General features: G+C 59.4%; 200 protein-coding genes and 9 pseudogenes (2 of these 209 only partly in view). 93 read left to right on the forward strand and 116 right to left on the reverse strand.

Annotation, left to right across the window (positions count from 1 at the left end; all coding sequences use genetic code 11):
* Positions 1–91, forward strand: the end of a protein-coding gene (locus FHT28_RS20225) for a questin oxidase family protein (RefSeq protein WP_168597166.1). The gene continues 995 nt to the left of window position 1, outside the view; only the last 91 of its 1086 coding nucleotides appear in the window; the start codon falls outside the window, past its left edge; its stop codon occupies positions 89–91.
* Positions 92–108: 17 nt separating this feature from the next.
* Here FHT28_RS20225 and FHT28_RS20230 read toward each other — a convergent pair whose 3' ends face one another.
* Positions 109–1623 (reverse strand): NAD(P)/FAD-dependent oxidoreductase, encoded by a 1515-nt coding sequence (locus FHT28_RS20230; RefSeq protein ID WP_246704904.1) that lies wholly within the window; start codon positions 1621–1623, stop codon positions 109–111.
* Between the two features lie 410 nt (positions 1624–2033).
* On the opposite strand from FHT28_RS20230, the gene FHT28_RS20235 reads away from it, so the two are divergent.
* The 9 genes from FHT28_RS20235 (at position 2034) to FHT28_RS20275 (ending at position 11977) form a co-directional block, all read left to right on the forward strand.
* Entirely contained in the window at positions 2034–3329 is a 1296-nt protein-coding gene (locus FHT28_RS20235) for a sugar ABC transporter substrate-binding protein (protein WP_168597167.1), read from the forward strand.
* 162 nt (positions 3330–3491) lie between these two features.
* Entirely contained in the window at positions 3492–4406 is a 915-nt protein-coding gene (locus FHT28_RS20240) for a sugar ABC transporter permease (protein ID WP_210255818.1), read from the forward strand.
* Between the two features lie 5 nt (positions 4407–4411).
* Positions 4412–5233 carry a carbohydrate ABC transporter permease gene (locus FHT28_RS20245; RefSeq protein WP_168597168.1) on the forward strand — a complete coding sequence of 274 codons (822 nt, stop codon included), beginning with the start codon at positions 4412–4414 and terminating at the stop codon, positions 5231–5233.
* Positions 5234–5243: 10 nt separating this feature from the next.
* Positions 5244–6389 (forward strand): sn-glycerol-3-phosphate ABC transporter ATP-binding protein UgpC, encoded by a 1146-nt coding sequence (ugpC, locus tag FHT28_RS20250; RefSeq protein ID WP_168597169.1) that lies wholly within the window; start codon positions 5244–5246, stop codon positions 6387–6389.
* Positions 6386–7072: an isochorismatase family cysteine hydrolase gene (locus tag FHT28_RS20255; protein ID WP_168597170.1), complete on the forward strand. Its 687-nt coding sequence runs from the start codon at positions 6386–6388 to the stop codon at positions 7070–7072. The genes ugpC and FHT28_RS20255 overlap by 4 nt, the downstream gene beginning before the upstream one ends.
* Positions 7065–7700, forward strand: coding sequence for a cysteine hydrolase (locus tag FHT28_RS20260; protein WP_168597171.1), 636 nt, complete (start codon positions 7065–7067; stop codon positions 7698–7700). The genes FHT28_RS20255 and FHT28_RS20260 overlap by 8 nt, the downstream gene beginning before the upstream one ends.
* Before the next feature lie 10 nt (positions 7701–7710).
* On the forward strand, positions 7711–9543 hold the full coding sequence (gene atzF / locus FHT28_RS20265) for an allophanate hydrolase (protein WP_168597172.1): 1833 nt from the start codon (positions 7711–7713) through the stop codon (positions 9541–9543).
* 118 nt (positions 9544–9661) lie between these two features.
* A complete protein-coding gene (locus FHT28_RS20270) occupies positions 9662–10462 on the forward strand; it encodes a BtpA/SgcQ family protein (protein ID WP_037200917.1) in 801 nt (266 codons plus the stop codon).
* A 15-nt stretch (positions 10463–10477) separates the two neighbouring features.
* Positions 10478–11977, forward strand: coding sequence for an FGGY-family carbohydrate kinase (locus FHT28_RS20275; protein WP_168597173.1), 1500 nt, complete (start codon positions 10478–10480; stop codon positions 11975–11977).
* 216 nt (positions 11978–12193) lie between these two features.
* Here the strand turns inward: FHT28_RS20275 and FHT28_RS20280 are convergent, their stop codons facing one another.
* Entirely contained in the window at positions 12194–25330 is a 13137-nt protein-coding gene (locus FHT28_RS20280; protein WP_168597174.1) for a VCBS domain-containing protein, read from the reverse strand.
* 362 nt (positions 25331–25692) lie between these two features.
* Here FHT28_RS20280 and FHT28_RS20285 point away from each other — a divergent pair, with 362 nt between their 5' ends.
* Entirely contained in the window at positions 25693–26778 is a 1086-nt protein-coding gene (locus tag FHT28_RS20285; protein WP_210255810.1) for a hypothetical protein, read from the forward strand.
* Positions 26779–27036: 258 nt separating this feature from the next.
* Positions 27037–27987: a transglutaminase-like cysteine peptidase gene (locus tag FHT28_RS20290; protein ID WP_168597176.1), complete on the forward strand. Its 951-nt coding sequence runs from the start codon at positions 27037–27039 to the stop codon at positions 27985–27987.
* Positions 27988–28046: 59 nt separating this feature from the next.
* Here FHT28_RS20290 and FHT28_RS20295 read toward each other — a convergent pair whose 3' ends face one another.
* The 4 genes from FHT28_RS20295 to FHT28_RS20310 are packed head-to-tail and all read right to left on the reverse strand — an operon-like array spanning position 28047 to position 33608.
* Positions 28047–28667, reverse strand: a complete 621-nt coding sequence (locus FHT28_RS20295) for a ribbon-helix-helix domain-containing protein (RefSeq protein WP_234903929.1) — start codon at positions 28665–28667, stop codon at positions 28047–28049.
* A gap of 41 nt (positions 28668–28708) precedes the next feature.
* Positions 28709–30013: an HlyD family type I secretion periplasmic adaptor subunit gene (locus tag FHT28_RS20300; protein WP_092574555.1), complete on the reverse strand. Its 1305-nt coding sequence runs from the start codon at positions 30011–30013 to the stop codon at positions 28709–28711.
* Positions 30010–32163 carry a type I secretion system permease/ATPase gene (locus tag FHT28_RS20305; RefSeq protein WP_168597177.1) on the reverse strand — a complete coding sequence of 718 codons (2154 nt, stop codon included), beginning with the start codon at positions 32161–32163 and terminating at the stop codon, positions 30010–30012. Before FHT28_RS20305 ends, FHT28_RS20300 begins: the two co-directional genes overlap by 4 nt.
* Positions 32164–32192: 29 nt before the next feature.
* A complete protein-coding gene (locus FHT28_RS20310; protein WP_092574556.1) occupies positions 32193–33608 on the reverse strand; it encodes a TolC family outer membrane protein in 1416 nt (471 codons plus the stop codon).
* A gap of 963 nt (positions 33609–34571) precedes the next feature.
* Here FHT28_RS20310 and FHT28_RS20315 point away from each other — a divergent pair.
* From FHT28_RS20315 to FHT28_RS36865, 5 genes are all read left to right on the forward strand, one after another.
* A complete protein-coding gene (locus FHT28_RS20315) occupies positions 34572–35207 on the forward strand; it encodes a DUF1684 domain-containing protein (RefSeq protein ID WP_168597178.1) in 636 nt (211 codons plus the stop codon).
* A 70-nt stretch (positions 35208–35277) separates the two neighbouring features.
* Positions 35278–35598 (forward strand): hypothetical protein, encoded by a 321-nt coding sequence (locus tag FHT28_RS20320; RefSeq protein WP_168597179.1) that lies wholly within the window; start codon positions 35278–35280, stop codon positions 35596–35598.
* A 444-nt stretch (positions 35599–36042) separates the two neighbouring features.
* Positions 36043–36273: a DUF4167 domain-containing protein gene (locus tag FHT28_RS36280; protein WP_234903931.1), complete on the forward strand. Its 231-nt coding sequence runs from the start codon at positions 36043–36045 to the stop codon at positions 36271–36273.
* Entirely contained in the window at positions 36273–37310 is a 1038-nt protein-coding gene (locus tag FHT28_RS20330) for a fatty acid desaturase (protein WP_168597180.1), read from the forward strand. The genes FHT28_RS36280 and FHT28_RS20330 overlap by 1 nt, the downstream gene beginning before the upstream one ends.
* 926 nt (positions 37311–38236) lie before the next feature.
* Positions 38237–39199, forward strand: a complete 963-nt coding sequence (locus FHT28_RS36865; protein ID WP_168597181.1) for a PAS domain S-box protein — start codon at positions 38237–38239, stop codon at positions 39197–39199.
* A gap of 204 nt (positions 39200–39403) precedes the next feature.
* On the opposite strand, the gene FHT28_RS20345 is transcribed toward FHT28_RS36865, so the two are convergent.
* The 3 genes from FHT28_RS20345 to FHT28_RS20355 all read right to left on the reverse strand — a co-directional run bounded on the left by FHT28_RS20345 (position 39404) and on the right by FHT28_RS20355 (position 42159).
* On the reverse strand, positions 39404–40474 hold the full coding sequence (locus tag FHT28_RS20345; protein WP_246704907.1) for a lysylphosphatidylglycerol synthase transmembrane domain-containing protein: 1071 nt from the start codon (positions 40472–40474) through the stop codon (positions 39404–39406).
* Positions 40475–40661: 187 nt separating this feature from the next.
* Positions 40662–41546: an SDR family oxidoreductase gene (locus FHT28_RS20350; protein WP_168597182.1), complete on the reverse strand. Its 885-nt coding sequence runs from the start codon at positions 41544–41546 to the stop codon at positions 40662–40664.
* A 61-nt stretch (positions 41547–41607) separates the two neighbouring features.
* Positions 41608–42159 (reverse strand): nitroreductase family protein, encoded by a 552-nt coding sequence (locus tag FHT28_RS20355; protein WP_168597183.1) that lies wholly within the window; start codon positions 42157–42159, stop codon positions 41608–41610.
* Between the two features lie 398 nt (positions 42160–42557).
* Here FHT28_RS20355 and FHT28_RS20360 point away from each other — a divergent pair, with 398 nt between their 5' ends.
* Both FHT28_RS20360 and FHT28_RS20365 read left to right on the forward strand, forming a co-directional pair.
* Positions 42558–43901: a PLP-dependent aminotransferase family protein gene (locus FHT28_RS20360; RefSeq protein WP_210255811.1), complete on the forward strand. Its 1344-nt coding sequence runs from the start codon at positions 42558–42560 to the stop codon at positions 43899–43901.
* A 174-nt stretch (positions 43902–44075) separates the two neighbouring features.
* A complete protein-coding gene (locus FHT28_RS20365) occupies positions 44076–44312 on the forward strand; it encodes a hypothetical protein (protein WP_037198109.1) in 237 nt (78 codons plus the stop codon).
* Positions 44313–44877: 565 nt separating this feature from the next.
* Here the strand turns inward: FHT28_RS20365 and FHT28_RS20370 are convergent.
* The 9 genes from FHT28_RS20370 to FHT28_RS20410 all read right to left on the reverse strand — a co-directional run bounded on the left by FHT28_RS20370 (position 44878) and on the right by FHT28_RS20410 (position 50799).
* On the reverse strand, positions 44878–45375 hold the full coding sequence (locus FHT28_RS20370; RefSeq protein WP_037198106.1) for a GNAT family N-acetyltransferase: 498 nt from the start codon (positions 45373–45375) through the stop codon (positions 44878–44880).
* Positions 45372–45641, reverse strand: a complete 270-nt coding sequence (locus FHT28_RS20375; protein ID WP_348645002.1) for a DUF1778 domain-containing protein — start codon at positions 45639–45641, stop codon at positions 45372–45374. Before FHT28_RS20375 ends, FHT28_RS20370 begins: the two co-directional genes overlap by 4 nt.
* A 334-nt stretch (positions 45642–45975) precedes the next feature.
* Positions 45976–46194 carry a DUF6500 family protein gene (locus tag FHT28_RS20380; protein WP_037198180.1) on the reverse strand — a complete coding sequence of 73 codons (219 nt, stop codon included), beginning with the start codon at positions 46192–46194 and terminating at the stop codon, positions 45976–45978.
* Between the two features lie 261 nt (positions 46195–46455).
* A complete protein-coding gene (locus FHT28_RS20385; protein ID WP_245297505.1) occupies positions 46456–47001 on the reverse strand; it encodes a TetR/AcrR family transcriptional regulator in 546 nt (181 codons plus the stop codon).
* Between the two features lie 44 nt (positions 47002–47045).
* Complete coding sequence (locus FHT28_RS20390) at positions 47046–47582, reverse strand: dihydrofolate reductase family protein (protein ID WP_037198100.1); 537 nt, start codon at positions 47580–47582, stop codon at positions 47046–47048.
* A gap of 214 nt (positions 47583–47796) precedes the next feature.
* A complete protein-coding gene (locus tag FHT28_RS20395; RefSeq protein ID WP_037198098.1) occupies positions 47797–48510 on the reverse strand; it encodes an SDR family oxidoreductase in 714 nt (237 codons plus the stop codon).
* A gap of 55 nt (positions 48511–48565) precedes the next feature.
* Complete coding sequence (locus FHT28_RS20400) at positions 48566–49243, reverse strand: peroxiredoxin-like family protein (protein WP_168597185.1); 678 nt, start codon at positions 49241–49243, stop codon at positions 48566–48568.
* Between the two features lie 83 nt (positions 49244–49326).
* Positions 49327–50097 (reverse strand): enoyl-CoA hydratase/isomerase family protein, encoded by a 771-nt coding sequence (locus FHT28_RS20405; protein ID WP_168597186.1) that lies wholly within the window; start codon positions 50095–50097, stop codon positions 49327–49329.
* Between the two features lie 69 nt (positions 50098–50166).
* Positions 50167–50799 carry a glutathione S-transferase family protein gene (locus FHT28_RS20410; protein WP_168597187.1) on the reverse strand — a complete coding sequence of 211 codons (633 nt, stop codon included), beginning with the start codon at positions 50797–50799 and terminating at the stop codon, positions 50167–50169.
* Between the two features lie 106 nt (positions 50800–50905).
* Between FHT28_RS20410 and FHT28_RS20415 the strand changes: the two genes are divergently transcribed.
* Positions 50906–51781, forward strand: a complete 876-nt coding sequence (locus FHT28_RS20415; protein ID WP_037198089.1) for a LysR family transcriptional regulator — start codon at positions 50906–50908, stop codon at positions 51779–51781.
* A gap of 70 nt (positions 51782–51851) precedes the next feature.
* Positions 51852–52336, forward strand: a pseudogene (locus FHT28_RS20420) (DDE-type integrase/transposase/recombinase); the annotation flags it as partial.
* Positions 52337–52433: 97 nt separating this feature from the next.
* On the opposite strand, the gene FHT28_RS20425 reads toward FHT28_RS20420, so the two are convergent.
* The 10 genes and pseudogenes from FHT28_RS20425 to FHT28_RS20465 all read right to left on the reverse strand — a co-directional run bounded on the left by FHT28_RS20425 (position 52434) and on the right by FHT28_RS20465 (position 72386).
* Positions 52434–52919: an Imm26 family immunity protein gene (locus tag FHT28_RS20425; protein ID WP_052212772.1), complete on the reverse strand. Its 486-nt coding sequence runs from the start codon at positions 52917–52919 to the stop codon at positions 52434–52436.
* A gap of 758 nt (positions 52920–53677) precedes the next feature.
* A pseudogene (locus tag FHT28_RS20430) lies at positions 53678–61072 on the reverse strand (hemagglutinin repeat-containing protein); the annotation flags it as partial.
* Positions 61073–65407: 4335 nt separating this feature from the next.
* Positions 65408–66325: pseudogene (locus FHT28_RS36870) on the reverse strand (filamentous hemagglutinin N-terminal domain-containing protein); the annotation flags it as partial.
* 67 nt (positions 66326–66392) lie between these two features.
* Positions 66393–67010, reverse strand: a complete 618-nt coding sequence (locus FHT28_RS20440) for a hypothetical protein (RefSeq protein WP_348645003.1) — start codon at positions 67008–67010, stop codon at positions 66393–66395.
* Entirely contained in the window at positions 67004–68782 is a 1779-nt protein-coding gene (locus FHT28_RS20445) for a ShlB/FhaC/HecB family hemolysin secretion/activation protein (RefSeq protein WP_168597188.1), read from the reverse strand. Before FHT28_RS20445 ends, FHT28_RS20440 begins: the two co-directional genes overlap by 7 nt.
* 20 nt (positions 68783–68802) lie before the next feature.
* Positions 68803–69480: an invasion associated locus B family protein gene (locus tag FHT28_RS20450; RefSeq protein WP_047641311.1), complete on the reverse strand. Its 678-nt coding sequence runs from the start codon at positions 69478–69480 to the stop codon at positions 68803–68805.
* Between the two features lie 250 nt (positions 69481–69730).
* Positions 69731–69883 (reverse strand): annotated as a pseudogene (locus FHT28_RS36290) (GNAT family N-acetyltransferase); the annotation flags it as partial.
* 14 nt (positions 69884–69897) lie between these two features.
* A pseudogene (locus FHT28_RS20455) lies at positions 69898–70077 on the reverse strand (DUF1778 domain-containing protein); the annotation flags it as partial.
* A gap of 52 nt (positions 70078–70129) precedes the next feature.
* A complete protein-coding gene (locus FHT28_RS20460; RefSeq protein ID WP_047563200.1) occupies positions 70130–71338 on the reverse strand; it encodes an MFS transporter in 1209 nt (402 codons plus the stop codon).
* Positions 71339–71396: 58 nt separating this feature from the next.
* Positions 71397–72386, reverse strand: coding sequence for an AraC family transcriptional regulator (locus FHT28_RS20465; RefSeq protein ID WP_047563198.1), 990 nt, complete (start codon positions 72384–72386; stop codon positions 71397–71399).
* 576 nt (positions 72387–72962) lie between these two features.
* Between FHT28_RS20465 and FHT28_RS20470 the strand changes: the two genes are divergently transcribed.
* From FHT28_RS20470 to FHT28_RS20565, 20 genes and pseudogenes are all read left to right on the forward strand, one after another.
* Positions 72963–74288 (forward strand): ABC transporter substrate-binding protein, encoded by a 1326-nt coding sequence (locus FHT28_RS20470; protein ID WP_168597189.1) that lies wholly within the window; start codon positions 72963–72965, stop codon positions 74286–74288.
* Between the two features lie 101 nt (positions 74289–74389).
* Complete coding sequence (locus FHT28_RS20475) at positions 74390–75358, forward strand: sugar ABC transporter permease (protein WP_037198175.1); 969 nt, start codon at positions 74390–74392, stop codon at positions 75356–75358.
* Entirely contained in the window at positions 75355–76308 is a 954-nt protein-coding gene (locus FHT28_RS20480) for a carbohydrate ABC transporter permease (RefSeq protein WP_168597190.1), read from the forward strand. Before FHT28_RS20475 ends, FHT28_RS20480 begins: the two co-directional genes overlap by 4 nt.
* Positions 76305–76517: a hypothetical protein gene (locus tag FHT28_RS20485; protein ID WP_168597191.1), complete on the forward strand. Its 213-nt coding sequence runs from the start codon at positions 76305–76307 to the stop codon at positions 76515–76517. The genes FHT28_RS20480 and FHT28_RS20485 overlap by 4 nt, the downstream gene beginning before the upstream one ends.
* A 3-nt stretch (positions 76518–76520) precedes the next feature.
* On the forward strand, positions 76521–77609 hold the full coding sequence (locus FHT28_RS20490; RefSeq protein ID WP_037198065.1) for an ABC transporter ATP-binding protein: 1089 nt from the start codon (positions 76521–76523) through the stop codon (positions 77607–77609).
* A gap of 1 nt (position 77610) precedes the next feature.
* The gene (locus FHT28_RS20495; RefSeq protein ID WP_037198063.1) at positions 77611–78618 is read left to right on the forward strand and encodes an ABC transporter ATP-binding protein; all 1008 of its coding nucleotides are present in this window, start codon (positions 77611–77613) and stop codon (positions 78616–78618) included.
* Between the two features lie 48 nt (positions 78619–78666).
* On the forward strand, positions 78667–80304 hold the full coding sequence (locus FHT28_RS20500; protein ID WP_168597192.1) for a dihydroxyacetone kinase subunit DhaK: 1638 nt from the start codon (positions 78667–78669) through the stop codon (positions 80302–80304).
* Positions 80305–80331: 27 nt separating this feature from the next.
* Entirely contained in the window at positions 80332–80946 is a 615-nt protein-coding gene (gene dhaL, locus FHT28_RS20505; RefSeq protein WP_037198059.1) for a dihydroxyacetone kinase subunit DhaL, read from the forward strand.
* Entirely contained in the window at positions 80943–81341 is a 399-nt protein-coding gene (gene dhaM, locus FHT28_RS20510; protein ID WP_168597193.1) for a dihydroxyacetone kinase phosphoryl donor subunit DhaM, read from the forward strand. The genes dhaL and dhaM overlap by 4 nt, the downstream gene beginning before the upstream one ends.
* A 41-nt stretch (positions 81342–81382) precedes the next feature.
* Positions 81383–81685, forward strand: a complete 303-nt coding sequence (locus FHT28_RS20515; RefSeq protein ID WP_037198056.1) for an HPr family phosphocarrier protein — start codon at positions 81383–81385, stop codon at positions 81683–81685.
* Entirely contained in the window at positions 81669–83249 is a 1581-nt protein-coding gene (locus FHT28_RS20520; RefSeq protein WP_168597194.1) for a putative PEP-binding protein, read from the forward strand. Before FHT28_RS20515 ends, FHT28_RS20520 begins: the two co-directional genes overlap by 17 nt.
* Before the next feature lies 1 nt (position 83250).
* The gene (locus FHT28_RS20525; protein ID WP_037198054.1) at positions 83251–83661 is read left to right on the forward strand and encodes a hypothetical protein; all 411 of its coding nucleotides are present in this window, start codon (positions 83251–83253) and stop codon (positions 83659–83661) included.
* Positions 83662–83719: 58 nt separating this feature from the next.
* Positions 83720–84712, forward strand: coding sequence for a dihydroxyacetone kinase subunit DhaK (locus FHT28_RS20530; RefSeq protein WP_168597195.1), 993 nt, complete (start codon positions 83720–83722; stop codon positions 84710–84712).
* Positions 84713–84924: 212 nt separating this feature from the next.
* A pseudogene (locus FHT28_RS20535) lies at positions 84925–85339 on the forward strand (IS6 family transposase); the annotation flags it as partial.
* 566 nt (positions 85340–85905) lie between these two features.
* Positions 85906–86136, forward strand: a complete 231-nt coding sequence (locus FHT28_RS20540; RefSeq protein WP_037198049.1) for a helix-turn-helix domain-containing protein — start codon at positions 85906–85908, stop codon at positions 86134–86136.
* Between the two features lie 85 nt (positions 86137–86221).
* Entirely contained in the window at positions 86222–87157 is a 936-nt protein-coding gene (locus FHT28_RS20545) for a LysR family transcriptional regulator (protein ID WP_168597196.1), read from the forward strand.
* A 159-nt stretch (positions 87158–87316) separates the two neighbouring features.
* Complete coding sequence (locus FHT28_RS20550) at positions 87317–88642, forward strand: aspartate aminotransferase family protein (protein WP_037198047.1); 1326 nt, start codon at positions 87317–87319, stop codon at positions 88640–88642.
* 164 nt (positions 88643–88806) lie between these two features.
* Entirely contained in the window at positions 88807–89604 is a 798-nt protein-coding gene (locus tag FHT28_RS20555; protein WP_047641462.1) for an ABC transporter substrate-binding protein, read from the forward strand.
* A gap of 94 nt (positions 89605–89698) precedes the next feature.
* Entirely contained in the window at positions 89699–90373 is a 675-nt protein-coding gene (locus FHT28_RS20560) for an amino acid ABC transporter permease (protein ID WP_168597197.1), read from the forward strand.
* A gap of 195 nt (positions 90374–90568) precedes the next feature.
* Complete coding sequence (locus FHT28_RS20565; RefSeq protein WP_168597198.1) at positions 90569–91129, forward strand: FAD-dependent oxidoreductase; 561 nt, start codon at positions 90569–90571, stop codon at positions 91127–91129.
* On the opposite strand, the gene FHT28_RS20570 is transcribed toward FHT28_RS20565, so the two are convergent.
* The 6 genes from FHT28_RS20570 to FHT28_RS20595 form a co-directional block, all read right to left on the reverse strand.
* Complete coding sequence (locus FHT28_RS20570; protein WP_168597199.1) at positions 91113–92825, reverse strand: thiamine pyrophosphate-requiring protein; 1713 nt, start codon at positions 92823–92825, stop codon at positions 91113–91115. The genes FHT28_RS20565 and FHT28_RS20570 overlap by 17 nt on opposite strands.
* A 24-nt stretch (positions 92826–92849) precedes the next feature.
* Positions 92850–94148, reverse strand: coding sequence for a TRAP transporter permease (locus FHT28_RS20575; protein WP_047563164.1), 1299 nt, complete (start codon positions 94146–94148; stop codon positions 92850–92852).
* A 4-nt stretch (positions 94149–94152) separates the two neighbouring features.
* Positions 94153–94707, reverse strand: a complete 555-nt coding sequence (locus tag FHT28_RS20580) for a TRAP transporter small permease (RefSeq protein ID WP_173412219.1) — start codon at positions 94705–94707, stop codon at positions 94153–94155.
* Positions 94708–94769: 62 nt separating this feature from the next.
* Positions 94770–95813: a TRAP transporter substrate-binding protein gene (locus FHT28_RS20585; RefSeq protein ID WP_246704908.1), complete on the reverse strand. Its 1044-nt coding sequence runs from the start codon at positions 95811–95813 to the stop codon at positions 94770–94772.
* Positions 95814–95964: 151 nt separating this feature from the next.
* Entirely contained in the window at positions 95965–96315 is a 351-nt protein-coding gene (locus tag FHT28_RS20590) for a MarR family transcriptional regulator (protein WP_131512329.1), read from the reverse strand.
* Positions 96316–96473: 158 nt separating this feature from the next.
* Positions 96474–97922, reverse strand: a complete 1449-nt coding sequence (locus FHT28_RS20595; RefSeq protein ID WP_168597200.1) for an aldehyde dehydrogenase — start codon at positions 97920–97922, stop codon at positions 96474–96476.
* 245 nt (positions 97923–98167) lie between these two features.
* Here FHT28_RS20595 and FHT28_RS20600 point away from each other — a divergent pair, with 245 nt between their 5' ends.
* Complete coding sequence (locus FHT28_RS20600; protein ID WP_168597201.1) at positions 98168–99091, forward strand: ketopantoate reductase family protein; 924 nt, start codon at positions 98168–98170, stop codon at positions 99089–99091.
* A 206-nt stretch (positions 99092–99297) separates the two neighbouring features.
* Here the strand turns inward: FHT28_RS20600 and FHT28_RS20605 are convergent, their stop codons facing one another.
* The 11 genes from FHT28_RS20605 to iaaH all read right to left on the reverse strand — a co-directional run bounded on the left by FHT28_RS20605 (position 99298) and on the right by iaaH (position 108615).
* The gene (locus FHT28_RS20605) at positions 99298–100281 is read right to left on the reverse strand and encodes a branched-chain amino acid ABC transporter permease (RefSeq protein ID WP_168597202.1); all 984 of its coding nucleotides are present in this window, start codon (positions 100279–100281) and stop codon (positions 99298–99300) included.
* On the reverse strand, positions 100278–101138 hold the full coding sequence (locus tag FHT28_RS20610) for a branched-chain amino acid ABC transporter permease (protein WP_168597203.1): 861 nt from the start codon (positions 101136–101138) through the stop codon (positions 100278–100280). Before FHT28_RS20610 ends, FHT28_RS20605 begins: the two co-directional genes overlap by 4 nt.
* Position 101139: 1 nt before the next feature.
* Positions 101140–101835 (reverse strand): ABC transporter ATP-binding protein, encoded by a 696-nt coding sequence (locus FHT28_RS20615; protein ID WP_047563156.1) that lies wholly within the window; start codon positions 101833–101835, stop codon positions 101140–101142.
* Positions 101819–102580 (reverse strand): ABC transporter ATP-binding protein, encoded by a 762-nt coding sequence (locus FHT28_RS20620; RefSeq protein WP_234903935.1) that lies wholly within the window; start codon positions 102578–102580, stop codon positions 101819–101821. The genes FHT28_RS20615 and FHT28_RS20620 overlap by 17 nt, the downstream gene beginning before the upstream one ends.
* The gene (locus FHT28_RS20625) at positions 102577–103884 is read right to left on the reverse strand and encodes an ABC transporter substrate-binding protein (protein WP_113134083.1); all 1308 of its coding nucleotides are present in this window, start codon (positions 103882–103884) and stop codon (positions 102577–102579) included. Before FHT28_RS20625 ends, FHT28_RS20620 begins: the two co-directional genes overlap by 4 nt.
* A gap of 258 nt (positions 103885–104142) precedes the next feature.
* A complete protein-coding gene (locus FHT28_RS20630) occupies positions 104143–104643 on the reverse strand; it encodes a nitrile hydratase accessory protein (protein WP_168597204.1) in 501 nt (166 codons plus the stop codon).
* Positions 104643–104996, reverse strand: a complete 354-nt coding sequence (locus tag FHT28_RS36700; RefSeq protein WP_168597205.1) for an SH3-like domain-containing protein — start codon at positions 104994–104996, stop codon at positions 104643–104645. The genes FHT28_RS20630 and FHT28_RS36700 overlap by 1 nt, the downstream gene beginning before the upstream one ends.
* A complete protein-coding gene (locus tag FHT28_RS36705; RefSeq protein ID WP_081999707.1) occupies positions 104986–105309 on the reverse strand; it encodes an SH3-like domain-containing protein in 324 nt (107 codons plus the stop codon). Before FHT28_RS36705 ends, FHT28_RS36700 begins: the two co-directional genes overlap by 11 nt.
* A 13-nt stretch (positions 105310–105322) precedes the next feature.
* Positions 105323–105931, reverse strand: a complete 609-nt coding sequence (gene nthA, locus FHT28_RS20645; protein ID WP_047641343.1) for a nitrile hydratase subunit alpha — start codon at positions 105929–105931, stop codon at positions 105323–105325.
* A gap of 64 nt (positions 105932–105995) precedes the next feature.
* Positions 105996–107144 (reverse strand): alpha-hydroxy-acid oxidizing protein, encoded by a 1149-nt coding sequence (locus tag FHT28_RS20650; RefSeq protein WP_168597206.1) that lies wholly within the window; start codon positions 107142–107144, stop codon positions 105996–105998.
* A gap of 58 nt (positions 107145–107202) precedes the next feature.
* Positions 107203–108615, reverse strand: a complete 1413-nt coding sequence (iaaH, locus tag FHT28_RS20655) for an indoleacetamide hydrolase (RefSeq protein ID WP_210255813.1) — start codon at positions 108613–108615, stop codon at positions 107203–107205.
* A 243-nt stretch (positions 108616–108858) separates the two neighbouring features.
* Here iaaH and FHT28_RS20660 point away from each other — a divergent pair, with 243 nt between their 5' ends.
* The 5 genes from FHT28_RS20660 (at position 108859) to FHT28_RS20680 (ending at position 113323) form a co-directional block, all read left to right on the forward strand.
* On the forward strand, positions 108859–109584 hold the full coding sequence (locus FHT28_RS20660) for a LuxR C-terminal-related transcriptional regulator (protein WP_047563144.1): 726 nt from the start codon (positions 108859–108861) through the stop codon (positions 109582–109584).
* Between the two features lie 25 nt (positions 109585–109609).
* Entirely contained in the window at positions 109610–109891 is a 282-nt protein-coding gene (locus FHT28_RS20665) for a hypothetical protein (RefSeq protein ID WP_047563142.1), read from the forward strand.
* Between the two features lie 161 nt (positions 109892–110052).
* The gene (locus FHT28_RS20670; RefSeq protein ID WP_168597279.1) at positions 110053–111624 is read left to right on the forward strand and encodes a Re/Si-specific NAD(P)(+) transhydrogenase subunit alpha; all 1572 of its coding nucleotides are present in this window, start codon (positions 110053–110055) and stop codon (positions 111622–111624) included.
* A gap of 19 nt (positions 111625–111643) precedes the next feature.
* Positions 111644–113077, forward strand: coding sequence for an NAD(P)(+) transhydrogenase (Re/Si-specific) subunit beta (locus tag FHT28_RS20675; RefSeq protein WP_047563138.1), 1434 nt, complete (start codon positions 111644–111646; stop codon positions 113075–113077).
* An 84-nt stretch (positions 113078–113161) separates the two neighbouring features.
* Positions 113162–113323, forward strand: a complete 162-nt coding sequence (locus tag FHT28_RS20680) for a hypothetical protein (RefSeq protein WP_168597208.1) — start codon at positions 113162–113164, stop codon at positions 113321–113323.
* A 219-nt stretch (positions 113324–113542) separates the two neighbouring features.
* On the opposite strand, the gene FHT28_RS20685 is transcribed toward FHT28_RS20680, so the two are convergent.
* The 29 genes from FHT28_RS20685 to FHT28_RS20825 all read right to left on the reverse strand — a co-directional run bounded on the left by FHT28_RS20685 (position 113543) and on the right by FHT28_RS20825 (position 145316).
* A complete protein-coding gene (locus FHT28_RS20685; protein ID WP_037198037.1) occupies positions 113543–114328 on the reverse strand; it encodes an SDR family oxidoreductase in 786 nt (261 codons plus the stop codon).
* Positions 114329–114382: 54 nt separating this feature from the next.
* A complete protein-coding gene (locus FHT28_RS20690; protein WP_047563134.1) occupies positions 114383–115156 on the reverse strand; it encodes a glucose 1-dehydrogenase in 774 nt (257 codons plus the stop codon).
* 9 nt (positions 115157–115165) lie between these two features.
* Complete coding sequence (locus tag FHT28_RS20695; RefSeq protein WP_168597209.1) at positions 115166–116500, reverse strand: dihydroorotase family protein; 1335 nt, start codon at positions 116498–116500, stop codon at positions 115166–115168.
* Positions 116501–116520: 20 nt separating this feature from the next.
* Complete coding sequence (locus FHT28_RS20700) at positions 116521–118164, reverse strand: thiamine pyrophosphate-requiring protein (protein ID WP_052212833.1); 1644 nt, start codon at positions 118162–118164, stop codon at positions 116521–116523.
* Positions 118165–118216: 52 nt separating this feature from the next.
* Positions 118217–119158: an allantoinase PuuE gene (locus FHT28_RS20705; RefSeq protein WP_047563132.1), complete on the reverse strand. Its 942-nt coding sequence runs from the start codon at positions 119156–119158 to the stop codon at positions 118217–118219.
* Positions 119158–120198 carry an NAD(P)-dependent oxidoreductase gene (locus FHT28_RS20710; RefSeq protein WP_113102779.1) on the reverse strand — a complete coding sequence of 347 codons (1041 nt, stop codon included), beginning with the start codon at positions 120196–120198 and terminating at the stop codon, positions 119158–119160. Before FHT28_RS20710 ends, FHT28_RS20705 begins: the two co-directional genes overlap by 1 nt.
* A gap of 35 nt (positions 120199–120233) precedes the next feature.
* Positions 120234–121007 carry an SDR family oxidoreductase gene (locus FHT28_RS20715; protein ID WP_168597210.1) on the reverse strand — a complete coding sequence of 258 codons (774 nt, stop codon included), beginning with the start codon at positions 121005–121007 and terminating at the stop codon, positions 120234–120236.
* A complete protein-coding gene (gene hydA, locus FHT28_RS20720) occupies positions 121004–122437 on the reverse strand; it encodes a dihydropyrimidinase (RefSeq protein ID WP_168597211.1) in 1434 nt (477 codons plus the stop codon). Before hydA ends, FHT28_RS20715 begins: the two co-directional genes overlap by 4 nt.
* Complete coding sequence (locus FHT28_RS20725; RefSeq protein WP_168597212.1) at positions 122434–123705, reverse strand: MFS transporter; 1272 nt, start codon at positions 123703–123705, stop codon at positions 122434–122436. Before FHT28_RS20725 ends, hydA begins: the two co-directional genes overlap by 4 nt.
* Positions 123702–125762, reverse strand: coding sequence for an ABC transporter ATP-binding protein (locus FHT28_RS20730; RefSeq protein WP_348645005.1), 2061 nt, complete (start codon positions 125760–125762; stop codon positions 123702–123704). The genes FHT28_RS20725 and FHT28_RS20730 overlap by 4 nt, the downstream gene beginning before the upstream one ends.
* Positions 125763–125794: 32 nt before the next feature.
* A complete protein-coding gene (locus FHT28_RS20735; protein ID WP_037198026.1) occupies positions 125795–126670 on the reverse strand; it encodes an ABC transporter permease in 876 nt (291 codons plus the stop codon).
* A 3-nt stretch (positions 126671–126673) separates the two neighbouring features.
* Positions 126674–127687: an ABC transporter permease gene (locus tag FHT28_RS20740; RefSeq protein ID WP_037198025.1), complete on the reverse strand. Its 1014-nt coding sequence runs from the start codon at positions 127685–127687 to the stop codon at positions 126674–126676.
* A 78-nt stretch (positions 127688–127765) separates the two neighbouring features.
* A complete protein-coding gene (locus tag FHT28_RS20745) occupies positions 127766–129439 on the reverse strand; it encodes an ABC transporter substrate-binding protein (protein ID WP_037198024.1) in 1674 nt (557 codons plus the stop codon).
* Positions 129440–129689: 250 nt separating this feature from the next.
* A complete protein-coding gene (locus FHT28_RS20750) occupies positions 129690–130673 on the reverse strand; it encodes a GlxA family transcriptional regulator (RefSeq protein WP_113102782.1) in 984 nt (327 codons plus the stop codon).
* A 351-nt stretch (positions 130674–131024) separates the two neighbouring features.
* A complete protein-coding gene (locus FHT28_RS20755; RefSeq protein WP_051963744.1) occupies positions 131025–131561 on the reverse strand; it encodes a VOC family protein in 537 nt (178 codons plus the stop codon).
* Between the two features lie 68 nt (positions 131562–131629).
* Positions 131630–134134 (reverse strand): ATP-binding cassette domain-containing protein, encoded by a 2505-nt coding sequence (locus FHT28_RS20760; protein ID WP_168597214.1) that lies wholly within the window; start codon positions 134132–134134, stop codon positions 131630–131632.
* Between the two features lie 71 nt (positions 134135–134205).
* Positions 134206–135273: a substrate-binding domain-containing protein gene (locus FHT28_RS20765; protein ID WP_037198022.1), complete on the reverse strand. Its 1068-nt coding sequence runs from the start codon at positions 135271–135273 to the stop codon at positions 134206–134208.
* Entirely contained in the window at positions 135270–136295 is a 1026-nt protein-coding gene (locus tag FHT28_RS20770) for an ABC transporter permease (RefSeq protein ID WP_080760703.1), read from the reverse strand. Before FHT28_RS20770 ends, FHT28_RS20765 begins: the two co-directional genes overlap by 4 nt.
* Before the next feature lie 365 nt (positions 136296–136660).
* Positions 136661–136945: a YciI family protein gene (locus tag FHT28_RS20775; protein ID WP_047563120.1), complete on the reverse strand. Its 285-nt coding sequence runs from the start codon at positions 136943–136945 to the stop codon at positions 136661–136663.
* 198 nt (positions 136946–137143) lie between these two features.
* The gene (locus FHT28_RS20780; RefSeq protein WP_246704909.1) at positions 137144–138208 is read right to left on the reverse strand and encodes a maleylacetate reductase; all 1065 of its coding nucleotides are present in this window, start codon (positions 138206–138208) and stop codon (positions 137144–137146) included.
* A gap of 10 nt (positions 138209–138218) precedes the next feature.
* Complete coding sequence (locus tag FHT28_RS20785) at positions 138219–139100, reverse strand: intradiol ring-cleavage dioxygenase (RefSeq protein ID WP_168597216.1); 882 nt, start codon at positions 139098–139100, stop codon at positions 138219–138221.
* Positions 139101–139119: 19 nt separating this feature from the next.
* Positions 139120–140178 carry an SDR family oxidoreductase gene (locus FHT28_RS20790; RefSeq protein WP_168597217.1) on the reverse strand — a complete coding sequence of 353 codons (1059 nt, stop codon included), beginning with the start codon at positions 140176–140178 and terminating at the stop codon, positions 139120–139122.
* 3 nt (positions 140179–140181) lie between these two features.
* Positions 140182–141165 (reverse strand): zinc-binding dehydrogenase, encoded by a 984-nt coding sequence (locus FHT28_RS20795; protein ID WP_047641365.1) that lies wholly within the window; start codon positions 141163–141165, stop codon positions 140182–140184.
* A gap of 10 nt (positions 141166–141175) precedes the next feature.
* On the reverse strand, positions 141176–142189 hold the full coding sequence (locus FHT28_RS20800; RefSeq protein WP_168597218.1) for a Gfo/Idh/MocA family oxidoreductase: 1014 nt from the start codon (positions 142187–142189) through the stop codon (positions 141176–141178).
* Complete coding sequence (locus tag FHT28_RS20805; RefSeq protein WP_037198012.1) at positions 142186–142470, reverse strand: YciI family protein; 285 nt, start codon at positions 142468–142470, stop codon at positions 142186–142188. Before FHT28_RS20805 ends, FHT28_RS20800 begins: the two co-directional genes overlap by 4 nt.
* An 18-nt stretch (positions 142471–142488) precedes the next feature.
* Positions 142489–143256, reverse strand: coding sequence for an SDR family NAD(P)-dependent oxidoreductase (locus FHT28_RS20810; RefSeq protein WP_092574582.1), 768 nt, complete (start codon positions 143254–143256; stop codon positions 142489–142491).
* A gap of 2 nt (positions 143257–143258) precedes the next feature.
* Positions 143259–144332: a zinc-binding dehydrogenase gene (locus FHT28_RS20815; RefSeq protein ID WP_092574584.1), complete on the reverse strand. Its 1074-nt coding sequence runs from the start codon at positions 144330–144332 to the stop codon at positions 143259–143261.
* Positions 144333–144349: 17 nt separating this feature from the next.
* The gene (locus FHT28_RS20820; protein WP_156143652.1) at positions 144350–144517 is read right to left on the reverse strand and encodes a hypothetical protein; all 168 of its coding nucleotides are present in this window, start codon (positions 144515–144517) and stop codon (positions 144350–144352) included.
* A gap of 10 nt (positions 144518–144527) precedes the next feature.
* Positions 144528–145316, reverse strand: coding sequence for a glucose 1-dehydrogenase (locus FHT28_RS20825; protein ID WP_047563110.1), 789 nt, complete (start codon positions 145314–145316; stop codon positions 144528–144530).
* Positions 145317–145896: 580 nt separating this feature from the next.
* Between FHT28_RS20825 and FHT28_RS20830 the strand changes: the two genes are divergently transcribed.
* A complete protein-coding gene (locus FHT28_RS20830; protein WP_168597219.1) occupies positions 145897–146823 on the forward strand; it encodes an NAD(P)-dependent oxidoreductase in 927 nt (308 codons plus the stop codon).
* A gap of 68 nt (positions 146824–146891) precedes the next feature.
* Entirely contained in the window at positions 146892–148613 is a 1722-nt protein-coding gene (locus FHT28_RS36300) for an extracellular solute-binding protein (protein ID WP_168597220.1), read from the forward strand.
* Between the two features lie 140 nt (positions 148614–148753).
* On the opposite strand, the gene FHT28_RS20840 is transcribed toward FHT28_RS36300, so the two are convergent.
* The 6 genes from FHT28_RS20840 to FHT28_RS20865 form a co-directional block, all read right to left on the reverse strand.
* Positions 148754–149734 carry an ABC transporter permease gene (locus FHT28_RS20840; RefSeq protein ID WP_168597221.1) on the reverse strand — a complete coding sequence of 327 codons (981 nt, stop codon included), beginning with the start codon at positions 149732–149734 and terminating at the stop codon, positions 148754–148756.
* A gap of 56 nt (positions 149735–149790) precedes the next feature.
* Entirely contained in the window at positions 149791–151308 is a 1518-nt protein-coding gene (locus tag FHT28_RS20845; RefSeq protein WP_168597222.1) for a sugar ABC transporter ATP-binding protein, read from the reverse strand.
* Positions 151305–152330, reverse strand: a complete 1026-nt coding sequence (locus FHT28_RS20850) for an ABC transporter permease (protein ID WP_051963718.1) — start codon at positions 152328–152330, stop codon at positions 151305–151307. Before FHT28_RS20850 ends, FHT28_RS20845 begins: the two co-directional genes overlap by 4 nt.
* 16 nt (positions 152331–152346) lie before the next feature.
* Entirely contained in the window at positions 152347–153453 is a 1107-nt protein-coding gene (locus FHT28_RS20855) for a sugar ABC transporter substrate-binding protein (protein WP_051963715.1), read from the reverse strand.
* Between the two features lie 58 nt (positions 153454–153511).
* Positions 153512–154573: a ketopantoate reductase family protein gene (locus FHT28_RS20860; protein ID WP_168597223.1), complete on the reverse strand. Its 1062-nt coding sequence runs from the start codon at positions 154571–154573 to the stop codon at positions 153512–153514.
* Positions 154574–154674: 101 nt separating this feature from the next.
* A complete protein-coding gene (locus FHT28_RS20865; protein WP_168597224.1) occupies positions 154675–155709 on the reverse strand; it encodes a 2-dehydropantoate 2-reductase N-terminal domain-containing protein in 1035 nt (344 codons plus the stop codon).
* Between the two features lie 471 nt (positions 155710–156180).
* On the opposite strand from FHT28_RS20865, the gene FHT28_RS20870 reads away from it, so the two are divergent.
* Positions 156181–157290 carry a LacI family DNA-binding transcriptional regulator gene (locus FHT28_RS20870; protein WP_168597225.1) on the forward strand — a complete coding sequence of 370 codons (1110 nt, stop codon included), beginning with the start codon at positions 156181–156183 and terminating at the stop codon, positions 157288–157290.
* Positions 157291–157298: 8 nt separating this feature from the next.
* Here the strand turns inward: FHT28_RS20870 and FHT28_RS20875 are convergent, their stop codons facing one another.
* From FHT28_RS20875 to FHT28_RS20900, 6 genes are all read right to left on the reverse strand, one after another.
* A complete protein-coding gene (locus tag FHT28_RS20875) occupies positions 157299–157601 on the reverse strand; it encodes a putative quinol monooxygenase (RefSeq protein ID WP_168597226.1) in 303 nt (100 codons plus the stop codon).
* Between the two features lie 48 nt (positions 157602–157649).
* Complete coding sequence (locus FHT28_RS20880) at positions 157650–158423, reverse strand: SDR family oxidoreductase (RefSeq protein WP_047563096.1); 774 nt, start codon at positions 158421–158423, stop codon at positions 157650–157652.
* 212 nt (positions 158424–158635) lie between these two features.
* Positions 158636–159412, reverse strand: a complete 777-nt coding sequence (locus tag FHT28_RS20885) for an ABC transporter permease (RefSeq protein WP_012650046.1) — start codon at positions 159410–159412, stop codon at positions 158636–158638.
* Positions 159399–160220 (reverse strand): ABC transporter ATP-binding protein, encoded by an 822-nt coding sequence (locus tag FHT28_RS20890; RefSeq protein ID WP_113084888.1) that lies wholly within the window; start codon positions 160218–160220, stop codon positions 159399–159401. The genes FHT28_RS20885 and FHT28_RS20890 overlap by 14 nt, the downstream gene beginning before the upstream one ends.
* Before the next feature lie 10 nt (positions 160221–160230).
* Positions 160231–161232 (reverse strand): ABC transporter substrate-binding protein, encoded by a 1002-nt coding sequence (locus tag FHT28_RS20895; protein ID WP_047563094.1) that lies wholly within the window; start codon positions 161230–161232, stop codon positions 160231–160233.
* A gap of 52 nt (positions 161233–161284) precedes the next feature.
* Complete coding sequence (locus FHT28_RS20900; protein ID WP_037197990.1) at positions 161285–162367, reverse strand: 4-oxalomesaconate tautomerase; 1083 nt, start codon at positions 162365–162367, stop codon at positions 161285–161287.
* A 106-nt stretch (positions 162368–162473) separates the two neighbouring features.
* On the opposite strand from FHT28_RS20900, the gene FHT28_RS20905 reads away from it, so the two are divergent.
* Positions 162474–163394, forward strand: coding sequence for a LysR family transcriptional regulator (locus FHT28_RS20905; protein WP_037197987.1), 921 nt, complete (start codon positions 162474–162476; stop codon positions 163392–163394).
* Between the two features lie 616 nt (positions 163395–164010).
* On the opposite strand, the gene FHT28_RS20910 is transcribed toward FHT28_RS20905, so the two are convergent.
* A complete protein-coding gene (locus FHT28_RS20910) occupies positions 164011–164820 on the reverse strand; it encodes an SDR family oxidoreductase (RefSeq protein WP_168597227.1) in 810 nt (269 codons plus the stop codon).
* 47 nt (positions 164821–164867) lie between these two features.
* Here FHT28_RS20910 and FHT28_RS20915 point away from each other — a divergent pair, with 47 nt between their 5' ends.
* Positions 164868–165251 (forward strand): helix-turn-helix domain-containing protein, encoded by a 384-nt coding sequence (locus FHT28_RS20915; protein WP_047563089.1) that lies wholly within the window; start codon positions 164868–164870, stop codon positions 165249–165251.
* A 197-nt stretch (positions 165252–165448) separates the two neighbouring features.
* Here FHT28_RS20915 and FHT28_RS20920 read toward each other — a convergent pair whose 3' ends face one another.
* Positions 165449–166429: an AraC family transcriptional regulator gene (locus tag FHT28_RS20920; RefSeq protein ID WP_210255814.1), complete on the reverse strand. Its 981-nt coding sequence runs from the start codon at positions 166427–166429 to the stop codon at positions 165449–165451.
* A gap of 99 nt (positions 166430–166528) precedes the next feature.
* On the opposite strand from FHT28_RS20920, the gene FHT28_RS20925 reads away from it, so the two are divergent.
* Positions 166529–167368 (forward strand): NAD(P)H-binding protein, encoded by an 840-nt coding sequence (locus tag FHT28_RS20925; RefSeq protein WP_168597228.1) that lies wholly within the window; start codon positions 166529–166531, stop codon positions 167366–167368.
* 100 nt (positions 167369–167468) lie between these two features.
* Positions 167469–167900 (forward strand): nuclear transport factor 2 family protein, encoded by a 432-nt coding sequence (locus tag FHT28_RS20930; protein WP_168597229.1) that lies wholly within the window; start codon positions 167469–167471, stop codon positions 167898–167900.
* Positions 167901–167960: 60 nt separating this feature from the next.
* On the opposite strand, the pseudogene FHT28_RS20935 reads toward FHT28_RS20930, so the two are convergent.
* Both FHT28_RS20935 and FHT28_RS20940 read right to left on the reverse strand, forming a co-directional pair.
* Positions 167961–168284, reverse strand: a pseudogene (locus FHT28_RS20935) (dioxygenase); the annotation flags it as partial.
* A gap of 55 nt (positions 168285–168339) precedes the next feature.
* Positions 168340–169263 carry an AraC family transcriptional regulator gene (locus FHT28_RS20940; RefSeq protein WP_168597230.1) on the reverse strand — a complete coding sequence of 308 codons (924 nt, stop codon included), beginning with the start codon at positions 169261–169263 and terminating at the stop codon, positions 168340–168342.
* 252 nt (positions 169264–169515) lie between these two features.
* Between FHT28_RS20940 and FHT28_RS20945 the strand changes: the two genes are divergently transcribed.
* The 5 genes from FHT28_RS20945 (at position 169516) to FHT28_RS20970 (ending at position 174228) form a co-directional block, all read left to right on the forward strand.
* The gene (locus FHT28_RS20945; RefSeq protein ID WP_246704910.1) at positions 169516–170739 is read left to right on the forward strand and encodes an MFS transporter; all 1224 of its coding nucleotides are present in this window, start codon (positions 169516–169518) and stop codon (positions 170737–170739) included.
* A gap of 54 nt (positions 170740–170793) precedes the next feature.
* Positions 170794–171645, forward strand: a complete 852-nt coding sequence (locus FHT28_RS20950; protein WP_113134293.1) for an SDR family oxidoreductase — start codon at positions 170794–170796, stop codon at positions 171643–171645.
* Positions 171646–171967: 322 nt separating this feature from the next.
* Positions 171968–172951 (forward strand): oxidoreductase, encoded by a 984-nt coding sequence (locus FHT28_RS20960; RefSeq protein WP_168597281.1) that lies wholly within the window; start codon positions 171968–171970, stop codon positions 172949–172951.
* 3 nt (positions 172952–172954) lie between these two features.
* Entirely contained in the window at positions 172955–173593 is a 639-nt protein-coding gene (locus FHT28_RS20965; RefSeq protein WP_168597232.1) for a VTT domain-containing protein, read from the forward strand.
* Complete coding sequence (locus FHT28_RS20970; RefSeq protein ID WP_052212743.1) at positions 173590–174228, forward strand: rRNA adenine N-6-methyltransferase family protein; 639 nt, start codon at positions 173590–173592, stop codon at positions 174226–174228. The genes FHT28_RS20965 and FHT28_RS20970 overlap by 4 nt, the downstream gene beginning before the upstream one ends.
* A gap of 234 nt (positions 174229–174462) precedes the next feature.
* Here FHT28_RS20970 and FHT28_RS20975 read toward each other — a convergent pair whose 3' ends face one another.
* Positions 174463–174861, reverse strand: coding sequence for a DUF1330 domain-containing protein (locus FHT28_RS20975; protein WP_168597233.1), 399 nt, complete (start codon positions 174859–174861; stop codon positions 174463–174465).
* Positions 174862–174975: 114 nt separating this feature from the next.
* Here FHT28_RS20975 and FHT28_RS20980 point away from each other — a divergent pair, with 114 nt between their 5' ends.
* Positions 174976–175914 (forward strand): AraC family transcriptional regulator, encoded by a 939-nt coding sequence (locus FHT28_RS20980; RefSeq protein WP_168597234.1) that lies wholly within the window; start codon positions 174976–174978, stop codon positions 175912–175914.
* A 48-nt stretch (positions 175915–175962) separates the two neighbouring features.
* Here FHT28_RS20980 and FHT28_RS20985 read toward each other — a convergent pair whose 3' ends face one another.
* Positions 175963–176643, reverse strand: a complete 681-nt coding sequence (locus FHT28_RS20985; RefSeq protein WP_246704912.1) for a TetR/AcrR family transcriptional regulator — start codon at positions 176641–176643, stop codon at positions 175963–175965.
* Positions 176644–176722: 79 nt separating this feature from the next.
* On the opposite strand from FHT28_RS20985, the gene FHT28_RS20990 reads away from it, so the two are divergent.
* Entirely contained in the window at positions 176723–177463 is a 741-nt protein-coding gene (locus FHT28_RS20990) for an SDR family oxidoreductase (RefSeq protein WP_168597236.1), read from the forward strand.
* A 191-nt stretch (positions 177464–177654) separates the two neighbouring features.
* Here the strand turns inward: FHT28_RS20990 and FHT28_RS20995 are convergent, their stop codons facing one another.
* Genes FHT28_RS20995 through FHT28_RS21005 form a run of 3 tightly spaced genes read right to left on the reverse strand, consistent with a single transcriptional unit; the run spans position 177655 to position 180386 of the window.
* Positions 177655–178239 (reverse strand): intradiol ring-cleavage dioxygenase, encoded by a 585-nt coding sequence (locus tag FHT28_RS20995; RefSeq protein WP_113134314.1) that lies wholly within the window; start codon positions 178237–178239, stop codon positions 177655–177657.
* 49 nt (positions 178240–178288) lie between these two features.
* On the reverse strand, positions 178289–179371 hold the full coding sequence (locus FHT28_RS21000; RefSeq protein WP_168597237.1) for an aldo/keto reductase: 1083 nt from the start codon (positions 179369–179371) through the stop codon (positions 178289–178291).
* Positions 179372–179393: 22 nt separating this feature from the next.
* Positions 179394–180386, reverse strand: a complete 993-nt coding sequence (locus FHT28_RS21005) for an MBL fold metallo-hydrolase (protein ID WP_168597238.1) — start codon at positions 180384–180386, stop codon at positions 179394–179396.
* A 166-nt stretch (positions 180387–180552) separates the two neighbouring features.
* Here FHT28_RS21005 and FHT28_RS21010 point away from each other — a divergent pair, with 166 nt between their 5' ends.
* Entirely contained in the window at positions 180553–181458 is a 906-nt protein-coding gene (locus tag FHT28_RS21010; RefSeq protein ID WP_168597239.1) for a LysR family transcriptional regulator, read from the forward strand.
* A gap of 18 nt (positions 181459–181476) precedes the next feature.
* Here FHT28_RS21010 and FHT28_RS21015 read toward each other — a convergent pair whose 3' ends face one another.
* The 3 genes from FHT28_RS21015 to FHT28_RS21025 form a co-directional block, all read right to left on the reverse strand.
* The gene (locus FHT28_RS21015; RefSeq protein ID WP_168597240.1) at positions 181477–182454 is read right to left on the reverse strand and encodes an MBL fold metallo-hydrolase; all 978 of its coding nucleotides are present in this window, start codon (positions 182452–182454) and stop codon (positions 181477–181479) included.
* Between the two features lie 99 nt (positions 182455–182553).
* Positions 182554–183048 (reverse strand): lipocalin-like domain-containing protein, encoded by a 495-nt coding sequence (locus FHT28_RS21020; RefSeq protein ID WP_113134285.1) that lies wholly within the window; start codon positions 183046–183048, stop codon positions 182554–182556.
* Between the two features lie 49 nt (positions 183049–183097).
* On the reverse strand, positions 183098–183931 hold the full coding sequence (locus tag FHT28_RS21025) for an SDR family oxidoreductase (RefSeq protein WP_168597241.1): 834 nt from the start codon (positions 183929–183931) through the stop codon (positions 183098–183100).
* Between the two features lie 93 nt (positions 183932–184024).
* Here FHT28_RS21025 and FHT28_RS21030 point away from each other — a divergent pair, with 93 nt between their 5' ends.
* Positions 184025–184924 carry a LysR family transcriptional regulator gene (locus FHT28_RS21030; protein WP_168597242.1) on the forward strand — a complete coding sequence of 300 codons (900 nt, stop codon included), beginning with the start codon at positions 184025–184027 and terminating at the stop codon, positions 184922–184924.
* 105 nt (positions 184925–185029) lie between these two features.
* On the opposite strand, the gene FHT28_RS21035 is transcribed toward FHT28_RS21030, so the two are convergent.
* From FHT28_RS21035 to FHT28_RS21045, 3 genes are all read right to left on the reverse strand, one after another.
* A complete protein-coding gene (locus tag FHT28_RS21035; protein WP_168597243.1) occupies positions 185030–185356 on the reverse strand; it encodes an Atu4866 domain-containing protein in 327 nt (108 codons plus the stop codon).
* Positions 185357–185464: 108 nt separating this feature from the next.
* Positions 185465–186019 carry a nuclear transport factor 2 family protein gene (locus FHT28_RS21040; protein WP_168597244.1) on the reverse strand — a complete coding sequence of 185 codons (555 nt, stop codon included), beginning with the start codon at positions 186017–186019 and terminating at the stop codon, positions 185465–185467.
* A gap of 97 nt (positions 186020–186116) precedes the next feature.
* The gene (locus tag FHT28_RS21045; RefSeq protein ID WP_168597245.1) at positions 186117–187175 is read right to left on the reverse strand and encodes an aldo/keto reductase; all 1059 of its coding nucleotides are present in this window, start codon (positions 187173–187175) and stop codon (positions 186117–186119) included.
* A gap of 96 nt (positions 187176–187271) precedes the next feature.
* Here FHT28_RS21045 and FHT28_RS21050 point away from each other — a divergent pair, with 96 nt between their 5' ends.
* Entirely contained in the window at positions 187272–188162 is an 891-nt protein-coding gene (locus FHT28_RS21050; RefSeq protein WP_037200099.1) for a LysR family transcriptional regulator, read from the forward strand.
* 2 nt (positions 188163–188164) lie between these two features.
* Here FHT28_RS21050 and FHT28_RS21055 read toward each other — a convergent pair whose 3' ends face one another.
* Positions 188165–188398 carry an HWE histidine kinase domain-containing protein gene (locus FHT28_RS21055; protein WP_168597246.1) on the reverse strand — a complete coding sequence of 78 codons (234 nt, stop codon included), beginning with the start codon at positions 188396–188398 and terminating at the stop codon, positions 188165–188167.
* A gap of 56 nt (positions 188399–188454) precedes the next feature.
* Here FHT28_RS21055 and FHT28_RS21060 point away from each other — a divergent pair, with 56 nt between their 5' ends.
* The 11 genes from FHT28_RS21060 to FHT28_RS21110 all read left to right on the forward strand — a co-directional run bounded on the left by FHT28_RS21060 (position 188455) and on the right by FHT28_RS21110 (position 200807).
* Positions 188455–189582 carry a LysR family transcriptional regulator gene (locus FHT28_RS21060; protein ID WP_234903939.1) on the forward strand — a complete coding sequence of 376 codons (1128 nt, stop codon included), beginning with the start codon at positions 188455–188457 and terminating at the stop codon, positions 189580–189582.
* A 142-nt stretch (positions 189583–189724) separates the two neighbouring features.
* Positions 189725–190807 carry an extracellular solute-binding protein gene (locus FHT28_RS21065; protein WP_246704913.1) on the forward strand — a complete coding sequence of 361 codons (1083 nt, stop codon included), beginning with the start codon at positions 189725–189727 and terminating at the stop codon, positions 190805–190807.
* Positions 190807–191895 carry an ABC transporter ATP-binding protein gene (locus FHT28_RS21070; RefSeq protein WP_168597247.1) on the forward strand — a complete coding sequence of 363 codons (1089 nt, stop codon included), beginning with the start codon at positions 190807–190809 and terminating at the stop codon, positions 191893–191895. The genes FHT28_RS21065 and FHT28_RS21070 overlap by 1 nt, the downstream gene beginning before the upstream one ends.
* On the forward strand, positions 191895–192773 hold the full coding sequence (locus FHT28_RS21075; RefSeq protein WP_168597248.1) for an ABC transporter permease: 879 nt from the start codon (positions 191895–191897) through the stop codon (positions 192771–192773). Before FHT28_RS21070 ends, FHT28_RS21075 begins: the two co-directional genes overlap by 1 nt.
* Entirely contained in the window at positions 192770–193567 is a 798-nt protein-coding gene (locus tag FHT28_RS21080) for an ABC transporter permease (protein ID WP_168597249.1), read from the forward strand. The genes FHT28_RS21075 and FHT28_RS21080 overlap by 4 nt, the downstream gene beginning before the upstream one ends.
* Positions 193564–195078, forward strand: a complete 1515-nt coding sequence (locus tag FHT28_RS21085) for an NAD(P)/FAD-dependent oxidoreductase (RefSeq protein WP_168597250.1) — start codon at positions 193564–193566, stop codon at positions 195076–195078. Before FHT28_RS21080 ends, FHT28_RS21085 begins: the two co-directional genes overlap by 4 nt.
* The gene (locus tag FHT28_RS21090) at positions 195075–195893 is read left to right on the forward strand and encodes a creatininase family protein (protein WP_037200106.1); all 819 of its coding nucleotides are present in this window, start codon (positions 195075–195077) and stop codon (positions 195891–195893) included. Before FHT28_RS21085 ends, FHT28_RS21090 begins: the two co-directional genes overlap by 4 nt.
* A 2-nt stretch (positions 195894–195895) precedes the next feature.
* Complete coding sequence (locus FHT28_RS21095; protein WP_168597251.1) at positions 195896–197584, forward strand: CocE/NonD family hydrolase; 1689 nt, start codon at positions 195896–195898, stop codon at positions 197582–197584.
* Entirely contained in the window at positions 197574–198056 is a 483-nt protein-coding gene (locus FHT28_RS21100; protein WP_037200108.1) for a nucleoside deaminase, read from the forward strand. Before FHT28_RS21095 ends, FHT28_RS21100 begins: the two co-directional genes overlap by 11 nt.
* Before the next feature lie 70 nt (positions 198057–198126).
* Positions 198127–199176 (forward strand): questin oxidase family protein, encoded by a 1050-nt coding sequence (locus tag FHT28_RS21105; protein WP_037200109.1) that lies wholly within the window; start codon positions 198127–198129, stop codon positions 199174–199176.
* Positions 199173–200807 carry an amidohydrolase family protein gene (locus tag FHT28_RS21110; RefSeq protein WP_234903941.1) on the forward strand — a complete coding sequence of 545 codons (1635 nt, stop codon included), beginning with the start codon at positions 199173–199175 and terminating at the stop codon, positions 200805–200807. The genes FHT28_RS21105 and FHT28_RS21110 overlap by 4 nt, the downstream gene beginning before the upstream one ends.
* Positions 200808–201933: 1126 nt before the next feature.
* On the opposite strand, the gene FHT28_RS21115 is transcribed toward FHT28_RS21110, so the two are convergent.
* The 6 genes from FHT28_RS21115 to FHT28_RS21140 all read right to left on the reverse strand — a co-directional run bounded on the left by FHT28_RS21115 (position 201934) and on the right by FHT28_RS21140 (position 207187).
* Complete coding sequence (locus tag FHT28_RS21115; protein ID WP_037200114.1) at positions 201934–202731, reverse strand: aspartate/glutamate racemase family protein; 798 nt, start codon at positions 202729–202731, stop codon at positions 201934–201936.
* Positions 202732–202762: 31 nt separating this feature from the next.
* Positions 202763–203482: an ABC transporter ATP-binding protein gene (locus FHT28_RS21120; protein WP_037200115.1), complete on the reverse strand. Its 720-nt coding sequence runs from the start codon at positions 203480–203482 to the stop codon at positions 202763–202765.
* Entirely contained in the window at positions 203479–204237 is a 759-nt protein-coding gene (locus tag FHT28_RS21125; protein WP_168597252.1) for an ABC transporter ATP-binding protein, read from the reverse strand. The genes FHT28_RS21120 and FHT28_RS21125 overlap by 4 nt, the downstream gene beginning before the upstream one ends.
* Positions 204230–205123 (reverse strand): branched-chain amino acid ABC transporter permease, encoded by an 894-nt coding sequence (locus FHT28_RS21130; protein ID WP_168597253.1) that lies wholly within the window; start codon positions 205121–205123, stop codon positions 204230–204232. The genes FHT28_RS21125 and FHT28_RS21130 overlap by 8 nt, the downstream gene beginning before the upstream one ends.
* Positions 205116–206009 (reverse strand): branched-chain amino acid ABC transporter permease, encoded by an 894-nt coding sequence (locus tag FHT28_RS21135; protein WP_168597254.1) that lies wholly within the window; start codon positions 206007–206009, stop codon positions 205116–205118. Before FHT28_RS21135 ends, FHT28_RS21130 begins: the two co-directional genes overlap by 8 nt.
* An 83-nt stretch (positions 206010–206092) precedes the next feature.
* The gene (locus FHT28_RS21140) at positions 206093–207187 is read right to left on the reverse strand and encodes an ABC transporter substrate-binding protein (RefSeq protein ID WP_168597255.1); all 1095 of its coding nucleotides are present in this window, start codon (positions 207185–207187) and stop codon (positions 206093–206095) included.
* Positions 207188–207401: 214 nt separating this feature from the next.
* Between FHT28_RS21140 and FHT28_RS21145 the strand changes: the two genes are divergently transcribed.
* From FHT28_RS21145 to FHT28_RS21160, 4 genes are all read left to right on the forward strand, one after another.
* Complete coding sequence (locus FHT28_RS21145) at positions 207402–208649, forward strand: D-amino acid dehydrogenase (RefSeq protein ID WP_168597256.1); 1248 nt, start codon at positions 207402–207404, stop codon at positions 208647–208649.
* Positions 208650–208687: 38 nt separating this feature from the next.
* Entirely contained in the window at positions 208688–209041 is a 354-nt protein-coding gene (locus tag FHT28_RS21150) for a RidA family protein (RefSeq protein WP_037200124.1), read from the forward strand.
* Between the two features lie 113 nt (positions 209042–209154).
* On the forward strand, positions 209155–209835 hold the full coding sequence (locus tag FHT28_RS21155) for a GntR family transcriptional regulator (RefSeq protein ID WP_047563503.1): 681 nt from the start codon (positions 209155–209157) through the stop codon (positions 209833–209835).
* 3 nt (positions 209836–209838) lie between these two features.
* On the forward strand, positions 209839–210783 hold the full coding sequence (locus FHT28_RS21160; RefSeq protein WP_168597257.1) for an EamA family transporter: 945 nt from the start codon (positions 209839–209841) through the stop codon (positions 210781–210783).
* A 168-nt stretch (positions 210784–210951) separates the two neighbouring features.
* Here the strand turns inward: FHT28_RS21160 and FHT28_RS21165 are convergent, their stop codons facing one another.
* The 3 genes from FHT28_RS21165 to FHT28_RS21175 form a co-directional block, all read right to left on the reverse strand.
* A complete protein-coding gene (locus FHT28_RS21165; RefSeq protein ID WP_047563033.1) occupies positions 210952–211326 on the reverse strand; it encodes a DUF4260 domain-containing protein in 375 nt (124 codons plus the stop codon).
* Between the two features lie 258 nt (positions 211327–211584).
* Entirely contained in the window at positions 211585–212376 is a 792-nt protein-coding gene (locus FHT28_RS21170) for an aldolase (protein WP_037200126.1), read from the reverse strand.
* A gap of 21 nt (positions 212377–212397) precedes the next feature.
* Positions 212398–213099, reverse strand: a complete 702-nt coding sequence (locus FHT28_RS21175; RefSeq protein ID WP_113102797.1) for a haloacid dehalogenase type II — start codon at positions 213097–213099, stop codon at positions 212398–212400.
* 87 nt (positions 213100–213186) lie between these two features.
* Here FHT28_RS21175 and FHT28_RS21180 point away from each other — a divergent pair, with 87 nt between their 5' ends.
* From FHT28_RS21180 to FHT28_RS21190, 3 genes are all read left to right on the forward strand, one after another.
* A complete protein-coding gene (locus tag FHT28_RS21180) occupies positions 213187–214038 on the forward strand; it encodes a LysR substrate-binding domain-containing protein (protein WP_168597258.1) in 852 nt (283 codons plus the stop codon).
* Positions 214039–214398: 360 nt separating this feature from the next.
* On the forward strand, positions 214399–214599 hold the full coding sequence (locus tag FHT28_RS21185) for a type II toxin-antitoxin system VapB family antitoxin (RefSeq protein WP_037200130.1): 201 nt from the start codon (positions 214399–214401) through the stop codon (positions 214597–214599).
* Positions 214596–214979 carry a type II toxin-antitoxin system VapC family toxin gene (locus FHT28_RS21190; RefSeq protein ID WP_081938848.1) on the forward strand — a complete coding sequence of 128 codons (384 nt, stop codon included), beginning with the start codon at positions 214596–214598 and terminating at the stop codon, positions 214977–214979. The genes FHT28_RS21185 and FHT28_RS21190 overlap by 4 nt, the downstream gene beginning before the upstream one ends.
* A gap of 326 nt (positions 214980–215305) precedes the next feature.
* On the opposite strand, the pseudogene FHT28_RS21195 reads toward FHT28_RS21190, so the two are convergent.
* The 3 genes and pseudogenes from FHT28_RS21195 to FHT28_RS21205 all read right to left on the reverse strand — a co-directional run bounded on the left by FHT28_RS21195 (position 215306) and on the right by FHT28_RS21205 (position 218197).
* Positions 215306–215970, reverse strand: a pseudogene (locus tag FHT28_RS21195) (IS6 family transposase).
* A gap of 56 nt (positions 215971–216026) precedes the next feature.
* The gene (locus FHT28_RS21200; RefSeq protein WP_052224476.1) at positions 216027–216806 is read right to left on the reverse strand and encodes a substrate-binding domain-containing protein; all 780 of its coding nucleotides are present in this window, start codon (positions 216804–216806) and stop codon (positions 216027–216029) included.
* Positions 216807–216898: 92 nt separating this feature from the next.
* Positions 216899–218197, reverse strand: a complete 1299-nt coding sequence (locus FHT28_RS21205) for an MFS transporter (RefSeq protein ID WP_047563027.1) — start codon at positions 218195–218197, stop codon at positions 216899–216901.
* A 266-nt stretch (positions 218198–218463) separates the two neighbouring features.
* On the opposite strand from FHT28_RS21205, the gene FHT28_RS21210 reads away from it, so the two are divergent.
* The 11 genes and pseudogenes from FHT28_RS21210 (at position 218464) to FHT28_RS21255 (ending at position 228030) form a co-directional block, all read left to right on the forward strand.
* Positions 218464–219129 (forward strand): response regulator, encoded by a 666-nt coding sequence (locus FHT28_RS21210; RefSeq protein ID WP_168597259.1) that lies wholly within the window; start codon positions 218464–218466, stop codon positions 219127–219129.
* Between the two features lies 1 nt (position 219130).
* Positions 219131–220549, forward strand: a complete 1419-nt coding sequence (locus tag FHT28_RS21215; RefSeq protein WP_168597260.1) for an ATP-binding protein — start codon at positions 219131–219133, stop codon at positions 220547–220549.
* An 87-nt stretch (positions 220550–220636) separates the two neighbouring features.
* Positions 220637–220858, forward strand: a complete 222-nt coding sequence (locus FHT28_RS21220; protein WP_168600991.1) for a winged helix-turn-helix transcriptional regulator — start codon at positions 220637–220639, stop codon at positions 220856–220858.
* Between the two features lie 215 nt (positions 220859–221073).
* Positions 221074–222015, forward strand: coding sequence for a LysR family transcriptional regulator (locus tag FHT28_RS21225; protein WP_047641416.1), 942 nt, complete (start codon positions 221074–221076; stop codon positions 222013–222015).
* A gap of 167 nt (positions 222016–222182) precedes the next feature.
* Positions 222183–222938, forward strand: a complete 756-nt coding sequence (locus FHT28_RS21230; RefSeq protein ID WP_047641417.1) for an SDR family oxidoreductase — start codon at positions 222183–222185, stop codon at positions 222936–222938.
* Between the two features lie 59 nt (positions 222939–222997).
* The gene (locus FHT28_RS21235; RefSeq protein WP_168597261.1) at positions 222998–223999 is read left to right on the forward strand and encodes a zinc-binding dehydrogenase; all 1002 of its coding nucleotides are present in this window, start codon (positions 222998–223000) and stop codon (positions 223997–223999) included.
* Between the two features lie 189 nt (positions 224000–224188).
* The gene (locus FHT28_RS21240; protein WP_051964149.1) at positions 224189–224500 is read left to right on the forward strand and encodes an alpha/beta hydrolase; all 312 of its coding nucleotides are present in this window, start codon (positions 224189–224191) and stop codon (positions 224498–224500) included.
* 19 nt (positions 224501–224519) lie between these two features.
* On the forward strand, positions 224520–225482 hold the full coding sequence (locus FHT28_RS21245) for an epoxide hydrolase family protein (protein ID WP_234903943.1): 963 nt from the start codon (positions 224520–224522) through the stop codon (positions 225480–225482).
* 213 nt (positions 225483–225695) lie between these two features.
* Positions 225696–226086: pseudogene (locus tag FHT28_RS36305) on the forward strand (tyrosine-type recombinase/integrase); the annotation flags it as partial.
* A 123-nt stretch (positions 226087–226209) separates the two neighbouring features.
* Positions 226210–227328, forward strand: coding sequence for a serine hydrolase domain-containing protein (locus FHT28_RS21250; RefSeq protein ID WP_168597262.1), 1119 nt, complete (start codon positions 226210–226212; stop codon positions 227326–227328).
* 207 nt (positions 227329–227535) lie between these two features.
* Positions 227536–228030 (forward strand): GNAT family N-acetyltransferase, encoded by a 495-nt coding sequence (locus FHT28_RS21255; protein WP_113102803.1) that lies wholly within the window; start codon positions 227536–227538, stop codon positions 228028–228030.
* A gap of 546 nt (positions 228031–228576) precedes the next feature.
* Here the strand turns inward: FHT28_RS21255 and FHT28_RS21260 are convergent.
* Positions 228577–229053 carry a chemotaxis protein CheW gene (locus FHT28_RS21260; RefSeq protein ID WP_168597263.1) on the reverse strand — a complete coding sequence of 159 codons (477 nt, stop codon included), beginning with the start codon at positions 229051–229053 and terminating at the stop codon, positions 228577–228579.
* Positions 229053–230686: the 3' portion of a methyl-accepting chemotaxis protein gene (locus FHT28_RS21265; protein WP_168597264.1), read on the reverse strand. It continues 298 nt past the right edge of the window; the window shows 1634 of its 1932 coding nt (coding positions 299–1932); the start codon falls outside the window, past its right edge; the stop codon is at positions 229053–229055. Before FHT28_RS21265 ends, FHT28_RS21260 begins: the two co-directional genes overlap by 1 nt.

Genomic DNA, 230686 nt, shown 5'->3' on the forward strand with positions numbered 1-230686 from the left:
CCTCGTCTTTTCCGCGCTCGAGGAATATCGCCACACCGGCGACCCGCTCTATCGCGTCGTCGCCGCACGCAGGGTCGGGCTTATCGACTGATACTGCCGGCGTTGGAGCTATGGCCTGGGGTCAAAGCCCGGCACCATCTGCGGCTCGAAATGTACTTTGTCGTAAGCGTCCAGCGTTTGGTAAAACAGATCTGCATCCTGCAGGAACAGTCCACGGCAGATACCGGCCACGAGCCTGGGTACGCCGGATTTAAGCCCGGTAATGCCGTTGCACACCGGCCCGAGGCTCGGGACGGCAGCGCTGTTGAAGATATGGATGTCCCGCAGCAACGGCGACTGACCGGGTTCCTTCTCCAGAAATTCGAAGGCGGGGCCGAGATAGGGGTAGGCGAGGAGACTGTCATCGGCTTCGCCGGCTGGCGGGGTGAAACGGTCGCCCCACGTGGCCACTGCGTCGATGATGCCACAAAGTTCCGGCCGGCGCCGGAGATCGACGGTATAGCCTGTTCCGAGCAAAAGGTGGTCGAAGACGAAATCGCCGGCGGCGGTTGACACGGCAATATCTCCATCCTGCATCCGCAACGTTTCGAGCCGAGCATCCATCACAAGCTCGCATTCAGGAAAGCGCATGGCTCGCTCGAACATTTCCGTAGTCGGCGGGGTTTTAAAGGCGAACATTCGGCGCGCGAACCGGTAGCGACTGATGTCGTCGAGGTCGGCGTAATGATTGAGGAAACCGGAAAAATTCGACCAGTCGAGAACTTCTGTGCGAGGCAGGCCCCGCGATCGCGCCAGAATGGTCACGGATTTGGCACCTGCCTCAAGCGCTGCGACCGCCCAGTCGAAACTGGATGCCGCCGCGCCGATCACGCCGACCGTCCTGCCCGACAGAAAGCCCATATCGATGGTCTCGCCGCTATGCGTCCAGCGGTCGCGCGGCAGAGCATCGGAGATCGTAGCCGGTACATGGTGCCCGCCTGCGCCTTCCATGCCGGTCGCTAACACGATCTTGCGGCAGGTCATCATGCGCTCGATGCCGTCCTTTTCCACTCGCGCGGCCAGATGACCATTGCGGATCTCGATGCCGAGAAGGTTTGTCTCGTTTTCAACATCCATGCCAACGGCACCGCGAAACCAGACGAGATAGGCCATCCAGTCGCCCCGTTCGATCTTGTCGAGTTTTTCCCAGCTTTGCGGGCCGTAGGCCGTTTCGTGCCATGCGCGATAGGTCAGCGAGGGGACGCCGAGGTCGGGGCCCGTCAGCGTCTTGGGGGACCGCAGCGTGCGCATGCGCGCCGTATTGAGCCATGGACCCTCTCGACCTGCAGGCGCGGTGTCGATAACCTTTACGCGCGTAAGACCTTGTCGCATCAGACCGAATGCCAGCGACAGTCCCGACAGGCCGGCGCCTACGATCACCACGTCATCCATCACCCGGCTGTTTTCGTCCCGACGCTCGGGAACCCATTCCCGCAAGGGCGCTTCGATGGCCGCCAGTTCCCGGTGGGCACGTTGTTCAAGCCGCAGGAGCGCATCGTCCCGTGCAACTTGTGGCGTCACGCCGTCCGTCGCGCTCTGCACATTGGCCGGCGACGCCGCCGGAGTGCTCGTTGCCGTCCACATGTCCCTGATCTCCCTCGAGCCTGCGTCGAGAATAGATGGTGCAGGAAAGTTGTAAAGTGTGTGATTATGTTATTTTCTTTCTCCCTGCTCGTATTCTTGTCTTCAATTCACGCAGGAAATGATCTGCGCGCGCTTCATTGGGAGATCAATCTTCTCCGATCGATAAGGGAGATCAATTCTTAGGCATCGATTTTATCCCCTGGTTTTGCGGAGGATTTTCATTCGCATTCAGAAAATGCCGCAGGAGAAAGCAGAGAGTGATGATTTTTTCATCACTGCGCGGAACTAATAATCACCGATGTTCAATTTAGTTATATTTTCACATTTAATGTGAAATTTTGTTTGACAGCGGCTGAAGCTCAGATAGCGTCGCGGCAGATCTTCAATCTCCAAGGAAGGGCTGGACGCATATGACCATGATCTCCGCATTCCCGATGCCCAAGGCGACCCGCCTGTTGAGCATCGGATTGGTGACGCTGATGACATCGGCGGCTTTTGCATACGCCAAACCGCTGGATGGGGTGACCCTTACCCTTGCGTCCCAGAACGATCCGTTCGGTGCCGTACTGACCAAGCTCGCCGCCGAATTCAAGCAAGACACCGGCGCCGACCTCAAGGTCGAAGTCATGGACTATGGGACTTTGCTCACCAAGACGACCGCCGATTTCGTCGGCAATACCAAGGGTTACGATCTTGTCACCATGGACATCGTATGGGCCGGCGCCTATCAGGAAAACGGCTATTCCGTCGATCTGACCGACTGGGTCAAGCGTGATGCCGCGGAATTGGACCTGGACGATATCTACCCGGTCATTCTTCAATCGCTGGGTCAGTACAAGGGCCACTATGTGGCCTTCCCCTTCGCGGCCTACGCCAATGTGCTTGCCTATCGCAAGGATCTGTTCCAGGCAGCCGGTCTCTCAGTGCCAACGACAGTCGACGAATTGGTGTCCGACGCCAAGAAGCTCACCGACCCTTCCAAGAAGCAATACGGCTTCGTGGCCAACGGCCAGAAAGGCCCTGCCGTCGCACAGGACTGGATGCAGTATAACAACCAGATGGGCGGTTCCATCCTCGACAAGGACGGCAAGCCGGCGCTCAACTCTCCCGAGAACGTCAAGAGTCTGACCGTCTACAAAAAGCTGTTCGTCGAGACCGCACCTCCCGGTGCCATCGAATATGATTGGGGCGGTCGCGAGGAAAGCTTCCGTCAGGGCACTGCGGCCATGATGCAGACTTGGTCTGTCGGTGCGCCGGGCTATTCGGACCCTGCCTCGTCGAACGTCGTCGGCAAGGTCGGCATTACCATCGCACCGGTCGGCAAAGGCGTTTCGCCCCAATATGGCGTCGGCGGCTGGGGCATGGCGATCAATGCCGATATCGATCCAAAACAGAAGGAAGCCGCCTGGACCTTCATCAAATGGCTCGTCAGCAAGAAGATTCACAAGGAGTTCAACATGGACGGCGCCGGCTCCTTCATGCGCAAAAGCGAGATGACCGATCCGGACCTGACGGCCAAGTTCGACTTCCTGCCTGTCGTTGCCAAGACCTATGAAAACGGCAATGGCGACTACCGCCCGCGTATCCCGGAATACCCGGAAATCCAGGACATCCTCGGTGCCGCCGTGAACTCCGTTCTGGCGGGCGCTGCTGAACCGCAGGCAGCCCTTGATGAGGCCCAAGTGGAAGCCAAGAAACTGTTCTAGGTTTCACGTGCCCGTTCAGCGATATTAGGGCTCCCCGCCGCCGGCAGGCGGGGAGAGGGCATTCAAACGTGCATTGCGTTGAAAAAACACAGGATTGAAATCGAAATGAACCAGCCATTCCTCGCCACCGGCGAAGACGCCCGCCGACCGCGGCAAGCCGGCATGGGTCTCTTCACGATCGGCCGCAGTTTTTCAGATCGTCGCCGTTTCTTCCTCTTCTTCATGGCCGCTCCGGCCGTGCTCTATGTCCTGGCCATTGGTGTCTGGCCTTTGGCGCAGGGCGTCTGGTACAGTTTCTTCAGCTACAATCTGCTGCGTCCGGCCCGCACCAAATTCATCGGCCTTGGAAACTACATCGAAATATTCTCGGACCGTTCCGCGCTGCAGGCGATCGTCAATACGTTCGAGTTCACGATCGCCAGCGTGAGCCTCCAACTGATCTTGGGATTTGGCCTCGCACTGCTCTTGTGGCGCGACAGCCGCTTCAACCGTGTGGCGCTGGCTTTCCTACTCGTTCCCGCCACCATCACGCCGCTGGTCGTCGGCCTCATTTTCAAGGCGCTTTTGGGGGCTGACTACGGCCTTGTCGGCTATTTTCTCGCAGAGGCCGGTATCGGCCCGCGAACCGGATTTCTCACCGATGCGGGGACCGCACTGTGGGTGCTGATCCTCATCGATTGCTGGGAATGGACACCGTTGATGGCGCTGATCCTGCTTGCAGGACTTAAATCCTTGCCCAACGATGTTCTGGAGGCAGGCCGCACCGACGGCGCCACAGCCTTGCAGCGATTCACCCTTCTCATCCTGCCGCTGATGCTTCCTTCCATCTTCCTCGCGCTCATGCTGCGGATGATGGACGCGTTCCGGGTATTCGATTCCGTGTTCGTTACGACTGGCGGCGGGCCGAATGACGCGACCAACACGCTGATGGTGCTGGCAGTCAAGGAGGGCCTGCAGTTCTTCAACGTCGGTTACGCCTCGGCGATCGGCAATATTACCCTGCTGTTCATCGCCATCATGGCCGCCGTGCTTCTGCTCATCGTGCGCCGTGCCGATGTCCGGATCAATGGGAAGTGACGCCGATGTCCAACGCTTCGACCCGACAGATCCTGTTCGAGCGGACTGCCGTTCTGATCATCACGATGCTGTTTCTATTGCCGGTGCTCTGGCTGATCACCACGGCCTACAAGCCGTCCAACCAGATTTTCTCGATTCCACCAAAGCTCGGCTTCCAACCGACGCTAGACCAGTTTAGAAAAGTATTGACCTATTTCGATGTCGTCTCGCTGCTGCGATCCTCCATCGTGATCAGCCTTGGTACCACCGTTCTTTCGCTTCTCCTTGGGGTGCCTGCTGGTTACGCGCTGGCACGGTCGCGTTCCCGTTACGCCAGTTTCTTTGCCTATTTCTTCCTCGCCATCCGCATGGTTCCAGCCATTGCGGCCCTCATCCCCTTCTATCTCATGATGCGCGATATGGGGCTGCTTGGAAGCTGGTGGGCGGTGATCATCATCAATACCATGCTCAACTGCGCTTTCGTCACCTGGATGATGTTTTCTTATTTCCGCGCCCTTCCGCGAGATATGGAAGAAGCTGCAATGACGGACGGCTGCACGCAGATCGGCGCATTTTTGAAGGTCGCGGTCCCCGCTGTTCGCTCCGGCATCATCGCCTGCATCCTCTTCTGCGTGATGTTTTCGTGGAACGACTTCCTCTACCCGATGTTTCTGACGACGCTCGATTCCAAGCCGATCTCGGTGGCCCTCCTGACCGCCTACGGCACCAAGGATGTGACCTGGGGGTCGCTTGGTGCGCTGGCGCATTTTTCCACCATTCCGATTGTCCTGATGGCGCTTTTCCTGAACCGCTATTTCGTTCAGGGCGCGACCAACGGCGTACAATAGGAGCCGATCGATGGCCCAGATTTCCTTCGAGAATGTCTCCAAGACCTATGAGGGCGGCCATTCCGCGCTGCATGGGCTGAATCTCGACATCATCGATGGCGAATTCATGGTTCTTGTGGGACCGTCCGGCTGCGGCAAGTCCACGGCGCTGCGGATGATCGCAGGCCTTGAAGACATCACCGGCGGCACCCTCAGGATCAATGGTCAGGTGGCAAACGATCTCGCGCCGCGCGACCGCGATATCGCCATGGTGTTCCAGTCTTATGCGCTCTATCCACATCTGACAGTTGCCGACAACATCGCCTTCGGCCTCAAGGTCCGTAACATCAGGCGCGAGATCATCGAGAAGAAGGTGCGTGAGACAGCGGCGCTGCTCGAACTCACCGAGTATCTGGATCGCAAGCCTGCCCGGCTGTCCGGTGGCCAAAGGCAGCGCGTCGCCATGGGTCGCGCGCTGGTGCGCTCCCCCCATGCCTTTCTCATGGATGAGCCACTCTCTAATCTGGACGCCCGCCTTCGCGGCCAGATGCGCGCGGAAATCGCCAAGTTGCAGCGCATGAGCGCGGTCACGACGGTCTATGTGACGCACGATCAGGTCGAGGCGATGACCATGGGGCATCGGGTCGCGGTGATGAACAAGGGCACCCTTCAGCAGCTCGACACCCCCCGTCGTCTCTATGACAAGCCCGTCAATCTGTTTGTTGCCAGCTTCATCGGCTCGCCGCCGATCAATTTCATGGAAGGCACCATCGCGGCGCAAGGCGGAAGGCCGGTGGTTCAAGCCGGAGCCTTCGCCCTGCCGCTCGGCGCAACCGGCGAGCGTTGCGAGATCAGGTCAGGCCGCAAGGTGATCGTCGGCATCCGGCCCGAGGCCCTCAAGCTCACAAGCGATACCGGCGCGGCGGGCACGATTTCGGCGCGCGTCGCCTTTGTCGAGGATCTGGGGGCAACGCTTCTGGTTCATCTCGATGTTCAGGATGCCACCATGATCCATTCCACCGTGATCGAAGAGGAAAAGGATCTCCTGTCGGTCCGTCCGCGTCTGAGATCGATGATCGACAGTGGCCGTTCGGTCACGGCGGGCGAGATGCTGACCTTCTCGGTCGATCCGTCGGCCATCCACATCTTCGACGCTGAAATGGGCATGGCACTATGAACGAACGCCCCGTATCAGGCTTCTGGCCACTTGGCGGCACGTCAGTCAAAAGCGCGATGGCGATTATTCTCATCGACATGCAGATCGATTTCTGCGCGTCCGGCGGCTGGATCGATCAGCTCGGCGAAGACGTTTCCAACACTCGCGCCGTCATTCCGCCCATTAGCCAGGCACTTGCCGCCGCAAGAAGCGCCAGCATCGCCGTTATCCACACGCGCGAGGGGCATTTGCCTGATCTGTCCGATCTCCACGCCAACAAACAATGGCGCACCCGCGTTCATGGGCTGGGGATCGGCGATATGGGCGCCATTGGGCGGATTCTTGTCCGTGGCGAGCCTGGATGGCAGATCATCCCGGAACTCGCACCACAGGCCGACGAATTGGTGATCGACAAGTCCGGAAAGTCGGCGTTCCATCAGACCGATCTGGAGGTGGAACTGCACAAGCGTGGCGTCTCCCGTCTGGTGATCACCGGCGTCACTTCAGACTGCTGCGTGCAGTCGACCATGCGGGATGGTTTCGAGCGTGGCTTCGAATGCGTCTTGCTCGAGGACTGCACGGCGGCGGTCGAGACACCGAACCATCTGGCGACGCTTGAGATTCTCAAAGCTTACGGCGGTCGTTGGGGTGGGGTCTCTTCCCTTGCCGCCTTCCAAACCATGCTGGAGCGCGCCGATGTCTGATCTCGGAGTCAGACCCTTCGGCCAGATTGAAGCCTTGCCATATCACTGGCCTTTCGACGGATATTGGTCACCGGCCGATAGCGCCCTGTTGCTGCTCGGCTTTCAGCGAGGCACGATTTCGGCACTCTCCGCCGCGCCGGCTTTTACGGTGGCGCTGCGCCTGTTGGCGGCCGCCCGAGACCGCGGCCTGTTCGTTGCGGCATCGCGCCGTGTCGCCTTGCCCGATGGTGACATGGTCGCCCGCCGCCGTCATACCATGGGCGATGTCGTCCCGGCCGAAGGCTCCGACGATTGGGCTTTTCCGCCACAACTCGTTCTGCCGCACACCGCTTTGGTGATCGATCATCCCGGTGATAACGCCTTCTACAAGACAACCCTCGAAAAGGCGTTGAAGGCCCGTGGCGTTCGCAATCTTCTGATCGCCGGATTGCCGACGGAAGGCCTGGTGCACGCCACCCAGCGCACCGCCAACGATATGGGTTTCGAGTGCCTTGCCGTTTCAGATGCTTGCCAGGGCACGAGCGAGCCGCGCCACACCGCGCAATTGCGCATCACCACATTCGGCAATGGCCTCTTCGGCACCGTTGCCACCGCCGCCGCTGTCCATGCGGCACTGACAAAAGCTTGAGGAGCGTTCCATGTCCAAGCCAGACTGGTCTGCCGCAACCGGCAGTCTCGATCTCGACACATTAACCGAGGCCTACGCTGCCGGCACACTGACGCCAACTATTGTCATCTCCGCCATCTATAACCGTATCGCCTCGCGTGGTGACGATCACGTCTGGATTCATCTGATATCGCGAGAAGACGCATTGAAGGCCGCGGCAGCTCTTGAAGCTGAGGGTTATGATGGGCGGCCCCTTTGGGGCATCCCGTTCTCGGTCAAGGATTGCAACGACGTTATCGGCTTGCCCACCACAAACGCGCTGAAAGAAAGCGTATACATTGCCACGTCCAGTGGGCAAGCGATCACCCGGCTGTTCGATGCTGGCGCCATCCTGATCGGCAAGACCAACATGGACCAGTTCGGCATCGGTCTCGTCGGCATGCGCACACCCTATGGCGCCTGTTCATCGGTCTTCGACGAGCGCTACATTTCCGGCGGCTCAAGCTCTGGCTCTGCCGTCTCGGTCGCTGCCGGCCTTTCAAGCTTCTCGATCGCCAATGACGCCGCCGGGTCCGGCAGGGTGCCTGCCGGCTTCAATAATATCGTCGGCATCAAGCCGACGCCGGGCCTCGTCAGCAATGCCTGCGTCTCCGGCGGCGGCTGCGTCAAGACCATCGAGACGGTTGCGGTTTTCGCACTCACCGTCGATGACGGCATGAAGGTGACGGAGCTCATCGCCGGCTATGACCCTACCTATCCGTTTTCCAAGCCTGAAGCGGACGCCGTCAAACTGACGCCCGCTGCGCCGCCGCCACGATTCCGCTTCGGCATTCCGAAGGGGGCTGCCCTTCGCTTCTTCGGCGACACCGAGGCCGAGCGCCTGTTTCGCGAAGCCGTTGCTCGAATGCAGGCCCTAGGCGGAGAGGTGGTAGAGGTCGATTTCACCCCCTTTGAGGAAACGCAGCGTATTCTCTACGAAGGCCCCTGGATTTGCGAGCGCGCCCTCAGTCTCGATGCCGTGCTGGAAAAACACCGCGATGCCATTCACCCCGTGACACGGCAGATCCTCTCCAATTCAGGCAAGTTCACGGCCCTCGATACTTTTGCAGCCATCCACCGCATTGCCGAACTCAAGCGCGACACGCGGCCCATCTGGGAGGATATTGCCGTCCTGATGGTGCCGACGACACCAACCATCTACACGAAGGATGAGATCGCTGCCGACCCGATCGCGTTGAACGCCAGGCTCGGCATCTACACGAACTTCGTCAACCTGATGGGGCTTTGCGGCATCGCCGTCCCCAACGGTTTCCGTGAAGACGGATTGCCGTTGGGCGTGACGTTTCTCGCGCCGGGGTTCGAGGAGGCCAAAGCGGCGGGGATCGCCGCAGCTTTCCACCGCGCGACCGGGCTTCCGCTCGCCATGTTCGACAATCCCTACCCCAACGCTGCAGCCCGGCCGCTCGATGAAGATTATCGCGAGATTGCCGTAGTCGGTGCCCATCTCTCCGGTATGCCGCTCAACCACGAACTGACGACACGCGGCGGCGTCTTCCGGCGAACGGCAAGGACAAGCAATACCTACCGGCTCTATGCCTTGAATGGGACTGTGCCACCCAAACCGGGCCTCATCCGCGCGAGGGAGGGCGGCGGCCCCATCACGGTCGAAATCTGGGCTTTGCCAGCTGCCGGCTTTGGCGATTTCATCGCCCGTATTCCGGCTCCCCTTGGCGTCGGAAAGCTCTCGCTTGAGGATGGCACTGAAGTCACCGGCTTTTTGTGTGAAAGCACGGCCATCGCCGGTCAGCCCGACATCACCGCTCATGGTGGCTGGCGTGCCTACCGCCAGAGCGTTGCGGCTTAGGAATGAGGGGCGGACTCCACAGACTACCCGATAAACTCGAACTCTGGAAACACGCATATGCCTGACGCCGGCTTATCTCGATCCGGATATCGGCATTCCTGCAAGGAAGGAAAAAACAATGGTCTTTGATTGCTTTGGCGACCGCAAGAAGGTCGTGATCTCCATGGCGCATATTGGTGCGCTTCCCGGCTCGCCGCTCTATAATGCGGACGGCGGCGTTCAGAAGCTGATCGACGACGTCATGACGGATGTCGAGAAACTGCAGGACGGCGGAGTCGATGCCATCATGTTCGGCAACGAAAACGATCGACCCTATGTTTTCAAGGCTTCCCCCGAAAGCATCGCCGCGATGACTGCCATCGTTCAGGCGATCAAACCCGCCATCAAGGTTCCCTTTGGCGTAAACTATCTTTGGGATCCGTCGGCAAGCGTCGCCATCGGTGCGGTGACCGGGGCGAGTTTCGTGCGGGAAATCTTCACCGGCCTGTTTGCCTCTGACATGGGGTTATGGCAGCCGGACTGCGCGAGCGCATCGCGACTTCGCAGTTCGCTTCGTCGCGACGACATGAAACTGCTTTTCAACATCAATGCCGAATTTGCCTATTCGCTCGATCAACGACCCATCGCACTGCGGGCCAGAAGCGCGGTATTCTCATCGCTCGCTGACGCGATCCTGGTGTCCGGTCCGATTACCGGTCAGCCCGCCGAACAGTCCGACTTGCGCTCGGTCTGCGAGGCCGTGACGGACGTGCCGGTCTTCGCAAACACCGGCGTCAATCTCGACAATGTCCGCGATGTCCTATCCATCGCGCAAGGCGTGGTGATCGGCACGCATTTCAAGATCGACGGCAATACGTGGAACGCCGTTGACGGCAGTCGCGTCAAGCGGTTCATGGATTTGGTCGAAACGCTGCGCTAGATTGGAGATTGGCTAATGACCATGGTTCTTGGCCTCGATATCGGAACGACCTCGACCATCGGCATTCTGCTGCGACTGCCCGACAAGATCCTTGCCACCGCGTCCCGTCCCGTTTCCCTGCGATCACCGCAGATCGGCTGGGCGGAGGAGGATCCCGCTGAGTGGTGGGAAAACGTTCGCTCGATCGTTCCGGAGCTTCTGGAAAAGAGCGGGGTGCAGGCAAGCGACATCATGGCAATCGGCACGACAGGCATGCTTCCGGCCGTGGTGCTGCTCGATTCTGCCGGGACGGTAATCCGGCCCAGCATCCAGCAGAGCGACGGACGTTGTGGTCTTGAGGTCGGCGAACTGAAGGTCGAATGCGATGAAGAGGCATTCCTGGCAAAAGCGGGAAACGGCATCAACCAGCAGCTCGTCACGGCCAAGTTGCGATGGATCGAACGCCATGAACCAGAGAATTTCAAGCGCATTTCGACGGTTCTCGGCTCTTACGACTATATCAACTACCGGCTAACTGGCGCGCTTGCCGTGGAGCAGAACTGGGCACTCGAAGCGGGATTCGTCGATATCACGCGGCACGAGATCGACGACACCCTCGTCGATCTCGCGCATATACCGCGCTCGGCCATCCCGCCGAAGCGAGCGTCGCACGCGATCACGGGTCATATCGATGAAAGAGGCGCTCGCGAGACCGGCCTTGCGATCGGAACTCCGGTCGTTGCCGGAGCGGCCGACATGATCGCTTCGGCGCTTGGCGCTGGCGTCGTCGACGCGGGCGATGTGCTTCTCAAATTCGGCGGCGCCGTCGATATTTTGACGGCGACAGATGTCGTGCGCCCAGACACGCGCCTTTTCCTCGACTACCACCTGGTGCCGGGACTTTTCATGCCAAATGGATGCATGTCGACCGGCGGCTCGGCGCTGAACTGGTTCATCGAAACCTTTGCTGGTGGGGAAAAAGAAGCCGCGAACGCCGCCGGGCTGACGATCCACCAGCACCTTGACAGGATGGCGGATAAAAAAAATGCCGGCGCCGATGGGCTGACGATCTTGCCCTATCTGCTCGGCGAGAAAACGCCCATCCACGATCCCGCCGCACGCGGCGTGGTCGAGGGCCTGACCTTGTCGCATGATCTCGGCCATATCTGGCGGGCTCTGCTCGAATCCTATGCCTATGCCATCCGGCACCATATCGAGGTCCTCATCGACATGGGCCACAAGCCGGTCCGCTTTTTCGTCTCGGACGGCGGCGCGCAAAGCAAGATCTGGATGCAGATCGTTGCCGATGTCCTGGAAGTTCCTGTCCAACGCCTATCCGGCCATCCGGGCTCCTGTCTCGGCGCGGCCTGGACGGCCGCCATCGGTGCAGGACTGACGGACGACTGGGGCGGCATCACCGGTTTGGTCACCTTCGCCGAACAGTTGCGGCCTAATGCGGAAAATCGGCCCAATTACAGAAAGGCGTATCGTCGCTATCGCGACGTCTACGAGAAGCTTTGTCCTCTTTGGCAGTGACAAGGCCGCCCTGATTGCCCGAAAGGCTCGCCGCGATGGGCGGTGCAGCGCTGGCTTCTCCTGCAAGATCGGCCCGCAAATAGGTCGACGGATCGCCGCTGAGGCAACTTCGTTGCGGCGATTGTCTAAAGATAGTTAGTCGCGGCGGCATCGACTTCAAAAAAAGCGGCGCCTTCAAGAAGCGCCGCTTCGAGATATGGATCCGACAAAAAGGCGTCAGGCGCCAGCGGTCTGCGCATGGGTGGCAAGTTGCTCGTCGTGGTTATTGAACAGCACATGCACGGCGTCGTGCCCCGCTGGCGTGTAGTTCTGCAGCGTGGCCACCACATGGGTCTCCGAACCGGTGTTGACGCTGATCTTCGTTGAATTGGATGCTGTGTCGACCGCCGCCGTCATCGACGCGACTGCACTCGCCTCGGTCATGCCCGGATGATCGCCGACCAGCGCGTTCAAAAGGTTAGAGACATCCAACTTGTCGCCCTCTCCCTTCGGACTGAAGTCGGTAATGACATCGGCCATGTTCAGGTTGTGCAGGGCTTTGGCATCGAGCACGAAGGTATCCGCGCCAGCGCCGCCGGTCATCGTGTAGCCGCCGCCGCTCGTCAACGTGTCGTTGCCGTCGGTGCCGTAGAGTTGGCCGACACCTCTGAAATCGATCTCGGCATAGGCGCCGTCGTGGCTGAGTAAGAAGTCGTTGGCCGAGTAGTCGCCAGTTAGGCCGACGGTGGCAATATGGGCGCCGTCGGTGACGATCAGCACGCCGCCGGTTTTTGCCGCGTTCTCGGTATAGGAGAAGCTTGCCGTTGCAGCGGAGATGTCGCCGAACCGCAAGGCATCGTTGCCATCGAGACCTGCGATCGTGCCGGTAAAAGCAACAGCGTGATCGATGGTGATGGTGGCCTGGGCGTCCGTGCTGAGGCTGATCGCCTGGCTGAACGAGCCGCCGATTTCGAGGCTGGCGTGACCCGACAGCAACACCGTGCCGCGGCCGCTGACATTGCCTTCGAGATCAATGTTCCCGCCATCCGCCCACAGTACGCCCTCATTGATGACGCTGCTGTGTATGTCGAGGCCACCAGCCCCGGTCGCCTCAAGCATGCCGGTGTTGTTCACCGCGTTCACGCCAGTGTCGATAACAAGTGCGTGGCTGCCGTCAGCAATGATCGTGCCCTCGTTGACCAGGCTCAGGTGAGCATCGCCGAGCCGACCGGCACCCGAGATAATGTTGTCAACATTGGTGAGCGTGACACTGTCACCGCTGCCGAAGATGACGTTGTGCGCATCGTCGGACAAGATCACCGTGCCGCCGCCGGTCAGCGTGAGGCCGTGCTGGACAATTTCGAAGGCCGTCTCGCTTCCGGTCGAAGAGAGATGGATGCTGCCGGTGTTGTCGAGCGTGCCACTGAACGGCATCAGCGCTCCGTTGGCGACCACCATGTCCCCGGCATTGTGTGTTATGACCTCTTCGTTGAAGAGGAAGTCATCCGCCGTAAGAGCCGCGGCGCTGACACCTGCCAAGGTGATGGTCTCACCATTGCCTAGCGTGATGACGGCACTTCCGGATGCATCGCTCGACAGATGGGCCAGAACGTCCGCGAAGCTGTCGAAGCCCGCAAAGCCGATTAGGTCGATCTTGTCATGCGCCACATCGAAGTTGTGCACGACGTCCTCGCCGATAGTATTTGCAAAGACCAGCGTGTCGTTGCCGCTCGATGCGGTGAGCGTGTCGTCGCCCGACCAGGCGAAGATCGGCGAACCCTTGGCATAGGCTTCGACATTGTCCGCCACTGTGGCCATACCGGTTGTGCCGTCCGCATTGATCCAGGTCTCTGTGATCTGGAGGACCACCGCGCCGGTTACACCATCGGGCGAGGTCACCGTCAGCGACGACGGATTATTCGTCACGACGGACCAGGTACCATCGGCATTGTGCGTGCCCTCGCTCAGCGTCCAGCCTGCCGGTACTCCGGCAATGCTCATCGTCACCGCACCGACGTGGTTAGACGGATCGCCAAGAGCGAGATTGATCGCCTGGCCGGACATACCGGCAGGCTTGAAATTCACCACATTGCTGTCTGTGCCGGCGTTGCCGGCAAGATCGGCATAGCTGTCTCCCGAAACTGAGGCAGACTTCCAGCCGTTGTTCCAGTTCCAAATACTCGCTGTATAGATGTCCTGACCGGAGGCATTCACGCCGACATGATTGAAGTCGTATAGTGAGTAATTATTATTTTGAGTGACATCATTGATATTGAACCCAGACACCGCCTCACTGAAGGTGAAAGTCATGACGCCGCTATTCTGCGTGATGACAAGTGTCGGGTGAGTCGTGTCGATCTTGATATCATAGACGTCGCTCGGCGAGAGCGCGGTTGGTACGCCGGCATCCGTGATCGAGGCCCGGAAGTTGTAAGTCGATCCATTCTTCAGCGTCGGTGTGGCAATATCGACGTACCCACTGCTGATATTCGCCGATGTCAAGATGACTGCCGTGCCAAGCACAGTCGTATTGTTATAGAGCTGCACCGTATCCCCAGCGACGGCACCGGTTCCGCTCAGGCTCACCCGGATACCAAGGGTGGTATCGTCGGTGATCGCACCATTCGCAAGGTTGCCTTGGATCGGGCCGTAGTTGTCGGTAACGCCGATGATGTTTGGCGCCGACACAGGTTGCTTTGCGCCGTGGACGGACACAACAATATCCTGTGAAGCCGTTCCGTCCACGGAGGCAACTGTCAATTTGTCCGTAACAGTCTGGCCTGCGTTCAATGCCTGCACATTTGCCGCGGAATTGTTGAGCGCGTAGCCCCAAACCCCGGTCGTGGCATTAAATGTGAACGTACCATAGGTCCCATTCAGCGACGATGGTGTTTGGAAATGGTTCTCGCCATAGTCCACATCGGCAACGTTCAACACACCGGTGGCCGTCAACTGGCCATTTTCGGTGACCGAGCCGCTTGCCGTGCCGGAGATCGACGCTGCATCGTTCGTACCATTGACCGTCACCACGACCGTCTGCGTCGTGATACCACCCTGGCCATCGCTCAGCTGAACTGTGAAGTTCTCCTGCGGATGGCTCGAAGCCGTAAGCGGATTGGCCTTCGACTGATCCAGGTGATAGGTCCAGTTGCCGTTCTGATCGACGCTCAGCGTGCCGTAAGCACCGGTCACGGAGCCGTCGATATTGCCGGTCTGGCCATTGCCGGCGACCAGCGACCACTTAATCGACGGGCCATCCACATCAGCGCCGGTCACATGGCCAGTCGCCGTATTGTGAGCGGTGTCGTCGGCCACACCAATACCAGCCTCGGTCACGCTGCCGGCGGCGCTATCGTTACCGACAAGCGCAATGGTCGGAGCATCGTTCGTACCGTTGACCGTCACCACGACCGTCTGCGTCGTGATACCACCCTGACCATCGCTCAGCTGAACCGTAAAGCTTTCCTGTGGATGGCTCGAAGCCGTAAGCGGATCGGCCTTCGACTGATCCAGGTGATAGGTCCAGTTGCCGTTCTGATCGACGCTCAGCGTGCCGTAAGCACCGGTCACGGAGCCGTCGATATTGCCGGTCTGGCCATTGCCGGCGACCAGCGACCACTTAATCGACGGGCTGTCGACATCAGCGCCGGTCACATGGCCGGTCGCCGTGTTGTGAGCGGTGTCGTCGGCCACACCAATACCAGTCTCAGTCACACTGCCAATGGCGCTGTCGTTACCGATAAGCTTAATCGTCGGTGCATCGTTCGTGCCGTTGATGGTGATATCGATCTGCTGGGACGTGCCATCCGCCGTCGTCACCGTGACGATGTCGTGCAGCTTCGTGTTGCTGCCGGTGCTGTTCAGCGCCTGGACGGCACTGTTACTGTTATCCAGCAGGTAGCTCCAGTGACCGTCAGCGCCGATCGTGAAATGACCGTAGCTCGTCGCCACGTTATTTTGCGCCGTAAACGAAGGATTGCTGTCGACGTCCGTCGCCGAAAGCACCCCGCTCGCCGCGGGCACCCCGACCGTCCCATTATCGACGCCACCGGCCTCCGTCACGCTGCCAGACACGTCACCCATGATCACCGCAGCATCGTTCGTGCCGTTGATCTTGATGCTGAACGTACCGCTGCTTTTGCTGCCGTCACCATCGGTCAAGGTATATCCGATCGACAGGATCGATGTGTGACCAACTGACAGGGCATCGAATGCAGTTCCGGGTGTGATAGTCACATGGCCTGCGTCGATCGAGATCATCGACGGGCTCAACGTCAAGCCGGCAAGATCACCCGTGGCCTTGACGCTATCGACATGGATCGCACCGCTCGCAGCCGCCCCATCGGCACCGAAAGCGATGGTGCCCGCAGCAAGAGTAAAGGTTGGGTTGTCGTTCTCAAGCATAGACCCAAGCGAAACGGTGCTTGCGATCGGCTTGTCGTCGCTGATGTTGAAGGTCAGTGTCGCGGTATGGCTTTCTCCGTCAATCGGCGCGTCGCTGATTTTAACCGCGAAGTCGTCATGATTGCTCGCGCCGTTAGTTGCCGCGGTCAGCGTATAGACGTAATTGATGGCCGTTGCGGTGACGCTGACGATATGTAGCGTTCCATAAGAGCCCTGAATGTTGGCATTGGCATCACCATGAGCGATGACTGCGCCAACATTGAATGTATGGCCGCCGATCGTCACCGTCGAAGGTGCATCGCCCGCGGTGATCGCAATACTACCCGAATGGACGTTGGCGACGCCGGCCGTCCCCGTTCCACCCTGTAAGCCGCTTTCGCTGACGCTTGACACCAGGCTAGCCGAAGAGATCGTCGGAAGGCTGTCCGTCGCCGACTGAACGACGATGGTTGCGGAACCGCTGCCTAAGGCGACGGAATCGCCGTCGAAATCCGTCGCCGTCAGATATTTCGAGAAGTCGAGCGGCAGCGTCTTGCCGCCGTCGATCGGATGGTACAGGTCGAACGTGGCATGACCACTGGTAGGATCGACAGTCAACGTAAAGACCGTGACGCCTCCGGCCGAGCCGGTGATCGTGTGCCCATCGGCGCTGGCAAGCGTGATGGCTGTGCCGTTGTAGGTCAATCCGGTTCCACCGGTCAGGTTGCCGGAAGAGGTTCCGGCGGTGATCGCGTTCACCGACCAGGCCATCGGGCCGTCGGCGCTGGCATGCACCAGTGAGGTCAGATCCAGAGTCGTCTCGGCGGGGGCATTGGTGGGTGTCGTCGTGGTGTCTGTGACATGGATATTGTCGAGCGTGATCGCCCGGGCGGCGTCATGCGGAGAAACTGTAATTGACGTCAGCTGTACGTTGTAAAGAGGGGACCCCGCGGTAACCGAAAAAGTCGTATTGCCGTTAGTTGGCGTGAACGTCGTGGTATAAGTTTTGCCATCCGCCCCGATGCCGATGATAGTGACTGGCTGGGTTGGGGAATGACCCGGCGTGGACTCAGTTATGTCCATCTGGGTGACGACGAACGTCGTCCCCGCGTTGGATGCGAGCACGATATCGCCGTTGTTAGACGACTGACCAGCGTGGCCGTGACCAACGCTGCCTTCAGTAATCGTCAGGCCCGCAGCAGCTGGGGTGACCGTGCTGAAATCGATTATGTATGATCCCGTCGTCACTATCGGCGCATTGATCGCCGTTTCCGAAACACTTGCGGAAACGGAGGAATGATCAACCAGAGTAGGCACATCATCGATCACATCGATCGTAAATCTCTGTGTGCCGTTCGTCGTGTCGCCGTCGCCGTCATGGCCAGCAACCTGGAAGGTTAGCTTGATATCCGCGAGGTTGACCTGACCGTTGACGTCGTCGAGCCCCTTATAGAGCGTGAAGTTGTAGGCACCGCTGGCGTGACTACCGTCTTGAGACAGAGCAACCTTGAAGACCCAGCTCGACTGGTCGGCGGCATCGCTGCCGGTATAGGCGATCAGCGTCATGCCGTCACCGCTGAGCGAGTAGGACAGCGCGTGGCCGCCAGAGCTTAGCTTTGTCGCATCCAGCGTCTGATTGTTGCCGTAGCTCGCGGTGAAATAGCTGCCGTTCGATTGCGCTACGAAGGTAGCAGCATGGGCGGCCGGGCCGTCAGCGCCGAAGGCGAGATTGAGCGCAACATCGCCGGTGCTGATGCCCGAAGGCGACAGCGAACCCGAATTGGTCAAAAGATCGTGCTCGACAAGCGTCTTTGCCGAAATGCCACCATCGATCGAAGGGCCGGCATCGTCGAAATGAATGCTGCTGCCGATAGAAACAGACCTGGCGACGGTGTCGCCGTCGCTATCGGTTGCACTGAGAACCGCCGAGAGCTTACCGGTGAGATCAACCGTGTCGCCATCCGACTTTGACGTGTTCGGGTTAGCAAGCGCCATGTACTGGGCGATGCTGACCTTGCCGCTGTTGTCGATGCGGATCGCAAAGGCGATTTCGCCATCGGCGATCTTGCCGACAACCGTGCCATCGGCAAGCTGCGAAAGCGTGATCGCCTGACCTGCCGTCGTCGTCAAGCCGGAGTCGGCATTGTCGATATGAAGCCTCAGGCTGCTCGTCGCGCCCGACGCATCGTCGGCACCCATCGAAACCGACGGAGAGACGACGTTATGCTGTGCGTAGACTGTCGACATGTGTGGATCGCTGCCGCCGGCGATGCCGGCAAACAGGCTTTTAACTGCATAGGTGGCGCTTACGTCGTTGTCGCCGCTGCCGCTCTCGTCGATGGTGATCGAGCCAGTCAGGGCCAGATCGACCTTCGGCATGTCGTCGACGATCGTGACTTTCAAAGCGCCGGTCAGCGTCACACTGTCACCGTCGCCGTCAGTTGCCTGGATGACGGAACCGAAGTCGATGGCCGAGATCGAGCTATTGCCGGAGCGCAGATCGTTGCCGGGACCCGCGACATTGTCGAGCTGATCGTATTGCTGGAAAGTGAAGCTGCCATCGCCGGACAGCGTCAATGACAGGACCGGGCGGTCGAGAAACGGATTGTAGCCGCTGTGGTGATCGTTATCGACATAGCCGATGATCACATTGTTGACGACGGCATAGGAGAGCGCGCCGCCACCCGAAGTCAGATGCAGGGCGGCAAGTGTCGATGCCGCATTGGCAGTGAAGCTGAAGCCGCCGCCGGGTGCTGCGCCATCGGCACCGAAGGAGACGGTGGACGCAACGGAGCCGGATACCGTGGCCGCAAAACCGAGACCGAACAGTGCCGGCTGCGAGGACGATCCGCCATGTGTGCCGTCGAGCGCGCTGTTGCCATGCGACAGGAGATTGTAAATGTCGCCTTCGTCGGCCCTGGCCGCGACGGTTGCGCCGGAGGCAACGGGAACGTCGTCGGTGATGGCGATCGCCAGCGAGCCCTTTGCCGTATCGCCATCGCCATCCGTAACCGTGAAGCCGAAATTCAGCGTCAGGCTATCTTCGGTCGTCGACGACGCCGAATGAACAAGCGGCGCATCAGCGGTGAAGCTATAGGAACCGTCCGAATTGATCGTCAGAACCGCAACGGTGGCATGGCTGGAGGCGCCGGTTGCCGTCCAGGTCGTCACACCGTTCGTCGCAGACGAGGTCCAGCTTACGTTTTCCTGATGGCCGATGCCATGGCTGTCGAGATAGATCGCCTTCAGCGTCGGCAGATTGTCCATCGATACGCTCATGACGCCATCGGCACCGGCAGAGAACAGAGCCCCGGCATCACCGTTGATCGTCTTCGCGTCGGCGGCGCCATCCAGGTTGCCATGCGCCTGCGCATCGTCGTTGAGCGGCGTTGATGCGGTATCGACCTTAAAGGCGATCGGCGCGTCGTCCTTGACGGTGACCGTCAGCGAACCGCTGGCTGTATCGCTGTCGCCATCGGTGACCGTGAAGTTGAAGGACAGATCCTGTGTATTTTCCGCAGTCTGGCTTGCCTGATGAGCGACCGGCGCGCTGAGCGTGAAGCTGTAGGAACCATCCGTGCCGATCGTCAGCGTCGCGACCGTCTGGCCGCTATCCTTGCCAGTCGCGATCCAGATCGTCTCACCGCCTGCCGCAGTCGTCGGGCTGCCCCAAACAACCGACTCGACATGCGCAAATCCGTCCTTGCCGGTATAGATGGCGCCGAAATCGGTCGTCGCTCCGAGCGTGACCTGATGAACGCCATCCGCGCCACCAGTAAAGAGCGTGCCGCTCGTGCCGCTGACCGTATCGGTGTCCGTTACGCCAACTGTGTCGGGATTTCCGCCCTTTAGGGCATCGTCGTTCAGCGTCACCCCGGTCACACTGACGGTGTGTGCCAGCGGCACGTCATCCGTGACATGCAAGGTCAGCGAGCCGGTGGATGTATCATTGTCGCCATCGGTCACCGTGAAGGTGAAGGTCAGCGGCAAGCCTTCTTCCGTCGTGCCGGAGGTTGGGTGGACGAGCGGCGCGCCTGTGCTGAATGTGTAGGAACCGTCAGCATTGATGGTCAGCGTGGCGACGGTCTCGTGATTTGCGCTGGAAGCAATCCAGGTTGTCGCGCCGCCGGAAATCGTCGGCTTGCCCCAGGTAACGTCTTCCTGCTGTGCGAACCCGTTGGCATCGACGTAGATCGCCTTCAAAGCCGGCAGGCTGGACTGATCGATTGAGACGCTTGCAAAACCGTCAGCACCAGCGCTGAACAACGCACCGGCAGCGCCCGAGACGCTATGCACGTTGGCGTCGTTGGCGTCCAGATTTCCACCGATCTGGGCGTCGTCGTTGAGCGGCGAGGCAGTGCTGTCGACCGTATGGGCGATCGGCACATCGTCCTTGACACCAACCGTCAGCGAACCCGTAGCCTTGTCGCCATCACCATCGGTGACCGTGAAGTTGAATGTCAGGGACAGGGTCTCTTCGTCGACTTGCGCGGTCGGATGCGCGAGCGGCGCACCAGTCGAAAACGTGTAGGAGCCGTCGGCATTGATGGTCAGCGTGGCAACGGTCTCATGATGCGCGCTGCTGGCCACCCAGGTCGTGCTGCCGTCAGCGACCGGCGCTTTGCTCCAGATCACGGCTTCCTGATGCGCGACGCCATCCGCATCGGTATAGATCGTGGTCAGCTGCGGCAGATCCGAATGAGCAATCGTGACCCGCTTGAACCCATCTGCGCCCATGTTGAACAGGCTGCCCGATGCGCCGCTGACGCTGTTGTATTCGTCGGCCTGGTCGGAATTGCCCCCGGGGAGCATATCCTCGTTAACGAGGCGATCAGCCGTAGCATTATTGGCGACCGGGAGGCTGTCGGCGACGTTGAGCGTCAGCGAGCCCGTTGCCTTGTCGCCGTCACCATCGGTGACTTCAAAGCCGATCTTGAAATTCTCGTTGTCGGAGCCCTTGTCGTCAGCAAAGGCGCCGGACTGGACATAGGTGTAGCTGCCGTTGGGATGGACGGTTAGCGTGAAGATGACGTGGCCGGAATCCCTGCCGGTCGCCGTGTAGATCGTGTTGCCGGAATCGTCCCTCGAGGTGCTGTAATGCAGTCCTTCCGTGTGCGCGACGCCGTTTTCACCAATATTGATGGCCTTGAGCCCGGTCGGATTGCTGAAAGTCAGCCGCGCGAAGCCATCGGCCCCGGTCGTGAACAGGCTACCCGATGCGCCACTCACGCCGTCGGCATTGCTCTTGGTGCCATCCGTTGGCGTCGCGCCCTCGCTTGGCTGCTCGAGAAGCAACTTGACGGAAGGTGCATTCGTCCCCGAGGAGGCCGACGCGGTATCGTGGAGGACGCCCGAGTCTGCTGTCACATTATTGGCGACCGGAAGGCTGTCAGCGACGTTGAGCATCAGCGAGCCGATTGCCTTGTCACCATCACCATCGGTGACTTCGAAGGAGATCTTGAAATTCTCGTTGTCGGAGCCCTTGGCATCCGCAAAAGCGCCGGACTGGACATAGGTGTAGCTGCCATCAGCACCGACGGTCAGTGTGAATAGGACATGGCCCGATTCCTTGCCGGTTGCGGTGTAGATCGTGTTGCCCAGATTGTCGGTCGTGGTGTTATAGGACAGACCTTCTTTGTGAGCGACGCCATTGACATCGATGTAGATGCCCTTGAGGCCGGTCGGATCCGTGAAGGTAACCTGCTGGAAGCCGTCAGCGCCGGCGGTAAACAGGCTTCCCGATCCGCCACTGACGGTGTCGGTGGCGCCCTCCGACGGTGTCGGCTCTTCGCTGAGCTCGACGATTGGGCGGAGCGACATCTGCTCAGCCGCCGTGTCGTAAAGGCTGCCTGTGCCGACGGTGACATCGCTGGCGACAGGCTTGTCGTCGGCGACAGTGACGGTGAAGGTGTTCGTGGCGCTATCGCCGTCAGAATCGGTTGCTGTGTAACCGAAAGTCAGCTTGATGGCGTCCGAGCCCTTGGCGTCGTCGAGCGACTGCACGAGGGTGAAGTTGTAGTGGCCGTTGTCGGTGTCCGACACCGTCGCGTAGAAGACGATGTTCGAGCCGACCACACCCTTGGCATCTGCAACCGTCGTCGGAGCGGCCTCGCCGGTATAGCCAACCAGAGTGCCGTCGGCCAGCAGCGCCGTATGGACGGCAATACCATGCGAGCTCAGCGCTTCACCATCCTGGCCTTGTGCCGCGACCGTTGCACTGGTGAAGGCAACCGAACGATCGCCGGCGCCCGACTGGTCGGTGTTGGCATTGTCGGCACCCCAGGAGATGTTGAGCGAGCCGGTGGCGACGGCGTCGGTCCCGACATGCGGGTTCTCGTTGCCGCTTGCCAACGCGCCTTCCGTGACCGAGCCTGCATCGCCGGTTGCGGCGACAGGCTTGTCGTCGGCGACAGTGACGATGAAGGTGTTCGTGGCGCTATCGCCGTCAGAATCCGTTGCTGTGTAACCGAAAGTCAGCTTGATGGCGTCTGAGCCCTTGGCGTCATCGAGCGACTGCACGAGGGTAAAGTTGTAGTGGCCGTTGTCGGTGTCCGACACCGTCGCGTAGAAGACGACGTTGGATGCGGAGATCGCCGTCGGAGCGGCCTCACCGGTGTAACCAACCAGAGTGCCGTCGGCCAACAGCGCCGTATGGACGGCAATACCATGCGAGCTCAGCGCTTCACCATCCTGGCCTTGTGCCGCGACCGTTGCACTGGTGAAGGCAACCGAACGATCGCCGGCGCCCGACTGGTCGGTGTTGGCATTGTCGGCACCCCAGGAGATGTTGAGCGAGCCGGTGGTGACGGCGTCGGTCCCGACATGCGGGTTCTCGTTGCCGCTTGCCAACGCGCCTTCCGTGACCGAGCCTGCATCGCCGGTTGCGGCGACAGGCTTGTCGTCGGCGACAGTGACGGTGAAGGTGTTCGTGGCGCTATCGCCGTCAGAATCGGTTGCTGTGTAACCGAAAGTCAGCTTGATGGCGTCCGAGCCCTTGGCGTCATCGAGCGACTGCACGAGGGTGAAGTTGTAGTGGCCGTTGTCGGTGTCCGACACCGTCGCGTAGAAGATGATGTTCGAGCCGACCACACCCTTGGCATCTGCAACCGTCGTCGGAGCGGTCTCACCGGTGTAACCAACCAGAGTGCCGTCGGCCAGCAGCACCGTATGGACGGCAAGACCATGCGAGCTCAGCGCTTCACCATCCTGGCCCTGCGCCGCGACCGTTGCACTGGTGAAGGCAACCGAACGATCGCCGGCGCCCGACTGGTCGGTGTTGGCATTGTCGGCACCCCAGGAGATGTTGAGCGAGCCGGTGGTGACGGCGTCGGTCCCGACATGCGGGTTCTCGTTGCCGCTTGCCAACGCGCCTTCCGTGACCGAGCCTGCATCGCCGGTGGCCGCGACAGGCTTGTCGTCGGCGACAGTGACGGTGAAGGTGTTCGTGGCGCTATCGCCGTCAGAATCGGTTGCTGTGTAACCGAAAGTCAGCTTGATGGCGTCCGAGCCCTTGGCGTCATCGAGCGACTGCACGAGGGTGAAGTTGTAGTGGCCATTGTCGGTGTCCGACACCGTCGCGTAGAAGACGATGTTGGATGCGGAGGTCGCCGTCGGAGCGGCCTCGCCGGTGTAACCAACCAGAGTGCCGTCGGCCAGCAGCGCCGTATGGACGGCAAGACCATGCGAACTCAGCGCTTCACCATCCCGGCCCTGCGCCGCGACCGTTGCACTGGTGAAGGCAACCGAGCGATCGCCGAGGCCTGCCTGGTTGCTATTTGAGCTGTCTGCGCCCCAGGAAATGTTAAGCGAGCCGGTGGCCGCCGCTGCGCCCGTGTCATGGCTTAGGGCTGCGTTGCCAGAAGCCAGGGCCGCCTCGGTGACCGAACCCGCAGTCCCTGCGGCCGCAACCGGCACGCTGTCTGTAATGTCGACACTCGCGACTGACGCAACGATATGGCCGCTCGTGTCGGAGACCGTGTACCGGAATTGAAGCTGAAGCACATCGCTCGACGCATTGGCACCCCGAGGATGGTCCAGGGCAGCGAGCTGGGTAAAAGTATAGTCGCCGGTCGAAGCGTTGAAGACCAGCGTGAAGACGGTGAGGCCATTGGCGACGCCGGTGACGGTCTGTCCGCTCTGGGTGACGACAACGGGAATGCCGCCGGAGGTCAGACCCGACAGCTGCTGCGTGCCGCTGCCGGTGATTTCTGCCTCTCCGACCAGCGTGACGGTCGTGATCGCGGCATTATTGCCGCCGAAGCCGAAGCGGCCGGTGCTGCTGGTCGTAAGGAAGGCGCCAGTGCTGCTGCCGCTTTCGATCAGCGAAGCCGTTTCGGTCGCCTGCTGATCGATGAACGGAACACGAGTCTGGGTGCCGGACAGATTGGCGCCGTTACCGCCGCCGATTATGTCGCCGGGACCGAGAAGGCCAATCAGGTTAAGCGGCGTACGGGCATTCCCAGCCTGGCTGTCCGTGAACTGGTGGCCGGAATCCGTGCTATTGCCGGCGTGAACCGAACCGTCGGGACCTTCAGCAACGTTGATACCCTGCTGCTGCAGTGCGGCGACGACGGCCTGCTGCGGCAGTGTGACTTCACCGATCAGGAAGGTTGGAACGTGCAGCGCTCCATTGATAATGATAATGCGCGTACCGTCAGCCTGGACGAGAACAAGATTACGTCCCTCGACATGAATGTCGTCGATGGAGGTATTCGGCGGCAGATGGACCACATTGCCATTGTCGGGCACGATCTGGACCGGCTGACGAGCGACGGCGTTTTGTGGGTCGTTGGCGCTCAGGCGCCCCGTCTTGCCATTCGCCTGCTGCTCCTCGGTTTGTGCCACCTCGAACGCAGCGACATCAGCATTCTGCGACAACGGCAGCAAATGATCGGAGCTGATATCGGCTGCAATGCTCGCATCCCGGCCACCTGATGCGAAATCATGCGAAGCAGCTTCGTGGTCTACGGTCGAAATGCGCAAGTCGTCCATGGATCTGGTTCCCGGTGTTTCGTAATGTGCCGCAATCAATTACGGGAACCGGTTGATTGCAATACTTCGTTAACCTCGCTGATATAGCCGGTTATGCACCGTCGCAGAATTATTTTACCAATGGTTAACTCACCTAAAGAACACCTTGTTAAGTGTACTGCTTGACTTTACGTCAGCCGCGGTGTGCTAATGCGACGTTATAGGCTGTTGCAGTCTGACGTTGAGAATCGGGGGGAGTAGTTGTGCCGTTTGCGATCAGCCTTTCGTTAAGTTTTTTGTCCGAGTGGCTGCAGCGAAGACCGCATGGGCGACCAGCACGCAGTGCAACCTTCATCCTCTGTGCCGGCCTCGCCGGCTGTCAGATGGACGGCGTCGGATTGGAGAACAACGGCAAGAAGGACGAGATAAAAATGCCGTCCACTGCCATTGAAGAGACCTATGGCGGCGACAGCGGCACGGAAATCACGCTATTGCTGCGCAAGGGTGCCGCCGGTCTCTATGAAGGTCCGGCCCGCGATGTTCGCGACGGGGCAGTGCTTGGCGTCGGTGAACTCGGCAACAATCAAGTTCGGCTGCGCGTTAAGAATGTCGGCCCGGGACTTGCCGGCGTTGTCGCACAGGTCACGGCGGCCAAGGGTCGGAATGCCGCCCTGATCGTCAGTTATCTGCCGCCGGCCGAGACGGCTTCCATCGCTGCCATTCCACCCGCCCAGCGTCCCCCATTGCTTAACCTTGCGAGTGCAGCAACCGGCGGAGACCTCTTCAATCTGGCCTCGGATGAAATCGACAGCGCGACGGAGGGCGTGAAGGCGGCAGCACCTGCGGGCCACAAAAAGGTTTCGGCGCTGGTGCCTGCTGATTTTTCCCAATCCGACGCTACGAGATTAGGCAACGCCCTCTGGAACAGTGGCAACACCTTCATGGGCCTTGGCCGTTACGGCGCGAGTGATCAGTCCGCCGATATCTTCACCAAGAACCGACCGCTCATTCAGTCGGCCGAAATCGTGGTCATTCTCGGCAACACCCCGGAAATCGGCGCGGTGGCAAGCGCCGCGCGCAGCGCAGCCATTCCCGGCCAGGCGCTGGTCGGCACCAACAACTGGCCGCAATCGGTCTATGCGACGCCGGCTGTGACCGGCGCTTTTATCGCGACGGACGACACGCAAAGCAGCGGGCTCATCGCCGAGCGCTACCAGCGCCATTTCAATCGCCCGCTGACGACCTACGGCTCCTATGGTTACGACGCCATGGCGATCGCCTCGGGCCTCATCCGTTCCCAGGGGCCGCAAGCCATCACTGCAAGCAATTTGAGGAACAAGGTCGGCTTCCGTGGCACGACCGGGCTCTTCCGCTTCAATGCCACCGGTCAGGTGGAGCGCAGAATGGTGATCAATACGATCAACGATGGCAAGCTGAAGGTTTCCACACAACCCTCACAGTCGTTCTGAAGCAGACGGGCTTCATTGAGCATAATAGACACTGAGACCCGCTGCCACCATGACGGCAGAGCTGCGTTATCCACTCCTACGTCAGGGTGGATCACTTCGTTACCCCTGTCGAGATCATGCTTAATGACTTTCCATTGCATTCCGTACAATTTTATACTTATTTGATCCCTTAATTTATACTTAATTTATCCATGTATTCGAACGCCGTATTCAGGAATATCGCGCAATATTCTCTCAATCAGGGAGAGTTGAGCGCTAATGGCACACAAGAACAGGAAAAATATACTTTCAGCACTTACCGCAGCTTCCTTTGCCTTCGGTCTTTCGTCACCGACCATTAGCATGGCGGCGACCGACGATACCGTCAGCCCCGTTGTCAAGCTTTTCCAGGACCCACTGGTCGATAGTGCCATCGATCTCTTCGCGCCAACCTTCAGAAACGCGGCAAAGGCCATCAGCGGCATCGACGCCGCGGCATTGAACAAGAGCCTCGCGGTTGCGCCGGGCGGCCTTCCGCACAATGACCGGACTGCATCTGAGCCGGTACCTCCCACAAAGCCGAGCAACGCTCCTTTGGGCAACTCAGTGTTCGGCACCGTCGCCATTCCGTTCAAACATCTTGCCGCGCTTGACAATTTCGCCGGCCCGCTCGCCGAAATCCGGTCCGGCAAGTCGCTCGATTGCGCTGCGGGTGGATGCAATGCAGCCGAAAGCGCCATCGCCGAGGCTGAAACAAGGATTGCCGGCGCGTCGATCCGCGACAAGATTAATACCGTCAATTACACGGTTAACCATGCCATCCGCTACGCCAGCGACATGGACACCTATCATGTGGCAGATTACTGGGCGAAACCAAGTGAAGCACTGTCGCATCAGCAGGGCGACTGCGAGGACTACGCTATCTTGAAGATGGCCGCACTCTATGAGGCTGGCGTCGATCTCGACCAAATGACACTGGTCGTCCTATTCGACCAGCAGCGGCATTTCTACCACGCCGTCCTGTCGGTCTCCGTCAGCGGTAATAATCTTATCCTCGACAACATGCGCGACGAGGTCTTGTCCGACAAACGGATTGCAGGATATCTGCCTCTCTATTCGATCGTTACCGGTCGCGGCTATCTGCACGGCTCGCGCGATCCTCGTGCACAAGGGGTTGTCGCCGCAGTGCCGCTCACGAAGGTGGTCCCCGGCGAAGGCGAGGTTCACTAGCCGAACACGCTTCCAGGCCTTCCGAAGCAAGCTTCGCGCATAACAAAGCGATGGCATTCTCAGTAGACGGAAAGATAGCCGATCAGCATCAACGCCTCGTGCGTCGGCGCCAACGCCAGACTGATCTGGCCCTTCAGCGATTGCGAACCGAAGCCGATCTTGAAGCCGGTGTTCACTGTCTTGCCACGATTGACCGATAGGATGGAAAGGACCTCTTGGATCTGGGTGTCAATCGACAGGCGTAGCGTGCGCGCCGTCTGCTGAACATCATCGATCAGCGGCAGGCGATGACGCAGCATCTTCAAGAAGGCATCATTGAAGAGCTTGATCCCTCGCTCTTGCGTCAGTACCACTGCGGGTGTCGGCGACGCCTGAAGGACGGCGTTGAGATTGGTTAGCGATGCGATATCTTCGACGGCATTGAGGCGACTTAACGCCCATTTAAAGCTCAGCACCCGCAGTAAGGACGTGAGATTGCCAGTCTCTGGCATTTCTGCCGCCGTGTTGGAAACCAGGTCACCGATGCTGATGCCGCCGGCCTCCGACATTCGTCCGAGGCCATCCCAATAAATTCCCTCCAGTCGAATGCCACGACGCTCGCCGCCACCGGTTATGGCGCGGAAGCGTGGCTCCAGTTCATCACCGTCGACCGATGGAAGGGCTTCCTCCCGGACTATCATAGCAGCGTCTTCCTTCCCGCCTCCTTTGCGCATGACTGTCCTCACCGTTCCGTCAGCGCTTCGGACCGCGCCTTGTTAATCGGCTTCATCAGATAGGCCAGGATCGTTTTGCGGCCGGTCATGATCTCGGCCGAAGCCACCATGCCTGGGATAATCGGATAGTGCTTGCCGTCGCGTTCCAGCGCCGATTTGTCGGTCTTGATGCGCACGAGGTAATAGGTTTCGTTCTTGTCCTTTTCGACAAGGCTGTCGGCGGAGATGTTGACGACCTTACCGTCCAGAGCGCCGAAGATCGAGAAATCATAGGCCGAGATCTTGATGACCGCCGGCTGGCCGATGCGCACGAAAGCAACGTCGCGTGGCGAAATCTTCGCCTCGATCAACAGAATGTCCGCTGTCGGGACGACGCCGGCGATGACCTTGCCGGCGTCGACATATGCGCCGATCGTGTTGACCTCCAACGTATTGACGATGCCGTCGACCGGAGAACGAATATCCGTATGCTTGACCCGATCGGACGCCCCGCGGATTGTCTCGTCGACGACGGAAAGTTCCGACAGTGCTTGTCCCTTGTCGGTAAGGGCCTGCTGTCGTAGCTGCAACCCTAGATCGGCGACCTGTAATGTCGCCTCATTTATGGCCGCATGCAGACGATCGAGACTTTCGACATAGACTTTAAGCTGCCCTTGCAGGTCGACAAGGTCTCGCTGGACCTTGAGGACCTCCGTTTGAGCAACGAGCTTTTTCTCACCGAGCGGCCTCAGCAGATCATATTGCTTTTGGGCGCCGACAATATTCTGCGTCAAGCGGTCTATGTTGGCGCGGGCTTCGTCCAACTCGTTCTGATGTTGCTTCAGACGCTGATGGAGAACATCAAGTTTGTTCTTGTAGGAAGCGCGATCTGCCTCGAAGAGCTTTTCTTCGTTATCGCAGACAGTTTTTGCGGTAGCAAGAATATCGGCCGGGCAGACGAACTGTGCGTCGAAAGCACCCGCCTCCTCCAGGGCCAGGCGCTCTACTTTGGCACCAAGCGAGCGAGCCTTGGCAACCGATTCGCCGAGTGTCGATGCCGTCGTTGTATTGTCGAGCTGGACCAGCATATCGCCCTTGTGGACGACCTGTCCGAGATTGACATTGATCTGTTGGACGATACCGGGCTCAGAGGATTGTATAATCTGCGTCTTCGATACCGGTATCACCTTCCCCTCGCCGCGCGCGATCTCGTCGATGTCGGCAAAGGCCGCCCAGGCAACGAAAGCGACGATCATCAAGGCACAGAGGCCAAGGATCAGACGGGCAAAGAATGGGGGATTGTCATGGATATTGCGGTGAGAGGCACGCATCATTGCACTGCCTTGCGCTGCATCGCCTCGATGACTGCATTTTTGGGCCCATCGGCGATGATGCGGCCCTTGTCGATGACGATCAGCCTGTCGACCAGCTCCAACATGCTATGACGATGAGTCGCAACTAGCAGCGTCGTTTGCGGGCCGAACGCATTGCTCAGCTTGCTGATAAGGTGGCGTTCGCTCGCCAGGTCCATCGCGCCCGACGGCTCATCCAGGAAGACGATCCTCGGGCGGGTCAGGAGCAGGCGCGCGATAGTCAATGCCTGCTTCTGGCCGTTCGACAGGTTTGCACCGCGCTCGCCAACCGGCATATCGAAACCGCGGGGGTGTACGGAGACGAACTCCTCAACGCCGGTCATTTGTGATACCGCCAGAAGCTCGTCATCGGTGGCATCTGCCCGGCCGAGCAGCAGGTTCTCCTTTACGGTGCCGGAGAACAGGTCCGACGACTGGCCTGCGACAGCGACGGCGGCACGCACCTCCGCCACATGATATTGGCGTATATCGACCCCATCGATCAGCACGCGGCCGCTGACCGGCTGAAAAAGACCGTCAAGGAGCCTGCCCAGGGTCGTCTTGCCCGAACCGATGCGGCCAATGATCCCGATCTTTTCGCCAGGTGCAACCGTGAAGGACAGCTGATTGAGGACCGCCTGGTCAGAGCCCGGATATTGGAAGGAAACATTCTGGAAGCTGAATCCGCCGCTACTGATCTGCCGGTTGACAAAGCCGGCGGTCGACGGGCGGTCATCAGGCTGCTCCATGATCTTGTCGAGAATGCGCAGCGACATGGTGGCCTGGCGGAAGCGCGCCAGCGTCATGGCGATCTGCCCGAAGGGCGCGCCGGCGCGACTCGCCAACATGACGGTTGCAACGATCGCGCCCATGGCGATTTTCCCGTCGGCAAATTCATACGTACCCGCAATGACGATGAACACGCTGACCATTTGTTGCAAAAACATCGTCATGTTCATGGCGTTCGACGAGATGTGCTTAATATCCTCGCTGGTCCGGCTCGAATATTTCGTCAGCTCCTGCCAGCGGCGCAGCATCGTCGCCTCGGCGCGGAGGCTCTTCAATGTCTCGATCGTCGAAATCGTCTCCACAAGCAGCGACTGGCGGCGTGAGGCTTCGTTCGTTGCCGTTGCCATGCGCTTGCCAATTTGGGCCTGTGCCACGAGACCGATTGCCACCGAAAGGATGAAAGCAACGGCCGGAATGATCACGAGCCAGCCGGCGATCAAATAGATGACGACAAGGAAGATCACGACGAAGAGGCTATCGATCAACACCCCGATCGTGTTCGAGGTGAAGAACTCGCGCACGAATTCATATTGCGTTACGCGATTGGCATATTCTCCGGTCGACAGCGGGCGGGACGCCAGCGTCGAGTTGAGAATCTTGTCGAAGATCAACTGCGACAGCCGCAGATCCGCCTTGCGGCCTGCATAGTCGATCAGCGACGCTCGGGCTGTCTTCAGCAGAAAATCGAAAAGATAGGCCAATGAGATGCCGGCGGTCAGGACCCAGAGCGTTGGAAATGCCTTGTTCGGCAGGACCCGGTCATAGACATTCATAGTGAAAAGCGGCGATGCCAGTGCGATGACGTTGATGAACAGTGCCGCTAACATGACGCGGGCATAGGTGCGCCAATAAGGTACCAGCGCCGTTGCCAACCAGTGCCGTTTCTCGATCTCCATAGCGTGGCCGACGCGCGCATCGTCCGAAGAGTTTTGATAGTAGAGTGTGAAGGCGAATGCCGATCGCGGGTTGAGCGCCGTGAGTTCGTCCTGCGTCAGGCAGGTCACTGTCCCGACGAGGGGCGTGAGTTCAGTAATGTAAGAACCACTTTCGGTCGTTTCGAGCAACGGCAGAACACCGCCATCAGCAAAGATGACGATGGCCGGACACTCGAAATTGCCCAGCCGACAATCTCGTTCCGTATGCTTCAGGACCTGCAGACCGACGCGCTCAGACAGCCGTTCGATATCGTCCAAATCCATGGCTTCCAGAATTTCATCCGGGACGCCCGAAAACAGCACAGTATCCGAGTTCGGACGACCGTAAAACGCAGCGACAGATTTAAATGCCGATTTGAATGTCAGCAGCGATACGCTCGCAGATACGCCAGGTGCTACGTTCAACATGACGTACTATCCAATGCGGATTGTAACAATTAACGAATCGGCTCGAGCAGATCCATCGGCAGGCCGGGCTTCTGGTGCGAGTCGTATTTGGGATATCCAGGATCGGCCGTATTCGACGAAACGGCGAACTGATCACGGGCATAAGGCGTCGCCTGATCGACCGGCTTCAGCTTCATCGTCGACAGCAGGCTGCCCGATGCGGCAAGGATCTTGTATTCTGCAAAGAGTGACGCCACTTCCGCCGTCTTGGCCAAAACCTCGGTGTTGAAGCGGGTGTTCTGGGCATCCAGTAGATCAAGCAGCGAGCGCTGACCGACCTTGAATTGCTCGCGATAGGACGTGACGAGCTGAGCGTTTGTCTTTTCCTGCCCATCCAAGATATGCGCCAGCTGACCTTGGTTGGTACGCTCGTTCCAAGCGGAGCGGACGGACTCGTCGACCTCGCGGTAGGTCTGGCTCAGCGCAAAACGCTGTTCGGAGGCACGACGAACCAGCTCCTGTTGATGGGCCGTATCTATGCCACCATGATACAGGTTCCATTTGGCCACGACCCCCACCTGGACGTCGCTTGTGTTACCCTTGTTGCCGTCGACATCGTCACCGATACGGGCGCTGCCGACAAGGTCCAGCCGCGGCAGGAATGCGGACTTGGAACCGCGCACGTCGGCGTCCGCAGCATTGACATCAGCTTTGGCCGATGAGATCTGCGGATTGTTCTTTTGAGCGATGAAGACCGCGTCATCCAGCGTCTTGGGCAGGTATCGCGCGACGGAAGCCGGGCGATCCGCATTGCTGATCGACTCGCCGACAACCTGGAGAAAACGGATCTTCGTCGCGTCGAGCTCCTTCTTTGCTTCCTGAAGGCGGGCATCAGCGGCCTGCAGGCGTTCACGTCCCTGAAGACGATCGGCGTCGGTGAGGGCCCCGCCCTTGATGCTATCCTCGATATTGCCAACCATCTGTTTGTGGAAGGCGACGTTCTTTGCAGCAGCCGCGACGATCTCCGTCTGCAGCAGATATTCAAGATAATCCTGAGTAACTTCCAGCGCCAAAGCTTCCGACCGCTGTTGGACGCGGAAGGATGCACCGTCGACACGGGCCGCCTGCTTGTCCTTCTGCGCCTTGCGGTCGCCGCCGTCAAATAAAGTCTGCGTAATAGTCAAGCTTACGTCAGCAGGATTCAGGTACTCATTGGTGCGCGACAAAGCTCCTGATGTGACATCCGACAGTCTCCTCCGACCATAACCGGACTCGAGATCGACAGACGGCAAGTAAAGCCCCCTCGCCTGACGTAATTGAAACTCGGTTGCTTCCCGATTCTGCGCCGCTTGCATGATTTGCGGATTGGTTTTCATTGTCTTTTCAATTGCCTGCTGCAATGTCATAGCGCCAGCAGAACCACTTGATAAAGAAGTCACGGCCATCGAAATCCCGATTGCCGCCATCAATCGCATCTTATAAGCCAAAACCACGCCCTTCCCCAAATTATACTTCAAAGATACATTTTATAAATCTTATTCACCTACAAGCGTAGACGACATCACATCTACTTGTAAAATAGATTTCGATGCAATCTCCTGAAACAGTTAATGTCGGGGAGTGCAAGCCTTGATGGCATCAATCTATTGACTATTTTTGGTTATTAACACTGTTAACGCAATGTGTCGCATGATCGCAACAATACTAATATTCAGCCATACAGAGAATGTACATGGTTTCTAGCCAGCGATACGCGCGAAAAATCAATTTAAAACGATCTTAAGACTGGAAATATTAGAAACCGCTCATCGGCACGCGAATGCTCCCAGGAGTTGGGATGTTCTGACGATTGTTACTTCGGGTCTCTCGCATGACTCGCTGCATCGCACGGTACTGCAACCAGAGCGCAGCCGCAGACCGTCTACAGAGGGCCGAGGCGGGTCGATAAAGGGTAAATGGCAGCGCCAATAGATTCTTCCTAGGCTAATTTAGGCTTGAGCGAAGAATCGCCATGGCTTTTTCAAAGCCGCAAATTCATCGCCTGCGTACCGGCTCTGAACAATGACCCCATCAAGGTCCCCCGCAACAATTTGAAATTATTAGGAAAATCGGAACATCCATGGCGCGATGGGCGACGCCGATATGACCGCTAGATTCCGAAAGAACAAAATATTTTTCAATGGCTTAAATCCGGTGTCCACGGGGTCACCCTTGGATGCTTTTTCACAGCCGTGGCCATCGTCGTTGAAGATGCGGTCGAACTCGCCTTCAATATGCTGGAAGATTTTTAGCTGTGGTCTGGTCCTTGCTGACATGCCACCCCAAATACGCGTCGTAAGTAGTCACGTAGCAGAGCAAACCGGCAAATAAATAGTTGCGCCGAGATGGTTGGGCGTGCGCTTCGATAAACGAGCGACGTAATTTCCGACATGGGAGGAAATGATTTGAACGAAACACTACAACTGTGGGAGTGGCGCGAGAAGATCGCAAATCTCTATTACGAGGTCCGTTCCAACCCAGACGCGGCTGCTGCCTGGCGGCTTTGGTGTGACACCCGTTCGACCATGTTTCGCGACCATCCTCAGTCGCCAATTGAATCGGCGGACCGCAAGACATTCGAAGGACCCACTACATTTCCTTATGATCCCTCGTTGCGCCTGACGGTTCAGCTCGTTCCGGTAACGCCGGAACGGATAACCGTCGCAACAGGAGACGACGGTGACCTCTCGATGTATACGTTCGCCCGTACGAGCGGGCTGGGGGCCAGATTGGGCGGAGAATTGACGCTCTACTGGATTGAGGGGTACGGCGGTGGCGTATTCCTGCCGTTTGTCGACGCGACCTCCGGGACCGAGACCTATGGCGGTGGCCGATATCTCCTCGACACCATCAAGGGAGCGGATCTCGGAGTTGTCAGTCCAGGCGGCACACTAGTGCTCGATTTCAACTTTTGCTATTTTCCTTCGTGTGCCTATTCGTCCCGCTATGTCTGCCCATTGGCGCCATCGGGCAATCGACTGAAAGGCGCAGTCAGAGCCGGGGAACGGCTTCCTATCTCGACATGATAGGTGCCAGGGCCAGGAGTCTGAATGTTCGTATTCGGCCATTCCGAGGTCGCGAAGGAAGCCGGTGATTTTGGTAAGGGACGAAATCCCCCCCCGTACGGACACGATTGATTTTCCCCTCGTGATCGGCAAGCGCCAGGTCAACGTTCTTCCAACATGCATGGAGGAAACAATCCGCGCATGTCCAGTTGCCTTGGTATTTAATGCTACCACCGCCATCCCGAACGATCATGATAACCCGATACTCTTTGAGGTCCTCATCGATTTCCAGGTCAATATTCGGAAAGATGTCGGTCGGAAACAGTTTCTCGTCGAACCAAAGCCTGTTGGGTTCAATGCCAGCTTTGTACCGGTCAAAGTTACCTTAAATATCTGGCTGGCGATGGTTTGATCGATGAGACAGAGGCTGCGGGTCTGATCATTCCATATCCGTAAACTTCCGAAGTCCGCATAATGGGCCACGACGGCATGATCCAGCAGCATTTCTCCTTCTCCGCCCAACGAAGGGAAATTTGAAGATTCGGACAGGAGATGCGCCAAAGATTCTCCAGGCGAGCAAGCTCGCGTCGCGCATCATCGATCAGGTTCCGAAGCAATAGCCGTTCTTGGTTGCCTGCGGCATTTGCGAGCAACCATCTTCGGCCTCACCCTTCTCACGCGGATAGCTGCCTAGCGTGACTTGAAACGGCCCACGTGGCGACTTATGTATAATCCAGGGCCGCGACGCCGCGCCACAGGCGGCGATATCATTGGCGAAAGCCGGCATCAGTCGCTGTCAATCATTCCCGATTTACGACCTTTGAGGAGCAAGCCTTATCGAGGCTTGAACTGTTACTTGAATTCACCACGCTATAATTCCCGCGGCCCAGGACATAAGCCGGCCCGCGCGCTTGCCGCTCCCGCAGCGCACACGATCTCCGGGGATCTCAAACGACGATATGAGCAATATATGCTCCTGGCGCGCGAAAGCGCCCAGGCCGGCGACCGGATCGAGGCCGAGAACCTCTACCAGCACGCCGAACATTACTACCGCATGGCTGCCGCGCAGAAGGCAGGTCGCGGATAATGAGCACACCGTTATTACCCCAGTCTGCCGACGGTTCGGACGAAAAAGCCTGGCTGAAAATCCTCGCGAAATACCGCACGCCGCATACAGGCCGCAGCACCTTCGAACTGCTGATAACTGCCGTTCCCTTCGTCGTCTTCTGGATGCTGGCCTGGTTGGCAGTGCATTATGGCTTCTGGTGGGGCCTGATCCTGATTGTTCCTGCCGCAGCATTTTTGCTGCGCCTGTTCATGATCCAGCACGATTGTGGCCACGGCTCCTTCTTCGCGCGCCGTCGCTTCGACGATTGGACGGGGCGTGTTCTTGGCGTCCTCACTCTCACCCCTTACGATTACTGGCGCAAGGCACATGCAGCGCATCATGCCTCCGCCGGAAATCTCGACGAGCGCGGCGTCGGCGACATAACCACGCTCACCGTGGGCGAATACAACGCACGCTCCCGATGGGGGCGGATTCGATATCGTCTCTATCGACATCCCCTGGTGATGTTCGGCATTGGACCCGCCTGGCTCTTCCTGTTCCAACAACGCCTGCCAGTCGGTATGATGCGCGACGGTGTCCTCCCCTGGATGTCGACCATGGCCACCAACGTCGCGGTGGCGGCGATCGCAGCCCTGATGATCTGGGCAATCGGCCTCGGGTCTTTTCTCCTTACCCACCTGCCGATCGTTCTGTTGGCTGCGGCTGTCGGGATCTGGCTCTTCTACGTGCAACATCAGTTCGAGGAGACGCACTGGTCGAAAGAACCGGAATGGCGGTTTCCGAAAGCTGCCTTGCATGGCGCCTCCCACTATGATCTCCCGCTCATCCTGCGGTGGTTAACCGGCAATATCGGCATTCACCATGTGCACCATCTCTCCAGCCGGATCCCCTATTATCGGCTGCCGGAAGTGTTGCGAGACCACCCGGAACTCGGCGACATCGGCAGGATCACGCTGTGGCAAAGCCTGCGCTGCGTGAAGCTGGTTCTATGGGACGACCGCAGTCGAAGGCTGGTTTCGTTTCGCGAGGCTGCCAGGATCACAGGCGCGGCTTAGCGACCTGCTTTCAAGATCAATGGACATTGGAGAACGACCTGGTTCGCTGAAAACGCGAAAAGGGTATGGAGATCAGCTTCACCAACGGATGGCGCACAGTGTTCCCTGATGGCGGTCGCAACAGTCGTCGGGCCTCATGCGGTGGGTCGATGAACGGTTATGCAGGTCACAGGGCATCAATGGGCGATCTTTGTCGACACGCTGCCAAGAATGAGTTGCAAAAGGCTGGAGAGACCTCTTGCGCCGCAAACGACCACGTCAGGGGTCTCATCCTCAACTTCCTGTTGGTCCGGAGCCTCGCTACCTTACCCTCGGCTTGATTCGAAAAATCCACCTTCGCGCCAGACAACTACTCAACAACAAAGCGGAGGTACAGAAGGCAGCTCATTCCTGACTGCTACTCGTTTTCAAGCGGTCCTCGTCGTAGCGAAAAGGTGCCATCCCAGCCCGGCTAACGCCAAGCCGACCACTCCAGCCGGCACCCGTTAAATATAGTGCACTTGCACGCGGATTAGATTGATCTCCGTCAATGCTGGTTTTCGGCAAATAAAAAATATCTCTTTCAGTTTGTGATTGTTTTGTTCGTAGCAAGACATCTTAACGCGGTCGCTGCGGGGATCGTCAAACGCCGGGATTAACGAGCTACGCTTCAGAGCAAAATATAGTCGAACACAGGCTCAACGCCCTATCCCATAGCCGGGGCCTCGAGAGGTGCTCAAGGCTTTCAGGCTGACTTCCAATCGATAGTCATGTTCTCGTGCCCGCTTGGGATTTCGGGGATCCAGAAAACGAGACGGAGAATCATGGGCGAAAAAGACACCCTTGGAGCTACGAAACCGCAAGTTGAACCAGATGTCACGGAGAGCAGCCTGGCGACTACCGGGTCCGGCAGGGAAGCCGCTCAGTAATCGGAGCCGACCACACTCGTGGCAAGAGCTATATTCGAGCATGCTCCAGCGGCAATGCTCGTGGTGGATAGGATGGGGAAAATACACCACGTCAACAGCGCTGCTGAACAATTGTTCGGTTACACGAAAGAGACGTTGGTTGGCGAGCCGATCGAGATACTGGTGCCAAGGGATATCAGACAGCGCCACGAACGGCTCAGAATGGATTTCATGTCACATGCCAGGTCGCGCCCAATGGCAGAAGGGCGAAGGCTGACCGCGCGAAAGCGCGATGGCACCGACGTATTGGTCGACATTGCGCTAAGTCCGATTTCGCTGGAAATATCTGAAACCGCCGTCCTCGTTTCGATCTTAGAAAATCCCGCCCGTGAACGGGCGGAGGTTGCCGAGCTTTTCGTCAACGAACTGACGCATCGCGCCAGGAACATGTTCGCGATTATCGGGGCAATTTCTCGCCAGATTGCCAAAAACACCGCTTCTGTTGCCGATTTCCAGGCATCTTTGGAGCAACGTCTTCGTTGCCTGTCTATATCATATCAGGTTTTCGAGAAGGAGAAGTGGAAGGCGGCCCTGATAAACGACCTCGTTCGATCTCAAATTTCATTCGTGGTAAGACAGGATACGCCTCAAATAGAGATTGCCGGCCCGGATGTCCGGTTGCAACCGGCGCCGGCTGAATATCTCGCATTGGCAATCCATGAACTTGCGACAAATGCGGTCAAACATGGAGCGCTTACTGTGCCGACCGGGAAGGTCTATATCCATTGGTCAGTGGACGAAGCGGCAAAGCTTTTTCAGTTCCATTGGGCCGAGCGCAACGGGCCGCCGGTCGCTCCGTCGGAGCGGCAGGGCTTCGGCTCCGTCATTCTCAAATCGATCGTTCCCGCAGCTTGCGGTGGGACTGCGGATCTCGCCTTCACTCCGATCGGCATGTCCTGGAACCTGAATGCCCCATCTTCTATTCTCTCTCACCCCGAATGAAGCACTTAAGTTGAGCTGGCCTCCGCATTCGGTTATTTATGCGATCAGGCATGGCGCTATTTCTTTCGATCGCGCAGCTCGGGCTCCGCTGGATAACATATGCAGCACCCGGAACGCCCACTCACTGAACGCGAAGTTGCGTTGCTGCACACTGCCGTCGAACGTCTTCGTTGATAGACGCTTTTAATGATTTGTTCCTGGGCTTTAGCCAATGGTCTGGACATGCGGTTCAGACGCTAACTTTGCCTCGTGTCGCATGAACCACAGGCCCGGCAGCATCGGGAGCCAGAGCGTGAAGCCGCGCAGGACCAGCGTGGCGGCGAGGCTAGCTTCGACCGTGCCGCCGAGAAAATGCAGCATTGCCGTGCAAGTCGCCTCAAAGGTTCCCAGCCCCATCGGCACAGGCGAGAGGGTTGATACGACCGAGCCCATTATGAAACTGATAAAGACTTTTGGCGGCTCGATGGAAAGACTGACCGCTTTCGCCGCACACCAGAGGGTGGCCGCATCGAGCAGGAATATCGCGGTCTGCAATGCGATGGTTTCGAAGATTAGGCGACCGTCGTAGAAAATGTCGGCGCGTATATTGGCGAACATTGCCACCATCCGCGCCACCGGCTTCCATCCCAGCGCAGCCTTAGGGATGAAGCGGCCGCGCGATCGCGTCAACGCGATCACCGCGCCAGCCAACAGGATGATGACGCCGAGGAATATGGCGGACATCGACATCAAGGCACGGCTTAGGTCGGCCATGTTCCACAGCAGCACAAAGGCGAGCAAACCGACGAGCAGATAGGCCGCGTAGTAGGAAAGCGCCGCAACCAGCAGGGCAGTAACGGCGACTGAGGATGCCACGCCACGATGGATCAGGCCACGAACGACGATAATGCTGCCGCTGAGGCCGCCTGTGGGTATCGCCTGATTGGCGAAAAGTTCGAGCAGCGCTAGTCTCAAGAGGCTTGGCATCCCGATAACCGATCCGGCGCGTTTGAGAACCCGCGCCCAAACGGCCGCGGCAGAGATGTAGGTCAGGACCTGACACAGGGCGGCGGCAACAAGCCAGATCGGGTCGGCGGCCATCAGCGTGGTTGTGAACGCCCTGAAGTCGCTGAAATGAAGAACAAAGAGGATGAGCCCGCCCAGCGCCAGAAAACCGAGCGCCCAGCCGGTGAGGACGCCGAATTTCATACTTGCTCCGGGCGTCGCAGCCTTCAAAAGCTCGGCGGGTAATAAATCTTCCTTGATCGTCGATATTGGCGCTTCCGCGCCTTTCATGTCATCCATCCGATAAGCCACCCACAAAGACACAGGCTCCATCTCGTGGGAGGCTGCCGTCATCCTTAAATTCATGGACGTTTATAAGAGCCGTCCAAAGAACCCCGGATCGGATTTGCTCTGATAAACCGGCAGGCAGCGTCCGTAAGATCGAGAAACTCGCAGTCCGCTGCCACCTTCATCGGTTTCATCCTTTTGGGGTTGATGGTGCCCGGAATACGAATTTCCCGCGTAAACCATCATGCGAATGATGGAGATCCAACGTGCCGACAGGCGCCTCGCGGAGCGACGGCGGTACGTTCGTGAGGCCTTTGGCCGGCGTCACGCCGCCGTCGGCCAACCACAGTGCACCGGTGACGTAGCTTGCCTCTTCGGATACCAGAAAGGCGAAGATGTTCGCCATTTCTTCCGGCGTACCGCGGCGGCCGAGCGGTATTCCCATGCCGATCCCCTCCTGCGCAGTCAGCGGGATCGGGCTATCGGCACCGCGCGTCCAGGCAGTATCGATCGCGCCCGGGCAGACGCAATTGGCACGCACGCCGTAAGCCGCCTGTTCGAGCGCCACCCCCTTCGCAAAGGCATGCAGAAACCCCTTGCTGCCGCCATAGGGCGTGAAGTTCGGCGAACCGTTGAACCCCGCCTCGGAGCCGGTGAAGACGATGTTGCCGCGCGTCTTCTGCAGATGCGGCAGCGCGAACTTGGTCATCAGGAAGGCGGTACGGATGTTGTTTTTGTAGGTTCGGTCGAAATCCTCGATCCGATAGGCGTCGGTCTCGGCATTGGCAATGAAGACCCCGGCATTGTTGATGAGGATATCGAGCCGGCCATAGGTCTCAACGGCGAGAGCGACGCAAGCCGCCGCCTCGTCGGTTCCGGAAAGGTCGCCGAGATAGCTGACGGCCGAGCCGCCGTGTCCGACGATCGCCGCGGCGACGTCTTCCACCGGATCGCCCGGCAGGCCGGCGATGAAGAGTTTTGCGCCCTCGTGCGCGAACTTATGGCAAATGGCTTCGCCGATGCCCGTTCCGCCGCCGGTGACGATGGCAATCTTGTCCTTTAGGCGCATGGGCATGCCCTTTCCTGCTATTGCGACGATCGAACGCCCATCGTACCGATGGAGCGCAGGTTTGGTATCAATCCAGCCAGCGCACGTGTGCGGAACTGCGTGGCACCGTAGGCACAGGCGCGGCCGGATGGCCGACGATGATCGGCGCAACCGGCACGAAACCCTCCGGCACCCCGATAGCCCTCCGGCCCTCCTCCGTCTCCAGCCAGCGCTGGGCAAAGCCGATCCAGCAGGAGCCGAGACCCTGGGCATAGGCCGCCAGCATCAGGTTTTCTGCCGCGAGTGCTGCATCTTCTACAGCCCAGTCGCGACTTCCGGCGGAAATGACGATCAGCGCCGGGGCCTGATAGAAGATATGAAACCCGGGATCTTCGAGGTGTTGGCGCAGATGGGACGGAATGGCGTCCCTTTTCTTCAGCGCATGAGCCTTGGCCGCGACCGAAATCCGGTCGAGCAGCGGTTTGTTGCGGACGACTGTAAAATCCCACGGCTGCTCGTTGATGGCGCTTGGCGCCTGGATAGCAGCTTCAACTAGTCGTTCGAGCACCGGCCTGTCGACCGGTTCCGCCGTGAAGGCTCGTGTGGCGCGCCGGCCAAAGATCGCTTCCATCAGTTCCATCGGGGTCGCTCCTACTGTTTGCCCATGGATCGCAGAGCTTGATGACGACAGCATTGATTTGAGTCATCTTGGAACGAGCGCCCCAGACAACAGGCCGAGCCTTGTCGCGTGGATCCAGGCGGCCACCATGGGCGAACTTGTCCCCCCTAGCTTTCCATAGATTTACCGCTGAGGTGAAGGGATCTTGTCGATCGTGGAGCGACAGTATTGGGTACAAACGGGTCCGGAAACGCTTCAGAGCTTCGTTTGGGATCTGCCGCCGCCTGCGACATTTCGCGCGAGTTCCCGAATTAGGGTTCATTTTCGAATGTATGGATGGTATGCGAAATGTATGGATATACAGCCATACAATATCGGTTAGGTTTATGTGGAAAGCGCGAATTGTCGGCGGTGGCCGAATGAAATATATCGGCTTGGCGGATGCTCTGGAACAGGACATCCAGGCTGGTATCATTGCTGCGGGTGACCGGTTGCCACCGCAGCGATCCATTGCCGAAGCGCTTGGCGTCGACCTGACAACGGTGACCCGGGCCTTCAATGAAGCGCACCGCCGGGGGCTTATTGAAGCGCAAATCGGCAGGGGTACCTTCGTGAGGGACTATTCGAGCGAGCTTACCTCGAAGGCTCGCCCCGCGGCACTCGATCTCAGCATGAACATTCCATGCCAGCCGGAGGGCGTCGATTTTCGGCAGTTGATGCCCAAAGGGGTTGCTGCGGTGCTCGCGAACGGCAAGGGGCTGCTGAACTTGCACTATCAGGATAGTGCTGGTGCAGAGCCGGATAGGCAAGCGGCGACCCGATGGCTCAAGCAACGTATCGAGAACGCCGATTTCGATCGTATCGTTGTTGCGGCTGGCGCCCAGAGTGCACTTTTTTCCATTTGCGAGCTTTTGCTGTCTCGAGGTGACGTCATCGCCGCCGGCGAATTTACCTATCCCGGTTTGAAGGCTGTCGCAGCTCAAATGCGCTTGGTAATCGATCCGATCGCAATGGATGGCGAGGGACTGCTACCTGAGGATTTCGAGCGCAGTTGCCGGACCAGGCCGCCAAAGCTTCTGTATGTGATTCCCAATATCGACAACCCGACGGCCGCGACGATGCCCGAACCGCGACGTGCGGCTATTGTGGAAATTGCGCGCCGCTACGGCGTGATGATCGTGGAGGATGATCCTTACGGCCCGCTGCTTGAGGGGCCGAGCCGCACCTTTGCGGATCTCATGCCGGAGGCGACCTGGCATATTTCGACACTTTCCAAGTGTGCGACACCGGCGTTGCGGGTTGCCTACGTCCTCGTGCCCAAGGCAGCACACGCCCTGCAACTCGCATCTGTTACCAGAGCCATGATATTGATGGCGCCTCCGCTCATGTCAGCACTCGCAAGCAGTTGGATAATGGATGGAACACTGGCGGACGTGACCGCGGCCATCAGACGCGAAACGCTGACAAGGCAGATACTCGCATCGTCGCTGCTCAGCGCCTTCGATCGCTCCGCTAACATGTTTGGCCACCACCTCTGGCTTCGGTTGCCCAGCGGCCAGCGCGCTGACGACCTGGTTGAGGCTGCGGTACGCGCGGGTCTGCTCATCGTTCCAAGCTCTGCCTTTGCGGTCGGGAAGTGTACGACGGAAGCGGTGCGAATTTCCCTCGGCGTCGCGTCCGACCGCAGTGAGCTCGAGGACGGATTGAACCAACTTGCCGGTCTTGTCACCCAGCCGGCACTGCTTGCTCGGGTGATCGTCTAAACAACCTATCCGGAAACATGGGGCAAGCTGACTTATGCCGCGTGATGGGAGGGTTATGATCGACGTTAGATTCAACGATGGTTTGAACAAAATAACAAAGCTGCTGAAGCAGCAGTTTTGCGGTCGTGCTCCTCACGATAGATAGTGTCAAATAATAGCCTGGAAATATTCAAAATGATGGATTGGTTCCCTATAGTCTTCATTGCGTTCAAGGTTCTCGTGTTAGGCACGGGCATGTTCTTCGCCATCAAGTGGCATCACGATCAAGGGACCTCGTCCAACCCGACTGACATTATCAAAGTCACGTTGGAGTGCGCTTGCTATATCCTGGTGGTGGTGATCGTGTTGGCGCTGATCTACGGCTTACTAGACTATCTCGATTTCCTTCCTGCCGGTTTAAACTTTAATTGAAACGGAAGCAGAAGCTCGGAACCAACGTCATCAATCTCGACCTTTGCCTCTTTCGCAGGGTGAGGTCGACGGCATCTATGACGCGGCAAACATGCCATTGAAGATGTCGCCCGGCTCTGCGTAGTAGCGATCGGCCGCCAGGTTTTAACCTACTCAAGTTCGCACCAAGCGGCTTGCATGTATGCAACGCCTTGATGGGATGCGAACCAACGACCCGGTATTGGTTTATCCTAAGATAGTGAACTCGCTCGGATTTTATCGACACAAGGTCTGGACAGCTGCGAGACTCGGATTAAGAGCTGCCAATGCGATACGCCGGCCCTTCAACAACCTTTCAGGCGCACGTCGGCTCTTTCGTATTTAAATCACTGCAGTCGCTGACATACAGTCCGAAAGACAAGCTTTGAACGCCCGCGGCCCGAATTCGTTCTCCATCTCGCAGCGCTTCCTTCGCCGGCTAATTGCGGCACATGTGCTGTTCAACCTGCTCCTTCCGCACGGAATGAACGCCACGCCGAACGATAGCGCTTAGCTTCTGCTGAAAACGAACGCTCGATGACACCGTCTACGCGCTCAGCGCGTTGCTGAGATCTTTCAATCCAATCATCAGCATCATCGGGTCGGACAGAGATGGCAGAAATCCAACAGCCTCATAGAAGGCACGTGCGTCATCGGAAATCGCATGCACCAGCACGCCACGGATACCGAGTATTTCGGCGGCATTGAGCAGGCGCAGACCGGCATCACGCACCAACGCCCGACCGATACCGCGGCCCTGATAGGTCCGGTCGATAGCCAGTCGACCAGGTACAGCGACTGGGATCGGATCTGGCATGTTTCGCTTAAAGCGGCCTGGTGCTTCTAGTATCCTCACCGCGCCGAAGGCGAGAGCGTAATAGGCAACTACACGATTTCCCTCGCAGACCACGAAAGTACGAGACGCACCGCCCGCCTGATTGGCTCGCGCTCGTCGACGCAGCCAATCATCCAGTTCTGGAACGCCGGAATCAAACTCGACAAGCTCATGATGCTCGGCCAAAGGAGCAGGGGAAGTGAGGGTCACACCTCATCCCATGGAGCTTTGGTCGACATTGTGCGTTTCAGACGCTCATTCGACTGCGCGGGCGCATCGAGCCGGGCAAGGTATTCGGCATACACCTCGGGGCTTACCGTGATGACGGTACGGTCAAGCAGCACTTCCTCGGCGCGGCGTTCCGAGGCCTCCAGCATGAAATCTGTGCGTGTCTTGCCAAGCAGTTCAGTTGCACGGTCGATAAGATTGCGCGTCGCGGGTTTGATATGGATATTCAGTGGAACGCTTGCGTCCACTTTTTTTGCTCGTATGTGACGTCGGCATGGGTAACTCAAATGCGATATTGCTATATAACGTAACGATGGTGTCGTTACGGAGCTGTATGCTGACACGTTACACTGGTAACTGCTCTCGAAAGGATGCGAACCGCTGGCCCCGTTATTACAAAATCCATCTCTTTCAAATTCTCCAGAAGCGGATACCGGCTCGGCCTTGGCGAAATGACCGATCTGGGGCCGGGAGCCGAGGATGAAAAAGGGGCCATAAAGCCTAGGGTAGCCTCAATGACTGCTTCCGACCCCATTGCAGGTGTTTAACGCAGACAGGCACGATCCTGAAAGCGGTCGTCACCTACTGCCCAGATCTAATCATCTCACGAATTTTAGTCGCCTTCTCGAAATGATCGAGAGCATGGGTTTTGATCCACCACTCGGCGGCTTCCATAAGGAGGTCGGGGTCGTCGTTCTTGTTTGCAAAGAATGCATAGAATGACAGGCCAACGCCTTCACCCTTTTTTGCGATTTTGTCGTCGCAGACTGAAATGGCTTTCGCCCTTAGGGTTAGTCTCATGGTGTGCCTCATACTTCGCAACTCACCTTCGAGCTACCATGCCTTTCTCGCTACGGAAATACTGAGACCCGTGGACAGATCGAATTGCGAGAGCAATGCCTGCTCTCGACCCCATTGCGGTCGTTCGTGGCATTTGCGACACCCCTTAAAATCAGTCACCTCGATACAATGGAAAGGTCTGTGGTCTGCGCGCTTTTCGCTAGATAGATCGCCTTCTTTCTGTGCACGCAAAGGGACACCTTAAATGCTGAAAAACTTGATCTACACGCTCGGGTGATCGGAAGAACGCCTGAACGCCTCCAGTAGCTCGTCAAGTCCGCTTTCAAAATCATCCAGCATTGCTCCCCTTGGGGGCCGCCCTATGCTTCCATCCTGGGTAGCCACAGCCAAGGCGGCACCATGAGTGTAGTCAACAAGGATATGCGTCCAACGCAACGAGCGCTGTGAGGAGTGATTGCCTTCGCTCAAGAAGATCATCAACTCACGGGTTATCCTCATGGCGTGATCGGGGAAAACGGCTGGCCGGGCAAAGATCGCCAAGGTCAGAGCGGGATAGAGCACCACCTTGGCGTAGTAGGCTGTGAGGAGACTGCGGGCGCGTGCGTGTGCATCGCCCGTTTCAGGTGCCGCGACGTCCGCATATACCCACTCCGCTAGCGACTTGATCAGCCCATCCCGATCCTTGAAGTGGTGATAGATCGTCATGGGATTGATGCCCACACGTGTTGCCAAAGCGCGCATGCTCAAGCCGTCGAGGCCGTCGGCATTGAGGATGCTCAAAGCCTCGGAAAGAATGCTCTCCGGCAAAACGGCCTTTCCGCCGGCTGGTGGCCGACCTCGCCCCCTCGCTGTCATAGCAAGACTTCATAATGAGATTGGACCAATCCGGAAGGGAAAGACCTTGTGCCCTTGTGCGCAAGCGCCACATCCCGCTGACCGCCGCCAAAAAGAGGGCGGCCAGCACCGAGCAAGATTGGCACCCTCGTGATCACCATGTCGCTGATCATGTCGAGCGCGAGGAAAGATTGAATGATGCGTCCCCCATCCACATAGGCATGTCGTGCTCCCTCGTATTGAAGCGTCGCCATCGCTTGTTCAGGTGACTCTGCCGAAAAGCGCACTTTTCCTTCGAGCTCGGAGGGCACTGCCTGTCGTGCAAGCTGCGCCGACAAAACCAGGACCGGACGGGTATAGAACCAGTCTCCCATGCCTCGGACCGCCTCATAAGTGCCTCGCCCCATTACGATAACGTCGATATCGCTTATGAAATCGTTATACCCATGATCCTCGCCAGTTTGGTCGTGCTTTAGCAACCAATCGATGTCGCCACTTTCGCGGGCGATAAATCCATCAAGGCTTGTTGCGATAAATACGTGTCCGGTGACCATCGTCGCCTCCATAATTATACATCGTATAAATAATGGACCTCTGACCAATGTCAACGCGCTCGACGGTCCACTCTTGCCCGTACCGCCCGGAAAGCTGACCGACGGCTAACCACCCCCGACAACGACATCGCTATGACCTAAATAGAATGGCTCTCCTGGGATAACTCGAAACGCGGGCTGGTCCAGATGAGGCGCTGGACCGATTGCTGCTGCCCTACAGTGAAGACCTACCGATCGACGCCCCGCCATCGACATGCAGCGTCTGCCCAGTGATGAACGCGGCGTCGTCCGACAGCAGAAATTCAATCGCCGCGGCGAGCTCGTCAGGTTGGCCGAACCGCCCCATGGGAACACCGGATAGGTATCGCGCCTCACCTTCGCTGCCGATCGGATTGTTCGCCCGAAACAGTTCCGTTTCGGTCGGCCCGGGCGAGACGGCGTTGACCGTGATGCCGGTCTGGGCGAGTTCAAGCGCCCAGCTTCGCGTAAAGCTGACGAGTGCGGCCTTGGCAGCGGCATAGCTTGTCCGCTGTACGCTGCCGAGAACGGTGAGACTGGAAATATTGACGATGCGGCCCCAGCCGCGTGTGCGCATGCCGGGCAATGCGGACTGTATGGACATAAGAGCAGGATGCAGATTGACGCGCATCACCTCTTCAAGGGTTTCAATGGCGATGTCGCCAAGCGGAGCGGCCCTGACCAGCCCGACATTGTTGACCACGCCATCGACGTTGCTTTCCTTGACGATCCTGGCCAGTTCGCCGTTGGCACTGCGCTCGGAAAGATCGAGAGTATGCAGCGGGCCAGGAAAGGCGTCTGTCGGGTTGCGGGCAATGCCGATGACGGTGTGGCCACGGGTGGCAAGACGATGGGCCAGGGCGAGACCGATGCCCTTGCTGGCGCCGGTGATCAGAAAGGTTCTCTTCATCGGGAAAATCCTCTGACCCTGCCTCAAGGAAGCAGGGTGTCATGGGTCGAATGGATCAGGCGGCGGCGCGGCTGGCTGCGAGGCGGAGCGCCGGCAGCATGTCTTCCGGTTCCGGACGGTGGGTGTAGTCCGGGTTCACCTCCGCGTAGAGGATGACGCCATCTTGGCCGACGACGTAGCGGGCCGGCATCGGCAAGGTCCAGCTCGGATCACCGTTGAAGGCCGGAAGGTCGTTTTTCAGCGACTTGTAGAGCTCGACCAGGTAATCCTGCATTTCGAAGCGCAGGCCGAAGGCGGCGGCCACGTCGTTGTGTGGGTCCGACAGAATCGGGAAGGTCAGGTTGTTCTGGCGCATCGACTTGCGGCTGTTGACATGGTTCTGCGGCGAGATGGCGACGAGTTTCGCGCCGAGCGCCTCGAACTGTGGCAGCGTTTCCTGGAGCGCCTGGAGCTCCATGTTGCAATAAGGACACCAGACGCCGCGGTAGAAAGTGACCACGAGCGGGCCGCGCGCCAGAAGATCGGTCGAGGAAACGGTGTTGCCCTCGGGATCGGCGAGGCTGAAGGCCGGCAGCGTGTCGCCCGCCTTAAGGGCCTGCTCGGCCGCGCCGGAGGCGATTAGTTCGGCGGTGGCGCGGTGCATCGTCTCGATCACCGAATAGGGAACGTTGTAAGGCGGCTTGCCGGCTTCGAAGTCAGCCTTGAAGGCATCAAGCTTGGACTGCAGCGTCATCGTCATTCTCCAATGAGTTCTGAACTTTGAGCGTGCCGAGCTTCAGGGGTCGCCCTGAAGCTCGGCGATGGATGAGGGAGTGATCAGCTATTGGCGGCCAAGGAGCGGGCGACCTCGGCAGCACTGATGCCTTCAAGCGCCAGACCATAGCCCGCGCCTTCGTCGATGATCCGGCGCAGCTTCTGCGTCAGGGCGATGCGGGTGTAGCGGCTGGTCAGCGGCGGCAGGGCGGCAAGACCCTCGGCGATCTCATGGGCACGGGCCAGAAGGCGATCGGCAGGAACGATCTCGTTGACTGCACCCCAGTCCTTCGCAGTCTGTGCATCAAGCACCTGGCGGGTGAGGATGAAATGGCGGCCGCGGATACTGCCGATCACTTCCGGCCAGAGCAGGTTGACGCCGTCCCCCGGCACGATGCCGAAGTCGAAATGCGGCTTGTCCTGGAAGACCGTTTCCGGTGTGGCGAGGATGATGTCCGTGAGCAGCGCATATTCCGAATGCAGGAGGACGGGACCGTTCAGCGCGGTGATCATCGGCACCTCGATGTCAAGGATGTTCATGAGGACCTTTTTGCCTTCGCGCAGGATCTTGTCGTAGCCGCGCGGCGAGAAGAAATCGAAGCCATCGGGATTGATCGCATCCATGAAGGCATCGCCCGAGCCGGTCAGGATGACGACGCGGTTGTCGGCGTCGGAACCGACCTGGTGGAAGAGATCGACGAACTGCTCATGGGTGTGGCCGTTGAAGACGAGCTTGCCGCCGTCGGTATGGAAGGCGATTTCGAGGACGCCGCTTGGCGAACGGGTCAGGCGGGCATTCGGGAAGCTGTTCTTGTAGGTGTCGAAACGGGACATGGGGATACTCCTTTGTGTTGGGGTCTTGCGGTCGGGGTTGAAGAAGAAGCGGGACAGGGAGCGCATGGGTCAGGCCACAGAAGTCGGGGCTTCGGCCAGCGCCTCGACGCGGGCTATGGCGCGCTGGACGGCGGGGCGGGCGGCCACGGTCTCGTACCAACGGGAAAGGTTCGGGCGCTCGTCGAGCGTCAGGCCGGGGAATTGCCGGCGCCACAGCCAGCCGAAATGGGCAATGTCGGCGATGGTGAAGGCGTCATCGGCCATGAAAGATTGACCCGCCAGCTTGCGGTCGAGGATGCCGAGGATGCGTTCGGCTTCCTTTGCGAAACGCGCTTCGGCGATCGGCTGCGGTGCCGGCGATGAGCGCATGAAGAAACCGGTATTGCCGAAAGCGGGGCTCAGGGCCGAGGCGTGAAAGAAGAGCTGTTCGAAGACACGGGCGCGGGCCTCGCCGTCGCTTGGCAGCAATTTGCCGGTCTTTTCCGCAAGGTGAACAAGGATCGCGGCGCTCTCCGTCAGCACGAAGCCATCGTCCACCAGAACAGGCACCTTGCCGTTCGGATTGAGCGAGAGAAATGCGTCTTCCTTCTGCTCACCCTTGCGGACATTGACCGCCTTCAGCTCATAGGGAAGGCCGAGTTCCTCAAGCACGATCGGCACCTTGACGCTGTTGGGGGTGGCAAAGGCGTAGACTTCAATCACGTTCGTCTCCATCGGATTGTGTTCGCTGGAGAGAGTTATGACCATTCCTGGATACTTGCGGCAGGCTTCTTGAGGCGATAATGCTTATTCCAATGGAGAATGAGTGATGGACAGATTGCAGGCGATGACCGCTTTCGTGCGTGTCGTGGAAACGGGATCGTTCTCACAGGCCGCCCGCCAGATCGGCGTCGGCCAGCCCGCCATCTCGAAGACGATTGCGCAATTGGAGGAGCGACTTCAGGTTCGCCTGCTCATCCGGTCGACGCACGGCCTCTCGCCAACCGACGCCGGAGTTCGCTTCTATGAACGAGCGAAGGCGGCGATCCATGCAGCGGACGAGGCGGAGCTGGAAGCCAAGGGGGCCGGTGCCGGGCTGTCGGGCCGACTTCGCATCTGCGCCGCCACCACGTTTGCGAGGCTCATGGTCATTCCGCGCCTGCCGGAGTTCTTGGCGATGCATCCCGATCTCGACGTGGATATCGTTCTCGACGATCGGGTGATCGATCTCGTGTCCGAAGGCATCGACATCGCGCTGCGCATGGGTGATCTCGCAGACTCGTCGGCCGTAGCCCGCCGTCTGGCGACTGGTCGGCGGTCGGTGGTGGCGACACCTGCCTATCTTGAAAGACATGGCGTACCCCTGGTGCCTGCCGATATCTCCGCGCATCAGGCGGTGGTCTATACTCAGCTCGGCCGTAGCTGGACCTTCCGCAGGGCTGGAACCGAAGCGTCCGTCGCGGTCTCCGGGCGGGTTCAAGTCACCGCAGCCGAAGGTATTCGCGCCGCGGTTAAGGCCGACATGGGGCTCGCCGTCACTTCGGACTGGATGTTCTGGCCCGAACTGCTAAGCGGCGAGGTCGCGCGCGTGCTTGAAGATTGGGAGCTTCCGAACATTCACCTCTGGGCGGTCTTCCCAACGGGACGCCTCGCCAGCGCCAAGGCGCGGGCGTTCGCTGACTTCGTGGAGCAGGTGGTCGGGTAAGTTGAATCCCCATCGGGGCGGATTTGCCGTGCGAACCTTCGCCAACGAGATCCTCCAGCCCTTATCTGGGCGGCTAGGCGACAAATCGCATCTCGACGAAGCCGTCGTTTCGATCCGTGGGAAGAGGCACTGGCCGTGGCACGCCGTTGATCAGGACGGTTTCGTTCTCGATGTTCTGGTGCAAAGCCGCCGCAACGCCAGGGCGGCCAAACGTCTGATGCGCAAGCTGTCGAAGGGGCAAGGCCGTTCGCCACGGGTGATGATCACCGACAAGCTTCGCTCTTATGACGCTGCAAAGACCGAGATCATGCCAGGTGTCGAACACCGATCTCACAAAGGCCTCGACAATCGGCAGAGAATTCTCACCAGCCGGTCCGGCGAGGAGAGCGGACCATGCCGCGCTTCAAGTCACGAGGCAACCTGCAACGCTTCGACTCTACCCACGATCCGATAGCCAACCTGTTCCATATCCCATGCCATGACATCACCTCCAGCCGTCATCGCGAGCTGCGCGCCGGCACAATGGACCTATGGGTTAAAATCACCCCGGCATGATGGACCACAGAAACCCGTCATCCGCTCTTGTCTTGTGACCCTTAAGTTTACGATACCGCTCAAGCGGCAGGGAAATATTAGCTATATGTCTCTGAGACTAAATGTAGTCGCGCTCAACTCGATAATTCTTCTCGATCATCTCAATTAAGAGCGGCGCACTTGGTAATGACGGCCCTCTTGGGTACTTCTTCTCTCCTTTGGTCAACGGGCGGTGCACCTTCCATTGCGTTCCGCCAGCCCAGAAAAACCACATCGTTTCATCACCCTTAAGATTGTTCGTCGACCGAAAGGTTGGAAACGCAGCTAGGTGCTCAGAAACGGCGACGTTCGCAACAAGCTGGAATAACCCTTGCCGAACTGCATCCTGTATCAGAAAGGTCGTAATGAACTGCGGCTCCTTGGCGACAATTTCTGTGAAATCCTTCGGAGGTTTAGGAAAGAATTCCCGAAAAATGGCTACGACGAATTTCCATTTTGGATGTGTGTGAGTCACTTGGCCGTAACAAATTCCTTCGGATGTCAAAATTTGAAATATATCGCCGATCTTTACAGTTTTCCGATTCAACATAGCTATTTCGCCCATTGGTAGTCGACACTATCGAGCAACTCTTTGCCACGAATAAGCGATTGTTCATAGGTTGTTGGGTTTTTCGTCGCGGATATCGAATTGATCTTATTCAGCAACGTTCCACCGTCTTTGCCTAGTCCGTAGTAATTGATCAGGGTTTGCTCAACGGCTCTCGCATCCGAACGCGACAGATTATCGAGGCCATCGATTTGCTCAATGCGGATTCCTTTCGTCCGTAGATGCTCGGCGCCTCTACGGGCTACATCATCGGTAATTCCAACGTACCGCGTGGTTCCGTCAACAACACAGCTATAAACGCAGGTTTTGCCGCCTATCGTTACTGTATTTATGGCATCAGTGCCGATAGACGCTCGCTGTGCGGCGGCAATATCGCGATAGATTTCACCATTTGGACCAACGATGACGACGTTGCCCGCATTGTCGATGACACGAACATATTTTTCAGGCAGGCCAGCGACGCTATCCGGCAAGATGCCCGCAATGTCTCCAATAATGGTCTTGGCATTGCCCCAGCCACCCCAGGCGATGGCGCCGAGCATGATCGGATCGCGAATGATGCTGGCTATTTGAGCTTTCGAACCTGTCAGCAGGGCTTTGGCTGCATCGCTCTTCAGCGTGGACTCTATATCACCGAAGTCCTGACCGTTTTGCGCATCATTGCTGTCTGCGTATTTCCAGGCGTCCAGGAACACCATATGTCGATCGAGAAGCGACATCTCATCGGGCTCGCCATTCCCTGCGAGGGCGGCGTCGAGATACTCGGCCGCAGCTATCCGCAGATCGGTGCGAGCCTTGACGCAGTCGGCCGAGGAATTTCCGACGCAATCGGACAGCTTCTTGTCACGATTAACCGATAGAGTTTGGAGCTCTTCTTTGTGCTTACAAGCTGGAGAGCCAGGATCACCGGACTCCTCACAAGCGGCCAGTGTGCGAGCGAACTCCTCACGCTCTTTATGCGTCAGATAATTGTACTGATACTGTGCAGCCCCATAGGAGGCACCTTCGCCGCCGCCGACAGCGCCTGCCGCCAGGGCAGACAGGCTCTCGCCGAGCAGGGCGGCAAGCGTCTGCTTGTCCTGAGCGGACAAGGTGCTGTCCTTCAGCATGCCCTTGACGAGATCGGCTATAGCCGGTGTCAGCAAGGCTGAGGTTGCAGCACCGGCAGCCCCCTTGAGCGCACCCTCCCAGCCATTGACGCCGCCGAGAATGCCGGCGCCGATCGTGTGCAGCAGCACGCGGCCGGCTCCACCCTCCTTCCAATAATCCATTCCAGCCTGGTCGCGGCCCTCCGCAGCCTGCCGGTAGAATTCACTGGCAATATCGCCCACCAGCCCTGCCATGGTGGCCTGCGCCGCCTGCAGATCGGCCTGGGTCTTGTACTGCTGGCGCAGGATATTCTGCAGATCCGGCAGGCCGGGCAGCGAGGTGTTGGTGTTCTCGGTATCGCGGCGGATCGTGCCGATGTCCTGCGTCTGATGCGCGGGATCGGTAATCGTGATGCCGATATTGCCGCCGATGGCCGAATAGGCCTTGCCGGTCTCCTTCTCGCCGGCCTTGACGGGTGGAGCGATGGTGAGCCCGCCGGTGCCGATTCCGCCGCCATAGGTTTCGGCCTTCCAGGTCGAATGCGTGTCGATATCCGCAACCGTCAGGGTGCCGGTGGAGAAGGAGTTCTTGTCCGCCGTCGCTTGGCTGGTAATCAGCCCGCCGACAAGCGAGGTCTGGCCGCCGACATCGATGTTGAGGCCGCCGGTGCCTGCATGAATGCCTGACTGTTCGGAGACGAGCACCGCGTCGCCCTTGGCCTTCTGCACGGTGCCGGAGGCGCCGGTATTGCCAAACCCGATCTGCCCGGAGACATTGAACTGATCGGCCTCGGCCTTCTGCGTATCCAGCTGGCTTTCGATCGTCAGGTTCTTGACGTCGATCGCAACCGAATTGCCGACAACCGTCGCCCCCTTCAGCGCGAGATCGTTGGTGACGATGGTGACATCGCCAGTGCCATTCACATGCGTGTTCGTATGGCTGGTGCCGGAGGTTTCCGAACCGCCCTTGCCATAGGAAGCGTTGACCCCGATGCCGGTCTCCGCGCAGCCATTTTTTGTAGTGCAGCCGAAGTTGACGCCGACGCCGGCGCTCCAAGATTTGTTCGAGCTGGTCGAATCCGACGTGCCCGTGGCGGCATTGAGGTTGATGTCGCCATTCGCTGCCGACAGGAAGATATCGCCGGTCAGCGGGTCGCCCGAGATCGTCGGGATGCCGTTCTTGTCGTAGCCGGCGAGGATCTGCGCGCCATCGCTGGTGATGGAGCCCTTCTCGGCCTCCATGGTAATGGAGCGACCCGCGCGAATATTCGTCACGACCGGGGTCGAGGACGACGAGGACCAGCTGTTTTCCTGATGGCTGACGCCGGCGTTGATGCCGATGCTGAAGGAAAGACCGGTTCCAACCTTCGGATCCGCGCTGGTAAGCCCCTCATATGCGCCCTTCAGCCCCTTGAAGCCCTCGTAGAAACCGAGGCCGGCAATGGCGGTATTGGTCACCGCATTGACTCCGCCGCTGTCCGAAAGGCGCTCGGCCGAGTTCATGATGCTCTCAGCCGCCTTGCCGATCTGGCTTGTCACCGAGATGGTCACACCGGCAAAGGTCTTCTCATGCACCTCCTCGTAATTGGTGACGTCGTTGGCCGAGAGCAGATTGATATCGTTCTTGGCAAAGAGATTGACGTCGCGCTCGCCAGAAGCGCTGGTCGCCTGCAGGTTAACATTGTTGCCTGCCGAGATGTTGAGATCGCGGCCCGCCACCAATGTCGATACCGCATTGGTATCGGACTGCTGCGCCTTGCTGTCCTTGGTCGACTGCGCGCCAATCCCGATCGAGAAGCCGCCATTGCCGGCGGAAAGTGCAAGACCGAAGCCGGACTTCTTCTGCTGTTCGGACTGTGACGAGCTTTCAGCGCCCGGGGTGACATTGACGTCTCGCGCCGCCGAGAGATTGATGTCGCGATCGGCATTGACCGACGATCCCATGATGTTGAGATCAGTTGCCCTCGCAGTCAGGTTAACGTCCTTCCCGGCCGTAAGCTGTGAGCCGACGTTATCCGTGGAAGATTGCTGGCCCTGCTTTTCGTTCTTGCCGTAGAGCGAGATAAAGCCGCCGCCCGAGCCAACGAAGAGGCCGGAATCCTTGCGCTTACTGTCGGACTGGTGGTTTTCCTGCGCGCCGATGATGCTGACGCTCTCGCCGGAGACATTCAGCGAGCCATCGGCATTGACCTTCGAGCCGACAATGGCTGCCGCCTTGCCGGCATCCAGATTGACATCGCCCGAGGCTGAAAGCTGCGACCCGATGGTCGTCTCGTTATAGCCGTCATAGCTCGAGCTGCCGCTGCGCAGGAAACCCTTGCGCTTGGCGCTATCATGCTCGGTCTCGGTGTCCTTACCAGCGGTGACGATCAGATTGCCGCCGGTCTGGACATTCAGGTCTGCGACATGCGTATCGTCGCCCGCCGTCACCTTCGAGGCGGAGACCGTAGTGTCGCCGCCGGAAATGATCGTCACGCCGTCCTTGCCGGAGAGGGACGAGCCAGCCGCCGTCGTGGTTTCCAGATGGCCGGAGGCATTCTCCTTCGTCGAACCAAAGAACCCGCTCTTCTTGCTGGAGCTCTTGACGTCGAGGGTAGCGCTATCGGTCGCTTCAGCGATCGTGACGTTCTTACCGGCCTGCAAGCCAAGCTTTCCGTCGGCATCCATCGTCGAACCGATGACGTTGATATCGTTCTTGGATTTCGCGACGAGATCGCCACCGGCCGTAATGGTCGAGCCATTATGCGTCAGCTCGGATGAGGCGTTTTTACCGAAGCTCGACTTCGACTGGTCCTGCGATGTGGTGACGTTAATATCACCGTTCGAAGTGAGGCCGACATCACCCTTGGCTGTCAGATCCGAGCCTGAGATCAGAACACCGGTATTGGCATTGACCTGAAGGTTGCCGTCGGCCGAGAGCTGCGACGCCTGCTGATCGGTACCTGATGTCTTGGTGTAGCCGTCATCGGTGCGTCGGGCGACATCGGTGGAGACGATGTTGACCGCGCCATCCGTGGCCTTGACCTTGAGATCGCCGCCCGACTTTGCGGAGGAGCCGATGATGTTGACGTCGTTGTTGGCGGCAATGGTAAGATTGCCGCCGGCGGTGACGCGCGTGCCAGTCGCATTCTGCTGGCCGCCATTGTCGACCTTGACAGCAGCAAGAGTGACATTGTTGCCGGAAAGCTGGGCTGAGCCGCCGGCGGCGATCTTGGCGCCCTGTGAACTCAACGTGCCGCCCGCGGCGATCTGCAGGTTGCCGCCAGCCGACACGCCGGCATTGGTGTTGACGACATTCTGACCGCCGATGGTCATCGTCTGTGCGGCAAGTGTAATGCCATTGGTGGCATTGAGATTCATGTTGCCACCGGCCAGGAAGGTGCCGCCATTGGCTTTGATCTCGGTCGCATTGATGGTCATGCCATCCGCTGCGGCAATCGCACCGGAATTGTTGACGGAGCCGGCATCGATGCTGACGCTGTTGCCGGCGATGACGGCGCCGCCTGCGTTGACCTTCGCCTTATCGGCGGCCGAGAGATAGACGACCGGCACCAGCACCTGCGCGCCGTCGACGATCTCGATTTGGTAGATCACCATCGACTGGGTCAGCGATGCGGCCTGCTCGGGCGTCAGTGCCTGCCCGAGAGCAAGCCCGTTCGCCTCAGCATAGGCAACGCCATTGTCGAGCAGCGTCTTCATCTGGTCGGTGGCGTTGTTGCCGGGGATGAAGGATCCCGCGCCAAGACCATCGCCCACCAGTTGCCGCATCTGCTCGTCGACCATCTGGTTGTCGAAATAGGCGTCGCCGAGGAAGGGAACCTTGGTCTCCGGCGTATAGCCGACACGGTCGATGAAATAACTCGAGCCGTAGAACTTCGATACGTCGAGGAAAGCCGCCCGTGTCTCGAACAGGAAGACCTGGCCCGGCACCGTGCCACCGACACCGCCCGATTGCGGCTTGGCAAGCGAGGCGAGCTCCGCGCCGTTGACCTGCAGCACCTGGGCAAGATTGCCGCTGTTGCCGAGAGCTGCGGTGAGCTTGCCCATCAAGCTGTTCGGGTTGATCACGGCGCCGCCGGTAGTCAGGGTATTCGAGCTGATCGAAGGGCCGCTGGCGAGCGTCACGCCGTTGCCGCTCACCGAAGCGCCGACGGCTGCCGATAAATTATTGCCGCTGATCGACGTGCCGCCACTTGCCGTCAGGCCGTTGCCGTTGATCGTTGGTCCGTTGCCGATAGTTGTGGTGCCATCTGCGATCGCCAGGCCGTTTGCGACGCTGGCACCGCCATTGGCCGCGACCCCCGCCAGCGCGGCATTGACGTCGAACAGGGCGCCGCCCGCCGTCATGCCATTGAGTGCCGAAAGCGGATTCCCAGGATTGCTGAGGGCGGCAAAGCCCGCCCCTCCCGACACCGACCCCGATGCGGAGCTGTTGTTGATTGCACCGAACGCGAGACTGAGTGCACCGGCCGCCTTGATATTGCCCGACGCGCCGCCAATCACCTGCGAACTTGAGACGATCGAGGTGCCATTGGCAATATTGCGCGATGGATCGGCGGAGCCATTGGCATTGTAGGCGGTGCACGCGCTTTCGGCGCTGCAGGTCAGCGTGGTCGTGCGATAAAGCGCAACGCCCTCGTTGGTAAGCGTCGATCCCTTCAGTGTTGCATTACCGCCGGCCTCGATCGAGCTGTAGGAATTCGTGAGGTTCGTGGCATCGATTGTGAGATTGCCGCCGGCCCGGATCACGGCCTCCGCGCTCAGCGGTGCCGTGAACCGATCCTCATATACAGATTGGCTAATATTGGCGCCGCCGTCCCAGCTGTAGGTAGTGCTGGCATCGGAGCCGCCGTTGATTACTTCGTCGACAATGAAATAGCGCGAGGGATTGTTGGGATCGAGAATAGGATTGCCGTTGGCATCCTTGGGTACGCGAGCCTTGATCCAGTCAAAGATCGGCCGCACCTCTGTCGGGCCATTGCCGCTGACCCAGGTCCAGGCGTGATAGGAGGTGCCGTCGGCAAGGGTTGCGACCGAATACAACAGCGGCTGGTAGTCGGAAAACTGCCCCGGATCGACGCCCGCATAGAGCTGGAATATATTCTGATCGGTCGATTCCAGATAGGCGAAGGGCTGGCCGGCGATCGCTGGATTCAGCACGAAGGTGCCGACAACCGCGCCGGAGGAAACCAACTGGCCTGTCACCCAGCTTGGCGTGGCCGACCGCCGGTTGGTGAGATTCGCGGTGAGGATCGACATGTCACCACCGGATTGAATGAGACCGGACACATTGGTGACCGCAGCATTGCGCTGACCGGCGGTGGCTCCCTGGATGGTCAACCCACCATTGGCGACAATAGCGCCCTGGTCGTTGGTGAGTATGCCGCCGACGAAGAGGTTGGCGTTGTTGCCGGCAAAGACGAGGCCGGAAGGGCTGTTGTAGAAATCGCCTGATACGTTGAAGGTAAGGCTGTTGCCGGCGGCGAGCTGACCGGTATTGGCAAGCGACGCCAGGCTGAGCGTCAGGTCATGCGCGGCAAGTAATGCGGTGTTGGCGTTTGTCGTCAATCCAGCGGCGGAGATAGCGATATCGCCGGAACCACCCGCATTGGTAACAGTGCTGACTTGCGCGTTGGAGAGATCGGCACTGCCGGAGAGGTTGAGCGCCAGGCCGCCGAAGACGAGATTGCTGCCCGACAGGTTGGCCGAGGACGCGTTGACGATCAGCGTGCCGCCGCCGGCGATGCGGCTGCCTCTGGTGCCCGACAGATCCAGCGCACCGGTGTTAAGCGTCAGATTGCCGCCGACGCGGGTAGTGCTCGTGTAAGCAATGGCGCCAGGCGCCGTGAGCGTGGCGTTGCCAAGGCTCTGCAGGCTGGAATAGCCGATGTTTTGCGTTGCATTTGCGGCAAGATTGCCGCCTGACAGCAACGAGTTGGCGTTGATGCTGCCGTTCGAGGCGGCAAGCGTCATCGTGCCCGAGCGCTGCAGCATCAGGCTTCCGCCAGCCGCGGCATTGGTGGCGGCAAAGTCGACGCCGGAAACCAGCGTATCGATCGTCATCGATCGGGCGGCCAGATTGGCATTGCGGTTGGCAAGCGACTGGCCGGTAAGCGTGATCGCATTGCCGGCGGTGATCGTCAGGTCGCCATGGGCGACCGCATTGGAGCTGACATTGTTGGCAGCGTTGGCCGTGATGCTGCCGGCCGCCATCAGGCTGTTGACGGCCACGTTGCCGGACGTGGCTATGAGACTGAGATCGCCTGACTGACCGAGGACGATATTACCGGTGGCGGACTGGCTGGTCGCGGCAAAATCGACGCCGGCGACGATGACGTTGCCGCTAATACCCGATCCGGTGATCGAGACATTGCTTGCGCCGAGAAGCTGGCCGTTGATCGCAACCGCGCCGGGATTTGCGGACGAGCCGACCGAAACGGCGCCGTGGCCTGTAATATTGCCTGCTGTGAACACACTTGCCACCACATCGAGATTGCCGGCGACGATCAGAGTGCCGGCAGTGGCACTTCCTGCATTGATGTCGAGATCGCCGCTTGCTCGAAGGGCGATGGCGCCGTTTGATGATTGCGCGGTGGCAGCAAAGTCGACACCGGTAATGGCTTGACCCACCTGGACGGTCTGGCCGGAGATCGAGACGTCGTTGGCGCCGAGGAGCTGGCCCGTGACGTTGACGCTGCTGCTGCCGGCTAGGGTGATATCGCCATGTGCTGTAACGGCGTTGGCTGCGATGGTCGCGGCTTGCGCATCGATGCTGCCGGCAGACAATAGGGTCCGCGTGGCAATTTCTGCAGTGGCGGCAAGGTTCATGCCGCCGGACGATCCGAGCATGATGCTGCCACCGGCGGCATTGGTCGCGGCAAAGTCGATGCCGGAGATCAGGACAGGCGCACTGATGCTGCCGCCGTTTATCGTGAGATTGCCTGCGGCAAGGATCTGATTGTTCACATCGACATTGCCGATAATGCCGACTTTGCCATGCCCAGTGAGGCTGTCAGCCTTCAGACTAGCCGCGCGGATCGCAACATCGCCGGCCGAAAGCATCGTCTGAGAGACGATATTGCCGGAGGCGGTCAGGTTGAGGGCGGCGGTCCGGCCGAGCACGATATTGCCGCCCGCGGCATTGGTGGCGGCAAAGTCGATGCCCGAGATCAGAACAGGTGCGCTGATGCTGGCGCCATTGAGAGTAAGGTCGCCTGCAGCCAGGATCTGGCTCGTCACATCGACGTCGCCGGTAATGCCGACGTTACCGTGACTGGTGATGCTATCGGCCGTGAGATTGGCCGCCTTCGCCGTGACATCGCCCGCCGACAGTATCGTGCCGGCAGTGGTGTTGCCGGAGATGGTGAGATACGTGTCGCCGGAGCTGGCAAGCTTGATATTGCCGCCATTCGCCTCGGTCGCCGCAAAATCAACGCCGGAAACGAGAAGGCCGGCATTGAGGCTGTTTGCGTTGATCGCGAGATCGCCGGCCGAAAGCACCTGGCCGCTGATATCAACTCGACCGCTTGCGCCAGGGCCGCTGGCCTTGAGATCAGTTGCGCCATGGGCGGTCAAGCTGGCCGCCTTGAGATTGGCGCCCTCGGCGGTGAGACCACCGGCCGACAGCAGTGTGCCGACGGTGATATCGCCCGTGGAGATCAGCGAGACGTCACCGCTTACCGTCTGGACGATGTTGCCATTGGCAGCTGCTGTTCTGGCAAAGTCGACACCGGAGACGATGGTGCCGGCGGTGATGCTTTGGCCCGAAATGGCAATATCGTTACCGCCAAGAATCTGGCCGCTCACATCTACGCCGCCGGCATCCGTGCTGGAAAGCGTGATCTTCTTATGGCCGGTGACTGCATCTGCGGCGATCGATGTCCCGCTGGCATTGAGATTGCCGGCCGCCTGCAAGCTTGAAGCCGCCGCACCGCCACTGACTGATACCGTCAAATCGCCAGCCTGACCGAGAACAATATTGCCTCCGGCGGCATTGGTGGCGGCAAAGTCGATGCCGGAGACGACCGTCTGGGCGGACAGGCTCTGACCGGTGATCAGGACATTCCCCGCACCGAGAATTTGACCGGCAACGGTGGTCGCGCCATCGAGCGTGACAGCGCCGTGCGCCGTGACGCTGTCAGCGCTAATAGTCGAACCGGCGGCACTGAGATCGCCAGCCGAGAGCAGCGTGCCAGCATCGACCTTGCCGGAAGAGGTCAACGAAACATTGCCGCTTGTCGTCTGTACGATGTTGCCGTTGGCTGCGGCTGTTCTTGCAAAATCGACGCCGGAGACGACGGCGCCGGCCTTGATGCTCGAGCCGGAGATGCTGACGTCATTTGCACCGAGAATTTGACCGTCAACTGCGGTGGTGCCGGAAAGTGCAATATTCTTGTGGCCGGAAATGGTGTTGGCAGAGATATTCCCGGCCTTTACATCGATGGCACCAGCTGCCTGCAGGGTCGACGCCGCAACAGCGCCATTGACTGACACAGTCAAGTCGCCGGCCTGGCCGAGAACGATATTGCCACTGGCCGCGTTGGTGGCGTCGAAGTCGATGCCACCAACGACCGTCTGGGCGGACAGGCTCTGGCCCGTGATAAGAACATTCCGGGCCCCAAGGATTTGGCCGCTGACGTTGGTTGCACCATCAAGGCTGACGTCGCCATGGGCCGTGACGCCATCAGCGCTGATGGTCGAACCGGCGGCACTGAGATCGTCGGCCGACAAAAGCGTACCGACGGTAATATTACCCGAAGACGTCAACGAAACATCGCCGCTTGTCGTCTGGACGATGTTGCCGTTGGCGGCGGCCGTGCCGAGGAAATCGACGCCGGAGACGATCGTCCCAGCCTTGATGCTTGGTCCGGAGATGTTGACATCCCCTCCACCAAGGATCTGGCGATCAATTGTCGTGGCACCGGCAAGGGTGACATCCTTATGGCCGGTAATGGCATCGGCAGTGATGGTCGCGCCACTGATATCAATGGCGCCGGCCGCCTGTATGGTCGGCGCCGTAACCGCACCGTTCACTGACACAGTCAGATCCCCGGATTGGCCGAGAACAATATTGCCGTCGGCCCCATTGGTGGCGTCGAAGTCGATGCCGGAGACGATCGTCTGGGCGGACAGGCTTTGACCAGTGATCAGCACATTGCCAGCGCCGAGAATCTGGCCGCTGACATCCACGCGACCGCTTGCGGTCGTCGTGCCGGTCGCACCGTCAAGGGTGACATCGCCATGGGACGTGACAGTGTTGGCGGCCACGGTCGCACCGCTGGCAGAGAGATCGCCAGCCGACAGCAGCGTGCGGGCGTCGATGGATCCGCTTGAAGCAAGTGTCAGATCGCCACTTAACGCCTGAACGATGGTTCCGTTCGCCGCTGCCATTCTGTCGAAATCGACACCGGAGACGATGGTACCGGCCTTGATGCTGGAGCCGGAAACACTGATATCGCCGCCACCAAGGACTTGACTATCGATGTCCACGCCACTGGTTGCGCCGGAAAGGGCAATGTTCTTGTGACCGGTGACCGCGTTGGCGGAGATCGATGCCGCATGGGCGTCGATGATACCGGCTGCCTGTATGGTCGGCACAGCAAGGGCGCCATTGACCGCGATGGTCAAGTCACCGGACTGACCAAGAACGATATTGTCCCCTGCCGCATTGGTGGCATCAAAGTCGAGGCCGGCGACGACCGTCTGGGCCGACAGGCTCTGGCCGCTGATCAACACATTGCCAGCGCCAAGGATCTGGCCACTGACATCCACGCGACCGCTCGCGGTCGTCGTGCCGGAGGCGCCTTTAAGCGTCAGATCACCATGCGACGAGACATTGCCGGCGGTGATGGTCGCGCCGCTGGCATCTAGATTGCCTGCCGACAGCAGCGTGCCGGCGCTGAGCAGGCCAGAGGCGGCGAGCGTCAGATTGCCGGTTCCTGTTGCCGCCGGGCCAAGGGCAATGCGGCCGCCCGCCGCATCGGTGGCGGCGATGTCGACACCCGAGACGATGGCGTCGGCCGCGATAGTCGGGCCGGAGACGCTGACGTTGCCGGCGCCGAGGATCTGGCCGGTAACGGCAGTGGCGCCGGAAAGCGTGATGTTCTTATGGCCGGTGATGCTATCGGCGGTGATGGTCTGGCCGGTGGAATTGATCGCGCCGGCCGCCAAGATGGTGCCTGCCTGAATCGCGCCAGCGCTGTCGTTGATCCTCAGATCGCCGCTACTCGCCACCACGATATTGCCGCCAGCCGCCTTGGTCGCTGCAAAGTCAACGCCGGACGCAAGAAGACCGGCACTGACGCCATTGGCGTTGCCGTTGATGGTGATGTTGCCGGCTCCGAGCAATTGGTTGGCGACACGGACGCCACCATCTACGCCGACATTCCCGTGACCTGTCAGAGTGTTTGCCTGTAGCAGTGCTGCCCGAACATTCAGATCACCGGCCGACAGGAGCGTGCCGACGACGATATTGCCGGTCGTGGCGGTCAAATCGAGCGTGCCGACCGGACCGACAGCGAGGGTACCGCCAGCCGCATTGGTGGCGGCGAAGTCAACGCCGGAGGCGATGGCGCTTGCCTGAATGGCAGCCCCAGAGATCAGGATATTGCCGGCGCCGAGGATCTGGCCGCTCGCGTTGGTCGATGCGTTGACAGTGATCGCCCCATGCGACGTGATGTTGCTTGATGTCAGCGAGGCTGCGGTCGCCGTGAAATCACCGGTAGTCTGGATGTTACCGGCCACCATATTGCCGGTCGCACTCGTGTTGAGTCTTTCAGCCGACAGCAGATTACCGGTAGTAATATTGCCGCCCGTCGCCGTCAGGCTGAGATTCCCGGCCGAGCCGAGCACGACATTGCCGCTCGGGTCGGCGCTGGTGGCAGCAATATTGATGCCCGCGACGACCATGCCGGTGGACACCGACCGGCCGCTGGCGCTGATGTTGCCTTGCGCCAGTACGTTACCGGCAACAGCAATGTCGAGGCCGGCGTTCAAGGCGATCGTCTGGTTGCTCAGCAGCGAAGCAGCCGAGATCGAACCGGCCGTGGCGGTCAGAGTGAGGTCGCCGGTGCTGTTGGCCGCGCCCGCTATCGCGATATCACCGGCGGTGGCGACAAGCGTCGCTGCACCGTTACCAGCCGTCACGCTGCCAGCCGCAATGCCGCCGCCCGAACTTATCTGCACGGTGGTGCCGCTGTTGATGTCGCCTGACACACTCAAAAGACCAGCACCACTTGTCAGGACAATGTCACTGTCGGCAGCAACTGATTGCAAGGTGATGCCCTGGTCGGCCTGGACCGCCACTTTTTGCTTCGACGTCGCCTTGGCCGCGGCAACAGTGCGCTTCGAGGTGATGCTCACGCCATCGCGACCGGAGGCATTGCCGATCGAGATCTTGCCGTCGGCCGACAGCGAAAGCTCCCCGGCATTGGCGGCCATGTCGCCGCTCATCTTGACGCCGGCACCCTTCTCGGTGACGACGACCTTGATACGATCGGCCTGCATAGCGCCGAGTGCTGTGCCGTCGATGGCATATTCCGGCGTGCCAGAGGTCGCGGTCAGCGCGGTGGCCTCGCCAGTGGCATAGTTGTATTGGCTGGCGCCACCCGTCAGCCGCAGGGTCTTGCCGTAGATCGGTGCATTGACGTGGATGTTGCGGGCAACGACGTCGAACAGGTCGACAGCACCGGGAGCGGCTGCGAAATTCCCCCCTGCCCCCTCGAACGTTACATCGCCGCCGTTGACTGTAAAGCCGGTCAGGCTGCCATCGGCGCCGATATTGGGGACGCCCGTCGTCAGCGTCGCATACGGCGTGTTGATGAAGCCGCAGCCGGCGCATGTGATTCCGTTAGGATTCGCTATGATGACATCAGCCCGACCACCAAAAATCTCAGTGGGACCATTCAGCGCGGAGCGATTACCGCTCGTCACCTCATTGAGGATGACCGAGGCTGGACCGGAATTCTTCAGGTTCGGATTGCCGGGAGTAACGCCGCCGAGGTTCGACGTGCCAACTTCACCGTTGAAATTATTGAGGATTAGGCCCGGCGCACCGACATTAAAGTTGTCATACTTGTTGTGCGACAGGCCCGTCCCGTTTGGAGTGACGATATCGACCAACGGCACGCCATTCGGCGCCGCGCCGACGCTCGGCTGATTGGCTGATGGTGCCGATCCGGCCGCAGAAACGGATTGCGCATTCGCCAGCATCGGCTGGAAGACAAGCAACGCACTCAGCACCGTCGCAAGCGATTGCCGGGCGAGTCTACCCGGTTGATCAATCTTTTTCGACAATCCGTGTCTTCCGTTGCTCATCTTCTCGTCCACTTCCTGGCACTGTGGTCTTGCCCTTATCGGGTGTCCCTTGCGACGACAGAATTTCCTACTTCTGCATGAGCCACGTCTTTACGCTGCTGACGAACTTGTCGGAGAGCTCATGGGCGAGAGCATCCTTCTGCCGGGAAACCTGTGCCGCGTTAATTGCCATGGCGACAAAGACGCCGATGTTCCCTTCGCCACGCACGCCCTTCTCCGAAACATAGACAGTCGTTTCGGCTATGAGACGTCCAGTCTTTGCATCCTGAAGGCGGACTGACCCCGACATACTGCTGTGGTTGTCCAGGATGATACGGCCGGCATTGCTGGCGAGATCGACCATGCCCAATGTCACGATAAGTTTCCCGGGTGTTTTTCCACCGGGCAGACCTTTAAGTTCACGATTTAGCGAAGCCTCGAGGGTCTGCACCACTTTCGACAGCTGCGGATCGGGCTTCTTCTTGTCAAAGAATCCGCCCATGTTGACGTCTGGAGCAGTCTCGAGCTGAATCTGCGTGATGGACGAACTCCGCAATGCCGTCACCAGCCGAGGATCCGCGGTCTGGCAGGCGCTGACGATCGCCGCCAGCGCGAAAACCGCAAGCAGCTTCACGTTGTGCACAAACCGCTTTGGGGTATTTTTGAATACAATTGTTGACACGTGACTCACCATCTCCTTCACCACCTCACTGACGTACTGACAAACAGAAGCCCGGAGTCGCGGCGGCTGACCGTGCCGCCAAAGACATCCGAATAGCCGATATCGAAATTGACATTGCCGCCGGCGAGCTTGGCGCCGACCGTCCAGCCGAACATGTCGCCACCATCGATCTGGTAGCGGGCCTGTGAAGCGATCCGTCCGTAATCGAGACCGACATAGGGACGGAACTCGCCGAGGATCTTCGCAAGCTCAGCATTCTCGGAAAAAGGTTGCGTGCGCCAGACGAGATCATTGCGGACGAAGAAGCCGTTATTGCCGTAAAGCATGGTCTCGCGCGTGCCGCGCACAGAGGAATAGCCACCGACCGAGATCTGCTCGGCCCCGAACATATTATCGGGCGAATATTGCCCGGTGACGATCGAGTTGATCTCGAAGCGCTGGCTGGCGAGCTCGAACGGCCGGGTCATGGTGATCGTGCCGGTGAACTTGGAGAAGCGAGGATCGGCGTCTCCAGCCCCGACATCGCCGGGCGCGACCGCATCAAAGAGATCGAGCCCCTGGCTATAGGAGAGATCGAAGACCCAAAGCCCGCCCAGCATGCGGCGGGAATGGGAGATGCCGAGATCGCCGACCGTGTACTTGCGGCTTCCGACCTCTATTCTGTTGCCGAGCAGGAAGTTGTTGGTTTCCTTGTAGGTCAAGCCTGTGTTCAGGGTGGTGATCGAATCCTTGTCACGGAAGATCACGCGATCGGCGCCGATGCCAACCTGTTTGCTGGTACCAGACGTTTTCAGCGGCCCGAAATTGCCGGGGACCGAACTGTCATAGCCATACCAGGAACCATTCAGCGACAATGTCCAGTAGCCATAGGGCACGCTGACATTGCCGGAATAGCTGTTGCTCTTGCCCACGCCATCGTTCCGCCAGGGATAATCCGGGCCGCTATGCTCGTACGAAAAGTTCCATTGATCGTTGATGCCGAACAGATTGTCATAGCCAACCGTGGCCGAGGACTTGGAATACCCCGTCTGTTCCTGCCCGAGATTGCTGTTGCCGAAGGAGAGATGCCACTGGTGGTCCGGCTTGTTCTCGACATTGAGGATCGAGGTGCCGTCGGTCTTGCCCGGCAGCATCGCGGTCTTGGCGTTGTTGGACGAGAGGCGGTTGATCTGGTCGAGACCCTGTTCGATGTCGCGCAGATTGGTGATCTCACCTTTCATGCCGGGAAAGGCCGTTGCCAGCACGCCCGAGCCAGGGGCCGGTTTACCGTTGATGTAGATGTCGGACAGCGTGCCCTCGACGGCGACCAGGCGCAGCGTCTTGGTCTTGGCAATGTCCTGCGCCGGCACGTAGACACGCGAGCTCACGAATCCCTTGTCGAGGTAGAGATGCGTCAGGTCGCGCAGTAGCCCGTTGATCTCACTGAGCCCGACGCAACGGTTCGCATAACCTGCGGTCACCTTGTCGATGGTGGCGGCCGGAAACTGCTTCATCCCCTCGACCTCGACATCGGTGATCTCAAAGCATGGACCGGCCTTCTGGCCGCCTGATGTTGCCGGTTGTTGAGCTTCGGCCTGTGTGGGCCTCGGCGTCATTCGGCCCAAGGTCTCCAACCGCTGTTGTTCGGCTTCCTGCGCCTGACGGCGCGCGAAGTCGTCATTCGGCGATTGCTGCGCGACAGCCCGGGACGAAGCCAGGACCACCGACAGCAATGCGACGGCAAACGGCACAACGAAAGACGACTTCGAAAAGCCTTGGCCGCTCTGCAGAGGAGACGGCCTTAAAGCCAGTGTCATGAGCGATTCCCGCCGTCCGCTTACTTCGAGGCGGGCTTCTGCAATGCGTCCAACGCCGCAGACAATCCCTTCAACGAGAATTTGATGTTGACCTTCTGGCCATTCATCATCTGCACGTGACCGGTACCATCCGTAGCTTTGGCAAGTGCTGACACCATCTTGCCGTCCAGCTTCTGTTGCGCCCAACAGCCAGCCTGGTTGCAGTTGCGGTAAGCTAGTTGCACGACCAGTTTGTCACTTGCATCGATACCGATGCCGGCAGGCAGATACATGTTGAGCGGTACAAGCGTCGTCAGAACCAGCTCGTTTGGAGGCTGCTTCGCTGCCTTCTTGTCTGTTGCGGCAGGAGCCGGCGCCTTGGCGACCGCCAGCGTCAATATGTTAACGTCCTGATCGCCCTGCTTGACCGTCGCAATTTGCGCGACTTCGCAGCTCGTCGTTGCCGAGCCGTCCGCAGCTTTTCCATCGATGCAACGATAATACCAGTCGTCGAATTTCTGAACCCGGGCCTGAGGTGCCGGCTGTTGTTCGCTCGCCGCGGCAGCGGTCCCTTCAGCGGAACCAGTACTTGAAGGCGTATTGCCAGCCGCGGGTGTAGGCTGTTCTTGCGCGATTGCGGAAAATGCAAACAGCGGCGAGGAAAGGAACACAACAGATGTCAGGGTCTTGAAGGAGAGGGACTTATTCGCGCGGGACATACAAAACTACCCAAAGTCAAAGCCATTCGCTCGCGCAAGGCGCCCCTTGCTCGATCGGCATGTCGGTCAAAATTCATGAAGATGCACCTGAAAGCGGTGTAGCCGATCATGGGCCTAATCCGCTCAATAGCATATTCCTAAAAAAGTACAGCGAAAAGTAGCGTACACATAGGCTCTTCACACGCTCGTTTTTCGATATGAGTGTAGAATCTGCAACACGAACGTTCAGTAATTGAATAAATTTGCGTGCGTAATAGGCGATGACGCGGCTTCTCTCACACCCGACGAAGGTACGCGACGTGCCACCTGCCCGATTGGTGCGAGCGCGGCGACGCAGCCAGTCATCCAGGTCAGGGACGTTGGAATTGAACTCTGCCGGCTCGTGATGACCGGCCAGTGGGATGGGTGCGCTAAGAGTCACGACTCATCCCACGGCGCTTTGGTCGACATGGTGCGTTTCAAGCGCTCATTGGGCTGCGTGGGCGCATCCAGTCGGGCAAGGTATTCGGCATAGATTTCGGGGCTGACCGTGAATATGGTAGGATTAAGCAGCGCCTCCTCGCTGCGGCGCCCTGAAGCCTCTAGCATGAAGTCCGTTTATCGCATCGACATGCAGATTGGCGTCTGGTTTCTCCGCCGGAAGCTAAGCTCAACTGCGGGGTTGTAGCAGCGCCAGCGCCAGGGTCGATGCGCCAAGCGCAGCAGTTAGAGCCAAGGGTCCCGTAGCGCCATAAGTGTCTACGACATAACCGCCGACAACGGCGCCGATGGTGATAGCGACTTGGAAGGAAACGACCATCAGACTGCCCGCTGCTTCCAGCGCATCAGTCGCTGCGCGGGATAAGTTGGTTGGCAGCACGACAGGAGCCATGCCAAACGCAAAACCCCAAAGCGTAGCGAAGCCGAACGCAACGCCGATGTGGGAACCCCAAAGTACCAATGCGAGCGCCGCAAATGCCATCAATGCGGACGTGACTGCGAGAGCCATGTGGATATTGGCGTCGGCCATGCGACCGCCTGCGATGTTACCGATGACCGCAGCGATGCCAAATCCGAGCAACGCCAGAGCAATTGGGCCAGTTGTGAGGAGGGTCACATGTTCGAGGAAGGGGCGGACATAAACCGAGCCGGCAAAATGCCCTGTCATCAGCACAAGAATAGCAAGCATACCGAGCTGAACCCCACGACGCCGAGTTAGCCTGAAGACATCGGCAAGACTGTTGCTTGTCGTTGCAGGCAAAGTCGGCAGGCTGAGTAGCTGCAGCAGCATGGCAATCGCGGCCAGTCCTGCAGTAATCGCCATGGCACTCCGCCAGCCCAACCAGTCACTGATCAACGCCCCCATCGACGGTGCAGCGATGGTAGCGAGTGAGACGCCGAGGGTGACGATAGCCATGCCCCGACCTGTTGCATTGGCGCCCACCAGTCTCGCGACGACTGCAACTGAAAGTGCCCAGAAAGAGCTGATAGCGATACCCAGCCCCGCTCTGGCCAATAATAGTATCCAGAAATCGGTCGCCACCGTCGCCAGGATATTGGAGCCGATTGCCAGGGCGCTGAGACCAACAAGCACTGTCTTGCGATTCAATCTTCCGATAAGAACATTGCTCAACAAGGCCGTCACGGCGCCGACAGAGGCCGTCGCGGTGACGACCTGCCCGGCGGTTCCCTCGCTGATGCCGAGATCGCGCGCCATCGGTGTCAACAGGCCTGCCGGCAAAAATTCGGCTGACACCAGGGCAAAGCTGGTTGCTGCCAGCGAAAGAACCGCGAACCAGGTATTCGCGCTCCATGCGACCGGCGCGATAGCATCAACGTCCTGCGCTGCGCCATCAAGCTGTATTGTTGTATCCGTCATTGAAGATCTCCAAGGTTTGGATACCTTCATAGACCAATCCATTCGGATGAAATGTATCTTAGAATCCGAAATTAATGTCTATTCGTCCGGAATTTGTGCGACGCACAACACCCGGCGAGACGTTCGTGATGCGCTTGAACGCGCGAGCGAATGATGCTTCGGATTCATAACCCAAACGGGCTGCGACCTCGGCAACCGACATACCATTTTGGCCCAACAACTCACCGGCAAGCTGCATGCGAAGACGCGCGAGATAACGTGCCGGTCCTTCCCCCAATATAGCGCTGAAGCGCTCGGCGAAAATCGAGCGTGATTGACCTGCCAAGCCGGCGAGGCTTTCGAGGGTCCAGTTATGGCCAGGGTCTCGGTGCATGGCCGCGAGGACGCGGCCGATATGAGGGTCGCGGATGGCGGCAAGCCAGCCCGTGGTCGAGGCACCAGTGCAATGGACCCAACAGCGGATGAGCCGGGCGGTCAGCAGGTCGGCCATTCGTGACAAGATGGTGGCACTGCCCATTTGTGGCTGCGCCGCCTCCGCCGTCATAGCCGCTAGCAAGGGTCCCACAATTGGGTCATTGCCGGCCACGTCGCAGCCCTTGATGATCGGTGGCATCAGCGTGATCAGAGGGTTTAGCGCACAAGCTCCTAGGGCCATGGAGCCGCAGAAAAGAGTGCTCGCCGCGCCAGTTCCTTCTCTCACCACTTCGCACACGTTGCTCCCCAGATTGGTCACCTGGCAACCATCGAGCGAGTCCCCGACAACATCCGGCGCACTAGCAAGCCGATGAGCGGTGCCTTGCGGAAGCAGCACCAGATCGCCCTCGCGCAACTCTTGCCAACCCTCTACTTCGGTATGGATCCAACATGGACCTTGGCTGACAAAGTGAAAGCGAAGAAACGCTTGTTGCGGAAAAGCGATGCTCCACGGATGTCGCAGCTCGCAGCGACCATAGCTGACTCCGCTTAGGCGAAAGTCTTGTAAAACTTCGCTCAGCGCATCCATCGGAATGTGTGAATGTGAAGATGCTTCGGATGAATTGATAGGCATTTTACCAATATATATGCCGAACGTCCGACAGGCAAGGGAAACAATCACTTGGCACCACCGCCTTGCTGTTGAACTCCATATGAAACTCGTCCGATTTCTGTTTCACGGCAGCCCGTAATTGATTCGAAATAGCGAAACACTTCAGGCGCATTTCTGCCTGCGACCGTCAGCACCAAATGGAAACCCAGCTCCTGACTTCGCAACGTTAAGTTTACGATGCCGAATTCGCTCTTATTCGTCGTTTATCTGGCGCCGGGATGAGAACCGCACCGCTCGATTGTTCTCAGGCGAGCGTACCGTTGCAGGCCCACGCGCCGGTAGAGCCGGAAGCAATCCAAGCGGGAGAGAGACGCCTTCGGCAACGACAATTGGGATCCGGCCGAAGAAGACGGCCGGGTGCGTCCCGTACGCATGTGCACTGCAACAACGATTGTCACTTGCAATGTTTATAAAAATGTCTATCACTAAACATATTGCTAAACATGAAGATTGGGGAGCTCATGTAGGCATTCTCTGAAAGTGGTGAGCTTGCACGTCGGCAGGGAACTGGCCGGCCTTTAGTTCTGGGAGGAACTTATGCAAACGAAATCGAAAGCTCTTATCGGGTTGGCCTCGGCATTCATCATGTCGTCAGCGCTGCCCAATCTCGCAAAAGCCGACCAACTGACACTCTGCTGGGCTGCTTGGGACCCGGCGAACGCGCTTGTCGAACTCTCAAAAGATTTCACTGCCAAGACCGGCACCGAAATGAAATTCGAGTTCGTGCCCTGGACGAGTTACGCGGACCGCTTCCTCAACGAATTGAACTCCCACGGAAAACTCTGCGACCTGATCATCGGTGACAGCCAGTGGATCGGCGGATCAGCGGAAAACGGTCACTACGTCAAGCTCAATGACTTCTTCGACAAGGAAGGCATCAAGATGGATGACTTCGTGCCGGCGACGGTGGTGGGCTACTCAGAATGGCCGAAGAATACGCCGAACTACTGGGCGCTGCCTGCCATGGGCGACGTGGTCGGCTGGACCTACCGCAAGGACTGGTTCGAGCGGCCGGAACTGAAGAAGAAATTCAAGGAAAAGTATGGCTGGGATCTCTCGGCGCCGAAGACCTACGACGAGCTGAAGCAGATTGCCGAATTTTTCCAGAAGCGTCAAATCGACGGCAAAACCGTCTATGGGGCGTCGATCTACACCGAACGCGGCTCTGAGGGCATCACCATGGGCGTGACGAACGTGCTGTACGACTGGGGTTTCCAGTACGACAACCCGGACAAGCCCTATCAAATGCAAGGCTTCGTCAATTCGCCCGATGCGGTGAAAGGTCTGGAATTCTACAAGGCACTCTATGATTGCTGCACCCCGCCCGGTAGCTCCAACGTCTACATGGTCGAGTCCGCCGATGCCTTCAAATCCGGCCAAGTCGCGATGCAGATGAACTTCGCCTTTACCTGGCCAGGCCTCTACAAGGACGAGAAGGTCGGCGGCGACAAGATCGGCTTCTTCCCCAATCCTGCCGAAAAGAAGCATTTCGCTCAGCTTGGCGGACAGGGCATCTCCGTCGTCTCCTATTCCGACAAGAGGGACGCCGCTCTGCAGTACATCAAGTGGTTCGCCCAGCCTGAAGTCCAGGCTAAATGGTGGAAACTTGGCGGCTACTCCTGCCTGAAATCGGTCGTGAACGCGCCGGACTTTGCCTCCAGCCAGCCCTATGCCCAGGCGTTCTTGGACTCGATGGCGATCGTCAAGGATTTCTGGGCCGAGCCGAGCTATGCAACCCTCCTCCAGGATATGCAGAAGCGCGTGCACAACTATGTCGTGGCCGGCAACGGCACCGCTCAGGAAGCGCTCGATGGGCTGGTGAAGGACTGGTCGGAAGTCTTCAAGGACGACGGCAAGATCTAGTGTTCAAGTTGACGCGGAACATCCTTGCCAGAACGGCGGCCCGGATCGCCAAGACTGCCGGGCCGCCTGATGTCTCACATACGCAAACACCAGGTGACATCTTGAACATTTCCTCTTCATCCGTGGTCGAGAATGCAGCTGACGCGACCGCAAGGGCGACGCCGACTTCGGTCGCTCACCGCGTCCGTGGCCTGTCCGACCGAGCGATCGCCTGGGTGTTCATCGCCCCCACCATTATCCTTCTTCTCGCCATCAACATCTTCCCGCTCATCTGGGCCATCTATCTCTCGTTTACGAACTATCGCGCCAATCGTCCGAATGCGCCGGTCCTGAACGTCGGATTGAACAATTACGAGCGTGTCCTGACCGACCCCGACATCTGGCAGGCGATGCAGACGACGGCGCACTTCGTCTTCTGGACGATCCTGCTGCAGACGGTGATTGGCTTCACGCTCGCCTATCTCATTGACCGCAAGTTTCGCGGCCACGCGTTCTGGACAACGCTGATCCTGATCCCGATGATGCTGTCTCCGGCCGTCGTCGGCAACTTCTGGCGCTTCCTCTACGAGCCACAGATCGGCCTCTTCGCCTACGCCGTCTCTCTCCTCACCGGCATCCCGACAGCCAACATCCAGATGCTCGGCAGCGTCTCGCTGGCACCCTGGGCGATCATCATCGTCGATACCTGGATGTGGACCCCCTACGTGATGCTGATATGCCTTGCAGGTCTGCGCTCTATTCCAGACTACATTTATGAGGCTGCCGAGGTCGATCGCGCCTCCGCATGGCGTCAGTTCTGGTCGATCACCGTGCCAATGGCTCTCCCCTTCATCATGCTCGCCGTGCTTTTCCGCGGCATCGAAAACTTCAAGATGTTTGACATGGTCACGCTGTTGACCGGCGGTGGCCCGGGTTCAACCACCGAAGTCGCCTCCATCACGCTGAAGCGTGCTGCCTTCGAGAGCTGGGCAACAGGTCGGGCCTCTGCCTTCGCCATTGTCCTCTTCGTGGCCGTGTTCGGCCTCGCCAACATCTACGTCAAAGCACTCAACAGGGTGAAGCAACGATGAGCTCCGTTACCTCAGCCCATTCGGTCGTAGAACCGAGCCCAACCAGCAAACGCATCGCCGGCGTTATCGTGATCCTTTACGCCTTGATTACCCTGATCCCGCTCGTCTGGATTTTCCTGACCAGCATCAAGTCGCCGCCGGATTCCATCAGCTACCCTCCCAAGATCGTTTTTACACCGACGCTGGAAGGCTATTGCAACCTTCTGACGACCAGGACGCGGCAGACGCCGGAATACATCGCCTCCCTACCCGTGCCGACCGGTACATGCGACGAGGTGACACGCAAGCGAAACATGGTGATCGCCGGCCCCTCGAACTTCCTGCCGCGTTTCGTCAACTCGCTGGTGATTGCCTTCGGCTCGACGTTCCTGGCGGTCTTTCTGGGAACGCTCGCCGCCTACGGCTTCTCCCGCTTTAGAGTGCCGCTTGCCGACGACTTGTTATTCTTCATCCTGTCGACGCGAATGATGCCGCCCATCGCCGTCGCCATCCCGATCTATCTCATGTACCGCGAGCTTGGCCTTTCAGATACGGCGCTGGGCATGATCTTGCTCTACACGGCTGTCAACGTCTCGCTTGCAGTCTGGTTGCTCAAGGGCTTCATCGACGAGATCCCGAGGGAATACGAGGAAGCCGCAATGATCGACGGCTATACCCGGCTGCAGGCCTTCTGGAAGGCTGTCCTGCCGCAGGCGACCACGGGCATCGCCGCCACCGCGATCTTCTGCCTGATTTTCGCCTGGAACGAGTATGCCTTCGCTGCCCTGCTGACATCGGGCGAAGCTCAGACGGCGCCACCCTTCATTCCGACCATCATCGGCGAGGGCGGTCAGGACTGGCCGGCAGTCGCGGCGGGAACGACGATCTTTCTCATTCCGATCCTCGTCTTCACTATTCTCCTGCGCAAGCAGCTCTTGCGTGGCATTACCTTCGGAGCGGTCCGCAAATGACGCATCTCATCGAAACACCGCGCCCTTCCCGCGCTAAGCGTCCCTTCTTCCTGCGCCGCGGTCCGATGGAAAACATCGCAACCACACTGATTGCGATCGGTTTTCTCATGCTCTTCCAACCGTTCCTGCTGGTTCTCTATACCTATTCACTGGTAACGCTGCTCGCAGGCACGGCCATGTTCATCATCGTCTCGAAGTTCCCGGAGTGAGCCATGGCGGACATCAGAATCGAAAATCTCCGCAAGCAATTCGGCAGCTTCGTCGCGGTGCAGGATTCGACCTTCCACGTTCAGGATGGCGAATTCCTGGCATTGCTCGGACCGTCTGGCTGCGGCAAGACGACGACACTTCGTATGATTGCCGGACTTGAACTTCCGACCAGCGGCAAGATCCATCTTGCCAACGAAGACGTCACCTTCAATCGCGCCAGTGCCCGGGACATAGCCTTCGTGTTCCAGCTTTTTGCGCTCTATCCGCACATGAACGTGCGCAAGAACATCGGCTTTCCCTTGCTCTCCCAAGGCATGCCGAAGCGGGAAATCCGCCAGCGCGTCGAGGAAACTGCGCGATTGCTGCAGATCGATCATATCCTCGACCGATCCGTTTCCGGACTTGCCGGCGGCGACCGTCAGCGCGTGGCTCTCGGCCGGGCGATCGTGCGCCGCCCGAAGTGCTTCCTGATGGACGAACCCCTCGGCACGCTCGACGCTGAATTCCGCGAAGTCATGGTCCACGAACTGCGCGAACTGCACAACCGCATCCATGCGACGACGGTTTACGTTACGCATGATCAACACGAAGCCATGGCGATGGCCGACAAGATCGCGGTCATGAACCATGGTGTCATCGAGCAATTCGGCACGCCGCAGGAAATCTACAGCAAGCCAGCCAGCATGTATGTCGCGGATTTCATCGGCTCACCGCCGATGAATTTCATGCGCTTCACCTCAGGCCTTCGGACGGGGGCGCGGTCGATATCGCTTCAAGGCGTCGATGTCAGCGTTCCCGAGGTACACCAGGACTTGGCGGAAGCCGAACTGGCGCTTGGGATCAGGCCCGAACATATTCGCTTCAGCGACGCCTCACCTTTGCGTGGAGCGGTCTACGGCAGCGAATATCTCGGGACCAATCAGGTTGTAGCAATCGAGACGTCGAGCGGCGTCATCAAGGCTCGCGTCCCGGCAAATCGCAACTTTCGTATCGGCGAGACGGTTGGTCTTGAGTTCAACCCTGCCAAGCTCGCGCTGTTCGAGTGCAAGTCGGGTCGCGCCATTGCTTCGGCACTTTATTCGGAGGCATGACATGGCTGACGTCGTTCTTAAAGGCCTCAACAAGCGGTTTGGCGACACACAGGCTCTCGCTGATTTGGACCTCTCGATCCGTGACGGTGAGTTCGTCGTCCTGCTCGGGCCAACGGGTGCCGGGAAGACGACGACACTGCGCCTGATTGCCGGGCTGGAGCGCCCCGACAGCGGCCGCATCGAGATAGGCAGTCGCAACGTCACAAGCGAAGCTCCAGCCGACAGGGACGTCGCATTCGTCTTCCAGCAATATTCGCTCTATCCGCACATGACGGTCTACGACAACCTTGCCTTCCCGTTACGAGCGCCAGTGCGCAAGCTCAGCAGCGAAGAAATCGACCGACGCGTGCGGGAAATTGCGCGCATGGTCAGGATCGACCATAAGCTGGAGAACCGTTCGACACGACTGTCGGGTGGCGAAATGCAACGCGTTGCGATCGGGCGGGCGCTGGTGCGCCGTCCCGCCATCTATCTCATGGACGAGCCACTCTCGTCGCTCGACGCAAAACTACGCGCGGAACTTCGCCTGGAACTCAAGCGGATCCAGAAGGAGCTCGGCTCGACGTTGCTCTATGTAACCCACGACCAGGTCGAAGCCATGACGATGGCGGATCGGATCGGTATTGTTGCCGGAGGAAGGCTGTTGCAGGTCGGAACGCCCCGCGAAATCTACGGCAATCCTGCCAGTCTTCATGTCGCTGCTCGTCTTGGCCAGCCGCACATCAACCTATTGCCCGCCGATCTTTTGCCTGGCGCCAATCCGCCGCCCGGGACTAAGACGATCGGCGCAAGAACAGAGCATCTCGATATCATTGTCGACGCGAACGCCAATGCCAAAGTCGACTGGATCGAACACCTGGGAGACCAGAACCACCTGCACATCCAGGTGCATGACCATAAACTCGTCACGCTCGCCGATCCACATCTTACGATCCGGCCAGGTGATCGAATAAGCCTGACGCTGCGCGATCCGCTCTATTTCGACGCCAGCGGCCAACGCCTCGGATAAGCAACGGAACGAACGAAAGCACTGGCACGAAAAGACGGGTATCACTCCATGAAACATTTCTTCAATCGCCGCGAAACCATCGTTACCGAAGCTCTGGACGGCCTGCTCCTGACAAGCAGCGCCGGTCGACTTGCCCGCTTGGATACCTTCCCCGAGATCAAGGTGATCCTGCGCGCGGACTGGGATAAGTCAAAGGTCGCAATCATCTCCGGCGGCGGAGCCGGTCACGAGCCTTCGCACGCCGGTTTCGTCGGCAAGGGCATGCTCACTGCGGCTGTATCAGGCGAGATTTTTGCCTCGCCCAGCGTCGATGCGGTGCTGACAGCCATCCGCGCGGTCACCGGCCCCAAGGGCGCTCTCCTGATCGTCAAGAACTATACGGGTGATCGTCTGAACTTCGGCCTTGCCGCCGAAAAAGCGCGTGCCGAAGGGTTCGGCGTCGAGATGGTGATTGTTGCCGATGACATCGCAATTCCTGGCATCAACCAGCCGCGTGGCGTTGCGGGTACGCTGTTCGTGCACAAGATCGCCGGCTATCACGCCGAAGCCGGCGCTGACCTAGAGACCGTTGCAGCCCAGGCGGCGGCCGCAGCACGCGACATCGTTTCGCTCGGCATGTCGCTTTCGACCTGCAGCGTGCCCGGCCAGGCGCATGAAGATAGGCTTGGCGCCGAGGAAGGAGAGCTCGGCCTTGGCATCCACGGCGAGCCAGGGGTGGAACGCATTGTGCTACAGCCGGTTGCCGATCTGGTGACCACGATGACCAATCGGTTGGCGGCCAAGGTTAACGAGGCAGAAAATTATGCACTGCTGATCAACAACCTTGGCGCGGTGCCACCGCTTGAGATGGGCGTTATCGCCAATGCCGTGCTGTCCTCACCTCTTTCCGGCCGTGTTCGACTGATTGTCGGCCCGGGACCGATGATGACCGCGCTCAATATGAACGGCTTCTCACTTTCACTGATCCGGTTGGATGCTGCTCGCGAAGCCGCACTGAAGGCTGCGGTCGAGCCGCATGCCTGGCTACCGGCCACCGAACGGCACGAGATCGCTATTGTTCCTGCACCGCGAGTATCCGCGCGGCATGCAGCGACGTCTCCCAGCGACGACGATCGGAATCGTCGCCTATTGACGGCGCTGTGCGAGCATCTGATTTCCCTCGAGAGTGAGCTCAATCGCCTGGACAGCCGCGTCGGCGACGGCGATACGGGTTCCACCGTGGCGACGGGAGCGCGCAGCATTCTTTCCCGCATCGACACGCTGCAGCTGAAGGATCCTGCTGCCACCATGGCCTCGATCGGTGAGATCTTGAGTACGAGCATGGGCGGCTCGAGCGGCGTGCTGCTCTCGATCTTCTTTACGGCCGCGTCGAAGGCCATGGCGGAGAAGGCTGATTTAGCTGTCGCTCTACTTGCCGGGCTCGATCGGATGACGTTTTATGGAGGCGCGGGCATCGGCGACCGCACGATGGTCGATGCACTGGCGCCAGCGCTCTCTGCCTTGACGTCAGGTGACATCGCGGCCGCGGCAAGGGCTGCAGCGGATGGTGCCGAGTCGACGAAGGCAATGCGAAAGGCAAAGGCCGGCCGCGCCTCATACGTTGGAGAGAAGGATCTGGAGGGAGTGCCGGATCCAGGCGCGGTGGCTGTGGCAAACGTATTTGAAGTTGCGGCATCGCTGACATAGCTGGCGCTGCTGCTGGGAGGATAGCAGGTGCAGGCAGAACCGGTTCTTCTTGCGGGATTGATTGAAGTTTGCCGTGCGACGATTGCGGCAAATAGCGATCATCTCTGCGCGCTGGATCGCGCAATCGGTGACGGCGATCATGGAACCAATATGCGGCGCGGCTGTGAGGCGGTTAGCGCCGAAGAGGCAGCGGTTTCAAGCCTTCCGCTGCCTGACGCGCTGGAAAGGATAGGCCTGACACTTGTGATGAGCATAGGCGGTGCGGCCGGCCCGCTTTACGGAACGCTGCTAATGGAAATGGGACGCGAGCTTCGCAAATCGGATGCAGGACAGGACTTTTCCTTGGCGTTAAAGCAGGCCATTGATGCCGTTGCCCGTCGCGGGCGTTCGCACCCTGGAGACAAGACCCTGCTCGACGTGCTGTACCCTGTGCAAGATGCGCTTGCGCACCATTCGCCATTGACCGATATCGTGCGTCAGGCGGAGCTTTCCGCAGGGTTTACCGCCGCCATGAAGGCCATGCGCGGCCGGGCAGCCTATCTTGGAGAGCGTTCGATCGGCCACGTTGATCCGGGCGCATCGAGCTGCGCTCTTCTGACAATTGCTATCTGCCGTTACCTTGAGGAGCATGGCCCGGCATGAGTGAGAAGACCCCAAACGTCGGGATTGTGATCGTCTCCCACTCGCCGCTGGTCGCGCGAGGCACGGCCGACATGGTGCGGCAGATGGTGGGCGACAGCGTGCCGCTCGCCTGGTCGGGCGGCAATAGTCACGGAGAACTCGGCACGGATGCCGGCGGCATCCTGACAGCCATAGAAGAGGCCTGGTCAGAGGCAGGGGTCGCCATGTTCGTTGACCTTGGCGGCGCCGAAACCAACAGCGAGATGGCCATCGAAATGCTCGGTTTGCCGCGCTCAAAACTCATCTCGATCTGCAATGCTCCGGTGGTGGAAGGCGCGGTCATCGCGGCTGCCGAGGCCTCCGGCGGGGCATCACTGGCAAAGGTTGTGGCGACAGCAGAAGAACTGTCACCCTGATGAGCGGCGGATTGCGCATAAGAAACCGGGAGGCCGAATAAGTGCATGCCAGTTGCCAGACGGAGGTCGAAGTGAAGCACGGGGTAGGATTGCACGCCCGCCCCTCGGTAACGTTCACGCGGTTGGCAAAATCGTTTCCCTGCTCGATCGAAGTCGCGGTCAATGGCAGCGACGTCTGGCTGAATGGCAAGAGCATCATCAAGATCATGGGTGCTAAGATCCGCAAGGGTTCCATGCTGAAAATCCGCGCCGACGGAATCCTGGCAGAAGAGGCAATCCGGGCACTGAAGGACCTCATCGAGCGCAACTTCGATGAAGAAAAGAAACATGGCCGCACCGCTTAGATTGAAAGCCGCCAGAGCCTCACCGGGGGTAGCATCCGGGCCGGCCTATATCGCGGAACCGCCGGCCGCCGGTGTCCCGTCGCAATCGGCCGTTTCAGGGCACGCAGAGCTGGCAGCGGCCATCGAAACCGCTATCGACGAGCTTCAGAACCTTGCCGCGGGCACCGACGCAGAAGGCGGCGACATCATCGATTTTCAGCTCGAAGTGCTTCGTGATCCGACGATCGCCGAAGTGGCAGGCGCGCGTATCAATGCGGGCGAGAATGTCGTATTCGCGTGGGTTGGGACACTCGATGGGTACATCCATGAACTGGAGAGTGCTGAAGAAGAACAGACCCAGGCACGCGCCGTCGATATTCTGGACGTCAAAAATCGCGTGCTGGCGGCGCTGACGGGGACGCCGGTAAAGGACTTTCCGGCCGGGTCTATCTATGTCGGCAAGGACATGGAGCCCAGCCGTTTCCTCGCACATGACTGGTCTGCGGGCGGCGGCATCGCGCTCTACGCCGGCAGTGCCGTGGGCCATGTCGCCCTTCTTGCCAGATCACGGTCGGTCCCAATGGTTATCAGCGCGGGACGTTTCGTCACCGCTGGCGGCCAACATATACGCGTTGATGGAGATGCAGGCGTGATCGTCCTTCAGATGGACAAGGAGGGCGCAGCGCCAATCCGACCCGAGCTTACAGCATCAAGCACAGTGCCGGCTGAAGACAACGGGATGCTGCAGACGGCGGATGGTGCGCAAATTCTGTTGTCTATCAACCTCAACGCCCCCGACGAAATCGACGGGATCGCGGCAGCGACGACAGCCGGCATCGGATTGATGCGCTCCGAATTCGCACTGCTCTCGCTCGCCGATGCCGCGAACGAGGAGAAGCAACTCGCCATCTACCGTCGCATCCTTGACTGGGCCGGCGGCAGAGGGGTGACGATCCGCATGCTGGATGTCGGCGGCGACAAGCCACTCTCAGGCCTCGCAACTTCGCCCGAATTGCGCGGTATCCGCCTTCTTCTTGCCCGACCTGAGATTGCGCGCGTTCAAGTACGTGCATTGTTGCGTGCAGCCATCTTCGGTAATCTGCGCGTCATGCTGCCGATGGTGACTTTTCCGTCGGAAGTCGATGATATGCGGCAGATCTTTCGAGAAGAGGCGGCCGAGCTTGCGCGCCGGGGCGTGCCGCACCGCCTGCCTTCGATTGGCATGATGGTAGAGGTGCCGGCCGCCGCGCTCATGCTCGAGCAGTTCGAAGGCGCGGACTTCTTTTCATTCGGCACCAACGACCTTGCGCAGTATCTTGCCGCCTCGACCCGCGAAGATGCCGATTTCGCCGCACATTGCGGGATGGCCGCGCAGGCTGTATTGCGCCTGCTCGCTTATGCCGTGAAACTGGCCGGCAGCAAACCGCTCAGCATCTGCGGCGACATGGCCGGCGATCCGCGCCTGACGGCAGAACTGCTCGCCGTCGGCATCCGGCATTTTTCCATGGCGCCCGCTCAACTTCCCGCGATAAGATCGGCAATCGTCGGTTTGAACGCCGATGGGACAAAGGCAGCCGGAGAATAAGATGGCGCGCGAAGAAACCGAAGACGCCATTATCGCCTACAAATCAATTCTGGCGCAGATCATCGACAACCGACCTTCCGGAACCCGTCAGCGGCTGGCCACGGAACTAGGCAAGCATCGCAGCTTCGTCACGCAGATAACAAGCCCGACCTACGCGACGCCTCTACCCGCGCGGCATCTCGCGACGATCTTCCGGGTTTGTCATGTCAGCGCCGCCGAACAGGAGCGTTTTCTGGAGGCCTACCAAAATGCGCATCCCGGTAAACTGCCTGAGCTTGGCGCCTCGGAAAAACTGCGGCATCTTTCACTCATGGTTCCTGATTTCGGCGACGAGCGACGCAACCGGCTGCTGGAGGAAGCAATCGCCGATCTGGTGCAGAAGATTGCAGCAATTTCCGGACCGCCGGAGTGAACGGCGTTACGGTTGGGTGCGACAAGACTGGGACGATCATCGCCTTGGGAGGGGCTTGATGAAGAAGTTCATCAACACGGCAGAAACCATGGTCGCCGAGAGCGTCGAAGGCTTTGTGCGCGCCCATGAGGAGTTCGTTGTGTTCGGCGTCGACCGCAAATTTATCCGCCGTCGCCACATGGTTCCGGGCAAGGTGGCGATCATATCAGGCGGCGGCGCGGGTCATGAGCCAATGCACATAGGCTTCGTCGGCCGCGGCATGCTCGATGCGGCTTGCGTCGGACATATTTTCACGTCTCCCACGCCGAGTCAGATCGCAAGCGCCATCGAAGAGGCGGACACAGGGGCCGGATGCGTGTTGGTGGTGAAAAACTACGACGGCGACGTCATGAATTTCGAAATGGCAGCAGAGATAGCATCTAGCCGCCACAAAATTGAAACGGTCATCGTCGGCGACGACATCGAGACGGCAGGGACAAGCGACAGGCGCGGGCGCCGAGGCGTCGCCGGTACTCTAATCGTGGAGAAGCTTCTTGGCGCCGCGGCCGAACGAGGCATGACGCTCGCCGAACTGAAAGGCCTTGGCGATGGTCTTGCTCCACGCATCCGATCGATGGGCGTTGCCCTTACTGGCGTGGCGGTCCCGCACACGCAGCGCACAACCTTCGCGCTCGGACCGAGCGAAATGGAAATGGGCGTCGGCATTCACGGGGAGCCGGGCCACTCGAGAGAGCCCTTCTCCGACGCCGACACGATCGTCAGGCATCTGAGTGAAACGGTCTTCAATGACATCGCCCGAACCGCCGGCAAGGCATTGCTTTTCGTCAACGGGCTTGGCGGCACGCCACCAGCCGAACTCTATCTCGCCTACAACACTGCCCACCAGTTCATGGTCAACCACGGCCTGCGGATCGAGCGCTCGCTTGTTGGCACTTATGCCACGTCGCTCGACATGCAAGGCCTTTCTGTCACGCTCGCTTTCCTCAGTGACGAGGAATTTTCCTTGTGGGATTCGCCTGTTGCAACCGGCGCGTTGCGTTGGGGATGCTAACCGCGCCCATTTTAATCGAAGTCGTGGTTGCAGCGAAGTCGACCTGCCTTAGAAGGTGGACTCGCTCCTACTCCAACACGCGTGTGGTCATTTTTGAACGCTCAGCCCAAGTTGCAAAGTCAGACTACGGCCAATCGTTGGCTGAAACATGAAGACTCTTCCATTTCAGGGAGTTCGTCGATTTCAATGGCCGTCACTTCGACCGATCAGTAATTCTGCTGTGTGTACGTTGGTATTTGGCTTACAATATCAGCCTGCGTGATCTGGAAGAGATTATGGCCGAGCGCGGAATTCACGTCGACCACTCCACGGTCCATCGCCTGGTCGTTCATTTTGCGCCGCTGCTGCTCGAACGCTTCAACCGGAGGAAACGTCCGGTCACTGGCAAGTGGCCCGTTGATGAAACTTATGTCCGGGTGCGCAGTCGCTGGATGTATCTCTACCGCGCCGTCGAGAGCGTGGGACGCGGTCGAGTTCTTCTTCAGCGAGAAGCGTGACCTGCCGGCTGCCAAACGCTTTATTCGCTAAGCACGGAAACGTCACGACCGACCAGATAGTATCGTCATTGACGGTAGCCAGACGAACCGGGAAGCAATCATTGCCAGCGATGGCGAATGCCGGCTTCGAGCCACATCTTCCGAGTCGCAGCTTGGAGTTTGCGACAGAGCCGATTGGCCGACCTTTATCTCAGGCTCATAGCCGGAAGAAACGGCGGCATATGGACAGTCGGACGGACATATATCTCGGCACATTTGCGGAGAAGCGTTTTGCGGCATTGCAATAGTTGGTAATGCGGCGCAATATAAGTGTCACAATTCTATGCAGTTGGGTCCGCGCAATGAGAATTTGCATCTACAAATCGGACATAGCACCCGAGCTTACTCTCTTGCTGCGAGAAGGCTTGCCCGTACCCCTCGACACCAAGATAGACAAATGGACCAAGATTAAGGTCGTCACCGACGGGGAGATGAAAGCAGACCTTTTGATTCAAATTGGCGGTGCGGGGCATGCGTTAGTTCGACTCGACGCGATTAGACAACATTAGGCAGTGGCAGCGTCTTACTCCGTGTTATCACCACACCACAGTCGCATCGGCGGGCTTTGGCTGCTGGACGCACCCCTGGTGCTCGCGAGGCGACCGGCGGCCACATCGCCTGCCTCGGACCGAAAGTCGTTTGTTGAATTGGTAGGTCTTGAAGGGACAAGAACCAGCGACCCCGAGGGCGCTTGAGGGCTGGGGGCTAATAAAGAGGTACGACTATGCGACGATCCCGCCGAAGACGGAGTATAGCCTGACCCAACTCGGCCGGACGCTGCGGCCGCTGATGGAGGCTATGGCGGCTTGGGGAGACGAAACGCAGGAACTCATTACCGAAGCAAATGACACTGAAATAGAGTTCACTGAGCCTTCGCAGGTGCGATAAGCCATTGTTGGACCTTGATCGGACAATCACTTTCTACCATCCTCTGGCTATGGTTAGCGCGCAGGAGAGCGGAAAGCGGGGATTAATGTCTGAGCGAATGCTTCCCCTACGCGGCATTTCGGTCTTTGAAGCGGCGGCCCGCGCAGCAAGTTTCCAAGCCGCGGCCGACGAGTTGAATCTGACGCCATCTGCAGTCAGCCACCAGATTCGTTTACTCGAAGCAATTCTCGGGGTCCGACTTTTCGACCGCGTCGGACGTGGCGTGACGCTTACGCCGGAGGGCGCGGAATATGCCCGCTCTATTCGCCAGGGTATCCGCCGGCTGCGCGCCGCCACCAGCGACATCAAAGCGCGCGGGAAGAAAGGCGGTGCGCTGGATGTCGTCAGGATCGAAGCACCTCCATCTTTTGCACATTGCTGGCTGTTACCACGCCTGACCGACCTGATGGCGCATCTTCCTGGGGTCGACATCCGGGTGAATGCACAGGGCTCGCATTTGCAAGGTGACAGACTGCCTTGGGCTCCGCTGACGGACGCACCGGCCGACGTGCAAATTGTCTACGGCGATGACGATCTTTGGGCGGACAGGGCCTCACATATGTTCTCGGAGCATTTTCAGCCCCACTGTTCTCCCGATTTGCTCAACGGTCGCACGCTCGATTCTCCGCATGATTTACTTCGAGAGACTCTTGTCAGCACCTTTCAAAACTCGGTTTCCTGGGAAGAGTGGCTGGACCTACAAAGCATCGATTTCTATTCAAATCCTGTCGACACAGTCCAGTTGGATCCCTCCCATCTGGCGATCGAGGCTGCTGCCAATGGACTAGGCTTCATCCTGGAGAGCAGCATTTTGGTCCAACACGCGGTGTCTGCCGGCAAGCTCGTTTCTCCATTTCCAACTCTCGGTCGCCCCGGACTGTCCTACTGGATATTGGCGCCCTCGGCGAAAAGAGCCCACTCGACCATTGATGCCGTCGTCACTTGGTTCAAGGAACAAGCTGCGTCCACCCACCCGGTCTAACGCCGCAACCACAGCCATTGCGCGGCCCAGATTTGGTGCAGCATCGAAGAAATATTTTCATCAGTTTGAGAGAACTATTTGCGCTTCACGGAAGCAGACGGCGCGGGCTACTTTCAGGATAACGCGGAAGCTTAGAACGTTCTCCCGAGCATTGGAAAGATGATCCTGAATATGAATATCTCGTCGGGCAATTTTGATAGCTTAATCTGGGAAAAGGCGAACAAGAACCTGCTTCGCTACATGGGAGTTGGCGGCGATTTCACGTCATTCGTGCCCGAGCGTGCTGAAGGTTCGTGGCTATACGACGCATCTGGCCGGCGCGTCCTCGATTTTACGTCTGGACAGATGAGCTCTGTACTTGGGCATGCCCACCCGGAGCTTGTCGAGACAATGCGTGGTGCCGCTGCCAGCCTCGATCATCTGTTCAGTATGATGATTACCAAGCCTGTTGTCGATCTGGCCGAGAAATTGGCCGAGTTGGTTCCGGGTCTGCCGCGATCGATGTTCCTCTCGACGGGAGGGGAGTCGGTCGAAGCGGCCATTCGATTGGCCAAGGTCGTGACCGGCAAGTGGGAAATCGTTGGGTTTGCGCAATCGTATCACGGCTCGACCGGCGCCGCTGCATCAGCCACCTATTCGCTTGGACGTCGCGGTCACGGGCCGATGATGCCGGGAGCCTTCGCCATTCCCGCACCAAACGCATTCCGGCCCCGTTTTCCCGGTGTGACATGGCAGCAGGAACTCGACGATAGTTTCGGACTGTTGGACCGCCAGTCGACCGGCAATCTCGCGGCATTCATAGCGGAACCGATTCTCAGTACTGGCGGGGTTCTTGACCTACCGCTGGGCTATCTCGCGGCACTCAAAAGCCATTGCGAACGCCGGGGTATGCTTCTCATTGTCGACGAGGCACAGACAAGCCTCGGGCGCAGCGGCGAGATGTTTGCCTTCGAACGCGACGACATCGTGCCCGACATTCTTTTGCTTTCAAAGACACTCGGAGCCGGAATGGCAATGTCCTCCGTATCGACGTCCGACGCGATTGCAGAAGTTGCAGACGCACGCGGATTTACCTTCGTGACGACGCATGTCAACGACCCACTCCCCGCCTCGGTCGCCCTGAAGGTACTGGAGATCGTCAAGCGGGATCAACTCGTTGAACGATCGAAGGCTCTGGGCACGCGCCTGAGAAAGGGGCTGCAGAACCTTCTCCAACACCATGAATGTGTCGGCGATGTACGCGGCCGCGGTATGCTACTGGGCATGGAATTCGTTCCGTACGCTGGGCACAGTGCAACGTCGATTTCTCAGAAGGTGACTGAACTGGCGCTGGAATTCGGAGTATCCGCCAATATTACCGGCGCATTCACGGCGGGCGTCATGCGATTCGCACCACCGCTCACCTCGAGTGACGAGGAGATCGACTTCGGTATCAGTGTGCTGGATCGCGCGATTACCCAAGCTATCGACTCTCTTGGCAAGTAATCCATCGCGGCCGTTAACGCGGCCTATGGATGGAGGAAACTCATAAGGTTCACACGCGGGCCTATACGCGAGACGAAGAATTGACGCCCGCGGGGGAGCGCGCGGCGGCAAGCAATGCCGGCGGGAGGGAGGACCTTGACCGGACCAACCAGAGGGAAAGAAAAATGAACGTTACCCGTCGTCGCATTCTAATCCTATCCGCCGCGGCCATCGTGGCAGCCACGCCTTTCGCTGCCTTTGCGGAGGGCACGCTCAATGTAGGCTCCTTCCCGAACAACCCGCCGTTCGAATTTAAGAACGCAAGCGGTGCCTTCGAAGGTTTTGAAGTGGACATCATCACCGAGGCGGCGAAACGCGCTGGCATGGATGTTGACATCGAAGGCTATGATTTCCAGCCACTGTTTGCCGCCACCAGCTCGCGCCGTATCGACGCGGCCATCTCGTCCATTACAATCACGAAGGAGCGGCTCGCCTCGCAGTCCTTCACACAGCCTTTTTACGATTCTGGCTTGGGCCTCGCCGCCAGGACCGATGGCGTCGTGAAGGGCCTCGCAGACCTCAAGGGCAAGGTCGTTGGCTCACATTCCGGCTCGACGAGCTACAAATGGCTAGTAGACAACCAGAAGAAATACGGCTTCAGCGAGGTCAAGGGTTACAATAACCCGTTGGATGCCCTGCTCGATCTCTCCTCCGGACGTCTGGACGGAGTGACAAGTGACGTGCCCAACCTAGAATATGCCTTCACCAAGATGCATGGTCTCAGCGTGGTCGAGCGCATCACGTCTGACGAGCAATACGGCGTGATGATGACCAAGGGCTCGCCTTATCTTACAAAGATCAATGATGCGCTGACCGCGATGAAGAAGGATGGCACGCTGCAGGCATTTCACAAGAAGTGGTTTGGCACGGATGCCCCGGCCGATTCCTCCACTGCCAAGGAAGAACCGCTGCCCAACGGCTGACGGCCGCATACCGAGCTGCCTTCGGATCGCGCCGTCCCGACATTCCGGGCCGGCGCCGTTCGGAACATCCGACAAATCGACCTCCCGGACGCTGATGACCCTTATCGACACGTTTTTCAATACGGCTGTGCTCAGCGCGGCGGTCCCGGCGCTGCTGCGCGGCCTCGTCAACACCATTATCCTGGGGTTGCTTGCGATCGGTCTGGGCGTCCCGCTTGGCATGCTGGTCAGCCTCGTCCGGCTCTATGCGCCATCGCCATTCCGCTGGCTCGCGATCGGCTTTATCGACATCTGCCGCGCCCTTCCGGTATTGGTGGTGCTGATCTTGATCTACTACGCCCTGCCATTTGTCGGCATCCGTTTTTCTGCGCTGGTATCGGCGACACTCGCGTTCACCATTGTTATGTCGGCCTATTCGGCGGAGGTATTCCGGACCGGTATCGAAAGCATTCCGAGGGGCCAGTTTGAGGCAGCGCAGGCGCTCGGCCTCCCTTTCGTCATCACCTTGCGCAAGGTGATCTTGCCGCAAGCAATGAAACTCGTAATCCCGCCGACGACCAGCAACTGCGTGTCGATGTTCAAGGATACGTCGCTCGCTTCGGTGGTCGCCCTGCCGGAACTTTTGAAGGACGCAAACGACGCGCAGGCACTTTATGCCAACCCTACCCCGCTGATTGGTGCGGCGCTGATCTATCTCGCTTTCCTTTGGCCGATGGTGCGGCTGGTCAGCTATATCGAGAGACGAAACAGGGCCGCAACAATCAGGTGATCAGCCGACTGATGAATAAGAACCCGCCACCACCGGGGTCGCCGTTCGCGCCGTTGCCTTTGTCATTTCGATAACCCTGAAAACTCATGGGACCCGCTGGCATTGACCGAGGTCAAAGGCAGCGCTGCAGCTTGCTGCTAGGTTGTCAGCGTGATTTTTCAAATGTCGAACCTCCTATTCTTTGGGCTGAGAGCCATGAAACGCCCAGGCAAGATTACTATTATCGGCGGTGGCATCGCTGGCCTTTGCACGGCGGTTTACGCCCGCCAAAGCGGCTATGAGGTCGACCTTCTCGAACAGCATCAGAGCGCTGGCGGTTTGGCCACGAGTTGGCGGCGGGGCGAATACACGTTCGAGACCTGCCTGCATTGGCTGGTGGGCTCCAATCCCGGCGGCACACTGCACGCCGAGTGGCGCGAGGTGTGCGACATCGACAGGCTCCGTTTCGTCGACCATGAAGAGTTCGTCCGCGTCGAGGACGAGCACGGCGCGAGCCTGCACATCTACGCGGATGTCGATTGCCTCGAGGCGGAGTTGGTGAAGGTCGCGCCGGAGGACGAAATCGAGATCCGTCACTTTACCAACGCAATTCGTCAGCTTGTAGATTTGCCGATGCCGCACCCAGACCAACTGTGGCTGGCGCGGATTGCGGGCATGCTGAAGATGCTGCCCGATCTTTGCTGGCTCGGTAGTTTTTGGCAGGGCCGGCCGCGCGTATACGCGGCCGGCCCATTGGTCATCATGACGCAATCCTGATTTCCACCAGAGCCTGCCTCTTATTCACCATGACCTGCTCGATTGCCGCTTCTAGCGTTTGCAACAGATCGTCGCCCTCTGTAACCTTTGCCGTCCAGGCGCGGCTTGCAGCGGCGACGAGCGTGAAATCTGGCGATGGCGAGAGCGAGACCAGAGGCATGGCGTTTGATTTCGCCGCAAAGCCGTCCGGGTAGACGCCGAGCACCGATTGGCGCACCGCGCCCCACTCGGAATTGTTCAAGACGAGGATGAGAAGCGGAATGCCGGCCGCTTCCGCAATCTGGTGACAGGCAACGGGGTTGGAGAACATGTAGGAGCCATCTCCCATGGTCGCGACGATCAGCCTGTCCGGTCGGGCAAGCTTCATGCCCAATGCTGCCGGAAAGCACCAGCCAAGCCCGCCGGAATGGGGTTCCTGATACCAGGTGTCCGGCGACTGCAGGGTCAGCTCTTCCAGCGGCGCGCCGAGTTCGGACAGTATGGCGGCGTCCCTGCCCTCGATCGCCTTGGAAAGGCAGGTGCTGACGAAGGCCTTGGACATGACTGGACCTCGGCCTGCTTCCGCATGATCCAAAACCGCGGCGCGGCGCTCCGCAGCAGCGTCTGCGACCTTGGCACGCCGCGCATCGCGCAATTTCGCCGTTGTCGGCAGGAACATCGAAGCAGAAGCAGCCAGTTCGATGATGACCTCCGCCGTGTCGCCGACAAGCGCGAGGTCACATGGAAAGTTGCGGACTGGGAAGCGCGAATAGAGCGGGTCTTGTCCGATATGAACGACCTTGCAGCCGGGCTTGAGCGAATGAACGTCCGGCGACCATGGCGCAAGGCAGTCGATGACAAACACCAGATCCGCCTTTGCAAGCCAGTCGGCCGGGTCGCCGCCCACGGCCATGGGATGGTCGGTCGGCGCCGCGAGCTGGATCGCCCAGTATTGGCAGATGGCAATGCCCCAGTCGTCCGACAGGCGCGACAGCACCCTGAAGCCTTCAGCAGAACCAGCGCCGCGCTGCGCGATAATAAGCGGGTTCTTAGCTTCGCTCAGCAGTTTCGCGGCTGCGTCGATATCGGCCCTGCGCGGCCCAACGCTCGCGGCCGCGATCGTCGCCGGGCCTTCAAGCTCGCTCGACGGGCAAGGCTCGCAGAGAACCTCGCGCGGCAGACTCAGATAGACCGGCCCGCGCGGCATCGAATTGGCGATGGCAAAGGCCCGGTCGACAATGTCGACGGCCTGTTCAGGAAATTTCATCTCGTAGTCCCACTTGACCGATTCGCGGATCATAGCGGCCTGGTCGCGCATTTCCTGACCCCAGCCGATCGGTACCGTGCGGGCGCCGAGCCGGCCCTTTTCGACGACGGGCGTGCGCCCGGAAAAGACAAGTATGGGAACATGCTCGGTCGCAGCGTTGATCGCACCAATAGCGCAATTGGCGAGGCCGACATTGGTATGGGCCATGACGGCCTGTGCGCGTCCCGTCGCCAGATAATAGCCGTGCGCCATGCCCATGGCCGCGTTTTCATGCGGGATGACGATGGCCTTTGGTAGCGGGATCTGCTTGGCCGAAGCTTCTGCCAGCCCCTCGATGATCGGTGGGAAATCGGTCCCGGAATTGGCGAAAATGTAATCGACGCCCACCGCCTTGAGGCGCGCAAGCAGAGCGCCGCCGGCAGTTATCGTTGGAGTCTTTTCGTCCGTCATGAATGTTACTCGCTTTCGGTATGTTTAGAGGTGGCTGGGAAGCCAGGTCGCAAGGATCGGGAAGGCAATGAGGAGCGCCAGCCGAACGAGATCGGTGACGATGAACGGAGCAACGCCTTTGAAGATCTTCGAGAAGCTTAGCTCCGGCACCACGCTCTTTATGACGAAGACATTCATACCCACCGGCGGATGAATGAGCCCGAGTTCCACGGTCATGACTATAATGACAGCAAACCAGATCGGATCGAACCCGAGCGACAGAATGACCGGATAGACGATCGGAACCGTCAGGATGATCATCGCCATGGCATCCATAAGGCAGCCAAGCACGATATACATCAACAGGATCAGCAAGAGTACGCCATAGGGGTTCAAGCCAAGCCCGGTCAGGAACGCTGTCACCTTCTGTGGCGTACCGGTAATCGTGAGGAAATAGCCGAAGATCAATGCGCCGATGAGGACGGTGAAAACGGCTGCGGCCGTGCGCGTCGCCTGCAAAAGCGACATCAGGATCTGGCGCCGCCCGAGCTTGCGGCGGAGAACCCCGATGATGAACGCGCCGCCAGCACCGACACCACCGGCCTCTGTCGGTGTGAAGAGACCGCCATAGAGACCACCGATCACGAACAGGAAAAGAGCGAGCGGCGCCCAGATGTCCTTGATTGCCTGGAAGCGCTCGCTCCAAGAGCTTTTGGCCGCCGCCGGCAGCAGGTTGGGACGCACCGCGCCTAAAATGACAATCGTCGTCATATACATGAGGACGGCGATGATGCCGGGAATCAGGCCCGCCATGAATAGCTTGCTGATATCCTGCTCGGTCATGATTCCGTAGACGACGAGCACCGTCGAAGGCGGGAACATCGCGCCCAGCGTCCCGCCGGCTGCGATTGTGCCCGCAGCGAAGGAGTCTGGATATTTCAGCCGCCGCATCTCGGGATAAGCGACCGTGGAGAAGGTTGCAGCAGTAGCAACCGACGAGCCGGAAATGGCGGCAAAGCCACCGCAGGCGAGGATCGTGGCCAGCCCCAGTCCGCCTTTCAGATGGCCAATGAGCGTGTTGGCGGCACGGAACAGTTCCCGGCTCATGCCGGAATTGGAAACGAACGCGCCCATCAGCAGGAACATGGGGATGACGCCGAACGTATAGTCGGTGACGGTGCGCATCGACGTCTGGCCGATCAGCTTCAGCGCCGGGCCGAATCCGGCAAGAAGACCGAAGCCTGTCACACCGACAAGGCCCATGGCCATGCCGACGGGAACGCGCAGCAGCATAAGCGCGAAGAGAACGACAAATCCAGAAATGGCGACAAGATTTTGGGTCATAAGCTTATTCCACCGGATCGTTGACGTGCTCTTGATTCACACGGTGCGGGGAAAAGACGAGGCGGAACGTGCGCACGGCAATCAGCAGCACGGCAGCGACGTCGCCAAGCCAGGCAACGAGAAAGAAGGGCCAGGTCGGAAGCTGGAGATCGTAGGTCAGGACATGCTGGGCGCGGGTCTGGACGACTTTGTCGAACAGCATGATGGTTTGCACCGTTACGACAAGGAGCAGGACGAGCGTGGCGAAGATGTCGATCGCCCGTTTGTATTTCAGGCTGACATTCTCCCAGACGAGATCGACCGTGATATGCGCGCCCCGATAGCTGGTGGCAGCAATCCCCCAGAAGATGAGGATACCCAGGAACAGGCGTCCAAAGTCATAACCATCCGGAATCGAATAGGAAAAGAAATAGCGCAGCATGACCGAAATGAAGATGTCCGCAGCAACAAGTCCGACAAATCCGGCGGCGATCCATTCAATCCCGGCGATGAAGCGATCCATGCCGTTTTGCGGCGGCTGGACGGCAGGCGCTTGGCCTTCTGTTATTTCAGGCGTCATGGCTTCCTCCCATTTGCCCTGAGCGATGGACCGGCCCCCGGACGGGACCGGCCCGATCCGCATCAGAAGGCGGCGTTGTTGTCGGAAAGGCTTTTCTTCAGGTCATCGAGTACTTGCTTAGGGTCGCCCCCCTTCGCGGTAACCTGCTTTTCCCAGCTGCTCTGCAGCGGAGCCACGGCTTTGCGCCAGAGGTCGATCTGCTCCGGCGTCAGTTCCACAACCTCATGGCCGGAAGCGGTCTTCATGCGCGCGCGACCCGCATGCTCAAACTCGGTCCAGGCGGAGGAGAGCTTGACGGCCCATTCCGTGTTGCAATGGGCGTCGAGTACCTTCTTCTGCTCGGGCGAGGCGTTGTCGTAGACATCCTTGTTCAGCGACCAGGTGTAGGCGGTCGTATAAAGCGGGACGTCGAGCGTGTATCTCGTCACCTTGTCGATGCCGAATAGAAAGACTGAATTCCATGGGAACGTGATGGCGTCAGCAATGCCGCGCTCCAATGCATCGCGTGATTCCGGCGCGGATGCCTGAATATTGGTGCCGCCGAGAAGCGTTACCATCTCGCCTATGGTCTGTTGCGCTGGGCGAACCTTCAGACCTTTCATATCGCCGGGTAGAACGATCTTCTTGACCGAATGCAGGCTGCCCGGATCATGTACGAAGGCGAGGCAGAAATGCGTATCAGCCATCTCCGTGCCGGCATATTTGCGATACCAGCTATCGACCGCAGCCGTGCCGCCCGTCGCATTCGCAATCGTGAAGGGAAGCTGAGCAGCATTGATCAACGGGAAGCGGCCGGGCTGATAGCCCGGGCTGACATAACCGACATCGGCAATGCCATCCCGCACCATGTCATAATGGTCGAATGCCTTGCCTAGCTGTTCGGCCGGAAAGATCGAGGCGGTAATCGTGCCGCCGGAATCCTTGGCGATGCTGTCGGCCCAATCCTGCGCGGACTTCACGAGGGGATGCGTCGGCGGCACCCAGAGCGAAATCTTCAGGTTGATCGGCTTGTCTGCAGCCGCCGTTGGTGACACGGCGCCGCCCCAAAGCGATCCAAGCCCCATGGCGGCGATCACGAGGCCGCTTTTCAGAATTCTGTCGAACATATCTTCCTCCTTGTTGAAGGCTGCAGGCAAGCCACAACCGTTTCCGGCTCTCCTCCAAGCCGAATTGCGCGGGAAATCCCCGGGGTTCGAAATGTCTTCCGATCGCCAGCGAAGCGGTGCCTAGGGTCGGCGAGCGACGCTGTGAGCGACCTCAGCCTTTGCCGAGCGCGCCGACAATCCTCGCCAGGATCGCGATCAGGGCTTCCTTGTCCTTCCCGACGATCGCATCGAGACGGCGGTCATGCTCGCGTGCGACGGCATGCAGCCGCTTATGCATTTTGCGACCCTCGTCTGTGAGACTGACACTGTAGCTGCGCTGATCGTTCGGGTTTTGTCGCCGTTCGATCAGGCCGCGAATGGCAAGCCCCTTCAGCGTCGAAGTCAGGGTCGAGCGGTCGCGACCGCAGACCCTGCTCAAATCCGAAGGGGTCAACTCGTCATATTCGGACAGGATCGTCAGGATCGAATACCAGCCAGGCTTCAAGTCAGTCTTTTCAAGCATCGCGCTGAACGCCTGGAAAGAAACCTCCTGGGCCACTCGAAGGTGATAACCGACAACGTCCCTGAATGCCGTCGGTATGAGAACGTCGCTTTCGTTTTCGCTTGGCGAATCTTGGGCTGGCTTGGGTGATACTTTCACGATCGCTCTCCGTTGCGGCTTCAAAACGGGTAATGCTGTTGTGCGTCTTCCACCGTGATCCAGCGCAGATCGGTGAATTCGGCAATCGCTGCACGTCCGCCGAAGCGGCCGTAACCTGAAGCCTTGACCCCACCAAACGGCATTTGAGCTTCGTCATGCACGGTCGGACCGTTTATGTGGCAAATCCCGCTTTCAATTCGGCGGGCAACAGCCATGGCGCGCTCGACATTCCGGCTGAAGACGGCAGATGATAAGCCATATTCCGTGTCATTCGCGACGCGGATCGCCTCTTCATCGCCATTCACACGGATTACGCTTTTGGCCGGGCCGAAGGATTCTTCGGAATAGATGCGCATGTCGGGCGTGACGCGGTCGACGAGCGTTGCTTCCATGATGGAACCATTATGCGTACCACCGGCAACGAGTGCGGCACCTTTGGCGATAGCGTCGTCGACCATTTCCTGCACCCGCACGGCCGCCTCGGGCGTGACGAGTGAGCCCAGAACAACGTGACCGCGCGGATCGCCGGCCGGAAGCGCCTTCGCCTTGGTCGCCAGTTTTTCAACGAAAGCATCCGCGACCTTCGCATCCACGATGATGCGCTCCGTCGACATGCAGATCTGGCCCTGGTTCATGTAAGCGCCGAAAGCGGCGGCGTTGACTGCCGCATCGAGATCGGCGTCATCGAGAACGATGAAGGGCGCCTTGCCGCCGAGCTCGAGCAGAACCGGCTTGAGATGCTCGGCTGCAAGCTTGGCGATGATTTTGCCGACGCGGCTAGAGCCGGTGAAGTTGATGCGCTTGACGGCCGGATGGGCGATCAGCGTCTCAACGACCTTTGCCGCATCGGCCGGCGCGTTGGTGACGACATTGACGACGCCGTTAGGGAAGCCCGCTTCGCGCAGCACCTGGCCAATGAGCCGATGCGTGCCAGGGCACATCTCGGAGGCTTTCAGGATAACCGTGTTGCCGCAGGCAAGCGGCATGGCGATTGCTCGCGTGCCGAGGATGACGGGGGCGTTCCAGGGCGCGATGCCAACGCAGACGCCGGCGGGCTGACGGATGCCCATGGCAAGCGTGCCTGGCTTGTCGGACGGGATGATCTCGCCGGAAATCTGCGTCGTCATCGCTGCGGCCTCGCGCAGGATATTGGCGGCGAACATGGTATTGAACCCGCCCCAGGGCGCGGTCGCACCCGTTTCGGCGGTCATCAGGCGGATGAATTCGCCCGCTTTGGAATCCATGATGTCGGCCGCCTTCAAGAGCAGCTTGCGGCGTTCGCCCGGACCCGATGCCGACCATTGAGCGAAGGCGGCAGCGGCGGCATCAACCGCGGCACGGGCGTCATCCGCTTGGCCGGCGGCGGCCTTGGTCGCGATCTCTCCGGTCACTGGATCGATGCGCTCATATACCCCGCCCGAAAGTGCTGCGCGGTCTTCATTGTCGATCAAAAGCTGAATGTTATCCATGATCCTCCTCCTCGGACGGCAAGGTCGCGTCGGTTGTGAACCGCCACGTTGTTCTGTGCAGATACGCCAGTCATCCCGCTAGCCCCATCCGTCCTGCCTCCTCTACACCTGAAGCTTATCCAACCTGCACCGATCTCGCAAGATAGTTTGACATCAAAATATTTGACATCAAACTATCTTGATGGGAGCATTCCGCGACCAAATGCGGCTGAGGATGGAAAGCCGAAAACTATGGGAGGAAATGCGTGAAGATAGCTGTCATCGGGGCTGGAGCCATGGGGAGCCTTTTTGCCGGACGTTTGGCTGAGAAGGGCAACGATGTCTCCTTGATCGAAGTCTCCAGCGTCATGATCGACGCCATCAAAGAAGAGGGGCTTCGGATGAACGGCCTCTTTGGCGAGAAAGCCTATAGCCTGCCGGTCGCTCCGGCGGATCACTATATCGAGACCTTCGAACTGTTGATCGTTTTCACCAAGGGCATGCACACGACCTCCGCGATGGAAGCGGCGAAACACGTCCTCGGCCCACAGACCTGGGTGCTCACCGTTCAAAACGGCATCGGCAATGTCGAGGCGATCGAGGCCTTCGTGGCACGAGACCGCATCGTCATGGGCATGACCAACTGGCCCTCGACACTGATCGAACCCGGCCTGATCACCGTCCCAGGTGAAGGCGAGATCAGGCTATGGGCGGCGAACGGTCAGGCCTCCGAAAGACTGGAAGCGATCAGCCGCACCCTGGACGAGGCGGGTCTCAACTGCAAGCTGGACCCAGGTGTCGAAGTGACTATTTGGGAGAAGCTCGCCTTCAATTCCGCACTCAATTCACTGGCAGCAGTCACCGGATTGACGGTCGGCGAAATGGGCGACCGGCAGGAAGCGCGCGACATCGTCTTCGCGATTGTCGGTGAGGTTGTCGCGGTTGCGAAGGCACGTGGCCTGGCAGTTGATGCCAACCATGTTCGACAGTCAGTGGAACATGCCTTTGCCAATCACAGGCAGCACAAGCCATCGATGTTGCAGGATCGACTTGCCGGCCGGCGTATGGAAATCGCCACAATCACCGGCGCCGTCAGCAGGGTTGGCAAGACGCTTAACGTTGCAACCCCGGTGACGACAACATTTGCCAATCTGCTGACCATCTTTGACAATGCCGGCTCGGTCGCCTGAAACACAAATTGTCAAGCATCTCGGACGAAGGCCCTTATGCAAGACCTGGACTCGCATTTCTGTTCTTGAACCTAAGATCTAATGGGAATTACGAATCCGGAACTGGATTGATCCAGGGAATGAATTCGTCCCTCGATACAGGCCGCTTAAGCAAGCGTATCATCGGCGGCCAACGGCCATCAATTTCCTTCTACGCCTTATCCGGCTTACGCGCTCTGGCCGGCTTCCCTCATGGTGCGGCGGATCGGCAGCAAGTCGATCCTGATCACAGACTTCAGCAAGCTCCAGGCCCCGCCAGGCGCCAATAGCATGACCCCGATGGCGAGCAGGCCAAGGATAATGAAATAGAGCGAGCCGATATTGCCCATAGTCTCGCGAAGCAGGAAATAGATCGCCACGCCAACGATCGGACCTTCGAGCGTACCGATGCCACCGAGAATGACGGCGAAGAGAATGATCGCCATCCAGTTCATGGAAAAGCCCGCCGTCGGGCTGACCTGCAGGACGACCATGTAATAGCAGGCACCGGCCGCCCCGCCGATCGCTGCCGCGACCAAAAGGACGTAGGTCTGCGTCTTGCGGATGGTCACGCCCATGGCCTCGGCTGCAAGTGGGCTGTCCTTCATGGCGCGCAATGCGAGCCCGAACCGGCCGCGCATCAGCGCTATGCATGCCAGAAGCGCCACGAGAAGAACAAGCGCAGACGTTCCATAGGTCGCAAACAGCCGAACGGATCGGTCAATGCCGCGCACGGCCGTCAGCGCCATGCCACCGCCGCCACCCAATGCACTGGTATGATAGACGATGAGACGTATGACTTCGGAGATAACCCAGGAGCCGATCGCAAGCTGCGCGCCTGAAAGGCGAAAGAGGATCGGCGTAATCAAAAGCGCAAATCCAGCACACACGAGGGCGGAGAGAACAACAAAGGGAAACGGCGGCAGTCCAAGACCGTTGGAAGCTACGAACAGCGTATACCCACCAATACCGATGAAAACCTGGAAGCCCATGAAGACGATCCCCCCAAAGCCGGCAAGGAGGTTCCACATGAGAGCTATTGAAAGAACGGCTGCGATTTCCGTCGTCAGGAGTATAGCGTAGCGCGACCCGGCAAGCGGGATTACAAGAAGAACCGCGGCTAAAATGCCGACAGCCGCGAGTGACCGGGCAAGAGGCGAAGCCATGATCATGCACGTATCCTTTTAGTGAAGAGGCCGCCTGGCATCAGCAGCAAGCCGATCAGAAAGACGATGTGACCGACAAGCGGGCCAAGGCTTGGGATAATTAAGGTGCCGGATGCCTGGGCGATGCCGAGGATAATGCCCCCCGCAAGCGTACCCCAAATCGAGCCCAACCCACCGAGGATCACGGCTTCGAAGGCGAAAAGCATGCGCTCAGGCCCAGTCGATGGGTCGAACGTGCCACGCATGCCGTAGAAGATCGCGGCGATGGCGGAAATCGCCAATGCGGCGCCCATCGCGTTGGCAAAGACACGGCGCGTGCGAATACCCATCAACTGCGCAACCGCCTCGTTGTCGGACGTTGCGCGCACGGCGCGACCGAAGCGCGTGCTGCCGAAGACGGCCGCGGTCAAGGCGAAAATTCCAACCGCTACCGCCAGTGTGAGGAGCGGAAGAACGCCGATGGCGACCGAGCCCAGATTGACAGCGGCCGTTCCGAGCGCGCCGGGATCAAGACTTTTCGTATCCGCGCTGAAAAGTTCCAGCATGACGTTCTGGAGAATCACCGAAAGACCGAACGAGACAAGAATAGGCGGCATCTCGCCGCGCCCGAGCGTCCGTTCCATGACGAAGCGCTGCAAGAGCCAACCCACCACAAACATGATCGGTGCAACGATCGGCAGTGCCAGCAGCGGGTGAATACCGAAATGCGTCATCAGTTGCAGGGCAATAAAGGCCGAGAAGATGATAAAGTCCCCATGGGCAAGATTGATCTGACGCATCAACCCAAGGCAGAGCGAAAGGCCGAGACCGTAGAGGCCGTAGAGAGCACCGACCAGTGCACCATTGATCAAGGTTTCCAACATATCAGCGCATCCCGAAATATGCGTTGGATATCTCGGTCCGGTCCGCCGCGGTAGACGAGCCAGAAAGAACAATCCGGCCGTGCCGCATGCAGGCGAAGCGGTCTGAGAATGCAAGCGCGCGTGCAATGTCCTGCTCGACGATTACGGTGGTCAGCCCGGCGCCACGCAACTTCTGAAGCGCTGAATAGACGACATCGACAGCCGCCGGAGACAGGCCGAGCGAGAGTTCATCGCACAATAGCACTTCAGGGTTCGACATGAGGGCGCGGCCGATCGCGACAAGCTGCTGCTGTCCGCCGGAAAGCGCGGTGGACGGCCGCTTGCGGAATTCCGCGACGGTCGGAAATATTTCGTAGACACGCTCTAGGTGCCATGCGCCTGCGCGGCGCGAATGCGCGCCGACAACCAGGTTCTCCTCCACTGTAAGGCTGGGAAAGAGCTGTCGCCCCTCCGGCACAAGGGCCAGACCGTGGCTGACGATATCCATCGGTGTCAGGCCCGCGATGTCGCGACCGGCAACCGACACGCTGCCCGCCTGTGGCTTCAGCCGGCCCGTCATTACCGCAAAGGTCGTGGTCTTGCCGGCGCCGTTCGCCCCGATGAGCGCGAGCGTCTCGCCGCGTGCAACATTTAGGTCGAGGCCGAACAGAACCGGCAGCGGACCATAGGCAGCCCGCAAGTCAGTGATCGATATCATCAATGTCAGGCTCCATGCCCAGATAGATTTGACGCACCTTCGGCATACGCATCGTTTCATGCGGCTCGCCATGCGCGATGATGCGTCCTTCGCCAAGCACCGCGAGTTCGTCGGCGGCATGTGTCAGGACGTGAACCAGATGTTCAATCCAGATGATCGCGAGACCGCTTGCCGCGAGCGCTTTCACAATGGCCGCAACGCCGGCAGCCTCGTCATCTGTCAACCCGCCGGCAATTTCGTCGAGCAGGAGGACCGAGGGTTTGGTAGCCAGCGCTCGCGCCAGCTCTAGCCGTTTGCGATCAAGCAGCGGGAGCCCGCCGGCAATCAGGTCGCCGCGGCTTCTGAGCCCGCAGATTTCCAGCGCCTGTAAGGCCGCGTCTTCCGCTTCACGCCCCTTGAGAGCCCCCGCAAACGCGGCGGCGACCAGCGCGTTTTCGTAGACCGACATGTGCGAGAAGGTTTGCGGGACCTGGAACGTCCGGCCGATGCCGGCAACGGCGCGCGCCGAAGCGCCAAGCGAAGTGACGTCCCGTCCGGCAAGAAATACCTTGCCGGACGAGGGCGCGAAGGTTCCGGAAATCACGCTGAACAGCGTCGTCTTACCAGAGCCGTTGGGGCCGATAATTCCGAGAATTTTCCCATGATCAACTTCGATGCTGACTCCGTCCAAGACAATCGGTCCGCCATAGGACTTCACGACATTTTCGACAGTGAGCGACCTGGTTGTATCAGCCGCCGGCATCATCCAGCCTTCCTGGCCAAGTCCATTGTGAAGTCAGCCTGGATTGGAACTTCAGGAGCGTTCTTGTTGTAGGTCACCTTCAGATCATAAGCACCATCCGGCTGTAGACGCCATTGGCCGCCTGCGATCTTGAGCTTGGCAACATTCTTGATTGGGCTTCCGGCCCAGTCGATATCGCCGACGACCGTCGTCATCCTGGTCGACTTGATGGTTGCCTGGATTGCATCCGGATCTGTCGGATCGGCGGCATTCTTCAACGTGTTGATCCCCAGCTCCCACAAGGCATGGACAACGCCTATCGGCTGCGTCCAACGCTTGCCCGACGACTTGGAATATTCGGCGGCGATCTCGGCGCATGACTGCCCCGTCAGCGTCGACTTGAAGGGGTAGTTCGGTGTCCACCAGATTTCCGTCGACATTCCGTCGCCGGCTTTGCCGAGAGCCTCAATGCCGGATGGGAAAAGCAGAGCTTTGGCGGGTGTAGCAATCTTCGGCTTGAAGCCGAGCTGCTGCGCCTGACGCCAAAACACAGCCCATTCCGGTGGGGAGAAGAGACCCGTCACGATATCGCAGCCGGCATCGCGGAAGGCAACGATTTGGCGTGAGAAATCGTCTGCACCCGGCTGGAACTCGCCGACGTCGACAATCGAATAGCCGCCCTTGCCGAGCGATGCGGGGAAGCCAATGTCCGCATTGCCGAAGACCTTGCCGGGCGGATCGTTCGACCAGACCGTGCCGACCTTCTTGTTGGTCGTTTGAGCGTCCCACATACCGATAAAGGTCGAGATGATGTCCTCGATACCCCAGAAGAAATGGTTCACATACTTGAACCCAACATCCGGCTTGCCCTTGAGCGGGAACATCCAGCCCTGCCACGGATCCATGGTGGTAATGCTCGGGATGCCAGCCGTCTCGCATTGTGATGCGACCGGAACGTTGGTCAACGCACCCTGCGCCAGGATGAGATTGACGCCATCGTTGTTAATCAACTGGCTTGCCGAAGTGGCAGCGCGGTCGGAATTCGACTGGTCGTCAATGTCAATGATCTCGACCTTGTAGGTCTTGCCGTTGTTGACAAGCCCATCCTTCAACACCTCGCGCACCTTGCCGAGGATGAAAGGGTCAGCCTCCGCGAACGGCGCAAGCGCCCCCGTCTTCGAGCTGACATAGCCAATCTTGATCGTCGGGCTGGCCGCGATAGCCGGAGCCGGCAGAACGGATGTCGCCGCTCCAGCGGCGGCACCCGCTCCTATGACCTGTAGGAAGCTACGGCGAGTAAACCTCATGTTGTCGCGCGAGAATGTCATTGTTCTTCCTCTGTCGATTTTGTTGCCGTCAGGACGGCTTTTTGCAGCTGCAGACCCGTCGCAGGCGGAAACCGGCAACCGATCTGCAGCATGATAGGGGCGAGCGTACGAGCGCGGGATCAACAGTTTTGCGGATAATTCCGCATTTGCCGTTCCCGGCATTTGCGCTTCAAATTAGGGCAAAAAAGGTGAAATCGGCGCCCCTGGCCCCACAATCGGCGGCTCGCTTAAAAGTGGATGTCGTTTGTGAAGGAGAGACTAGGCTGTCGCTCGCCGGCTCGCCGGGCTGACAGTGATCGGGCCGACATCCGCATCGTGGTGACCGGCATGACAATGATGATGTTCGTGCCCGTGGTGCGCATGCTCATGTGCGTGTTCAAACTCTTGAAGCGCACCTAAAGGTATCGGCGCGAGCCCCTTGCTGAACTCGATCGGCTTGCCATGCTCCGTATGAAAATAGGAACGTCGCCAGTGTTCCTCGTATTCCTCAACCTCCCCGCCGCTTATCAGACCGCGCGCGGCGACGATCTTTTCCAACGCCTGCATCCATTGGCGGTAATAGGCCGTGTTGACGTCCTCGTCTCCTCTTTGGGGCGCGGTTTCGATTTCGCTTGAGAAAGCCGTGGCCCACTCCGTCCATGTGAAATGCCCGGCGCGCGATAGTTGCATTGTGAGCGCAAAGGCCTCTGCCTGCCACGGCTCGGAAAAGGCCGGCCCGTTGTCGAGCCATTGCTGATCAATCGTCAAGTCGCGGGGCATCACGACAAATCTCCCACCTTCAGATAGCTTTCCCAGAGGTTCAGGTAGACGGCTCCTGGTCCATCACTTCCCTTGCCCCACAACGTTTCGCTCTCGAAGCGTACGCGATAGAGGTGATCGGGACGTTCCCCGAGCCCGATCGAATGGGCGTCCGGGAAGACATGGGCTCCCTCATATGCGACGATCGTCCCGCGCTTGTCGCGAGCATAGCCTGGAAGGCGCGTATGGGCGGAAACGTTATCGTTGGTGGTCTTGATGACGTCACCCAGCTTAAATTTCGGCAGGGTCCCAATTGCGCGCAAAGTAGGCGCGCCGGTGGCGATCGCCACGGCAACCATCTCCTTAGGCAGCATTGTCAGCCTCCTTTGCCACAAGCTCGGCGATCCGCGCTTCTAATTCCTGACGCGTGAAGACCCCCTTCGTCGTCAAGAGATCCTCAAGCGAATACAGCCAATGTTCGAAGTACGAGGTGTTCAAATAGTCGACCGGCGGCATCCGCTCCATCGAGTAGCGACTTTCATCGATATTGAAGCAGCCGGCCGCCAGCGACAGGAGATTGACCGCAAAGGTCTTCGCCTCCCATTCCTCCTTGAACCTCGTGTCATCATCGGCGCGATTGACCGGGCCGAAGCCTTGCATTCCGCCCATATCTGCAATCGATCTCATGATATTGCTCTTCTCAGATTGCCGAAGCTGTCAGCGGGACGCCAGTGCCGATCATGGAATCGCGAGTGACAAGAGCCGCAAGCTTTTCCTCGCTCCAGTCCTCCGTACCGGCTGGACGCTCCGGCAGAACCATGTAGCGGATCTCTGCATTGCTGTCGTAGACCCTGACCTCGCGCTCGTCGGCAATTGTCAGGCCGAACTCAGCAAGCACAGAGCGCGGCTCGATGACAATGCGGCTGCGATAGGGGGCGGATTTGTACCATGTCGGCGGCAGGCCGAGGACGGTCCACGGATAGCAGGAGCAAAGGGTGCAGACGATCACATTGTGAACCTCCGGTGTATTCTCCAGGATGACCATCGCCTCGCCTTGCAGGCCGCCGATCCCCATCTCCTTCAGGGCTTCGGTTCCGTTCTCAAGCAGGCGCGCCTTGAACGCCGGATCGGACCAGGCGCGCGCCACAACTCCGGCACCGATGCGCGGGCCAAGCTTGTTCTGGAAGATATCGACAATTTCCGATACCGCCCCTGGATCCACTTTGCCCTTTTCGACCATGAGCGTCTCGATCGCTTTAATGCGAAGCGCAAGCATGGAAGGGGGCAGCGTATGATCATCGTGGCTCATGGCAGTTTGCTCCAACAAATCCAAGACAGATCCAGACTAGCCGCAGCTTCATCCCAGTATATCATCATTTCTGCGGATGCACTTTCTCCTTGCCTGCAAAGAGATATTCGCAAGAAAGGGATTCCGCGCGTGCGCAGCCGAGCAATGCGAGTGTGTTATCCAATTCGGCCTTGAGCATTTCCAGCACCTGGCAAACACCCGCCTCCCCTGCTGCCGCCAATCCGTAGAGAAGCGCCCTGCCTGACAGTGCCATCGTTGCTCCGGAAGCGACGGCCTTGGCTATGTCTGAGCCGGATCGGATGCCACTGTCCATCAAAATCGGAATGCGAAGCATCTCGCGTGCGAGACGCAATAGCTCGATCGACGCGGGCACGTCTTCCAGCTGCCGTCCACCATGGTTGGAAAAGATGACGGCATCCGCGCCCGCCTTCTCCAGGAGCAGCGCGTCCGCAACCGATAGGACGCCCTTGACGATCAATTTATGCGGCCAGAGGTCCCGAAGCGCTGCAAATGCCGCCCAGTCAAAACCCGCATCCATCTGCCGGGCCATGAGCGCCGATTGAGATGCTATGTCCGCGACATCGGCCGAGGCAAAATTGGCGAGTTGCGGCAAGCCGCATTTAAGCTGCGCGAGGGTCCAGCGCGGGTGCGTGGCAGCATCGAGGACTATCTTAGGAGACAGTTTGAAAGGCACCTTGAAACCCGAACGCAGGTCGCGCTCTCTCTTCCCATTGACGGCCACATCCACGGTAAGCACGAGAGTTGAATAGCCAGCTTGAAGAGCGCGGCGAACGAAAGCTTGTGCCTGTTCGCGATTGAGGACGTAGAGCTGGAACCATTTTTCCGCATCCGTGGCACGAGCAACTTCTTCGATGGTCGATGTCGACGCGGTCGAAAGGCAGAACGGAATATCATACCGGGCCGCGGCGCGTGCGAGAGCAAGATCGCCGCCGGGCCACAAGACGCCATTCAATCCGGTCGGCGCAATTGCCAGTGGCATGCGGTAGGTTTTGCCAAACAGACGGACCGATAGATCTCTGCGATCCACAGCGATCAATCGATGCGGATTAAACAGAACATTGTCGAGTGCCGTTCGATTGCGGCTCAGGCCTCGCTCGCTGCCGGCGCCTCCCTCAAGATAATCGAAAACCATACGTGGCAGACGACGACGCGCGCGCTGACGCATATCCTCGAAATTGATCAGGTCGACCATTTTTGCCTCAATTTTGGAAAGCTCGAGACTTTATGAACGATGGGACGCCCGCTTGCCATCATCCGCCGAGATTTGGCGACGGGGCCGGAAATAGATCACCGATGGCGAGCGACAGCGCGAGCAAATCAATGTCTCTGCCGAAGGGATAGTCGAGACCCAAACCAACCGGTAACCCCTGCGGCGTGCAGCCGACCGGAATACTGATGCCCGGAAGGCTGGCCGTGCTGCCGATATCGGTATTGTGTATCAATGCTGTAAACGTTGGAAACAGCTTACCATCGATTTCCACCGTATCGGATTGATCGAGAAGCGGCGCCGGCACGCGGCAAACGGGAAATGCCAATGCGTCAATGCCATTCGAGACAAATAGATCGGCATAGGCCGCTTTCAACGCAGGAAGGTGTATGGCAATCGCGGCGTGATAGGCCTCGCTGCTCACTGCGGTGGCAGGATCGAGTTGCGCAAGAAGCAGTTCCCGCACATCGTGGCCGGCTGCCTGTTCTGCAACTTCCGCGGAAGTCAAAGGAATGCCATGATCTGCCAGAAATGCTGATAACGCGACTTTACCCTCATAGATCGATATCGGCATGGAAGACAAAGCGTAGGGGTCCAGCAAGCCCCCCGCATCGACTTCGACGAGTTCCGCACCCTCGCAAACAAGCTTGTCGAGCGCCTGCATGCAAACTGCCGCAACACCGGGATCGACCACCTCCCAGAAATGTTTGCGCGGAATTCCGAGCCGAACCCCTTTGGCCGTCGAGGCCTTCACTGCAGGAGCACGCGTAACGACACTGTTCAGAAGCACGATATCTGCGGCGCTTAACGCAACTGGACCGGGAGTGTCGCGCGTCGTGGAAATCGGCACGATGCCAGCAGTCGGCCACCGCCCCGTGGTCGGGCGATAGCCCCAGGTGCCGCAGAAAGCCGCCGGAATGCGAACGGAGCCGCCGGTATCGGTACCAATGGAGGCAGGAACAAAACGAGCACCTACAGCGGCCCCGCTACCGCCGCTCGAGCCGCCGGCGCTGCGCCTCTGATCGAAAGGATTTCGCGGTGCGCCAAAGGCAATGTTGTCCGAAGTCGCACCATAGGCAAGTTCATGCATTCCATTCTTGCCGAAAGCAATTGCCCCGGCCTCTAGAAGACGGGCCGCCACAGGCGCGTTGTCCGTCGGCCGGTAGGCGCGAAGCGACGGCGTCCCGCCCGTCGTGGGATAGCCTTTGACATTGATATTGTCCTTGAAGGCGATCGGCAGACCATGGAGCGGCCCCCGGATGCGACCGGCCGCCCTATCAACATCTGCCTGGCGCGCGTCTCGCAGCACCGTCTCCGCATCAAGGGACACAAAGGCATTGATCGCGGGAAGACTGTCCAATCTTTTCAGCAGACCCGCAACAAGCTCCTCCGCACTTAGAGTCCCTTGCGCCATCGCCGCGGATGCCTCGGTCAACGTAAATTCCTTGGGTGTCATTGTAGCACTCGCACGAATTTCCAACATCCGCAGAGCTAGTCAGAATGCGCGTTCGCCACCATCAGCAATTTTGTTGGTAAGGTCACATGTCAAATGCCGTCCAAAGGACTACCGCGGAAGCATAGCGGCCGACCGATCTCATGGGCTGCATCTGAATATTCTTGCTTTTTGATATGTTATTTGCTTCCCTTCCCCATAAGGGAACAAGACGGGACAACGATCCCGCTAATAACTGGGTTCATCATGACCGGGACTGTCTACGATTTGACGTTCGATGAGGCGAGCCTCTTCGCCGATATTGTCAGCAGGCTAACCAGCCTTGGATCGGTTGAGATCAGGGAAACGATTTTTCCCGACATTCTGCGCCTGATGCGTTCGGAGGCGCTGGCCTCCTTCATATGGAACCCGAAGTCAAACTCCTATCATGATCCCTTTGTCATCAATCAGTCCCTGGACAACATCAAGGCATATCGCAGCTGGTATCAGTATCGCGATCCAATGACCCGCCAGTTGCGGAGCCTCTGGCGCCCAGCATATGTGGATGAGGTCATCTGCAGATCGGATTTGCGTAAGACCGAGTTCTTCAACGACTTTCTGATGAAGGACGGTTTAGACCACGGAATCAATTTGTTCCTTAAGGTCGGTGGTCGAGAACTCGCGGATCTGCGCATCTGGCGAACCAACCGTCAGCCAGACTTTGCCGATCGCGAAATCGGCCTGCTAAAAGTGCTCTCGCCGCTGCTTACACGCGCACTCTCGGCATCGCCGGACATAACACTCTCCGTGCTCACCGAACGCGAGCGCGACGTTGCCCTCCTCGTCTCTCGCGGCTGCTCCGATAAAGATATCGGGCGCGTTCTCAATATCGGCTTTGCGACGGTACGCACGCACATCAGCCGTTGCCTTTGCAAGATTGGCTGCTCAAACAGAGCGGAGCTGGCAGCCTATGTCACAAGGCTCTCGCAATAGTCTGAAATATCGCACGAACACTCCGTTGGCTGCCCAGCAGATCTCGCCCGGAACAACCTTCACCGAGGCCGGTGTTGCCAAATTCCATTCGGACCTTGCATCCAAAGAGCGCGATCATCATCCCTCCAGACGGTACACGTTAAGAGGGCGGGAAGAAGGTTGGGGAATGTACCGTGATCTCGACGGCGACCTGTTGGGAAATTCCCACAAAGCCGCATTCTTTCTCGAGGTGCGCATAACGCCAATCATACTACAATTCTCCATTTCACTTGCGGCAAAGGTCCAGTCAAAAATAAAAATCGATTAGACTATGCCGTGTACGACAAAAACCGTCATTTCCGCGTCATTGTGCACTGGACAGGCGCTCTCCACTTTGCTCGTTACCCGTCGCGGTCCGCAACGTTACTTGTGCGAGATCGGGAGAAAGATACTGGTCTGGGAGCCGGGTCACCGGGATAAGCCATGAAGATGAGAGTCGGATCACCTAAGGAGGTGATGGAGGGAGAAGCGCGCGTCGCCATGACGCCCGATAGTGCGCAGCAGATACAAAAGTTGGGCTACGAATGCCTGATCGAAAAAGGCGCCGGTCGGTCAGCCGGCTTCAGCGACGAGGCTTACGAAAGAGCCGGGGTCGCAGTCGTGGATAGAGGCGAACTCTATGCCAATGTCGATATTGTCGTGAAGGTTCGCCCCCCGGAAACTTCGGAAATGGGGTCTCTGCGACGTGGGCAGACGCTGATCTCGTTTTTCTATCCGGCCCAAAATAGCGGCCTTCTGGAAGAGGCGAGGGCAAGGGCCTGCAACGTCATCGCCATGGATATGGTCCCGCGCATATCACGCGCACAGAAAATGGACGCTCTTTCGTCGATGGCCAATATTGCCGGCTACCGGGCGGTGATTGAGGCCGGCAACAATTTCGGTCGGTTCTTCACCGGCCAGGTCACGGCCGCCGGCAAGGTGCCGCCGGCGAAAGTCCTTGTCATCGGTGCCGGCGTTGCAGGCCTTGCGGCGATCGGCACGGCGACCTCGCTTGGCGCCATCACCTATGCCTTCGACGTACGCCCTGAAGTCGCCGAACAAATCGAATCCATGGGCGCCCAGTTCGTCTTCCTCGATTTCAAGGAACAGCAGCAGGACGGTGCAGCAACAGGTGGCTATGCAGCACCGTCATCTCCGGAGTTTCGCGAAAAGCAGCTGGAAAAGTTCCGCGAACTTGCTCCCGAGATCGACATCGTCATCACTACGGCCCTGATCCCCGGGCGCGACGCCCCGAAGCTCTGGCTTGCCGACATGGTGGCCATGATGAAGCCGGGGTCCGTCATCGTCGACCTCGCTGCGGAACGCGGCGGCAATTGCGACCTGACCGTTACCGATCAGAAGGTCGTCTCGGACAATGGCGTTACGGTCATCGGCTATACGGATTTTCCGAGCCGTATGGCGGCGCAATCCTCGACGCTCTATTCGACCAACATTCGTCACATGATAACGGACCTGACGCCGGGCAAGGACGGCAAGCTTGTCCACAATATGGAAGACGACGTCATCCGCGGAGCGACGGTTGCCTACGGCGGTGCCATTACTTACCCGCCACCGGCGCCCAAGGTGCCGGCGATCGCCGCACAGAAGCCAAAGGAAAAGGCAAGGGAGCTAACGCTTGAGCATAAGAGGGCGCAGGAAACTGCCGCCTTCAAGGTTCAGACGAGAAGTCATGGCGCGCTCCTTGCCGTCGGCACCGCGCTGCTCCTGCTCGCCGGCGCCTTCACGCCGCCGAGCTTCATGAACCATTTCGTGGTCTTCATGCTCGCGTGCTTTATCGGCTTTCAGGTGATCTGGAATGTCTCGCACTCGCTGCACACACCATTGATGGCGGTTACCAATGCGATTTCGGGCATCGTCATCCTTGGCGCGCTGCTCCAGATCGGATCCGGCAACTGGCTGGTCGTCACGCTTGCAGCTTTGTCGGTACTGGTCGCGACCATAAACATCGTCGGCGGATTCCTGGTGACACGGCGCATGCTCGCAATGTTCCAGAAGTCGTAATCAGTCGGAGCTCACCATCATGACAACAGGTATCGTTTCCGCGGCCTATATCTCGGCGGCTGTTCTTTTCATCTTGTCGCTTGGCGGACTTTCCGGACAGGAAAGCGCCAAGCGCGCCGTCTGGTACGGCATGACAGGCATGGCGCTTGCCATCGTCGCCACGGTCTTCGGTCCGGGGATCGGCAACTGGTTCATTATTGCCCTGATGATCGCAGGTGGCGCCGTGCTTGGCTGGTCTGTCGCAAGCCGGGTGCAGATGACGGAAATGCCGCAGCTCATCGCAGCCCTGCATTCCTTCGTCGGACTCGCGGCCGTCTTCATCGGTTTCAACGCCCATCTCGAAGCCGCGCGCGTATCCGGTTTGGACGAAGCCAGACGAGCTGCTCTTGACGGTTTCGCCGGGATCCTCGCTCACAAGGTTCCGGTCGAGCTGGCGATTATGAAGGTCGAGGTGTTTCTCGGCGTCTTCATTGGCGGCGTGACTTTCACAGGGTCCGTCATCGCCTTCGGCAAGCTTGCGGGCAAGATCGACGGCAAGGCGATGAAGCTGCCCGGCGGGCATTTCCTCAATGCGGGTGCGGCGATCCTCTCGCTGATCCTGCTTCTTGCGTATGTCAATGGTGCCGGTATCTGGACGCTAATCCTGATGACTGCATTCGCCTTCTTCATCGGCTACCATTTGATCATGGGGATCGGCGGCGCCGACATGCCGGTGGTTGTGTCGATGCTGAACAGCTATTCTGGCTGGGCGGCTGCGGCGATCGGCTTCACCCTTGGCAATGATCTCTTGATCGTCACCGGTGCGCTTGTTGGCTCTTCGGGTGCGATCCTCTCCTACATTATGTGCAAGGCGATGAACCGCTCCTTCGTTTCTGTCATCCTTGGCGGCTTTGGTAGCACCACTGGCCCTCAGATGGAGATCGTCGGTGAGCAAATTGCCATTGACGCAGACGGTGTTGCTGCTGCACTAAACGACGCGGATTCGGTCATCATTGTCCCTGGCTATGGCATGGCGGTGGCACAGGCCCAGCAGTCGGTATCAGAGCTCACCCGCAAGCTGAGAGCCGCCGGCAAGAATGTGCGCTTTGCCATTCATCCTGTTGCCGGCCGCCTGCCGGGCCACATGAATGTTCTCCTGGCGGAGGCAAAGGTTCCCTATGACATCGTCCTTGAAATGGACGAGATCAACGAGGACTTTCATGAAACCGATGTCGTGATCGTCATAGGCTCCAACGACATCGTCAACCCGGCTGCCCAGGAGGATCCATATTCCCCGATCGCCGGCATGCCCGTTCTTGAGGTTTGGAAGGCGAAACAAGTATTCGTCTCAAAGCGCGGGCAGGGCACCGGCTATTCGGGTATCGAGAATCCGCTGTTCTTCAAAGAGAACACGAGAATGTTCTACGGTGATGCGAGGAAGTCCGTCGGTGAGCTCTTGCTGAAGCTCGCCTAGGCGTCGCTGCATATGTCAGCGCTTAAGGCACTGACATATGCAGGAGTCAAGCCGAATTGAAGCGGTGTCGTTTTGATTTGAACGGTGCCAGATAGCTTCATCGACCGACTAGCTGCCGCACTTATCTTCTACAGCCATCTTGGTCGTTTGAAATACGGAAACGGCATTACTGGCGAAGCGATAGTCATCCCCAAGTGGGATACCGCCAAAAAAAGCGGACTGGAAAATTTGATCAAAGACGCTTGACCATTAAAAGATAAAGAAAGTGCTGCAGCCAGCTTTGGGCGCTCAAGGGGCAAGCCAACCCCTTGAACGCAATGTTAGCAAAACCGCAATCATAAAGCTGATTGCGGCTCTGATGAGACTCGAAGGTCAGGCCTATTTGATTTCATATGCATTTCAGTTGTACTCATGGTTCTCCATGGAGAGGTCGCGTACGTTGTCTTTAAACGCCTAGCGACAAAGTCATATGCTCGCGATCAGCCCACCATCCACCCGTATGACGCTGCCAGTGATGTAGGAAGCGCGTTTGCTTGCGAGAAACGTAACGACGTCACCATATTCCTGCGGGTCTCCATATCGGCCCAGTGGAATGGACCCCGTACTTTGTGCCGATACCTCTTCGACCGTACGCCCCTCACGCTTGGCTTTTTGCTCGTCAAGAAAGGTGATGCGACCCGTGGCAATACGTCCGGGAAGAACGATATTCGAGGTGATGCCGGCGCGACCGACCTCCTGCGCGAGTGTCTTCGACCAGCCGAGAAGCGCGGTGCGCAGCGTATTCGACATGCCCAAATTGGCGATAGGGGCGATCACGCCTGACGATGTCGAGGTAATCACCCTGCCCCATCCTGACGCTTTCATACTGGGAAGAACTCGGTCGGTTATGGCGATGACCGGCAATACCATCGATTGGAAGAAGCGTTGCCAGGCGTCTGCGTCCTGGCCGCTCACCGGTGTCGGCGGCGGGCCTCCAGTGTTATTGATCAGCACATCGACGGTACCAAATGCCTCCTCGACAGCCTTGAGACGCGCATCGATCACTGAGAGATCGGCTATATCCCACTCCAGTGTCAACGCTTTGCCGTCGGCTGACGCGATCGCATCGGTGGTGGCCTGTGCGGCCTCCCGGTTGATATCCGCGACGGCAACCCGCGCACCCTCGCCGGCAAGCGTTCGGGCGATCGCACCGCCAAGGCCGCCCCCAGCCCCGAAGACCAGCGCCGTCTTCCCGTTCAAACCCATATCCATTGTCATGCTCCCTTCATTCTCCGGCAAACAGCCGGCTTTCATTGTCTTTACCGATCAGCCGGCCATCCAGCCGCCGTCGACCATCAGGTTGACGCCGGTGATGTAGCTGGCCATGTCGCTCGCCAGGAAAAGTGCGGCCCCGGCGACGTCGCGCGGCGCGCCGAGGCGCGGCCAAGGGGTCCGGCTCCTTGAATAATCAAGGGCGTCAGGATCGTTCGCCACGCCCGGTTTGCCGGTGATGATCTTGCCCGGCGCGATCGCATTGCAGACGACAAGATCATCGGCATGATCCACGGCAATCTGGCGGGTCATCTGCACGATCGCACCCTTGCCCACGCCATAGGGAAAATCCCCGGGGCAGGCGATCATGCCGTGTTGAGAAGAGATGTTGATGATGCGGCCGCGCACATCGCTGACTGGTTCCTGTGTCAGGAACTGCTGCACCGCGCGCTTGCAGCAGTAGAAGTAGCCCGTGACATTCACGCCCATCACCTGCTGCCATTGCTGGGGTGTCGTTTCGAGAAGATTGGTCGATGTGTAGATCGCCGCATTGTTGACCATGACGTCCAGCCGGCCGAAATGCTCCACCGTCTCGCCAACCAGCATGTCGACCGCTTCCCAGCTCGATATGTCGGTCTGGGCGAAAAAGGCCCTGCCCCCTCCATCGCGGATGAGCGAGAGTGTCGTGTCACCCCCCTCGATTGGCGTTTCCCTCGTATCGGCGATCACGACCGCGGCCCCCTCGGCGGCAAAACGCAATGCTATTGCGCGACCAAGACCCGAACTTGCGCCGGTCACCACGGCGACCTTCCTGTCAAGCATGGACATGATGCCTCCCTATATTTCTCTCTGGATGACGCGGCCTGACGCAGCGGCCGTGATCGCTCCATTGCGAACGATCTCCCTGCCTCGCAAAAAGACGCGGGTCAGTGTTGCGGGCGCCTGCCATCCGTCGAACGGCGTGTAGGCGGCGCGCGAAGCCTGCTCCGCATTGCTGATGACGCTCGGCCGCCGCTGATCGACCACCAGTATATCGGCATCGCGCCCTGGCGCGATCGCGCCCTTGGACCCGCCGAGCCCGAAGCGCCGCGCGGGATTGCGCGCGCACATGCGGACGAGATCAGGCAGGCCTATCACCTTTTCTTCGACCAGGATCAGCATTGTCTGAAGCAGGGTCTGCAAACCGGGCATGCCGCCGGGTATGTCGGCAAAGGCAGGATAGGTCATCGCCTTTTCCGCGGGGCTATGCGGCGCATGATCCGTGGCGACGATGTCGATCAGTCCGTCCGAAAGTGCAGCCCGCAGCGCCGCCACGTCGCGCGCCCCGCGAAGAGGTGGAGACCCTTTGAGCTTCGCGCCGGCCGTCCGATAATCCTCCGCATTGAAGAAGAGATTTTGCGGCGTGGTCTCGACGGTAGCATCGGCCAACTCACGCAATCGACGCCACGTGGAAATGCCGAGAACCGAATTGATCTGCCGGACATGAATACACGAACCGGTTTCCGCAGCGGCCAATATGGCACGGGCAACTCCGCCGGCTTCGGCAAGCGGCGGACGGCTGTCGAGGAATGCCGCGATATCGCCCGCGGGATGACTGATGGCGCTGCCTTCGAGGATTGACTGATCGCCGGGTGAAATGCCGATCACCGTGTCACATCCGGCCAGTCGCCGCATTGTGTTGGCGACATCGTCCATGGTCTGGAAGCGAAATGTCTCAGGAACATCGGCCGTGAAAAGCTCCAGCGAGACGGGTCGCAGCGACAGCAATTTTTCGACGAGACTCACGTCTCGGGCAAGGACAGCCTGGAAGCCGACATCCACATGGATCCGACCACGCGCCATTGCCATCTTGTCGGCAAGCTGGTCGGCTGTGGCGGTCCAAGGCTCATCGGTCGGCATATCCAGCACCGCGGTGACGCCGCCGAGCGCCGCCGCCCGGGTGCCACTTTCGAAATCCTCCTTGTGGGTCAGGCCAGGTTCGCGGAGATGGACATGCGCGTCGACCAGCCCGGGCAACAGATGGCAGCCGGCCACATCGATAACGACGCGCGCTTGAGGCGCGTCGCCGGGGCCAAGAAGCGCGGCAATATGTTCGCCGATTATGGCGACATCAACCCTCGCCTCGCCATCGGCATTGACGACGGTGCCGCCCGATATGATCATGTCGAACATGCCGTTCTCCATACACGCAATCAGGAGAGCCCCGGCAGGCGCGGCTCTTCATGCGTCACGACCTCGACCAGCGCAGCCTGCCCATGAGCGACCTTTTCGATGGCGCGAAGCAGGGCTGGACGCAGCTTTGCCGGCGACGTGACGCATTCGCCATAACCACCGAGCGCCTCCGCTATCGGCGCGTACCCGCCCGACATTCGGTTCGCGCCGTATTTCCCGGTTGCAATCGGCATGCTTGCGGCATAGCCGCCAAGGACATTGTTGCGCATCACGACGGTCAGGATCGGCAGACTGCAGCGGATCGCCGTTTCGAAGTCTATGCCGACCATGCCGAACGCCGCCTCGCCCATCAGATTGACGACCGTTGCTTCCGGGCGTGCCAACTTGGCACCCAGCGCGAAGCCGAGACCGCTGCCTAGCTGGGTTGTCTTGCCCCAACCGATATAACTGCCCGGCACTGACGCCTCATAGAAAGGGCTGAGCTGGTCGCGCGGATTGCCCGCATCATGGGTCACGATCGTCTTTGCCGGATCGACCGCTCGCATGATCTCCCAGACCACGCGATAGGGCGAGATCGGCTCGCTGTCCGCCGTCAGGAATGGCACCCAGCGTTCCATGAAAGCCGTTCGGATCGAGCGAATCTCACCGGCGATATCGCCACAATCCGTGGCAGTCAGCCCCTCAGTTCTAACGTGGGCGATCATCTGCATAAGCGCGGCACGAACGTCGCTGACGACCCCCTGAGCAATGGGATAGTCCTTTCCGAGATCGCCCTCGTCGATGGTGACCTGCAGCACAACCTTGTCCCTGGCGATCGGCAGGATGTAGTGGGAACGCGTTAGGCTTGTCCCAAGCGCCAGCACGACATCCGCCTTGTCCATGAAGTGATCGATTGTAGCGGGCCGCGCCCGCCCAGCGGTTCCAAGTGCCAGCGGATGGTTCTCCGGGAAACCGCTCTTGCCGTTCGGCGTCGTCATGACAGGGATTCGCAGCAACTCGGCAAATTCAACGAGCTCTTGTGAGGCCGAACCGGCCAGCACGCCCTGACCGGCGAAGATCACGGGGCTCTTCGCCGCCAGCAATGTATTCACCAGCTCGGCAATTTCACCGGCATCCGCCTGCGGCACGCTGCGGCGTGGCCTCTGATAGAGATTAAGGGAAGGATCAAGCTTCTCTGCAAGAAGGTCGACCGGCAGTTCCAGAAGCACGGGAGCCGGACGACCATTACGGACACGGGTGATTGCGGAATGCATCAATTTTGGCAGATGCTCGACGCGGCTTGCCGCCTCGCACCATTTCGTAATGTGGCGGAAATTTCGGCTGGCCTCGAAATTTGGTGCCACCGCCTCAGAACCGCGGGGATAGCCGGTCGGCAGGAAAAGAATTGGCGCACGATCATTATAGGCCTGAGCGATGCCACCGAAGGCACTTTCGGCACCGGGGCCATATTGTACGGTGACGACTGCGAGTTCCCGACCTGCCGTGGTGCGCGCGTAACCTTCGGCAATATTCACTGCGACCCGCGGCGTTCTGGTGATAACAGGCGGAATGTCGAGATGGGCCGACGCATCGAAGAGTTCGCTGTTTGGAAAGCCGATGATCTGCTTCACGCCCTCCTGCTTGAGGATGGAAGCGACGACTTCCGCGCCGTTCATTTCCTTCATGACCTGCCTTTCCTCCCGTTTCTCTACCGGCACGACGTCCTTCCCATTCCCGTCACGCATCGCGATTGAAGGTCTCGTGGTTGTCGAGCCAGTGGCGGGCAATATCTTCCCGGCGCATGAATGCAGCACCCGGTGTCTTCTGGACATGCTCGATGACATCGCGCAGGCCGGAGGCACGGTTTGGCTGCCCCATCCAGCGAGCATGGACGCCGATCGTCAGCATGCGCCCGCCTGTCTCCTCCGCTTCTGAAATCATGTAATCGATTGCGGAGCGGCAATCCTCTGCGAAATCGCGTGGATTGCTGTAGCCCGGTGCAATCAGATATCGGCTGTCGTTCAGCGTCTTGGAATAGGGGACCACGAGAAGTCGTGTGCCATCATGATCGATGAAATAGGGAAGATCGTCGTTGCAGGGGTCGGAATAATAGAGGAAGCCGCCCTCCTTCACGATCAGATCGCGGGTGTTGACGCTCGGGAAGGATCGACAATTCCAGCCCAGCGGCCGCCGGCCCGTCAACTTCCGATAGAGCGCGATCGCGTCGTGCAGCTGGCGTTCTTCATCCGCGCGCTCGACCGTCGAATATTCGCTCCAGCGCAGACCGTGGCCGAGCAAGTCGTGGCCGCGGGCATTCATCCACTCGACGACGGCAGGATTCTTCTCCAGCGCAACGGCACAGGCGGACACGGTGATCGGAATGCCAGTACGATCAAAGAGGCGCGCCAAGCGCCAGACGCCGGCGCGGCTGCCATATTCGAAATGAGTCTCGGTGCCCAGATCGCGGACCGGCGGGCTGTTTGGAATATTGTATTCGCCCCAATTGTCGTTGCGGCCATCCTCAAGCCAGGAATATTCCGCGCCTTCCTCGTAGTTCAGCACCAGGTTAATCGCGAGCTTGACGCCATCGGGCCAGCTCATGAAAGGTGGCCTCGGGCCATAGCCGATGAAATCGCGTTCCTGGCGTTCCGTGTTTTCCAGTTTGGCCAGTGCGGACATCACTTCTTCTCCTCGGACACGCCTTCGTTGGCGATGATCCAGTCCATGTAATCGTGGAAGGCTTCCTTGCCGGCGCGCGGGCGCCAATCGGTGTCGCGCTCGATGCGGGCGAGGTCATATTCTCCCCACATCCCGTCCTTCAGCGTCGCATCCTGGATGACATTGGCGGTCTCGTGTGGGCTGACCTCGACCTGCAGAGTTGGCACGCGCTCTCTCGCCCATTCAACGATGTCGCCTGTCGTCGAGATGCGTCCGCTGCCGATATTATAATGGCGATAACGAAGGCGCGGCGCCTTCAGCAATGCGATGACGGCATTGGCGACGTCGGCGGAGTGGATATAGTCGCCGACCGATTCCAGGCTGTTTGGCCGGACCACCTCGCCCGCCAGCGCCATGTGTGCCACCTTGTTCGGGACATGGCGGAAATTGCGGCTCTCGGTCGCGCGGTCCATAGTGCCATAAACCGAGGCCAGGCGAACACTGAGCGACGACATGCCGAAGAGGTCGGCATAGCGGTTGACCACCATCTCCGAGGCGAATTTGGAGATGCCGTAAAGTGTCAGCGGTGCGACATAGCCGTCCTCCGGTAATGGCTCGCCGGCCCAATCCGGTCCGTGATGGCGATAGACCGAACCGGAGCTGACATAGATGAAGCGCTTGACCGAGGGGCGGCTGCGCGCCCAATCCAGCATGTGGACCGTGCCCATCAGATTGACGTCGACGATCTTCGCCGGCTCCTCGGCTTCCGGCTGACGCTTGGCTTCGGCAGCGCTGCCACGGGAGATCGGCGTGATCGTCGCGCCATGCACAATGACACTAATGTCGTGCGCATCGAGCGCAGCCGACCATTGCGAGGGGTCGCAGATGTCAGCTATGATGACCGACAGCCGATCGCGCACAGGCGCGAAATAGCGCTCTGCCATGGCATCGAGACCGGAGCGATCGAGGATGACGGCGCGGGCGGCGGGATCACGATCCAGCCAGGTCCGTGCCACGACGCTCATGACGAAGCCTGTGCCGCCGGTAACGAGAAGGGTCATTTCAAAATCCTATCCAGATCGTTGCAATCAATGGTTCAACGCACCGCATAGCCGCCGTCGACGAGCAGGTCGGTACCGGTCACGAAGGAGGCGTCGGCAGAAAGAAGAAAGGCCGTCGCCGCCGCGATCTCGTCCGGCTTGGCGATCCGGCCAAGCAGATGCGCAGGGCCGAGCTGCCGGTCGGCTGCCTCGAGATCCGGCCAGCGCTGGAGCAACCGGGATGTTGCCACCGCGCCCGGCGAAAGACTGTTCACACGGATGCCATCATCCGCGTGATCGATCGCCATGGCCTTGGCGAGATGGACAAGACCGGCCTTGGCTGCGCAATAGGCCACCGCCTTGCCCGTCGCCACATGCGCGAACTGCGAAGCGACAAGCACCACCGAGCCACCGCCGGCCTCAACCATCAGCGGCAAAGCGAACTTGGCGGTCAAGAAAGCCCCCGTAAGGCTGACATCGAGTTCGCGGCGCCATTGCTCCTCGCTGAGATCGACCACCGTACCGTCCAGCGACGGTGCCGCGGCATTGTGGACCAGGCCATCAAGCCGCCCGAACCGATCTCGCACCCTGCCGAGCGCACGCTCCATCGAGCGGCCGTCGGTCACATCGCAACCGACGGCGATGGCGCTTGATCCGAGTTCTGCGGCCAGCAGATTAATGAGGCCTTCCGTCTGATCGGCACAGACCACGCTGGCGCCTTCGGCGACACAGCGCCGTGCAATCGCTACTCCGATGCCGCTTGCCGCACCCGTGATCATGACGATCTGGCCCGCCAACCTCGACAGCGATGGATCGGACGCGGTCGTCATGATGCCAGTACCGAGGAAAGGCCTTGTTTCGGCGGGAAGGGTCGCAGGCGCGGAATGAACTGGCCGCGACCGGGCCGAGACAGAACCTCTCCGTCATTCCAGACAAGCTCGCCGCGCGAGATCGTCATGACCGGCCAGCCACGCACCGTCTGCCCCGCGTAGGGCGTGTGGTCGGTGGCGTGATGCAGCATGTCGTTGTGGATGGTGACGGTGCGGTCCGGATCCCAGATAGCGATGTCGGCATCCGATCCAACCGCGATCAGGCCCTTGCGCGGATATAGGCCGAAGAGCCTTGCCGGAGCTGCGGAGGTCAGCTCGACGAACTTCTGCAGCGACATCCGCCCGCCATTAACGCCGGCCGAAAAGAGTAGCGCCAACCGCGTCTCGATGCCGGGAATGCCGTTCGGAATACGGTTGAACGGCGTGTCCGGCCCACCGGCGATCTTGTCCGCATAGTTCCACGGCGAATGATCGGACGAAAAGACCTCGAGCGTGCCGTCGAGAATGCCGCGCCAGATATCCGGCTGGTTCGACTTGTCGCGCGGCGGCGGCGTGCATACGCATTTCGAGCCCGAGAGATCATGCGTGTCGATATCTTCGGCCGAAAGGAAGAGATATTGCGGGCAGGTCTCGGCATAGATCGGCAGTCCCCGCGCCTTGGCGCGGCGGATCTCCTCGACCGCGCCGCCGGCCGCCACGTGGCTGACGAGGATCGGCGTTTCAATCAGCTCCGACAGGCTGATGGCGCGATAGGTGGCCTCGCGATCGCCAATCGCGGAATGGGCCTTCTCGTGGTAACGCAGCTGCGTCTTTCGGGCGGCGATGAATTTTTCCGTCAGCCAGCGGATGCAGGCGTCGTTTTCCGCATGCACCATCACCATTGCGCCGTGCGATCGAGCGACATCAAGGACGTTCAGCACCTCGTAGTCGTCGAGCTTCAGCCCGTCATAGGTGAGGTAGATCTTCATCGAGGTGCAGCCCTCGGCGATCAGAGACGGGATTTCGTTGCGCAGAACCTCCGGAGAGGGATCGCCGACGATCAGATGGATGCCGTAGTCGATATGCGCTTTCGGCCGCGCGCGCTCGTGATAGTCCGTCACGATGTCCCGAAGGGACTGGCCGCGCATCTGCATGGCGAAGGGAACGACGGTGGTCGTACCGCCGCATAGGGCGGATAGCGTTCCGGTATTGAAGTCGTCTGCCGTCGCCTTGCCTTCCCAGGGCTGCTGGTCCATGTGGCAGTGGCTATCGACCCCGCCAGGCAGCACGAGCCGCCCTTCGGCCGAAATCTCCTGCCGGCCTTCCGCCAGGCCTATGCCGATGGCGGCAAATTTCCCGTCGCGGATTCCGATGTCGGTCTGAATGGTCTCGGTCGGGAGAACCACCTGTCCACCGCGAATGACGAGATCGAAGGAAGTGACTTTGGTCATTGTTTCACTCCGGAAGCCAGGCAATCGGGTGCCGCATCCGCCATTTGCGGTTCGCTCTTGCGCCGCAGGTTGAAACATGCGCCTACCGACACCAGCGCGGCGCCGCTGCCGAGCATGATGAAGAGCGCATAGGGCGCCACGTAATCCATGAGGCCGGCGGCGACGCCCGGCGTCATGACATTGCCGATCGAATACAGCAGCAGGAGGCCGCCCGACGCCGACACCATATGCCGGCTATCGATCTGCGAATTGGCGAAGGCGATGCCGACGGGATAAATGGTCAAGGCGGTCGCGCCGTAGAGGAAGAAGAGCACGAAGAGCACCGGCACATGGGTGTCGGCGAGCATGATGATGCCGCCGCAGAGCGCTGCGGCAAGCACGCCCTGGACGAGAAGCATCCAGCGGCGATCGAGCCGGTCGGACAACCAGCCCACCGGCGTCTGGGCAAGCATGCCGCCCATACTGAAGGCCGTCACCAGGCCGACCGTGGTGGCAGCGGGAAGCGCGATCTTGGCGCCGTATAGCGGCGTCAGCGCGAAGACGTTCATATTCGTCATGCCGGCCTGAAAGACGGCGATGATGGTGACGGGTGCCAGAATGACAAGCTTCCACAGGCCATACCGCTGATCTGCGGCCGACACATCGACCTGCAGTGGCCGGACAGTGCGAACCGGGAGCGCCGGCCACGGGCGCCCCGCGAACCGGCAGTAAAGGGTGCCGGCCGTGATCGTCAGAGCCCCCATTAGGAAGAGATACGGCGAATGCGGGCCTGCCGCCTCGACCATCAGCTGGCCGAAGAGCACGGCGAGCGAGGTCATCATCATGTAGAGCGAGAAATAGGCGCCGCGATTGCTCTGGTCGGCGTAGAGGTTGATCCAGCTTTCCGAGACGACGAACAGCACCGCCATGGCAAAGCCGTTGAGAAGACGCAGGACAAGCCAGACGGGGGTGGCCATCGTTGCGATGTAGCCGAAGCCGGTGAAAGCGGCAAGGAAACTCACCAACAGAAAGGTACCGCGATGACCGGCGCGGGCGACCAGAAAACGCGCCGCCAGGCAGCCGGCAAGAAAACCGACGGGAAACCCGGTCAGGAGAAGCTGCACGACGCCGGGATCAATACCCGGCAGGCTGAGACTGAGCGAAACCGAAGTCGTCAGCAGGCTGTTTCCCGTGCCGATGACGCAGATCGCCACCATGACAGGCACGAGCGCGCGGAAGCGCGCCGCCTTCTTCCAGAAGCTCGCCGCGATGGAGGTCTCGGGACTCATTCGTTCCCCCCTGTCGCCACGACGTAGATCGGCCGCTCGGCGCGCAGCCGTTCTTCCTCGATATGGCAGGCGATCTGATGCGTCTCCGACATCTGCCGGATCGGCGGCGCGACGGTGTCGCAGATGGCGCCGACCTTTCGGTGACAGCGGGTTGCGAAACGACAGCCGGCCGGCACGTTGACCGGGCTCGGCGTTTCGCCGGTCAGTCGGATTCGTTCGCGCGGCGCTTCGTCGAGATTAGGGCTGCGGATCGCCGAAATCAGCGCTTCGGTATAGGGATGCGTGCCGCGACCGAACACCTCCTCGACCGTACCCTGCTCCATGACCTTGCCGAGGTACATCACGACGACCTTGTCGGCGACATGCCTGACCAGTGCCAGGTCGTGGCTGATGAAGAGCATGGTGGTGTGCTTCTCCTTCTGGATATCGAGAAGGAGCGTCACGACCGCCGCCTGCACGGAGACATCGAGCGCTGATACCGGTTCGTCGGCGACGATGAGCGACGGATCGGCAGCAAAGGCGCGAGCGATCGCGATGCGCTGCTTCTGGCCGCCCGAGAGCTGGTTCGGCTTCCTATCGGCAACCATCGGCGAGAGCCGCACCATCTCCAGGAGTTCGCGGACTCGTTCTTCGATAGCGGCCTTGCCCTTGCGGATGCCGAACTTCTTGATCGAACGGCGGATGGAAAAGGCTGCCGAGTGCGACGGGTTGAGCGTGCTGTCGGGATTCTGGAAGATCATCTGGATCGATTGCAGCATGTTGCGCGGCCGCTGCCGGGCTTGCAGCTCGGCGATATTTTCGCCTGCCATGCGGATCGATCCCGACGTGGCGCTGTCGAGCCCTGTGACGATGCGGGCCAAGGTCGACTTCCCGCAGCCGGATTCGCCGACCAGGGCGACGATCTCGGCCTTGCGCGCGCCGAAGGAGACGGCCTCGTTGGCCTTGACGGTCTTGTCGGCGCCAATCCTGTAGAGCTTCGTGACATCGGAGAGCGCGATTGCCTCTTCCTTCGGCACGACCTGGGCGCGTTCAACGGGGAGGCTTCGGATCGACCGTTCCATTTCCGGCCAACGGGCGCAGCGCACCAGATGGTCGGCACCTGCCTCGGTCAGCGCAAGGCCGGGGTTGTCGCAAAGGCCGGCGGTAAATCCGGCACAGCGCGGCGCGAAGAAACAGCCTACCGGCCGCTCCTGCGGCAGAGGGATATGGCCGGGGATCGCGGCCAGCGCGCGGCTGTGCTTGCCGCTGCCGATATCGGGAATGCAGTCGATCAACCCCTGCGTATAGGGGTGGCGCGGCCGGCGGAAGAGATCGCCGGTCGTGCCCTCCTCCACCATCTCGCCGGAATACATAATGCCGACACGGTCGCAGGTTTCGGCGATCAGGCCGAGATTGTGCGAGATGAAAAGCAGGCTGGTGGAGTAACGGCGGCGGAGCTCGCCGATCAGGTCGATGACCGCAGCTTCGACCGTAACGTCGAGACCCGTCGTCGGCTCGTCGAGCAGCAGCAGCGAGGGCCGCGCCAAAAGTGCCATGGCAATGACGACGCGCTGCTGCTGGCCGCCCGACAGCTGATGCGGATACCGCTTCAGCATGTCGCCGGCATCGGGCAGGCGAACGTCGTCGAGCATGGCTGCAGCCATTTCCATCGCTTCGGCCTTGGTCGATCCGAGATGCAGCAGCGGTACTTCGGCCAGTTGCGACCCGATCGTCTTGACCGGGTTGAGCGCGCTCATCGGATCCTGATATACCATGGCGATGCGCCGGCCGCGGATCGCGCGCAGCTCCCTTTCCCTGGCGCCGACGAGTTCCTTGCCATCGAAGCGGATGCTGCCACCCGCGATCACGCCGGTATTGCCGAGATAGCCCATGATCGCCATGGCCGTTGTGCTCTTGCCGCAGCCGGATTCCCCGACGAGGCCGTAGCTCTCGCCCGGGCGAACGCTGATGGATAGCTTCGGCACCGCAACGACTGTCTCGCTCTTGCCGCGGAACTCGATCCTGAGATCCCTGATATCGAGCAGCGGTTCTAGCTCGGAGTTTGGAGCATCGGACATTGCGGCCCCTTGCAGGTTGGAGACAGAGAGGTTCATGGCTTCCATGCCTCGCGCATGCCATCGGCCAGCAGATTGAAACCGAGAACGAGGCTGACAAGGGCGGCGGACGGAATGAGCGACATCAGCGGCCAGACATTGAGGACGGTGACGCTTTCCTTGACCATGCCGCCCCAATCCGGGTTCGGTGGCGGAAGGCCAAGGCCGAGGAAGCCGAGAATGCCGATGGTGATGATCGTATAGCCGATGCGTAGGCAGGCATCGACGATCAGCAGGCTGCGGCAATTGGGCAGCAGTTCGACAAGCATGATGTAGAGCGTGCTCTCCGCCCTGAGCTTGGCGGCGGCGATATATTCCTGCTCCTTGAGGCCGAGCACGAGGCCGCGGGTGATGCGGCCGATGCCAGGCGACGAGGCGATCGTCGTCGCGATGACGATATTGAGCACCGAAGGCCCGATATTGGCAATCAGGATCACGTAGATGACGAGGACGGGGAAAGCGAGCACGATGTCGGAGAAGCGGCTGATCAGCGTGTCGATCCAGCCGCCGTAGTAGCCGGCGACCATGCCCATGGCGATGCCGACGATCATGGCGACGGCAACCGACAGCGGCGCGACGAAGAGCACGGTGCGCGCACCGAAGATCAGGCGAGCGAGCACGTCGCGGCCCAGAATATCAGTGCCGAGCCAATGGGTGGCCGATGGAAAAGGATTGCCCATCGCCATCACATCCGAATCCGTCGGCGACGGCAGCGGCAGGACGGGCGCGAGCACCGCGGCTGCGACCCAGAAGACGACGAGGAAGAGACCGACGATCGCAGTCTTCGAATGAAAGATTCGCATCCAGTTCGGCCGCGCGGCGCGCTTGGCGGCTGCGACCTTGATCCCGTCGATATTGTCTTGAACTGCCATGGCCTATTTCACCCGGATACGTGGATCGAGCAGCATGTAGCCGAGATCGCCAAGCAGCTGCGTGACGACGGCGACGGCGACGGTGATCAGCGTTGCAGCTTCCAGCGTGGCGATATCGCCGAAGAGGCTGGCGTCGAGGATCAGCCGGCCGAAGCCGGGGTATGCAAAGACAAGCTCGGTGACGACAACACCGCTGATCAGAAAGTTGATCTGTAGAAGCAGCACTGTGAAAGGCGCGATCATGGCGTTGCGAAGTGCATGGCCGAGCACCATGCGGCGGGTGCTCATACCCTTCAGCACGGCGGTGCGGATATAGGGCCGTTCCATGACGCCGATCATGGAGACGCGGATCATGCGGGCGACGTAGCCGAAATCGTAGATCACGAGAACCGCGACCGGCAGTACGAATTGATAGGGCACCGCCCATCCGCCGTCATTGTTGAGCGGGCTCGTTCCAGGCAGGACCGGCCAGAGAATGACGAAGAGGGTGACCAGGAAGACACCGGATGCAAACTCGGGAATCGACGTGAAGGTGATGCAGATGACCGACAGCGTCCGATCAAGCACGCCGCCCTCCTTCAGACCCGAGAGGATGCCGAAGATGATCGACAGCGGCACAATCAGAAGGAAGGCCAAGCCGGCGAGGATCGCCGTATTGCCGAGCCTGCTCCAGATCACGTCGTTGACCGGCAGCTTGTTCAGCGTCGAATAACCGAAGTTGCCGAAATACTGCGCCCCGCGCGGATCCTTGAAATTGAGCCCGGTGCTTGGGTCCTGCAACGGATCGGGGATTGCGCCGACGAGGACGCCAAGCCAACGGCCGTAGCGGACGATCAGCGGATCGTTTGCCTTCAGCTTCTCGCTCAGGATATCGACCTGCTGCTGCGTGGCAAATGGACCCAGAGATTTGCGAGCCACGCTACCGGGCGTGAATTCACAGACGGCAAAGACCAGGAATGACGCACACAGCATGGTGAGCAGCATCATGATCAGCCGTTTCAGAAGGAATTTCGACATTGCACCATCAGTCCGATTTTCTCACATGGGCCGGCAGACGGTCGCCCTGATATTGCGGGCGACCGTCCAGAGGCTTGATCAGGCGGAGATCGCGTATTGATGCGCGAAGATGTACTGCGAGGGATGGAGCTCGAAGCCCTCCACCTTCTTGTCCATCACGGTCGAGAAGACGCGCCAGAAGGGCTGAACGATCGGCCCGTCATCCTGCATGATAAGCTCGATCTTCTCGATCACCTTGCTGCGTTCCTTCGGATCGAGGATGCCCTCGGCCTGGGTCAGCAGCTTGTCGAATTCCGGATTGGCATAGTGGGATTCGTTCCAGGCAGCGTTGGAGCGGTAGGCGAGCGACAGCGTCATGATGGCAAGCGGACGATGGCCCCAGGCCGTCAGGCTGAAAGGCGCTGAAGTCCAGACTTCCCAATACTGCGCGCTCGGCAGCGACTTGATGTTGATCTTGACGCCGATATCCGCGAACTGCTGGGCAAGCACCTGGGCGGTGTTGAGCTCCCAGATCGGATCGGGACGCGTTACCATGTCGAATTCGAAGCCGTTGGGATAGCCGGCGTCGGCGAGCAGCTTCTTTGCCTTCTCGATGTTGCGCGGATATTTCGGCAGCGGCGCATATTCGGGATGCGACGGCGCGACATGATGGTCTTCGGCCGGCGTGCCCGCGCCCAACAGCGATGTCTGGATGACCTTCTCGCGGTCGATGGCGAAGCGCATGGCCTGGCGGACGCGCTTGTCCTTGAACTGCTCGACTTCGGGATGCATGCGGGCGACGACTGTCTGCGTCGTCTCAACCTTGTAGACCGCCACATGCGGGAAGTTCTTCATCGAGCTGATCTGGACTGCGTCGGCTTCCGACAGGCCATCGACCTGCTTGGAGGCCATGGCGGCAATGCCTGCGCCCGGATTGTCGCCGAGATCAACGAATTCGAAGGTCGAGAGATAGGGACCGGTGCCCCAATAGTCGGTGCGCGCCTTATACTTCGCACCCTTCCCAACAGTGTATTCCGTCATTTCGAACGGGCCCGTGCCGTTGGCGTCGGCGCCGAAGGAGCCGTTGTCGGCCGGATCCAGGATGAACATCGGATAATGATAGAGATGTTCCGGAACAGCGATTTGCGGTGCGTAGCAGTTCAGGCGGACCGTGTAGTCATCGACCTTCTCGATGGCATTGTCCGACCAGAGCTTGCTGGACTTCTTCGGGTTGCCCTTGTCGTCCTTTTCGCCGCCGTCATACTCCTGCACCAGGTAGCCGGTGAAGAGACCGAGAACCGACGAGCCGACCTTCGGGTCGCTGACGCGCTTCAGGTTCCATACGACGTCATCCGCATTGAGTTCGCGGCCGCCCTTGCGCCACTTGACGCCCTTGCGGACATGCAGCGTCCAGGTCTTAAGGTCGTCGCTCACATCCCATTTTTCGAGAAGGTAGGGATGGGTGATATTGTTGCGGTCGGTGAAGGTCAAATATTCGCATACCTGGCGAATGACGTTCGATTTTTCAGCGAAGTCCGCCAGATGTGGATCCTTGATTTCCATGCAGCGCATGCCGATGCGCAAGTTGCCGCCCTTAGGCATGTCACCCGCCTTGGCGGCGCTAGAAGACTGCGGAAGACCTGCCAGCGAATAGGCGGCCGCCGCGGAGAGGCCGAGGAGCGTCGATTTGCGCAGGAAATCCCTGCGATTGATGCTTCCTTCTGAAAGTTCGTTGATAAGCGTCGGAATATAGGAGTGCTGATTCTTGTCCAAGACTGTAATCTCCGAGTTCGTGCAAACTGTTCCCATGATCGTTCTGAACGCGAAGCGGCGCAGTGACCTGCGGCTTCGACCTGCGCGGATCTGATGTCCGTTTTCGCCGTCGACCCAAACTTAGTGGCAATAGCCGCAAGACAGAATGCACTGAGACGACGCGAAATATGCGTGATCCGACATATTGTTGCGCCGCACCGACGTGGATTAATCTTCGGAAAGCCCGGCGCGCGGCCAAGGCCAGGCGGCATCAACGCCGGCGGCTAGCCGCCGGCGTCTCGCCGAAATGCTGGCGGTAAAACCGACTGAAATGGGAGGGCGTATCATAGCCGCAGACGCTTGCTATATCCGCAACGCTTAGGCCGGTATGAACCAGCAGCTCCTTGGCCCTTGCCATGCGTAGATCGATGTAGAATTGCGATGGACTTTTATGCAGATGGGTCCGGAACAGCCGCTCCAGTTGTCTTGGCGAGATGCTGACGCTATCGGCAAGTTCGGAAATCTCGATCGGATCGGAAAGGCTGCTTTCCATGCGGCGGACGACGAAACCCAGCTTGGCGTTTCTGATCCCGAAACGATCCTCGGGCACCATGCGCTGCGCGTCATCCTGCCGCCGCATGCGGGGGTGATTGAACTGATCAGAAATCTGCTCCGCAAGATCCCGCCCCTCGATGGCAGCGATGAGATAAAGCATCATGTCCAGCGTGACCGTGCCGCCCGACGATGTTATCAGCCGCCCATCGACGGCGAAGATATCGTCGGTTGCAAGGCAGTTCGGGAATTCGCCGCGGAAAGCATGCAGCGATTCCCAATGGATCGCACATCGGCGGCCCTCTAGCAATCCCGCCCGCGCCAGGTAAAACACCGCCGTGCTGACGCCGCCCAGCACGCAGCCTTCGGAATAGATGCGGCGCAGCCAAGAAAACAGGGCAGCATCGTAGCCATCCGAGTAATTGACGCCCGCGAAGACAAGCAGGATATCGCATTTCGGGGCCTGCGCCATGGAGTAATCGGCGGGAAAAGCAAGTCCGCTGCTGGACTTGGCATCGGCTCCGTCGGTCGAAATCAGCACCCATTCAAAGGCCTTGCGCTTGACCAGCCGGTTCCCCTGACGCAGGGAATCAAGTGCGGCGGAAAACGTCATCAATGGATAATCGGTCGCAAGAAAGAAGCCGATCCGGACTGGCCGTTCCGTGTGCTTCAACTGGCTGAAAGAGAAGAGCTGTCGGGTCATGCGACCAGATATACCGCATCACTTTACGATGGGAAATCCGACGTGATGCAAACCCGTCCCGGGTGGGTACTTATGGGTAATTGCAAGCTCCGCCGGACGGATACGAAGCTGGCGCTGGCTCCGCTATTGAAGGATTCGAGCCGCCCGAAATCAACATCGCGATCGATAACGATAACGTTGTTGTCATGAAGCGCAGGCGCAATAGTGGAGCCATTCGCCTTCGGCCGGCGATGACACGCTTGGCCGAACAAATAGTCTCTTACTTTGAGTGGTGAAGCATCGGTTCGAGCTCAGAGTCAAAAAAGCATCCCGGTGAACTCGACGAATTACAGCACCCGCACGCGCGCTTCATCACTCATTTGTCCGTCGGTCAGGGTTGAGTCGACCTGCTCTCCACAGTCGATGAGGCGAATTTTCTTCGTAGCCGAGCTTATCGAAACTTGCGACTTCGAGTATTAGTCCCCACGGCGCCCGAAGGTAGATCCAGTTGAAGCCCGCCAAAGGCCCTGTTTCCACCAGGTTGGGGCCGTCAAGCATTTCGATGCCCTGCGCACGCAGGCGCTCCTCCGAAGCATGCACATCTTCGACTTCAAAGCACAGGTGCATGCCGCCGACTTCCGACGGCCGCTTGGGTCGTGAGGCTTCTTCCCCGTCATATTCGAACAGCTCGACGCTCGTTCCCTCGCCACAGCGCAGAAAAACCAGGTCGCGAATGGTTGATTGCGCAGATGCGCCGAGCTTATTCTCCATGAAATCCTGATTGACATCGAACGGCCCGGTGCGGAAGACCTCGATGGCACCGAAGACAGCTTGGAAGAACGCGATGCCTTCGTCGATATCTGGTACCGTGATGCCAATATGGTGCATGCCATAGATTTTGTCCGTCATGTTATCGTCCTCATCGCAATGCGGGTAAATGACTGAAACTTTGATGTTTTGTGGCTCGCACGTCTGATCTATCGGGAGACCTCTCGTCTGCGCACCGTCGAATAGATGAGCGCGGCGACAACAATCAGGACACCCTGGAAAAGATACTGATAAGTCTGTGTAAGTCCCAAGAACGTCACCGCGTTGAGGACTTCGGTGAGCAGGACGGCGCCAAGTATCGTTCCGATGAACGTCCCGCGCCCGCCCGTTAGGCTAGTTCCGCCAAGAACCACAGCCGTGATGCTGGAAAGCGTGTAGTTGATGCCCTGACGAGGGTCGCCGACGCCAATCTGAGTCATCAGCATTACCGCGCCGAGGCTGGTCAGCAATGAGCAGGCAATATACCCCATAATGAACGTCAGATCGACCCGAATGCCGGTCCTGCGGGAGGAGTGCTCGTCCGAGCCGATTGCCCTCAAGCGCCAGCCTGCCTTCGTTCGGCGCAGTATATATTCCCCAACCCCGGCGACAGCCACCAGCGTGAGGAAAGCAACAGGGAACGGACCCCATTGCCAGTTGACCCAATCCGTGACGGCGGAGCTTATGTAGCCATCCGGGTTGTCGCGCAGAAGGAAGCTCAAGCCTTGTATAGCGATATACATGGCGAGCGTCGCTGCGATGGGCGTAAAGTTCGCGAAACGTATCAGGACCCCGTTAATTGTCCCGGTAATGAATGCGCCCGCGAACATCAGCAGGAATCCTGCCAACATCATGACCGCAGACTTGTCGTCATTGATGAAGAAGGACGCGACGACGACGAGGAAGCCGGCAAGCGGGCCGACAGAGAGATCGATGCCGCCCATTAGCAATGCTACCGTCTGCCCCATTGCGATGAAGCCAAGTGCCGTTGCGAGGAGGAAAATGTTGTAGATATTGTAGAACGAAAGGAAGTTGTCGTTCTGCCCGTACACAAAGAGTCCGAGAAGGACTGTGACGAGAGCCAAGGGGACGGCCGGTGCATTATCGGACTGCAGGAAATGCGCGATCCCACTTGTTTTCGATGCCTTGACCCTCGAAGCGCTTCCGCCGCCGTGCGTTTCTGCCTTGACGGCCGCCGCTACTATGCGCTCTTCCGTGACTTCGTTACCGACTAAAGTCTCGACGAGATGTCCTCTCGACATCACGACCACCTTGTCGCAGAGCCCCTCAAGTTCGACCGCGTCGGATGAATTCACTATAACGGGTGTCCCCGAAGCCGACACTTCCCGGAGAATGCGGTAAATTTCAAACCGCGCCCCAACATCTACGCCCTGCGTCGGTTCATCGGCAATGATGAGGCCCGGCTCCGACAAAAGCGCTCGAGACATTACCACTTTCTGTTGGTTTCCGCCGGATAGCGACAGAATTGGCGCTTCCATGCTGGGAGTTTTTACCGCCAATTCACCGAAGATAGACTCGACCTGAGCGAGTTCCTTTTTTCGGCTAATGATTCCGCCGACCGCAAACTTCTCAAGCGCCGAAAACGTCGCGTTTTCGCGAACAGTCAAGCCGCTTGCGACACCTTCAATGTGCCGGTCCGAAGGCATGAAGGCGGCTTCGCGCAGCAATTCGTGCTGATTGAGCACGCGACCGCGCAGAGTAATCGTACCCTCCGTCGGCTGTAACCCGGCGAGCACGCGCATAAGCTCCGGCTGCCCGTTACCCGCCACGCCGGCAACGCCGACGATCTGGCCGCGGGGCACATCAAAGCTCACATCCGTTAGATCCTTCGAGTTCGCCCCGGCGATGGAAAAGCTTATCTCTTCGGAAGCCCGTTGAGACTTCGGCGGAAATGCTGCCTTGAGCGTGCGCCCCACGATGAGGCTCACGAGATCGGCATCGCTGATGTTCCGCACCAGTTCTGCACCGCGGACGCGTCCATCGCGCAACACAGTGACCCGGTGGGCGATCTGTCTAAGCTCAGCAAGACGATGTGTAATGTAGATGACGGAGGTCCCGGCCCCGACAATCTCACGGATTCGATCAAACAACATGTCTGTCGATTCCTGATCGAGAGAGGCTGTTGGCTCGTCAAGAATGAGAACCTTCGGCTTGAGTGCGAGCGCTTTTGCAATTTCGAACAAATGCTTCTGCGCCACCGTCAGGCTATCGGCGCGCATGCGTAGCGGCACCCGCAGCCCAACCGTATCCAAGACCTGCTGCACGACCTCTTGTGGTGGCCGGCCCGAGAAAACGGATGCGGGCAACGCCACCCGTAGATTTTCCAGGATAGAGAGGTCTTCGAGAATGGCGGGATGCTGAAAGCAGATGCCGATGCCGTGAGACTTCGCCACCTCAGGAGTCATTTGATGGATGGGCTGCCCTTCGAAACTGATCTCTCCTTCCGTCGGCTGAAGTGTTCCCGAGATAATATTCATTAGCGTCGACTTGCCGGCACCATTCTCGCCGAGAATCGCATGCACCTCGCCTGGGTAGAACTCGACGCTCACATCGCTGAGTGCCGGAACGACCGAGAAATACTTGTAGATGCCAGCTAGTCGGATGACCACGTTTCCCGTGCCCGCCTCGATCTCTTTAACCCCTAGTTCCGCCATATCCTGTTATCCGTCTTGGGAAGCCTACCCGGAGGGTTTTCCCTCCGGGGAATTTCATGCATGTATTTCGATCACCGACCGACGACCTTGGCTTGATCTTCGGCCGGGAGCTCAGAGGACATGTAAATCGCGCCTGGCAAATCCTTGCGGCACAGAACCGTATTCGGCTTGCCCGATACAGAGTCCTCGAAAGCCGGCGCCTTGAAGATCGCGTCCTTCGGCTTCTCGCCGCCCGTTGCAAGTGCGACGGCCCATTGTACAGCGAGCCTCACATTGTCATTGCCAGTCGCGACCGTGAACAGCTTGAAATCCGGATTACTTGCTTGGTTGTCATGCCAGAAGCAGCCTAGCGAATTGCCGTCGGAGGTCGCGAGCGCGGGGATCGACTTGCCCTGCTTGGTGAATGTGGGCAACGCGCCAACCAACGACGGGCCGAAGTCGGAGACGATGACGTCGATCTTGGCATTCTTGGCAATTTCCGCCGTCAGGACCTTCTGGGTCAGCGCCGGATCCCAGTTGGTGACATCGAAAGGCTGCGCATTGACGAAAACATATTCCGGACCCAAAACGCTCTTCAGACCCTTGAGTTCGTCCAATCCCTGACTGTTACCTGCCGGTCCGCTCAGGAACAGCACGTTTCCACCCTTCGGAAGGACGCTCTTGATCCATTTGCCCCAGGTCGCCCCGTCGTTTTCGAAGGACGAGCCAATGAACTTGGAATAGTTCACACCCTCCTTGCCGCCGACTGCCACGCGATAGGGCACGATGATCTTGCCCGACTTAAAGACACTGGTTATCGCCGGAAGCACAGCGGGGCCGGCGTCACCGAATACCACGAGCGCATCAACGCCCTTCGCTGCCATGCTCTTGATGTCCGAGATGGACTTCTGTGTGTCGCCCTGACCGTCCGCATATTCGTACCTCGTGATGCTGGGGCAAAGCTCCACCGTCTGCTTACCAGAGGCCGTCGTCACCTGCCGCCAACTGTTGCCGCCGTAACCGTCGAGCAGCGCTAGCGTTGCCTTCTTTGGTCCGCACCAGGAAGGCGCCTCAGCTTTGGCCAGGTTGGCGCTGCCGAGTGCCATAACCGCCGCCCCAACGGAGACGGCTAAGCCCTTCGCAAAATTAGAATATTTCATTTCTTCTCCTCCACATTTTTTGTTCCAGCCGCTTGTCTTACGTTTACGCTCCAGCGGAGTGAGTAAACACCGATGCCAAAACCCAGAGCCAAGGCCTGAATGATGGTTTGAGCCGAAAACGGAACCCCGACTGAGAGTGCGAATTGGCTCAATTGGTTAAGGAAGAACGCCGCGATTACCGTCGAGATCGGATATCCTCGCCCGCCGAGGAGCGAGGTCCCGCCAAGAACCACGACCGCAACGGATGGCAGCAGCAGGCTGTCACCCTGAAAGGCAGTCGGCTCGCGAGTGATGCCAGCGATCAGAATGCCGGCCAGGCAGTAAAGAAGCTGCGCGTAGACATAAGCCATCATCCGGTGGAGACGCACACGAAGCCCGGCGGCTCGCCCCGCCAATGGATTGGCGCCAATCGCCTCAAATCTCCGCCCGACCACTGTCTTCTTGAGCAAGAACGAGACGATGGCGGTGGCACCAAGCGCGAAGTAGACCGAGTTCGGAAGCCCCAATGTCTCGCCGCCTGCAATCTCGGCGAGAAGGTTCGTGGTGATCGAGGGAACACCACCGGATGTCGCGAACACTGCTCCATAAAGCAGGGCGTTGGTACCGATCGTTGCAATGATAGCGTTCAGCCGAAAGAAGCTCGCGAGGATGCCGTTCAGGAAGCCCGCGACGAGGGCGAACGCGATCGCGAGCAACACGGCTTGATAGAGCAGCCCATCATCCTGATGTGGATGATGCGTCGAAACGACCACAGCAAGCGAAACAGCTCCGGGGAGCGAGAGATCGAAACCACCCTGTTGCACAACCAGTAACTGCCCCAAGCCAACGATGGCAATGGTCGCCGCAAAAGGCAGACTTCCCGATAGCGCCCCCCAGGAAACGCTCGAAGGCGCGAAGAGCAGGCACACGACGAGAAGAACGAGTGTCGAGAAAACGACTGTCACGAAGCTTCGAGCCAACGGCGTTGACAATATTGTCTCCCTGGGAAGTGCATTTGAAGCAATGGGGGTAGCGTTCGTCATCCAAGTCCGCCTTTCACACTGATGTTCGCGGCAACACCCTCGCGCCCCCGACGCAAAGGCCGCGCAGCGCGTTCGGTAAACGCCAAAAGAGATGTCAGACCGGTGTCAGAGTTCGCGGTTGCTATCCGGCCAATCTGCAGCCGATCCGGCACTTTCTGACCGGTCACACCGTCGACGAGGCAACAGCTTTACGCGAGCCTTTGGCGCTTCCGCGTGGTCAAAATAGTATCCGCTACAGGCGCTTCCTGCTTCTGCGAGCCAATTGCGAATACAGTCCCAGTTGAGTGTGCCTACCGCTTTCATGTTCCCTCCTCCTCCTCAGAATCAGCTGCTGCAGAGATGCAGACCGTCCGATTGCAGTTGCCCTATCCGCGAGCGCCGATCGTTGGTCGCCATTCGTAGATGCTGATGCTCGAATAGACTTCGTGGAGGACAAAAGGATCCTCCGCACTGAACCGACGCATCTCTTCGAGTGAGACGACATCCGCTACGACTACTCCACCGCTGCCTTTGCCGGCTTCGTCGAGGATCGGTCCGGATTGGACGATGCAGAGTCGGCCCGATCGCAGATGGCGCTTGTGATCCTCCAGATAGGCCGCGCGTGCCGCCGCCTTTTCGGGATTGGAAATAGCGACGCGAACCGCAAGCATGACTTCTAGCTCCTCACCAGCCAAATCGTCCTTCCGTCTCCCCCGACATGCGGACATTCCAAATATCCCAGAAGTAATGGTAGACGGAGTAAAGCTAAAGAAAACAACGGAATTATCCATTTTGGACTTCTGGATAACTGCTCGGTTTCCCACCGAAATTCGTCGAGGCGCCGCCGGTCGACAGTGCCCCGCCATAACTCATGCGGCCCTCGGCGCGTCTCCACGGAAAGCGCGTTCGAGCAAGTCGGTCAATGCGCGCTTTTCGAGTGTGCGGGGGTTCCAATAGGCGTTCGACATCGCGCGATCGACGGCGGCCTCGACACTGTCATCGGGCATCCCAAGATCCTTCAACGACATCGTTGCGCCGAGCCCACTGGCGAGGTCGAAAAGTCCTGCAGCCGGATCGGCAATACCGAGAGCCTTGCCCAGCCGAGCCATCGCCGCCGGCGTCGCGGCGGCGTTGTAGGCCACCGCATGCGGCAGGACTGCCGTGTGCATCTGCGCATGCGGCAGATTGAACATGCCCCCCAGCGTATGACAGAGCTTGTGGTGCAATGCCATGCCGACGGAGCCAAGGCAAACGCCGCAAAGCCAGGCGCCGTAAAGCGCATCCGCGCGGGCGTCCTCATCTCTCGGGTTCGAATGGATGCGCGGCAAGGCGCGGGCGATCGCCCCGATCCCCTCTTCCGCCATGAGCGAGATGATCGGATTGGCCTCCCTCGCGTAAAGCGCCTCGACGGCGTGGGCGATCGCATTGATGCCGCTGGTCACGGAAAGGGAAACGGGCAACGTCAGCGTCAGATCGACGTCGTAGACGATGACTTCCGGAAGAATTCGCGGATCCGACTTCGTGACCTTGCGGCCGCTCTCGGTCTCGCCGAGGATCGGCGTGGCTTCCGAGCCCGCATAGGTGGTCGGCACGACGATCTGCGGCAGATCGGTGCGAAAGGCGATGGCCTTGCCGAGGCCGGTCGTCGACCCACCTCCAATGGACAGCAGCGCATCGACGGCATGTTGTTCTACAAATCGCATGGCATCGGCCGTCACCTCGACGGGGGTATGCATCTGCGCCTTGGAATAGGTCGCGACGACGTTGGATCCCATATGCCGCGCGATATCAGCCGCCTGCTCGGCTTGCTCGGGCGTGGAGAGCACAAGAATGCGTCGCGCCTTCAGCCGTTCGGCCTCTTCGGGAAGGCGCGCGACCGTGCCGCGCCCGAAGATGACCCGGCCGGGATTTCCATTGTAGACGAAGTTTTGCAATTCCTCGCTCCTATCGTGTCTGACAAGGCCGTGCGAGCACGAAGTCATAGTCCGAGCGCCAGAGCGTGTTGCCGCTCTCGACACGCGTGAACGGCGCGACAAGCGTCTTCTTGACCCCGAACACTGTATCGGAATTCAGATAGGGATCGCCACCGACGAAGGTGTGCGTCACCAGCTTCTGGAACCCTTCCGCGCGAACCATGTAGTGCATATGCGCCGGCCGATACGGGTGGCGGCCGAGGCTGTTCAGCATCTTGCCGACCGGCCCGTCATCGGGGATCGGATAGGAGACGGGCTTGATGCCGACGAAGCTGTAGCGTCCATCCGCGCCTGTCATGAAGACGCCCCTGTTGTTCCACTTCGGTTGGATATCGGGCTGCTGGACGTCGTAATAGCCTTCCGCGTTGTCGGACCAGACGTCGATCTTGGCTCCTGCGACCGGATTGCCATCGAGATCGAGCACGCGTCCGATGAAGAGACAGCTTTCGCCCTTGCCGTCCAGGCAGATCTGATCGCCCATCTGGCGAACGGGGCAGCCCTCGACATGGAAGGGGCCGAAGACCGTGTTCTCGGTGGCGCCGGGCGGACGCCGGTTATTGATCGCATCAACCAGCATCGACAGGCCGAGCGTATCGGACAGAAGGATGAACTCCTGCCGCTCCTGCGTGCAGATCTGCCCGGTCCGCGTCAGAAAATCGATGCCAAAGTCCCATTCATCCTGGGTCAAGTTGATCTCGCGTGCGAAGTTGTGGAGATGCTTGACGAGGCAAGCCATCACCTCTGCTAGGCGCGGATCGACATCCCTGCCCATTCGGGCGTTGACGGTCGCGACCGAGTTCTCCTCGGTGAAAAAGCCGGACGGCGACGTGCTCGCGCTCGCTTGCTCGGACATATGCTGCACTCCTGACATCCTAAGGTATGATCCGATCCGCTCGCAGCCGATCGAACGCATCTGTGAACGAGCTTGTCGTATCCTGATAGTCGAGAAAGCCGAGCTTGCGGCTGCGGCCCATGTCATTGAACGTCTCGATCTGGCGACCGAGATCCGCATCCGAATGCCAGAAAGAGGCCACGCGCGAGAGCGCGTTCGGCTGGAGATCGAACTCCTTGACCATCTCGTCCCAGATCGGCCCCGCTCCGGCCATCTGTTCTTCCAGCGGCGTGGGTACTCCCGAGTAAGGCGCAGCTTCGAGACCGAAGTAATTCGCGAGGCGCGGCCAAAGCCATTTCCAACGAAACACTTCGCCGTTGACGACATTGAACGCGAGGTTGGCGGCTGACTTCGTCGTCGCTGCCCATTTGAGATGTTTCGCTAGCAGCCTGGCATCGGTAACGTCCGTTGCCGCCTGCCACTGCTCGGGCGAACCGGGGAAGACGAAAGGCCGGCCGGTTTCCCGGCAGATGGAGGCGTAGACCGCAAGTGTGGCAGCCATGTTCATCGCGTTTCCGACCGCATAACCGATCAGCGTATGCGGGCGATGAATGGACCAAGTAAAGCCGTCCCTCGCGGCGGCAGCAAAGATTTCGTCTTCCTGCACATAGTAGAAGTTTTCTCCCGGCAGGCGTTCCTGCTCCTCGCGGAACGGCGTTTCCGGCTGCGTCTTGGCGTAGGATTCGAAGGGGCCAAGGTAATGTTTCGTGCCCGTCGTCAGGGCAACATGCTCCACCCCTCGCCCCTGCAAGGCATCGAGCACATTGCGAACGATCGCACCATTGACCTCGCAATTCTTTGTCTCGGTCTCCTGACGCGACCACGCGGTGATGAAGACATGGCTCGGTTTCGCTTCCGTCAACGCCGAACGAACGGAATTGGCATCGACGAGATCGCAGCTCAATGTCTTCACGCCTGCGATCGGGCTTCGCGACCGAGACAGGCCCGATACCGTCCAACCGTCTTTAGTCAGAAGATTTTCGGCGAGATTGCTTCCGGTGATCCCGGTAACGCCGACTATAAGTGCGTGTTTGTTCATGGCTCAACCATTCAGCAGCGTGATTTTGATGCTCTTCGTCGGATCCTGGCCAAACGAGAAGGCGTTGACAGCATCGGTCAGCGCGAAATCGTGCGTCTGGATCGGCGACAGATCGATGCCCGTCCGCTCAAGGAAGCGAATGGCGGCCGGCCAGACGCCGGGAGATCCGATGCAGCCACGCACGGTCAGGTTCTTCATCTGTATCTGGCCAATGACGACAGGCACTTTGCGTCCGATGTTGATCCCTACCATCGACATCCGGCCCTCCTCGCGGGCATAGTCGAACGCTGCCGCCAAGGATGCGTCATGGCCGGATGCCTCGATTACCAGATCGGCACCATGCCCTCCGGTCAGTTCACGAATTTTCTCGGCCGCATCTCCATCCGAGGGGTCAATAGCCCTATCCGCTCCGAGGCGCTTTGCCACTTCGCGCCGCGATGCAAGCGGATCGACGACGATGACGCGAGCGCCCATGCCGATCGCTGCTGCGGCCGATACCAGCCCGATCGTACCGCCGCCGGAAACGACGACGGTTTCGCTGGCATTCGTGCCCCCCGAGCGCAACACGGCGTAGAAGCCGCAGGTAAAGGGCTCGATCAGCGCGGCCTTCTTGTCATCGACGGCATCGGGCAGCTTGTGAAGCCATTCCGGATTTACGGCGAAGAATTCGCGATCCGCGCCGCTCATGGAGAAACCGAAATGGTGCAGCCGCTCCGGGGTGCGCACAACACACTCCCCAACAACGCGGTCGCCCTTCTTGAAGCCGGTCACATTGCGGCCAACCTCGACGATTTCACCACTCCATTCGTGGCCGGGCGTGACCGGATAGGAGATCGGGATGATGTAGCGTCCGGCCAGCAACTCGTAATCGGAGTGGCAGATGCCGACTGCCTTCGTGTGAACCAGGACCTCGTTGGGCGACAGGTCAGGCATGCCGATGTCGACGATTACGGGCTTTTCCGGGGCCTCGAAAACCAGAGCTTTCACGTCTTCCTCCTCAGACCTGTACCAGGGCGCCGCTCTGCGCAGACCGCACGATGGCTTCCAGCAGCGCAATATTGTTGATCATATCCTCGCCAGTGATCGGATAGTCGGCCTCGCCGCGAATAGCGCGGGCAAAGGCTCTAAGGTTGTCCCGAACCGGTTCGGCGGGCGACACCTCGCGGACAGTGATCGGCTGGTTCTTCCAGCCTTCGGTCACGACCCAGCCGTCGGGCGCTTCAACATGTGCCTTGTCGCGCACTTCGATCCATCCATCCGTACCGAAGACGGCGAAACGGGAGACGAAGGGCGTTGCGAGGGTTGCCGAGACGTAGGCCGTGCCTCCGCCGGCAAAGCGGATGTGCGCGCTCATCGTGTCGCCCTGCGGAATGCTCGAAGCAAGGTTCTCGCAAACAACGCGGACATCGGTAGCGCGGCCCATCAGCTTCACGGCAAGGTCCGTCAGATGAATCCCGGTCGCCGTCATGCCGCCGGCCGGGGCCTGTTCGGCCTTCAGCCGCCAGTTCGACGGGTCGAGGCCGAGAAACTTGTCGTGGCTGAAATTCGCTTCGATCTGTAGCAGCCGACCCAGTTTTCCGAGCTTGGCCGCCGCCAGGATTTCGGCGATCGGAGGTTCGAAACGACGCTCGTGGCCCATGCCAAGCACAAGACCAGCCTTTCGGCACAAAGCGACGGACGCTTCCGCTCCGGCTCTGCTGAGGTCGAGCGGCTTCTCGCAGAAAACGTGTTTCCCCGCCGCGACAACGCGCGCGATCTGCTCCCGGTGTAGCGAATGCGGCGTGGCAAGCACGACCGCCTCGATCGTCGGATCATTCAACGCTTCAGCCATATCCGGCGAATATTGCAGACCCATCTGGCCGGCGAATGCAGCCGCATCAGGGTTCGGATCGACACCGCGTACGAAATGCATCCGCGCGCCGCCGGCATTGACGAGGCTCGCCATCTTTCGGCCCCACCAGCCGAGACCGACCAGGGCGGCGGTGACCGGGTTTTCCTCGATCATGGTCATCGATTGTCCACCCGCTTGTTGAATGGATGGATGTTGACGGCCTTCCACACACCCGCTTTGGTGAAAGGATCAGCCTTGTTGAATGCGACGATCTCTTCCTTGGTGTCGGCCTCGAAAACGAAGAGAGAGCCGATCATGGTTTCGTTGTCGTCCGCCAGAAGTGGACCGGAGATCACCGTCTTGGTCTTGCCGGTGGAAAGATAGGCCTTGTGGGCATCGTAGTTGGCGAGCCGCTTCTCGACGGCGCCCTCATGGTCGAGGCAATGAACAGCGTAATACATGTAAAATTCCTTTCGAATTTAAGCGATGGAATAGCCACCGTCGACCATCAGCAATTGGCCGGTGATGCCGCTCGCCGCATCGGAGAGCAGGAAGGCGACGGTGGAAGCAATTTCCTCGGGTTTGATCAGGCGATTGATTGGCGTGTCGTCCAACCATTTCTGCATGACGGCAGGTTGGGCGCGGCCGACTTCCGCCAGCATGACGGTATCCGTGTAACCGGGGCCGACGGCATTGACGCGCACACCCGACCTTGCCCATTCGGCCGCCAGAACACGGCACATATGGGCGACGCCGGCCTTCGAGACGTCGTAGCCGACATGGAGCTCCGGCCGAACAGCTTTGACGCCGGCGATCGACGCCGTCATCACGATGGCCCCTCGCCCCGCCTCGATCATGGATCTTCCGAACGCCTGCACGGTCCAGAAGACTCCGTCGAGATTGACGGACATGACGGTGCGCCAGTCGGCCTCGCTGTGGTCTAGCGCCGTGCGCTCATAGGACATGCCGGCATTGGCGAAGAGGCCGTCGAGGGGACCGAAGCGCTCGGCAACCTTTGCTGCCGCGGCCTCGACCGATGCCTTATCGGTAACGTTGAAGATGACGGCTTCCGCCGTTCCCCCCGCCGCACGAATGTCATCACGGGTCTTCTCCACCGAAGTATCGCGATCGGCAGCAACGATCGTTGCGCCGAGTGAGGCTAGGTACCGGCAGGTTGCGCTGCCGATGCCGCCGCCCGCGCCTGAGACCAGAAAGCTTCGTCCGCCGAGATCCATCGGATTCGTCATGATCAGGCCTTCATATCGACGAGAATCTTCATGTGGGTGGCCTTGGGATCGAGCAGCGCTTCGAAGCCTTTTTCGACCACGTCTTCCGGCGCGATTTGCGCAGTGACCACTTTTTCAACCGGGAAGATGCCGGCGCCGATCATCGAGGCAATGCGGGGCCAGATCTGAACGGGGTAGCACCACGTTGCCTCGACGGTGATATCCTTCAGTGCCCAGAGCATCGCATCGACCGAGGCCGGCCGCACATGCAGGCCGACCTGCACGACGGTGCCACGGCGGCGCACGGCCTTGGCGCAAAGATTGAGCGATGCCTCGGCGCCGACGCATTCCAGCGCGACGTCGACCCCCACACCCTCCTCCGTCTGATCGCGGAACAACTGGTCCGTATTCGTTTCGCGCGGGTCGAAGACGATCGCTTCCGGAACGAGCTGTTGCGCCAGAGCGCGACGGTTCGGGTTGAGCTCCGAGACAAAGATCTTCGTCGCGCCGGCCGCCTTGGCGGCCAACAGGACAAGCGCGCCGATCGGGCCGACGCCGGAGACCAGGACGCTGCTGCCGCTCGTCACCCCGCCCCGATCGACGCCGTATAGCGCGACGGCGGCCGGCTCGATCATGGCTGCCTGGACGTCCGAGACCGAGTCCGGCACGGGAATGGCGTTGTAGCCATTGATGACGGCGCGTTCCCCCATGCCGCCCCAATCCCAGGACAAACCGACGACCGCCATGTTTTCGCTGAGATGGAAGAGGCCGCGGCGGCCGTAGTAATCGTCGCGCGGCGAGATGAGCGGCTGGATGGAAACGCGCGAGCCCGGGGAGACGTGCGTGACTTTCTTGCCCACTTCCAAGACCCTGGCGGAAAATTCATGGCCGAGGATCTGCGGCAAAGTCGCGCCGGAATAGCGGTTGGGGGTGGCGGGCGTCACGATCGGTCCCGCGATGTATTCGTGCAAGTCAGTTCCGCAAATGCCGCAGACCAATGGCTCGATCAGCACCATGTCGTCGCCCAGCGGACCGCTTGGCGCGGGTACCTCTTCGACACGGATGTCTTTCTTGGAATAATATCGTACAGCTTTCATTGTCATGCCTTTCATGATTACTGTGCTGTGTAGCCACCGCCGCAGACCATGCTGTTGCGCGTCCCTAAACAGGTCTCGCCGGAAGCACGGATAAGGACGAAATAATGATCCTGGCCCATATACGGAGCGGCATCTTCCTCGCCGAAGCCGGTGATGATTGGGACCCTGTTGCTCAGCGGCCTCATGACGTCCTCCTCAGATCAGCACCATGCCGCCATCGACCATAACGGTCTGGCCGGTGACATAGTCCGACGCATCGGATGCCAGGAACGTGGTGACGCCCGCAATGTCCTTCGGTAACGAGACACGGCCGAGCAGGATTGATTGCGAGAACTCGTTGATCGCCTGTTCCGGCTTTTCTGTCAGCCCTCGCTCCAGGAATTCCCGGTCAAGTTGCTCCCAAAGCTCCGTCTTCACGACGCCTGGCCCGAAGCAGTTGACGGTGATCTTGTGCTCGGCGAGTGCGCGGGCGGCTGCCTGGGTGATCGCAACGACAGCGAACTTGGAGGCGCAATAATGCGCAAACAATGGATAACCCTGTTTGCCTGCCACCGAGGCGGTATTGATGATCTTGCCGCCGTGGCCCTGCGCGATCATTTGCTTTGCAGCCTCCTGGGTTCCGATCAGAACGCCAAGGCCGTTGACCTTCATAATCCGGTCGAAATCCTCTTCCGTAACCTTGAGAAATGGGCAGGTCTGGCTGATGCCGGCATTGTTGAACATGACGTCCAGCCGGCCGAAGCGAGATACTGTCTGGTCGATCAGGGCTTTGACGCTCGCACGGCTGGAAACGTCTACGGCAACGGCGATCGCGTTGTTACCGCCGGAGGAAATTTTCGAAGCCGTCTGCCGCGCGGCTTCGGCATTCAGGTCGGCGATGACGACGTGTGCGCCTTTTTCGGCAAGGTCCGCGGCAATGCCAGCACCGATGCCGCGTGCTGCTCCGGTAACAATGACAACCTTGTTGTTGACCAACCCACTCATGGCATTTTCTCTTATTGACCGAGCGTTACGCGGGCATGCGGCCCCGCGGCCACGCCCGGTGACGCAGGAAGATTGATCCCAGCGACGCGGCACGAGCGGCGCAATTCATTCGGTAGATGACGAGGAGTTGCGGGTGTCAGCGGCGCTGCGGACGCAACAGTCAAATGCTCTCCGAGCGACAACTGCGCCAAAGGGTTGATGCCGCTGATCGCCTTACATCTCATCTCAATTCCTCCTCCAATGAAATGATTAAACCGCTGGCAACAAAGTATCGCTTGCGGAGACACTTCGCAGCCGCAGCATTTATATTTTGTTGACGGCTTTTATTCCTCCCACAGGAACCGCCGTGCGATCCGAAAACAAAGCTAGAGGATGAACATGTGCTTCGACAAACCTTTAATTATCCGAAATGGATATTTTCGGTGAAGCAATCGATCTGATTCAGACGCTAAGATTTCTGCCGGGAGGAAGCGGCACTTGCGCTGAACGTGGAAATTATTTCAGTTCATGCGCTCCTCCATGAAAAAGCGGCATTGAATATTTCTGGCCAGCGATCGCCGCCAGGGAAGGAAGGTTGTGCATGACTGAGACGTTGAGAGTAGGCTGGGCGGGGATCGGAAAGATGGGCGCCCCGATGAGCAGGCGCGTCCTTGAAAACGGATATCCTCTGTACGTCTACGAGCCTCTTCCCGAAAACCGTGCTTCCGTCGTCGCCCAGGGCGCGAATGTGGCGCATTCGCTTGAAGATCTCGTCGAGGCGTCGGACGTGATGATGCTCACCATCCCGAACGATGCCGTTCTTCGCCAACTGACATTGGCGCCATCCGCCCTCGTCGATCTGCTGAAGCCGGGCCAAATTCTGGTCGAGATGAGCACCGTTTCCCCGGAAATCTCGGCCGAAATCGCCGAGGCTCTCGGGCGCAAAGGCGTGGCCTATTTGCGCGCGCCCGTCTCGGGAAGCACGATCACCGCATCATCCGGCATGCTTTCCGTCATGGTCTCCGGGCCGGAGGAGGCCTATCGCAAGATCGAGCCCATCCTTGCGAGTTTCTCGTCCAAGCGATTCTATCTCGGCGATGGCGAGGAAGCGCGCTATCTCAAGCTGGTGCTGAATGCGCTGGTGGGGGCGACGGCTGCCCTGCTCGGAGAAGCGCTGACACTCGGATTGAAGGGAAACCTCTCGGTCGAGACCATGCTCAACGTCATCTGCGAAAGCGCGGTGGCCTCGCCGCTGATTGCCTACAAGCGCGATCTCCTGGTCAGCCGCAATTTCGATCCGGCATTCTCCGTCTCGCAGATGATGAAGGATTTCGATCTTATTCTTGGCGCGGCGAAATCCGATCACGTGCCGATGTATCTCGCTTCCATGATCCGGCAGCAATACGAGGCAGCGTTCGCCGACGGGCTTGCCGAGAAAGACTTCTTCGTTCTTTTCGAACAGTACGAACGGCTGGCGGGGATGACCCGGGACAAGACCGCCACATCAGAGACGCTAAAAGCCATTTGAGCGGGCTGGCGAAAGGAAAATTTGCCAGCTAGTCTGATCGTCTTTAGCGCGACGGTTGGGAGGCCGACGTGAACGAATATGAAATGCTGCGCGTCATCGATTTCATCGAGAAAACGCGCCGCCCATTCAGGGAGGTGGTCGCAGCCGCCGATGACGATGCAATTTGGCTGATCGTCACCTTCCTGATCAAGTCCCATATACTTAGCCAGACTGTCTCGATCTCGACTCTCGGACAGGAATCCGGTCTCCCTTATGCGACCTCGATGAGACTGATCAACCGTCTCATCGATAGCGGCTACATCCTCAAAGTCGCCAAAGGTTCGACTGGCAAGAGCTTCGCGCTGCAGCCGAGCGAGCAGTTGCTTCGTTCGTTCGAAACCTATGCCCGCAAGACGAAATCGCTCCTCGCGCAGACCTTGGGGCTGCGCGCCGGCGAGGAGGAAGACGAATATTATTTCGGCGGTACGCCTCTCGGTTCGCAGATCATTCCACCGATGAGGCTTGTCCAGAAGCGTGCCGAATCGCAGATCGAGCTTCGCTTTCTCTTGAACGACGATAACTACTTCTCCGCAATGCGGAACATGTGGGCCGACTTCCGCAACAATCTCGCTTCACGCAAAAATTTTGACCTTTTGCCGCTTCCCGACCTCTATCGGCGCGCGCGTGAAAACGGCGCAAAACCATTGTCCGACTATGACGTCATCGCGATCAACATGCCATGGCTCGGGGAATTCGCGGAGAGCGGCGTGATCCGGCCGATCGATCAGTATATTCAGAAGACCGGCATCAATCCGCTCGATTTCCACCCATCCATCTGGTCATCGGCAACCTGGGAAGGTAAGGACTACGGCGTTCCGGGCTACTGTACCGTCGAACTACTGGCGGCCAGGAGGGATCTTTTTTCCGACGCGGGCCTCTCCTTTCCCAAGACTTTCGATGATGTCATCAGCGCCGGTCGCAAGTTTCATGCTCCGGACGAAGGCATGTTCGGAGCCGTCTGGGATGGCGCGCGGGGCATGCCGATCGCGTCGAGCTTTCTATTCTTCATGGGTGCCTGCGGGCAGCCGGCGATCTCCCTGCGCAAGACGCGCTCGGGCTTCACGCTCGAAGGCGCAAACCTGGAAGAATTGAGCTGCACCATCTTGTCCGATGCCGGTTTCGGCGCCCTCGAATACATGCGCAGGCTGATCGAAATTTCGCCGCCAAAGATTCTGGAGATGGCCTGGGATCAAACCCTGGAAGTCTTCCTGAAGGGAAAAGCGAGCTTGGGTTATTTCTGGACGATGCGCGCGGCCCGCTTCGAATATGACGTCCAGTCGGTCGTGAAGCGGCGAGTCGAATATCTGCCGCAGCCATACGGTCCCGGCGGCACGCGCGCCTCTCCGATCGGCGGCTTTCTTTTCTGTATTCCGACCAATCTGCCGGAGGAAAGAGTGGAGCTGGCGGCGGACGCGATCGCATGGATGGCCTCCAGGGAAGCTATGAAGGCGCATGTGAAGAACGGTTTTCCGGTCGCTCCGCGCTTTTCGGTCAGCGCCGATCCGGAAGCTGCCGCAAGCTCTCCGATCGTCCGCTTCGTCGACCAGCTGGCGAAGAAGAACCTGCTGCATACCTGGCAACGCCCCAAGATCCCGCAATATACGACGATCGAGAAGGTTCTTGGCGAGGAGATCCATGACGCGCTGCTTGGCAATAAATCACCGAGGCTAGCTCTTGAGCGCGCAGCCGCACAGATCGAGGCCAGCCTGAAATCCGCTCATAAGACGTGGGCGAGGCAGAGCGTGGTTTAGCGGAGATAGATAGAGCGCTTCCGGACGCAAAACCGAGTTACACTTTTGCTGGAATTACGCCGAAGCGGTAGTTCAATCGAACCACCGCTCTCTCGCATTCGGTCCCGGCCACGCCGATCGGTCGGCATAACCGGGAGAACTCACTTGATGATACCGAGCTTGCTTCGGTCCGTGGTCAGCGCGACTGCCACCAATGCCGTCAAGCCGAATACGATATTCTGGGCCGTCGGCTGGACGCCGATGATAACGGTCACAATGCGCAGCCACGACGTAATCAGGCCGCCCACAACCGCGGGAAGCAGTCCGCCGACACCGCCTGAAATCGCCGTGCCGCCTAAGACCACGCCCACGATAGAGAGCAGCAGCAGATTGCCGGCAAGCGTCGGCGAGCTGAACGCCGTTATAGAGATCAGGAAGAGGCCTGCGATTGCGGCACAGCCGGCCGAAATCGCAAAGATGATCGTCCGCACTGCGACGACGTTCACGGCAGACATGATCGCGGCCCGCTCGCCGGTGCCCAGCGCATAGATATCTCGCCCGAGACGAAGATAGCGAAGCATCAGTCCCAGCACCGCGATGATGATGATAAGGGCTATGACGGTATTTGGGATATCGGCGGTGCTGTCGGAGAGATAGGTCACGAAGAGATCATTGTCCGGAATGGGTTCCGCCGTCGCGTTCGACAGCAACAGCGCCAGACCAGAAAGCATGCTCAGCGTGCCGAGCGTGACGATGAAGGATGGCAGTTGCAGCCACGAATGCAGCAGACCCTGTGTCGCGCCGAACGCCATCGCGATGAGGATGACGACGACGGACGTCCACGGGCCGAAAATCGGATTGAGGACGACGACCAGCACCCCGGTCAGCGACGCCACACCGGCGACCGACAGATCGATGCTGCCCGCCAGAATGGGGAGCGTGCCGCCGATGACCAGCGCGATGATCGGCGCCGCATCAGACAAGAAGCTGACGAGGGAGTCCACCTCCACTACCCCGGGTGCGATGGCGGCACTGATCGCCACGAGCGCGATCAGAACCGCCAAGGGGCCAAGCCCTCGCAACAAGGTCGATCGGCGTCCCCGAAGAGCGGCGATCAATGTGCTGTCCAGTGCATTACCCATGGTCGTTCTTCCCTTATTCCAAATTCAGCTTCGAAGCGAAACCTGGCCAAGCCACATCAGACCATGGCCGCGACGACTTCCTCTTCCTTCGGCATGGCTCCATCCGTCAGGTCGAAACGTGCGGTAATCTCGCCATCCCGCATCACGACGATCCGGTCGGAAAGCTCCAACAACTCGGAGATCGTGTCGCCGACGAAGACGATCGACAGGCCTTTGTCGGCCTGCTCCCGGATGACGGCAAAGAGATCGTCCCGCGCGCCGGGATCCAGCCCGCGGCTCGGATGGTCGAGCAGGAGAACCTTGAGTTTCCTGGCCATCAGCCATTTTGCAAGCACAGTCTTCTGCTGGTTGCCGCCGCTGAGGCTGGAGATGGGCGCATAGGGCGTGTGCATCTTCACCTTTAGACGCTTCATCCATTCGAGCGCGACCGGCCGCTCCCTGCCGCGCCGCAAAACGAGGGAGCGCCAGCCGTAGTCCAGCCCGAATGTGAGAACGGCATTCTCGAACAGCGATCGGCTCGGAAGCATCCCTTCGGCGCGGCGGTCTGCCGGAAGATATCCGATACCCTGCCGAACCGCGGTTCGCGGGCTGGTCGGATTTGCCGCCCTGCCCTCGATCGCGATCCCTCCCGCATCGACGCGTTCGGCGCCAAAGACTGCCCGGCAAACTTCCTCGGCCCCGGAGCCGAGCACGCCGGCAATGCCGAGGATTTCGCCGCGCCGAAGTTCGAAGTTGATGTTGCGAAAATGCTGACCACTGCTCAGCCGCTCGATCTTGAGCACCGGCGTCGAGGCCTGCGCTGCGGGCTTCCGATCTGATCTGGCATCGGTAACCCGCTGCCGACCGACCATCAGTTCATAGAGTTCATTGCGGTCAACCGAACCGCTGTCTCTCTCGGCCACCTTGCGGCCGTCGGTCATGACGACGATGCGGTCGCTGATTTCCAACACCTCTTCCAGGCGGTGCGACACGAAGACGATCGTCGCGTTGCCGCGCAATCTATTGATCTGCTTGAAGAGAAGCTTGATCTCATCCGGCGTCAAAACCGAGGTTGGCTCGTCGAACAGGATAATCGGCGGTCTGTCGACGAGTTCCTCGATCGCCAGAACCTTGGCGAGTTCGACCTGCTGGCGCTCGGCAAACCGCAAATCCTCTACGAGCGCGCGGGTCGGCAGCTCGACCGAGATCTTATGCAGCTGCGCCTGTGCGGCCTTGTTCAGAGCGCCCCATCGGTAGAGGCCGTTTCTCGTGGCAGGGTGCGGCTTGTCGAGGAAGATGTTTTCCGCGACGGTCAGGTTGGGGATCAGGGACTGCTCTTGATGCACCATGCCGATGCCGTAGCGACTAGCTGTCGCGGCGGAATCCAGGACGATCGGATGCCCGTCGAGAATGATCTCACCTTGGTCCGGCGCCGCAAGCCCCGCCAATATCTTCAGCAGTGTGGACTTGCCTGAGCCGTTTTGGCCGATCAACCCGAGCACCTGCCCCGCGCGAATTTCCAAATCGATGCCTTCGAGCGCGACGACACTGCCGTAGGTCTTGCGGACACCTTTGAGAACGAGCGAGCCTGTCATTTTACGACCCTCAGTTTGCGGCGGCGATGCCAGCCGCCTGCGGCGACGGCGATCACGATGACCGAGCCGCTGATGATGTGGCGGGTATAGGGACCGGCGCCGATCTGGATGAGGCCATTGTTCAGCACCTCCAGAATTAAGGCACCGAGCGCGGATTGAACCGCGCCGCCGCGTCCGCCCGTCAGCACGGTGCCGCCAAGAACGGCGGCACTGATGGCCGGAAACAGAAGTCCACTGCCGATATTCGCATTTCCGGTGCTGAGCTGTGCGGACAGCAGCACGCCGCACATGCCGGCCAGCAGACCGCAAATCGAGAAGGCGGCGATCTTGACCCATCGAATGCGCAGGCCGGAAGCCACGAGCAGGCCTTCGTCGCCGCCGATCGCATAGATCATGCGCCCGAGCCTCGTGAAGTTCAGGACCAACTGGCTGACGACGATGACGGCGAGCGCGATGTAGACGACCAAGCTCAAATCGAAGAGCCGGAGGCGGGCGAGGTTGAGAATGAGCGGATCGTTGATTTGCGGGACACGGGCAGGAAACAGGACTGCCGCGATGCCCAGCCCGACGAACCAGGTTCCGAGCGTTACGATCAGGGACGGCATCTGCAGCACCGCGTTGAGGACGGCGTTGAAAAGGCCGAAGGCGAGGCCAACGGCCAGCGCCGCCAGCAATCCGACCATGCCGTAATCGTTGCCGTTGACCCCGTTTGCGACGAGAAGGGCAACGATCATGCTCGTCGTCGCCATGGTGCCTTCCAGCGAGAGATCGATGGATCCCATGATGACGACAAAGCTGATGGCAGCGGCGAGAATTGCGGGAACCGCCGCTGCCTCCACCACGGATTTGAGGTTGTCGATCGTAAAGAAGCTACCGCTGACCAGCTGGAAGCCCACAGACAGCACGATGAGCGCCACAACAGGGCCTGCAAACTGGTTCCATGACGATTTGCTTCTGATCTCGCCAAAAAGCGTCAGCGAGCGAGCGACCGTTTTGGAGTTCATACTGGTAGCGGCCTCCATCGAGCCCTCCTTCCGATTACTTGTTCTCGTTTGCGCCTTCCGGAATCTGACCTGCCGAGTCCTTCCAGAAGTCCTTCTTGATTTCGTCGTAGGTGTATTTCGGCGCGTTCTTCTTCAGGTCGAGATACTTATCGACATTGTCCTTGGTCACGACATCCTGCTTGAGGTAGAAGTCGCGCTGCGCATGGCTCAGCTTCTCGGCATCGATGTCGCCGACAGCGGCCGCATAGGCGAGCGACATGGAAACCGCGCCCTGCAAGACCGGATCGTTCCATACGGTCGCCAGCATGTCGCCGTTCTTGACCATTTCCAGCCCGATATTCGAACCGTCAGAACCGGTGACCAGAACCTTGCCGTTCAGTCCCTTTTCCTTCAGCGCGGCGACCGCGCCGCGGCCCATGGCATCGTTGGACGCGAAGACGCCCTGTAGCTGATCCCCATAGCGGGCAAGCCAGGTACGGGTGATATTTTGAGCCTTGGTTTCTTGCCAGTCGCCCACCTGCGTGTCGACAAGCTCCAGGCCAGGGCATTCCTTCAGACCCTTTTTCAGGCCGGCAATGCGCTGATAAGCCGGCGGGGTTGACGGCACGCCTTCGATCGCGGCGATCTTGCCCTTGCCGTTCAGCGCCTTGCAAAGCGCCATGACCTGGTAGTAGCCGGACATCACACCGTCGAAGGAGGTATGGGCGACCCAATATTTGGAATCCGTATCCCAGGGATGGATGTCCTCGGGCCGATTCCAGATCGTGACGACATGGACCTTCGACTTGGCCGACCGGTTGACAACAGCCTTGACGAAGGCATTCGACGACGGATCGGTGGCAAGAGCGCACTGATTGCAGCCAGCGGAATAGGTGGCCCCGAGCTGCGCGAGCAGCTGATCGCCCTGATAGTTGCTGGTGAGCACGGTCGGATCCTTGCCGAGCGACTCGCCAATGTCCTTCACGCCCTGCAGATATTCCGACCAATATTCGGAAGCCGTCTCGTCGATGCCGACGATTAGCTTGCCGCCCTTCGCCTCACCGGCGTTCGTATGCGCGGCTGGGATTGCGACGCTCGCGCAGACCGCCGCGGACGTTAGAAGCCATCGCGCGATGGCGCCGCATTTCAGATGCGATTTCATGCCATTTTCCTCCTCAGGTTAAAAATTGATGCTTTGCCTGCCGCCCGACCGCCGGGACTTATCGACGGTCGGCCACGACCCGATATGTTTCGATCAATAGGGCTGCATTCTCTGGTCGCGCTTCGATCCGGCCGGCCTCGATATCGTAGGCGACCTCCATAACGCGCTGATTCACCGGCGCTTTCTGGCCATGGGCACGAAGGATATCGACGACCCATCCGTTAACCTCCTGCACCTCGGCGCGGCGCCCCTTGCGCCAGTCCTGCAGTGATGTCGTCAGCGTGTCAGCCTGCGAGAAGGTCTTCAGTACCTCTTCGAAAATCTGATCGACATAACGCTCCGGATGGTTCGTCGTGACCGGCGGCATGCCGATGATCGGGACGATCTTGGCGCCGTCCGCTAATGCTGCCTGCATTGCCTCGTATCCCGCCGCCCGCATGACCTCGAGCATGCCGGGTGCGCGCGCAGCATCCGCCAGCGGCAGGTTGATGATCGCCGATGGAATAAGCTCGGCGGCATTGACAACGAGCTTCATCCACTTTGCGGAACGAATGTCTTCCATCACCTCGACCGTGCCAGAATTCCGCAGCAAATCGGCGACGTCTTCCACCCGCTCCTGCGTCTTGGGGTCGAGCGCGCCGAGTGCGAACCACGACGTGTCATGATCGTTCTGCCGGTTCGTGACGCCGGGAACGAACATGTTGGACGCGATCTCGATCACAGCACCGATCGTCCGCTCGCGACCAACCACGGCCGCGATGTCTTCATGCGTCATGCCATTCTGAAGCCCGACGATCACTCCGTCCGGAGCAAGGCAGGGCTCGATAAGCTGGCATGCCCACTTGGTGTCGTAGGCCTTGACCACGAGAAAAACGACGTCGAAAGGCTCCTTGATTTCCGCCACCTGGCAGAGATGCAGAGCCGGGACCTTCGCATTGATGGTGCGGCTCGGCAGGTTCACGGTGATCCCGTGCTCGCGGATGGCCATGACATGGTCAGGCCACTGCTCGATGAAGGTGACGTCGAGCCCGGCCAATACGAAGTCGGCCCCGATGGACGCGCCTTGTGCCCCTGTTCCCAGAAATGCGATCCGCGGGCCGCGCGCCTTATCCCAACCCATATGACTCTCCTTCTCCGATGGCGTGCGGCTCGTGCACGCAATGTTTCAGTCAATCCTGTCCGGTCTGGCGGACCCTTGAACCTCAGTTCGCAAGCGCCTTGTCACGTCGCAAAGAGGGAACTGTTCGTCACCTGCGCCCTCAGACTTCCTTGCTCGATCGAGCGGGCGATCTCGACGATCCGGCGGTTGACCGGAGCGCCCTGCCCCGCTCTTTCCAGCGTCTCCACCACATGTCCGTTGATATCCAGGACCTCTCCGCGCCGACCCTTGTGCCAGTCCTGGAGGACTGTCGTCAGCGTATCCGGCATCATGAAGGTCTTAAGCACCTCGTCGAAGATCTCGTCGACATAGCGGTCGGGATCATTGGTTGTCGTCGGAGGCATGCCAAGGATCGGAACAATGCTTGCGCCGTCAGCCTGCGCCGCGCGCATCGCCTCGTAACCGGCTGCTCGCATCACCTTTGCCATCCCTGGTACCCTGACCGCCTCCGCAAACGGCAAATTGAGGATCGCGGACGGAACCAGTTGCGCGGCATTAACGATCAGCTTCATCCACTTGGCAGAGCCGATATCGTCCGTAACCTCGACGCGGCCGCTCAGCCGCAGCAATTCGGCAACTCTTTCCACACGCTCGCGATTTGCCGGATCGAGCGCGCCGAGCGCAAACCAGGACGTATCACGATCGTTCTGCCGGTTTGTCACGCCGGGGGTGAACATGTTGGAGGCCATGTCGAATACGGCCCCAACCGTTCGCTCAGCGCCAACGACGGACGCGATCGCACGCTGCGTCATTCCGTTCTGGACACCGACGACGAGGCCGTCGGACGCAAGAACCGGCTCGACAAGCTGACATGTCCAGCGGGTGTCATAAGCCTTGACCACGAGGAATATGACGTCGAAGCGCTCCCGCAATTCGGCCACCTGGCAGAGATGTTTTGCGCGAACGTTTGCATTGATGGATCGCATAGGCATGTTGACGCTGATACCGTGTTCGTTCATTGCGTCGACGTGCTCCGGCCATTGTTCGATGAACGTCACGTCGAGGCCCGCAAGCGCAAAGTCGGCGCCAATCGAAGCGCCCTGCGCGCCGGTGCCGACGAATGCAATCTTCAAATTGCGCTCAGATTCCCAAGACATCGTGCGTTCTCTCCATGTCCAGCACCGCACTGCGCCGTTCCATCCGAAGGCATGGTTAGAGAGCACAGCCGATTGAGTCAAGTGCAAACGTTTGCTCAAATATTTTCCAAATGGTCTTGCGAAAATATACCTTTTGTCGATTTTTATAAAATATTCAATTGCTTATGAAAATTTTCGATTAGAGCAATCGTTTGTTTAAAACTAAAAAGCTTTTTCAACGGTCCCACGATTTGGAAAAAGTGGGCCGGCAAAAAGACGCGCTCAGAGCCTGCCGACTGCACCCGTCGCTTACCGAAAGAGGAAAATTAAGAACAGGATCCAAAATCAACGATTGCATAGACAGAAATAGCTCATTCGCCAGGGGTGGTCGCAAATCGGCCGCCGGCACTCTATGACCCACCTTGTGTGCAAAGGTTTGATCGCATATTTTTCCAGTTAATCGAATCCGAATGTTGAAGTAGTCGACACCGAATGAGCGATACCCCGCAAGGTCACCAGAGCAAGCGCCCGCGCGTCACCATCGTCGACGTCGCCAACGGCGCCGGCGTACACGTCTCGACGGCGTCGCGTGCGCTGAACCCCGGGACGAGCCATCGGATATCGAGCAAGGTCGTCCGAAAGATCGAAAAGGTTGCCGAGCAACTCGGCTACAAGCGCAACAGTCTCGCCTCCAGCCTTCGGACGCAGAAGACGGGAACGATCGGCCTCATCGTCCCCAATCTCAGCGACCCCCTGTTTTCTCCCATCATCGCTTCCGTAGAAGAACGCGTCGCGGAAGATGGCTATGTCACTTTCGTCGCGAATTCGGACTACAGTCCCGTCAAACTCAGATCGATCGTCGAACGCATGAGCAGCCAGTTCGTCGCCGGGCTGGTCGTCGCAAGCTTCGAGTTGAACGACCCCTCGGTCGAGCTTTGCCTGGAACTGGGCATACCGACCGTCGCCGTTCTTCGGGATCCTCGGCACTCCCGGATGTCTTCGGTCGCGATGGACGATGCGGCAGGCGTTCAGGCGTTGGTCGAGCATGTTCTTGACCTGGGTCATAAGGACATCACCTATGTAACACCGCCGCTCGCGGCCTCCACCGCTCAAAACAGGCTGGCGGGGTTCAATGCAGCGACCCGCCTTGCAAAGGCGGCCGGTTGCCGTTTCGATGTCATTGAAGCGCTAGCCTATGATGTCGCGGAAGGTGAGCGGATCATGGGACATATGCTTGCATCCGGACTGACCAGCACCGCGGTCCTCGCCTTCAACGACCTGCTCGCCGTCGGTTGCCTCGTCGCCCTGAAGTCGGCTGGCGTCGCTTGTCCCGAACAGATTTCTCTTGCCGGCGTCAACGATCTACCGTTCATGAATCTGTTGTCGCCGCCATTGACCACTTTGCACACCGCCGGCCGCGATCTCGGATTCGAGAGCGCTGACCTGCTGATGAGCCTGATCAAAAATCACTCGCAACCGGTAAAGCGCATCCTCCTCACCCCTCATCTGGTGCTAAGAGGCAGTACCGGACCTGCACGCAAGCCCGGATCGAGTTCCGACCCTTCGGCGATTGTTATCCAATCGGATCCCATAAGTGTTTGAACCTGATGTCATCGCGGCGAAATCATCGTCAATAGGCGGATGTCCGGGTCCACTTTGAAAAACTCGTTCTTTCGTACAATCAATTCCTTGAGATACGGCGTTTCCATATGCTCATCCAATGCTGCACGATCGATCCAATTTTCATAGAAGGCAAAGTTCGCAGGGTCTTCCTGGCTCTGATGCAAATGATAATCGACGCAGCCCGCCTCCGCGCGCGTGCGCTCGATCAGCGACATCAGAAATTCCTTGGTGTCCTGGATCTTATCCGGGTGCGCCACCAGATGCGCGATGACCGTTAGCTGGTCCGACATTCGTTCTTCTCCCCTGAACTACCAATTCGCGTCTCAATCACCGCGTGGTTAAGTGAATCGACAGCCGCCGTTGACGTCCAGCGTCGCGCCTACGAAATAGTTGGCGTCGTCGGTAGACAGAAAATGAATTGCAGATGCTATCTCCGCCGTTTCCGCAGGACGACCCATCGGGATCTTGCCCCATTCGATCTCACGCATCTCATCGGCTGAAATCCCGCGCTTTTCGGCCTCAACCGCAAGCGCGTTGAAATGCATCGGCGTGTTGATATTGCCTGGAGCAACGCAGTTTACCCGGATATCCGGCGCAAGTTCCGCGGCGACACTCTGCGTCAGCGAAATCAATGCGGCTTTCGATGTGCAATAGGGGCTGAAATAGGCATGTCCTTCACGGCCCCAGAAACTGGCAACATTCACGATGGAAGCCTTGCCCGCCTTCCGCAGCAACGGCACACACGCGCTGATGAACTTGACGTTCGCGCGCAGATTTACGTTGTGCACTCGGTCCCAGAGGGCCATGTCCAAGTTCTCGATGCTGACGGCCGGATGGTTGATCGCTGCCACGAGCCCTAGAAAGCGCAACGGAATGCCGGTCTCAAGGGCCGTCTTCGCAATCTGGTCGACCTCTTGATCATTCGCGAGATCCATCTGAATACCGAGGCAGGCATGGCCGAACTCAGCTGAAAGGTCTTTCGCCAGACCGGCAATCTCAGCGGTCCGGTCGCAAAGAATCATCGACCACCCGCTCTCGGCGAAGCGTTTCGCTGTCGCCCGGCCAACTTCCCCCGCGGCACCTGTCAAAATGCAAAGTTTCATATCCGTCATATTGCGCCGCTCCTCCCAAGCCTTCGGGAGATGCTACAAACAATTTCGTGGTTGAGAACCGTGTAATTATCCATTTTGGACTTGGCTGTCCCTGAGGGGCTCTGTCTCTACCTGGCAGGGCCAACGCCAGGCGGAGGGACGGGTCAACAGGACGGAATCCAACAGGAGGGCACCCAGCCAGGTTACCCTCCTCAATTTCCCGGAGAGTGAACTCAGGCAGGACGCTCTTCGCCGGCGTTCGGACGCCAGGTGATGAGCTTCCTTTCGATGACATCGAGGATCAGGTCGATGATCAGAACGAAGACGGCGAGGATGATGATGCCTGCAAAAACACCGACGGCATCGAAGTTGCCTTCCGAGCGGGCGATGAGGTAGCCGAGACCCGCCGATGCGCCGAGATATTCGCCGATGATCGCGCCGACAACGGCAAAGCCGACGGAGGTGCGCAGCGACGACAGGATCCAGGTTGCCGCGGCCGGGAAATAGACGTGGCGAAGCAGGTCGGAACGCTTGGCGCCGAGGATGCGGGTATTGGATAGGATGACCGGGTTGACTTCGCGGACGCCCTGCATCGCGTTGAAGAAGGTGACGAAGAAGACCAGCGTGACCGCCAGTGCGACCTTCGACCAGAGGCCGAGCCCCAGCCAGAGCACGAAGATGGGAGCGAGCACGACGCGCGGGATTGCGTTCACGGCCTTGATGAAAGGATCAAGAACTCTGGCGACGAACGGGCTGAGGCCAAGCCAGACGCCCGCCGCCACGCCGAGACCAGTCCCGATCAGGTAGCCAAGAACGGTCTCGCCGAGCGTGATGCCGACATGTTTGTAGAAACCGTGATCACTGATCCAGGTCGTCACTTGTTTGACGATATCCAATGGCGCCGGAAAGAAGAAGCGGTCGATCACCCCGGACGAAACCCCGAATTGCCAGCCGCCGAGGATGATCGCCAGAAGCGCCACCTGGATGAGACGAACGTTAATGGCCTGCATAGCTTTTCTCCACTTCGCCGCGCAGCGACGCCCAGATGTCGCGATAAAGGGTCATGAATTTCGGGTCGAGCTTGATTTCGGCGACATCGCGCGGCCGTTCGAGATCAACGCCGAAGGTTTCGATTACCCGGCTCCTAGGGCCGGCGGCCAGAACGACGACACGATCGCCGAGTGCAATCGCCTCCTCGAGATCATGCGTGATCATGACCACGGCGCGGCGGTCTTCCTGCCACAGCTTGAGAAGCTCATTCTGCATGAGATGGCGGGTATGGATGTCCAGCGCCGAAAACGGCTCGTCCATGAGGATGACCTTGGGCTCGGTGATCAAGGCCTGCGCCATCTGCACGCGTTTGCGCTGCCCGCCGGAAAGTTGGTGGGGAAACCGGGTTTCAAAGCCCTTGAGACCGACCTTTTCAAGCCATCCCATGACTTTTTCGCGCCGTTCGCCGGCGGACACGCCACGAAACCGCAGCCCAAGCTCGACGTTCTCATAAGCCGTCTTCCAGGGAAGGAGCGCGTCCTGTTGAAAGAGATAGCCGATATTGTTCTGCACGCCCTTCACTGCGGCGCCGTCGATCGAGACCCCGCCTACCGAAGGCTTCAAAAGGCCGGCGATGGCGTTGAGGATGGTGGACTTGCCACAGCCCGTCGGTCCGACGATGGAGAGAAATTCTCCGTCGCCGACGGTCAGGTTGACGTTTTCGACGGCCACGAACGATCCGAACGCCATGGTGACGCCGCTGATGGAAACCATGGGTGTCGGGTTTGATTGGGCCACGGCCTGAATTTTCCTTGCTGTCACTGACATTGGAGGCCTCTTAGTTGGCGGCGCGCAGGGCTGCGGCCTCTACGAACCTGTTCGTGTAGGTGGCATTGAGATCGATTGTTGCCTTGTGAACGCTCTCGTTGAAGCTCTTGAGAACGGCGAGCGGCGTCTCGGTATCTTGCGCGACGAACAGGCCGTCCTTCGAGAAGATCGCCTTGGCGTTCTCGACTGCCTTGATGTAGGTCGCCTTGTCGCCGGAGACGAAATCGTCAGGGAGCTGCTCGACGATTTCGGCTGCTGTGTGATTTTTCATCCAATGCAGCGCCTTCACCGTGGCGTTGGCGACCTTCTGGATCACCTCCGGATGGGCCTCGATATAGGCCTGGTTAGCATAGAGAACCGAGGTCGGATAGATACCGCCATAGACGGCCTTGGCGCCCTCATCGCTGCGAGCGTCGATCAGGATCTTGCCAATGCCGCGCTCGACGACGATCGTTGCAGCCGGATCGTAGTTGACAAGAAGGTCGACTTTGCCCTGCTGCAAGGCCGCAACTGCAGCCGCGCCGGAGCCGACGCCGATGATCGAGATATCGTTTTCGGTCAGGCCATGCTGCTGAAGATAATAGCGAATGAAGAAATCGGACGACGAACCCGGCGCCGTGATGCCGATGCTCTTTCCCTTGATCGTTGCCGGCTTGGCCGGATCGAAATCGGTGTCGTTCTTTCCAACGAGGACCAGCCCCGAATTGCGGGCGAGCTGTACGAAGCCGACGACATGCTTGCCCTGCGACTGCATCTGGATCGTGTGATCATAAAAGCCAACGGCAACGTCGGTCGAGCCCGCGACAAGAGCCTGCAGGACCTTGGAGCCTCCTTGAGCAAAATTCTCCGTAGTGACCTCCAGCCCCTCTTCCTTATAGAAGCCAAGGCTTTCGGCAACGGGGAACGGCAGGTTATTGAGATTATAAGAGCCGACGCTCATCCGAACCGGCTCGGCATGAGCGACGCCGGCAAGCACCATGATGGCGGCTGCCGCGAGCAGACAATTGCGCATGAAATTTCCTCCCTGACTATATCCGGTCCTCACCGGATCGATTGGTAATGATCTAGGCCGCGTGTTCGACAAACCCGGCGGGCTTGGCAAACGCATAGCCTTCGAAAAGACGACGCGCGGTTCGCACGAGACCGGCCACGGTCACGCCGCCGCGCGTCTCCAGCTCGACGTCGAGACGGCCGCCCGGATGTTCAATCCGCACAGTCGCCGGAAGAGATGAGCCGCCTACAAGATCGGCGGCAATCGTCCCCGGCGTGACAACCGCAGTTGCTATGCCGACCGCCCCCGTCGTCGCAAGGGCCGGATGGCAATCGTTCGGCATGAAATAACGAACCGCAAGTGTACCGCCCTTCTGCGGCGGCGCAATCAGGACCGGCTTCGGGATGACCTTGTCCGACACATCGCCCATGCCCATGATCTTGCCGGCCCGGATGCGGATCGCCGACATGCGTGCGATCAGCTCGCTATTCCTGGACAGCGTCGCGGCGTCTTCATATCCAGTGACTCCGAGATCGGCAGCGCGCATGAGCACCATGGGTATGGCGCAATCGATGATCGTCACCCTCATACCGTCAATGACATCCGATGCATTGCCGCTTGGAAGCAGTTTGCCGGTCTTGGCTCCCGCGGCATCGAGAAAGGTGAGCGCGATCGGTGCGGCAAGTCCCGGCACGCCGTCGATCGAGGCATCACCGAGATAGGTCACCTCCCCGTTGCGGGTCGGCACTTTCGCCTCGATCACCTTGCCGGTGTTGACATTGTGGATGCGTACGAGCGTTTCGGCTGCCCCGGCCTTCACCAGGCCGGCTTCGATGGAGAAAGGCCCGACGGCCGCCAGCATATTTCCGCAGTTCGGCGAGTAGTCGACGATCTGCCGGTCGGTCCGGACCTGAGCGAACAGATAGTCGACATCGGCGCCGGCAACGCTCGGCGGACCGATGATCGCCACCTTCGAGGTGACGGGATTTCCGCCCCCTATGCCATCGATTTGCAGCGGATGACCCGAACCCATGATAGACAGCAAGGCCGCATCGCGGCTGGCGGCGTCCGACGGCAGGTCCGCGCTCAAAAAGAACGGCCCCCGAGAGGTTCCGCCGCGCATCAAGACGCAAGGAATCCGCACCAAATCGTTCATAACAGACCTTCTGAGTTTCATAAAGTGGATCAATCCACCGGCTTGTTGCAATATGTGCAAGAAGCGCTTATTTGTGAAATGCAATTTTCGGAGGGATTATTTCATTATGAGCATCAATTGCGAGATTTTGGACCTTCGTGCATTCCAAGCCGTGGTCGAACTCGAGAGCTTTCATCGCGCGGCGGAGGCCTTGCACATCTCGCAGCCGGCTTTGACGCGCCGCATCCAGAAACTGGAACAATCGATCGGCGCGCCATTGCTCGACAGAACCACCCGCCATGTGGCGCCGACGGCCACCGGTCAAGAGATGATCCCTCTCGTTCGGCGCATGCTGGAGGAGTTCGACGGCTCGCTCTTTGCCATCAAGGACAGTGGATCACAGCGTCGCGGACTGATAACCATGGCCTGCGTACCGACCGCCGCCTTCTACTTCCTCCCGACCGTTATTCGCACCTTTGGCCGCGACTATCCTCACATACGGTTGAGGATCCGGGATCTGACCGCCAATGAGGGGCTGCAAGCGGTGGCTCGAGGAGAAGTCGAGTTCGGTATCAACTTGATGGGCAATTCCGATCCGGATCTATCGTTCGAGCCGTTGATCGACGATCCATTTGTGTTGGCCATGCGCAAAGACCATCCGCTTGCCGCCTTTGACGAAATCCACTGGAACCAGCTCGAGGGCCACCCACTTGTTGTGGTCGATCGCTCCAGTGGCAACCGCACGCTTCTTGACGCGGCGCTCGCCCGGGCGAACCTCAGGCTCAACTGGTTCTACGAGGTCACCCATTTGAATACCTCGCTGGGACTGGTCGAGGCGGGGTTGGGAATTTCCGTGCTTCCAAGGCTGGCAACGCCGCAGGAGGAGCATCCGTTTCTCGTCACCCGCCCGATCGTCAATCCTGTCGTTACTCGGACGATCGGCATCGTCAGACGCAGGAGTGCCACCCTATCCCCCGCAGCCGACCGTTTCATCGATATGCTTTTGACGACCTGGAAACGGCCGGAACGAACAATTGCTGCGAACTAATCGCGTCGTTGCCGAATGTGAAACAGCATCCAAAATGCAGCCGCGTGGCGACACGGCTTAAGTCGGTGAATATATTCATTTGTTAGAAAAAGTACCGCTCGTTGCGGCGTCGCCCATGCCCCCCTTTGATGCTCCGATTTCCCCATGAATGTCAAATGATGGTGGCGTACCGACATTGACGAAAGCTCTCGAAAGAAGGGGTAACCCGCCTCACATGTCTGCGAACCACACAAAGGGACTCGGCGCGGTCGTCGACCCCGTCGAACCGCATCTCCATTAGGAGCGAAGGTTTTCGCGCATCCACTCTTCGGCGGTCGTGACTTTTATGCCGTTTCGCTCTAAAGTTGTCGTGCTTCGGCCATGCCACGCCCCTTCCTTGGGCAAAGACCGCTCGATATTTTTTGATTTGATTGTCGGGGTGCTCAATGATTTTGCCAGGATGGTCGAGCCCGGTATCATTAAGACGACGCTGGTTATCGCGGTGATCGCCAGTGCGGAAACGCTACTGTCGTCCGCGGCCGTCGATCGCATGTATGATGGCGTGTGGCACGCTATCATGAAAGCGGGCGTTCGACAGCGGAATGACTTGGTCTTGATTCGGCCCAATGCTGAAAGATCAAAGCCCTGGCCACATGCCTCCGTCAAGCCGCAGGTTTGCACCCGTTATATAGCTGGCTCGCGGACTTACGAGGAAAGCGATGGCATCAGCGATTTCCTCAAGCGTTCCAACCCTTCCCATAGGGACTTGGGCAAACATCGGCAGCACAATTTTTTCGATCTCGTTCCATGAAGCGTCTGAGGCAAGGCCTTGCCTGGCAGCGACCTTGCGGAAGCCTTCGTCCAACTTATCGCTATGGATGGTTCCAGGCGATACCGTGTTCGCTGTAATGCCATCCATGGCAACCTCCTTTGCCAACGAGGCCGTCATCGCGATCATCGCTGCCTTGGCGGCACCATAATCGGGCCTTTTCGCAGGAGCCATCATCGCCGCCATGCTGGAGATATTGACGATTCTTCCCCATTTGGCAGCCCGCATGCTTGGCAGCAGCCGAGCGGTCACCCTTACTGCCGCCAGCACGTTTCGGTCGTAACCGAATGCCCATGTCTCCGGGCGAGTGGTAGTCCAGTCTTCCACCTCGCCGGAACCGCCTGCGTTGTTGACCAAGATTTCGACTGGTTTCACGAAAGCCTGCGCATCATCGGTGAGCCCTTGTACGTCATCGTCATTCGTCAGGTCGCCAAAGACCGTATAGGCACGCCCACCCTGGGTGACGATGTCGTGGGCGACTTCTTCGGTACTGGTTTTGTTGCGGCCATGGACGATGACGATAGCACCCTCACGCGCCAAGCCTCTGGCTATTCCTTCGCCGATACCCTTGCTGCTTCCTGTGACAAGCGCAATTTTTCCATCAAGTTTCAAATCCACCTGGCAATTCCCATGTTAGTGCGATGCACCGATAAGGGGACAAGACGATGGACGAGGCAATTACGCACTTTAAAGTGCCTGTCGAACGAGAACCAAGGGAGGTTTGTCTCGGCCCCGATGGATCGGCCACACATGTCGCAAGGGTGCTTCGAACGATAACTGGTCGGTGGAAGCTACCTATCCTGTTCCGGCTCTTTGCCGAGCCGTCGATGCGGGCATCGCAATTCATGCGGGACATTCCCGACATCTCCCAGAAAATGCTGACACAACATCTTCGGGAGTTGGAGAATGACGGACTTGTCACGAGGCGTGACTTCGGCGAGCAGCCGCCTCGTGTCGAGTACGGTCTTTCAAGTGCTGGCCGTGGTCTTATGCCGGTCTTGATGTCGGTGCGGGAGTTCTCTCGGGACTACCCGGAAACGTCCGGCTGACGATCATGAGCGCTCAATGAACGCAAATGACGCACAGGGGACGAGACCGTGCCTAACACGATGTCCGCTTTCAGGGAGGCGCGACGACGCCCTGTATGACCGACAAGACGGCGCTAAGCCGCCACGACAGCGTCTGGCCCTACGCGGGCGATTTTCCAGCGTGGGGGGCGCCTGGCAAGCAAATGCCGCCACACGTGTCAGCGGCCATGAAGCCCATAGACTGCTTCCGCTTCGTTACCAGAAACCAACGCTTGTTGCCGCCATATCCCGGGCGGATATCCGTGGTGGCGCCGGAAGGCTGCAGCGAAGGCATATGGCGAGCCATAACCAATTAGATCGGCGATCTCCGCCAGGCTCATTTCACTGCTGCGCAAGTAATCGCGAGCCAGGGTCATCCTCCAATCCGTCAGATATTGCATGGGGGCCTGGCCGAGCGCGTCACCGAACGCTCGTGCAAAGGCGGCGCGTGACAGTCCGCTGATCCTTGCAAGTTCGGGTACCGCCCATGCTCGTCTGGGGTCCTCGTGCATCCCTTGCAACGCTGCCTTTAGTCTGGGATCGGCCGAAGCGCGGTACCAGCGTGGGGTTGCGGCGCTCTGACGGAAAAAGGTTCGGATGGCGAGAACCAGAAGGATGTCCAAGAGCCGGTCCAGAACGGTGTTCTGCCCAGGCTCAGTGGAGGCTAGCTCACGGGAGAGCAGGCCGATCACGTCGCGCAGAGGGTCGCCGATTGCGGGCGACAATGGCATGACCTGCGGCAGCGCATTGAGCAGGCCGCTGCCGATATCTCCCGAAAAGCGATAGGCCCCGCACAGGAACACGGTCGCCTGCGGGTCATCCGACAGCCCGCCAGCTTGAAAACGTGTTCGGAACCCCTCTGGCTCCAGGCAATCGGTTCCGGGTTCATGCCCGATGAAGTGATCAGGCCCACCGCGGACAAGTATCACGTCCCCCGGCGAGAGCCGCATCGGACCGTATGAGGCATCGTCAAGCCACAGCCATCCTTGTCCTTGCGCGACGGCATGCACGGCAAGCTGAATGGCGCCGCCGAGGCGCAAGCCCCACGGAGGCTTAGCAACGGTTCGGGCGAAAACGGCACCGGAGGCGCGTGCTCTCGTCAGATGGTCAACGAGCAAATCCATGTCCAGAGGAATAAACCAGGCAATCGTCTTGGTCAATTATTTGAGCGTTTCAATTAAAAGAATGAGAGATTCGCAAATTGAATCGCTCTCCGGTCAACGTCATTATTCGTCTACAAACACAAACGGAGGCGAGAGATGGCAAACTCACGAAACACGGCACTTGTACTCGGCGGGACCGGACGAACAGGCGCGCGCGTGGCAAAAAAACTCGTGGAACATGGCTTCAATGCACGAACAGCCGCCCGCCATGGCGCCAGCGTAATGTTCGACTGGGACAACCCCGATACGTATTCTGCGGCGCTGGACGGCGTCGACAGAGTTTACCTCGTTTCGCCCACCATGCGGGTCAAGTTCGCCGACCAAGTGGCTGACTTCCTCGATCTTGCCGAACAATCCAGGGTTCGTCACATAACCTACCTCAGCACCTACGGCAGTGATCGAGCACCGGCTGAGGTCGACATACACGCCGTCGAGCTTGATCTTGCGCGCCGCAAGAGTTTCAGTCATTCAATTCTTCGCCCGGCTTGGGTGATGCAGAACTTCAGCGACGAGCATTTGCCTCTCATCGGCGGGCAGATCACGGTGCCTACCGGCAGCGGCAGCGAGGCCTTTGTCGATGCCGAGGACATAGCGTCGGTCGCGGTCGCGACGCTGCTCACCCCTGCCGCTCATGCGGGCGCGACATACGCGCCCACTGGTCCCCAGTCGCTCAGCGTGGCCGACGTCGCCGACATAATCGCCAATGTCGCCGGTTGCCCTGTGGCCCACAATGATATTGATCCGGAAGCCTGGATCGGCGCCGCGGTTGAAGCCGGGTTCGTGCCCGCCGATTATGCGGCCGCGCTCCGCTGGCTAACCACGGCGATCATTACCGGCGATGGTTCACGACCCAACGACGACGTCGAACGCGTCACAGGCAGACCGGCGACGACATTCGAACAGTTCGCGCGGCGAAACGCGACTGCGTGGATGTGAGGCGCGGCGCGGCGTCGGACCCTTCGGGTATCCGGCAGGATGACCGGCTTTGTCGACAGGCCGCAGGCGAACAATCCGAAAGATGCATGGAGAGAACAAAATGTCAGGTAAGAATTATTCATCCTACAAGGCTGCCCAACCCTATTTTGATCTTGTGCGAAGGGCACTGGGAGACCTCGTCGATGGTGAACACTTCTTCGATGTCGTTGCCGACGACATCGTTTACGAAGTCCGCTATGAATTGGGCTGGCCTCGCGTGATCTCCGGGCGCGCCCGCCTGATGCGACAGTTCGAAGGATATGTCGGTAGTATCCAGCTCCGATCCGCCGATAATTTGATCGTCAACAGAGCGGTTGGCGACGGGGTCGTCATCATTGAGTACGAGGTTCATGGAACGATCATCTCTACGGGTGCCGATTATGACAATCGGTTCTGCTCGATTATCGAATTGAAGAACCGGAAGATCGCGCATTGGAGAGACTACATGGACTCACACGCGGCTTGGAGCGCCTTGACAGCCGGCACCGCGTGACTGCGCTTTGATGCCGTCAAGGCGTAGCTTCATCGACGTCTGCTTTCAGGAAGACCCGGACTGCTGCACGTCGTAATAACCGTCATCGTCAGCCTGCCAGACATCGACAATGGCGTTGGCGGTCGGTTGGCCATCCGTCGATCTCACCACCCCGGAGACGTAAAGCAGCTCGCCCTCCATCGATGCCGAGATATCGGCGCCGACCTGCAATTCCGGGGCGTCCTGCACATAAAACGGACCGATCACTGTCGTTTCGGTCGCGCCTTCCCGCATGCGGTGGTTGATGGCATAGACCAGCATGGAAATCCTGAGCGTATCGGAGAGAAGAATGAATTCCTGGCGCTTGGACGTGCAGATCCGTCCGGTTCCGGTGAGGAAATCGATCGTCTTCCCAGCTCGACCTGCTTGCACCTTAGCCGCAAACTGCTTCCTGATGCGATTACGCGGATCTCACGACGCGGCTCGCATATTCGTTGTGGAGGCGCTGTTGGTTCAGGGCATCCTGTTTGGGCGCGATGCCAAAGGTTCTCGAATATTCTCGGCTGAACTGCGACGCGCTCTCGTACCCGACCTTGTAGGCGGCTTCAGCAACATTGGCAGCCTGCGTGACCATGAGGCGGCGCGCCTCTAGCAGGCGTAGTTGCTTCTGGAACTGGAGCGGAGTCATCGAGGTCAATGCCTTGAAGTGCCGGTGAAACGACGACGGGCTCATCCGCGCAACATCAGCCAACTGATCGACGCGCAAAGTTTCCGCGAAGTTGGTGTGCAACAGGGATACGGCCCTTACCACACGTTCGATGTTTGATTCCGGACAGGCAAGCTTGCAGATCTCGCCGCCATGTGGGCTGCTCAACAGCCAATAGCAAATCTCGCGCACGATCGAAGGCGCCAGGATCGGAATCGCCTTCGGAGTTGCCAACAGTCGAACCAAGCGGAGAATGCAATCGGCTAGTGGTTGATCCACTTTGGCGATAAAAGCGCAAGGACCGGTCGCGTCGGACTGCGCTGGCGGCGTATCCAACTGTTCGAGAACCTCCCGCACGGTTGCGACGTCGAAATCGACCATGACGCCGACATAGGGCGTTGCGGCACTGGCCTCGACGATCCTTCCGGTCGCCGGGACGCCGACGCTGACGACCAAGCACTCCATGCTGCGGTAGTTGAGATGTTCGTCGCCGAACTGCAGTTCCTTCGCCCCTTCCAGCACGACGCATAGCGATGGCCGATAGATGTTTCGCATGGGCATCATCGATTGAAACGAGCGGACGATATTGAAGCCTTCAATGGCCGTCGGGAACAGGCCTTGTCCGCCCCCCTGGTCTTCGATGTAGGCGATGACGGCAGACAGCAATGGAGAATTCAAGCAAGGCTCCGGTTGTTTCAGGGGCCACGGCAACACGTGGCTCTTCGCCGGCATCATCGCCTCTCTTGCAGGAATAGGCAAATTTCTTGAAGGTTCGGGCATTCTGGTCATTGGACACTCCATCTAGCTTAAGGGTGCAACCAAGCGAGGAGTGACCCCAAGATGACAGAAATCGTCGCCCGGTCAATAGACCCGTTAGAGACACGAGCGCCGCCCGCTGCGTCCAGCCGGGAGTACGCAAGAGGCCTGCGAATGGCCGCCATATGCATCGTGCTTCTCCTGATCAACGCGTTCTCGCAGATCGATCGGATCCTTCCCTTCATCCTTGCGGAGAAAATCAAAGCAGACCTGTCGCTGACCGACACTGAGATGGGCCTACTTACGGGCCTTGCCTTTGCGGTTTGCTACGCACTCCTCTCGTTGCCGCTCGCCCGCGCAGCAGATCGGGGATCACCCCGGTTCGTACTGGTGTCCTGCGTCCTGGTCTGGAGTGTCATGACGACACTCGGCGGTTTTGCCGCCAGTTTCATGTTCCTGGCCCTCACACGCTTCGGCGTTGCGTTCGGAGAGGCTGGCGCAGTGCCTGCGGGTCATGCTCTCATCGTCCGCAAAATTGGCCCGGAGCGACGCGGTCTTGCAATCGGCCTGTTCGCCATGGGCATCCCACTCGGAACGATGGTGGGTTTTGCGGCAGGCGGCGCGATTTCAGATGTATTTGGCTGGCGCGTCGTTCTGATCGGTGCTGGAGCCATCGGCATCTTGATCGGATTGTTGACCATTCTTGTTGCCGGTTCCACTCCCCCTCCTCCAACAACAGCCGCTCGCGACGAACCCTTTTTGCGAACCAGCCTTGACCTGTTATCGTCTCCGGCCTTCCGCTGGTTGTTCACGGGCGCCGTTTTCCTTGGATTCGCAGCAGCCCCATTCTATGCCTTCGCCATACCGTTTCTGATCCGTACCTACGGTTTTACCGCGACAGAGGTCGGCGTTTCGTTCGGCATGTTGCAAGGGTTGATGGGGATCATCGGTACATTGGGCGGTGGACGCTGGTTTGACTACGCTGTTCGCTCAGGCACCGGCAAAGTGCTCGGCCCGCCGGCAATTCTATTCCTGATCGCCAGCGTAACGACGATTGCGGCGCTGTTCGCACCGACCGGCTGGATGTCCATTACGCTCTTCGTGCCCGGAATGCTGTCATTTTCGTTCATGTTGCCGTGGGGCTTCGGAGCCGCGCATCTGATCGCCGGTCCTGGACGTCAGGCACAGGCGACCAGCCTCGTCATGATCGGAAGCGGCCTCCTCGGGCCAGCACTGGGCCCTCTGATTGTTGGCATTGTCAGCGATGCTGCCAGCGCAGCCGATATTTCAAATGGCCTCGGCCTTGGCTTGTTGATCGTGCCTTTGTCGACCGTGCTAGCGGGCATCACTCTCCTCATCGCAAACCAAAGGGTTGGCGCCTTCCTTCGCCAACCCTGACCGCAATCCGCCATTGCCGGCTCAAACATTCGAAACTTCTTAGGAGATATTCCAATGTCCAACACAGACAATTCCCGGCGCACGTTCCTCGCCCTTGCGGCGGCCGTGCCGTCCGCTATCGCCATGAGCGGTATTGCATCGGCTCAATCGTCCGATACCGGCGCTATCGCCCAACCAAGTGACAAGCGTGGCGCGATCGTCACCGGCTCTTCCCGCGGCATTGGTGCAGCCACCGCCCGGCGTCTGGCGCGGGACGGTTTCGCCGTGACTGTGAACTACCTTACCAATCGCGAGTTGGCCGAGCAGGTCGTTCGCGATATCGAGACCGCTGGCGGCCGTGCCATCGTTCGCCAGGCAGATGTGGCGGATCCAGCTGCGGTCAAGGCTCTTTTCGACGCCAATGACGAAGCCTTCGGTGGCGTCGATATCGTCGTCAACAACGCCGGCATCATGAACGTCGGTCCTTTCAGTCAGATGACCGACGAGGCCTTTGACCGGATGATGGCCACCAATATCAAAGGCAGCTTTAACGTGCTGCGCGAGGCGTCACGACGCGTCCGCGATGGTGGCCGGATCATCAGCCTGAGTTCAAGTATTATCAAAATGAGCCCTCCCGGCACGGCAGCCTACGCTGCAACCAAGGCGGCGCAGGAGATCTACTCAAACGTTCTTGCCAAGGAATTGGGCGGTCGCAACATTTCGGTCAATGCGATATCGCCAGGCGCCGTCGATACTCAACTCTTGCGTCAGCACGGGGAAGAGGCGCTTCGCGGCATACCGGAAGCAACCCCGCTTCGTCGGCTGGGCCAGCCCGAAGATATCGCAAACGTCATAGGCCTTCTCTGCTCGCAGGACGGGGCGTGGATCGATGGTCAAAACGTCTTCGCGAATGGCGGTATCGCCTGATGGATGCCCGCTATGGCGTGCATGCGCCGCAGCGGGTTCGCAACCATACTCTTACAGGACACCCCGTCATGAAATACAACACACTAGGAAATACCGGCCTTTTCGTCTCGAAGCTCTTCGGCACGATGACCTTCGTCGCCGTAAAGCCGCCGCTCCGCAAACGTCTCGACGCCATCGAATAAGCTCGGACCGGAACCGCCCCGTTCCGGATCCGCGAAAGGTCGCTTCCCCCCGTGGCGACCTTCTGTCCGCCGAAGACGTGCCCCGCACAACGCGTCTTCGGCGGGCGATCTTGCCCTAACAGAAACAGAAGGATTTGATGATGTCACAACCGTGGACACTTGACGATATGCCGTCTCAGAAGGGCCGGACGATCCTGATTACCGGCACCGGTGGATTGGGCTTCGAAGACGCGCTAGCCCTGGTCCGAGCCGGTGGCGACGTGATCATCGCAGGACGCAATCCGACGAAGGGCGCTGAAGCTGTCCGGCGCATCAAGGAAAGATCGCCCCAGGCATCGGTCGCACTGGAGATTGTCGACCTCGGCGACCTCGCCTCGATCGAAGCGCTTGCGAAAAGACTGAAAGAAACGCGCAATCATATCGACGTTCTCATCAACAACGCCGGCGTGATGACGCCACCAACGCGCCAGACGACCAAGGACGGTTTCGAACTGCAGTTCGGCACCAACTATCTCGGCCACTTTGCCCTGACGGGTCACCTCCTGCCGCTGCTAATGCGGGCACAAGACCCGCGCGTTGTGACGCTTTCCAGCATTGCTGTTCGAAGCGCAAACGTCGCCATCAACTTCGACGATCTGCAAGCGGAACGGGGCTACAAGCCCATGCCTGTCTACAGTCAGTCGAAGCTGGCATGTCTGATGTTTGCTTTCGAGCTGCAACGGCGGAGCGAAGAAGCGGGCTGGGGTCTTACCAGTATCGCGGCGCACCCGGGGATATCGCGTACGGATCTGCTTCACAACGGCCCCGGTCGCCGCAGCGCTCAGGGCCTTCTCAGGTCTTTCCTGTGGTTTCTGTTCCAGCCCGTTGCACAAGGCGCGCTGCCGACCTTGTTTGCGGCTACGTCTCCAAAAGCCCGAGGTGGTGGCTATTATGGCCCCGATAAACTCGGCGAGACCCGTGGACACCCGAGCGAAGCGCAGATCCCGCGACAGGCGATGGAAAAGCATGTGGCACATAAGCTTTGGGAGATTTCGGAAAGGCTTACGGGGATATCGTTCGATGCACAGGTTCCTCCTCGCGAGCTCTCCGGTGTGGACGCGACAACGATCAGACGGGAGGGGTGAGATATGGACCCCCTTGGAAACCTTGTCGACTGGATTGCGGTCTACGGCATATTCGGCCTGTTTGCGATCGGGCTGGCGGAACGTTTCCTGCCTGCCCTACCCTCCTATGGTGTTCTCGTTGCCATAGGCATTGCGGCCGAAGACGCCGTCTGGTCTCTCCACACCGCTGTCATCGCGACGACGGTCGGGAGTTCTATGGGCGCCTTCGGTCTCTATCTTCTCGTACGTGCCATTGGAAGAAAAAGATCCGTAACGCTTCTCTACTCGGTCGGCAGATGGGTGGGTCTATCGCAGCCGCGTATCGACTGGACATTGTCCTCGCTGCGTGCCCGGGAAGGAGCGCTCACGATCCTGTCGCAACTCATTCCCACCGTGCGCTTGATCTCGCCCATAACGGCTGGGCTTTTAGGCACGAATACGCTGCGGTTTGTATCTGGCGTAGCAGTCGGCATCGTTCTGTGGAACGGCTTGTTCATCGCCGCCGGCTACCTGGCTGTGCTGGCCATTCCCGGCATCAATTCGTCCACGCTCGCCCTGAAAATACTGGTCCTGCTTGTTATCGCGGAAGTACTCACAGCCTTGGTGTGGCGGCTTCAGCGACGATATTCGGTGCGCCTGAACCCCGGAGCCAGCAAGCGATGACGAACAGGACTGCCGATGCGCTTTTGTTTTTTCGGGCGTGGCTTTCCGCGCCCCTCCGGGTCGCCTCCGTTACACCGTCGGGGCGTGCGCTGTCTTCTCTCATGACAGCCGAAATATCTGCGGAGACGGGCACAGTCATTGAACTAGGCCCGGGGACAGGCGTTTTTACGGAAGCATTGCTGCATCGAGGTGTCGCTGAAGAAAACCTCGTGCTGATCGAATATGGCGCGGACTTCGCGACGCAGCTTAGCCTTCGTTTTCCGACTGCAAGAATCATCGAGATGGATGCTGCCAAATTGAGAAAGTTGCCGCTGCAAGCGTCGGCACCTGCAGGCGCTGTCGTGAGTGGCCTTCCTCTTCTGTCAATGCCGTTGCGCAAGGTGCATGCTATCCTGGGGGGCGCATTTTCGCATCTTCGCCATGGTGGAGCATTCTACCAATTCACTTACGGTCCGCGATGCCCGATTGCCAGACCCTTGCTCGACCGTCTGGACTTGAAGGCGACGTATATCGGCTGGACCCTTGCCAATATTCCACCGGCAGCCGTCTATCGCATCAGTCGACGAGGAACGCGCAGAGCTTTCGATCGAACGCATCATGATCTGTTGTTTGATAGTCGGAGGAATTCATCATAGTCGGCATCAGCTAAGCTGCGCGGCCATTTCTGTTCTGGATGAGGCCGTGTCGGGGCGACTGCAAACGTGGTCAATACGCCCTACAACGCCACCGGCAGACGGATCCGGCATCTGCCAATTCACGTCGAAGAAGCTGCTGTAGCAACCATGCCGGAACGACAAGGCATGCGGACCTAGAAAGGGCGATCAATGCCATTCTTGTGTAAAATCACGCAACCGGCCAGCAACACGATCCTACAGCTTTTTGAAATGCGGGAGTACCTCTGCCCTCAGAGCCATGATGTTGATTGGCTGCAGCACTGCCTCCTCCAGTGACGACATCCGTACCGGATCGGCAACGGCGTAGGCCGGATCGGCGATCATGTCGACGAAGGATGCCCGTTTCGGATAGCGCACCAGCGCCACCGCGTCCCAGGATTGACCGGGTTCGGCGCAGAGTGCAGTTGCGCCGTCGCCGGCGAAAATGATTTCCGCGCCATACCGGGCGACGATCGGACCGGCCATGGCGAGATAGTCGAGATAACGCTGGCGTCCCCCATCTGCCTTGAACCGAAGGAGATTGAGCATCACGATGGGCTGGTCATCATCTTCGACAAGAAAGCGGTCGATATCAGCGGCGGTGACTTTAATCATCGAATTTCTCCAGCGATGGGGGCATCGGCCTCGTTAAGTCTTCCAGCAAATTATGCTATCGCATTTGCACGTTCCATAATTCAAACCCTAGGATACTTTATCTAAAGTCCAAGAATGGATCCCTTCCTTGATATTGTCCGATTGCTGCGGCCGCGCGCCGCCCTTCTGGGTCGCGGCATGGACGCCGCCGGCGACTGGGGTCTGAGCTTTCCACCGCTGGGAGACCTGTTGTTTTTCTGGATAGAAGACGGCACTTGCCAGTTGATACGACCTGGTTGCGATCCGATGTGGCTGGAAACGGGCGACTTCGTGCTGCTGCGGACGACGCTTTCTTTTACGCTGACCTCAAATGAGGAAGTAGAGCCGTTGGATAGCGTCGCGGCGGTGGCCGCCAAACAGGAGGGCAGGTTGAAGCTGGGCTCCGGTCAGGAAAGGCCGATTTCGCTTCACATGGGCAAATTTCTGTTCTCGACAGCCAACGAGGATCTCCTGACGGGGCTTCTCCCGCCCATCGTTCAGATCCCCTCTCGTTCACCCAAACTCCACCGGCTTCACAACCTGCTCACGATGATGGAATGCGAAGGCCGCGATCCTGGACCGGCCAGCGAGTTCATCATCGTCCGTCTCGTTGAGCTGGCGCTGGTCGAAATTCTCAGGATGCCTGCATCGGGTCTTTCGGAACAATCTGTCGAGCCCGCCAACGGTGGCCTGCTTGCAGGCCTTCGAGACCCTGTCGCGGCCAAAGCAATTCGTGCCATGCACGAGAATGTCGGGCAAGAATGGACGGTCGAGTCTCTGGCGAGGCTTTGCGGTGTCTCGCGATCCGCCTTCGCCACACGCTTTCGTGACATCGTCGGGATCGCTCCGATCTCGTACTTGTTGCGGTGGCGCATGGCGCTTGCCAAGGAGGCGCTCAAGTCTGGAACGGCAGGGGTGGAGGAGATCGCCTTTTCAATTGGCTACAAGTCGGCGAGTGCGTTCAGCACTTCCTTCACACGCGCTGTCGGCCGCTCGCCGAGCCGGTTCACGGAAAGCTCGTCCCGCTCCACATAAGGGAGGAGCCTTGAAGCCCGCTACCGCCGTGATCGGCCTCCCAAAGGATCAGGCCTTGCCCTGCATGCCGTGATCGATGTTGCCGGTGATATTGTCCCAGCCGGAAAGCGCGATTTCAGCCACAGCATGCAATTCGTCGCGATCCGCTCCATCGCGGGCGCGGATCGCCATCCCGCTTTGGACAGTCTGCACGAACCTCGCCAGTTTGGTCGTGTCTGCCGTGGCCTTAAGGTCACCGTCGCTCTTCGCTCTGTCGAAGCGCGCCTTGAGGAGATCAAAACCGCCAGCACGGGTGGCTCGCATGAGTTCCCCCAGTTCGGCATGTCCTTCGCTGCCCACGATGGCGAGCGTCGCCATGCACCCGTGCGGCAGATCGCAATCTCCACCCGTCATAGCGATGGCGGAATCTTGAAGAAATGCTAGCGCTGCGTCTCTCGCGGTCGAAGCAGCCCTGAAGCGGGTCCAGACCAACCCCTCGTAGGTCGTATAGTAATATCGGAGGGCCTCCGCATAGAGTGCGTCCTTTGAGCCGAAGGCTGCATAGAGGCTCTTTGTGCCGATCCCCATCGCTTCCGTCAGATCGGCGATCGAGGCAGCCTCATAACCCTTGATCCAGAACAGTCTTGTCGCGGCGGCAAGCGCAGCCTGGCGGTCGAATTCCCGCGGCCGGCCGCGTGAGCGGTGGGTCGGCTCTGCATGCTCTGGAGAGGTCAAAACGTCATTTTGCATCGACCACTGCATAAATCAGTTGACGGCAATTTGCAATGGCCTTACCCATTTATGCATCGATCACTGCATAAAGGTAACAATGATGGAATTGCTTGGAAAACGTGCCTTGGTAAACGGCGGCTCCCGGGGAATAGGGGCCGCGATTGCCATTGCGCTGGCCGAGAATGGCGCCGATGTCGCATTCACCTATCAGCGTTCCGCAGACAGGGCCGCATCGGTAGTTCAGACTATCGAGGAAAAAGGCCGGCGCGGGCTTGCCATTCAGGCCGACAGCGCCGACCCCGAAGCCATCCGTCACGCCGTCAGCCAGACGGTCGACACACTTGGAGGGCTTGATATTCTAATCAACAGCGCAGGCATCGGAACCGCCGGCATGACCGCGGATCTGGCGCTCGCCGACCTGCAGGCGATGCTTGATGTGAACGTTCGCGCACCCGTCCTGTTCGCGCAGGCGGCGATCCCGTATCTCTCATCGGGGGGCCGGATCATCTCCATCGGCTCCTCGCTGGCGGAGCGTGTGCCTTTCACGGGTGTGACGGCTTATGCCATGTCGAAGTCGGCGCTTCTGTCGTTCACGCGGGGCCTTTCGCGCGAACTCGGCCCTCAGGGCATCACGGTCAATCTTGTTCTCCCCGGTTCAACGGACACGGACATGAACCCGGCCAATGGCGAGAATGCTGATTATCAGCGCAGCCTCACATCGCTTGGTCGGTTTGGCGAGCCCCGTGAAGTCGCCGGCGCGGTCGCGTTTCTGGCGGGTCCGGCTGCAAGTCTGATTACCGGTGCGGTTCTCAGTGTAGACGCCGGCTTCAACGCCTGATTTTCTCTTCGCGTTGTCAGGACGTCGTGCTTTACGGCGTCCGGCAGGCGATTTTCAATGGCGGCCGTAAGATGCGTTGAGAGCGGTTGAATCTGTCAACGAGGCTGTGCAAATGAGCGGAATGCACGTCAACGCAAATTGACAAAGCCTTAGGGCGACTAAACACCCCCCTCCCCGACGGCTTTCCTTCGTCAGATCACAAAATCAAATCGTCCGAACTTTCCATCACCGGTTTGCCTGATGTCGAGGAGGAGTGCCTTGTCAAACAGCCTGTCTCCGGCATTTCTGGGCTCTCCGGGAATATAGAGTTGGGTGGTGAGGACGCGCCCACCAGGGCGCTGCACCTTGAAATGAAAATGACGCGTTCGGCCGGTGTAAAGCGCGGGCATGATGGTATTGAACCACCAGCGTCCTTGCGCGTCGGCGAACTGGTGTCCGCGCAGGCGGAAGCCGGCGCTATCGTAGTCACCATTTTCGTCCGCATGCCAAATCTCGACGAGGCTTCCGGGCAGAGGCCGGCAGCGACTGTCGAAGACGAACCCTGCGACGGTGATCCGCTCGCCACCGGGCGCGTGGGGATAGAGATCGCGTTCGAGCGGGGAGTTAGGCCTGAAGAAGGGGCCGGCTTCCCGTTCGAGCGTCGGGTCGCCCCCATCATCACATGACGGGGTCAGAGGCAGCTCGGGAGCGGCTTGCGCAAACGCCCTCACCCGTACGGCATCAATGAGAGGCAGTGTTAGAAATGCCGTCAGAAGAGAGCGTCTGGTGGAGGGCAAGGTCATATCTCCCTGTGTCCGTGGAGTTGAAGGTGGGCGGCTGTATGTTTTACCGCAGGCGTTGCGCAGCATTCGCCTGCGCCTCCCGGATCAGGCCGGAATACATATTCTCTTTACCGGGATACCACGGCATCGTGCCGATGGAGCCGAAGCCGGGAATGGTCTCCATATGTGCGACCATGCGGGCCCGCATGCGTTCGTCTGGAAGCGGGCCTGTCATCGCCTGGACATTGTCACTCATGTGGTCGGGGTTGGAAGTGCCGCAGAGCACGCTCGTGACGGCCGGATGCGCCATGACCCATTTCAGGAAGAACTGCGCCCAGCTGTTGGCCCCGAACTCCTGTGCGAAGTCGGGAAGCGGATGTCCCTCGACCACCTTCATCAGCCGTGCTTTTTCAAGCGGTAAATTGATCAGGACGCCGACGCCCTTGCCGGCGGCGGCTGGGAGAAGGCGGCGCTCGGCGTCGCGGTTGAAGATCGAGTAGTTCGTCTGGATGAAGTCGACATCGTCGCGTTGGACGATCGCCAGCAACTGGTCCTGTGCCGCCGACTCGTGATGGGTCACGCCGACGTGGCGTATGAGACCTTCCTTCTTCCATGCCTTCATCAGCGGAATGACGACCGGCGCATTGGTGATGCTGTGGCATTGCAGGAGATTGATCGTGTCACGCCATGTCCGCATGCGCGATTGCCGAAAGCTTTCAACGGCGTGGCTTTCGTCGCCGAGGTATTCTCCTGTCGACCAGACCTTGTTGGCGAGGAACATCTCGTCGGAGCCTTCGAACTCGCCCATGAACTGGCCGACGCTTACCTCGGCCGAGCCGTAGAGAGGCGATGTATCGACCACGCGACCGCCTGCAGCGACGTACCGCTCGAAGACCTGCCGGAGTGCGTCGCGGCGATCGCCGGGCTTCAGATCGAAGGTCAGGAAGGTGCCGAGACCCAAGGCTGTGACGCGTTCGTCGGTGCGCGGCAAGCTGCGGGTCAGCACCTCCGGATTTGATCCAGAAACTGAGAACGTCGCATTCGTTCCCTGGGTCTGCGCCGCAGCGTGAGTGGCGAGAGCCAACCCTGTTGCCGCCGCACCCATCGCGCCGAGGAAGCCGCGCCTGTTGATATTCGACTGGTCCATACGTGTCTCCTGTTTCTGTGCGTCAGAACTGCCAGTTGGCGGGTACCCACGCGTAGCCACCATCGGTCTTCAGCATCCGGCCAAGACCAGGGAATGGATAATGGAATCCAAGCACGGGCATGCGCTCGGCGGCAGCCCTGTCGAAGATGCGACGGCGGGAGGAAAGAGCCGTTTCCTTGTCGCGGTCGGGTCCGGGCAGCCAAGGATTGTCGACGTTGACAACAGGGTGGTAGGCAAGGTCTGCCGTGAGCAGCAACTGGTCGCTCCCGGAATGGACGAGGAAGGTCGCCATGCCCGGCGTGTGGCCGGATGCGACGATCGTAGTCAGACCCGGCACGATCTGGCCGCCGGCTTCATAAAGCTCGATGTCGTTCATGACCGGCGCGAGGCTGTTCTTGATGTTTGCCGCAAAGCGCAGACGGAATTCCTCCGGCACAGGCATGTGGGAGAGATCCGGATCGGTGCGGACGAAGAAGTCCCAGTCGGCCTTCGGGACGAAGACAGTGGCGCGGGGAAAGGCCTTGCCGCCGTCTGCGGTTCTCAGATTGCCGACATGGTCGGGGTGGGTGTGGGAGATGACGATCGCGTTGATATCGGCAGGATCAAGACCGATTGCCGCGAGGTTATCGAAGATCCGGCCACCGTTCGGGCCCATTGTTTTGCCCGCGCCGGCCTCGATTAGAATCCGCCGACCGCCGGTTTCGATCAGCAGTGTGTTGAGGTTGAGCGTCATGTGGTCGGTCGGCAGAAATGCCTGCCGCAGGACCTCCTGAAGCTCGGCTTCCGGCGCGTTGCTTGCATAGACGCGGGGCGGGCCACCAATCACACCATCGCTTAAGACCGTCGCGCTGATTTCGCCGACGCGGAAGCGGTAATGACCCGCATTGCCCCTCGCCGAGGACGCGGCCTGGGCGTTGGCTCTGCCGGAGCCACCCAGGCTTGGGATGAGCATGCTCGATGCGCCTGCGACAGCGGACAGCATGATAGCACGTCTGTTGAGGGTGAAGGCATTCATCGGTCTTCCCTTCTACGTTGGACACTCTTCATTGGCTTGGCTGGCCGAACTGCCCGGTAAAGGAGGCAGATCGAGCACGGCGATAAGCTCTGAGCTCACCATGACATGGGCCGATTGATCTGATAACCTGCGCTAAGTTTATCACCTTGGTTAGAAATACTTCTCAATGGACCCTATTCGCCTGGACAGCTTCGATGTCTTCGTGGCCATCGTGCGCTGTGGCGGTTTCCGCGCAGCAGCACTCGAGCGAGGGGTCTCGTCATCGGCGTTGAGCCAGACGATGAACGCCCTGGAAGAAGCTTTAGGTATCCGGCTCCTCAACCGAACGACGAGGAGCGTTTTTCCGACGGAAGCGGGACAGCGCCTTCTTGAGCGTCTGGCACCTGCGTTGAGCGACATCAGGCTCGCCATCGCAGAGGTTGACGAATTGCGGGATAGCCCATCTGGAACTCTCAGGATCAACGCGCCGGCACCGGCCGTCGATCATTTTCTCTGCCCGCTGGTATTCGACTTCATGGAGACCTACCGCGAGGTGAAGATCGAAATCATCAGCGATGCGGCAGTCATCGATATCGTGGAACAGGGTTTCGATGCCGGTGTCAGGTTCGGCAAGCAGCTTGCCCAGGACATGATTGCGCTGCCGCTTGGACCCGCGCTTCGTTATGCAATCGTAGCTTCACCTGACTATATCAAGAGGTGCGGACAGCCGCAGACGCCGCACGAACTCGTTGGTCACGACTGTATAAGACGTCGATTCCCTGGTGGCACGCTCGTCACCTGGCGGTTTGACGAGGGAAGCGAAGAGATTGAAGTCACTCCAACGGGACGCTTGACGGTCAGTTCTGCACACAATGAACTGCAAGCTGCACTGGCGGGCAGAGGAATTGCCCATGTCTTCGATGACTACGCCAAACCGTATATCCAAAGCGGCCGGCTGGTGGAGCTTCTCTCCGACTGGAGCCCCACCTTGCCTCACTGGTTTTTATACTACCCCAGCCGCCGCCTTCCGAGTGCCGCCATGCGCGCGTTTCTCGACTACATGAGAAATTACGACTGGCAGGCCAGCGGCTGACTCGGTCCAGGCCTGGCGTCAGATCAAGAATTGATAGCTCACCGGCACGAAGCGGAACCCTGTGCCGAGCGGCTCGACATAGCCGGCCGACGGATGAGGCATGTGATAGCCGATAAACGGGATTTTCTCGGCAGCCAGCATACCGAATATCCTTCTGCGGCTGCTGGCAGCGGCGCCTTTGTCCATGTCGAAAGAAACTTCCCAATCCGGCTTCTGCAGAGAGGCAACGAAATGGTTTGCCGTATCTCCCGTCAGCAGCAGGTTACGGCCTGCCGAGTCCAACAGGAACGCCATGTGACCGGGTGTGTGTCCGGCGGCCGCCATGCTTGTAACACCCGGCGCTATCGATACATCGCCGCCGATGAAGGTCATCTTCTCCCTGAGCGGCAGGACCTTCCTCTGAACGGCCGTCGCATGCATCGCAGCCGGAGTTCCAGAAAAGTCGCTCGAAGTCCAGAAGTCCCATTCTGCCTGACCGACGACATATCGTGCCCGGCTGAACCCCGGACGATCGCCTTCCATGAGCCCGTTGATGTGATCGGCATGCAGATGAGAAATCGCCACGATTGTCACATCGGACGGCGCATAGCCCGATGCCGCGATGCGGTTCGCCAGTTGTCCGGTTCCAAACTCCCTACCCTCCGGCCCATTGCCGGTGTCGAAGAGGATGAGGTCCGTCCCTGTGTTCACAAGCACCGGGTTGAATTGCCCGATCATCCGATCCGACGGCAGAAAGTTGGCTTTCATGAGAGATACGACTTCCTCGGCGTCCCGATCGGCGCCGAGGGTCGGATGTGGGCCATCGAATATCCGGCTGCCATCGAGAATGACAGTGATCTCGAACTCGCCCAGCATGAAGCGATAAAAGCCGGTGTTGGCGATGTCCGATTTCGGTGGAGCGGCCGCGAAGGCAGCGCGTGTCATGAACTGAGGCGTTGAAAGCGCCAGCGCGGTTACGGCTCCTGCCGTGAACATGGAGCGGCGATTGAAAAGCATGGCTCTTTCCTCCGGATAGCTCAACTTCGTTTTTGGCATGCTCGAAGGGCGGACGCTCGCAAGGTCGAGACCTTTTGCGGAGGACCGCCCTCCGGTGCCTCATTTGACGCGCTGCCATTCGATCCTGATTTCAGTGCCTTCCGGCCGACGGAATTGTTCAGTCATACGGTCGCCGTCAACGACCAGCCTCAGATCATCACGGGTTCGCACGCTGCCAACCCAGTTCGGGAATGTGGCCCCTTCGACACGGTTTCCGCTGAATTCTCCCTTCTCATCGACGGTGTAGGTTCCGAAAAACCCGATACTGCGTGACATGGCCATACGATTTTCATCATCCGTTCCCTCACCGCGAGCGTTAGAAGCAAACCGCGGGATGTCGGCGTCGGTAAGAACTTCCACGAAGTGCATGTCGGGAGTGAAGACGAGAAGACCGTTGGGTTTCTCTCCATAGGCGGAGATATTTTTTCCACCGGGATCGATCGTTGCCGACATCATCCGCCAAGTGCCTGCGACCTGATTTTCTGCGGCAGTCTGCGCAAAGGCAGAAGACGAAATGCTGAGGGCAAGGGCCAATATGACCGGTCGAATGGACATGTTTTTTCCTTCCTGTTCATGAGGTCTGTTCTTCCGCCACTGCTGCGGTTCACAGATCCTGCCGATCGGCGGAATTCGCCACTTCCCGCTGCGCCTCAAGAGCGGACAGGCGTGCGGAAAGCGCCTGCGAGATAGATGAATAGGCAGTGCTGCCCAGCGCCAACCGCAATGGCGGCGTCTCGCTCTCGGCGGCTGATATGATTGCGGCTACGGTGCGCGCCGCATCTCCCTTGATCTCGAAGCTTCCGTCGCTGATCGCCTGACGAACGGCCCCGCCAGGGGTTTCATCGTAGGCGTCCATCGGTGTCGCACGGACGAGATTGGCTCCGAAATTCGTGCCGGTCGGTCCCGGCTCGGCGATAATGAAGTCGATACCGAAAGGCACCACTTCCTGTGCGACGGATTCGACGAAGCCCTCGATGCCCCACTTGGTTGCGTGATAGAGGCTGAAGCCCGGATAGGCGATCTGCCCTCCTTCGGACGAGACCTGGACGATTCGCCCGCCGCCTTGCCTTCGAAGAAGGGGAAGTACTGCACGGATCAGATGGATGGATCCGGCAAGATTGGTGGCGATCTGCCGGCCGATCTCTTCGTTCGTGAGTTCTTCCGCCGCACCGAACAGACCGTAGCCGGCATTGCTGACGATCACGTCGATCCGGTCGTGCCGTTGGAACGCGCCGTTAACGGTCGAGGCAATGCTCTCCGGTTCGGCCAGATCGAGCTGAACGATATCGAGACGATCGCCGTATTCCTGCGCAAGCTTCGTCAGCGCCCCGGCCCTTCGAATCGTAGCGACCACCTTGTGTCCCTGGCTGAGCAGCTGTTGCGTCATCTCGAGGCCGAGCCCCGAGGAGGCGCCGGTGATGAACCAAATCTTTGGCATGTGAACTCCTGTTTTGTTCATGTGAATGTAAAACATCAACATTGGTGATATAAGGTCTTCAATTTGAGATGAGATGGTGAGGATATTTCACGAATGGTACGCCCTAGTTTGAACGATCTCGCGGCCTTTGCGGCGGTGGCCAGTCACCAGAGCTTTCGCAGAGCGGCCGAGATCATGGGCGTATCGCGCTCGGCTCTCAGCCACGCAATCATCGGACTGGAGGCAAAACTGGACGTGCGGCTCTTCAACCGGACGACACGCAGCGTGTCGCTGACCCAGGCCGGCGCGCGCCTGCTCGCGCGCCTCGATCCGGTCCTTCAGGAACTCGATCAGGCGCTCGATACCTTGTCGGAGGAGCGCGGCACGCCGAGCGGCACACTGCGGATTAATGCAAACAAGAGCGGCGCGCGCATCCTCCTCGCAGAGGTCGTGCCGCGCTTTCTCGATCTCTATCCCGACGTCGAGCTTGATCTTGTTTCGGAAGGTCGGCTCGTCGATATCGTGGAACAGGGTTTCGATGCCGGAATACGCCTGCTGGAAGCTGTTCCGAAAGACATGGTCGCGGTGAAGTTCGGCGGCGACGTGCGTTTCATCGCCGTGGCGGCGCCTTCCTATCTGGACGGGAAAGCAAGACCGCATACGCCCGACGATCTGTATGTGCACTGCTGCGTCCGCCAACGTTTGCCGAGCGGAAAGCGCTATCGCTGGGAGTTCTCAAAACGCGGCGCGGAAGTGGCGATCGACGTCCCGGGCAACCTCACCCTCGATGACAATGATCTTCTCGTGCAGGCGGCGGTGGACGGACGCGGCATCGCCTATGTGCCCGACTATTTCGCACGGCCATTCCTGGCATCCGGCCAGTTGGTGGTAGTACTTGACGAATGGTGTCCGCCGACACCAGGCTTGGCGCTCTATTACCCGCGCAGTCGGCACGTGCCCTCGCCGTTACGGGCTTTCATCGACCTCCTGCGAGAGGTGGACAGGACACGATGACGGGCCGGCGGCAAATTGCGTCCGTGCCTGTCAAATGGATTCAGGAAGACCTGCGGCACCCCATCGCTCTGAACCGTTTCCGCATCGCGGAGGCCCGGCGGTATGTCAAGGCGTCGCTGGCTTGCGACGCAAGATCATGCCGCCATGGTGCAGTGTATTGGCATCGACGAAATCGCCGTCGGCAGTGAAGCCCGTATCGTCCCAATACTCGATATGCGTCCCGTCGACTTCGTAGCGCCCTTCATAGGCTCGCTCGCGCTGGCCGCGGGCCTCGACATAGCGTCCGTTCGGTAGAAGTTCATGGCGAACGCGGTTGTCGTCGGTGACCCACATGCCAGCATATGAATGGTTCGGCTGCAAATTGGTCTCCTGTGCTTCTGCGGGCTGAAACGTAAGGCTGGCGGTGATGAGTGCTGCAAGTGACTGTCGCATGGTCTTGCTCCATTCAGCGTTACTGTTTTCGGTTTGGAGGCGATAGCGCATGGGTGCGCGGTGTCGGTTCGGCAGACAGTCAAGTTCTGCCGAAGCCGCGGGCGTCGATCATTGAGTACGCGGAGCGTTGTTGTCGACGACCTGCTGATAGGCAACGAGGTCCAGGAAGGCTTCCGCCTTGACGACGAGACCGTCCTTCATCTCGAATATCCAGACAAACTGATTGCGATAAGGTGCGCCCGACGTCGTGGTCGCTGTTCCGTCGAAGCGGATGATGATCGTGTCGCCGTCGGCAAAGATGTCGTGCACCTCCGGCACGACCGGCGTCGCAAGGCGGCTGGTCAGAGGACGCGATGCCTGTTCGATAAAATCCTTCTGGTTGCGATAGGTGCCCGCGACCGGCCCGGAGCCGTGGATCGTCCAGACGACGTCGGGAACGAGAAGTTCCGCGAAGACGTAGGTGCCCCCACGCCATTTTTCGAAGGCGGCTTCGACGATAGCCTTGTTCTGCCGTTCGATCGCGGCACTGTCCGGAGCCTGCACCTGTGTTGCCGCGGTGTTGGCAATGGCTCGGCCCGGCAAGGCGAGCGACAGCAATGCCAATGTGATCAGAGCTGTTCGGCTCGCGCCGGCGACTCGGTGGCGTGTCGGAAGAATGGTCATGGTATCGGTCCTTTCCTGTTGCTGAGAGCTTGCTGAGACCCATCGACCGGCAATGAAGCTGCATGCGCGGTCGACAGGCGTCACGTCGTTTGAACGGTCAGCCGCGGCGTTCGACCGCGGCACCGCCGAAGATCAGTTGCTGGACGAGGGGACGTTGCGTGAAGCGAGCGGGAAAGACGGGGCTAGGTGCGCTGACCCGGTTTAGACGATCCAATTGCTCCGGCGTCAGCAGCAGATCTAGAGCTCCGAGATTGTCCTCGGCCTGGGCGAGCGTGCGGGCGCCGATGATGGGGGAGACGACAGTCGGATTGGACAATGTCCACGCAAGCGCTACCCGCGATGGCGTGGAGTTGGCCTCTTCGGCGACGGCTCGAACCTCGTCCGCAATTTCGATCGCACGTTGATTCAGATGTCCCGACGAAGCTATGACACCCTTCCGGCTGGCAGACACGGTCGCCTCTCGCGAATCCTCGATGTCGGCCAGGGAATACTTGCCCGTGAGCACGCCACCGCCGAGCGGCGACCATGGAAGCACCCCAAGGCCCAAAGCCGCGGCCGCCGGCAGAAGTTCGTGCTCGACGATCCGCTCCACGAGGCTGTATTCGATCTGCATCGCCACGAAAGGAGACCAGCCGCGGATGTCGGCGAGCGTCTGCATCTGCGCGACGCGCCATGCAGGCGTGTTGCAGATGCCGAGATAGAGCACCTTCCCGGACCGAACGAGGTCGTCGAGCGCTCGCATGACCTCGTCCGGCCGGGTCGTCATATCCCATGCATGGAGATAAAGGAGGTCGATGCGATCAGTGCCGAGCTGCGTCAGGCTCTGCTCGACGGAGCGCACCACGTTCAGGCGGTGGTTGCCGCCGGAGTTCGGGTTGCCCGGGTCGCGCGCCATGGTAAATTTCGTCGCAAGAACGATCCGCTCGCGCTTGTCGCCGATGAAGGTGCCGAGCAGGCTCTCAGCACGGCCGTTGGTGTAGTTTACCGACGTGTCGACGAAGCTGCCGCCCCGGTCGACATAGAGATCGAAGATGCGGCGGGCCTCCTCGCCGTCCGCCCCCCAACCCCAGTCGGAACCAAAGGTCATCGTTCCGAGGCTCAACGGCGAAACGCGCAAGCCCGACCGTCCCAGAAGTTTGTAATGATCAAGCGCCATATCGGCTCTCTCTTGGTTGCGAGATCCAAAATAGACGCGCCGAGGAGAGCGAACAACTTGCTCAATGATAACCATTTTGATAACTAAATCTAACCAATGGCAATCGACTTGAGCGGCATCTCTGTTTTCCTGGCCGTCGCCGAAGCGCGGAGCTTTCGTGTGGCCGCGGAGAACTTGGGCGTCACTCGGCCAGCGATCAGCCAGGCCATCCGGCGTCTCGAAGATCGGCTGGGTGTCGCGCTCGTGCAGCGAACGACGCGCAGTGTCAGTCTCACAGAGGCTGGCGAACGACTGTATCAGCGGGTGGCCCCGGCTATTTCCGAAGTCGGACTGGCGCTCGACGCGACGGCGGACCGCGACAGCGCACCAAGCGGACTGTTGAGGCTCGCGGTGTCATCCATCGCCGAGCAGTTCATCTCCGGGCCGCTGCTGGCGCGTTTCGCGGACACCTTTCCCGCCATCCAGATTGACGTGACCGTCACGGACGAAGAATTCGACATTGTCGCGGAAGGCTACGACGCGGGGGTACGTTTGGGCGAAGTGATCGATCAGGATATGATTGCCGTTCCGGTGTCGGGTGAGCAGCGTCAGGGCGCCTTCGCCGCGCCGTCCTACATCGAACGTTTCGGCAGACCCGAACACCCTTCGGAGCTCTCGGCGCATCGTTGTATTGGTTGGCGACCAGCTCCCCACAGCGCGCCCTATCGTTGGGAATTCGGCCAGGGTGGACGCGAGTTCGACGTGGCGGTCGACCCCCAGATCACCACCAACGACATGTGGCTTATGATCCGCACAGCCTGTGCCGGCGGCGGCATCACCTTCGGGATGGAGGACACCTTCAAACCCTATGTCGAATCCGGTCAGCTCGTCGCTCTGCTTCAGGAGTATTGTCCTCCCTTTGCCGGGTTTTTTCTTTATTATCCTAGCCGACACAACCTCCCTCCGAAGCTTCGGGCACTCGTCGACCATGTGAAGCGGTGGCGATAGCGTCAGCCCATCAAGAGGGTCTTTCCCAGGAGGATCGCAGAACTTGGCGGCCGGGTTTGGCATTTCGGCCCGCAAGCGTCTGGCTTGACCGTCATGGTTAGCTCATGGGCACGCGCCAGCGACGTCAGTCGAGATTGAATAGCCCGTAGCACATCATCAACATTTCCAAGCGCCCTTGCACTTATCGATACGATCGCACTCGCCAACGCGAACAAATTCTTCACGCGATGGCGCATTTCCCCCAAAATGTTGAAATTTGGTCCATGCCGCAATGCTATTGGAGCGTGTTCGAATGTCTGACAACTGGCTTTGGACGCTCTTGACTGCAATGATCATGCGTAACGGCATGACCATCGACCTCTCCGGTTGGCATGAAATATGCCTCTTCTCAAGCTTGCTGCACCGTTCGACAAGGGGAAGGCTGATCATGATGCGACAGGCGAATGGGATGATGGATGTGCGTCTGATGCGCACGCTCCTGACCTTGCTGACGGAATGCAGCGTTTCGAAAACCGCTGACATTCTGGGGCAGGCCCAGCCGACCGTCAGCCTGACACTGAAACGGCTGCGGGAAATGCTGGACGATCCACTTCTGGTTAGGTCCGGAGGGGCGCTGGTACCAACGGAGCGGGGTCTCGCCCTGAAGGAGACATTGCGCGACATTCTCGGCCAGATCGACGCGCACCTGTCGCCTCACGCCACCTTCGACCCGAACAATGCGACGCGAAACTTCCGCATCGTCGCAGACAACTGCCTCGGAGCCGTGTTTCTGCCTCAGCTGGTCGGAAAGATTGCACAAAAGGCGCCCAATGTCGGCGTCGATGCGTCCCACATGCCGAGCTATGATGATCTTATCAGCCAGCTTGCGGACGGATCCATCGATGCGGTCATCGGCAATTGGCCGCATCCGCCGGAGTATCTGCGGATGTCTCCCCTGTTAACCACCGACATCGTGTGCATCGTCCGCCCGAGCCATAGACTGGCAAGTCAACGTGGACCGATCTCGATGGGCGAGTTCCTCAAGGAAAAACATCTTTCTCCGACCTCCGACAAGCGAGCCCAACTGAGTCCGATCGACGGGCGGCTGATCGAACTCGGGCTCAAGCGCAACATCGCTGTATCCGTGCCAGAATATGCGATCACGCCCTACGTGCTGACACAATCGGACCTCGTCTTCACCACCGGTCGAATTTTTGCCGAGCAGATCGCTCAATCCTTTCCGCTCGTCGTTCTTGAGGCACCGCGCGAACTCGGACAGATGCAGTTCTACATGCTCTGGCATGAGTGCAAGCATCAGTCTCCCGATCACGTCTGGCTCCGGCAGATGATCAAGTCGGTTGCGGCCGGAGTCCGCGTCTGTGATCCGACGGGGTCGGTACCGATCACATTCCTGCGGTCCGGAGCACCGGTCTTCGTTTAAACCAATCTCGCGGGGGGCGGGCGGCAAAGAGGGCGCCCGCCTTTTGCGCAGTGCAATACAGTCTATTTGGGTTCCGTTATAGGCTTTCCTGTCCAAACAAACGACATTGGTCGCAGTTCACTCGCAACCAGATGAGGGCATGATGGCAGGTTCAGGAATTAGCCGACGTGAGGTGCTTGCAGGGATTGCAGCCGGTACGGCAGCAGGGATGTTCGGTTCGTTGAGCAGCGCCAGGGCGGCCGTTTCCGAAATGGTCTGGGCGACCTGGGATTCCAACGGCCATCCTGAATACATTGCGGCCTTCGAAGCGCAGACCGGCGTCAAGATCAAGCTGTCTTATCTTTCTAGCGAGGACGCACAATTCGCGGCGCTGAAAACCGGCACCGCCTCCGACTGGGACATGATCAACCCGTCGCTGAATGGAAGCTGGCGCTACATCAAGGGGGGGCTGCTCAAAGAAATCGACATGGGCAAGATCCCCAACGCCGCCAAAATGTACGACGTTTTCAAGACCACGCCCAAGGTTCTCGACGCCTCGGGCAAGCAGTTCGCTGTTCCCTATCTCTGGGGCCTCAACCCGATCGTCTACCGCAAGGACAAGTTCGAGAGCGAGCCCGACTACACGACGTTGTTCAACGAGAAATACAAGGGCCAGCTTGCCATGCGCGACTATGCGCTGGAGTCCATCGGCATCGCCGGTCTGGTCGCCGGCGTACCGCGCGACAAGGTCTTCCTTATGGAAACCAAGGAACTGGCAGAAGCTAAAAAACTGCTGATCGCGCAAAAGCCGCTGCTGCGCACCTATTGGCAGACGATCGGCGATCTCACCAACCTGTTTGCCACGGGCGAGGTTTCCTGCGCGTTTTCATGGCGGGTTCCCTATGACGCACTGAAAGACAAGCTGGCGGTGGGGATGGCCAAGCCGAAAGCCGGTATCATGGGATGGTGCGATTGCTTCGCCATGCCGGCAACACTATCTCCGGAAAAGACCGAAATCGGTTATAAGTTTGTCGATTATCTGCTTGGCGCAGACTTCGCGACTCAGATTGCCAAGATCGGCAACTACGCAACCACCTCGTCCATTATTCGCGACAAGCTGTCGAAGGAGGAGCAGGAAACGATCTTCGTCGACGACATGGATGTGATGAAATCTTTCATGTGGCCCGTCGCCCCGGAGAATTACTCGGAGTGGCTAAAGGTCTGGAATGAAGTCAAGGCAAGCTAATGAAGGTGAGTACGCCTGACATGATGTCCGATCCGACCAGATCGGGGCTTTTGCTGTCGGCCCGCGGCCTGACCAAGAATTATGGCAAGGAGCGCGCGGTCGACAGTGTCGATCTCGATGTTCCGGAAAGGGCCTTCACGACGTTTCTCGGCCCTTCCGGTTGCGGCAAGACCACGATACTGCGCATGATTGCCGGCTTCGAGACACCGGACGCGGGATCGATCGTGCTTGACGGACGTTCGCTCTCCGGCGTTCCGCCGGAGCGCCGTCCGGTCAACACCGTGTTCCAGAGCTACGCGTTGTTCCCGCATCTGACCGTGTTCGGAAACGTCGCGTTCTCGCTGACACTGCGGCGCCACAGTAATGTCGATGTGGCGGCGCGCGTCAAAAGGGCGCTGGATGCCGTGCATATGGCGGAGTTCGGTGATCGTTATCCGCATCAGCTCTCGGGTGGCCAGCAACAGCGGGTCGCCGTAGCACGTGCGATCATAGCGGAGCCGCATCTGCTTCTGCTCGACGAACCACTGTCCGCATTGGACAAAAAAATGCGCGGGCATTTACAGATCGAACTGAAGGATTTGCAGCGGCGTCTCGGTATCGCCTTCGTCTACGTCACCCACGATCAGGACGAGGCATTTGCGTTGTCGGACATCGTCGTGATCATGAACAAGGGGCGCATCATTCAAAAGGCCGCCCCGCTGACGATCTATGCCCGTCCTGCCAACGCCTTTGTCGCTGACTTCATCGGCGCAGCGACACTCATTCCAGGTCAAATCGCAAACAATGGCGGGGTGTCCGGATCGGCTGCGATCGATACAGCCATCGGCATCGTGCAATGCCCGGCGGTTGAGGGATTGGTGAAAGGGGATAAGGCAGTGCTCGCCATTCGGCCGGAACATGTCCGTATTGGCGCGGATGGCCTGAACACGACGATCCGGCATGTCGTTTTCAAAGGAGATCGCTACCTTGTCGAGGCCGAGGTTAAGGGCGTCATCTTGCGGTTCATGGCGGATAGCCCGCCTGCGCCTGGAGCGGATGTTGGGCTTGTCGTCGATCGAGACCGTGCCTTCATCACGAGGATCGACTGATGGCCCTGGCGTTTCACCGGGCGCAGCTTGCTATGCCCGTCGCTTGTATACTGGTGCTGGGATGCATTCTCCCGCTTGCCCTGCTCGCGGTTTTCAGCGTCTTCGAGGTGGATCTCGATGCGTTCACGCTCGTTCCGGCCTTTTCGTCACATAGCTGGGCGCAGATGTTCACTAATCCGGTCTTCGCCTTTCTGGTCGGCAAGGCTGTTATCTCAGGTGCTGGAACGGCGGTACTGGCGGCTTTGATCGGATACCCGATCGCCGTTTCGATGACGCGCCTTCCCCTTCTATGGAAGGGGGTCGGCAGCATCGTCCTTTTGACACCGCTCTATACCGGCGAGATTGTCCGGATTTATGCCTGGCGGGTCGTTCTCGGCTCCGAAGGACTGGTCAACGCCGCTCTAAAATGGTTTGGCGTGATAGATGAGCCGTTGAAATTCCTGCTGTTTTCGCCGTTCACGACGCATCTTGTGCTTCTCTACAACAATTTGCCCTTCATGGTGCTGGCAATCTGGATCTCGGCGGAGTTGATCGACGAACGTTTGATCGAAGCCGCACGGGATCTAGGGGCTCGCCCCATAGATGCGTTCTTCAAGGTCATTTTGCCTTTGACGACGCCTGGACTGGCTGTCGGCGTGATTACGGTCTTTGCGCTCGCCGCCGGCGACATGATGACGCCGAGCCTTTTGGGCGGGACGTCGGGCGCGACTCCGATGGCCATGATTGACAACCTGTTCGGGACCGCCTTCGATTGGCCGCTGGCCTCCGCGCTATCCCTCAGCCTTCTTATCGTCCTGTTCGTCTTTGCCAGCGGATTTGTGATCTTCCTTCTTCGGTTCGATGGTGCGCGGGCGGTCTTTCGGCGGGGGGCACGATGAGCCGCTTGGTGATCTTAACGCTCGGCCTTGCCGTGTGCTTCTTCTATCTGCCGATCGTGGTTCTCGGAATTTTTTCCTTCAACGCCGCAAGCACGATGGCCTTCCCCTTGAGCGGTTTCACGCTCTCCTGGTATGCCGATCTTTTCGGGAACGAAGCGTTTCTTGGCGGCTTCGTCACCAGTTTTCTGATCGCGCAGCCCGTCGGTCTGCTCGGCGCGCTGATCGGGCTGATGGCAGCATTGGCCGTAACGTCGCCGCGCATGAAGTTCCGGGCCGCATTCGGCATCCTGGTCCTCGTGCCCTTTCTAGTGCCGAAGACGGTGCTGTCCATTGCGCAAGCCATGCTCATGAGCTGGGTGGGATTGGGACGTGGGGCAACGGCGCTCATACTGGCGCAGACTTTGGTCGCCATTCCTTTCACCACAACAATCCTTGCCGCCGTGATGATCCGGCTCGATCCGCGGCTTGAGGAAGCGGCACGGGATCTCGGCGCTACCCCGTGGCAAAGCTTCCGGCGCGTTCTGCTGCCACAGTTGAGTGTCGCGCTGAGTGCCGCCTATTCCATCGGGGTCATCCTGTCGCTGGCCGATCTGACCATCTCCATGTTCCTCGCCGGCCGCACGCAGCCGCTGTCGCTGATTGTCGCATCAGAATTCCGGCGCGAGCTCAAGCCCGACCTCAATGCAATGCAGGTTGCCGTCCTCGTGTTGACGGCCCTGATCGTCGCGCTGACCGAAATCAATCGCCGACGCCGCCTGCGCGGACGTATGGCTCATGTACGAGATGACCTATGATGATTGCTCCAATCGACGCGCCGCGCATCACACTTGACGACCTGAAGCAGGAAGCGCTTGCCGATCTTGCTGCGCTCGGCTACCCGAGCGCAGCATGGCTCAGCGACCTGCCGAGACCCGACGCGGCTGAAATCGCTGATGCGATCATTGTCGGCGGCGGCCAGTCCGGCGTCACGATCGCCGCAGCCTTGAAATGGGATGGGCTCCGGCATATCCGCGTCCTGGACAGCGGCGCACCAGGCGCCGAGGGACCATGGCTGACCTTTGCGCGCATGGAGGAGTTGCGCACCCCGAAGACACAGGTCGGCAACGAGTTCAATGTTATCAACCTGTCTGTCCGCCGCTGGTTCGAAACGCGCTACGGGCAACAAGCGTGGGCGGACCTGTCCCGCATTCCGCGAACGGACTGGAAGGCCTATCTCGACTGGTATGCCGACGTTTTCGAGATCGCCATCACCAATCATTGCGAGGTCCTAGATGTCGCCCCGGAGGGCGATCTGATCGCCGTCACGACCCGTCTCGGAGGCAGGATTGAAAAATCCCTGGCGCGAACCGTCGTGCTGGCTACCGGCTATGATGGCGCCGGCGCATGGCGGGTGCCGGCACTTGTATCCGAAGCCCTTGCACCCGAAAAGTTCGATCACACGAACGGGCCGGTCGATTTCGACGCGTTGAAGGGATTGCGCGTCGGCGTGCTTGGCCATGGTGCCTCTGCGTTCGACAATGCGATCAAGGCGCTGGAAGCCGGTGCTGCCTCCGTCGATCTCTGCTTCCGGCGCGCGCGACTGCCGCGCACCAATCCCCACCGCGCGGTCGAAACACCCGGCATGATGACGCATTACCCTGACCTTTCCGAGACCACACGCTGGGATATTGCCCGGTTCTTTCGCAGTGCTGATCAGCCGCCACCGGTGCGCAGTTTCGAGACCGCGATGCGCCTTGAAAATTTCAAGCTTCGTCCCGCAACCCCTTGGCTGGAGGTCTCCCAGCAGGCCGATGCGATCCGTGTCACCACGCCTGAAGGTATTCTGGAGTTCGATCATCTGCTTCTTGCGACAGGCATGGATGTCGATCTCGCCGTCAGGCCTGAACTCAAGACCATTCATGACAAGGTCGCGCTTTGGGGCGAACGCTACACGCCGAAAGACGGCAGCGCGGATGCCCGGCTGGCAAGGTTTCCCTATCTCGATGGGTTCTATGGATTCATCCCGAAGGATCCGGATGAGACATGGGTCAGCCGGGTGTTTGCCTTCAACAGCAGCAGTTTCGTCAGTCACGGTCCGCACTCGACGTCGATCAGTGGGCACAAGTATGCCGTTCCACGGCTCGTGCGCGGAGTCCTGCGCCGTCTGCTGCTCGATCGGGAAGCGGTCATCCTGCCGGAACTCGAGGCCTATGTCTCTCCGGATCTGCCGATCCCGGACGATTTCGAAACGGTCGTGGCCGAGGCCAACCGGCAATCGGCAAGATCGCCCGAGACCAACAAGCCAACTATGCGGAGTGGCGCATGACGCATTCCTTTTACTGGGCCGATCACTCGACCGCCGATTTTGCGTCCCGCGATCTGAGTGAGACGGTCGTCATACTGCCGATTGCGGCTGTCGAGCAGCATGGACCCCATCTTCCCGTGCAGGTGGACGCCGCGATCAATGCCGCCATCCTCGATCGGATGGTACCGTTGCTCGACGCAAACGCGGACGTCCTCATCCTGCCGGCAATCAGTATCGGCAAATCGGATGAGCACCTCGCCTATCCAGGGACGTTGACCATATCGGCGCAAACCCTGCGGCTCGTCTGGCTCGATATCGCCAAAAGCGTGGAGCGAGCCGGCGTCCGAAAGATGATCCTGTTCAATTCGCATGGCGGACAGATCTCGCTGATGGAGATGACCTGCCGCGATATCCGTGTCGAACTCGACATGCTGGCGGTCGCCTGTTCCTGGTTCAGGATCACGCCGGTCGACGATCTGTTTTCGTCGGCGGAAATCGTTCACGGCATTCACGGCGGCGATATCGAAACCAGCATGATGCTGGCCATCGCGCCGGACTTGGTCGCCATGGACAAGGCCGAAGATTTCGTGCCGCTGACCGTCGACATCGAGAAGTGCGGCAGCCCGTTGACGGCTGAGGGCGCGGTCGGTTTCGGCTGGCAAGCGCAGGACCTCCATCCCGCGGGCGTCAGCGGAGATGCCGCCAATGCCGACGCCGTCAAAGGCGCGCAGCTGCTTGACCGGGCAGCAACCGGTTTGGTGCGCCTCATCGAGGCGACGCGCAATTTCGACATGAAGAGGCTCACCTCTGAAACACGCTTTTCGGCCATGAGATAACCATGCAGGCACTCCGCCCCGTCGAAACTCTTCGGATGCGCATGGCCGACGGCGTCCATATGGCAGCTGACGTCTATCGTCCCGTCGGCCCGGAGCGCTATCCCGTCCTGGTGATGCGTCTGCCCTACGGGCGAAAGGTCGCCTCGACGGTCGTTCTGGCCCACCCCGCATGGTATGCGGCGCAGGGTTATGTCGTGCTGGTGCAGGATGTTCGTGGCCGTGGAGATTCTGAAGGGGTCTTCAGGATTCTCGAGGACGATGTCGCCGATGGCGCGCAGACATTGTCGCTGGCGGCCGATCTTGCCGGCGGCAACGGCATGGTGGCCAGCTATGGCTTCAGCTATCACGGCATGAACCAGTTCCTGGCCCTTGCCGGCGCTCGAAAATCCGGCGGAAAATTGCCCGACGCGATGGCGATCGCCATGGCGGCCTTCGATGTGCGCAACCACTGGGCCTTCGAGGGCGACGGATTCCGTCTGCAGTCCAACCAGATGTGGGCGTGCCAGATGGCCGTCGAAAATGCTCGGCTGGCCGGCGACCTCGATGCCGCCCATATGTTGCATGCTGCTTTGCCTTCTCTGCATTCCGGCGCGGTTTCGGCACGGTCGGACGTCTTGGAGCAGGCAGCGCGATACACGCATTATCATGACTGGCTCACTGATGATCCGTCCTATTGGCGGGCAAGGTCGCCGCAATCGCTGCTTGAGGGCGTGACGCTGGACGTTCCGGTCCTGCATGTCGGCGGATGGAACGACATTATGCTTGAGGGCACGTTCGCCGCCTTCGAGGCATTTTCCGCGGGGGGCAGTCTCCAGCGGCTTTCTATCGGACCATGGTCGCATATCCCTTGGGGACGACAGGTCGGGCCAGTGGATGCTGGAGCCGGTGCGGCAGACGGTATCGACCGCGAGATCGTCGCATTTTTCGACGAAGCTCTCAAAGGCCGCGACAATCCTTACCCGAAGGTCCGGCTTTACGATGTTGTTAAAAAGACATGGACCGGTTTCGAAAGCCTGCCGACGGCCGAGACTCTGGTGCTTCATCTCGCATCGGGCGGCCGGGCGGCGGCGACGAGCATCGATGGAACGCTTACGGAGAAGCCGGCACTTGCGAGCGCCGATTATCTCGTCCACGATCCATGGCGGCCGGCCCCGAGCGTCGGGCTGCATCTCGGCACGCCTCCGGATTTTGCCGACCGGGCAGCCATCGACGACAGGGCTGACGTGCTCGTCTATACCTCCGATCCGCTCGACCGGCCGCTCCTGCTGACCGGAGCCGCAAAAGTGAACCTCTTCGTCACCGCCGACAGGCCGAGTTTCGACGTGGATTGCACCTTGAGCGCGCTTGCCCCTGACGGGCCCGCCATCAGCGTAACGTCGGGGCATAAGACCGTAAAGATGCACGGCGACGGATCGGCGGTTCTCGTCACGCTGCGGCCCATGCATGTTACGGTGCCGGCAGGGTATTGCCTGCGTCTGTCCATACAGGCGGCATCGTTCCCTGCCTTCCCCGTCAATCCGGGCACCGGAGCGCGTCCCCAGGACTCAGCCGTAACGGATCGGCTGGTCACGACCCTCGTACTCCGCTCAGGCGATGGCTACCACTCCACCCTGCGATTGCCCGTGATGCGGCAGGCCGATGCGAAAGACAGGCAATCCCATACCGTAGAGGAGAACCGACATGAGCATTGATCACGAAAGCCTTCTTAGATTGACCTTCGAGATTGCACACCGGGCGAAAGCGCATGGCAATATGCCTTTCGGCGCGCTTCTAGCCGGTCCCGGTGGTGAAATTCTTCTTGAGGAAGAGAACGGATATTTCCCCGACCTCGATGGAACAGCCCATGCAGAGCGTCTGTTGGCGACGCGTGCATCGAAGCTCTATCGCGAGCCGTTTCTGGCGGAGTGTACCATGTACAGCTCGGCGGAACCCTGCGCCATGTGCGCCGGCGCTATTTACTGGGTCGGTATCGGCCGGGTCGTCTACGGCCTTTCCGAACATCGGCTGAAGGCCATGACAGGAGATCACCCGGACAACCCGACAATGGATCTACCATGCCGCGATGTCTTTGCAGCCGGCCAGAAAAGCATCGAGGTCATCGGGCCCTTGATCGAGACGGAAGCGGAAGCCGTTCACCGGGACGCCTGGCAATCAACGGTGTGAATACAAGCGGGCACTCCGCTTTCAACAAGGTCAGGCATGAGACGCCGGTTTCAAGGAGGAGTTTATATCCATGGTCCCCAAAGAAAGCACTTCGGACGAACTGGAGACGTTGCTGGCCGGCATGCCGGCATGGGGTTCTGAATTTTCGCGTACATTCGCCAATCATGCGCCGATGGTCCTCGTCGCTTTGGACCGGATCGGCGGCGGGCCGGCTCAGCTGCGGCGGTTCTTCCATCACTACAGAGACGCAAAGCAGCTTCTGCCCTTCGCCCAGCCGTTGAAGCGCCTGGATGGCAAAAGCTGGAAAGCCGCCATCGGAATGCGCGAGCGCGAACCCGATCTGCGCGTCTTTTTTGCCGACGAGGTGACCCGGCTCGGAATACACGGGGCTTTGGAGCTTTATCTTCCCGATCTTGCCGACGGCGTCGCCGCCAGCGCCTTTCACGCGCTGATGCGATCAGCCTATGGCGTGCTTCGCGCCGACGAGACCGATGTCGCCATTGCGCTCGCCTACTGGGCCGCCACCTATCTGCCGCTTCCGGAAGCGCAGGGAACGTCCCCGATCACGCGCGACCCAGCGGAAGTCCTGGCCCTGACAGCTGCGATCAAGCCATTGCATGGCATGGAACTTCACGACCTTCTCTGGCAAAACATTCGCGACGCCGGAAGCGTGCCCGAATTCGCGCCCGTCGTCGATTGGCTCGACATCGGGCCGGATACGATGGAAAAAATGGCGGCGACGGCGCTCGCCATATTTGCCGCAACCCAGCATTTCGCGGCCTTGCACATCATCACCGGGCTGCACTGGATCCGTCTCCTTGAGCCGCACTGCGATGAGGCGACCCTCCGTCGGATGATGCGGGTGTTCTGGCAGGGGATCGCTGCGCTGATGGGCGAGCTCGGGTTTCCCGAGATGCCGGACAGAGCGATCGTCGATCGCTGGCGTCATATCCATGTGCCGGACTGGCCCGAAATGCATGCGATCGCCGCGCAAAGCTACGACGAGCATGATATCAGTCTCGCCTTTTCCGCCAGCGAGGAAATGAAAGTCTATGGCGACCCGCTCTACCGTGTCGTAGTCGCCCGCCGCCTCGGACTAATCGGAGACTACACGAAATGAGCCCGGAAGAGCCGATGTCCGGCGACTGCATCATTGAAGCCGGAACCGTGCTGTGCGGCGTTTTGCCTGACGGCACCATGTCCATGCGCCATGATGTGGGCATCCGCGTCGCTGGCGGCATGATCGCGCAGATCGGGCCTCTTGCCGCCGTTGCCTACGGCAACGACCATCTCGCCCGCTTCGGATCTCCGGACATGATCGCCATGCCGGGACTGGTCAACAGCCACCACCATTTCGGGATCACGCCACTGATGCAGGGCGTACCCTTTGCCCCGTTGGAATTGTGGCTGCCGCAATTCCGGGCGATGCGCCAGATCGATGTCCGGCTGGATACGCTCTATTCCGCGATCGAGATGCTGGAAAGCGGAACGACGACGGTGCAGCATATAAACAGCGGACTTGCAGGCGCACCAGAGAACTGGACGGCCACGGCAAATGCTACGTTGGAGGCCTATAGCGAGATAGGCATGCGGGCCGGCTTTACATTCATGATCCGCGACCGCAACATTCTGACCTATGACGACGACGCCAAGGTGCTGGCCACCCTTCCGGATGCCGTCCGCAGCTGGATCGCGCCCAAACTCGACGCGTCGAACATTCCCATCGCAGAGCTGATGACATTTTACCGCGCGCTCAAAGAAAGCTGGTTCGACGCCCGGCCGGATCATGTCCGCATCAATCTCGCCCCTGCCAATCTGCACTGGTGTACGGACGAATGCCTGCGGACGATTTTCGAGACGGCCCGCGAAACCGATGCGCAGGTCCATATGCACCTTCTGGAAACCGAACGGCAATCACGCTTCGCCCACGATAATTTCGGCCACAGTGCCGTTCAGCATTTGAAGGCGCTCGAATGCCTCGGGCCAAACGTCACGCTCGGGCACGGCAACTGGATGAGCCGCGAGGATCTCGACATCATAGCCGATTGCGGCTGCAGCATGTGCCACAATGCCTCATCCGGCCTGCGGCTCGGCAGCGGCATCGCCCCTGTCAACGAAATGCGCCACCGCGGCATTCCGGTCGCGCTCGGGATAGACCAGTCGAACATAGCCGACGACCGCGACATGACGCTTGAAATGAAGCTGGTCTGGGCACTACACCGCGAGACAGGCCTATGGAACGACCGTCCTGATGCTGGTGCCGTGCTGCAGATGGCGACCGAGCATGGCGCCAGAACCGTCGGCTTTGGCGGCTTTACGGGCCGGCTCGAACCAGGTCTTCAGGCCGATATCGTGCTCATGGATCGCCGCAAGATCGGAAGACCGCATGTAAACGCCCGCACGCCGGTGGTGGAGAGCGTCCTGCATCGCGGCGGACGGCATGCCGTCACCCAGGTGTTCGTTGGCGGTCGCCTGGTCGTCAATGACGGCAAAGTCATCACGATCGATCGTGAGGCAGTGCTGGCAGAAATCGCCGGACGGCTGGAACGACCAGAAACGCAAGGCGAGCGGCAAGCCTGGGATGCGATCGATGCCCTGCTTCCCCATATCGAGGCATACCACCGCAATTTCACGCCGGCGGCCGGTTATCTCCCCTATCGATATAACGCTATGGCGGAAGAGGAACAAGCTGGCTCCGGAACATCCAACTCCCGAGTGGCGTTAAGACAGCAAACGTTGGTTGGAGGATAGACATGTCTGAGCAAAAGTTGCCGCCGGGGCGATGTCACGTTGTCGTGTGTTTAATGGTTGCAAAATAAGTGGTTGGCATGACCACGCGTACTGTCAGCTATAAGAGACATCGTTTTCCACCGTCGATATCATCCATGCTGTTTGGCTCTATTTCATGTTTCCACTGAGCCGTAGCCGCGAGGTCGTTCGCTGCATTCCTCGCTCTGGCTGCCGTTCGCGTTTGGCTGCCATCATTCACCGGGGGGCCCAAAGCCATGACGCAACCGGAACCTCCCCAGCACGGACATCTTTGTAAGTCGAGCTAATCTTGCTCAGCACCATCTCGTCGTCCGTATCGACCTCGTAGAACGTGCTATCGACCGCTCGGATATCACCCACGTTTTGTCTGATTGTGTGTGCGGCAAGCCGACGAACTCGCCCCAAATAACCTGTCGCGTATTCTCGGCCAACGCAGCTAAATCAGAGCCCGAAAGCTGGGCATTGTTTTGCGCCAATCCTTCAAGCCGTTCCCCGCCTTCACCTGTAGCCTCAAACCATTCGTGCCCAGGTGTAGACGACTTGACCGTCGAAACGATCCAGTTTGCTTCCAGAGACTTTGGAGCCAAAAGCCGCAGCAAGTCTCTGAGATCAAGAGCAAGGACCTCTTGCTTGAGATCGTAGATCCTAAGAGTTGTCATGACGTCCCCAAATCAAAGCTCGCATCGGCAGCAACACTTTGTCACCTAAGTAACCGCCCGTGTCGGCCTTCTGCTCTGAGTTTCCCAACGCCCGAACGTGACGCCTGAGGGCGGGATGTCCGTCTTAGCATTGGAGAGCTCAGAGACGCTTTTGGCTATCCTGCAAGGATTCCGGCCATCGCGATGAAGTGTGTGTCACTTTCCAAGGGTTCGGCCCAGACCTTGGCGTGCAATTGCCGTGGACTGTGTAGGTATTGATGCTTGCCTCCGTCATTCATCGGCTTTCGGGAGGTCTCAAGTGTCAGTCGAACGGCCGGAATAGGGCGCATAGCCGTCATCGAAAACATTCATCGCAAATCTCCGCATTGAAGGTCTTGAAAGGATGTGTACCGTTGGCCCAGCTAATTTCAGAAACAGAACCTCTGTTCTGATGCATGAATGACGAAGGGTTAGCCGCCTGGCAACGTGAACAACTGACCAAGACCGGGCATTGGCTGACTGTAACCGGCCAGCCGGAGCATGTGCCAGGCGAGCGCATGATTGCTGGATGTTACCGGCTTGCCAAGCTTCGCCTCCACCTGCTCAACGATACGTGCAACCCGCATGCTGGTGCAGGAAACGAAAACAGCATCGCATTCATCCGAGCTTCCCAGCTCGAGAATAGCGCGCTCGATCGAAACCGGCGTGATTCGGGCCACACGATTGTCATCCGGCTCATGGAAGGAGCCCATGACCGGGATATCCATGCCCCTCGCCATCAGCGAGGCGCGCAGGGAGTGGTTAATCTCCGGCATGTAGGGTGTAAGCAGCGCCATGCGCCGGGCGCCGAGCGCCTCCATCGCGGCGCGGACGGCGGTGACCGGATTGGTCACCTTCACGCTTGGCAGAACCTCGTGGACACGCTCGGCGATGCGATCCTCGCCGATGACGAGGGAGCCGGACGTGCAGGCAAATCCGATAACGTCGAATGCCACATCCGGAAGCAAGCCGACCGTGCCGGGGATCTCGTCCGACATTTTCATCAGGTTTGCCGGCGTGATCTCGACATCGCTGTAGAGCCGCGCCTCGTAGAGCGCCACGTCCGACGACGGCAGCGCGAAGCGGAACTCGTCCTCGATCGTCTGGTCCGTTCGAAGCACCAGCAGGCCGAGATTGGCAAGCGTGCCGATGCCGTTATCGATGTCGAAGGATAGACCTTCCCTGTTGACGAGAAGCGGGGTCGTGTCATGCAGTGAATGGATCGTCATGGTCATGTCTCCGGTATGCGTGAGAAGAGAATTAGTGGCTGTCGCCGCCGAGATAGAGCGAGCGCATTGCCGGATCGGCGAGGAGATCGCTGGCCGCACCTTCCATCGCCACGCTGCCGAGCGACAGGACATAGGCGGTGTCGGACACATGCAGCGCCTCGAAAGCGTTTTGCTCGACCATCAGGATCGAAGGACCGTCCCGACGACGGACGTCCGAGATCGCCTCGAAGACATCGTGCATCATCCGCGGAGAAAGGCCGGCCGAAGGTTCGTCGAGAAGAAGGATTGACGGTTCCGAAATCAGCGCCCGCGCCAGCGAGAGAAGCTGTCTTTCACCGCCCGACAGAGCGGATGCACGTCTGTTCTTCTTCGAGGCGAGGCTAGGATATTGGTCAAGAAGCGCATCGAACCGGCGCTCGCGGTCTCGTCGCTCCATCAGCCGGCCGCCAAGCAGGATGTTTTCCGCCACCGTCATGGTGGCGAAGACATTGTCCGTCTGTGGCACGAAACCGACCCGATGGTGGCGCACCTTGCTGTAGGTCGGCACGTCGGTGACGGCCTCGCCGGACATGCGGATATTGCCTGCCCGCGGCCGGACGAAACCTGCGATGCACTTCAGAAGCGTCGATTTTCCGCAGCCGTTAGGCCCCAGAATGGTGACGATCCTGCCAGGCTCCGCCTTCAATGAAATGCCGTTGAGAATATCCGGCCCATCGCCGTAGCCAGCCCTCACATTGGTGACTTCGATCATGCCATCGCCCTCTTCTGTCTGGCATTGCCGAGATAGGCTTCGACGACCTGTTCGTTGGATGTGAGTTCCGACGGCCTGCAATCGGCAATCACCGCACCGCGATCCATCACCACGCAGCGGCTGCAGAGTTCGCGGATGAAATGCATGTCGTGTTCGACGATCAGCAGCGTGATGCGGGCGGCATTGATGCGCCTCAGAAGCCCGATCATGCGCTGGCGCAGATTGGGATGGACGCCGGCGGTCGGCTCGTCGAGGCAGATCATCTCGGGAGACGCCCGCAAGGCCAGCGCGATCGACAGAAGCTTCTTCTGCCCGCCGGACAACGAGGCCGCCGGGAGATGGCGAACATGCGACAGCGCCAGGTCGTCCAGCAGTGCGTCAACCTCCGCCCTGTCGTCTACCTCCCGCCGGAACAAGCTCCGGAACCCGGCCCGCCGTGCCGCTGCCCCATAGAGCAGTTCGGCAACCGTCATCCTGCGTGGCATGGAAGGCAGCTGGAAGGTGCGCACCAGCCCCTTCCGCGCGATCCGGTCCATGCTGCGGCCGGTAATATCTTCGCCGTTGAAGACCACGGTTCCGGCATCGGGAGCAAATATCCCGGATACGAGATTGAGCAGGGTCGACTTGCCGCAGCCGTTCGGCCCGAGCAGCCCGACGACCTCTCCCTGCCCGATTCGGAAACCGACATTTGCCAGGACCTGATTGGCACCGAAGGATTTGGCCACACCTTCGAGCGTGAGTACCGGATCAGACATAGCGGCGCCCTCCCACACGTTCCGGCACGATGCCTGACTGCCGAAACAGAATGAAGGCGATCAACCCGCCGCCGGTCAGAAACAGCCGGCCGGCCGCGACATATTCGGTCGGCGGGCCGATCCAGTCCTTGACAAAAGGGATGAAGGCGAAGGCGAACTGCAGCAGAAAGGCACCGACGATGGCACCGGCATTGTTGCCGAGACCGCCGACCACGATCATCGCCCAGATCAGAAAGGTTTCCGAACTATCGATCTGCTCCGGCCCGACGAAACTGACGTAATGGGCAAACAGAAAACCGGATACCGCCGCCAGCACGCTGGATGCGGCCATCAACTGGCGCTTGAGGGCGATCGTATCGTAACCGAGCGAGGCGGCGAGCTGCGGTTCCTCCCGCATCATCCGGATCGACAGGCCATAACGGCCGCCGATCAGATGGCGGCACAACAACCCGGCGGCAACCACAAGCGCCAGAACAGTGACGAGGATGGCGATCTGCCGCGCCTGGCTGTCCAGACCTGGATAAAGCGGCGGGATGCCGCCGATACCCTGCGCACCACCGGTCAGCCAGTCCTCGTTGGTTGTGACGATGCGGATGACCTCTGCCAGCGCCAGCGTGACGATGCCCCAATAGTCCGCCTGGAGGTTGCGGCCGAAGCTTGCAAAAGCCCAGCCCAGCAGAGCAGCCGCGAACATCGCGAGAACGAAGCCGGAAATCGCACCGAAGTCAAAATGGAAGGCGATCGCCGCCCCATAGGTGCCGCAGGCAAACAACGCGATCTGGCCGAAATTCATCAGGCCGCCGAAACCGGCCTGAAGGTTGAGGCTCAATGCGAGCAGTGCGTAAAAGCCGGACATGATAGTGACGTGGATTATGAAATCAGACACGCTTGACCTCGCTGACGAACAGACCGCGCGGGCGCCACAGAAGCGCTGCGACCAGAAGAAGGAAGGAGATCGCGCTGGCATAGGCGACCGGCAGGAAGGCGGCGACCTCTCCCATCAGCGGACCGAAATTGACGGCCGTCACGACCGTTTCCGCAGCTGAGATCAGCAGCGCGCCGGCAATGGCGCCGAACGGATTGCCGAGCCCGCCGAGAATGGCGGAGGCAAAGACCGGCAGCAGCAGGTCCATGCCGACTTGGATGTCGACTTCGCCCTTCAGCGCGATCGCAACGCCGCCGAGCGCCGCCATCACCCCGCTGATCAGAACGATGATGGTCTTCATCCGGCCGGTATCGATACCGGTGGCATCGGCAAGCACTTCATTTGTCGATGTCGCGCGCATGCAGCGCCCAAGATCGGTGCGGAAATAGAGAAACGCGAAGATCCCAATCGCGGCCGCAACGATGGCGAAGCCGAGAAGCTGCGGTTCGGTGATGCGGGCATCGAGGATGCGGATGGGACGCGAGACCGGCAGCGCAAATCGGCTGGGGTTGGGGCCGACGGTGACCAGGAAGGCGGCGGAGAAGACCATGCTGACCGCCAGCGATCCGATCATCGCCGTCGACGAACCGATCTTCAGCATCCGGTTGAACAGGAATTCGTTGAGAATGACCGCAAGCAAGCCTGTCAGGACGACGGCAAAGATGATCGCGACGCCGACCGGCACGCCTGCCTTCTGCAGCGCGATCGCCAGGACACCGCCGGTCGCGGCATACTGGACGAGCGCGATATTGGGAAACTTCATCAGCGAGTAGACGGCACTCATGCCGATCGCCACGAGCATGAGGTCGCAGGCGCGCATCAGCACGTCGACAAGAAATTGAAACATGATTTTCGTCCGGTTCAATCGGCAAAGATCGGAAGCGCCGGCATCCTATGGGTCTTCCCTCAGGACGCCGGCGCTGACGGTGCTTACTGGGTGGCGATGGCCTTGCCGCTTTCGATCTTCAGACGAAGATAGGGCTGGGCGCCGCGCTGCCCGTCGGCATCCAATACGATCGGGCCGGTGGCACCCTCGTAGCTCTTGCCGATTTCGGCAATCGCCGTTTCGATCTTCTGCGGATCGAGCGAGTTCGCCTTGTTGATGGCAGCGGCTACCAGCATGACGCCGTCATAGGCGAAGCCGTTGAAGGTCGAGGTGAAGCCGCCCTTGTATTTGGCCTCATAAGCCTTCTGGTAGTCGGCACCGTTGCCGCCGATATAGTTGAGATCCATGCCGATCTGGCCCTCGACATATTGCGGGTCGCTGTCGGCGGTGCACATGGTCAGATAGAGCCCGTACCATTTCTTGTCGTTGAGGCCGAGTTCGAAGCTTTCGCGATTGATGGTCGCCGATTCCTTGCCATAGGCGGTGTAGACATAGAGATCCGGCGCGCCGGCTCCGAGCTGCTGCAACTCCCGGCGATAGGTCGTCTGCCCTTCCGTATAAAGAACCGTCGAGGTGATGGCGCCGCCGAGCGCCTTGAACTTGGCGGCGAAGGCGTTGGCGATGCCCTGACCATAGGCATTGTTTGGGGCGATGACCGCAACCTTCCGGGCGCCGTCAGCAAAGACGTCCTGGGCGGCAAAAGTCCCGGAGACGTCATCGAGGCCGATGACACTGAAGGCGCCTTTGCCCAGCGTGCGGATCTGGGTGCTGGAACTGCCGATATTGATGTGCGCCCGGCCCTGCTGCAGCAGATATTGCGCAATCGGGATGGTGATGCCGGACGAGAACTCCCCGAGGATGACGGGCACCTTGTCAACGGTGACGAGCTTCTTGGCCGCATCCAGCGCGGTTGCCGTGCGTCCGCCGGAATCCTCGGTGACGATTTTGAGCGGGTGACCGAGAACACCGCCGCCGGCATTGATCTTCTCCAGCGCCAGTTCCATGCCTCGCCGCTGGTCTTCTCCCTGCGTCGCACTGGAGCCGGAAAGCGGAAGGATTGCGCCGATAACCGCTTCCTGCGCATAGGCTGCCATGGACAGGCCCAGAACGAACACGCCACTCAACAAAATGCTCTTCATGTCACACCCCTCTTGTTTGAGATTTATTGTCGACAATAGAAACGACAATAAATTTTCCCGTCAAGATGCACCGCAACATTTTTTTGCCATGCATCAATAAACAATCCGGCTATTCCCCGGATTCATCCACTTCCGGGAGACGAAAAATCAATATTGACAGCGGACACTCGGCATATTTATTGTCGACAATAATTTCGACACAGAGGAAATGAACATGCATGCCTTGATCCTTGGCGGTGGCGTCGTCGGCATCACCACCGCCTATCAGCTGCTTCAGGACGGCCATGAGGTGACGGTGCTGGAGCAGGAAAACCAGGTGGCGGAAAGCACCAGCTGGGGGAATGCCGGCATGATCGCTCCCGGTCATTCCTTCGTCTGGTCGTCACCCGCCGCACCGAAGATCCTGTTGAAATCGCTTGTGCTGAAGAACCAGGCGCTGCGGTTCCGCCTCTCGGCCGATCCTTATCTCTACGGCTGGTCGTGGCGTTTCCTGATGCAATGCACGGCGCAAAAGGCGAGGTTGAACACGCTGCGCAAGCATCGCCTGGCAACCCATTCGCAGGCCGTCCTGCAGGATGTGGTGGCCCGCGAGGGGATCGCCTATGACCGCACCACGTCCGGCATCATCTATTTCCACCGCAACAAGGCGGCGCTCGACAACGGCGTGCGCAACATGCGGCTTCTGGAAGGTGACGGCCAGCAGATAAGCATCATCGATGCCGACGAAATCGTGCGTCGCGAGCCTGCATTGCTCGGCTCACGCAACCTCATCGCCGGCGGCATTCTCTGCCCCACCGACGAGACCGGTAGTTCGTCCAAATTCACCATGGCGCTGGCCGATATCGTCCGCAGCCGCGGCGGCCGCATCCTGACCGGCACCCGCATTCTCAAGCTGGAGCGCCGCGGCAACAGCATTACCTGTGTCGTGACCAACAAGGGCGAGTTCACCGCGGATAATTATGTGCTGAGCCTTGGCAGCGAAAGCCCATTGCTTGCCCGCAAGATCGGGCTTTCGCTGCCCATCTACCCGATCAAGGGCTATTCCCTGACGATCCCGATCGCCGATCCCGACCTGGCGCCCAAAGTGCCGGTCCTCGACGAGCACAATCTCGTCGCGATCACCCCGATGGGCGATGCGATCCGCGTCACAGCAACGGCGGAGTTTGCCGGTTACGACCGGTCTCACAAGCCGTCCGATTTCGCCTTCATGATGGAGGTGACGCGATCGCTGTTCCCCAAGGGCATCGCCTATGATCGCGCCCATATGTGGGCGGGACTACGCCCCATGACGCCGGACAACCTTCCGGTGCTCGGCCGCCGGGACATCGACAACCTGTGGCTCAATACCGGGCATGGTCATATCGGCTGGACGATGTCGCACGGATCGGCGCGCATTACCGCCGACCTGATCGCGGGACGAAGCTCTCCTGTCGATCTGGACAGCATCTCTCGCGCCGCCTGACAGCAGCATCCCCATCACCCTACCGAAAAGGAAAAAACATGAACCAGATCACCCGATTTGGCGCAGGCCCTCGCATGTCGCAGGCCGTTGCTTACGGAAACCTCGTCTTTCTTGCAGGCCAGGTCGCCCTGCGTGCGCCCGGCGCCTCTATTGCCGAGCAGACGGCCGATATCCTCGCAAAAACCGACGAACTTCTGGCCGAAGCAGGCTCGGACAAGAGCAAGCTCATTTCCGCATCGATCTGGCTGACGGACATCGCGACGTTCAACGAGATGAATGCGGTCTGGGACGCATGGGTGGCGCCCGGTAACGCCCCTGCACGCGCCTGCGTCGAATCTAAGCTTGCAGCCCCGCAATTTACCGTCGAGATTGCCGTCATCGCGGGCATCTGAAGCGTTCCCGGTGCGGTCGTCCTGGCATGGCCACACCGGTTTCAATTGACAGGCTGCATGGCATCAGCGCAATTGTCCGGCCGTCCTATCGCCACAACCTCGAGGATCAAGACGTGTTGGCATCGAAACCTGCGAAGACCGGACCTCGTGTCTATGAGGAAATTCGCCGTATGGCGATGGAATACCGGTTCAAGCCGAACGAACGGATCAACGAACTGGAACTTGCGGCAAAGATGCAGGTCAGCCGCAGCCCGATCCGCGAAGCGCTGCAACGGCTCGTGACCGAAGGCTTGATCACATTTCAGGTCAATCGTGGTTTCTTCTGCCGCGGCTTCGATGTCGAGGAAATCCTCAACCTGACCGATGTCCGCATTCTGCTGGAAGAGCGGGCGGTGCGACTGGCGTCGGAACATGCCTCGGATCTCGAATTGCGGGCGCTGTTCGACTGGTGGCAGAAGACCTCGGCCATGGCGGATGCCCTCTCCAGCGCGGACCTGACGGCCAAGGACGAGGAATTCCACATGCGTATCGCAAAGCTTTCAGGCAATCCCGAGCTTGCCAAGATGATCGAGGGCATCAACACCCGCATCCATTTCGTCCGGCAGATCGAAGTGGAAAAACATCGGCGTCTTTCGACCACCTATACCGAGCACAACAGGATTGCCGAAGCGATGCTGAAACGGGACGGGCAGACGGCATCGCAGATCATGGGCGACCATATCCGGATCAGCGCCACCGACGCCACGGAAACGATGAAGGAAGGTCTTGCCCGTATCTTCATGCGGGAAGCCTGAACCATGTCCCTTATCGATGGCACGACCTCGCGCAGCACCTCCTGGACCAATCTCGGCAATCTGCTGGTCGTCTATCTCGTTTGGGGAAGCACGTATTTCGCGGTCAAGATTGCCGTCACTGGACCACCCTCCATCGCGCCGTTGCAATTGCAGACATGGCGGATGTGGGCGGCATCTGCCCTGTTGATTGCGATCGGCCTCTCTCGCACTCGACGCTTTCCCGTTCTTTCGGCAAAGCAGATCGTCATCTGTGCGGCCTCCGGCATTCTGATGTGGGTGACGGGCAACGGACTTGCGACGCTGGCATCCCGGCATGCAGCCTCGGGTTTCATCGTCATGGCCATGGGCATGATCCCGATCTGGACAACGCTGATCTCCAGCGTCATCGACCGCACGCCGCCATCGCGCAATGTGGTTGTGGGGCTTGGCATCGGCCTTTCCGGCCTGTTTCTTATCGTCGGGCCGCCGGTCTTCCTGGCCGGTTCAGCATCGGTCGAGACCGGATACGCGGTCTGGCTGGCATTCATTCTCTGCGCCGCAGGCCTGACATGGTCGATCGGCAGCCTGATCCAGAAGCCTTTATTTGCAGCCACTTCGCCGGTCTGGGCTGCCGGACTGCAGACGCTGTCGGCGGCAATCGTTCTGACCGTCATCTGCTGGACGAGCCAGACATCTCTTTTACCACCGGCTGATATCGCTCCGGTCCAGCTGACGGCATTTTTATATCTGGCAATCTTCGGCTCCGTGGCCAGCCTTCTGGCCTATATTACGGTCATGAAGATCTATCCGCCAACGGTCGTATCCACCTTCGCCTACGTCAATCCGCTGGTCGGCGTCGTGCTTGGATGGGTAGCGCTCGATGAGAAACCGGCGCTTCTCTCAATGCTTGGGATTGCACTGATCTTGGCAGGTGTATCGGCGATCATAGTTACGTCCCGGCGCAGCTGAAATGTCTACGCTCTGTCCGCTCTTGAAAGCGATACGAACCGACGACCCTGTTATTGCAAATCCTTTCTGCCAATAAATTCGTAAGGCAAACCAAAAACTTGCCTAAAGCGATGATGCTTTTCCGACGGGATCCTGGTCGTAACTGGTCTTGTTAATTCGTATTGTTCTTTAGCGCCGGATTGACTCCAGATGTGTCATACCAAATCCTTCTGCATATTTGAGCCCGTAGCCGAGCGCTCTGTCGAGGCCGATATGGGCAGCCCATACCAATCCGACGGCCAACGCCACAGGCGCATGACCAGCCATACCCCAAGCGATCAAAGCGAGCGGTGGGATGTACCAGTGGGCCGCGTTGTAAAGCGCGGCCCCCACCTTTTTCCCGGCTAGGTAGCCGACCATTGACAGGTCGGGGGCCAAGATCAGGACGGCAAACAACCACCAACTGGCATCCAGTTTGGCGTACCAAGCGGTGGCGACAACGAGTACCCCAAGCCCCTCAAGGCGAAGAAGCACCTTTGGTATTCCAGTGACGAAACCAGTCATAACCCTATCTCCAACTGTTATGTCGGAGTGATAACATCGACGATGGACATACAAAATTGACTAAATTCTACTATCGGCTATTCAAAAATGAATATCTCGGTCTTTGAGACGCTTTGATGATGCCTCTGACTGACCTTTTGATCCGCCGCAAGAAAAAAAGCCGCCGCAATGCCAAGGCAGCCAAACGCCTGGTGCGCAAGCTGCTGAAGGGCCAAAGCCGTGCGCCACGCGTGATGGGTACCGACAAGCTTAACATGATCAGTCTCGATAGTCCGGCGCCTCCCGGTCAAGCACGCGTCGAATACTTGCCAGATGCATGCGCGCACTTTCCGGATCCCCTTCGCGCATCTGCCGCGCCGCTTCGGCAGCAACATGGGGCAAAACCGGCAGCAGTTTGCGGCCCGACCCCATTGCTTTCAGCTGAACTTCGGCAGCACGTTCGAGATAGTAGAGATCATCCCATGCTTCGGCGATATTGGGCGCACAGACCATGACACCATGGTTCTTCATAAACAGGATATCCTTGTCGCCGAGCACCGCTGCGATCCTGTCGCCTTCGCTTTCGTCCAGCGCCAGACCGTTGTAATTCTCATCCACCGCAACACGGCCATAGAACTTGAGCGCGGTTTGCCCTGCCCAGACCAGCGGTTCGCCTTCCACCATGCTGAGCGCCGTTGCATTCGGCATATGGGTATGAAAGGCAGCCCCCACCCGAGGGGCCATCTTGTGAAGGCGGGCATGGATGTAGAAAGCGGTCGCTTCCGGCACGCCGTCGCCGGCGACCACATTGCCCTCGAAATCGCAGATCAGCAGTGATGAAGCCGTTGCCTCCTGGAAGGCCCAGCCAAGACGGTTGACGATAAAGAGATCGGGGTGGCCGGGAACGACGGCCGAGAAATGGTTGCAGATCCCCTCTTCCAACCCCAGCCGCGCCGCCATCCGCAGACAGGCAGCCAGATCAACCCGTGCCTGCCATATCTCATCGGTCTCCAGCGAGACATTGCGGCGAACAGCGGCATTTGCCTTTGAGACATTCAGTTCGTGAGCCATGGTTATCTCCACCTCCTTAAGTTATATCCAGCCCGCTGCGGCAAGGACGGCAGGCACCCTGCCGAGGGTCGGCACGATTTCGTTCGGGTGGTAGTCAGCGAGCGGCTTGCGGCCTGTTCCGCGATCGACCCAGACCGTACGAAAGCCGAGTTCGCGCGCCGCCGCAAGGTCGAGATGCGGGCTGGCGCAGATATGCACCAAATCCTCCATACCGATGCCCAGGGTTTTCCAGGCATGATGGAAGATCTGCCGGGATGGCTTGTAGGCCCCGGCCTGCTCAGCCGTGATGACGCGGTCGATAAAGCCACCAAGTTGGGCGACATTGCCGGCAATGATCGCGTCGTCTGTATTCGAGATAATCGCAAGGCGGAAACCCGCGGCCTTCAGCTTTTCCAACGTTGCTACGATTTCTGGAAACGGCGGCATCTTGCCGATCGAGGATGTCAGGATCCCGGCATCCGCAGGCGTGAACGGGAGGTCGAATTCAACCATGGCCCGCTCCAGGGCAAGGGCACTGACCGCGGCAAAAGTTCGGTGAGGACGCTCCTCTTCCAGCGCATGTTCATAGCGGTCATAGACCGTAATGAAAGCCTTGTGATCGATATCGCGACCTTTCGGGGATAATATCCGGTCCACCGCTGCAAGCAGCCCTTCGTCCCATTGGATGAGGGTTCCGTAGCAATCAAAGGTCAACCATGTTGGTCTGGCTCCAGGCAGTGTCATCTCTCGTCTCCTTCGGTTTCCCGAGGTTGACAAAAGCTGAACCAATTGAGAAATTAAATCTCATCATCATCTTCATCGAGAAATCAAATGAGCCTGGGCTTCGATCTGGATCTCTTGAGAACCTTCGCTGCAGTTGTCGACTGTAGCGGCTTTACCAAAGCGGCCGAACGGGTGCATCTGACACAATCGACGGTGAGCCAGCAGATCAAGAAGCTGGAGGTGAATTTGGGCACCTCGCTGCTACGTCGGGATAAATCGACCGGAACCGTTGAAACCACGGAAGCCGGCGAGTTGCTGCTGAGCTATGCCCGTAGAATACTCGCCATGGCAGATGAGGCTGCCGAGGTGATGCGAAAACCTCTGGCACCGCGAACCGTTCGCCTCGGCGTACCGGAGGATTTTGCCGGGCGGCGCCTCATTGATCTGCTGTGGGGATTTTCGACCGCATCGCCACATATCAGGCTCGACACAGTTAGCGGTTGGAGCATTGAGCTTCGTCGCCTGCTTGATATGGGCGAGATCGACCTCGCGCTGATCAAGCGCGAGCCCGGAGATGGGGCTTGTCTCGCGAGCTGGAAAGAAGAACTGATATGGGTGGAGAGCGCCGCCCGTTCTGTCGAAGCGGATCCAGTGCCACTCGCGGTGTTTCCCGTCGGCTGCATCTATCGGGATCGTGCCATCCGAGCGATGGAGCACAGCGGTCGTCGCTGGCGGATCGCCTACACCAGCCAAGGTTTGATGGGGGTGCAAGCAGCCGTCGCTTCCGGTCTTGGAATCAGTCTCCTGCCTTCCGATGCCATACTTCCTGAACACCGAAAACTCGGGCCCACGGATGGGTTCGACGATCAGCCCCCGTCTGAGATGGCACTGGTGAAAGGACGGGCGAGCCTCTCGACAGAAGCCCAGTCCGTCGGGAAATTTCTTGCGAATATCTTGTGATAGTGGTGTCCATTCGACCGCTGCTCGCGTGCCGTTCGCAGCCAAGGAGCCCGCGCAAGTGGCGGACGTACCCGAAGTTTACCCGCAAGCCCGGAGGCACGCGATCCGGCGAGGAAACCACCGAGGTGATATTGACGAAAGGGAATTCCATTTCGATGTCAGTCGATGTCGCAGGCCAAGAGCGAGGCGCACACAACTGCAAGGCGCGTACGGTGATTATCGGCCGCCTTGAACCAATTTGAACAGCGGCCCCCCTTTTTCTGGATTGCAGGCGATGCCTGCCTACGTTAAGCAGAAATGAGGCGTAGATTTTATCACCAACTGGTGCTATTTTAGATGCTTCAATAAGGGATTCGACTATTGCGATCTACTATCAATCTTGATGACGCACTCATGGATAGGGCGAAATCATTGACCGGGACCAAGGAAACCGCGGCGGTCGTTCGCCAAGCATTGGAGACGCTTGTTCGTGTAGAGTCCGGAAAACGCCTCATCGCGCTCGGAGGAACCATGCCGGACGCCGAGGCACCTCCGCGCCGCCGGAGCGCGACAGTTAAGTGATACTAGCTGACACTTCGATCTGGATTGATCATTTCCGATCTGCTGACGCGGAGTTGCGCAGGATTATTGAAGATGATCGACTGCTCTGCCATCCGTGCGTGATCGGCGAGCTGGCTCTTGGCAGCCTCCGGGATCGCAGTGACGTGATAGCTTTCCTGTCGGCCCAGCGCGGTGCAGTCGTCGCAACACATGACGAAATCATGATAATGATCGATCGACATGGTATTTTCAGTATGGGCATTGGCTACACGGATGCTCACTTGCTGGCGTCCGTTCTTCTTGACCACAAAGTGTCCTTATGGACCAAAGACAAGCGTCTGCGGGCAGCAGCGAAAAAGGCACAAGCCTCACTGCATATCCCGGTCAACGCGCCTCACTAATGCTGAAGCCATAGGTCTAGTGCTTCAGATAGGTTTTGCGAACCCCTGCTCTTGATGAGACCAGAACCGATGATCCCGCGATTGAAATTTCAATATCAGTCCTAATTAAAGAAGCGATATCAGCGCTTTACGACCTTCCAAATAGGTAATGGAACTTATGGAACTCTTGCTCTCCGGAGATCTACCATGGTGCCATCACCCGCATTTCACATCGCTCATCGGAACAGAAACGAATTCCAAATTCACGCAGGCGTCAAACTTTATGGGGCACTGTAAAGTTATCGGTCTCGGGTTAAAGTGCGGCACGAGGTCTGTGATCAAGCGACCTACAGATGGGCGATCTCGCTCCACATCTGCATCGCGGCCGCTCGCAGCTCGCGACAATGGGCAGAAGGAGTGTCTTGGCGCGGGATATGAAACAGGTTGGCAAAATCCGGATCATGGATGGAGACGAAGCGTTGTAGATGTCGCTGCGACTTGAAGCGCTTCATGATCCGCTCTCGTCGCCGGATCGGCTGATGGGAATTCTCCGCCCGATTGTTCTGCCCTTTGTGAGAACGGTGCTCGACGCCGGGCATGATCTCCCGCTTCGCCGCGTCATAGGATCGAAGCTTATCGGTGATCATGACGCGCGGGGTAGAACCTTGCCCTTTCAGAAGCTTGCGCATCAAACGCTTTGCAGCCTTGGCATTACGGCGGCTTTGGATCAGAACGTCGAGGACGAAACCATCCTGATCCACGGCGCGCCAGAGCCAGTGTTTCTTTCCCCGAATGGTGATGACCACCTCGTCGAGGTACCATTTGTCACCGAGCCTACCGGCTGATCGCTTGCAGATATCATTGGCGAAGCACCTGCCAAATTTCTCGGCCCACAGTCCTACGGTTTGGTGAGAGACGATGACACCACGGGCTGCCAGCATATCCTCGCCATGCGCAGGCTGAGCGGAAACCGGTGACGACGATAGAGAGGATCACGTGCAGATCTGGTCATGCCGCCAGATCCCACATTTTGAGCGATGCTCGAATAACGTTACGGTGCCGCCCGGATTACTTGGCCGCAGCCTTGCCGAGCGGCTCCATACCGCTGCCGCGGATGACGGCGGCGTTGGCGGGATCGGCGAGGAAGTCGATCAACGCGCGGGCGGCTGCTACGTGATGGGATCCTTCAACCACGCCCGCCGAGAAGACGGTGATCTTCTGCAGGTCGCCGGGCACCTGACCGATGAGCTTGATGCCCGTGATCGGCTTCAGCTCGGACACCTGCTGAAAGCCAATCTCATATTCGCCCGACGCCACGACCGAACCGACCGGCACAGCCGGGATCATCTTGGCCTTGCCGGCCATTTCGGCCTTGATGCCCAGCTTGTCGAACATTTCCTTTTCGATATAGACGCCGGAGGCACTGTCCGAATAGGCGACGGATTTGGCACCGAGAAGCGCTGTCTTCAGCGCTTCGGGCGTGCTGACGTCAGGAGCCGGCGCGCCTTCCTTGACGACAATGCCAATGCCGGACTGGGCCAGCGGCATGCGCGTATCGGCAATGACCTTTTTGTCTGCAATCAGGTTGTCGAGCGCCTCGCCAACCATGATCAGGACGTCGATATCTTCATTGCGGGCCAAGCGCTGCGGCACAGCATTCTTGGTCGTGCCCATCGACGGGCCCCATTGGGAGACGACCTTGTTGCCGGTCCGTTTCTCGAATTCCGGAATGAGTTCCTTGTAGGCGGCAGCGAAACCACCCGAGGAAACGACGTTGATCGTATCGGCAAATGCACTGGGGGCGACAACCAAAAAGAAGGCGGCGAAGGCCGCTGCGATGCGTTTCATCCCAAAAACTCCTCTTTGTTGGGATTGAATTTCAATGAAAGAGACTGAGTGAAGAGAGCGGGACAGAAAATGGCGCCGTCCCGCGTCGTCTGTCATGCCTTGGCGGTGATGGCGCTGGCCCGCGCGCCGTCCGTCACCTTGCGGTAGACCAGAAGCGTCGCCACCAGACCGCAACCGCCTGCAAAGGCGAGCCAGTAGCCTGGAGCTGCCTTGTCGCCGGTCTCCTGGATGAGCCAGGTGGCGATGGCTGGCGTAAAGCCGCCGAAGATCGCCGTCGCCAGTGAATAGGCAAGCGAGAAGCCCGCTGTCCGCACGATCGGCGGCACGATCTCCGTCAGGGCAACCACCATAGCGCCATTATAGCTGGCATAGAGGAAGCTGAGCCAGAGTTCGGCGATCAGCATGCGCTCGAAGCTCGGTGCGGCGACGAGCCAGGCGATGGCCGGGTAGGCTGTCACGAGCGAGAGCGCCGAAAAGACCACGAGTACGGGCTTACGGCCGATGCGGTCAGAAACAGCGCCCATGACCGGCAGCCAGAAGAAGTTCGACAGGGCAACGCAGAACGTCACGAGAAGACTGTCGGTCTCCGAAAGCTTCAGGACGCTCTTACCGAAGGTCGGCGTATAAACGGTGATGGCATAGAACGAGACCGTCGTCATGACGACCATCAGCATGCCGAGCAGAACGATGCCCCAGTTGGTGGCCAGCGTCTGGTAGAGCTGCGTCATTGTCGGGCGATGTTGACGGGCGGCGAATTCCTGCGTTTCTTCGAGTGAGCGCCGGATATAGAACAGGAACGGTACGATGCCGCAGCCGATGAAGAAGGGTATGCGCCAGCCCCATTCCGACATCATGCTCGGTGGCATCAGGGAGTTCAGCGCATAGCCGAGGACGGCCGCGACCATGATGGCAACCTGCTGGCTGCCCGACTGCCATGAGACATAGAAGCCTTTTTTGCCGGGCGTCGACATCTCCGCCAGATAGACTGAGACGCCGCCGAGTTCCACACCCGCGGAAAAGCCTTGCAACAGGCGGCCGATTAGAACGAGAAGCGGTGCGAAGAGACCGATCGTCTGGACGCCGGGCACGAAGGCAATGAGCACAGTGCCGAGCGCCATGATGCTGAGCGTGACGATGAGGCCCTGGCGGCGGCCGATCTTGTCGACATAGGCCCCGAGAAAGATCGCTCCGAGCGGTCGCATCAGAAAGCCCGCGCCGAAGGTCATGAAGGTCAGCATCAGCGATGCAACTTCATTGTTCGACGGGAAGAAGGTCTTGGAAATGTTGCTGGCATAGATGCCGACGAGGAAAAAGTCGAACATTTCAAGGAAATTGCCGCTTGTTACGCGCAATACGGTGCCAACGCGGGATGAGCGTGTACTTACTGTCATGGTTGTCTCTCCCTATGCATGAGACCTACCCAGCTTGGGGTCCTCCGGTCTCCATGCGAACGGTCGCGCGTCAGTCGTGTTAGCCCACGCCGCTTATCGACGGCAGGCCGCGACATGCCGCTTTACCAAACTCATTTCCAACCGCTTACATCGGATTTCCTGTCACCATCCTGTCACGCCGCCGGAGCGGCACGAAATTGTCTTGTCGCGGACCCATCCTCCGTGCTTGATCTAGGCCGAAGCAAATCGTGACCAGGGAGGAAGGCATGCGGGTCCTCATTGTGGAGGATGACCCGTCGTTGGCGCGCGGGATCGTGGCGGCCCTTGTGGCCGCCGGCTATGCGGTTGATCGTGTCGACAATGGCCGCGACGGTCTCTCTGCAGCCCTTGAGGAAGACTATGCGCTCGTCGTGCTCGACCTCGGCTTGCCCGAAATGGATGGGCTCACGGTTCTGAAAGCGTTGCGGCAGGCCGGTTCGACAACGCCGGTGATGATCCTGACCGCGCGCGATGCCATTCCCGACAGGGTCGCCGGGCTCGATGTGGGAGCCGACGACTATCTGACCAAGCCCTTCGCGCTCGAGGAATTCGAGGCCCGCGTGCGCTCGCTCGTCCGGCGCGGCCAGAACCAACCCAGCCCGATGTTGACCGTAGGCTCTCTATCGATTGATCGTAACTCAAGCACGGTAACGCTGGCCGGACGCACGCTTTTTCTGCGCCCAAGAGAATATTCAGTCCTGGTGCTTCTTCTCAGCCGAGCAGGTCAGGTTGTGCAAAAGGAGCGGCTCGCTTCGGCGATTTCGAATTTCGACGATGCGCTCACGCCCAATGCCGTGGAATTGCATCTCGGCCGCCTGCGAAAGAAGCTTGAGCCACATGGCCCCAATATTCGCACAATCCGTGGGGTCGGCTATATCCTCGAGGTCGAGTGAAATGGACGCGAGCGCCGCGCCGTCCATCCGTCGGCGCCTTTTGCAAAATATGGTGTTGCCGGTCGCTGTGTTGGCGATCGTCTTCGGCATCGGCGGCGCATTTCTCATCCATAGCGTCGTGAGCCTGACCCAGGATCGCCTGCTCGATGCGGCGCTCGTCTCTATCATCGATCGGGCAACGGCACGGGGGCCGGCGCATCTCGACAACACGGTGGCGCAGGGCGCCATCGAGATCCTGGGCGGCGAGACAGATGACACATTTGCCTTTTGCATATCCGACGATGCCGGCTTTCAGCGAGGCGACCGAGAGCTCTGTGCGCTGGACACGCGCCCCGCGCCCCTCGGCCGGATCACGCATGTGCCGGCCGATCTAAGTGACAACCAGGTGCGGATCGCGATGACGAGCCGCACCATCGAGGGCTTTGCGCGTCCGCTCACCTTCAGGATGGCGGAGACGCTTAATAGCCGGCTCAATATGGAAGCGCGGATGCTCGTCGTCCTCGTGTTTTTTGAAGCCGTTCTCCTGAGTGCTGCCGCCATTCTCTCCTATCTGGCCATCCTGCGCGGGCTTCTGCCGCTCACCGAGATCAGTCAGGAGCTTCTGGGACGGGCGCCACCGGGCGCCATCCCCTTTGCCCGCATCGATACCGCACGGGTGCCGGAAGAGGCCGTCGATCTCGTCTCGGCGATCAACACGTTGATGGAGCGGCTGGATGAAACGATCGCCGGCGTGCGCGATTTTACCGCCGATGCCTCTCATCAGTTGCGCTCGCCGCTGGGCGGTATCAAGCTGCATCTTGAGCTTCTGGAGCGGCAGGCGGTGGGCCAGGACAATCTTCTGGCAACGCTCGGCGAAGCGCAGAACGGTGTGACGCGCCTGCAACGCACGCTTCAGCAGTTGATCGTGCTGGCGCGAGTCGATGCGAAGAGCGGCGCGGTCGATCTCGATCAGCGCGTCGATCTCGCCCGCCTTGCCGCCGACGTCCTGGCCGAGCACGTCCCCAAGGCTCTGAACCGCAATGTCGACATCGTGCTCGATGCGCCGGACGACCCCATCAACGTCACGGGCAATCCGCTGCTTCTCAGGGAAATCATCGCCAACCTTGTCGATAACGCGATTGCACACAGTGCCGAAGGCGGTTGCGTAACGGTGCGCGTGATGCTGGACGCGACGACCGGGACAATCGCGGTTGAGGATGAAGGGCCGGGTATTCCCGAGGAGGAGCGTAGTCGTGTCTTTCAACGCTTCTACCAGATCGCCCGTGGCGACGCGAAGCCGGGTTCGGGGCTCGGTCTTGCGATCGCGCGCCGTATTGCCGATCTCCATGGCGGCTTGATCACTCTCGGCGAGACCGCTTCGGGCCACGGCTTGAGCGCCCGGCTCAGCCTGCGCCTCTTTCAATCGAAGTCGCTGGACTAGGAACGCGAGCCAGTGCTGTGAGGACCGGCGCGCGTCGGCCCTGCAGACAGATATCAGATGCTATTAGCTTGATTCCGGGACGGACGCATTTCCAACATCGACGTGGCGAAAGAAGTTGGGCTGTCTCCTTCGCCATGCTTGCGCCGAGTCCAGTTCCTGGAAGAGGGGTTAGAACAGGAGCTGCCCTCGCTTGCGATAATCGGCATGGGGCTGTGCATAAACTTTCCGCTTCTTCTCGCCCTCCAGGGTCCCTCAGCGATGATGCCTGCACTATGTCCGATTAAGGCATTCCGAAACGATAGTTTCTAGGACCGCGTTAGCCCTCAGAGCATACTACCCCAACCCATGCAGTTGATGGATTGTGAACCTTCACTCCGTTAGAAAAGATCTAACGTTATCAGTTACTTGCGTTCCACATCCCATCGAACGGCGCAAATTTATCCACCTTTTTCGAGAACTTGCATAGTGCTCGTCGCCGACCAAGTGTAGATGAAGAATACCTTCACCTATCTGTCAGGTCTCCCGTGGATCAGCTACTTGCTATTCGAACATTTGTCCGCGTCGCCGAAGCCGGCTCCTTCGCCAGGGCGGCTGACACGTTGAACCTGCCCCGGTCCTCCGCCAGCAAGCTCGTGCAGGATCTCGAGGCGCATCTAGGAACAAAGCTCGTAGAGCGCACGACGCGATCAGTCACGATGACCACCGAGGGCGTCGCCTATCACGAGCGCGCGCTCAAGCTCCTCGCCGATCTCGATGACATGGACGGCACTGTCGCTGGTTCGCGTAGCGCGCCTAAGGGAAAGCTGCGCGTCGACATTGGCTCGGTGCTTGCAAATCAAATCCTCATACCTGCGCTCTCCGATTTTCAGCACCAGTACCCTTATATCGACCTTATGCTCGGCGTCGGCGATCGCCCCGCCGACCTCATCAGCGAGGGGATCGATTGCGTCGTTCGCGGCGGAGCCCTCGGTGACTCGTCGATGAAGGCGCGGAAGCTGTGCGAACTGGACTACGTGATTTGCGCGTCGCCCGCCTATCTGGATGGCATGGAGTTGCCGGAGCGGCCTGGTGATATCGAGAAGCATCGGATCGTCAGTTATTTCTCAGCGTCATCGGGAAAGCGGTTTCCATTGCGCTTTCAGCGCGGCGAAGAGCGAAGCGAGTATCTCCCAACCTCCAGCGGCATTTCTGTCAACGAGAGCACCGCGCACCTGAACGCGCTGCTCGCAGGACTGGGGATCGGCCAAAGTTTCGGTTTCCTGGCACGGCCTCATTTCGAGAGTGGGGCGCTGGTCGAACTGCTGCCCGACTGGAAGCCGGACAATCATCCCCTGCACCTCGTCTATCCCGCTGATCGATTTCCAAACCCGCGGCTGCGCGCCTTCACGGAATGGGCGGCAAAGGTATTCGAAGCCGTCGACGCGCGACGCAATGTGACGATGCAGACCATCCATCCACATGGATAATGTCTCTACCCTGAGCGGCTTCTCACCGACGATCTGACGAACTAATTTCTCTTCATCGGACGGCGACGAGGCCAACGGCCAACGCCACCTCCCGAACAGTTTTAGATTTTCAACAGGCCGCGCATTCGGGCTGAACCCTTCTGCGCGCCCAGCATCAGGAGAATAAAATGACCAACAGGCTTGAAAACAAGATCGCCGTCGTCACCGGGGCAACCAGCGGCATCGGCCTCTCGACCGCCAAGCTCTTTGCCGCCGAAGGCGCACGCGTCTACATCACCGGCCGCCGCAAGGATGCGCTCGACAAGGCAGTGGCCGAGATCGGCCGTGGCGCGGTCGGCGTCCAGGCCGATTCCTCCAGCAACGATGATCTCGACAAGCTGTTCGCCCAGGTGAAGGCGGAACAGGGACGCCTTGACGCCCTCGTCGTCAACGCCGGCGGCGGCACCATGCTGCCGCTCGGTCAGATCACCGAGGAGCAGATCGACGACACCTTCGGCCGCAACGTGAAGGCCGTCATCTTTACGGTTCAGAAAGCGCTACCGCTGCTCAGCAAGGGCTCGTCGGTCGTGCTGACCGGCTCGACCGCCGGCACTGAAGGTACGGCTGCCTTCTCTGTCTACTCCGCTTCCAAGGCCGCCGTCCGCAACCTGGCCCGCTCCTGGGCGCTTGACCTGAAGGGCACCGGCATCCGCGTCAACGTCGTCTCGCCCGGCGCAACACGCACCCCCGGCCTCGTCGAGCTTGCCGGTGACGACAAGGAACAGCAGCAGGGCCTGCTCGACTATCTCGCCTCGCGCATCCCGCTCGGCCGCGTCGGCGAATCCGAGGAGATCGCCAAGGCGACCCTGTTCCTGGCTTCCGACGATGCGAGCTTCGTCAACGGCGCCGAGCTCTTCGCCGACGGCGGCCAGGCCCAAGTCTAACTCCCGCAGCGGGAGCGGCCAACAGCCGCTCCCATTCTCATTCTCAAGGAGAGCCCGCGATGCGTGCCGCAGTCTATTTCAAGCATGGGAAGCCTGAGGACGTTCTTCAGGCTGTCGAAGTCGAAGATCCCAAGCATCCCGAGCACAACGAAGTGCTGATCCGGGTGTTGCTTCGGCCGGTCCACCACGGCGACCTTCTCGGTATATCGGGACGCTACCAGCCGGGAGCGGTGGTTCCGAAAGAGGGTGTGCGTGTCGGCTTCGAGGGCTATGGCATCGTCGAGGAAGCAGGTGATGGCGTCGACCTGAAGCCGGGCACCCGCGTCGCCTTTTTTCCCGGCAAGGGCGCGTGGAGCGAGAAGGCCATCGTCTCGGCCGAATACGTCACCGAAATCCCCGATGACGTATCTGATGAAGCCGCAGCGCAGCTTCACGTCAATCCGCTGACGGCGGCGCTCCTTCTGCGCGCCGTCGAAACATCCGGCGCGAAGCCGGGCCGCGACGTACTCGTTCTCACCGCCGCCGGATCCGCGGTCGCCAGACTCCTGATCGGACTGCTTCTCGATCGTGGCTTCGACGTGGTCGGCGTCGTCCGGCGGGAAGCCGGCGTGAACGAACTCAACGTGGTGTTCCCGGATCTGCCTGTTGTCTCGACCGACAAGCCCGGCTGGCAGGAGAATGTCATATCTGCGGCGGACGGTCATCCGATCGGGGTCGTGCTCGACCCTGTTGGCGGCGAGACTGCCAGTGCGGCCGCCGGGCTGCTCGCTCAAGGTGGCAGCCTTGTATCCTATGGCGATCTGTCCGGGCAGCCGATCTCGGTCTCCGCACTTTACTTTTCGACGCGCGACATCCGGATATCGGGCGTGACCGTTGGGCGGTGGGCAAGCCTACCAGTCAAAATCCGCAAAGCCGATCTCAAGCTGGCGATAGAACTGGCCGCGGGCAAACCGGAGCTTTTCCCGGTCGAGAAGACATTCGATCTGGCAGACGTCGGCAAGGCGGCGGCGCTCGTCGAAATGCCTGGCAAGACTGGGACGGTCCTGCTTTCCTCCTACTAGCAAGCTGCCCCGTTGCGGCACGAGAGCCGAAATCTGGAACAAGAACATCCAGGCGGAGCAAATCCAGACATCGGCGCTCGCTACGCGCAGGTCTAATCTTGATCCGATATTTCAAGGGATCGTCGACAACCCAACCATCATAAAACCAGAACATGAGAGATCGAGCAAAAGTGGTTCTTCCGCTACCTGATGAAGGATGAAAGCAGGATCGACGCCCGCGACCGCGCCGTCTATGCGGCGGCTTACGCGAGCCGCGATGCAATCCGCGCCGGCAACGCCTGGTATCAGGCCTTTCCACAAGACATCATCGATGATGGCGACTACGCCAAACTCGAGATGCCGGTTCTGGCGCTCGGCGGCCCCGGTTACGTCTGGCTGAAGACGACCCTTGAGCGAAAGACGACCAATCTGCAGGTCTTCAAGATCGCTGACAGCGGCCACTTCATTGCCGAAGAGCAGCCGGAAGAAACCCTGAAACACATCATCGACTTCCTCAACTAAGATTCTCCAGGAAAAAGCCATGACACTTCAATCGACTGACTCTTCGCGTCGGCGCATGCTACAGCTTGCTCTCGCCCTGCCTGCCGCGACCGCCTTCGTTTCGCAAGCGGCGGCTCAGACATCCGGCCTAAACATTCCGCCGGCTTCGAAAGACATCAAGCCGTTCAGTGTGTCCGTGCGGCAGTCGGCGATCGACGACCTCAAGCAAAGGCTGAAGAACACCCGCTGGCCCGAGAAGGAAACGGCGTCTGACTGGTCCCAGGGCGTACCTCTTCAAAAGGCGAAGGCGCTTATCGCTTATTGGGAGAGCAAATACGACTGGCGGAACTTCGAGAAGCGCATCAACGCCTATCCACAATTCCGCACTGAGATCGACGGGCTCGGCATTCACTTCATCCATGTGAAATCGAAGCATGAGAACGCCCTGCCGATCATCCTGACCCATGGATGGCCAGGGTCGGTGGTGGAGTTCCTCAAGGTTATCGGGCCACTCACCAACCCGACCGCGCACGGCGGCACAGTTGAGGACGCGTTGCACGTCGTCATTCCCTCTCAGCCCGGCTTCGGGCTTTCGGACAAGCCCCAGGCAGAGGGATGGAACGTCGTACGCACGGCGAAAGCTTGGGTCGAGCTGATGACCCGTCTTGGCTACAGCAAGTGGGTCGCACAAGGTGGGGAGTGGGGTTCCGGCGTGACCCATGCCCTCGGCCACATCCGGCCTGCAGGGCTTGTCGCAGCTCACGTCAACTGGCCGCTCGTCTTCCCGGAAAAATTCCCGGACAATCCGACCCCGAGGAAAAGGCAGCGATGTATGCGGCCGCCAAGTTTGCCAACGACCAGTTCGGCTATTTCAAGGAACAGGCAACGCGTCCACAGACAATCGGCTACGCGCTTGCCGACTCCCCGGTCGGCCAGGCAACATGGATCTACGAGAAGTTTCAGGCCTGGACCGATAACCGCGGTGAACCAGAAGACGCTTTGACCGTCGACGAGATGCTCGACGACATCTCCCTATACTGGTTTACGGACACTGCGGCCTCTTCCGCTCGGAACTACTGGGAAAACGCGCGCAACGGCGGGGGATTCGACGCTGGTCGTATCGAGCTGCCGATGGCCGCGACGATCTTCCCGAAGGAAATCTACCGGGCGCCGAAGGCATGGGCCGAAGCCCATTGGCCAAACCTCGTCTACTGGAACGAAGTCGACAAGGGCGGGCGAAGACCGAGCTCATGTTGTTCTGATTGGCCGGCCGGTCGAGGCCCTAAAACGATGGATCGAGGAGTCCAGGATCGACATTGCGCCTGTGTTCCGTCCGATCGACCAATGGAGCAATGTCGGCCGGCGGGCGTTGACGCCGCAATCGGTCAATCTGATCCTGAAGACCCGGTGCAAGCAGGCGGGTCTCGATCCAGAAGAGTTTTCGGCGCACGGGCTCCGATCGGGCTATCTGACCGAAGCAGCCAATCGTGCCGTCCCCCCTGCAGGAGGCTATGCAGCAGTCGCTGCACAAATCGGTGCCGCAGGCGGCGAGTTACTACAACAATACCGAACGCAAGCAGGGTCGGGCAGCTCGATTGAGCATTTGAGCCGCGGCATCGAGGATTACTTGCAGTTCTACACGACACTATCGGCGCTGCGCCGCCTTGCGGTACAAAGCAGAATATGTCGTTGTGCGCCTGCTTATTCGGAAGTACCGGAGGATGGTTGCGATGAAGACGCGGATCGACGCGGTTATCGAAAGGGCGATAGTGGCCGGCAAGATCGTCGGCACTGTCGTGATCGTCGTCAAAGACGGAGAGACCATCTATAGCCGCGCTGCTGGTTATGCTGATCGCGAAATCGGAAAGCCCACTGAAACGCGGACCATATTCCGCCTCGCTTCCGTGACCAAACCGCTCGTGGCAGCAACCGCTCTAGCTCTCATCGACAAGGGCAGGCTGTCGCTTGGCGACCTTGTGCGAGATTATCTCCCCTACTTCCGGCCGAAACGGCCGGACGGGGAGATCGCCGAAATCACCATACACCACCTTCTGACGCATACGGCAGGTCTGAGCTATGGCGCAGATCCGGAAACCACACCATCCGAGCGGATGTTCAATGCCGGCCTTGCCGACACAGATCTCGATTTCGAGGAAAACTTCAGCCGACTAGCGACCTTTCCGCTCCTGGCCGTGCCAGGTACGCTTTGGTCTTACTCGATCGCCATCGATGTCCTTGGGGCAGTAATCGCCCAGATCGAGGAGTGCAGTTTGGGAGAGGCGGTGCATCATCATGTGGCCGAGCCGCTGGGAATGAAGGACACCGGCTTCTCGCTCAGCGATCCCGAACGGCTTGCCACACCCTATGCTGACGCCAGTCCGGCGGCCGTCAGAATGGGAGATCATCATCTGGTTCCCGATGATGCCGGCAATCTGCTGACTTTTGCACCGATCCGGCTGTTCAATCCCAAGGCTTTCCAGTCCGGCGGTGCGGGCATGGTGGGAACCGCGCCGGATTTAATTGCCTTTCTCGAAGCTGTTCGTCGCGGTGGCGCACCCATCTTGAAGGCCGAGACGGCGAAGGCCGCGCTTCTCAACCAGATCGGCAACATCCCACGCCCAGGCGAACCAGGACAAGGATTCTCCTTTTTGGGTGGAGTGATCCAGGATCCAGTTTTGGCAGAGGTTCCGATGTCGAAAGGATCGATAACGTGGGGCGGAGTTTATGGACACAGCTGGTTTATAGATCCCGTGAAAGGCATTTCCACTGTGATCATGTCCAACACGGCGGTAGAAGGTTGTTTGGGAACCTATCCACGTGATATCGCTCGGGCGATCTACAACGCCTGACGCCTGTTGGACGAAACAGTGTCGCGGCATTTGCGAGGACGCTGCTGCCCATGGCTGTTGAGGCAATACGAATCTCATCTCATCCAGTTTGTCGCCGCGCATTCGGCGGTCGCGATGGACTAGCCAACAAACGCACGCTGTTGCTCTCGGTTCTTGATTAGAGACGTCTGTTCACGACCAATTTCGCGACACTTCGGGAGAAGAAGTATGCTCGAGATCCGTCCAGCGGAAACCGCAGACCATGCAAAAATCTTACACCTCTGGCATCGAGGATGGCATGATGCTCATGCCGATCTCGTTCCCCCTGAGGTTCTGGCATTCCGGACCGAAAGTCACTTTGCAATCTGGCTGAAGGAGGCGCGCGACACGTTCTACGTCGCGATCGATGCCCAGCTAGTTGGATTTGTCTCCGTTAAAGATGCCGAGGTCGTCAAACTCTATGTCGGCAAAAGCGCTCGCGGAACCGGCGTAGCCCATGCCTTGCTATCCTTTGCCGAAGAGCTCTTGTTTGAAAAAGGCGTGCAAGAGGCCGAGTTGTTTTGCACGGCCGGCAATAGTCGGGCCGAAAAGTTCTATAAGCGGGAAGGATGGAACCTGTCTGCGTCGTTTGACGATGCTCTTTGGGTCCCTGAGGGCTCCGGCGGTGGATTTTTGGTCCCTACCCATCGTTTTCAAAAAGCCCTGATGCCAGTCGCGCGATAGGCTCGTGGCGAATGTCGCACGGTTTCTCAATCGGAGCAGCAATTCAGGCCACGCAAGCTGGGCTAAGGCAATGTGTCAGGTCGGCCTGATCACCGGCTCATTACTGATGAGTGCACTGTTTGCCAGCGTGGTCGGCGATACCGCAACTGCGGCCGCCGGCATGGCGACGGATGTCACGCTTCGCCTTCCACGTCGCAGCCGCCATGGCAGGGGCTTTCCTGCCTTCTCTCACGCGTCGTCCGCGTCGGCGTCACGCCTGACACCCCGCAACAAGGATCATGCGCAATGCAACAGAACAACCTGCCGTCGCATCGTAAACTTAACGACAAAAAGGCGCGACCATGAAGCGGGCCTCTTTTGTGTGTCATGTCCAGGCGATTTTTGCCTACAGGTTCATCGCCGCTGCGGCCGGAGCAACTCCTCGACAAACATGCTGAGCTTCAACTGATAGAGATGAATACGTCTTCGCAATGGAAGCTCCCGGCGGCTTTTGCGAATTTCAGCATTATCGGACGCATCGCATGCACCGATGCGTCCGATGTCAAATCAGGCAGCCTGTTCCCATTCATCGGGTTCGCCGGTAGCGAATATGACGTCGAGATTGAGGAAGCATATCATGTCCTTGTCGCGGGCGAAGATCCCCTCGGCATATCCGTTGGCAGATATGCCGGCCGCCGCAGGGACTTGTTGAAGCACGTCACCCCGGATTGTCAGTATGTCCGAGACACGATCGACCATAAGACCGATGGTCTTGTCCTTGACGACAGTGACGACGATCGCGCTACGCTCGCTGGTTTCCGCTGACGCCATCCCGAGCTTGACCGCGAGATCGACGATCGGGATCACTGTGCCTCGAAGGTTCATCACCCCCATAACCTCTGCCGGCGTATGCGGTAGAGGGGTGACTGGCGCCCATCCGCGGATTTCGCGAATGGAGGTGGTGCGCACGCAAAACTGCTGTTCATGCAGCATGAAGGCGATGATCTCCAGCGTATCGGCATCGTGGCTGAGCATCTGGTTCATCAGAAATCCTCCCAGCCGTCCTTGCCGGCGTCGATGGCTGCGTTGCCGGAGAAGGCCGACGCAATCTTCCGACCGAGCGCTCTGGCCGGAGAAGCGGCAGGGACCTCGCGTCCGGACGCAGGGCGGATGCTACCTGCCGAACCGCTGCCCAATTTGAACTGAGAAAGGAGCTGGTTCAACGACTGAACTTCCCTGGCGAGGCTATGGCTTGCGGCCGTCGATTCTTCCACCATCGCGGCGTTCTTCTGCGTGTCCTGGTCCATCTGATTGACGGCGGTATTGATCTGCTGGAGCCCGGAGGACTGTTCGTGGGCCGATTCCACAATCGACAGCACATGACGGTTGATCTCCTGCACTTCGGAGACGATCGTCTGAAGAGCCTTTCCGGTATCGCCGACGAGTTGCACGCCCTGATGCACCTGGTCGTTGGAGGTAGTGATCAGCGCCTTGATCTCCTTGGCGGCGGTCGCCGAACGCTGGGCGAGCTCGCGTACCTCCTGGGCAACGACAGCAAAGCCCTTGCCGGCTTCGCCCGCCCGCGCCGCCTCGACGCCGGCATTCAGTGCAAGCAGGTTCGTCTGGAAGGCGATTTCGTCGATAACACCGATGATGTTGGAGATCTCGCCTGACGACTTCTCGATCTCCTCCATTGCAATCACTGCCCGGCGCACGATCTCGCCGGATTGTTCCGCGCCAGCTTTGGCGCGGGCTACGAGTTGACCGGCGTCCTGGGCCCGCTGGGTGGCGTTCTTGACGGTCGTGGTGATCTCTTCCAATGCTGCGGCCGTTTCCTCGACGGCGGCCGCCTGCTGTTCGGTGCGCTTGGCGAGATCGTCAGCAGCCGAACGGATCTCGTTCGCGCCACCATCGATGCCGCGGGCGTTCTCGGAAACCCGCTTCAAGGCTTCCTGCAGTTTTTCGGCTGACTGATTGAAGTCGCCGCGAACGCCATCCAGCGACTGGGTGAACGGCTGGGCGATGCGGTAGGAGACATCGCCATCCGACAGCTTCGAGAGGCCGGCTGCGAGACTGTCGACCGCGAACTGGATGTCGGCAGCTTCCTTCGCCCTCTGCTTTTCACGCTCGATGCGTTCCTTCTCGCTCATCGAGCGATTGGCTTCCGTTTCCTGCTCAAGCCGGATTCGCTCAATGGCATTCTCGCGGAACACCTGGACGGCTGCCGCCATCTCTCCGACTTCATCCTTGCGCTCGATATAAGGGATGGCGCTGGAATTATCACCGCCCGCAAGCTTGCGCATGGCTTCGTTGATGTTGCGGATAGGCTTGACGACCAGAAGAAAGACGAGCCACAGAGCCGCCACCGAGAGTGTCACGGTCAACCCGCTGGTCAAATAGTTGCTGAATGCGGTCTGGTCGGCTGCTTGTTTCGATTCCGCGTTCCGCTTGCCGAGCAGCCCACGCTCTTCGTCCTGCATCTCGCGAACCTTGGCGCGAATGGCGTCCATGAACTGCTTGCCGGCACCGGCGCTCTCCATCGCCCGGGCCTGCTCCCGGGTGGCGGAGGCCTGCATCAGCGTTTTTTCCTTTTCGAGCACCTTGTCGGTCCAGTCGGAGACGTAACCGTCGAGATCGGCCAGACGTTTCTGCTGGACAGGATTGTCCGCCGTCAGAT

It is taken from the genome of Rhizobium sp. SG570 (genome assembly GCF_012275345.1).
GTDB classification, from domain to species: domain Bacteria; phylum Pseudomonadota; class Alphaproteobacteria; order Rhizobiales; family Rhizobiaceae; genus Rhizobium; species Rhizobium lusitanum.

Bases quoted from the DNA above. Each gene is read 5' to 3' on its own strand.
- FHT28_RS21105 (WP_037200109.1), top strand. From the start codon at position 198,127: ATGGTCCCCAAAGAAAGCACTTCGGACGAACTGGAGACGTTGCTGGCC.
- FHT28_RS20975 (WP_168597233.1), bottom strand. From the start codon at position 174,861: ATGATTAAAGTCACCGCCGCTGATATCGACCGCTTTCTTGTCGAAGAT.
- FHT28_RS21260 (WP_168597263.1), bottom strand. From the start codon at position 229,053: ATGAACCAGATGCTCAGCCACGATGCCGATACGCTGGAGATCATCGCC.
- FHT28_RS20840 (WP_168597221.1), bottom strand. From the start codon at position 149,734: ATGGGTAATGCACTGGACAGCACATTGATCGCCGCTCTTCGGGGACGC.
- FHT28_RS20465 (WP_047563198.1), bottom strand. From the start codon at position 72,386: ATGCCTATCAATTCATCCGAAGCATCTTCACATTCACACATTCCGATG.
- FHT28_RS20875 (WP_168597226.1), bottom strand. From the start codon at position 157,601: ATGTCGGACCAGCTAACGGTCATCGCGCATCTGGTGGCGCACCCGGAT.
- FHT28_RS20990 (WP_168597236.1), top strand. From the start codon at position 176,723: ATGATGGAATTGCTTGGAAAACGTGCCTTGGTAAACGGCGGCTCCCGG.
- FHT28_RS21025 (WP_168597241.1), bottom strand. From the start codon at position 183,931: ATGCCAAAGATTTGGTTCATCACCGGCGCCTCCTCGGGGCTCGGCCTC.
- FHT28_RS20755 (WP_051963744.1), bottom strand. From the start codon at position 131,561: ATGACGGACAAAATCTATGGCATGCACCATATTGGCATCACGGTACCA.
- FHT28_RS20685 (WP_037198037.1), bottom strand. From the start codon at position 114,328: ATGGATATGGGTTTGAACGGGAAGACGGCGCTGGTCTTCGGGGCTGGG.
- FHT28_RS20520 (WP_168597194.1), top strand. From the start codon at position 81,669: ATGGCCGCACCGCTTAGATTGAAAGCCGCCAGAGCCTCACCGGGGGTA.
- FHT28_RS20785 (WP_168597216.1), bottom strand. From the start codon at position 139,100: ATGTCCGAGCAAGCGAGCGCGAGCACGTCGCCGTCCGGCTTTTTCACC.
- FHT28_RS20880 (WP_047563096.1), bottom strand. From the start codon at position 158,423: ATGACGGATATGAAACTTTGCATTTTGACAGGTGCCGCGGGGGAAGTT.
- FHT28_RS20425 (WP_052212772.1), bottom strand. From the start codon at position 52,919: ATGGGCGAAATAGCTATGTTGAATCGGAAAACTGTAAAGATCGGCGAT.
- FHT28_RS20230 (WP_246704904.1), bottom strand. From the start codon at position 1,623: ATGTGGACGGCAACGAGCACTCCGGCGGCGTCGCCGGCCAATGTGCAG.
- FHT28_RS20240 (WP_210255818.1), top strand. From the start codon at position 3,492: ATGGGTCTCTTCACGATCGGCCGCAGTTTTTCAGATCGTCGCCGTTTC.
- atzF (WP_168597172.1), top strand. From the start codon at position 7,711: ATGTCCAAGCCAGACTGGTCTGCCGCAACCGGCAGTCTCGATCTCGAC.
- FHT28_RS20490 (WP_037198065.1), top strand. From the start codon at position 76,521: ATGGCGGACATCAGAATCGAAAATCTCCGCAAGCAATTCGGCAGCTTC.
- FHT28_RS21245 (WP_234903943.1), top strand. From the start codon at position 224,520: ATGACACTTCAATCGACTGACTCTTCGCGTCGGCGCATGCTACAGCTT.
- FHT28_RS20770 (WP_080760703.1), bottom strand. From the start codon at position 136,295: ATGACGAACGCTACCCCCATTGCTTCAAATGCACTTCCCAGGGAGACA.
- nthA (WP_047641343.1), bottom strand. From the start codon at position 105,931: ATGAGCCACGATGATCATACGCTGCCCCCTTCCATGCTTGCGCTTCGC.
- FHT28_RS20805 (WP_037198012.1), bottom strand. From the start codon at position 142,470: ATGTATTACGCTGTTCATTGCCTCGACCATGAGGGCGCCGTCGAGAAG.
- FHT28_RS20765 (WP_037198022.1), bottom strand. From the start codon at position 135,273: ATGAAATATTCTAATTTTGCGAAGGGCTTAGCCGTCTCCGTTGGGGCG.
- FHT28_RS20860 (WP_168597223.1), bottom strand. From the start codon at position 154,573: ATGGGTTGGGATAAGGCGCGCGGCCCGCGGATCGCATTTCTGGGAACA.
- FHT28_RS20900 (WP_037197990.1), bottom strand. From the start codon at position 162,367: ATGAACGATTTGGTGCGGATTCCTTGCGTCTTGATGCGCGGCGGAACC.
- FHT28_RS21005 (WP_168597238.1), bottom strand. From the start codon at position 180,386: ATGAATGCCTTCACCCTCAACAGACGTGCTATCATGCTGTCCGCTGTC.
- FHT28_RS20715 (WP_168597210.1), bottom strand. From the start codon at position 121,007: ATGACGACCGCGTCCGATCCATCGCTGTCGAGGTTGGCGGGCCAGATC.
- FHT28_RS20960 (WP_168597281.1), top strand. From the start codon at position 171,968: ATGTCACAACCGTGGACACTTGACGATATGCCGTCTCAGAAGGGCCGG.
- FHT28_RS21015 (WP_168597240.1), bottom strand. From the start codon at position 182,454: ATGCTTTTCAATCGCCGCTCCATGTTCACGGCAGGAGCCGTAACCGCG.
- FHT28_RS21095 (WP_168597251.1), top strand. From the start codon at position 195,896: ATGCAGGCACTCCGCCCCGTCGAAACTCTTCGGATGCGCATGGCCGAC.
- FHT28_RS20315 (WP_168597178.1), top strand. From the start codon at position 34,572: ATGGGAGGAAATGATTTGAACGAAACACTACAACTGTGGGAGTGGCGC.
- FHT28_RS21165 (WP_047563033.1), bottom strand. From the start codon at position 211,326: ATGACTGGTTTCGTCACTGGAATACCAAAGGTGCTTCTTCGCCTTGAG.
- FHT28_RS20565 (WP_168597198.1), top strand. From the start codon at position 90,569: ATGAAACGCCCAGGCAAGATTACTATTATCGGCGGTGGCATCGCTGGC.
- FHT28_RS20830 (WP_168597219.1), top strand. From the start codon at position 145,897: ATGACTGAGACGTTGAGAGTAGGCTGGGCGGGGATCGGAAAGATGGGC.
- FHT28_RS20965 (WP_168597232.1), top strand. From the start codon at position 172,955: ATGGACCCCCTTGGAAACCTTGTCGACTGGATTGCGGTCTACGGCATA.
- FHT28_RS21080 (WP_168597249.1), top strand. From the start codon at position 192,770: ATGAGCCGCTTGGTGATCTTAACGCTCGGCCTTGCCGTGTGCTTCTTC.
- FHT28_RS21125 (WP_168597252.1), bottom strand. From the start codon at position 204,237: ATGTCTGATCCGGTACTCACGCTCGAAGGTGTGGCCAAATCCTTCGGT.
- FHT28_RS20365 (WP_037198109.1), top strand. From the start codon at position 44,076: ATGATGGATTGGTTCCCTATAGTCTTCATTGCGTTCAAGGTTCTCGTG.
- FHT28_RS20660 (WP_047563144.1), top strand. From the start codon at position 108,859: ATGACCGGGACTGTCTACGATTTGACGTTCGATGAGGCGAGCCTCTTC.
- FHT28_RS20980 (WP_168597234.1), top strand. From the start codon at position 174,976: ATGGATCCCTTCCTTGATATTGTCCGATTGCTGCGGCCGCGCGCCGCC.
- FHT28_RS20945 (WP_246704910.1), top strand. From the start codon at position 169,516: ATGGCCGCCATATGCATCGTGCTTCTCCTGATCAACGCGTTCTCGCAG.
- FHT28_RS20760 (WP_168597214.1), bottom strand. From the start codon at position 134,134: ATGGCGGAACTAGGGGTTAAAGAGATCGAGGCGGGCACGGGAAACGTG.
- FHT28_RS21085 (WP_168597250.1), top strand. From the start codon at position 193,564: ATGATGATTGCTCCAATCGACGCGCCGCGCATCACACTTGACGACCTG.
- FHT28_RS21050 (WP_037200099.1), top strand. From the start codon at position 187,272: ATGGCAATCGACTTGAGCGGCATCTCTGTTTTCCTGGCCGTCGCCGAA.
- FHT28_RS20280 (WP_168597174.1), bottom strand. From the start codon at position 25,330: ATGGACGACTTGCGCATTTCGACCGTAGACCACGAAGCTGCTTCGCAT.
- FHT28_RS20555 (WP_047641462.1), top strand. From the start codon at position 88,807: ATGAACGTTACCCGTCGTCGCATTCTAATCCTATCCGCCGCGGCCATC.
- FHT28_RS20400 (WP_168597185.1), bottom strand. From the start codon at position 49,243: ATGACGCTGCAGTCCAAGCTTGATGCCTTCAAGGCTGACTTCGAAGCC.
- FHT28_RS20905 (WP_037197987.1), top strand. From the start codon at position 162,474: ATGAGCATCAATTGCGAGATTTTGGACCTTCGTGCATTCCAAGCCGTG.
- FHT28_RS21250 (WP_168597262.1), top strand. From the start codon at position 226,210: ATGAAGACGCGGATCGACGCGGTTATCGAAAGGGCGATAGTGGCCGGC.
- FHT28_RS21040 (WP_168597244.1), bottom strand. From the start codon at position 186,019: ATGACCATTCTTCCGACACGCCACCGAGTCGCCGGCGCGAGCCGAACA.
- FHT28_RS20750 (WP_113102782.1), bottom strand. From the start codon at position 130,673: ATGACCCGACAGCTCTTCTCTTTCAGCCAGTTGAAGCACACGGAACGG.
- FHT28_RS20295 (WP_234903929.1), bottom strand. From the start codon at position 28,667: ATGATAGTCCGGGAGGAAGCCCTTCCATCGGTCGACGGTGATGAACTG.
- FHT28_RS21230 (WP_047641417.1), top strand. From the start codon at position 222,183: ATGACCAACAGGCTTGAAAACAAGATCGCCGTCGTCACCGGGGCAACC.
- FHT28_RS20570 (WP_168597199.1), bottom strand. From the start codon at position 92,825: ATGACGGACGAAAAGACTCCAACGATAACTGCCGGCGGCGCTCTGCTT.
- FHT28_RS21145 (WP_168597256.1), top strand. From the start codon at position 207,402: ATGCATGCCTTGATCCTTGGCGGTGGCGTCGTCGGCATCACCACCGCC.
- FHT28_RS21135 (WP_168597254.1), bottom strand. From the start codon at position 206,009: ATGTTTCAATTTCTTGTCGACGTGCTGATGCGCGCCTGCGACCTCATG.
- FHT28_RS21100 (WP_037200108.1), top strand. From the start codon at position 197,574: ATGAGCATTGATCACGAAAGCCTTCTTAGATTGACCTTCGAGATTGCA.
- FHT28_RS21140 (WP_168597255.1), bottom strand. From the start codon at position 207,187: ATGAAGAGCATTTTGTTGAGTGGCGTGTTCGTTCTGGGCCTGTCCATG.
- FHT28_RS20560 (WP_168597197.1), top strand. From the start codon at position 89,699: ATGACCCTTATCGACACGTTTTTCAATACGGCTGTGCTCAGCGCGGCG.
- FHT28_RS20915 (WP_047563089.1), top strand. From the start codon at position 164,868: ATGGACGAGGCAATTACGCACTTTAAAGTGCCTGTCGAACGAGAACCA.
- FHT28_RS20550 (WP_037198047.1), top strand. From the start codon at position 87,317: ATGATCCTGAATATGAATATCTCGTCGGGCAATTTTGATAGCTTAATC.
- FHT28_RS20575 (WP_047563164.1), bottom strand. From the start codon at position 94,148: ATGACCCAAAATCTTGTCGCCATTTCTGGATTTGTCGTTCTCTTCGCG.
- FHT28_RS20705 (WP_047563132.1), bottom strand. From the start codon at position 119,158: ATGTCCGCACTGGCCAAACTGGAAAACACGGAACGCCAGGAACGCGAT.
- FHT28_RS36705 (WP_081999707.1), bottom strand. From the start codon at position 105,309: ATGAGATCGATTGCAGATATGGGCGGAATGCAAGGCTTCGGCCCGGTC.
- FHT28_RS20260 (WP_168597171.1), top strand. From the start codon at position 7,065: ATGTCTGATCTCGGAGTCAGACCCTTCGGCCAGATTGAAGCCTTGCCA.
- FHT28_RS20625 (WP_113134083.1), bottom strand. From the start codon at position 103,884: ATGACATTCTCGCGCGACAACATGAGGTTTACTCGCCGTAGCTTCCTA.
- FHT28_RS20405 (WP_168597186.1), bottom strand. From the start codon at position 50,097: ATGTCCCGTTTCGACACCTACAAGAACAGCTTCCCGAATGCCCGCCTG.
- FHT28_RS20810 (WP_092574582.1), bottom strand. From the start codon at position 143,256: ATGACGAATCCGATGGATCTCGGCGGACGAAGCTTTCTGGTCTCAGGC.
- FHT28_RS20815 (WP_092574584.1), bottom strand. From the start codon at position 144,332: ATGAAAGCTGTACGATATTATTCCAAGAAAGACATCCGTGTCGAAGAG.
- FHT28_RS21170 (WP_037200126.1), bottom strand. From the start codon at position 212,376: ATGGCTCACGAACTGAATGTCTCAAAGGCAAATGCCGCTGTTCGCCGC.
- FHT28_RS20925 (WP_168597228.1), top strand. From the start codon at position 166,529: ATGGCAAACTCACGAAACACGGCACTTGTACTCGGCGGGACCGGACGA.
- FHT28_RS21065 (WP_246704913.1), top strand. From the start codon at position 189,725: ATGGCAGGTTCAGGAATTAGCCGACGTGAGGTGCTTGCAGGGATTGCA.
- FHT28_RS21210 (WP_168597259.1), top strand. From the start codon at position 218,464: ATGCGGGTCCTCATTGTGGAGGATGACCCGTCGTTGGCGCGCGGGATC.
- FHT28_RS20855 (WP_051963715.1), bottom strand. From the start codon at position 153,453: ATGAAATCGCATCTGAAATGCGGCGCCATCGCGCGATGGCTTCTAACG.
- FHT28_RS20305 (WP_168597177.1), bottom strand. From the start codon at position 32,163: ATGTTGAACGTAGCACCTGGCGTATCTGCGAGCGTATCGCTGCTGACA.
- FHT28_RS20590 (WP_131512329.1), bottom strand. From the start codon at position 96,315: ATGCTTGAAAAGACTGACTTGAAGCCTGGCTGGTATTCGATCCTGACG.
- FHT28_RS20850 (WP_051963718.1), bottom strand. From the start codon at position 152,330: ATGGAGGCCGCTACCAGTATGAACTCCAAAACGGTCGCTCGCTCGCTG.
- FHT28_RS20300 (WP_092574555.1), bottom strand. From the start codon at position 30,013: ATGATGCGTGCCTCTCACCGCAATATCCATGACAATCCCCCATTCTTT.
- FHT28_RS20470 (WP_168597189.1), top strand. From the start codon at position 72,963: ATGCAAACGAAATCGAAAGCTCTTATCGGGTTGGCCTCGGCATTCATC.
- FHT28_RS20460 (WP_047563200.1), bottom strand. From the start codon at position 71,338: ATGACGGATACAACAATACAGCTTGATGGCGCAGCGCAGGACGTTGAT.
- FHT28_RS20895 (WP_047563094.1), bottom strand. From the start codon at position 161,232: ATGCGCAATTGTCTGCTCGCGGCAGCCGCCATCATGGTGCTTGCCGGC.
- FHT28_RS20675 (WP_047563138.1), top strand. From the start codon at position 111,644: ATGACAACAGGTATCGTTTCCGCGGCCTATATCTCGGCGGCTGTTCTT.
- FHT28_RS20730 (WP_348645005.1), bottom strand. From the start codon at position 125,762: ATGTCCGATGCTCCAAACTCCGAGCTAGAACCGCTGCTCGATATCAGG.
- FHT28_RS21115 (WP_037200114.1), bottom strand. From the start codon at position 202,731: ATGACGATCCATTCACTGCATGACACGACCCCGCTTCTCGTCAACAGG.
- ugpC (WP_168597169.1), top strand. From the start codon at position 5,244: ATGGCCCAGATTTCCTTCGAGAATGTCTCCAAGACCTATGAGGGCGGC.
- FHT28_RS20595 (WP_168597200.1), bottom strand. From the start codon at position 97,922: ATGGATAACATTCAGCTTTTGATCGACAATGAAGACCGCGCAGCACTT.
- FHT28_RS20485 (WP_168597191.1), top strand. From the start codon at position 76,305: ATGACGCATCTCATCGAAACACCGCGCCCTTCCCGCGCTAAGCGTCCC.
- FHT28_RS20870 (WP_168597225.1), top strand. From the start codon at position 156,181: ATGAGCGATACCCCGCAAGGTCACCAGAGCAAGCGCCCGCGCGTCACC.
- FHT28_RS20530 (WP_168597195.1), top strand. From the start codon at position 83,720: ATGAAGAAGTTCATCAACACGGCAGAAACCATGGTCGCCGAGAGCGTC.
- FHT28_RS20290 (WP_168597176.1), top strand. From the start codon at position 27,037: ATGGCACACAAGAACAGGAAAAATATACTTTCAGCACTTACCGCAGCT.
- FHT28_RS20395 (WP_037198098.1), bottom strand. From the start codon at position 48,510: ATGAAGAGAACCTTTCTGATCACCGGCGCCAGCAAGGGCATCGGTCTC.
- FHT28_RS20985 (WP_246704912.1), bottom strand. From the start codon at position 176,643: ATGCAAAATGACGTTTTGACCTCTCCAGAGCATGCAGAGCCGACCCAC.
- FHT28_RS20330 (WP_168597180.1), top strand. From the start codon at position 36,273: ATGAGCACACCGTTATTACCCCAGTCTGCCGACGGTTCGGACGAAAAA.
- FHT28_RS20695 (WP_168597209.1), bottom strand. From the start codon at position 116,500: ATGTTCGACATGATCATATCGGGCGGCACCGTCGTCAATGCCGATGGC.
- FHT28_RS21010 (WP_168597239.1), top strand. From the start codon at position 180,553: ATGGACCCTATTCGCCTGGACAGCTTCGATGTCTTCGTGGCCATCGTG.
- FHT28_RS21150 (WP_037200124.1), top strand. From the start codon at position 208,688: ATGAACCAGATCACCCGATTTGGCGCAGGCCCTCGCATGTCGCAGGCC.
- FHT28_RS20235 (WP_168597167.1), top strand. From the start codon at position 2,034: ATGACCATGATCTCCGCATTCCCGATGCCCAAGGCGACCCGCCTGTTG.
- FHT28_RS20525 (WP_037198054.1), top strand. From the start codon at position 83,251: ATGGCGCGCGAAGAAACCGAAGACGCCATTATCGCCTACAAATCAATT.
- FHT28_RS21000 (WP_168597237.1), bottom strand. From the start codon at position 179,371: ATGGACCAGTCGAATATCAACAGGCGCGGCTTCCTCGGCGCGATGGGT.
- dhaM (WP_168597193.1), top strand. From the start codon at position 80,943: ATGAGTGAGAAGACCCCAAACGTCGGGATTGTGATCGTCTCCCACTCG.
- FHT28_RS21070 (WP_168597247.1), top strand. From the start codon at position 190,807: ATGAAGGTGAGTACGCCTGACATGATGTCCGATCCGACCAGATCGGGG.
- FHT28_RS20450 (WP_047641311.1), bottom strand. From the start codon at position 69,480: ATGTCCCGCGCGAATAAGTCCCTCTCCTTCAAGACCCTGACATCTGTT.
- FHT28_RS21075 (WP_168597248.1), top strand. From the start codon at position 191,895: ATGGCCCTGGCGTTTCACCGGGCGCAGCTTGCTATGCCCGTCGCTTGT.
- FHT28_RS20610 (WP_168597203.1), bottom strand. From the start codon at position 101,138: ATGTTGGAAACCTTGATCAATGGTGCACTGGTCGGTGCTCTCTACGGC.
- FHT28_RS21235 (WP_168597261.1), top strand. From the start codon at position 222,998: ATGCGTGCCGCAGTCTATTTCAAGCATGGGAAGCCTGAGGACGTTCTT.
- FHT28_RS21215 (WP_168597260.1), top strand. From the start codon at position 219,131: ATGGACGCGAGCGCCGCGCCGTCCATCCGTCGGCGCCTTTTGCAAAAT.
- FHT28_RS20605 (WP_168597202.1), bottom strand. From the start codon at position 100,281: ATGATCATGGCTTCGCCTCTTGCCCGGTCACTCGCGGCTGTCGGCATT.
- FHT28_RS20890 (WP_113084888.1), bottom strand. From the start codon at position 160,220: ATGTCAGTGACAGCAAGGAAAATTCAGGCCGTGGCCCAATCAAACCCG.
- FHT28_RS20845 (WP_168597222.1), bottom strand. From the start codon at position 151,308: ATGACAGGCTCGCTCGTTCTCAAAGGTGTCCGCAAGACCTACGGCAGT.
- FHT28_RS20270 (WP_037200917.1), top strand. From the start codon at position 9,662: ATGGTCTTTGATTGCTTTGGCGACCGCAAGAAGGTCGTGATCTCCATG.
- FHT28_RS20480 (WP_168597190.1), top strand. From the start codon at position 75,355: ATGAGCTCCGTTACCTCAGCCCATTCGGTCGTAGAACCGAGCCCAACC.
- FHT28_RS20580 (WP_173412219.1), bottom strand. From the start codon at position 94,707: ATGACGCCTGAAATAACAGAAGGCCAAGCGCCTGCCGTCCAGCCGCCG.
- FHT28_RS20650 (WP_168597206.1), bottom strand. From the start codon at position 107,144: ATGGTCGACCTGATCAATTTCGAGGATATGCGTCAGCGCGCGCGTCGT.
- FHT28_RS20350 (WP_168597182.1), bottom strand. From the start codon at position 41,546: ATGCCCATGCGCCTAAAGGACAAGATTGCCATCGTCACCGGCGGCGGA.
- FHT28_RS21090 (WP_037200106.1), top strand. From the start codon at position 195,075: ATGACGCATTCCTTTTACTGGGCCGATCACTCGACCGCCGATTTTGCG.
- FHT28_RS20245 (WP_168597168.1), top strand. From the start codon at position 4,412: ATGTCCAACGCTTCGACCCGACAGATCCTGTTCGAGCGGACTGCCGTT.
- FHT28_RS21030 (WP_168597242.1), top strand. From the start codon at position 184,025: ATGGTACGCCCTAGTTTGAACGATCTCGCGGCCTTTGCGGCGGTGGCC.
- FHT28_RS20700 (WP_052212833.1), bottom strand. From the start codon at position 118,164: ATGAAGGAAATGAACGGCGCGGAAGTCGTCGCTTCCATCCTCAAGCAG.
- FHT28_RS20930 (WP_168597229.1), top strand. From the start codon at position 167,469: ATGTCAGGTAAGAATTATTCATCCTACAAGGCTGCCCAACCCTATTTT.
- FHT28_RS20355 (WP_168597183.1), bottom strand. From the start codon at position 42,159: ATGGAACTGATGGAAGCGATCTTTGGCCGGCGCGCCACACGAGCCTTC.
- FHT28_RS21020 (WP_113134285.1), bottom strand. From the start codon at position 183,048: ATGTCCATTCGACCGGTCATATTGGCCCTTGCCCTCAGCATTTCGTCT.
- FHT28_RS20725 (WP_168597212.1), bottom strand. From the start codon at position 123,705: ATGAGTCCCGAGACCTCCATCGCGGCGAGCTTCTGGAAGAAGGCGGCG.
- hydA (WP_168597211.1), bottom strand. From the start codon at position 122,437: ATGACCAAAGTCACTTCCTTCGATCTCGTCATTCGCGGTGGACAGGTG.
- FHT28_RS20820 (WP_156143652.1), bottom strand. From the start codon at position 144,517: ATGAGGCCGCTGAGCAACAGGGTCCCAATCATCACCGGCTTCGGCGAG.
- FHT28_RS21110 (WP_234903941.1), top strand. From the start codon at position 199,173: ATGAGCCCGGAAGAGCCGATGTCCGGCGACTGCATCATTGAAGCCGGA.
- FHT28_RS20970 (WP_052212743.1), top strand. From the start codon at position 173,590: ATGACGAACAGGACTGCCGATGCGCTTTTGTTTTTTCGGGCGTGGCTT.
- FHT28_RS20950 (WP_113134293.1), top strand. From the start codon at position 170,794: ATGTCCAACACAGACAATTCCCGGCGCACGTTCCTCGCCCTTGCGGCG.
- FHT28_RS20255 (WP_168597170.1), top strand. From the start codon at position 6,386: ATGAACGAACGCCCCGTATCAGGCTTCTGGCCACTTGGCGGCACGTCA.
- FHT28_RS20545 (WP_168597196.1), top strand. From the start codon at position 86,222: ATGTCTGAGCGAATGCTTCCCCTACGCGGCATTTCGGTCTTTGAAGCG.
- FHT28_RS21060 (WP_234903939.1), top strand. From the start codon at position 188,455: ATGTCTGACAACTGGCTTTGGACGCTCTTGACTGCAATGATCATGCGT.
- FHT28_RS21255 (WP_113102803.1), top strand. From the start codon at position 227,536: ATGCTCGAGATCCGTCCAGCGGAAACCGCAGACCATGCAAAAATCTTA.
- FHT28_RS20495 (WP_037198063.1), top strand. From the start codon at position 77,611: ATGGCTGACGTCGTTCTTAAAGGCCTCAACAAGCGGTTTGGCGACACA.
- FHT28_RS20865 (WP_168597224.1), bottom strand. From the start codon at position 155,709: ATGTCTTGGGAATCTGAGCGCAATTTGAAGATTGCATTCGTCGGCACC.
- FHT28_RS21055 (WP_168597246.1), bottom strand. From the start codon at position 188,398: ATGCGCCATCGCGTGAAGAATTTGTTCGCGTTGGCGAGTGCGATCGTA.
- FHT28_RS20630 (WP_168597204.1), bottom strand. From the start codon at position 104,643: ATGCCCCGCGACTTGACGATTGATCAGCAATGGCTCGACAACGGGCCG.
- FHT28_RS20620 (WP_234903935.1), bottom strand. From the start codon at position 102,580: ATGATGCCGGCGGCTGATACAACCAGGTCGCTCACTGTCGAAAATGTC.
- FHT28_RS21240 (WP_051964149.1), top strand. From the start codon at position 224,189: ATGAAGGATGAAAGCAGGATCGACGCCCGCGACCGCGCCGTCTATGCG.
- FHT28_RS20800 (WP_168597218.1), bottom strand. From the start codon at position 142,189: ATGACCATGATCGAGGAAAACCCGGTCACCGCCGCCCTGGTCGGTCTC.
- FHT28_RS20415 (WP_037198089.1), top strand. From the start codon at position 50,906: ATGGACAGATTGCAGGCGATGACCGCTTTCGTGCGTGTCGTGGAAACG.
- FHT28_RS21035 (WP_168597243.1), bottom strand. From the start codon at position 185,356: ATGCGACAGTCACTTGCAGCACTCATCACCGCCAGCCTTACGTTTCAG.
- FHT28_RS20740 (WP_037198025.1), bottom strand. From the start codon at position 127,687: ATGTCGAAATTCCTTCTGAAACGGCTGATCATGATGCTGCTCACCATG.
- FHT28_RS21180 (WP_168597258.1), top strand. From the start codon at position 213,187: ATGAGCCTGGGCTTCGATCTGGATCTCTTGAGAACCTTCGCTGCAGTT.
- FHT28_RS20380 (WP_037198180.1), bottom strand. From the start codon at position 46,194: ATGAGACTAACCCTAAGGGCGAAAGCCATTTCAGTCTGCGACGACAAA.
- FHT28_RS20390 (WP_037198100.1), bottom strand. From the start codon at position 47,582: ATGGTCACCGGACACGTATTTATCGCAACAAGCCTTGATGGATTTATC.
- FHT28_RS20735 (WP_037198026.1), bottom strand. From the start codon at position 126,670: ATGGCAGTTCAAGACAATATCGACGGGATCAAGGTCGCAGCCGCCAAG.
- FHT28_RS20310 (WP_092574556.1), bottom strand. From the start codon at position 33,608: ATGGCGGCAATCGGGATTTCGATGGCCGTGACTTCTTTATCAAGTGGT.
- FHT28_RS20825 (WP_047563110.1), bottom strand. From the start codon at position 145,316: ATGAGTGGGTTGGTCAACAACAAGGTTGTCATTGTTACCGGAGCAGCA.
- iaaH (WP_210255813.1), bottom strand. From the start codon at position 108,615: ATGACACCCAAGGAATTTACGTTGACCGAGGCATCCGCGGCGATGGCG.
- FHT28_RS20690 (WP_047563134.1), bottom strand. From the start codon at position 115,156: ATGTCCATGCTTGACAGGAAGGTCGCCGTGGTGACCGGCGCAAGTTCG.
- FHT28_RS20885 (WP_012650046.1), bottom strand. From the start codon at position 159,412: ATGCAGGCCATTAACGTTCGTCTCATCCAGGTGGCGCTTCTGGCGATC.
- FHT28_RS20615 (WP_047563156.1), bottom strand. From the start codon at position 101,835: ATGATATCGATCACTGACTTGCGGGCTGCCTATGGTCCGCTGCCGGTT.
- FHT28_RS21160 (WP_168597257.1), top strand. From the start codon at position 209,839: ATGTCCCTTATCGATGGCACGACCTCGCGCAGCACCTCCTGGACCAAT.
- FHT28_RS21205 (WP_047563027.1), bottom strand. From the start codon at position 218,197: ATGACAGTAAGTACACGCTCATCCCGCGTTGGCACCGTATTGCGCGTA.
- FHT28_RS20775 (WP_047563120.1), bottom strand. From the start codon at position 136,945: ATGCTTGCGGTTCGCGTCGCTATTTCCAATCCCGAAAAGGCGGCGGCA.
- FHT28_RS20500 (WP_168597192.1), top strand. From the start codon at position 78,667: ATGAAACATTTCTTCAATCGCCGCGAAACCATCGTTACCGAAGCTCTG.
- FHT28_RS20710 (WP_113102779.1), bottom strand. From the start codon at position 120,198: ATGACCCTTCTCGTTACCGGCGGCACAGGCTTCGTCATGAGCGTCGTG.
- FHT28_RS36700 (WP_168597205.1), bottom strand. From the start codon at position 104,996: ATGCTGCCTAAGGAGATGGTTGCCGTGGCGATCGCCACCGGCGCGCCT.
- FHT28_RS20445 (WP_168597188.1), bottom strand. From the start codon at position 68,782: ATGACACTGGCTTTAAGGCCGTCTCCTCTGCAGAGCGGCCAAGGCTTT.
- FHT28_RS20345 (WP_246704907.1), bottom strand. From the start codon at position 40,474: ATGAAAGGCGCGGAAGCGCCAATATCGACGATCAAGGAAGATTTATTA.
- FHT28_RS20585 (WP_246704908.1), bottom strand. From the start codon at position 95,813: ATGTTCGACAGAATTCTGAAAAGCGGCCTCGTGATCGCCGCCATGGGG.
- FHT28_RS20275 (WP_168597173.1), top strand. From the start codon at position 10,478: ATGACCATGGTTCTTGGCCTCGATATCGGAACGACCTCGACCATCGGC.
- FHT28_RS21045 (WP_168597245.1), bottom strand. From the start codon at position 187,175: ATGGCGCTTGATCATTACAAACTTCTGGGACGGTCGGGCTTGCGCGTT.
- FHT28_RS20670 (WP_168597279.1), top strand. From the start codon at position 110,053: ATGAGAGTCGGATCACCTAAGGAGGTGATGGAGGGAGAAGCGCGCGTC.
- FHT28_RS21120 (WP_037200115.1), bottom strand. From the start codon at position 203,482: ATGATCGAAGTCACCAATGTGAGGGCTGGCTACGGCGATGGGCCGGAT.
- FHT28_RS20285 (WP_210255810.1), top strand. From the start codon at position 25,693: ATGGACGGCGTCGGATTGGAGAACAACGGCAAGAAGGACGAGATAAAA.
- FHT28_RS21175 (WP_113102797.1), bottom strand. From the start codon at position 213,099: ATGACACTGCCTGGAGCCAGACCAACATGGTTGACCTTTGATTGCTAC.
- FHT28_RS21200 (WP_052224476.1), bottom strand. From the start codon at position 216,806: ATGAAACGCATCGCAGCGGCCTTCGCCGCCTTCTTTTTGGTTGTCGCC.
- FHT28_RS20790 (WP_168597217.1), bottom strand. From the start codon at position 140,178: ATGAACAAACACGCACTTATAGTCGGCGTTACCGGGATCACCGGAAGC.
- FHT28_RS20360 (WP_210255811.1), top strand. From the start codon at position 42,558: ATGAAATATATCGGCTTGGCGGATGCTCTGGAACAGGACATCCAGGCT.